The organism is Paenibacillus sp. FSL H8-0259, from assembly GCF_037963255.1.
Taxonomy (GTDB): domain Bacteria; phylum Bacillota; class Bacilli; order Paenibacillales; family Paenibacillaceae; genus Paenibacillus_AQ; species Paenibacillus_AQ phytohabitans.
Genome location: NZ_CP150147.1, coordinates 692,059 through 922,744, shown reverse-complemented (window position 1 = coordinate 922,744; position 230,686 = coordinate 692,059). Strand labels below are relative to the sequence as shown.

The following is a 230,686-nucleotide window of genomic DNA, read 5'->3' as shown; positions in this document are numbered from 1 at the left end:
ATCGCCCAGCAACTATGACACGAATATTGTCGCCCATCGGGACAAGCTGAGCGGAATGACGTGGATTCTCTATACACCCCATGCAGCGGGAGCCCCTCTGAAGCATCCTGTGATGGAAAAGGCAACGCGTGGACTCGTCCGGATTACAGTTCTGATCCTGCTCTTGGCGCTGCCGATCTCCATCTGGCATGGCTACCGCTACGGTCAGCCGCTGATTCTGTTTGCAGGCTGGTTCGAACGTATGGGCCGGGGACAGTACGACCAGGTACTGACCGCCAAGGACATGCGCAAGGTATTCCGCCGCAACGGCATGATGCGCATCCGCTACAGGCTCTATAAGGAAGTGATTGAATCCTTCTATCAGATGACTCATCAATTGGCTCAGATCGAGAAGGAACGCGAGAGGCTGGAAAAGGCGCAAGCGGAGTGGATGTCAGGGATTTCCCACGATCTGCGCACACCACTGGCCACAATTCAAGGTTATGGGTATATGCTGGAGAGCTTGCCTGAGCAATGGAGCCAAGAGGAGATGCGCATCATGGGCTCGACGATCCGGGAAAAGGGGGATTATATGCTGGAGCTGATCTCCGACTTCTCATTGATTCATCAGCTCAAGCAGGGCGATTCGATCATGAAGTTTCGGGAGATCGACTTGGTTGAGCTGGTGCGCTGCTCCGTACTGAAGTACGTCAACGGCGCCATGATGTCTGAGTATCAGTTTCACTATGTTGGGGAGGATTGTCCCTTGCTGATACAGGCCGATGAAACCTGGCTGATGCGGTTGATGGACAATTTGCTGTCCAACGCCGTGAAGCATAACCCGCCTGGCGTAGTTGTCAACGTCTATGTCGGCAGGATGAACGACAAGGTATGCATACGAGTAATCGATAATGGCAAAGGGATGGACGAGGAAACACTGCATCATTTGTTCAATCGCTACTACCGGGGAACGAATTCCGATGAATCGACGGAAGGATCCGGGCTCGGGATGAGCATCGCCAAAACCATCGTGGAAGCGCATGGCGGCGAAATCCAGGTAAAATCCAAAGTGTGGCAAGGCACGATAATTGAGATCTTATTGCCCAACTGAGCGTTTGGCTGGGAATGATTCTTCCCTGTATGTACTCCCAACATTGAACACGATTCCACATGTGTGGAGTAAGCAGAGTCAACACATACAACAACAAATTAACGGGAACGCCTAAAAAAAACCTCCCGATAAAGAGAGTGCATTCCCACGCCGAACAATCAGAACCGAATAAAATCAACCACGCCATGCGCAATCATCGCTGAAGTCACATCCCGCTTCCACTGCAAATAAGCAAAATGCAGCCCGAAGAGCAGCCCCCATGTAATACTGCCCGTCACCCCACCCTTTTCATTCCGTCTCAAACATTGAATCGGACTCTCCTGATATACTGCAAACGTACTTTCGAGTCTCATATTTGGAAGCTCCGTCCGTATCTCTGAAGAATTATCCATGAACAGCAATATAGCGTTCAATCCCCTGGAAGCCCCAGACAAAGTCCAGATGCCACATCGATTTGGAATATTCCCCATCCGTAAGAATGGACAGCCCATTCTTGCTCTCTTGCTCGACTACAGTCTGAATCGCCTCATCCTCACACTGCTCATAGCCCTGGAAATTATGGTAAAAAGGATAGCTAATATCATCCCGATGCTCAATTTGCTGTTTATATTCCAATCTGGTTATAGTGAAAGGTTATAGTGCGCCAGCCCGGATATCCAAGCTCTGCTCACTTCGTAAGACAATCGTAATACTTAGCTTAGAGAATCGTAAGCTCTCTTGCTTATGCTGTTCATGTAATCAAATAAAGCGATGGAGTGTGATAAACATGGTTAAAGGTAAACCAGGCAAAAGGTTAATGCTGACGGCGGTATTGGTGCTCTCTCTGGCGGTGTCCGGAATAGCCGGTGCGGCAGGAATGAAAACGATGAAAAAGAACGGCATGGAGCTAGTGAACTTAAGACAGGCGGCCGGGATGTACGGCTATAGCATCGAGTGGAACAGCAAAGACCGGTCCGTGTCCCTGGTTTACATGGACAAGATGATGGACGACGACAAGATGATGGACGATGGCAAGATGATGGATGACAGCAAGATGATGGACGATGGTATGAAGCCGATGGGCAAAATGATCAAGGTATGGATTGGATCGAAAAAAATTATGGTCGACGGTATGGCTGTCAGCCTGAATATGGCCCCTGCTCTCTACGATGGCAGCACTTATGTGGTGGACATGGTAGTTGCAGACTACATGAAGCCTGCCAAGGCTATGAAATAAGACGGACTGAGCTACCATCACCATATGCTATGATGGAGTCAAATGTATTTTTCCGGATATGGGGTGGGTTAGGGTGAATGAACGAATACTGGTCGCTGATGATGATTCAAATATTACCGATGTGTGCCGCAGATATCTTGAACGGGAAGGTTACCTGGTGATCACCGCCAAAGACGGATTAGAGGCGCTGGAGCTGTGGCGCAGTCAGACTCCCAGCCTGATTGTGCTCGATCTGATGATGCCGCATAAGAATGGCTGGGAAGTGTGCAACGAGGTTCGGCAGACTGAAGATGTCCCGATCATTATGCTGACGGCCCGCGGGGAGGAACAGGACCGTCTGATGGGGCTGACGATGGGGGCTGACGATTATTTGACCAAACCCTTCAGTCCAAGAGAACTCGTGCTGCGTGTGCAGGCGATCCTGCGCAGAATGCGGGTGGTTCAGGCATCGCCCGTTACCGCCGCTGAACACACCATTAAGTATGAAGGACTTACCGTGGACGTAGCGAAGCGTACGGTGGAGATCAGCGGGCAAGTGATTGACTTGACGGTCACAGAGTTCGAGATGCTGTACTTGCTGGCAAGTCATCCTGGCCAGGCGTTCTCGCGGACCCAGATTCTGAGCAAAATATGGGATTTCAGCTACGAAGGAGATACCACAACAGTTACCGTGCATATCCGGAGATTAAGAGAGAAGATCGAACAGACTCCCTCTGATCCGAAATATATCAAGACGGTCTGGGGAATAGGCTATAAGTTTGCGGGGGATGGCATCTAATGAAACTGCGTACGTATTTATTGTTGTCCAGCCTCACGGGGATTGGCGTATTACTCATCTGTTTATTCGTCAGCTACTCCAAAATGCTCCTCACCATCGATCAATTCTATTGGTTGTCTGGTATAACGGCCGGGGTAGGCTTGCTCTCCTTCATCCTGCAGCATTTGCTGACACGGCCGTTAGAGAAATCCATTGCACGGATTACACAGCAGACTGTGCGAATTGCCGAAGGGGATTTCCATACCGAAGTCCCCTTAATCGGCCCGCAGGAGTTCAAGCTATTGGCACAGCAATTCAATGTAATGAGCTTCAAGCTGAAGGAAAGCTTCGACAATCTGCACCATTCTGAATCCGCGCGCCGGGAGCTGATTGCGAATGTCTCCCACGATCTGCGGACCCCCCTCGCCTCTATTCAATCGTTTGTTGAAGCGCTGGAGGACGATGTCATTCAGGATGAGGTTACCTTTCAACGTTATCTGAATACCATCCGGCTGGAAACAAAGCGGCTCGGGGGGCTGATTCATGATCTATTTGAATTATCCAGTCTGGAAGCCAAAGGTGAAATCTTCGACCCGCTGCCTTGTCATGCCGATGAGCTGCTGATCAGTACGCTGGAGAGCTTCTCGTTTCACCTCGCGGAGAAGAAGCTGAACGTGGAGATTGATCTGCCGGATAAACTGCCTGCCGCTCTGATGATGCCTGCGCAGATTAAGCGGGTCTTGTCCAATTTATTGCAGAATGCCATTCAGCATTCACCTGTGGAAGGAAAGGTCATTCTGGCTGCCGCTGAAGAGGGTAAATACCTGCGAATCTCAGTGACCGATGAAGGCCAGGGAATTGAAGCGGAGGAGACCGCACGTATATTCGAACGGTTCTACCGGATTGATAAATCACGCAGCAAGAACAACGGGGGTGCCGGTCTGGGCCTCGCCATCGCACAATCAATTGTTGAGCTTCATGGCGGCGCAATTGGGGTGCACAGTGTGCAGGGAGCAGGCAGCTGCTTCTGGTTCACCGTTCCCATCTATAACGGGTCAGGGTAAGCAGCATTTATTAAGGTGGTGACTGATTTGGCCGGTGATTCAATATTTCTGTTCGGCGTATTCGGCGCAGGGCTGTTATCGTTTTTTGCGCCATGTATTCTGCCGTTGCTTCCGGTATATGTGTCTTATCTGTCAGGAAGCCTAGCAGACGGCACGAATCAGGGAGTGGCTGACACCAGTTCCTTCCGGTTTCGTTCCAGTTTTATGATGCGGACGTTATTGTTTGTGCTTGGACTATCTGTAGTCTTCATCTTACTTGGTTTCGGTTCCGGCATCCTTGGCAATATCATATCCAGCCCGAGATTCATTGCCATCTGCGGAGCTATCGTTATCTTATTCGGGATCTATCAGACAGGCCTCATCAAGTTATCTTGGCTGGAACGGGAAAAAAAACTATCCAGCAATCGTGTTACAAAAGGCGGATATATAGGTGCTTTCCTGCTCGGTCTGACGTTCAGCTTCGGATGGACTCCCTGCATCGGCCCGGTACTCGCAGGCATTCTCAGCATCGCTGCCGGTGAAAGCTCTCCAGCTTATGGAGGCTTCCTCATGTTTCTGTATACGCTCGGTTTAGCCCTCCCCTTCCTGGTCATATCCGTATTCTCGGAAGTTCTGGTGAAGCGGATTCGCCGCTTGTACAGATTCATGGGAGGAATCAAAATCGCGTCCGGCTGTATGCTGATTGTAATGGGACTGCTGCTTATGACAGACCGGCTGAATACGATTGTCGGCTGGATTCAATAAATCGCTAGGAGGGTTAGCTATGAGGAGTGCGTGGAAATGGATGGGATATGTCCTGGTGATTGGCGGAATGCTGTCGCTCCTGATGGCCTGTGGTACGAAGCCGAACGCACCCGCCGGCAATACCGGCTCCCCCGCTGCAATGGACAAAGGAAAGCCTGCACCTGACTTTGCATTACAGGATCTGAAGGGTAACTCTCTTCAACTGTCGGATCTACAGGGTAAGAAAGTGTATGTGAAGTACTGGGCTTCCTGGTGTTCCATCTGTCTGGCCGGACTTGAGGACCTGAATACCTTGGCCGGGCAAGAGAATGATTTCCAGGTGATCACGATTGTTACACCGGATTCCAAGGGAGAGAAGTCCTCCAAGGAATTTACAGAGTGGTTCAACAGACAGTCTTATGACAACTTAACCGTACTTTTGGATGAGGATGGGGTATGGGCCAAGAAATTTGAAGTCAGGGCATTCCCTACCTCCTTTTATATTGATGCAGACGGAAATCTAGTGAAATCACTCCCGGGTCATGCTTCCAATGAGCAAATTACCCAGACCTTCGGGGAAATGACGTCCACGGTCCGCACTGTCAAGACCACTCCCATTGCTGATAAGGATCTGCACAATCTGTACCTGGCGGGCGGCTGCTTCTGGGGTGTGGAGGCTTATATGTCCCGCATTCAGGGGGTTCAGGATGTAACCTCAGGTTATGCCAACGGGGAAGGCGAGAATCCGGCCTATGAAGATGTCATTCGCGGGGACCGGGGGTTCGCGGAGACCGTTCATGTGAAATATGATCCGAAGCAAGTGACGCTGCAGCAATTGCTGGAGTCTTATTTCAAAGTGGTTGATCCTACCAGCCGGAATAAGCAAGGCAATGATAGAGGCGTTCAATATCGGACAGGAATCTACTATTCGTCCCCAGAGGATGCAGCCATCATTCAGCAGGCCGTAGATCAGGAGCAGGCAAACTATGATAAGCCGATCGTAACGGAGGTTCTGCCTCTGAAAAACTATTATCTGGCCGAGGAGTACCATCAGGATTATCTGGAGAAGAACCCGAACGGGTACTGCCACATTGACTTAAGTATTCTGGATGAGCAAGCGGTTGTGATTGATCCTGCCCAATACCCCCGCCCCTCCGATGAACAATTGAAGGAACAATTAACCGCTGAACAGTATGCGGTCGCTGTCAACAATGATACCGAACATGCCTTCAGCAACGAATACTGGGACAATTACGAACCTGGCCTGTATGTCGATATCACGACTGGAGAGCCCTTATTCACCAGCCGGGACAAATACGATTCCGGTTGCGGATGGCCCAGCTTCACGAAGCCGGTTACCCCGGAGGTGGTAACTTACACCACAGACACCAGCTTCGGCATGGAGCGCACCGAGGTCCGCAGCCAATCCGGCGATATCCACCTGGGTCATGTGTTCGATGACGGCCCCGAAGACCGCGGCGGCAAACGCTACTGCATCAACAGCGCCTCCATCCGCTTCATCCCCCTGGACCAGATGGAAGCGGAGCATTACGGGTATTTATTGGGGCTGGTGGAGTAGATCAAGTGGAGATTTATACAGATTCTTAAAAAGATCGCCCTCCCTACGCTCAAGAGAGCCGTGTGGAGGGCGATTGTTATTTGTTACTTAACCCCAATATTGCAGGGCAATTTCTTGTCCTTGTCTAATCTTCGCCCACTGCTCATCTTCCGTTAATTCATTACCGCCATCGCAGGACGCGAACCCGCATTGATGGGACAGTAACAATCTGTCCTTATCAATAATTTTTGATGCTTCATCAAGCATTTGAACTACACGGGCCTCATCGTCAAGCGTATTCGTTTTGGAAGACAGTAAGCCTAATACAATTTCCGTCTCCGGTTTATCTTTGAATACCGCCAGCGCCTCCAGGGAGCCTGCACGGTCATCATCCCATTCCAGGAAGAAGCGGTCGTACTTCAGCTGCTTCAGGAACAGATTCGCAATCTTGGCATACGAGCCGCCGCCCATATTACGGGAATCGTAGTTGCCGCGGCAGTTATGCGTCCACATTTTGAGGCCTAAGCTATGACCATAATCAATAATGGTGTTGTTGATGTCAATAAATTCTGCAGCCAGACCCTGTACTTCCTCATGATTGATTTTCTCGCCGGTAAATGGAGAGTTCGGGTTATCATCGGCAAATAACTCCCATAAGCAATCGTCGAATTGCAGAATTTGTCCTCCTGCAGCAGCGAATTCCCCTACAAAATCCTTATAAGCCTTAACCAGACCGTCTTTCAGCTCATCTTTGTCCTTATACACTCCTGTACTGCCAATGTTATCCGACCAGGACAGCTCACCAAAAATATGGGATGGTGAAGGTACGCACAGCTTGGTCTCACGGTCGCCGGCAAGAGCCTGAAGCTTCTTATAGGCATGAATGAAATGATGGTTCTTTCCGCCCAATTCACCTGTAATGCGCAGACCGATATCTTTTCTGGTCTCATATTTGGAAGCTCCATCTATATCTCTGAAGAAATATCCATGATCCGCGATATAGCGGTCAATCCCCTGGAAGCCCCAGACGAAGTCCAGATGCCACATCGATTTGGAGTATTCCCCATCCGTAAGAATGGACAACCCGTTGTCTCTTTCTTTATCCACTACAGCCTGAATGGCCTCCGATTCACACTGCTCATACCCCTGAAAGTCCTGGTAAAAGGGATACTGGATATCATCACGGTGTTCAATCTGCTGTTTATATTCTAATAGCTCCGCCGGACGCAGCAGGCTGCCTACGATTTGAAATCTATTGCACATATATAGTCCTCCTCTATTCTCATACATCTCTTTCTCTTGTGTCTAAATTCTAGCATGGAGGACTTAGAGGTACGTAACACTTAAAAATGATATCTGGTTATAGTCAAAAGGTATAGTAAGGATCTTTTATGTAGTGTCCGTACCATTTTTCCTCCGTGCCGACACAAATAGACTTTTCCCGGTGTGAATTCTAATTGAAAGCCCATCTGTAATTTGCTAATATTAATGGCTGATTAGATTTTCTAGGACTAATGACTCATGATGATCAAGGAGCGGCTGGGCCGGCTGGAGAATGGTGCGGTCGGGTTTGCCATTAAGGATAACGGCAGGGGATGCGTCCCGGGCTGCCGGAAGATTGGCAGAGGGCAGATCTGGCTAAAAAAGAATAAGGAGGTGAACATATGCTTCGGGCGATAATTGTCGATGATGAACGGCTTTCACTTAATCAGCTCAGCTGGGTTCTGTCCGAGAGCGGAGAGGTCGTGATCTGCCAGACCTTCCAGAATCCGGTGAAGGCCTATGAATATGCCAGGGACAACCCTATCGATATTGCTTTTCTGGATATTTCCATGCCGGAGGTAAGCGGGATGAAGTTGTCCCGGCAGCTTCATGAGCTATATGAGGCCATGGACGTGGTATTCGTTACCGGCTATGAGGAATATGCACTTCAGGCGTTCGACGCCAGCGCGACTGACTATCTGCTGAAGCCGGTTTCTGCGGAACGGGTAAGACAGACTCTGGATAAAATAAGGAGGCGGCCGAGGCGGCCGGAGGTGGAGCCTGTGCTGGAGGTATGCATGTTCGGCGGCTTTAAGCTGCTGCACCCCGGACCGGACAGGAAGCCTCTCAAGCTGAGGAGCCCCAAGACGGAGGAGCTGTTCGCTTATCTCCTGTACAAACGCTCAGTCAGCCGTGACGAGATCATGGACACCCTGTGGAGCGGGTTTGAATCCGGGAAGGCAAGCAACAACCTGAATAGCAATCTGTATTATATCCGCAAAGCTATCAGTGAAAGCGGGCTTAAGGTATGCCTGCTGCCTGACCGGAATGAGGTACAGATTGTGGAGAATTCCCTGTCCTGTGACCTGTATGCATTCGAGCGTTTGCTGAGAGAAATCAGAATGAACCGGGACGGGCATACGGAATTACTGAAACAGGCAGCAGCTTTGTATACCGGACCTTTTCTTAAGGGTAAAACCTACGAATGGGCCAGCACCAAGGCGCGCCGCCTGGAGCAGGATTATATAGAGCTGCAAGAGTTGGCCGCACGTATCTATCTCGAGCAGCATCAGACGGAGCAGGCACTGCAGGCATATGATGAAATCCTCCGGATCGACGCCCTGCGCGAGGATATCGCCGGACAGGCCATCCGGCTGTTGATCGGAATCGGAAGAACAAGCGAGGCCATCCGGCGGTACCGCAAGCTGGAGGAGGTTCTGCTGCAGGAGCTGGGAACACAGCCGGGCACCCCCATCCGTGAGATGATGCATAGATTGAACAGGTAAGCAGAAAGTTTAATAAGCAGACAAAAGCCGATTGCCCTGAAACAGGCAACCGGCTTTTTAGATTAGGATGATACTAACGGATAATCTCGATCCGTTTGTCTTGCGGGAACCACATGACATAAGCTCCTAAGGCTTCCGAAACGTAACGCAGCGGCACCATGATTCTGCCGTCAATCGCCTGCGCAGGTACGTCCATGCCTTCAATCAATTCTCCCAAAGTCATTGTCAGCACTTTACCGTCAAGCGTAATGGTAGCTGTTTTGGTTGCGTGGTCCCACTTGACTTCAGCGCCCAAAGCTTCCGCTACAGCCCGGATCGGCACCAGGGTTCTTTGCTCCTGGATAACAGGCGGCACATCGTTTTGCTTAGCAAGTGTTCCAATTGAATACTCCTTGCTGTCAACCTTGAACGTAATCTTGGTGAGCGAATCGGCCTTAACGATGCTGTACAAGCTGAAGCTGTCCGTATAGAACTCAAAGCTATTCGTTGCCGGGATATAGACCCCGCCAAGCTTGATCGTCTTATACGTGCCGTCTGCCTGAGGTACGAATCGAACCGCTGTCAGGTTGGCCGTATCACCGGTCAATCCTAGCTCCTTCAAGTTAATCGTGACTTTGACCGGTTCAGCGAAGCTCTTGATTCTCGTACTGGTGCCGTTCGAATAATTCAGCTGGGCAATCAGGTCCAGAACCTTCCCGCCTAGCGGCTGCAAGCCCGCCTGATCCAGCTTGGCTCCTGCCAACACCTCATCGGTTTTGGACTTCTCTGTCATAAGTATTCCTAACTCCAGGGAAGCACCTAATCCTAGTTTGAGCTCCGGTACGTTCAAGCCATTCTTACCAAAATCAATTACACCAAGCGTAGATTCAAGAATAACCGGCTTCGCAGCCTTCATGATCTCTTGAACCTCAGACGCAGCTGTTTTTACTGTGCCTTGTCCCGTTTCAACTGTGTTCAGCCCATCTGTAATTTTGGTAGACGGCTGTGTCACAGGCTGTGTAGCTGCCGGTGGGGTATAGTTGCTAACCGGCGGTGTATACGAATCTACCGGTGCAGTCTTGATTACAGCTGCCCGGAAGGCATTATAAGCCGCTGTTAATTGCTCATTAGCCTTGTCAATCTCTGCTTGTGTTGCCGCCGTGCGGATGGCATTTTCCGCCGCCGTAATTGCGGCTTGCAGGATTGCTTTGGAACCCGCCGGATACTGTCCTACGCCGTTGCCCTCTGTGCTTTCATTTAAAAGAGTGGTCGCTTCAATAATTTGGGCTTGAATCTCTCCAGCATTTCCAGCTTGAATGACTGCCGCTTCAAAGGCTGCCACCGCTGCTTCCAACGTCGCTTTCGCTGCGTCGATTTGTGCTTGTGTTGCTGGGTTTTCAAGCACTTCTTTGGCTGCTGCGATCGCAGCTTCCAACACTTTTACAGCTTCAGCCGGATATTGGCCTACGCCTTCGCCTACGATGCTGTCTTTCAGCAGCGTTTGTGCACCCGTTACGGCTGCGTCAGCTTCTTCGCTGCTGCCTTTTGTATTAACCGCAGCTTTAAATGTCTTGATTGCTGCTTCCAGCGTCGCTTTGGCTTCGTCAATCTGCGCTTGCGTCGCCGGGTTACTGAACACTTCCTTCGCTGCTGCGATCGCGGCTTTCAACACTTCTACGGCTTCAGCCGGGTATTGGCCTACGCCTTCGCCTACTGGTACATCGACCAGCAATGCTTCTGCTTCGGTCACAGCTGTGTCAGCTTCTTCGCTGCTCCCTTCTTTATTCACTGCAGCTTCAAATGTCTTGATTGCGGCTTCCAACGTAGCTTTGGCTTCATCAATCTGCGCTTGCGTTGCCGGGTGATCAAACACTTCTTTGGCTGCCTTGATGGCTGCTTTCAATACGTCGACCGCTTCGGCCGGATACTGGCCTACGCCTTCGCCTACTGGTACATCAACCAGCAATGTTTCTGCTTCGGTCACAGTTGTGTCAGCTTCTTCGCTGCTGCCTTCTTTATTCACTGCATTTTTGAAAGTTGTGATTGCCTCTTCCAATGTTGCTTTGGCTTCATCAATCTGAGCTTGTGTTGCCGGGTGATCAAATACTTCCTTAGCTGCCTTGATTGCTGCTTTCAACACGTCGACTGCTTCTGACGGGTATTGGCCTACGCCTTCGCCTACTGGCACATCGACCAGCAATGCTCCTGCTTCGGTCACAGCTGCGTCAGCTGCTTCACTGCTACCTTCTTTATTTACCGCAGCTTCAAATGTTGTGATTGCTGCTTCTAATGTAGCTTTGGCCTCATCGATCTGCGCCTGAGTTGCTGGATGTTCAAACACTTCTTTGGCTGCCTTGATGGCTGCCTTCAACACGTCGACCGCTTCAGACGGATATTGGCCTACACCTTCCCCTACTGGCACATCGACCAGCAATGCTTCTGCTTCGGTCACAGCTGCGTCAGCTTCTTCGCTGCTGCCTTCTTTATTCACCCTAGCTTCAAATGTCTTGATTGCCGCTTCCAACGTTGCTTTCGCTTCGTCAATTTGTGCTTGTGTTGCCGGGTGATCAAACACTTCCTTAGCTGCCTGGATGGCTGCTTTCAATACGTCGACCGCTTCGGCCGGATACTGGCCTACGCCTTCGCCTACTGGTACATCAACCAGCAATGTTTCTGCTTCGGTCACAGCTGCGTCAGCCTCTTCGCTGCTGCCTTTTGTATTAACCGCAGCTTCAAATGTTATAATGGCTGCTTCCAATGTAGCTTTGGCTTCATCAATCTGCGCTTGCGTGGCTGGGTGTTCAAACACTTCCTTGGCTGCCTGGATGGCTGCTTTTAACACGTCGACTGCTTCTGACGGATATTGGCCAACGCCTTCGCCTACTGGTACATCGACCAGCAGTGCTTCTGCTTCGGTCACAGCTGCGTCAGCTTCTTCGCTGCTGCCTTCTTTATTTACCGCAGCTTCAAATGTCGTGATTGCTGCTTCCAACGTTGCTTTCGCTTCGTCAATCTGCGCCTGCGTTGCCGGGTTTTCGAACACTTCTTTCGCTGCCTTGATTGCTGCTTTCAATACGTCGACTGCTTCTGACGGATATTGGCCTACGCCCTCGCCTACTGGTACATCAACCAGCAATGCTTCTGCTTCGGTCACAGCTGCATCAGCTTCTTCGCTGCTGCCTTCTTTATTCACTGCAGCTTCAAATGTTGTGATTGCTGCTTCTAATGTAGCTTTGGCCTCATCGATCTGCGCCTGAGTTGCTGGATGTTCAAACACTTCTTTGGCTGCCTTGATGGCTGCCTTCAACACGTCGACCGCTTCAGACGGATATTGGCCTACACCTTCCCCTACTGGCACATCGACCAGCAATGTTTCTGCTTCGGTCACAGCTGCGTCAGCTTCTTCGCTGCTGCCTTCTTTATTCACCGTAGCTTCAAATGTCTTGATTGCTGCTTCCAGCGTCGCTTTGGCCTCATCGATCTGAGCTTGCGTTGCCGGGTTTTCGAACACTTCCTTGGCTGCTGCAATCGCTGCTTCCAGTGTTGTTTTGGCTGCCAGCGGGTACTCACCTAAGCCTTCACCTACAACGCTGTCTTTCAGTAGCGTTCCTGCGCCGATCACTACCGCATCAGCTTCTTCACTGCTACCTGCTCCATTTACCTTAGCTACAAATGCGGTAATTGCCGCTTCCAACGCCGCCTTAGCTGTATCAATCTGCGCTTGTGTTGCCGGTTGTTCAAACACTTCCTTGGCTGCTGCAATCGCAGCCTCCAGTGTTGTTTTGGCAGACAGTGGATATTGGCCTACGCCTTCGCCTACAATGCTGTCTCTCAGCAGCGTTTCTGCGCCGGTCACAGCTGCATCAGCTTCTTCGCTGCTGCCTTCTTTATTCACTGTATTCTTGAAAGTTGTGATCGCTGCTTCCAACGCCGCTTTAGCTGTATCAATCTGCGCTTGTGTCGCTGGTTGTTCCAGCACTTCCTTAGCTGCTGCAATAGCAGCTTCCAGTGTTGTTTTGGCTGCCTGCGGATATTCGCCTACGCCTTCACCTACAACACTATCTTTCAGCAACGCTTCTGCTTCTATCACAGCTGTTCCTGCTTCTTCGCTGCTGCCTTCTTTATTCACCGCAGCTTCAAATGTCTTGATTGCTGCTTCTAATGTAGCTTTGGCTGTATCAATCTGCGCTTGTGTTGCCGGTTGTTCAAACACTTCCTTGGCTGCTGCAATCGCAGCTTCCAGTGTTGTTTTGGCTGTCAGCGGGTACTCACCTACGCCTTTGCCTACAATGCTGTCTCTCAGCAGCGTTTCTGCGCCGGTCATAGCTGCATCAGCTTCTTCGCTGCTGCCTTCTTTATTCACTGTATTTTTGAAAGTTGCGATCGCTGCTTCCAGCGCCGCTTTAGCTGTGTCAATCTGCGCTTGTGTCGCTGGTTGTTCCAACACTTCCTTAGCTGCTGCAATCGCTGCTTCCAGTCCTGTTTTGGCTGTCAGCGGATATTCGCCTACGCATTCACCTACAACGCTGTCTTTCAGTAGCGTTTCTGCGCCGATCACTACCGCGTCAGCTTCTTCGCTGCTACCTGCTCCATTTACCTTAGCTACAAATGCGGTAATTGCCGCTTCCAACGCCGCTTTAGCTGTATCAATCTGCGCTTGTGTCGCTGGTTGTTCAAACACTTCCTTAGCTGCTGCAATCGCTGCTTCCAGTGTTGTTTTGGCTGCCAGCGGGTACTCACCTAAGCCTTCGCCTACAATGCTGTCTCTCAGCAGCGTTTCTGCGCCGGTAACTACCACATCAGCTTCTTCAGTGTCTCCAGCCAGTATCTGCGCCTTCTTAAACACATCGACCGCGTCTACAAGGGCTTGGTAAGTAGCATCAAGCTTCACTTGCGAAGAGGGTTTATCGACCACAATAATCGCTGCATCAAATACTGCCTCCAATGCTGCTATTGCCTCAGCCGGATATTGTCCAACTCCGGTTCCTGCTTTGCTGGCCTCCAAAAGCCTGCCTACCTCATAAATTTTTTCGAGAGCTTTCGAGATATTGCCCGCTGGAATTATTTTAGCGATGAAAATACCTGCGGCATCTATCAGTTCCTCATAAGCCTGATCAATCTCCTGCTGGGTAGCCGGTTCGCTGATCACATTCGATGCTGCCGTAACCGCTGATTGCAAAATCGCTTTTGATCCTGCCGGATATTCTCCTGCGTCATCCCCCTCTTTGCTGTTGCTCAAAAGAGTGGTCAAATCCGTAATGGCCAATTGAAGATTTGTGCTGTCCCCGGCACGAACTACAGATTTCTGAAAATCTTCAACCGCATCCGCAAGTGTTTGAAGTGCTTCCTCTATTTCTTCTTGAGTTGACGGCCCGCCTACTACTATGTTTGCCGCCTCAATGGCTGTCATGAACAACGCTTTGACTTCCGGCCAATATTGCCCTGCACCGTAGCCCTCCGGGCTAGTATCATAGAGTGTCATTGCCTCCGACAACGCCATTAGAAGCGGGGCATACTCGCCCTCCTGAATCTTAGCATTTTCGAAAGCTTCGATTGCTTGTACCAAATCATGATGGGCATCATCAATCTGTTGCTGTGTCCCGGGGGAATCCATCAGAGACTCGGCAGCTTCAACAGCCTTATCCAAAGCATCGAAGGCTTCTGACGGATACTCTCCAGGGCGATCACCCTCTGCGCTAAAACTCAAAAGATTTCTTGCTGCTTCAATTTTGAGTTGGAGCTCTGTGCTGTTCCCTTCCTTGATCACCGCAGCTTCAAAAGCTACAACTGCGTTGTTCAGAGTTAGGATAGCCTCATCCATTGCTACTTGAGTCGCTTCTTCATTTGCCAAGTTTTCTGCATTTGTAATCGCGGATGCCAGTAAGTCCATGGCTTCTAGCGGATATTCTCCTACAGCATTTCCTTCAGTACTTCCCTCCAGGAGGATTTTCGCCTCAGTAATTGCGGCTTGTAGTGCTGTATTGTCTCCCGCCTTAATTACAGACGCCTTAAAATTCGCCAATGAATTATTCATACTCGCTAACGCTTGATCAACTTCCAATTGAGTAGACATCAGGTTGATTAACGTCTCCCACGCAGCATCTATGGAACCTTGGAGAATGTCCTTCGAATCTGCCGGATATTGTCCAACTTTGGTACCTACTTCACTGGCATCCAAAAATGCCCGGGCAGTCTCGATGCCAGCCTGGAGCGCTACTTTATTAGTATCGGGATTCTTTGAATCCTTAAAAACCTGTAGTGCATTCACCAAATTTTCATAGGCTTCATTAATTTGTGCTTCGGTCCCTGAATTCCTAATCAGAACATTTGCTGCATCGATGACACTGTACAAATCTGTGTAAGCTGATGAAGGATACTGTCCTGGTCCATCTCCTTCCGAAGCAAACCTCAGGAAATCCCATATCTCACCAATTGTCTCCTGGAGTACCGAGGGATCTCCCCTCTTAATTTCGGAGTCTAAGAATTTTGTAATTGCGGCATCCAAAGCTTGATAGGCAGCCTCTAGCTCAGCTTCGGTAGAGGTGGGATTATTCCATTCTTTAGCCGAAGTAATAGCAGCTCCTAACGTATCTCTTGCCTCAGCCGGATATTGACCGTAGTCTGTCCCCACAGTGGTATAATCGAATATCCTTTGCGCATAGCTAATCTTGGCCTGAAATGGTGTCACTGCTGCCGCGCGAAATATCTCTATGGCATCAGATAACATTTGATGTGCATTTTTAATCTCTGCTTGATTATCTGAATAGTGGTACACATCTACTGCTTGCATAATGGCATCGTTTAAAGCGTCTTTTGCTTGTCTTGAGTATTGTCCTTCGCCATCTCCCTCAATACTATATAGATAAAGGTCGGATGCCTCGATAACTTTTAAATACAAGTCATCCCTAGTGATCTCGGGACTTTCTGGTTCTTCCGGCTCTTCCGGTTCCTCCGAACCGTATAGTTCACGCGGGATAGAGGTGCTATATAAGCCAGTAAGAGCATAAGGATTCATGCCCTGCGGATAATAGTACCATTGGTAGCCCCGATTGGTGGATATAAAGTACTCTATCGTATAGGCTTCCATTTGTTTAAATTCGGGATCAGCCAAATTAACGGTGTACGTATCGCCGTCCACATGGGTTAGTTGGCCCATACCCTTCACTATACTTAATCCATCGGAAGTTAATTCTGACCTGTAATAGACATTGATTGTTGGAACTTCGCCTTCCTGCAACTGCGTAATCTTGAATGTAGCGGGTATATTGTCGAAACTGGTAACAACAGGCGGAGTGTGCTCGACTATAGCTGCTGTGGAAAAGTCCGGCGGATCAGCCAACTTAACCGTCAAAGCTCCTTCCAACGAGTTCATGTCAATAACCTCGGGATATTGCAGGAATCTCCCATCTTCATCTAACATAGTGAAAAAATAAGTCATTTCATACGCATTGAATTCTCTTATCTTACTCTTGACTTGATAGGTAATGTCAGCAGAAAATACTGAACTATTGTCGTCTTCCCGTGTCAGGCTAATAATGTCACCCGGCACCATACCATAGGCATGCTTAAAAAATGTTCTCATCTGTACATTATGAACACTGTCATCCAGTGCCGTTGCACTTACGATGAGATGATTAAGATCACTTGTATCCAGTGGCGTAGGGGCTATTCTTGGCTGCGCCGGTTGCGGAGTACCCCCACCTGAATTCACAGTAATAGTATGAGTAGTATAAAAATTATCCGGCAATACAGCTTTGATGGTAATTGTTCCAGCTGGTGCTCCTTTATCAACGAACAGTGTATTGCCCACAATCCGCTTGCCTACCGGATTTTCTTCCACAATGGATAATTGAACATAATCTGGAGGATAAGATGCCTCCCCGTACTCAAAGGTAACAATTATCTCTGCCTCATACGATTCATCCGTAACATCAATAGTATCCTCCAGGTCTCTCAATCCAGCAGAAGTATACTTCATAATATTTAAATCATCTTTCAATACCAGATCAGCCGCATGTATCAAGCCCGTCGGTATGATCATCGCAAACACCAGCAACAAGGCGATTATCCGTTTAAATCTCAATGCCTTTTCCTCCATTATTTTCATTTTTTCTACATCAATTTATTCTACACGACAGCGCTAAACGTAGAATAAACAAGAAAACCGCCACGAAGGGTGGCGGCATGAAGTAATGGATTGTCTACGGGGTTCAGTCCTGATCCTTATTCTTTTTCCTATATTCCTCTTGGATTCTTTTAGCCTCAGTCCACTCCTCCGGCGGAGTGAAGTACGCATCGTACTCCTTCAGCGCCTCCGGCGACTGCTGCTCTCTCCATTCCCATAAGTGCATCAAGTAATCTTCACCATACCCCATTCTCCAGCCAATGCTGAACGGCTCAATTTCAGGATACACTATCCACTGCGGCAGCAAGAATTCCGGCACATATTCATCTAATCCGTTCCTAATCTCCATCAGCAGCTTGCCCAGCATATTGCCGCCTTGGCCGTTACCCCCGTCTCCCCAGTAGGCATCATTGGCCGTATGTTCAACTAAGGTACAATCGCCTGTAGACAAAAGGATGGACTTTATATCAGGATGCTGCTCAACCTTAGCCATCAGCGCTTCTCTCATGACCTCTACCTTGCATTCTTCCCAATCGAAACGAAGCGGCTTACTCCGGTCCCGCCCCAAGCGTGCTGTCTCCATCGGCGTTCCGGCGAGCCGGACCTCTTCCTCATGCTCAGTACCTGCGAACTTCTGCGCCTGAAAATAATGCTCCGTGGTTGCCCACGCCTTGCCTTTTAACACTATGGGGTACTTGGCAAAATTAGAGAAACAACCGTAAGGCTTATCCGTTTCATAGAAGCGTATAAAGCGTTCTTCGGGATTGAGAGCCAGCAGCTTTCTTCTGTTGTCTTCAAGTATCCTCTGGATGTGTTCCGGGGTGTTCATAATGAGCGTGCCTCCTTGTCCGAATTTCATCTAAGCGTCATTCAAGTTCATAGTGAATCTACAAAAACACACCAAAATACAACTCTACCGCCTCCCGAGAATAGCCGTCTTCTCCCTGCCACTCCGCCATAGAGTTAAAATCATGACTCCCACCTTTGCGTTTCCGGGGTGTGTCCCGCGGTACCAGCAATCCGGCATAGCCCCAGATCTCCATTAACACATCCCGTTCATTCTTACTGGAGGGAATCACGTCCTTCCACCGCTTCTCCAGCATCCGCGCACTCTCATGGTCCGCACAATCCCGTATCGCTTCGAGCATCCCGGAGAGTATGGCAGTATCCTCGGTGGTAACCTCGAACTCTTCTTCTTTACTTAATAATTCAAGGTCCATCCAGCAGTATAAAAGCCAGTTCAGACGAATACCGCCCCATTTGACCCGTTCGAAATTCAGCACATTCAGATCATTATTTATATATTCCCGGTCTGACATTAATCTGTAAAAGTTACAATCCCCGCAGCTGCTATAATTGGGCCGTACAACACTCCGCTGCTCATAATTATGTACAGGTAGCGCGGAAGTCAGAGCCCAGCTTGACAGGGCGCTCCGCAAATGGACCTTCTTCGTCGACAGACTGTGCAGGAACGCATCGGCTACCCGCTCCTTGGTAATCGTCTGATGCAGCTCATGCAGCCGCAAGACAATCTTGTCATGAGTAATGGTCACAGGATCGAACATCAGGCCTTTGCTTTTGGCATAGTCGAAATCCTCACCGGCAAAGGCAGCAGGACTACTCTTCCAGCCGGCTGAGGTCCAGAAGGTGTTCATGAGGATTTTCTTTGCTTTGTTGTCCATGGGTTCACTTCCTCGGGTTTGGCTTAATCGGCTCTATAGCTTAGTTCTATAGCTTCTATGTAATTACCTGTTTTCCGGAACTTTGACTAAGCTTACTTCTCTCTATCTGCATAAAATAATAGACCGCCAGGAGGCGATCTACCTATTACTGCCGATAAGCGAGCTTAACCGCTCCAGGAGGTCTCCACCGCCGGTTACAGAGATAGAGCCGATTTTGTCGCATATTTTCTCGAGGAATTCCAGCTCCTTCAGTCGGAAAAGGGTCTGATTCTCATCCATCAGCTTCGCTGTATTCAACAGGCTGCGCGTGGAAGCCGTCTCTTCCCGGCGGGTAAGCAGGTTCGCCTGCGCCTTCTTTTCTGCGAGCAGCACGGTGTTTAGGATGTCCTTCATTTCCCCCGGCAGAATTACATCCTTCACCCCCGCCCCGAGGAAACGCACCCCGAACGCCTCTTCCTTCTCCTGGATACGGGACAGAATGAATGTGGCAACATCCTCTTTTCGTTTCAGGAGATCGTCCAATTTCAGCGTCCCGACATACTCCCGGAGCAGGAGCTGAAGCTGGATGTGTATCTGCTCGTCAAAAGCCTTCATCTCCAGAACGCGGTGCGGACTTACGATTGTGTACTGGCATACGAAATTCAGACGCAGAGTAACCTTATCTTCCGTCATCATTTCCTGGCCAACCAGATCCATCTGCTGCTGTCTCAGATCGACCGTCTTCGTCAGCACCGAGACCGGTCCCTTCCAGAAATAATACTTACCCGGTGTAAGCTCCCGCTGGAGCGTATGATCATAGAACAGGAATCCCTGCTCGTAGCTCGCGATTTCGCAGCACTGCACATACGGAGTAAGCTTCGGGATAATCGAGCGGTCGATCCCGGCAGGCAGCTCCGGCTGTCTGATATCCATATGTACGAAGGTGTGCTTTCTCAGGAGGTTCCAATAAGCATACACACCCGGCTTCAGCACTTGCATGAATTGACCATCCTCATAGTGCAGAACAATCTCATGATCCTGTACGCGTACGACATCGAGCTCCCGGAGGAGTTCATCATCCTGTAGGAACAGCTGCAGGTCTTTACCCTCGACACCAAACGGTTTGGCAATATTCAGTACTGCCACTGTATGCTGCGACCATGAGAAGTAACGGTAGGTTCCCGGCAGCAGCCGCTTCACATAACTTCCCTTATGAAAGAGCAGACCGCGCTGGTCCGCTTGAATCGTTATTTGCTTCAACATATGTATGCCCCCTTCATGTTTGACCAATGGCTGACAGAATCCCGCTGCAGCTCAGGCGGAATCACGTTTGAGACAGGCGGCCCTGCCGGGGGGTCCGGGAGGACACTTAAGCCCGAGGCTAACCCATACTTCAGCCGGCTTTCGTTCCCTTCTGTCCTTACCGTAGCCTCCCCTGCTGTCCTACTATCGGTATCCACGGATTGCAAAGCCCTTCCGCAGTAGCGCTAGACTAGCCGCCAGAGATCCTGTCCATTGGTTTGCTTACTCACAATTTGCTTCAATAGTCGCTCGATGGAAATCGAGTACTGTACCAACGTCGCTTAGAAGGCGATTAGGGAATCGAACCCCCAAAGTGACTCTTACCGAAACGGACCGTAAAGGATACCGTAACATACATGCCGGCACTGCGGGATCACCTGAGATCCCCGCCTCGTTACGCCCGCCCGGATAAGAACCGGATGTATGATGAACGCGCTCCGCGTTATCATCTTACAGGTTCTATCATCGCTGAAATCATGCTGAACGAACATGGCGAAAGTATTACGACGGGAGAAAAAATTTCCAGAGGGGAGTCTTGAACTGCATAGAAAAAAGCTCAAAGGCAGGGATGGGAAGCCTGCGCTTGAGCTTTTTTGGGGGATTCAGTTTTGGGTTTTGCTGATTCTATCTTTCCACAAATAGAAATAGGCCGCCCGGTCAAAGGTAGCGGTCCTATTTCAACGGATAACCTTTAAAAGCCTACGCCATTAAAAGCGGCTATTGCGCAGAGAGTCGTGTGTCCAGCACGGCTCTCTTTGTATTATACTTTTTTTCTGGAGTTACTGTACCACAAATCAATTCATAAAGTAAGAAAATCTCAGTTGCATTAATCTAAAACGAAATGATTACCCTCATGCTGATCTAGTCCCGCCCAAATCGCGCTGTATCTATAGAATTCTGCGGAGCCGGACCCCTTCCTCATATGCAGTATGTAAACATTAATGAAATTATACTAAAATAGTATTATCAATGCAGAATCTATAACTTTCTCATTAAGCTGCATAACCGGAGGGAACTAATGAAAAAACATATTCATGTAGTTGGTGCTGTAATCATTGAAAATGAAAAGATACTTTGTGCGCAGCGAGGAGCTAGCAAAGCATTGGCTTACATGTGGGAATTCCCAGGCGGGAAAATTGAGGATGGCGAAACACCACAGTCTGCACTAAAACGAGAGATCGATGAAGAAATGAACTGCACAATCGAAATTGGTGAAGCGATCGAGACCACTGTGTATGAATATGACTTTGGTTTTGTTCATCTCACTACTTTTTATTGCAATCTATTAAAAGGTACACCAACCTTAACTGAACATATTGCCATACAATGGCTACCTGCTAATGAATTGATGTCTTTAGAATGGGCACCTGCTGATATTCCTGCTGTTCAAAAAATTCAAGAAACACTGGGGAATTGAAATGGACAATCCCCTTCTACATTTGAACAGTTCTTTAAATTGGGCATTTATTGACCATCAACAGGATTCACCGGATAAATATAAGCCAAAACTATTAGTCAATAATAAGGACACCAATGATTACGTGCTTACACCTTTGCTAGAGGAGCTTGATCACTGTTCCTCTTTCATAATTTCTGTTGCATTTATTACGGAGAGTGGCTTAGCCACTCTTAAATCTCATTTAGCTGATCTGAAATCACGAGGAATTACTGGTAAAATTCTAACTTCCAATTATCTAAACTTTAACAAGCCAAAAATATATAGTGAGTTGCTAAAAATAACGAATGTTGAAGTTCGTTTGACAGATCTAAGTGGTTTTCATGCTAAAGGTTACGTTTTTCAACATGAAGATCATTCAACAATCATTATGGGAAGCTCTAATCTGACTGCAGCAGCATTAAAGGCCAACTACGAATGGAACGTGAAATTAACCTCATTTAAACATGGGGGCCTTCTTGGGCAGTTCCATAGTGAGTTTGAAAAGGTATGGCTAAATGCTGTTCCACTAACGAATAAATGGATCGAATTATATCAAATTCTTTATGAAGAGTTTCAGAGGGTAACCCTTAATGATCGACTAGCAATGCCCTTCACTCCTGAAAAGTTCCCTCAAGCCGTATCTGGTTTAGTCTCACCTAATAAAATGCAGGAGAGAGCACTACAAAATCTAAAAGAGTTGCGCACAACAGGGGCAGTTAAAGGACTTGTTATTTCAGCGACAGGAACAGGAAAAACCTATCTCTCTGCTTTTGACGTGAAAAGCTTTGCTCCAAGCAGAATGTTATTCGTAGTACACCGAGAACAAATTTTGCAAAAAGCTTTGGCTGATTATCAGCGAATTCTAGGCGGTGCGGACAGTGATTTTGGTATTTTATCTGGAAACAGTAAAGAAACAGAGGCCAAGTACCTCTTTGCTACAATTCAAACCATCTCTCAGGACTCGTCATTAAGCAATTTTAATCCTGAGGCGTTTGATTATATTTTGATTGACGAGGTTCACAAAGCCGGAGCACGTTCCTACCTTAAAGTCATCGAACATTTCAAACCTAAGTTCCTACTGGGCATGACAGCAACTCCAGAACGTACTGATGAATTTAATATATATGAACTCTTCGACTACAACATTGCTTATGAAATTCGCCTTCAGGAAGCTTTGGAGGAAGATATGTTGTGTCCATTTCACTACTTTGGCGTTACTGACTTTGAATACAACGGCCAAATCATTGACGATACGACTCTACTCTCCCAGTTAGTCACTGATGAAAGAGTATCTTATGTAATTGAAAAGATTGAATATTACGGTTACTCAGGGGAAGCCATAAAGGGATTGATCTTTTGTAGTCGCAGAGAAGAAGCTATCGAGCTATCTAACATTCTAAATATGAAAGGTTATCGTACAGTAGCTTTGACTGGAAGCGATAGTCAAGAAACACGGGAGCGCTGTGTAACTGATCTTGAATCAGGTAACCTAGACTATATCTTAACTGTAGATATTTTCAATGAAGGAATCGATATCCCTTGTATTAACCAAGTTGTGATGCTTCGTCAAACTCAGTCCAGTATAGTGTTTGTTCAGCAGCTAGGGCGTGGCTTACGTAAGCATCCTAATAAAGAGTTCGTCACGATCATCGACTTTATTGGTAACTATAAAAATAATTATTTGATTCCTGTAGCCCTTTCTGGAGACCAGACTCAGAACAAAGATAATATCCGTCGTCATATGAAAGACACCAGTTATATTAAGGGCATCTCAACCATTAACTTCGAAGAAATTGCCATTCAACAAATTTATCGCTCGATTAGTAATAGCAATCTTACAGCACTTAAGATTCTTAAAGAATCTTACTCTCAACTTAAAAATCGCCTTAATCGAATACCCAAACTAATGGATTTCATTGAAGCAAATTCAATTGATCCGCTTATATTCACTGATGAGCATTCAAGCTATTATCACTTTCTACAAAAGATTAAAGAAAACATTCCCATCTTATCAGAGCACGAGAAGAATTATATAGCGATGTTATCAGCAGAGATTCTTAATGGAAAACGTAAGCATGAAATTGTATTAATAAACTTACTTTTCTCTAAAGATAATGTTACTTCGACGGAGTATATGAATGCCCTTATGGAGAATGGATGCCCAACAGATTCCAGAACTATTGATTCTGTCACACGTGTACTCAACCTATCATTTTTCACAGAACCAACAAGGAAAAAATATGGAGAAACAGCTGTAGTGCAATTCGATCCATCTCAAAATTATGTTTTCCACCCAATGTTGGCTAATTCGCTAAAGAATAATATGTATTTTCGAGAAATGATCTTTGATATTATTCAGACTGCATTTCATAAAAATGAACAGTATGATTGTGGCGAACCCTTAACTTTATACAAGAAGTATTCCAGAAAAGATTCTTGTAAACTTTTGAATTGGAGTAATGATGAGGGCTCAACTATCTATGGTTATAAAACAAAACATCAGACTTGCCCAATCTTTGTAACCTATCACAAACAGGAAGAAATAGAAGCAAGTACGAAATATCAAGAAAACTTCATCAACGCAGAGGTTCTAACGTGGTCAACAAGGAGTAGACGAACACTTGAATCTGAGGAGGTTAAAACGATTCTTGAGGCAGACCGCTTAAAGATCGACCTTCATGTTTTCGTTAAAAAAGATGATGCCGACGGAACTGAATTCTACTATCTAGGTAAAGCACATCCCGATCAAGCAAGCGCTATACAGGCGTCTATGCTGGATAAGAATAATGAACCAATATCTGTAGTGCATATGAATCTGCTATTAGAGAATGCTGTGGAGAGTAAGTTGTACGGGTATTTGACTAAATCTTGAATAGTTAAAAGCTATGATGAAAATTTCCATTTCCCTATTAGGGGTCCTTCCTTCATCACTTTATTTGCTAAGGACGTAGATACAACACGTCCTTAGCTCTCAAAAATGTCCGCTTCTCTGAATCAAATTAACTCTTGTATTGTATTATTAATTCAGCGAGAAAATTCAAGTCTGTTTACGGGAATACTCCATCTTAATCCGACAGAACAGAAGGAGAAGCAAATGTATTAGCAAGTTGCATTCCATCCTTAAGCCCTTGTAGATATAGACGCTTATAAAGAACGGAGTTCTTTATAGAAAGCTTATCCTCCCAATACTCAAACTCTGGCTTACGCGCAATATCGATGGAGGCAAATAACGCTTGAAAAGCTTTGTGCTCTTCTTCAAAAGCTTGTCTAGGCTCCGATTGACGTTCAATCCTTGCGCACACCTCATCCAATCGACCTTGAATCATTTCTATAAACCATGCTGGATAACCCACACCACATCTCCCCCAATACATAAGTTCAAAAGAATTTCATATGAAAATAAGTTCTTTTTTGATGCATTTGTATATTACGTATTTTAAGACTACGTTCCTCTATATTTCTGTGTAATCACTCCACCTCGCACTGTTAATAAGCCCTTAAGATAATCAAATTGTATAAGGAAGAATTAATATATTAATGCGAATATTGAACTAAATTAAAACAAAATAATGAACAAATTAAATTCCCCACAAAATCCCATAAAGATGTCCAATATTTATTTCAACACAAACCCCAAATTTGCGAAGAAAGGGATAGAACTCTTGTAGTCTGATTATTCCTCTTCACTACTAAGCAAATCTATTTGTGCTAAACATTACATTCTTTTTTGTAGAAACATGTATAATGATGTAAAATAAATGAAGTTCTTTACGTTAACTTTAGTAAAGTTACACTATTGGAGGGGTTAATATGGAAAAAAAACACATTTCAACACTTCTAAATTATTCTCAACCTGGACATTCTAACTTGGAATTCGTAGATATTAATGTCTTAGATGACCAAGCATTATTTATTGACCCTTGCTTGATCGAAATTCAACAAGGAGCTTGGTATAAGAATGCAACTAATTTATTGGATAATTTTTTTAATGAATTCTAAAGAGCCTATCGTAATAATGACACACATAGAAAAATCGAGTTACTATCCTATGCCGGAGAAATTAATTATACCAAGTTAGGTTATGGAAACGGTGACAATGGACATGGCAATACAGCAGAAGGTCTATTAGAGACTTTTAAGAATCTTGAACAGCTGACTGTGAATATTCCGACTATAACCAAGCCTATGGACATACCAGTTACTATATCAGGCTTTAGTGAAGATGGCCTTTCTGATATGATGACCAATATTTTACACCTTCAATTAAATGAGTTTACTTTAGCGCAATTAGCTATTGCTAAAGTAGAACCTAACTCTGAAGACACTTTTAACACTTGGGATGCTGCTACTTCTGCTTGGAAAGAAGTAACTCTCCCTTGTTATCGTCATGAAAATAATAAGATTCTTTTAACCCCCAAAAATATTGTTAGAAAAAAATTTTTCTTCGGTGCAAACCAATTTTTAATGCGAGTAATTCTAGAACGTGCTAAAAAAGAAACTGCATATACCACTCCTAAGGGTAAAACTCGTTATAGGATTACTAAGAAAGACCTCAAAAATGCAATTCCAAAAGATGAGCGAAATTGGAGATATAATTATATTAATGAGAAAACTGAAAGTGACCAATCCTTCTTAAAAGATTATCATGATATCATTCCAAACCTTTACTATAATAAAGCAATGAATAATGAAGAATTAGACAATTTTATTTACTGAGTATATTGCCCTTAATTCTAACTCTACAAATGCTTTGTTAATATTTTATAAATTTTTTTCAGATAATGAGCAATAGCCCTCAATCGCTTATAAAGAGCGACGGAGGGCTATTTATATTCAAAATCTTTCTATAATTCAACATCAACTTCACTAACCTACCCCAAACCCACCACCGCCCCCTGCAAAGCCAACCGCCTCTGCAAGTACGCCTTCAGATGAGGATCAACACAGTAGATATAACACCCCTTCGTTCCCCGGGTCATTAGGGTCCGGTAGGTGTTACGAATAATTTGATCGGCCATTCGGAGCGCCTCGTCCTTATCTTTCTTATACAAGGTCTTGAAGCCTGAAAGGGACTTATCCGTCTTCGCACGCTTGAACGGGTCGGTGATGATCCGGTTGTTCTCATAGCGCATATCTTCGCCAATGATTACTCCGACATAGTCAAACTCAAGCCCCTGTGAGGTGTGAATGCAGCCTACTTGTTCGATGGATTCTGGGTCGATTGCCCAGGTCGTTGTATTGTTCAGGTTCCAGCTCATGAAGAATTGATACTGATCTAGCTGAATGTCATGAACGCCAGGATTGTTCTTGCCATCTGTCTTCCAATCCCAGCAGTATCCGGCAAGCATTCTTGCCTTATTATTGATCTGATTCTTGCTGAAGATTTCATCCCGTAATTCATTTGGGTCATCATAGAGTCGGATATCATAGTCGAAATCGAACCCATCTGCATTTGCCGTTTCACGGATATCGAGTACATCATCGAGCCATGCCAGATATCCGTCGGAGCCATTACACCTGAATTGAGAAGCCAATGTCAGTTCAGTAATATCCGCATCCATTTGTTCGGCATAATGTCTAATCTGCTCTTTGCTGCCCACATCGTGCATAGCGATCTTCTGATATTCATCAATGAAAAATACAGAAAACCGTGCAGCGCGGATAATCTCCATGGTTTGATTGATTCCTTTGTTTTTGAACAAGCCCGACTTCTCATTTAAGCGATGCGCCTCGTCCACAATCAAACAACCGAATTCATCGGGCAATGCTTCATAGTACACACCTGATCCCTTAAACAAGTTATCTATTAACGACTTTTTCACGTTTTGCTGTAGCTTTTTCATGTATACGGCACGAGGCGCACTATTCTTGGTTACATATTGGCAGACTAATTCTCGTGCCGTAAGCTCTACCAAAAGATTAATTCCGAGAACTGACTTCCCTGTCCCTGGTCCTCCTTCGACAATCAGGACCTGTTTCTTGCCCGACTGGGCCTGCTGCGCCAAATTTAACGCTTCCTCATATACTACCTTCTGATCGTCTATCATAATGAATTCTTGATTTCCCTGTAGCATACTGAGGAGTGAATCCTGCAGCGATTTAGAGGGTTTAATTTTGCCATGTTCAATGAGGTAAAGTGATTTGCTTCTATCGGTTTTTTTAATGTAGGTTGAAATAAACCCTCGTAACTTTAAAGCATCTCCCTTTGAGAAGATAGGAGCTTCCTCAATGTATTGATTGTAGACAGGGTGCAGCAGAGGATCATTATCGGCCCGTACATAGTTATGTAAATAAGCACAAGGATAGAGCTGGACCGCTTCGTTCTGCACAGTCTCGTTATATTCGCTAATTAGCCTGGCATAAGACCATGCCTGAAAAGAGGGATGCGCCGTTTTAGTCTTTGTTCCTTTAAAGCGGGTTCTAACAAGACCATCTGCATCCTCAACCGTTTCAACTTCATCCCACTGCTTAAGCTCAATGATAACGACAGAATATTGATCCTGTTCGTTCAAGCCTGTAATCATGAAGTCGACTCTTCGCGAGGTGGCTGGAATTTTATATTCAATCGCGATGCCTACGTCATCTGGAATAGTAGATGTGTTTAATACTTTATATAGATAGTTCATGGAATTGTTCCATGCGTTAATTTCACCCATGGCAACCTTGCCAACTTTTTGGACGTACTGGGTGTGAATCTTTACCGCAATCGTATCTTCGGTTACATCATTCATGAATTGCTGCTTGGTCGATTCATAGATAATCATGATGCTCTCCCCTATTCATTCACTTCCGTGTACTTTTTTGTGAGCTTCCCTTGGAGCTGGATATGGGGTATTTCTTCGCATTCTTGTCTATCTTCTGAAGGATAGCATCCTTTACATCGATTTGCAGATCATGAGCGAGCGTTAGCGTATAGATGAAAATATCAGCGATCTCGTCCTGCATGTCGGAATACTGCTGCTCTATGGCTTGCTTGCTGTTCTTCCATTGGAAGAGCTCTAGCAGTTCACTAGACTCCAGCGAGATAGAGAGAGCCAGATCTTTGGGATCGTGGAATTGCTTCCAGTCCCTTTCGTCGCGGAATTGGATGATTTTCTCGATTAGTTCGTCCATTTGTAGCACCTCATCCTGTTGTTCTATTTCAATCTTTAATACTTGCTCTGCACAAAATAATGATAGCCCAATCCTCAATGTAAATCCATGAAATTCCTAAAATTACACAGAAAAGGACTCCTGTTAATCAGAAGTCCTTATTAATCCTCAATCCCCACGCATCTCTACCTCAATCCTTATACGGATCGAACTCATTTGCCCCAGCCATACATACCCCAATCGGTTTCAGTACATACATAACCTCGATGGTCCCGGCATGCGCATCCAGCACCTCCTGAAGCTTCCGGTACACAAAAGGACTCTCATCCGCGCCTGCACCGCGCAGCTCAACACCGAAATCCCGGACCGCCTCCAGCATCTGCGCTGTCGTGATTTGGCCGCCGCTGCGGGTGCGGGTTTTCCAGTTCATTTTACCGGCCGCCTGGGTCCGGCTCATGATTCGTCCCGCTCCATGAACGGTGCTGTAGTAAGAATCTTTGCTCTCTATAGTATCCTTTCCTTTAACGATTACCGATATATCGCCCATACTGCCGCCGATAAAACCAACCTGGCCCGGTGCAGACGGGGTCGCCCCTTTGCGGACAACGACGACTTCTTTACCGTTATGTGTTTCTTTCCAGGCATAGTTATGATGGTTATGAACTTCGAGGTCCGCCTCCGTTCCCAGGATGGCTAATACTTGCCGGATCACATAATCCCTGCCCGCATAGGCGTAGCGCCCGGCCAGCTTCATGGCTCTATAATACATATCGCCAAGCTCGCTGCTCGTATCAAGCAGTACGGGCGGTTGGTCCAACTTTTCACCTGGGGCGTTAGCCAGAAAGTCTCTGCCCGCTGCCAGGTTAATGAATCCGCTCGCCGTCTTATGCCCGAACCCTCTGCTCCCGAAATGATTGGCGATCCACACCCGGCCTGTTCCCGCTTCTTCAAACAAATCTACGAAGTGGTTGCCGCTGCCGACTGTGCCTAGCTGACTCTGTGCCAAAGCTTTCAGTTTGTCGTGTTTCTGTCTGCCTATCGCCATGAAAACAGCCCAATCCGGGTCGTCGAAAAGTTCATGATCGACTCTTTCATTATTAACACGGCCTATTCCGAAGGAGATTCTCCGGGCGATCTCGTCCATAATATTCGATAATCTGGGCCGGATGTCTTCAACAGACAAGCTTGTTCGCACCGATTTATTCCCGCACGCAATATCATAACCAACGCCCGACGGGGAGATTTGCCCATCGTACACAACCACCCCGCCGATCGGCTGACTGTAGCCTTTATGATGATCTGCCATGAGCAGGGTTTGCACGACATTGCCTGTTTCCGCACACGTCTTTGCTTGAGCAAGCGCTCCACTGTCGGGATTGCCCCAGACCCGCACGCTGTCTATATTTTGATAAGCCATATCATTATTCAACTCCTTCATGATGAGTGTTGCTCAACCTTACAATCCCTTTGCCTCACGAAGCCCGGCCAGCCGTTCTTGTACCGAAGCTTCAGGCTCAGCTACTGACAAATGATTGACCGCGTGAACCAGCTGCTCCCCCCAGGATGATACGTCCCAGCCCTCTAGTGCCTTAATCGCCATGTTCCGGTTGGAGGTCACTGGACTGTTCAAGCCAGTGAGGATCAACTCTGCCCCTATCCCCTCGAACCGGTCCAAGCACTGCAGGATCACGCCCAGCTTCCTATGCGCTGCATATTCTTCGCCGAATCCCATTTCAGTTCCGGGGCCCGTGGCGATCTGCTGCAGGGGAATGTGTTCACTGGCGAATTGAACAAATCTGTGAATCCGGTCCCGGTCATCCGATCTTATTAGCTGATAGTAATAGAAATCCTCCAGCGGGTTAGCTGCAAGCTGATCATAGAGAGTATCCCAAATATCCAAGCCAAGCTTCTCTGCACACGCTATACCATAGTAAACGTCTGACATATCACTGCTGCTAACGGCATCCATAACCATACTGTTCCATTTGGTGTCGGCCATAATCAACTGGCAAGCCTCCCGCATATCGCTTCTTAGCTGCTCACTCCAACCTGAGGACATCCGAGCGGTCCACTTCTCCTCATCCTCCGCCAGGAAGTCGTGAATGCTGAATAGTACTGACAGATGCTTTGCCGTTGTCTCTGCCTCCTGGACAAGCCTCACATAATCCCATAACACCTGCGGGGCATACTCATAATCGTCAATATTCTCTGCCGGCCCGCCATTCAATAACGCTTCAATGATATCGGTTGCCCCATTAAATAATGCGCCATCTACCCGATCAGCCGAAAGTGCCTCCCGCAAATCACCATTTCTTGCACAAATACAGGCTAAATATTCGTTCATGACGTTGTTGTAGCACCCTTCCCGCAGCAGCCAATCTTTGATCTCCTGACTGGCAGGCTCAAGTCTCTCGACGATATGTATTTTCCCCCAGCCATGAACCTGCCCAGCGAGTTCAAATAGAACTTGATTGCTATCCTCCATTCCATTATGAATCGCAACTACGGCATATAGCGTAAATTCCTCGTGTCTCCCAAGCGTTAGAAGCAGTTCCTTTACTTGCCCGTTCTGAAAAAGGCCCAGCATTGCAATGCCGAATTTGACGGCATTCCGGTGTGCTGCATGCTCTGCGAGCCATTTTGCCTCCATGAATACAGCATCCGGCTGAATGCCGGGCTGCTTGCGCACCTCATCTAGAACGGCGTCGATCATGCCGCCTACATCTATTTTCACAAGCTTAGCATATAGGGCCTTTCTGGTTGAACGCTTAGGCTTCCTGGATTGCTTCGCCAGCAGCTGAACGAGCTCCCGTGCTTCATCCGTCATCTTAGCAGATCCGCCATGATGACCAAAAGCTCCATCTAATCCGCCCGCTACCCATCTAATTTTGTCCCCGGACCAGAATTCTTCGTCATCCGGCAGCGATCCGTCCACGGACTCTCCTTGCTCCTTAATATAAGCGTAAATGGAGGTTCTACCCTCCCATAACGGCCGTTTCGCTCTTTCGAAGAATATAACCATCGTTCACCACACCTCTTCCTATACTTCCTGCGATACCAATAGCACAACTCAATGATTATAAGCGGCTGCATTATCATATCAACTTCTATATCTATATTGGTTTATTTTGGGAGCGGCGAACATGGCGAAAGTATTACAACTGGGCATATAATTTTTATAACCAAACAGAGGACAGGCTTGTTGGCTTCGGGCTCTCCCCTTCCCCATACATCCGATCCTCACTCTTTTAGCGTCAATTCTATTCACTACACGGATTTCTACAATCCTGGCAGTTTAATCGCCCAGCCCCTCCACCCCTGTATACTCATCCATAACCTTTTGCATTTGTACAATGTGGCGTTTAGCATGTTGACACAAAAAATAGATATATTGATAAACATCAATCTTGCCTAAGTTGTTTACGGTCATTGTAGTTTTATAAAGTATTCCCTCTCCGTTGTTCATCTCTTGCAAAAGCTCTTTGCATTCGTTAATTTGATTATCTAGTAATGCTCTTATTTGTCCTAATTCTTGTTCACCCTTAGGCTCCATATGTTCTGGTCTGATCCAATCAAAAGACTTATGTATAGCTATCGCTTCAAGTTCTTGTAAATTAATTTGGCTTGATTCTATTATTGTATTCAAGTCTTTCTTTGTTGATAGTTCAATTGCTTTCCGAGTCCCTTTTCTTATTAGGATCAATAAAAAGTGATTGGTTAGTGTTACATGCTCTAATATTTGTTCAATACTCCATCCGGTCTGAGGTTTAAAGGATAGTTCTTCGGGATTTAAAGTAAACCAGTGTTGGTAGTCACTTAATGTTTGAGATAATTCCTTATCTATAACGTTAATCGCTTGGTTTATATTCATGTTTACACCCGCTTTCGAGTTATCTATGAATTGCCTTACCTTCTAAAATTTCATACTACACAAACCCATCCTCAGGCTCCCCCACCTCAAACCCTAACACTTTAGTTGCTTCTGATTTAAACGCTCCAATCCAAGAATCCCAATCACTCTGATTCATCTGAGCATAAAATGACAATCCACTTGGCTCAACGGATGCCTGAATATAAACATCCTCATCTTCCTGCCCAAACCAGTGTGGAATCCCATCTATGTACCCTCTCCAACCAGGCATACGCTCATAAATATTAGCAACTGTATTCCATACTTCATCAGGCAGATGAGCCCAAATATTCAGATTACAATGATGAGAGGTTATTTCATTCATTTCCCTTCCCCCTTAGCCTTACAACATATACAAAATAAACCTTACGCACTTCAATCACATCGTACCATATGTTGGAATTCTCCTCCTATCATTCGGGGCTCAATCGAGTTAATTATCCCCTTGCAAATAGGATTATTTTTCTATATTTTTAAATATAAAGTAACCATTATAATAAAATAAAAAAGGATACTCACTAATGAAAAACAAAATGTTATTACTTCTTATATTGTTATCCGTGTTGTTTGTAAGCTGTGACATCAAAATTGTAAATGAGCCTCAGGCGGAGGAGCTTTATAACCCTCCATCAATCCAGTTAGAAATTGCAGTTGTTGGTGATATTCCTTTTGATAACATTAGAAATCTAAGCTACATACCCAAAAGCCTCAAAGATATTATTGAAGATCATAATATAAATTATGATGGCTTAATCATTGCAAAGGATTATCTGGCTGAAGCAGCCAAGCAGGAATATAAAGATTTTTTCAGTAACATAACGTATCCGGTATTTTTCATGGGGACTGAGAATCTACTGGTGAATGTATTTCATGACGACAGATTAACTCTTGAATCTGCAAGAATAAATGGTTTTGGAGCTCATGTATCCGGATTTGTTCTATTAGAGGGCAAGTTTCAGCAGTGGGGCTTGTACTTACCAAATAACCCTACTGAACAAGATATGAATAGAGATATGATTTTAAGAATCTCCAATATATTAGAAGATTTCAAAATCCTACGCAGTAACATGAAAACTGCAACTTAAATTCACCCTATAGTGGAACACAACAAATCCCCCAACAACTACTTATAGATGCCCAGAAGATGTCCTGCCATCCTTCCCAGGCAAACAGAAAAACCCTCTCCGTAAAGAGAGGGCGCTTCATTAACTACTCTTATCCCATCAACTCATAGAAATACTTAGCTTCCTGGGTCTTGTAGAGACTATACCAGGCCTTCAGTTTTTCTGGAGCCATTACATCCAGGGCTTTCAAGACATGTACAGTGAATTCTAGCGGCGCTATTCCAGAGGCAGTGATCAGCTTGCCATCCGTTACAGCAGACTGCATCTGGTAGAGCTCTTCGCCGGTGTACGCGGGACAGATCATTTTGAGGTACTCCAGATCATTGCTTGTATGCGGGCGTGAATTCAATAGTCCAGCCTGGGCAAGTCCCATTGTAGCCCCACAAATCGCTGCCACTAATATATCTTCCTGTATACATCTCTCAGCAAGTTGGAGAATGGGCTTGTGGATGGCTTCGGTCCATGTCTCTCCACCGGGTAGAATCAAGGCATCTGTGCTTGTAATGCTGCACTCACCCACCGTGATGTCAGGCATTATTGCCAGTCCGCCCATGGTAGTGATAAGCGTCTTCTCATTGGCTACGGTTACTATTTCAGTGGGGGCTTGCCCCTTCTTGTAATACCTTCCCGAGTTCAGTTCGGCAGTTAAGTACCCTATCTCCCAGTCTGCCATGGTGTCGAGCACATATAGATATACCTTATTCATTTATACTTCCTCCTTCAAGTCCTTTCCTGTATTATAAAATAGCTTCACTGACAGCTGCTGTCAGTGAAGCTATTTTAGCTGAACATATAACAAAGACGCTGCAGGAATCCCCGAGCGTCTTTTTGTCTTCTTTTATGAAGATAACCCTATTAATTCTTCCCCCCATACCCCTTATATGTAGCATAAACGGCATTGGCATATTGATCTGCCAGGATAGGACGGCCATAGGAGTCGGTAGCGCCCGGATACCAGTTGTCGCCTCCGTTATAGTGCAGCAATCCGTTATAGATATCTCCGAATCTGACAATCTTCTCATTCAGGATCAATGCGCCCAGGTATACCTGATCCTGTTCGCTGCTGTGATTATACGCGCGGCCGAATTTGGCGCTGAATTGTGAGGCATAGGCACCCCGGGTATTAGGTTCGACCTGCATCAATCCGTCGCCGGCGGATGGGCTGCCCGGCAGGCCTGCTCCGAAGCTGCTCTCCTTCTTAATCACCGCACTCAGCAGCAGTGCGAAATCTCCACCCTTGCCATAAGCATTGTCTGCATTCACGACATAGGTCCAGATTTGGCTGGGAACCTCGGCAGGTTTGGTTACCGAAGGAGGCTGCGAACCGGTATAGATCTTAACCGAAGTCATCTTGTCATTGACACTGTCGCCAACCCAGGAGGAATCTGCTGTATAAGTCCATTTGGTTCCGCCAAAGTTATCATTCTCATAGACTTCAACCGTCCAGCCGCCGGGAACCTTAAGCGAAGACATCCAGTCATTCGGAATGCCTGCAGCATTCAGCTGGGACAATACATAATTGCCTACTCCCAGGGTTACCGCCTTCCCGCCATAGTTGATATCTGCATAGAATGTGACTCCGTTTGTTGCTGGGGGTGTGGTTGGTGTAGGTGTAGGGGTCGGTGTTGTTGTTGTTCCGCTCTTCCATAGTGCAGGAACATTAGGCGGCTCCCAGCCTGTGAGGGAAGTATGGGCCTGAAGACAGGTATAGGTACTTCCGCTATAGGTTACTGTATCATTTACTGCATAAGCCGTATTAGGAGCCCATGCTCCTCTGGCGGCCGCGTTTGCCTGCGGTAAGGCTGTGAAGAACAGGGACAGGAATATGGCTGCAACTACCAAAAGGGATAAGGCTCTGGCTGGAACTTTTTTAATCAATCACTTAAACCTCCTTTATTTAATTTACCGGTTTCGCCCATTAGGCGAACCACAGGTATATTGTATTGTCGTTTGTGAAAATAATTCCATCAATTTTACTCCCCAACCCCTTGCTGTAATGACAAATTCCGCGTTTTCATCAACACAGCTTCCTGTAATGATGCTATCATGAAACAATCAACTCATTTATAGCGAATTTTGTAGATTGGGGTCGGCTTCATGATGAGGGGTATTCTAAGGTTCGTTTCTCGTAATATCTTCTTTCACATAGCGGTTGCCGTTGTTATCGGTCTGGCCATAAGCTATGCCATCGTGCCTGTAACGCCAGGCGCCCCCAAGCTTCGAAGCGAAGAAGGCGTTCTGGATCTAACGCAGGCTTCTATCCTTAAGACTCCGCTAAAGTTGCAGGGGGAATGGGAATTCTACTGGCAGGAGCTGCTCTCGCCAGAGGATATACGGAGCCGGATGGCAAGCGGGGAAATGGCTGACCGGTATATCAGCATCCCCAGCTCTTGGCTAGGATACAAGCTTGATGGTCAAGAGCTGGGAGGGCAAGGCTATGCAACCTTTCGGCTGGTCACCCGGCTTAGCGGGCAGGACAGGAATGAGCGGCTTGCGCTGCGGCTGCCTACCATTTTTCATGCATATAAATTATGGGTGAATGGAGAGCTGCTGGCAGAAGTTGGCGAGGTTGGTCAGGACAAGAGTAGCGTGACACCACGTCTGGCAACGAAGCTGGTGTTCTTCCAGCCCGGGAGCGATACCGTAGAGCTGGTTATACAAGTTGCAAACTTCCATCATAAGCGGGGCGGCATCACCACGTCTATAGAGCTGGGTGGCAGTAACGTATTAGCGGCCAAGACCACTCGGAAGGTTGCCGCAGAGATGTTCATAACCGCAAGCCTGCTGGTCATCGGCGTGTATCATCTGCTACTCTACATGCTGCGGCGCAAGGACAGGGCACCGCTTTATTTTGGACTGTTCACTGTGTTGTTCGGTATCCGGTCCTTGCTGGTCGGCGAGCTCATGTTCACACAATGGTTTCCCCGTTTTCCGTGGGAATTGCAGTTCAAGCTCGAGTATCTGATTCTATGTGTCAGTGGTTATATCATCACCATGTATTTTGAATGCATTTTCCCGAATTATGTATCTCGGTGGTTTCGTCTGGGCAGCCGGATCGTAACGAGCGCACTCTGTCTGGTTGTTATACTGACCCCTGCAATTATATATTCAAGAATGTTACTGCTGATCGGTGTAATCGTTGTTCTGCACATGGTGTATCTGATGGTGGGTCTGGCTGAAGCGGCTGTGCGGCGTATGGAGGGTGCGCTGATCTTCCTGCTCGTGTCGATGGTTGCTCTGGTAACGGTGATCAACGATTTCCTGTATTTCAATGAATGGTCACTCATCGGTAATACCTCTCCGTTTGGGCTGCTCATATTCACGATCGCCCAGATGATTCTGCTGTCTTCCAGATATACGCGGGCGGTAACGAACGAAGAGAGAATTGCACGTGAGCTGTACGAAGCCAATAACAAGCTGACTGAAATGAATTCCAATCTGGAGCAGCTCGTAATGGAGCGTACACATGCCCTATCCGCAGCCCACGAAGACCTCCGCATGTCGTATGAGCGGTTACTTCACTCCGAGCAAGGCAGGAAAAAGCTGCTTGCCTACATTACACATGATCTGCGTATGCCGCTGTCCAGCATGCTTGGTTATGTCGAGGCTGTGATCGACATGGTTAAGCCGGAACGCAATGAACAGTACCTGGAGTATATCCGGGATAACACGGTAAGGATTAACCGCATGATCGGGGAGTTGTCCTTCTTGTCCCATCTGGAGACGGGGCAGGTAGAATACCGTATGGAGCCGGTTCATGTGATTCATTTCCTGCGCGGTTTCTATGAACAATATGAGATGGTAGTGCGTGACGCGGGGCTTGATTTCAACCTGGATACCGGACATACGGAGGATCTGGGAGCCTTCTTGCCTGTTGCAGAGATCGATACGCAAAGATTAACGCAGGCGCTATTTAATCTGGTGTCGAATGCGATGAAGTTCACCTCTAGCGGCGGGATCGTGCGTCTTGCTCTAACCTGGGATGAGGTGAAGGATACCCGCACTGCAATCATTAGCGTACAAGACTCTGGTACGGGCATTCCCCCTGAGCAGCTCGAGCAAATCTTCGACCGCAATTACAGGGTTGACCGGCCGGGTATGGACATGGGAGTAGAGGGCAGCGGCCTTGGGCTGGCGATTTGCAGGGAAATCGTACAAGCGCATGGTGGAACGGTCCGGGCGGAGAGCGACGGCAAGACGGGGTCGGTATTCTATGTATCGCTGCCTTTGTATCCGGGAAGCAGGAAGGTGACAACATGATGGACACGTACAAAATTATGATCGTCGATGATGATCCCCATATCTGTGAGATTGTTCAGGCGTATTGCGAACGGGAAGGCTTCGTATCCTCGTCTAGCCATAGCGGGACAGAAGCCATGCTGCTGCTTGCATCGTTTAATCCGGATCTGATTGTACTGGATGTCCTGCTGGCTAATGAGAACGGCATTGACTGGTGCAGGAACGCACGCAGCTACACGAATGCGCCGATTGTGTTTCTGAGCAGTCAGGAGGAAGACGAGGTGAAGATCAGCGCATTATCTTATGGCGGCGATGATTATGTGACCAAGCCGTTCAGTCCGGGAGTCCTCATGGCCAAGATCAAGGCTCACCTTCGCAGAGTATCGACGGGCAGAAGGGAACAGCTGCTGGAATTACCGGGCTTGACGCTGGATTTCTACGCACAGTCTGTCAACCTGGGCAGTAAAACGATTTTTTTATCGAAGAAAGAGTTCAGTCTACTGTCCTATATGGCACAAAACGTTAATCAAGTCGTCACGGTCGATACGTTGTTTCATCTCATCTGGGGAATGAAGAGTCTGGAGGATACGAGAACGGTCGCCGTACACATCAGTAATTTACGCAAAAAAATCGAGGCTGATCCTGTCAATCCGGAGAGAATCCTTACGATTCGGGGGGCCGGATATATGCTGGTTGCCGGCAAGCGTTGAGCATAGCAATGTTCCCATAATAAAGGTTCAAGCATGAACTCTCGCTTGAACCTTTGGCATACTATTCAGAGCGCCCCCCGCCGCAGCTCATAGAAATACTGCACCACCGGATGCTTCAACCCCATCTTCTCCGTCATACTCAAAATCCGCTTTTTCCCGACTCTGCGATCCACCAGCGCAAGAATATTAAGTACCATGTCCCTGCTCTCCAGGCTCTCCTCAATAGGAGTAGTCAGGAACTTATTCGCGACCACGATGAAATTCGATTTAACGAGTGCAGCCTGCGCTGACATTAGCTCTTTGGCATGCTCTGTACTTAATCTGCTTCTGGCCATTACGATTAGGCGATCCTCCGGCACAGGCCCTTTGGCAGCTTGTCTGACCGCTTCAATGTCGTCCTTACTGACAGGAATGCGGATATCCGGATCATTCTTAATCTCCAGCTCTGTCTGATACCATCGGATCGTGTTCGTTTTATCGCCCATATTGAGCACATTCCTTCTGTCCACTGAGATGTAACAGATTCCCGATTTATCAGGCAGATAACGGTAACCCGGCGCGCGGTATTCTACCGTTCCCTCTAACGCAGGACTGAGAAAGCCCTCCAGCTGCTGCTTCAATTTGCTCCAGGACATGTAATCCCTCCATATGAAAAAAAAGGACTGGCCTGCTGGCTCCGGGTTCCCCCTCCCCATCATCCGGTCCTCAGTCTCATGTCTATTCTATTTCTACTAGGATCAGCGAATCAGTATGTCGAGTTTAGCAGTGACATCTGAAAGAATGCTCTGTGGTACTTTACAGATGAACGCTGCCTGGATTGCCAATCAAGACTCTTTACTTGATCCGCAAGGATAACCCCTTCAAAGGGCAGATCCTGCGGAATGACTACTTCAAACGGGTAGCCCTTTGGTTTAGAAGTTACCGGACAGAGCAAGGAAACTCCGACTTTACCATTATAAGAAGCAGGAGACACGACCAAGGCCGGGCGTTTGCCTGCCTGTTCAGTCCGCTTGCGGGTTGAACTGCAGCCATATCAAGTCACCCCGATCCGGTACATACCCGCCCGTTACCATACTTCCCGTCCTAGCTGCCCGCCTGTAGAGACCTCATTATGGAGATTTTCCGGTGTGACCCGGGACAGGATTTCGTCCAGTGTGGCCGACTTCGGCTTGATGATAAGATGTCCATCTTCCACATCAAGATCGACTTCGGAGCCTTCCTCAATACCGACCTTTAGAGCAAGGGATTTCGGAATGCGAATGCCCAAGCTGTTGCCCCATTTCTGAACCTGAAACATAGAACCGCCTCCTAGAACGTATAAACAAAGTGATTCAAGAAGTCAAATCATGTCGAGGATATATAAAACAGAGGAATGACCTGCTGGCTCCGGACTTGTCCCTTCCCCATCCTCCGATCCTCAGTCTTTTCACGTCTATTCTATTTTCTATCCGGAATTCTACAATCCTGGCCGCCTAATTTCCAAGCTCGTCCGCCCCGTCCTGCTCCCTGCTCCCAAACTCATCCAGCAGCGCACGCACTTCACGGGTAGACTTGGTGTTCATTAAGTTATTTCTAAGCTCACTGGCCCCGCGGAAGCCGCGGACATAGATTTTGAAGAACCGCTGGAGCGGACTAAATGAACGTGGCTTCTGTCCCGAATACTCATCATAGAGATCCAGATGCAGCCGCAGCAGATCAAGTAGCTCCTCACTGCTATGTTCCCTCGGCTCCTGCTCGAACGCAAACGGATTCTGAAAAATCCCGCGCCCGATCATAATCCCATCCACACCATACTCTTCAGCGAGCCTCAGGCCGGTCTGACGGTCGGGGATATCCCCGTTAATGGTCAGCAGTGTATGCGGTGCGATCTCATCACGAAGCTTCTTGATCTCCGGAATCAGCTCCCAGTGGGCATCCACCTTGCTCATTTCCTCCCGGGTGCGCAGATGAATCGACAGATTCACAATGTCCTGCTGCAGGATATGGGTTAACCAGCCTCGCCATTCGCCCAGGTCAGTGAACCCGAGCCTTGTCTTGACACTGACGGGCAGTCCCCCGGCTTTGGCCGCCTGGATAATCTCCGCTGCGAGCCCGGGACGGCAGATCAGACCGCTTCCCTTCCCGTTCTCGGCTACATTCGCTACAGGACAACCCATATTTATATCGATGCCCTTGAAGCCTTCCTCAGCCATGCCGATGCTCATCTGCCGGAAGTATTCCGGCTTATCACCCCAGATATGAGCGACAATCGGCTGTTCATCCTCAGTATAAGTCAGACGCCCGCGCACCGCATGATGCCCCTCCGGGTGACAATAGCTCTCTGAATTCGCAAACTCCGTGAAGAAGACGTCCGGTCTGCCCGCTTCACTTACGACATGGCGAAACACAACATCCGTTACATCCTCCATGGGTGCCAGTATGAAAAAAGGGCGTGGTAGTTCACGCCAGAAATTATTCATCATATTAAAAACCTCTCTATAAATAGCAAGATATTAAAGCAAATTATATCATAATCCCGGAGGAAACATACTTACCCAATTAATTCATGTAAGACGGAACGACTCGCATATGGTAAAATAAAGCAGAATTTACTTTCCAGGTGAATGTAACTTCAAGCGATCAAGAAGGAGAATGAATATGAGAATATGCAGTGACAACGCTCCGTGCAAAGTCTGAACCGGACGAAACTGCACGGAGCGGACTACAGCTCGTCCGTTCGGCTTTGCACTTTCATTGAATCGTTAAGAATTCATTGAAAGAGGAGCAGAGTCATGATAACAAAATTTAAAGTGAACCTCAGGGAGCTTCGTACTTTCCTGATTTTATGGATTACACAGTCATTCTCGGCACTGGGCAGTGCAATGACCGCTTTTGCCCTGGTGATCTGGTCTTATCAGCAGCATGGATCGGCTCTGACCAGTTCTCTGTTGGTTATCTGTTCCTACGCACCTTATGTCCTGCTCAGTATCTTCGCAGGTGCACTGAGCGACCGCTGGAACAAGAAGGCTACAATGCTGATCAGTGACAGCTTTGCGGCACTATGTACCGTTACGGTCCTTATACTGATGACAATGGGTAAACTCCAGATCTGGCATCTGTATCTGATCAATACCTTGACTGGCGTGATGAACACTGTGCAGCAGCCGGCGTCGGATGTAGCGATCAGCCTGCTGGCTCCGCAGCAACACTATCAGAAGGTTAGCGGAATGCGTTCCTTTTCCAACTCGCTGGTTACCATATTGACGCCTATACTCGCTACTTCAATACTTTCCTTCACCAGTATCCGGGTTGTGATCCTGTTTGATCTGATTACCTTTGCCACAGCGTTCACGGCATTGCTATGCTGTGTCCATATCCCGCAGGTTCCTAAGCGGAGCAGCACCGGTAGCGAGACGATATTGCAATCGGCTTCAAGCGGCCTGCGGTATCTCAGGGATAACCGTGGCATTCTGGATTTGATCCTTTTTTTGGCCTTGATCAATTTCACCGCCTCCATTTTCAATGCTGCCCTGCCCGCAATGATGCTCTCACGGACGGGTGGCGGAGAGCTGGCGCTGGGGATGGTCAACACCGTTACAGGGATAGCCCTGATGCTTGGGAGTATTTCAGTTGCTATCCTGCCGCCGCCCAGAAGCCGGGTCCGGGTCATTTGTAATTGCCTGCTTTTTTCCATGAGCACCGAGAATTTCTTCCTTGCCTTTGGCAGAAGCACGCCTATATGGTGTTTGGGTGCAATCCTCGGATGGATATTCATTCCTGTTATGAACGCTAATATGGATGTGCTGTTCCGCTCCACAATTCCAATTGAGATGCAGGGGCGTGTCTATTCGGCAAGGAATACCTTGCAGTTTTTCACCATTCCATTGGGATATCTGTGCGGCGGTATATTGGTAGACAGGGTGTTTGAACCCTTTATGGCAGGGCAGCCGCTAGGCAGCCTGTGGGTGACACTGGTCGGAACAGGCAAAGGCTCCGGAGCAGCTTTGCTATTCCTGGTAATCGGAATCACCGGTGCATTATCTTGTCTGCCGTTCCGGGCGGACAAACATATCTGGAGGTTGGAGGAATAGCTTCTTCTCCCCCAACTTACCCCAACTGCAATTAGCACAGGGTGGCTCTAAGGCTGCCCTGTGCTTATTCAATTTCCGAATATATCCCAAATGAGAATTAACATAAACGTTTCCAATTATTCATAATTCATCCTAATTCAGATGAATACGTTAACATTCGGATCGTATGCTATAAAGTCTGACCTCACTGAAATCACTAAGAGGAGGAAAATGGATGTCGTTCGGGTTCCGGAAGTTGGGTGTATGGTTTGCAGCTTTAATATTGCTGGCAGGTGCTTATGCGTATCCGGGTTATGAAGTGAAGGCTGAAGGGGCAGCAGGCTATTATCACACCTCAGGCAACAAAATCGTGGATTCCGCCGGGAATCCGGTCGTATTCAACGGACTGAACTGGTTTGGCTTCGAAACCGCGAACTACTCTCCGCATGGGCTGTGGTCCCGTTCCATGGATGATGTGCTCGACCAGATCAAGACGGAAGGCTATAACCTGATCCGGTTGCCCTACTGCAACCAGATGTTCGATGCAGGCTCTGCAGCCAATAGTATCGATTATGCCAAGAATCCTGATCTGGCCGGCCTTACGCCGGTGCAGATTATGGATAAACTGATTGAGAAAGCCGGGAACCGCGGCATCCGGATCTTCCTTGACCGGCACCGGCCGGACTCCGGCGGACAATCGGCACTGTGGTATACTGCGGCCTATCCCGAAACCCGCTGGATCAGTGACTGGGTGATGCTGGCCCAGCGCTATGCAGATAATCCTACCGTCATTGGAGCCGACCTGCATAACGAACCGCATGGTACGGCAAGCTGGGGAACAGGTAATCCTGCCACAGACTGGCGGCTGGCCAGTCAACGGGCAGGCAATGCGATTCTCGCCGCGAATCCGAACTGGCTCATTATTGTCGAAGGCATTGAGACCAACGTTCAGGGCAACTCCAGCAGCTATTGGTGGGGCGGTAATCTGACAGGCGTGCGTAATTACCCGGTCACGCTTACTGTGCCGGACCGGGTGGTCTATTCCCCGCATGATTATGGTCCCGGCGTTGCCTCACAGACCTGGTTCAGTGCTGCCGACTTCCCCAATAATCTGCCGAAGCTGTGGGATGATACCTGGGGATACATCAGCAAGGAGCAAATCGCCCCGGTTCTTGCCGGAGAATTCGGCGGGCGCAGCGTAGATACCCTATCGGCGGAAGGGAAATGGCAGCATGCGCTCGTAAGCTACATCGGCCAGAACAATCTCTACTGGACGTACTGGAGTCTGAATCCCAATAGCGGAGATACCGGAGGTCTGCTGCTGGATGACTGGACCTCCTGGAATGCGCCGAAGCAGGCTATGCTGGACCTTATTATGAAGCCGGTCACCTTTACCCCTATTGGTGATCCTGGCGGACCCGGTGAAGGCCCCGGATCTGGCGACCCTCATGCCACACTGCTCTACCATGCCGGTGAGACGGGGACGGCCGTGGGCTCAATCCGGGCGAGTCTACAGCTGAAGAACGAGTCCGGTAGCTCTATTCCGCTGAATGAGCTTACGATACGTTATTGGTACAACAGAGATGGGAATGCTGCACAGACCCTGGAATTTGATTACGCGGTCATCGGCAAAGAAAAATTGCTGACGCAAATCGTCCCCTTGGCTACACCGCGAACAGGTGCAGATACTTATGCGGAGATCGGGTTCACGGCAGGTGCTGGCTCACTCGCAGCTTCCGGCACAACCGGAGATATTCAGTTCCGCATTCACAACACGAATTGGGCGAATCTCAACCAGGCTAATGACTACTCATTCCAGCCCGCCATCATCAGCTACGCCGCGAATGACCGTATCACGATTTATCATCAAGGCCAGCTGATCTACGGAATTGAACCTTAAATGTCTGAATTGACCATAGCTGGTGAGCTGTCTAATGGTTACGCTTAATGTGCAGGAGCACGTTAAGGGAGGATGAAAGAGATGTATGCGCACCATAGACAGACGCTGGAGAAGCTGGTGGAGAAGCAGGCGAAGGACCCTTCCTGCCTGGCAGTAATCACCAGCGGTTCGGTAGCCCAGGGAACCGCCAAGGAGACCTCGGATGTGGATGTTCACCTGGTATTCACCGATGAAGCCTATGAAGAGTATGACCGGAAGAATAAGCTGTCCTACGTGGACCGGGAAGTCAGTACCTATGAAGGCGGATACGCCGATATCAAGGTGATCAACCTCCGGTTCCTGGAGCTTGCCGCGGGGCGGGGTAACGAGCCGACGAGGTATGCTTTTACCGGTTCAAGCGTTCTATTCTCCAGAATCCCGGAGCTGGGTGAACTGGTTGCCCGAATTCCGCTCTATCCTGAAGAGAACCGAGACCGTAATCTGCGGGACTTTTGCGCCCAGATCTTCCTGTATGCTTTTTATTTCGCCAAAGAAGCGGCCCGGAAGAACGACGCCTACCTGCTCGCTCACACGGCCAGCAACCTGGTCTTCTTCAGCGGGAGAATGATCCTGGCTTATAACCGGATGCTCTTTCCAAGCCACAAGGGGCTGCTGGATGCCGTTGAGGCTGCAGAAGCTAAGCCGAAGGACTTCCGTAAGCTCGCTGCAGAGCTGCTGCAGTCGCCCGGCGCCGATAAGAGTATGCGCTTCGCTGCGAAGATGCTGGCTTTCTATAATCACGGCCTTACCTTCGAGCAGGCGCTGGGCATTTATGTGCTGAGCAACGAGCGCTCCTGGATAGAGCAGCCTCCTTCCTTGCAGGACCGTTAACAACAAACAGCGACTCTCCAATGATGGAGAATCGCTGTTTTGACGTTTGGGCCAGGGGCAGATTGCTTCTTCATAGATAAACCCGGTGCTGCTGCGCCTCGGCCATGATCAGGGATTGCAGGTGTACCCGTTCCCATGTAGCTTCCAGCTGCTCCGCCCTTTGCCCGCTCATTATTTCTGCGAAAGCCTCCAGCTGATTGACATAATAGTTCATCGGCGCGAATTCACACAGGGTGCTGCGGTTGTCTGGCAGATCATGCCGTATTTTGATTTTGTAGAAGCCTTTGACCGGCCGGAAGAAATCCGGGACCGTCAGCACTGTCTGCGCGAAATGCAGGGTATGCGAAGCCCGGAAGGGCAGCTCGAAGGAAGTCAGACATTCAGCTTCCAGACCGTTCTCATATTGCAGCGCCGCCTGAAAGGTCCAGTCACAGCCCTCCGGCCCGTCAAACGCCGACTGCGCCCTGATTTCACTAGGCTGAAGACCGACAAGGGTCTGCAGGAACTGCAGCCAATAGCAGCCCAGATCGGCAAAAGCGCCTCCGCCCTTCGCCTTGACACTGCGGTAATTCCCGGCATATCTGTCCTTGGCAGGCATGGATATTCTTGTACTGATCTTATAGAGCGGGCCGAATTGCCCGGAGTCGACTATGGATTTCAAGGCTTGCTGCCAGGGGTGGAAGGCAATCATCAGACCTTCGGCGAGCTTCGGAGCGGCGGAGCTTTCTTTTAGCATCCGTAACTGTTCAACTTCTTCGGGATGCAGGCACATCGGCTTCTCTACCAATACATGCTTCCCCGCCTCCAATGCCCGGACTGCCCATTCTGCATGAAGGTCATTGCTGAGTGCAATATATACCCCCTCCAGATCGCCAAGCTCCAGCAGATCCTCCAGACTGCCCGCCACATAAGGAATATGGTAAGCCTCTGCCAGTTTCACTGCCTTTTCCAATGTCCGGTTGGCAATTGCGGTTATCCGCACCTTCTCCACAACCTGCGCTGGCTCCAGCATGGCAGGTACAGCAATATTCGAGGCACCCAGGATACCGAGCCTATAGGCAGGCTGATCACACCCGTTCTTCATACATGCGTCAGGGCAGCATAGGTATTCAGGTACAGCACATTACATTTGGAGCAGGCCGGCGACAAGCCTTCATCCAGAATCCGCCGCAGCCTGTCGTAGCGGGCTGAATTCCATATTTCCGTCAGCGGTTGCTCTTTCACATTGCCAATGGCCAGCTCGCCAAAAAATTTGCAGGCACTGACCATGCCATTCGGAGCAATATCCACCCGGGTACTGAGCGCCAGACATTTCGATGTACTGCGGGAGAGCATCGGCTTGCCCGCCACAAAATCCTCGATTTCATCAAAGTCGAGCCCCGGCTGGTAACGGATTCGGGTATTATGCCAGGTGTTGCTGTTGATCCGCTTCAGGTCTTCGGTCAGCCTTGTGACATTCTCCGGTTTGATATGGTATTTGAAGGCATGCCAGCTGCTCCGGTGATCCGGCGGAAGCTCCGCCAGCCACTGGAAGTGTTCATCGTAGAAGCGGTCCATTTCCAGGCTCGTGTCCGCAGAGATATACCACGGGAAGCAGAGCAGTACCAGATCGACGCCCTTGTGCTCAAAAAACTCCACCAGCTCATACAATCTGCCGATCATATTGTCATTAATCACATTGTGCACAGAGATCCGGCCGCGGAAGCGGCCTTGCCTGCGCAGCTCGAGCAGCCGTTCGACGCTCTCGATCACCTTCTGAAAGGAGCCTTTGCCGCGCAGCAAATCATGCTCCGCCTCGAACCCCTCGATCGGAATCAGCAGCTCCAGGTTGTCAGAGATTGCACACAGCTCCTCTTCATACTTAGGAATCAGATAGGCATTGGTACAGATCGTGGTGTCCCGGGGATGCTCTTGCAGGAGCTCCAGAATCTGCTTGGTATTCCGGTGAAACAGCGGCTCGCCGCCCCATAAATACAGGCGGGACTGCGCTTCATCTGTCTCCTCGAGCAGCCTCCGGATCATCTCCACATCCATATCGAGATTCTGCTCGGCGGTGTCCATATCATGATGATAGCCGGATTCATTCCACTGGTAGCAATGCTTGCAGCGGAGATTACAGCGGTTGGTCAGCTTCAGGGACATAATCTCCGGCATAACGGTTTTGAACCCTGGATCTAGCTTGCGTTCCCTGTGCGGGACCACCACATTCTTAATCGTACGTTTCAGGGCCTCAAAGGACTTGGCGTCCAGGCTCACTCTACTGGTAGGCTGCATTAGCTTCTCCCTTCTGCTGCGGATAGCTGCTCCGCATAGCTTGCCGCATAATCCGGGTACCGGCCCTTGGCTGACTGGAGGTTATCCGCCAGCTTCCGCAGTGCCTCACGGTCAAAGCCCATCTCGGCCCAATCCCCGTAACGGATGCCGTAACCCAGCTCCACCCACAGATCGCTGTTAATCTTCTCATGCGGGCCGAAAGGGTCCAGCAGCACCAGCGGTGTGCCCGAAGCCAGGGAATCAATCAAGGCCCCTCCACCCGGTTTGCTGATGACTGCGGATGCCTGCCGGATGACGCCATACATCCCGTCCTGGTAGTTACGGCAGGGCGGATAGTGGTCCGGCTGGCTGACGGTTACTTCTGCAAAAGGCGGGAAGGTATACTGCCCGCTGCTGTCACGCTTCCAGGTCCGCCACTCCGGATCGTTCATATAATAACGTCTTCCATGGACGGCATCTCCAATCTCCTGAGGACTGTACGCGGCAATATCCAGTTCATACCCTGCCGACTCCAGGCTATCAAACTTCTCGCGGAAGGTGCCAATTCCCCAGCCGCCGCCGTGAACAACCAATCTCCCGTTCCTGGCCCCAGCGGGCAATGCCTCCGCGGGTCCGGCATCTATGCTGCATAGAATCTCCCTTGCCGCAGGGTCATACATACTTACTTCGCGGTAGCCTTCCGCGTAACCGGGATTCAGCCTGCGGAGATTCTTCCATGACGGCGAGAGGTCGGCATCAATATAGAGCAGGTCAGCCTCCACAGGAAAGCCGGCCAGTTCACGGTACCTGTCCATGACATGCACCCAATGCCCGGATAATACAATGAAGCGCTGCCGTTCTTCCTGCTTCCATTGCTGTAATAAATGTTCCACGGCCGCAGCATCCAGGCTGCCCCGGATATCACCCGGTATTTTCTGCGAGGTCAAGGCTACGGCGAAGCTCTGCTGGTACGCTTTGCGGCTGTTGTCTGTCTGCTGTTTTTTGCTGTCGGACATGAGTGTTTCAAAAACCTCAATCTCCGCCTGGATGCCAAGTGCGGTAAATCTCCGTTCCATCAGCAGGCCGGGGACATAGAAGCCCAGACCAAAACCAGAGCATAGAATCGTCACGGTGTTATTCATTGGAGGGTCCCTTTCTTTATCGCAGTATAGTGTAGCCCGAGCGCAGAAGCGATTCGTCCAGCTTGCGGGTGAGTCTGTGCTTACTGTCTTCATCCCGGTAAGCGAGTGCTGCATACAGCTTGCCCTTAGTGGAACCGGCAGACCGGGACGGGTCAGGAGGCTGAAGTGTGCCCGAAGCCAAAGGAATCACGCCTTCCCCCGCTCCCAGCGAAAATAATATGCCTTCCCGCTCAAGCCGCCCCAGCAGATCTGCATAATGAACCTCGCCCATGGTTGCCAGCGGCACCTGTAACAGGCAGGTATGCATTCCTTCCTGCTTGAGCTGGCGGTCTACATTATGCTTGATCAGACTCATCGACTTCCGGGCATTGATCTCGACCAGAGGGGCGAGGCTTCCGTCACGCAGCAGCATGGAATCGACGCATACATCACCGAAGTAACCGTCTGCATACAGCTCCCGCCCAATGCTGTGCATGATCTCCCAATAGTCTTCCCGGTCCAGCCTTTCGAGCAGAGCCGGCTCCGGGGAGTGGGACTCTCCGAAGGCAAAACCATGGTTGACCAGCTGCTGAACGGACAATATCGAGATCCGGCCTTCCGGGTCAATGTGAAATTGGCAGGAGAAGTCGGTCTCCCGGTCCAGCAGCGGCTCGAGCACAAACTTTATTCGTTTGTCCTGGTTCCGGCTGGATTCCAGGTACCCGGCAATCCGGCGCAATATCCGCTCAGAGTCCACGAGCTGATTGCCTTTGCCGGATACACCATACTCATCCTTGATCAGAAAAGCCCCCTCCTCCAGCAGCGCTTGTCCTGATTGCAGCAGCTCTTCCGCGCTATGGACAACAACAGCGATATTCGGCAGCAGCAGCCTGTCCCGCATAGCAGCAGAGTAGGTTTTGGTATTCACTTTGCGCACAGTCTGTTCATCCGGGAGAGCGGGCTGAAGCTTATACCGCTTAACCGCCTCATGCGTTCCGGGAAGCACGGCAAAGGGCTCAAGCCATGATCCTTCCGGTATTAACCTGTCCGGCTCCTGCCCGGGGTTCAGCCTGCCCAGCAGCTCGAATACATTCATTGCATTCAGTGCGTTCTGTGCTGTGCCAGGTGCCTCCACGCCCAGGGTTAATGGATTCATATTGGTCTTGAATGAATAATTGAGAGATTGCAGATAGTCATATTGAGCCTTGTCCATCCCATGGCGGGTTAATAGAATATCTCCGCTCCCGCAGAAGACAAACAGCAGTTCATCCATGGCCTGCACGATAGCCAGAGCCTTCGCATCAGGAACGGATGGCAGAGCAGCCAGGTCTTCCTCCCGCCAGTACCGTTCCGACTCCAGGCTGCCGCAGTGTACAGCGTGCTTCATCGTACAGCAAGCTCGGCGACATACGCGGAGAAGCGGTCCACCGATTTCAAATGTTCAAGATCAAAGGTATCAAAGTCTACTTCGACATCGAATTCGTCTTCGATTCTCAGAATAAAGTTGATGATTTGCAGCGAATCCAGTGCGGCATCCAGCGTCAGATCGGAAGCTCCGCTCAGCGTCTGAAGCAGGCCCGGCTCCTCCTTGATTTCCGCGATAATCTCAATAACCTTTTGCTGCATGTGTATACCCCTTTCAGTAGGCATGATAGGAATGAATAGGATGAATATACCAAATAGTGTACTGTTAATATATGGTTGAATACGCCAAAATATTCAGATATACTAGGATGGATTCCAGATGTCTATCTTAAGGAAGCAGGAAACGGAGGTTTGTGTTATGGAAGTTTTTCCGGTCTTTACTGGGGAATATCTATTTGACTCCTGTTCGCCGGTACAAATGCTCCTGACTCAGGAAACGGTCACTTCCGTACGTCATCAGCACGATTTTGTAGAGCTCGCCTATGTGGTTCAGGGGGAAGGCATCCACCAAGCGGATGAGGATAAAATGCAGGTTATGCAAGGGGATTTGTTAGTTATACCGCCCGGGGTTTCCCATGTCTTCCAGCCGCAGGATCTGACCGGTGCAGAGCCGCTCCTCATCTACAATTGTATGCTCAGGCCTGAGCTGGGCAGGATGCTCAGGAGGCTGCCGGAACCCTTTTCTGAAGAAGAGATGTTCCCGCTCCTGGAGCTTCTGGAGGTCAAGCAATGGTTCGGGTATAGGGAGAGCAGCATGGAGCTGGCCTTATTGCTCCGCCGTATGCATGAGATGCAGAGCTGCGGCTCACTTAGGGACCAACAGCAGCTATACCCGTTGCTGTTCGAACTGGCAGACCTCATAATGCCCGCAGCCGCCCTTCCGTTCGCTCAGGAGCCCGAAATAGACTATGATCCGCTGCATGACGTCATTCTGTATATGATCAGTCATTTCAGAGAGAAAATCACACTGAAGGAGATGAGCCGCCAAATTGCGGTGAGCTCCCGCCAGTTTCAGAGATTATTCAAAATTAAGACCGGCAGGTCCTATATCCAGATGCTCCAGGAAATCCGCATGAAATATAGCTGCCTCCTGCTGATGTTCACAGAGCTTGGGATACAGTCCATTGCCCTGGAGGTCGGAATTTATGACATGAAATATTTCTACCGGCTATTTCGTGAATATAGCGGTATGACTCCTGCCTCTTATCGAAACCGGTTGCAGAGTCACTTTTTGTCGGCAAAGGAGATGATGAGCAGTGCTGAACATTGCTCCCATTAAGAGTACGCCCTATCCTACCCTGCGCAGCTGTATTGATGACTGTATCCAGTCTGTCGCAGAGTGGCAGGGCAAGGACAGCAAGTGCATGTACGGCAATGCCTGGCAGATGTCCTTCGCAGAACTGCAGTCCCCGGATCAGCCGTTAATTGAGCGGTTAGTGCTGCCGCGGATCAGTACAGACTCTCTCTCTGCATACCATGGCCTTATGTTCAATTACATAGAACGAAAGGGTCCGGCCATGGATAAGAACTTTCTACTGGACCTCCTGGAGAGCCGGCTGTCTTCGGGAATGCCGGTGCTGGTCGGCTTCGATTCCTATGACTGCCCCTGGTGTGTGGCCTTCCGCAGGCTGCATACCAGCCATGCCTGTCTCGCTGTTGGACTGGACCGGCCCGGCAATATCATCTATCTGACGGATGCCTACTATGGCAAAGAGCTTGAAGCAATAGATTTCGATATCCTCGAGCAAGCCTGCCATTTCTATGCCATCTTTGAGCTTTGTGATACTTCGCGTTCCTACACAGATTGGCAGACAACACTTCATGAAATGCTGACGAATCCAGCCAATCAGGTTCAGCCCGGCGAGGTTGCTGCTAACCTCAGATCCTATGCCGGGACCTACCTGCATACAGGGCTTCCCGCCGATCATTCTGCCGAAGCCGGTTCCCGCTTCAAGCTGTACGCCAACGCCCTGCCCATCAGCCGGATCCGGTTCAGCCAGTTCCTGCAGCTGCTTAACCGCGAGGCTTCTGTACCTGCACTCTCCCGGGCCGCCGAGGGCTACCGTCATGCAGGAGAGCAGTGGGATCTGATCAATCAATTCATGATCAAGGTGATGTGCTCCGGCAATAAGCCGGCCGGGCGGGAGAAGATTCACAGAAGAATGTGTGAAGTCATCAGCCTGGAGGAGCAGCTGCTGGAGGAATTGGTACAATTGACGATGCAGGCTGGACGGGCCCGGTAAGTTCGTCAGCAAGCATTATTGATTCTCTATGATGAAGCATAAGTACAAAAAAGAAGACCCCAGGACTTGCAGTTTCCTGGGGTCTTCTTTTCATTTTGGGGGAAATAGGTTGAAATTGGTGGATTTCCACATTAATATTATGTCAAATCTGTCTCCCGCCATCTGTATCACCTTTACCTGCCCTCACCAACCAAGCCACCTACAAATCACTTGCTTTTTGACAACAACTGGCTCTATCCTCTCTGGAAAGTGTAATAGAATAGAAGAAGTATAATAAACTCAGATGCCAGCTCAGTATGAGCTTATCATCATCACATCATGAAGGAGGAGGCATTCGTGGCATTTATTCCGTTAAACTGTCCCAATTGCAGCGGAAGAATTGATTACAAGGAAGGTACGATCCTCAAGTGTCCCTATTGCCATACAGAGCTTCTATTGAAGCAAAATCATGTCTACTATGTGGATCAGACCATTAACCATTATCACGGGACAGTTCCTGAGGCCACGGCCACGCCAAAGCCGTCCGTCTCTGTCTCCGTCCCCCTAAGGCTGGTACTTATCCTGTTGCTCGTCATATCAGGCGCCATCGGTACTTATTTCTATTACGGCTTAGACTCCCCTCAGCACACAACAGAAGCCAATCTGTCTGTGCGGAAGATGCCCGAAAGCGAGGTCCTGCTCTCCTTTTTGCGGGAGATCTTGGATAAAGGCTCTGCGATGCCGACAGAAGAGGAATTGGCCCGTCTGCGCTATTTAACCGTAGATCATTCGGAGAATGACCAGTGGCGTTTCACCTATAGCCTCTCCGATCCCTTCAGCAATGAGCGGGCCGAGAAGATCACTTATGTTACCCAGGACAAAAGACTGAATACCCAGGAGATCGATCAGCGGGATTTCGAAGCCTTTAAGGGGCTGACGGCACTGAACCTGACGAATACCTACGAAATCTCCCAGGCGGACCAAACAACGCTTGCCCATATGGCCGGATTAAAAAGCTATGGCGGCGCCTTTAATGAATCCTTCAGCACATTTTCCCGCTACTTTGGCGATAAGTCTAAAATTACGGAGCTAACCACCCAGCTTCGCAGCAATCAGGAATTGGCGATGTTGCTGGAATTCCCCAATCTAAGCTCTCTGTCCATTACCTATGTGGATGAGTCTGTGACGGATTTTCATTTACTGAATAAGCTGCCGCTGAAGTCCCTGTCGCTTACCTTTGTCGATGAACTGGGGTGGTTATCGTCCATGTCCGGGCTGTCATCCCTGGCCATCCATCACAGTGAAGCCACAGACCTGCAGCCGCTGTACGCCTTAACCCAGCTTCAGGAGCTTCACCTTTCTTATCTGACCAATGTAAAGTCCATCGACTTTGTGCAAAACATGCCTGCTCTGCAAACGCTTGACACGGAAAATTTGAATTTTTCTAATCTGAAGCCTCTGGCCGGAAAGACTTCCATTACCACACTCCGCCTGGCTTCCTTAAGCCAGCTTAGCTCGGTAGCGGCCGTGAACAGCCTGCCCTCTTTGCGGGAATTCACCTTGTCCGGGTACTACGAGAAGGCAGAAGCGCTGACATTGCCGGGCGTAAGACGGGTCGAAATACCCGGCGACTTTCTCCCCGGACTGAAAGCGCCTGCCGTAACCGCCCTGACAATCCGGGGCGGAAGTGAGGAGCTCGATATGGCCGCTCTGGGGAAATTCCCGGAGCTTGCGCAGCTTTCTCTCTGGGACATCGACGAAATGACCCAGCTTGACGCCCTGAACGACTTGACCCGCCTGAAGACACTAAGCATCTACGATTCGTCGCTGTATAAGGAGAGCGATGCCTTATTTCGTTTGAAGCAGGTGAACACACTGGTGTGCTCGGAATGCCGTCTGGATTTCGGCCAAAAGGCTGGCGCGGCGAACAGCGTGCTTGAGCATTTGACCTTAGACCGGCCCTCTTTTAGCATGAACAATAACTCCGTCAGTGAAGTTGACCAGGTGCTTCCTTATTTCGCCAACCTGTCCGCTCTGCGTTCCTTCACCCTGCAAGACAGCAATTTGGCTTCTCTGGACTTCATGAGCAACTGGCAGGCCATCGAAGAGCTTCATCTGGAGAACAATGCCATTTCCAATATAGAAACCTTAAGCCGCTTGCCTAATCTGCAAAAGGTATTTCTGGCCGGCAATTCCGTGTTAAACAAATCCATGCTTGGTGCGGGCGTGCTCGTGTATTAATTCCATTACTATCCAATATACGTAAATAGACCGCTAACCGCCAGAGGTTTGCGGTCTATTTTCTATTTATTGAAGAGCAGCACTTATAGGCAATGGATATAAACTAAATAGAAACTATATATTTCATTTATAAGCTGTGCATCGCTATACTGGATTTCAAAGGAGGGGAAGCACATGACTCACTCGACTTCCAATAACCAATGGCAGGCGGACACGTATGATCACAAACTGGACTTTGTCTCCAAAATGGGCGGTGACGTCCTCTCGCTGCTACAGCCTCAGCCCGGTGAACGCGTGCTGGATATCGGCTGCGGGACGGCAGACCTGACGGCTAAGATCGCGGCAGCCGGAGCGGTGACGGTAGGCATCGATCTGTCGCCTGAGATGATCGCACGCGGCCGCGACAAGTACCCGCACCTGAGTCTGAGCGCCCAGAATGCGTACACTTACCGGGCAGCCCAACCCTTCGATGCGGTGTTCTCTAACGCAGCATTGCACTGGATGAAGGACGCGCACGCGGTCGCGGTGACTGTAGCAAGCGCACTAAGGGACGGCGGGCGATTCGTCGCCGAGTTCGGCGGCTATCGCAACGTCGCCGCTCTCGTGAATGCGACCGAGAGCGCACTGACCGCGCATGGCTATGACCCGCAAGGACGTAATCCGTGGTACTTCCCTACCATCGGCCAATATGCGGCAGTACTGGAGGAGCATGGCTTCCTCGTTACGCTGGCCCAGCATTTTGAACGGCCTACACCCTTGCATGGTGAGAGCGGAGTCCATGATTGGCTGGACATGATGGCCGATGACTTCTTCTACGATGTCAGCGCGGAGCACAAGGTAGCGATCTATCAAGCAGTAGAAGAACAACTGCGGCCGGAGCATTACCAGCAGGGCCAGTGGATCGCAGACTACCGGCGGCTGCGCATCTGCGCGGTGAAGCAGGCCAACTGAAATCAGACGAAAATCACCCAATTTTAACTTAGGCGAATTCCCTCAGATTGCGGCTCCCCGCGCATCTTTCATCCATACTAGATCGCCGACTCCGAGTTCCGGCAATCGGCGATCCAGCACTATTCATTGTACTGTATTGCCATCTACATCGAACTTCTCCATGTATTTTTCAAGGAATACACGTGTAATGATTTCACGACAACCGTTCCACCGGATGCATAAAAGCTCATCCCGCTGCTAGTGGAATCCGGTAGGATGATGTCCGAAAAGACCACTGCCCCGTCGTTGCCAAATAGCTCCAAAGAAGACTCATCCACAAGGATATGCATACGGACGACACCGTTGACGGGTTGCGCGCCCGCCTCATGCAACGTCGTAAAATTGGAAGCAAAATCCGTTCTGCCGGAAGCGGATCGATCGATGAACATCTTGTTATCGGTACTCCGATAGCCGACGACCGTCTTCTGTCCTCCGCCTTCCCGCAATCGGAATCCGAATTCGGTAGCCGCTCCAGAATTGGGGAGCTGGAGTTCCACGACAATTTCGTATGCATTTCCATTGACCGTTCCAAGGATATTGCCGGATTGCGGTGTTACCGGAACATTGTTAACTGAAAAATCGGTTCCACGCAATGAACTCAGTTCGCTTATCGGATTCTGCGCAAGGATGACGTTCCCGTTCACGGTCTTTAACGACAGCTCGCGGGGAATTGTCAATTGCCCTTTCCAACCTTCGGTCGGGAAGCTAAATGGGTAATCCCAATTTGACATCCATCCCATCGTAATGCGCCGGTTATCTGGTGTGTTGTAGAACGACATCCCAGCGTAATTCTCTTTCCCGAAGTCGGTAAGCAACACTTTGCCCGGAAGGTTGTCATTTACGAATTTTCCATCCGCCGTTACCTGACCAATGAAATATTCCGCCGACGAACCTTGCGTATTCGGGTTGCCGCCGGTACTGATCATCAGCACCCATTTTTTATTGTTTGCATTCCCGTCCACCGCAAGTTGGAACAAATCCGGGCACTCCCACACCCCGCCGCGTATATATTGGCTATATCCGAAATTGTCGGTCCACGTCCAATGAAGCAGATCAGTCGATGTAAAAAATCGAATGTGATCCCCGCCGGATACCACCATAATCCATCGGTTATTGACGTCGTCACGCACGACTTTCGGATCGCGGAAATCCCAACTGCCGTTAATGCCGCCCGGGTTAGGCACTATGGCGTCATCCCCGTAATATACCCACGTGCGTCCCTTGTCTTTGCTATACGCAGCCCCGATCTTCTGATTGCCGTTCGGCTTATTCGGATTGAATGAAGTATAATAGGCAATCAAACCCTTACCGCCCGAGTCCCCGAACAACCCTGAAGCGTTGGTTAAATCAGCAACCGTGGACCCCGACCAAATATGCCCCAAGTGGTTCCATTTCAACGCAAGCGGCATCTGCTTCCAATGTAAAAGGTCGGTGCTGATGGCATGAGCCCATTGGCCTCCATCCTGGTGGAACAGATGATATTCACCTTCAAAATACACCAGTCCGTTCGGATCGCTGGCCCATCCTCGGGTGTCCGTAAAATGGTATTGCGGCCGGTACAGTTCAGTATAATAATTGCTGTATGGGGTAAGATACACATCTTGAAAATATGCGGCCCCATTCTTCACCGTCATTCCGGCGTATCCGCTCAAAAAGTCGGCATCTTGTGCTACGATCTTCTCCGCCGAATACCCATCGACATAAACCGTAAGGTTCGAACCTATCGCCGTTATTTCAATATGGTGTTTGTTCCCAGTCTTCAAAGGAATGCCGGATTTCGATTGGATTACCGTTTCGGTGTCCCCGTGTTTTTTGAGTAATGTGACGGTATGATCGCTCGGCCGTATTCGAAGAATATATCCGTTCGTACCATCCCTGTCAGAACGGAACATCAACCCTGCGACCGCTTGCGGCGTTAAGGAGTCCACCGTCACGTCACCCTCAAACACGAAATCGCTTGTCACACTGTCGGCGATACAAGTCGCTTCTGCGTTCGCAGATCCGACGCCCTTAACAATGTTCTGATTCAGCGTCCACTCGCCCCTTGACATACAACTTTTCAGATTACTAGTTCCCCAGCCGCTTAGGTTCGTGTACATGGGTGGAGTTGTTGCGGTTGGTGTTGGTGTTGGTGTTGGTGTTGGTGTTGGTGTTGGTGTTGGTGTTGGTGCAGTTGGAGTTGAAGTTGGCGTTGTCGAATCCGGTGTCATTATGATGTTCTGGAACAACATCGAGCTGTTCCAAACTTGAACACCTAAGTAACCTCCGGTGTAAGCGTTATCATTTATGCTGATCACAGGTGTAGTATTGCTCCCCCAGTATACCTGGAGCGCTGATCCAACAGCTCTCACTTTCAGATGATAGGTTGTGTTAGCCGCAAGCGAAACGCTGTACACGCCCAACTCACGATCTCCGTTCGCATCCTTCAAGCGAATCCGGCCGCCTACCGGATCGATCTGCAGCATATAAGAGCCCCAGCCGCTGTTATTGGAGCGGAATACCAATGCGCCACTCCCTTGGAATTGGCGAATGGTCACATCAGTTTCATAAGTAAAATCGTTGGCAGTCGTTGTCGATAGCGCAAAGAAATTACCGCCAGACGTGAGCAGCTTCCCGTCTGCACTGTTCGTTAATGTCCCCGCATCCCCCGAAGTCGCCCAGCCGCTTAAGTTCGTGTTCACCCCAGTACCATCGGCTGTTGCCCTTGTAGCGTTACCTGTCCATAAAATCGGTATGGCAAGCATCATCGCGAGTATGAGCTTTACCCCATAAAACATTCGATTCTTCAACAACAGTCATCCACTCCCATTCATCGGATTGTGAAAATGATAATAAATAAACTCAACTTTCACACCTAGAAAATCAGCTTAACCATATCGAAGAGGTGTTTTCTCTACGATAGAACAAAAGCAGTCATTCAATTAACTACCAAAAGAAATCAAACCGGTATTTATGGAACTCCATGTCCTCAATCACTAATGTGGTAACGCTTTCAATAATAAATTCTGGTTCACTTATACCTATTTATTTCGCATTCTCTTTACCCTGTTGTTTAACCAGAAGACCTGGTTCCGATTGTTGGAGAGCAGCAAACGTGAGTCCTTCCATGGTAAGGATACGGTATCTTCATATTCATCTTGACTCTTTCGAGGCTTTTGTGACGACGCGACAGGATTCACTTCATGTTACGGCCTGCCGGTTTGCTCGCCCTTCCTGTAGAAGGTACTTTTGCACAGGGCTTCAACCTTAGGATCTCTCCACCAGTTGCGTGCCAGCTACGAGGCGATTGCTCCTACCTCGGCCGGACTTTCACCGGCTAGTTGTGCCTAGCCTGGCTAGGTGCGCAATTGATCAAAACCCTTCCGCCAACAAGCATGCTGTAAACGAATTGATTTTCTCGATTCCCCCCCATTCTGGATTGCCCATTACGATATCATCCTATCAAATGAAAGAGCCGATTAAATTCAATATTCTCTGTTTATACTTTTAAATTTTATAATCCACTTGTACGTTACCTCACCTCAGAACTAACCAACCCTATTCTTGAATTGTTCTTTATGGCTTGTGCGATAATCAATTTCCAGGAAAGGATTTGAAGTGCCAGTGCATCTGAGGCATCGTAGAAAGGGATACCGGGAAAAGAAAAGCCGGGCGATAATCAGGGGAATGCCTGAAGATTGCCCGGCTTATAGGTAAACATTAAGTGATCAGAGGTCAGTTTATGTGGGGGTTACAGCAGAGGGATTCGTCCTCTACCCTGCATCTATTTATCGGCTTTATCACATCTTTATTCATTTTTTAGATTAGAGGGTTACAACATCCCTTACCAACCAAGCCACACTCTCCACATGCACCGTATGCGGGAACATATCCACCGGAGTGACCTCCGCGGTTCTGTACCCGCCATCTTCCAGGACCCGCAAATCGCGGGCCAGGGTGGACGGGTTGCACGATACATACACTACACGCTCCGGCTTCATCAGCAGGATTGTCTCTAATAACCTGGGGTCGCAGCCCTTGCGCGGCGGATCGACGACGATAACATCCGGGGTGATGCCCTGCTCTTTCCACGCAGGGATAACATCCTCAGATGCACCGACTTCAAACTTCACATTGTTCATGTTGTTAAGCTTCGCGTTCGCGCGGGCATCCTCGATGGCTTCAGGCACAATTTCCACGCCGTAGACCTGGTCGGCATGCTGGGCCAGGAACAGGGAAATGGTTCCGATGCCGCAGTAGGCGTCGATTACGGTCTCGCTGCCGGTTAACGCAGCGTAGTCCAGGGTTCTGCCGTACAGTACCTCGGTCTGTACCGGATTCACCTGATAGAAGGAGCGCGCTGAAATGGCGAATTGCACATCTCCGATATAATCGTAGATCACATCGCTGCCCCATAAGACGCGGGTATCGTTACCGAAGATAACGTTGGTCTTCTGGGTGTTAATGTTCTGGCAGATGCTCGCCACTTCAGGAAGCTGCTCACGGATACTGCCGAGCCAGGCATCCAGATGCGGGATATCCCGGCCATTGGTTACCAGCACCAGCATCATCTGCCCGGTGCGGAAGGCTTTCTTCACCACAACGTGGCGCAGCAGCCCGCGGCCGGTCTCTTCGTCATAGGCGGTAATGCCAAGCTCACGGCCTAGGCTCTTCACGGTGGCGACGACCTTGTCATTGTCCTCATGCTGAATCAGACAGGTCTCCATGTCGATGATCCGGTGGCTGCCGCGTGCGTAGAAGCCGCCGACCAGGCCGCCATCGGTTACACCGATCGGCACCTGGGCTTTGTTGCGGTAACGCCAAGGCTCGTCCATGCCAAGGGTAGGGAGGACGCGGATCCCTTCTCCTGTTGCGGCATTACCGTCAGCCGCATCCGCAACCTGCAGCTTCCCGATCCGCTGCAGGTTGTCCACCACCAGCTGCCGTTTCCACGCCAGCTGGGCGGTATAGTCCATATGCTGCAGCTGGCAGCCGCCGCATTGATCATAGATCGGGCAAGGCGGCCCTATACGGTCGGGGCTGGCCTGTACCAGCTCCATCAGCTTGGCGTAGCCATACTGCTTCTTGGTCTTCAGCACTCTGGCGCGGACCTTCTCACCGGGGAGAGCGCCCTGCACAAAAAGGGTAAAGCCCTCCACGCGGCCTACCCCTTCACCTTCATGGGTCATGCCGATAATATCGAGCAGGACCTCATCATTCTTATTCACTGGCAGTCCGGCGACAGAAGCCGGCCCTTGTTCCCGGCGGCTTGCGCTGCGCCCGCTGCGGTGTTTACTCATGTGTATAGGTTCACTTCTTTCATTATCTTCACTATTAATCTTGTTAATTATTCTGCGCGAAGATCCGCAGATGATGCGGCAGAATACTGAAATTGCCCGGCAGCGTGCCGCCGAGTTCGCCGTCCAGATTAAGCTGGACGTAGCCTGGGGAGGTAACCTCCATCGCATCCGTGCGGAAATGGATAACCTTCTTGTCATTCAGATGATCGCCGCGGATCGTAAGCCGGACCAGCCGGATGAATTCGGCCAGGTTGCATTTCTTGACGGCAATTACGTCGAGCAGACCGTCATCGATTCTGGCACCCGGAGCCAGCTTCTCGAAGCCGCCGACGGAGTTCGTATTGGCGATCAGGAAGAGCATGAACTCGTCATGGATCATCTCTTGGCCGTTCGCGCGGATGTACAGCTCCTGCGGAGCAAGGCTGGCCATCTTCTCAATACCCTTCAGGTAATAGGCAAGCTGGCCCATCATGGTCTTCAGCTTACTGGGAACCTCATAGGTAAGCTCCGTCAGCTGGCCGCCGCCGGCTATATTAATGAAATAACGGTCATTGGCTTTGCCGAGGTCAATCAGGCGCGACTCCTGGCGCAGAATCAGGTCGCAGGAATCCTCCCAATTCTTCGGAATGCCCATGGCCCTGGCAAAATCGTTGGTAGTCCCGAGCGGTAATAAGCCGAGCGGGGGAAGGTTAGGCTTCTCAGCCATCCCGTTGATTACTTCATTGAGCGTACCGTCGCCTCCGGCAGCTATGATCAGATCATACGTACCGCGCTCTACAGCCTCAGCTGCGGCTGCTGTGGCATCGCCCTCTCCGGTTGTTGCATGACAGGAGGCTTCAATGCCGCCAACATCCAGCCGGTCTAAAATATCGGCGAGTCGTCTTTTCATTTCTTCCCGACCAGAAGTGGGATTATAAATCAATCTCGCAGTTTTCATTACCGGAACGCCACCTGTTTATATAATGGATAACCTTACTGATTATACCCAATTCAGGACCCCACAAGCAATGTCAGGGAGCTTTAGAGGATTATATTTATACTCCCGCGCAGCGCTGAAGACTCCTTAGCCCGTCAGAAAGTATAGATATATGTATGCGGCGGCTGCCAAAATAAATACTGGACGCATTCTATTTTTTCTATATAAGCTGAAATTAAGATGCTAACTAAAGCTCAATCGTCACTACGGTGAATATCCTGTGACTGGGCACGCTGCTTCCGTAGCGAGCTTTCCTGCGGAAAGCTTTCAGGCGATCGCTAACGCTCCTACAGTTCCAAAATCCCCTTCGATCCTTCTCGCATATGTTATTTTCTAACCCCGGCACCGCAGACGCAGCAGCGCCGCCTCCACCTGCCGTTCAATCCAGCGCGGCAGCAGCGGATGCGGCAGCAGGGTCTGGCCGGAGTAGGCATATTCGAGCCCTTCCAGCCGCTGCGGAATAACAACCTTGGTGAAATACCCCTCACTTAAAAAGAGCGGAGCCACCAGTACATCATGGCCCTGCTCCTGCCAATACTCCACTCTGCTTCTTACGCTGTCCGGGTTCAGCAGCCCGTAATCGGCCGCAGCCAACCCGCTTATTTCCCGTACCCGCGCCGCGAGTGAGGAAATCCCCTGCTCCCAGCGCTGCCGGAAGCCCTCATGCCTGCTGCCGTGTCCGACAAGCAGCAGGGTCTCCCGCTCCGGATTCTTCGAGAGTTCCCGGAGCTTATCCCAGATCATCAGCGCAATGTCCGGATCGTCGTCAACGGGATAGCCGAAGTGAATCTGCGCTGTAACCCGGAACCGTTCCAGATCCGTCTCCCGTTCTGGAACCGGCTTAGCGCCCAGTGCATACTCTATCTCATCGATATGCGTACTGCCGGAGGACACAAACAAGGGGATCACAATAATATCTGTGACCCCTGCATGTTCCAGCTCGTCTATACCGTCCTGAATCAATCGTCCTTCTACCAGCTCCAGGAAAGATACCGCCACGGGAATCTCTTCCCCCAGCGATAAATGACTCACGGCTTCCTCTACGATCGACACCCAGGTCTTATCGCGGGAGCCGTGACTGATCATCAGCACACCCGGCTGCATCAATTAACGTCCCAGACGTTCCAGCGTGAGCTTGTAGCCGTCATTGCCGTAGTTCAGGCAGCGCTTCACACGGGAGATTGTTGCTGTGCTGGCACCTGTTTCTGCTTCAATTTGATTGTATGTAGACCCTTTGCCCAGCATCCGCGCGACTTCAAGGCGCTGCGAGAGCGATTGAATTTCGTTCACCGTGCACAAATCATCAAAGAACACATAGCATTCTTCCATATTTTTCAATGTTAAAATAGCCTCAAATAATTGATCGATACTTTTATCGTTTAGCTTCTTAAGCTGCATCGTTAATCATCCCCTAAAAGTTTGGTCAGCATTAGCATCACTGATTAAGCTTCGTACAAATTAGATACTCGGAAGCATAAACTTAATGTGACTATCTTGCCTCTACTATATTGCACTGGAGCACATTTTTCAAGCATTAACGGTTTCACGCTGTAAAGAACGAAAATGATGGACAAACGTCCACCCCGGGCGCACACCACTAATGGAGCTTACGGCCTTCTTCCTCTGATTCCTAGGTTCTACCGCCTTAACTATAGTACTACAAAACCTCACGAAATCAAGCATGGACACGGTTTCTTCACTTCCGGAGGGTCCTTGTAGGCATTCGCCCTTTTCCGCTAGTATCCCGGTTACCCGGGCATTCGTCTATACCGTATGTTCGCCCATGACATACAGTATAGCAAACCACTAACGAAGGAATGTGATATTATGCCTGAGCATTACTATAATCATTCCCGCAGGGAAGGGCGTTCACTGGCTGAGCCGTACAATCCGTCACCCTATCCGGGCCTCTCTTCCTACGCGCCTGCCCCGCTTCCCGGAGAACCCGGAATACTGCCTGCCTTCGGTGCTGAAGCTGCCGATACTGCACTTGTTGTGCCCGCTGCCGAAGCTGCTACTGCGAAGGCCGGGGGTCTGCTGGGCGGGCTGGGCAACCTCGGGAGTCTCGCGAATATGGAGCAGATCAAGGGAATTGTCGACCGGATGGGCGGGATTGACGGGATCGTCAACTCCATGGGCAAGGTACAGAAGGTTATGCAGGGCTTTTCGCAGATGGCTCCGATGGTGAAGCTGGTGATGGGCGGATTCGGCAAAGGCAAGGGAAGCGCAGCGGGAGCCCTTGCGGCGGAAGAAGATGCGGCACTGTATACCCCCAAACGGCGCAAAAAAAGACGCCCAACCACGCAGCGCCGTAAAAATACCTCCAAAAGCCGCAAAACCGGGGCCCCTTCCTCCGTTAAGCGCCGCCGTTCTTAAGCGGCGGCGTTTAACACGCCTTGTCTGTCTGCTGCCGGACCGCTGTATTCCATGAATACCCATGCGTCGTCAGCCATAACCATTCTTTTATCACCCGGTCCTTGTCCGGTTCTCTTCACGGTTTCACTTAAACCAGCCGCTCCGCCGGAACCACCTGAACATCCCGACTCCCAGCACCAGCATCAGCAGCAGCACCGCGAAATAACCATAATCCCAGTCCAGCTCCGGCATCACCCTGAAGTTCATCCCGTAGATTCCGGCGATCAGCGTCAGCGGCATAAATACGGTAGTAATTACCGTCAGTGTCTTCATAATGGAATTCATCCGGTTGGAGTTGAGCGAGATGTAGCTGTCACGCAGATCGGCGGTCATTTCCCGGTCAACTTCAATCATGTCGGTCAGCTTCAGCAGATGATCATAAATATCACCGAAGTAGATCCGTTCCTCCCCGTTGCTCTGCACATGCTGCGAGTTGACGATCCGGTACATCAGATCACGCATCGGCACGATCGTCCGGCGCAGCTTGAGCAGTCTTCCGCGCACGTTGAACACCTGACTCATCAGCTCTTCCACCGATTCACTGTCGCTCTTGCTCTCCAGATCTGCCAGTTCATCCTCCAGGGTGTACAGCGACGGGAAATACCTGTCGACCAGCTTGTCCATTACCGTATAAGCAGCAGCCATCGGCCCGCCCGACCAGCCTTTACGGCTATGAATTTCAGCTTGTACCATCTGCCACGCTTCCTCCATTTCCGATTTATTCTGGTGATGGTAGGAGACGAGGAATTTTTTGCTGAGAAAAAGGTCGACCTCTTCCGCCTCCAGCGTACGCTCATTAAGCGCATGCAGCACGAAGAACTGCACATCCTCGTAGTAATCCAGCTTCGGACGCTGCAGCACATGCATACAGTCTTCAATGGCCAGCGGGTGAAAATGAAAATAAGTATCCAGCAGCAATGTCTCTTCTTCCGTAGGCATGGCAAAATCCGCCCAAATCCAGGCATAGTTATCCAGCACTATACTCTGAAGCGGCAGGTCAGTCAGCACCTCGCCCTTATGTGTTACCGCAAGCGTTCGTATCATATATGAGTCCTCCACCTTATCCTGCTATCCGCACGGCAACATCCCGTTGCCTGTCGGCCTGCTACTATTGTAACGCATGAGGTCTACTATTATGAAACTTCTGTATCCGCCCGGGCTCCCGTTATCTCAAAAAAATAACCGCCAGTCCGCTGGGCAGCGGTTCCGGAGGTTTATTTTTCGCTTCATTTTCCGTATCAATTCCGTTCTAGCGGCCCATCCCCTCCAGCACTTCCAAATGAAGCACCTGCAGGAACTTCTTGATGTTCACCTTCACCTTGCCGGTGTCGCGCCCCTGTTCAATCTCTTTCATCTTCAGGCGCACTTCTTCAAAGTCGAAATACAGCGGCGCATAATGCTCGAACTTCGGATTGCCGTAATCCGTCAGACCGATGGAAGCCAGGTTCGCCAGTCCGGCCGCCAGCGCCCGGCGCAGACGCTGTTCAATCGCTTTGACTTCCTTGGCGGCATCGGCTGGCACCGGTTTATATGTAGCAGCTGCCATTTCATACAATTCCTTGAGCGGCGGAAGGCTCCCGCTGTTCCCCCCCGCCACCGCCAGCTCCATGATCGTGATAATATCCCGGCTGCCGTTCTCCGAGATCATTCCCATATTCATCAGAATCGGCTGGATAATCTCCTTGACGGAACGTTTGCCGGACGGCATCTGCGGCATTCCGAACTGCAGCCCCTCCAGCTTGCCGAGCGTCAGCTTGATCTCATCCAGATAACGGCCCATCGCATAACGTTCATTCACCTTGTACAGCACAGATTCGACTTCAATCTTGTTGATCGGCTTACGGATGAAGAATTCAATTCCGCTTTTGTATGCGCGGCTGACCATATCACCATTCTCAATCTGTGAGATCATCACGAACTTGGACCGGCAGCCCTGCGCCTGAAGGGAAATGATCGTCTCAATACCATCCTGGTCCGGCATCAGCAGATCCATCAGCACAATATCCGGCGTCTCACTCAGGATCAGGGCTACCCCCTCCTGCCCGCATTCCGCCATACCCACCACTTCGCCAAGTCCGCTATCCTCAATAATATGCTGCAGCATTCTTCTTGCCGACGCGTCGTCATCTACAATACAGAAAGAAAGCGGCATTCTCTATTCCTCCTTCCGCAGCTTTGCACTCGGCACAATAATCTGGAACATGGCCCCTCCGGCATGCGACATCGGCTGAACGGTAATCGTTCCCTCGAACATATTCACTATATCCCGTACATGAGAGAGTCCAATCCCCGTAGCGGCGATTCCCTCTTCATCAAATTTCGTAGTAAAACCCGGCTCGAACAGCAGCTCCAGGTCACGCTTATGAATCCCTGCCCCGCTATCGGTCACTGTAAAAATGGTCATGCCGTCTTTCTCATAAGCATCCAGGTTGATGCTGCCTTTACGTTTGATGACTTCCACCGCATTGGCAGTGAGGTTGTTAAGCAGAGTCAGCAGAGGAATATAACTGTCGGTTGTGTAATCGGAGGTAATATGAATATGAAAATTGATCTGCTTGCCCAGCATTTCGGCGTATTTGGCATTGCTCTTGACCGTGAACCGCAGAATTCCCGATAACGGCATATCAGCGGTGACCTCGCGCTCCACCAGCTTCACAAGCCCGGCCAGAATCCGCTGGGAATCCTTCTTCACCTCATGGATCTGCTGGGTGATATCCAGCACCTGCCGGCTATACGGCTCCGGTCCTTCCCCTGCCTTCAGATTGCGGTACAGCTCGAAGCTGTTTAGCGTCACATTCTCCAGTGTTCCGATGGATTTCTTCAGATAGAATACTTCGCCGTACAGGCCGGAGCCGAATCCGAGCATCTGCTCAATCCGCTCATTCTGTTCACGTGCCCTGATCCGCATCTGGCTGACCGAGATACTACTGTATACCCCGGTTGTGAAATACGTACGCAGGACAGCAATCGCCATCAGATAAGTCCACTCGTTCAGCCGGAAGGAGGCCGAATCCAGCACAATCAGCCGCGTCAGCAGCTCCATTTCATTCGACAAGAGATCGATTACTGCGGCAACAGCGCCCAGCACCAGCGGATGGAAGGTATCCAGCCGGCTTTTGATGGCATGCATCAGCAAGGCGAACACAATATAATAGACCATCGCGGAGAAATGACTGTTCAGGCTCTGCTCAAACGTCTGTCCGCTTCCTTCTACTGCATCCATTGCCGTGCGGAACAGCAGAACGACCACACCCGTAGCAATGCCTGTACTGATATACGGCAACTGCCTCATTAAAAGCAAAAACAGCAGAAAAGCGCTGCTGCCCATAGCAATCCGGAAGATGTCGCCATCAAACGGATTTATTTTGAATTCACCGGCTACAGCCGTAACGACTGCCACCAGCAGAATCTGTGCAACTCTCATTCTCAGAATAGATTGTCCCATCGCCACTGCTCCCGCCTAGAGATGTTGACAACTATAGTATCATACCCGCACTTTATTTTATACGGCTTTGCCCCGGTCCCGCTCGATTTATGCTGTTTTGTTCTCAAGTCTTCTGGAGAGCATCGACAGCAGGAAGTTTACGGTGAAATAGATCAGTGCGACGAGCGCCAGCGTCGGTATCGCGTAGCCATAGCTGTGCCCGATTACGATATTGGCATTGTGCATCAGCTCCGGCAATGAAATGACCACCGCGAGTGAGGTATCCTTCAGCAGCGAAATGAACTGGCTGACCAGTGGCGGAACCATCCGCCGCAGTCCCTGGGGGAGCACGATATGCCACAGGGTCTGGAAATTGCTGAGACCGGAGGAACGTGCAGCCTCAATCTGCCCTTTATCAATGGACGTCAACCCGCCCCGGACAATCTCAGCGATCATCGCCGCCTCGAATATCGTTAGTGCAGCAATCGCCGCCGTTATCAGTCCAAGCTTAATCCCTACCTCCGGCAAAGCGAAGCGGATGAAGAATATGATCAGCAGCAGCGGCAGATTACGGATCAGCTCGACCAGGTAGAACATCACCGGAGACAATACCGGCACTTCCGAGTAGCGGATGACTCCAATAATACAGCCAATAACAAAACTCAGGATGATCGATACAAAAGCAACGATCAGCGTAATATACAGTCCGTCCAGCAAAAACTTCAAATTATCGGCGGAGTATGCACCAATAAAATCCATGATATCCCTCCTTTATGCTTTGAGTGGCTTCTTAATATTTGCGCTGCAGTCTGCGTTCCCACACGCGTACGCCGTAGCTGAGCGGAAGGGTAAGCACCAGATAGAACAACGCCACGAAGATATAGGTGTCGAAGGTACGGTAAGTCTCTGTTGAGATACTGTCCGCGAAATACATCAGATCAAGGCCGGCTACCAGTGTCAGCACCGAGGAGTTCTTGATCAGGTTGATGAACTGGTTGCCGAGCGGCGGGATAACCAGCTTGATCGCCTGCGGCAGAATGATATGCAGCATCGTCTGTATGTAGCTTAGGCCGGATGAACGGGAGGCCTCCATTTGTCCCTTGGGAACGGCCATGATTCCGGCGCGGATCGCTTCGGCGATGAAGGCTGAGGTGTATACCGCAAGTCCGATTGTTCCCGCCTTGAAGCCGTCCAGCGTAAAGCCCAGAGCAGAAGGTCCATAATAGAAGATGTACACTACAAGCAGCAGCGGGATATTGCGGATGAACTCCACATACGCCGTTCCGAACCAGCGCAGCGCTCTCACAGTAGTAATGCGGAAGACCGCAATCACCGCTCCGATCAGGAAGCTGCCGATCAGGGCCAATACACTGGACAGCACGGTGCCGTAGAACCCTTCCATATACAGCCCGAAATAATTCGTTAATATTGAAAATTCCATAGATTTCACCTGCCTTTGCCCAAAGATGAGTTCATTCTTGCCCCACATAGGAATCCTTCCTATAAACAAGTAGAAACGGCAGTGCCATCCTCATGGGATGGCATCCGTTTCTGCGAGTAATATAAGGCAGGTTGTTAAGTAAGCTGAAGCTTAGCACATGCTTATTTCGCTGGAGCTTTACCAATCCATTTCGTATAAATGGCATCATACTCACCGTTTGCTTTCAGTTCAGCCAGTGTATCATTCACGGCTTTAACTACATCGGTGTTGCCCTTTTGTACTGCAATGCCGTAAGGCTCATCGGTGAACGGCTCGCCTACAACTTCATAGCCCGGGTCCTGCGAAGCCATACCGTACAGAATCGCATCATCCGTAGTCAGTGCATCGCCTTGGCCGGCCTTCAGGGCGCTGAATGCATCCTGATAGTTATCGAATTCAAGCACGGTTACACCCGGCACTTTTTCTTTGATATTCTTAATGGAGGTTGCGCCCTTGGAGCCCAGGATCTTCGTATCCTTCGTTACGTCATCCAGTCCGGTAATCGGGCTGCCCTTCTTCACCAGCAGGGATTGGCCTGCCTGGAAATAGACGTCGGAGAAATCAACTTCCTTCTTGCGTTCTTCAGTGATGGTCATTGTAGCTACAACCATATCGATTTCGCCGTTATTCAGCATCGGAATACGTGTCTTGGAGGTAACTTCCTTCAGCTCAATCGCGTTCTCGTCACCCAGAATTTTTTTGGCGATGGCTTTGGAGATATCAATGTCGAAGCCCTCTACGTTGCCGGATGCAGGGTCCTTCAGACCGAACAGGCGGGTGTCGTACTTCACGCCTACGAGCAGCTTGCCGCGTTCCTTGATCTTGGCAATCGCCTCAGAGTCAGTAGCCGTTCCTGCAGCAGCGTCATTCCCTCCGGCATTGTTCTTGGCATTGTTGTTGCCGCAGCCGGCAATCACGAGCATAGCCGCAATCATCAGTACACTTAACATTTTGAAGCTTTTTGACATTTTCATTTCTGTTCCTCCCCTGAATCCTATATATTTGTTTAATGACTTAATACACGGCTGAGAAACGTTCGTGTCCGGTCTTCACGCGGACTGGCGAAGAATTGCTCCGGCTCCGCTTCTTCCACGATCTGTCCCTGATCCATGAAGATTACCCGGTCGGCCACCTCGCGGGCGAATCCCATCTCATGGGTAACGACAACCATCGTCATGCCTTCGCGGGCCAGAGTCCGCATAACATCGAGTACTTCCCCGACCATTTCCGGGTCAAGCGCCGAGGTCGGCTCATCGAACAGCATAATCTTCGGCTTCATCGCCAGCCCCCGGGCAATCGCCACACGCTGCTGCTGTCCGCCGGACAGCTGTGAAGGATAGGACTGTGCTTTATCGGCAATCCCGACCTTTTCCAGATAATACATCGCCGTCTTCTCGGCTTCCGCTTTGCTTAGTCCAAGCACCTTAATCGGCGCGAGTGTGATATTATCGATTACTTTTTTATGCGGGTACAGATTGAAATGCTGGAAGACCATTCCGATCTCTTTGCGCAGCTTGTTGATATCTGTCTTGCGTTCATTTACAGTTATACCGTCAACGGTCAGTCCGCCGCTCGTAATAGTCTCCAGTCGGTTAATGCAGCGCAGCATAGTGCTCTTGCCGGAGCCGGAAGGACCGACTACGACAACCACTTCCCCTTCCTGAACATGCAGGTCAATGGCTTTCAGTACATGGAAATGTCCGTAATGTTTGTCTACCTGATGAAAGTCGATCAACGACAGGGCCTCCTTTGTATATCATTATGTGTTTGTCAGCTATGGTAACACTTAAAACACACCTTACTTTAAAGACTACCGAAAACTACAAAAAACTACGAAAACCTTTAATCACTCATGTCATTTTCTTTTCTAAATGTGACGTATTTCATTTTCTTTTTACGCCTATTAATGTTTTTTATCAGTTCGCTGTAACTTATTGTGACATTCCTCTCTTGAAAAACCAAAATACTCCCCGCAAAATCAAGAAAAGCCGGAAACACAAAAAAAGCTGGAAACACAAAAAAAGATGTCCGCAGCCATTCGTGGCTTCCGCGACATCTTGTACGGGCAATCTATTCAATTCAAGTCTAGAAAAAGAGTTTGAAGATTACTCCCGCCAGCACTGCGCTGATCGGAATGGTAATAAACCAGGTCACCACGATACGTCCGGCTACTCCCCATTTCACGGCGGAGAAGCGTTTGGCTGAGCCTACCCCGAGGATTGCAGAGGTAATGGCATGTGTCGTACTTACCGGCAGATGAAGCAGTGTAGCTGTGAAGATAACGGACGCGGCCGAAATATCTGCTGCGAAGCCGTTAATCGGTTCAATTTTGAAAATTTTGGTACCCATGGTCTTAATGATCTTCCAGCCGCCGATGGACGTTCCGAGCGCCATGGATGTTGCCGCTGCAATCTTAACCCAGAGTGGTACATGCATAGTGTCGAGCCGTCCCGATGTTACGAGGGCAAAGGTGATAATCCCCATCGCCTTCTGGGCGTCATTCGTACCATGTGTGAAGGATTGGAGCGCCGCCGTAATGATCTGCATGGAACGGAAACCCTTGTTCACGGTATGCGGACTGCGCTTTGCAAAGATCCACTTTAGAATCATCATCACAACATAACCGATGGCAAATGCGATCAGCGGGGAGAAGATCAGCCCCTCCACAATCTCAATGAAGCCATGCCATTTCACATTCTCCGAACCTGCACCTACATATACCGCTCCGGCCAAAGCTCCGATAAGCGCATGGGAGGACGATGATGGAATCCCGAGCCACCAGGTTACCAGATTCCAGATAATCGCCGCAATGAGCGTCGCAATAAGAATATCTATCCCGTTATCCAGGAGTGCCGGGTCAGCAATGCTGCCGCCGATCTTCTTCGCTACGCCTTCAAACATCAGCGCACCGATAAAGTTCATACTTGCTGCCATCATAATGGCTGTACGCGGCTTCAGCGCGCGTGTAGAGACTGAGGTAGCGATTGCGTTGGCTGTATCATGGAAACCATTGATAAAGTCAAACGCCAGCGCAAGAAATATAACAAAACCTAGTACATATATAGATGTATCCATATTTCAGAGCCCCTTATGAATTGCGCATGATGATCGATTCCAGCATGTTGGCTACGTCTTCACATTTATCCGTGGTCGTCTCCAACCGCTCGTACAATTCTTTGCGCTTAATCAGTTCAATCGGGTCTTTTACAGTTTCGAACAGGGCCTTCGTACAGATACGAAGCACTTCATCGCCTTGGTTCTCCAGATCATTCAGACGGATCGTGTATTCACGGATCGCCAGCAGCTTCTTCTGGGAGAGCAAATGAACCGCTTTTTGGATTTCATACGCACTTTGGCGCAGAATTTCCGCGAACTGGACGATATACTCATCCGCATCCAGCAGGTTATACATATAGAAACGCGAGGCAGAAGCCTCCAGACCATCAATAACATCATCCATGCTTGTGATCAGGTCCATGATGTCGTCACGTTCCAGCGGCGTAATAAAAGTTTTGTTCAGTTCCTTGATGACGGTGTGCGTGTAGGTATCGCACTGGGATTCGTATTTCTTCATCACCCCGGCGAAATTCTCAACATTGTCCTGGAGAGTTGAAATATTCTGAGCGAAGTAATCTGCCGCCTGAACAATGGTATCGGCCATGTTTTCCAGCGTCTCAAAGAATATATCCTTTTTTCTCAACTTCATTAGCTTTAAACCCCTTTACATAAAATTGCCGTGAAAACGTGAAGCCACCCAAATGTAAACAGCATGAAAATGAATGACAACCCTTGTTATCTTATCATATCAATAGAATGGATAGAAGTAAAAAACCGAACTTTTTTACACTATAATAACAATTCCCTGTAATTGCGAAAATAATCATATGAACGGTTAATTATCCGGTGCTTATCAGGTGGGACTAGGTGCCAGCGCATAATCGACATGGCTGCCGAAGGATGGACTGTTCGGTACAATCAGAATATGCGTTATGCCGGGGTACATCAGCGCTTCCCTGCCGTCTTCTTTCACGAACCGGATGATGTCTCCGGGCCTGCGCGACCATTTGCCGGGAATCGCTACTCCGCGCTGAAACAGCAGCGCTTCCCCGCCCAGCTCCACATCCACCTGCAGCCTGCCGACATCATCGAGCACCTTATGGTCAGAGCCCATTACGATTACGTTCGCCGCTGCCACCGGACTGTTATTATTCAGATCCAGATGCGGTTTGCCGTTCACCCAGCGGACATAGGTGCGCTGCTCAGCATTATATTTATACCCCACCGTATAGCTCTTCAGCAGGAAGCTTACATTGAATTCCAGCGCGGGCTTCCCCTCAGTAGGCGCATAATCCGGATCTGTGAAAAGCAACCCGGGAACCTCCACACTTTCGGCAAATCCCAGCTTCCCTGCACCTTCCCGCAGCTTGGCGGCATTGCTGTATAGATTATGCGGGGCTTTGCGCTCCTTGTCCCGCCAGAAGTAGGCACCTGCACGGCCGATCTCGTCCATGTCCTCCTTCTTCTGCTTCTGCAGAATGGCGTAAGCCGCCGGACTGCCTCCCGCATGCACAGTCACACCGCCGTAGCTCTCGCCAATGTCGAGCAGATAAGGGCGGATACTGCGGATCGGGCCGATCTTCACCACCCCGGTATGACTCTGGAAGATTCCGATCAGCCGGGTAATTCCGCCCTCCGCCAGTACTTCGTAGAGGATATCCGCTTCGCTGACTCCGGATTGCGGCCGGGCAGCCGGGGCATTATTGATCATGACTGCGAGCGGCCGGGGCAGCGTTCCGTCCGTAGCCGGAAGCCCCGTTAATCCGGATACTATTCCCGCTGCAGGCGCTATTGTCGGAGTGGGCTGCGCAGCTTCTGTCGGCTGGGGTTCAACAGTAGCTGCTACTGTAGTCGGCACTGGAACCGTTACTGCATTCTCTGTCCCGCAGGCGGAGAGCAGCGCGGCAGCAAGGACGAAGACTGATATAGGACGGGCTGAAGACCGGTTTATCGTCATAAACTTGTTGTTCCTCCTAAAGTTTTGTCAGTAAGCTTTCTTTCATTTAATCATAGCTGGCAGAGTTTGTCTTGAGCACACGGGAAAATCTGCATACAAAAAAGGATACAGCCATTAAAGCGGCTGTATCCTGCATTTATTTGTGTATTAGTCGACCATCCAGCAGTTTAAGCTTAGGGTACCGTATTGATAGGCCTGAATCATTAACTGCGCCCGTCTGCCCTCATCGGCTGTACCCATTACATAGAAGAGCGGTACGAAATGTTCCTTCCCGTAGGTGGGAACGGCCTCCCGCACATGCGGAGCCTGCTTCTCAAATGCAAAAAGTGAAGCCAGATCCCATGCTTCGAGCCGCTCAGCGATCCAGGCATCGAAGTCGAGCGCCCAGGGCTCGGGCTGATCATCCTGCTTCAGCAGCCTGAGATTGTGGACCAGTCCTCCGCTTCCGATCAGGAGGATTCCTTCATCGCGCAGCGGGGCCAGCATCCGTCCGATATTGTACTGCTCTTCGGGAGAACGCATCGAATCGACGGATAAGGCTACGACGGGAATGTCGGCCTGCGGGAACATTTTCTTCAGAATAACCCAGACCCCATGGTCAAGGCCCCGGCCGAGTATAGGCTGATGACAAAGATTGCTATCCTTGAAGAGTGCGGAAATCCTGCTGCTTAACGCGGGATCGCCCGGGGCCGGGTAGGCCAGCTTATACATCTCTTCCGGAAAACCATAGAAATCATGCTGCGTTTCATGCTGTGCGTCCACTGTAATCAGCTGCTGGGGACTGTCCCAGTGCGCCGAGAAAACTACAATGCCGCGGGGCTTCCCCAGATCAGAACCCAGCCGCTCCAGGAAACGTGTGTATTCGTTATCCTCAAGAGCCAGCAGCGGAGAGCCGTGCGCAATAAAGAATGCCGGTAATTTCATAGGGTGCCAACCTCCATAACCCAGTATATGGTCTGCCCTTTTATTTTACCGCTTATTCTTACGTATTGCACGCATGGGACCTCTCCTATATCATCCAGTTCTGCCATTCCTCCTGCAGATGCTCCTGCTGATTCATCCATTCCCTGGTGCGCTTAAGCACCTGCTCCTGTGCCGGACCTGACGAGAAGGTATGGTCGCCCTGGAAAATAATCTCCTTGTCGCAGCGGCCTTCAGGACGTGTCCAGAACAGCTTCTGGTAGAGGAAGGCATAGTCAACGGGAATAACATCATCGGAGGTCCCGTGGATGACCAGCACATCACCGCTGAATTTCCCGGCCTCCTGGAACGGCTGGAACGCTGCCAGTGAGTTGAAGTACACCGGGGTGAACGAATAGCCGGAATAATCGGCTGAGCCGCTCTTCACCGACCGGTCATAGGCTTCCCTTCCGACAATCTTTACGATATCATTGAACGGATAGCCGACCGCAGACCACAGCACCAGGTTCTTCACCCGCCGGTCACGGACACCGGTCAGCAGCGCTACTGCACCGCCCAGACTATGTCCGATCAGCGTCACACGCTGCGGGTCCACATCGGCCGAGCTGATGCCGTAATCCAGCACCGCCCGGGTCTGGCTGATCATCGACTCCATATCTTCGCTTCCGTAATTACCGCTGCTCTCCCCGCAGCCTACGTAGTCAAAGCGGATAACCATATAGCCATCCTGCGCCAGCTCACGGGCTGCCTTAACGAAGATCCGGTCTACACCAATCCGGCTGCCCACGAAGCCGTGGCAGATCACTGCAAGCGGCACCCGGTTCTTGCACCGTCCGGTGCCTGCCTTGTCTGCGGATGGATAGTGTATGCTCGCTGTCAGTTCCTCTCCATTATGCCGGATGATAATATTCCGTTCCATTGCTGCGCCCTCCCTGAAAGCTGATTTATTTCAAATTATAATTATTCCGATTAATTTAGTATGATTTATATCTTTATTATACGATTCTCCTTAATTTCTTGTCAATAACCATAGTCCTCCGGATTTCCTGAAAAGAGCCCCTTCCGCTCCCGCAGGAGCAAAAGAGGCCGTGGGTCAAGCTTGAGCTTCACTCAGTCATAGCTGTCGTGAAACATATCATGGGTCTCCTGCCGGCCTTCCCAGTCTTCAAGTCCGTTCTCCGGTGTCACGCCAGCAGCATCCCAAAGACTGAAGCCGTCAGAATTGCCCCAATCCCCCACTTCATTAGCAGGTGCAGGCGCGAAGCCGTCGCCCACAAATTTGCCGGGTTCCTGTTTGTTCTCCTGTTTCATAACGCTCCCTGCCTTCCTCTAGCTATATTTGGTGAAGCAACCACCTCTTCAGTGTTCACTCTTCCAAACGGATTATTCAGGGATTAACGAAAGAAAAGTTACGCAGAAGCGGAATCTTCTGATCCGCCTGCAAGGGTTGTCCTTGCACACCACTGCTGCACAAACGTATACTCTAGGTTAAAGGCTAACCTGATTAATCCACCTTGGAGGTATACGTCCATACTATGAAAGTTAAAGCTATGATTAAGCAAAACAACCTGCTGCGTGAGCAGATGACGCCATTTAACCGCTCTTTTTTTGAAGATATGATTCTGGCCATGCGGGCCAGCTCGGTAGACTCTGTCCGTGCAGAGGAGCTGCTGCTGGAGGCGGCTGAACTGCTGCTGAAGGGGCAGGCCAAAGGCAGGAATGCCAAGCAAATCTTCGGCGAGAACCCCGGAGATTATTTCAAAGATGTGATGAACAGCAGCCCCCCGCGCTCTCCGCGCAGCAAGCTGAAGAACTCCCTGATGATCTCTTTGTCCGCCCTGACCATTCTGTTCGGAGTGATGGGCGCTGCCGGACTGATCATGCAGTGGAGCGGAGGTCCGGATGAAATCTTCGGCCAGATCAGTATTTTCACCCTTATCATAGTAGGTATCGGCTCGATTGTTCTGATTGAGCTAATTATGAAATGGATGGCCTCGTTGTCTGAGGACGATAGCCCGAAGCCCAAGGCTTTTGATATCAAAGGGCTGGGACTCTATGTCGGAATTGCGATTGCTGCCGTATTTGCCGGAATGTTCCTCGATAATCTGTTCCCGGTCATCCGGATTGCACCTTGGGTCAGTCTGGTTCTTGCCGCAGCTGGTGGTCTCGGACTGAAATTAATATTTTTCAAATCATAGAGAATATATTCAACTTTTATTCCACACAGGAGGAGACTTGTATGAAGAAGCACATCGTTCTAACCGCCGCTATTGCTCTGCTCATGGGGCTGGAGGCAGCAAGCTCCGCTCCTGCCCGTGCTGAGAGCAGCGCGGGCCGCGGCACAGGCACGTCTGAGGCGGCTGCCAGCGCTAAGGCGGGTGTTACCGGTGCAGCCGTCCTCAGCCATGCTGAGGCTGTCTACAGGGCTGCGCTGCCACTGTTCTCCTCAGGCAACCTGCCGGGTGCTATTACTTATATGAATACCAATCTGTATGCTGTCACTCCTTATCAGGCGACTGTTCTGACACTGAAGCTGGAGAACCTGCACAAATCGCTCCTGCCTTCCTGGGAGAAGAAATTCAGCAGCAGTGAGGTACAGCGGAAGCTCATCTCCGTCTATAAGGCGGGAGTCAGCATGGTGAGGCTGGCCGAGAGTACGGAGAATGCTTCACTTCGTGCGCTGCTGAAAAGCGCGGGAGAGAGCGGCTATAAGCTGGAGACGGCCGAAGGAACCTTTTTCCCGGTGATTGATTATGCCGCTTACCGCAAATATAAACTGTACGTGACAGAGGATATCCGTGATTATATTTCAATAATGGCGACCGAGTCGGATCTGCCCCCTTCCAAGGATAACGGGCTTGTGATCGCCTGGGGGGATGTCGCTTCCCGTGCACTAACCCAGGAGCAGTTCATTCAGACCTATCCCAAATCCAACCGCCTATCAGCAGTCAAGACACTTTATAACATGTACGCAGTGAATACATTCTATGGCCAGAACAACACGCCGCTCTTCCATTACGATAATCTGGAAATGGATCTGGAGGCACAGAAAGCCTACAGCAGCATCCTGGCCAAAAACAGCAGCACCAGCCCGTTCCTGCAGAAGCTCGATGGCTTCATGAAGCTGATGAAGAGCAACGGCTATCTCTTGGATGATGACGCCGAGCAGTATCTGAAGACAGAAGTGCCCCAGTCCTGATAAGCGTATAACTCAGCAGCACCGGATGTGCGCAGCAAACTTATCGCTATGAAATAAGACCCGCCCGGGTTGAACCCGGGCGGGTCTTATTCATATCCATATAAACGGCTATTGCCGCTGACAACGATTATATTAGATCAGCATGCTGAATAAATTGACATCCTTGTTGATCTCTACGTAATCCACGCCCTTCTGCTTCATCCGCTCAATCAGCGGGGCGTAGGCATCTGTGGACATCAGCTCAATGCCCACCAGTGCCGGGCCGTTCTCCTTCTCGTTCTTCTTCGTGTATTCGAACCGGGTAATGTCATCGTCGGGTCCGACTACCTCAGTCAGGAATTCACGCAGGGCACCCGCGCGCTGCGGAAAATTAACCATGAAATAATGCTTCAGGCCTTCATAGATCAGTGAACGCTCCTTGATCTCCTGCATCCGGTCGATATCATTATTGCCGCCGCTGACGATGCAGACCACGCTTTTGCCGCGGATCTGATCCCGGTACATGTCCAGCGCAGCAATCGGAAGCGAGCCTGCCGGCTCCACAACAATCGCATTCTCGTTATACAGCTCCAGAATGGTTGTACAAGCCTTGCCTTCCGGCACTTTGACTACATCATCCAGGAGCTTCGAACAGATGTCGAAGGTCAAGCCGCCGACACGTTTCACCGCCGCACCGTCAACAAACTTATTAATTTCCTTCAGGGTGATCACCTCACCGCACTCCATCGCCTCGCTCATGGAAGCTGCTCCGGTAGGCTCCACACCGATCACCTTGGTCGCCGGGCTCACGGTCTTCACATAGGTGGCTACACCTGCCGCCAGGCCGCCTCCGCCAATCGTAACAAATACAAAGTCAGCCGGCTTGTCCAGGCTCTCCATAATCTCCATCGCAATCGTACCATTGCCGGCGATAATGCGCGGCTCATCAAACGGGTGAATCAGCGTCATGCTATAGTCTATACAAGCCTGCAGCGCTTCATCGTAAGCATCGTCGAAGGTATCCCCCTTCAGAATCACTTCCACGAATTCGCCGCCAAAACGCCGGACCTGCTTAATCTTCTGATTAGGTGTAGTGCTCGGCATAAAGATCTTGCCTTTGATTCCCAGTGCCTTACAGGAATACGCCACACCCTGGGCATGGTTACCCGCACTTGCACATACAATCCCCTTGGCTCTGTCCTCGTCGGACAGACTGCGGATCATATTGTAGGCCCCGCGGATCTTGAAGGAGCGTACAATCTGCAAATCTTCGCGTTTCAAATACACATTACAGCCGTATTTAGCTGACAGTACCGCATCCAGCTGCAGCGGCGTACGGACGATAACCTCCCGCAGCACATGATGTGCGCGTACAATATCTTCCATTCCTACGATCCGGTTTTCGCCTTCTCTCATCTTTTCCTCGCCTCACTGTCTCTTTCTTATCGTTTCGCTTCTTGTAACATACTCTTCCAAGGACATTTTTTCAACCCTTGTCCTCCTCACACAATACAGAATCCACTGCCGGTGGAATCCTGCTACTCCACCCCTCATTCTTAAGTTCATCTTATATAGTTGTATAATGTGCAATTAAAAACAGCGAAAAGGGAGGCCCGCCTCTTATAACTGTATTCTGTACAACTAAATCTGCCCGAATGGGCAAGAACCGTCTACATAGTGCTTTTTAGTTGCACGAAATACAACTAAACGGATAATCGGTGGAAAATCAGACGTTTTAGTTGTACAAAGTGCAATTAAGCATACCGTACACTCCTAGGCATATACCGTAATCCCTTCACGGCGTCCTACCCTCATACTTTAATCTCCTCATTTCCTCATTTAGCACTCCAAATGCCCCTCCTATGCGCCTATGCTTACTTTCCATACGCAACAAGCAAACGGCCCTGCCGTAAACCGGCAGGACCGTCCATCCTTCACTATAACTAGACCTTAAACCGCGATACCGTCTGCAGCAGCTGAGCCGAGCTCATCTTGATCTCCTCCATCTCGGCAACGATGCTGCCGGACTTGCCGATGATCTGCTCCGCCTGGACGGCGATGACCCCGGCCCCTTCTGCGCCTTCATTCGTTGCACTGCCCGTCTCGCTGATCGCAGTCAGCATGCTCTGAATGGAAGCCAGCAGCTCTTCGGAGGTGGCACTGAAGTCCGTTACCAGCTCATCAATATACTTGGCATCTTCGCTGTACCGCTCACCTGTCTCCTGCATCGCATCGTAATCCTTCAGCACCTGCCGGTCCATGAAGCGCAGCATGCTCTCCGCACCCTCGACCAGATTGGATACCGCCTGGACTACCGCTTCAGTAACTCCCTGGATTTCGGTCACCGTCTCCCGCGAGTTATCAGCCAGCTTACGGATTTCCTCCGCCACAACGGCGAAGCCTTTGCCTGCATCTCCTGCTCTCGCAGCCTCAATGGAAGCGTTCAGCGACAGCAGATTGGTCTGGGCGGCAATTTCCAGAATCGCTCCTGTGAGCGCGCCTATCTGCGAGATCGACTTCGACTGTTCAAGCGCCATGCGCAGCTTTTCTTCACTCTGTCCGTAGATATGATCCGCCTGCCTGCGTGACTCAAATGCTCCCTCTTTCAGCTTATCCGCCCGCACATTAATTTCCCGGGCCGCATCTGCCCCCTCTTGGGCTTTGCGGGCGATACCGTTAATGGCATGCTCGAATTCGATCGTGCTGGCATTCATTTCCTCCATCGAAGCCGCCGTCTGCTGCATGCCCGCTGACAGCTCTTCGGTAATCCCCGAAATATCGGTAATGCTGCCGTCAAGCACGAACACATTCTTCTCCGTATTCTCCACTGCGCCAGAGATGCTCTGCGAACTGCGCATGATTTCCTGAATCAGCGACTGCTGTGAGGAGATCATATCGTTGAAGCCCTCTGCCAGTACGCCGATTTCCCCTTTGGCGGTAACCTTCGCTCTTACCGACAGGTCGCCGGACATCGCTTTTCGGAAGGCAGCTGTAAGGATAGGAATCTGCTGCAATATACTATTGGAGACAAAGTACAGCAGCACGGACATCACTACAATCGAAGCAATAATTGAGAGAATAAAGATCAGCTCGAATTTCTTCAATTCCTGCTCCGCTTTTTTCTCCGGTACGATCAGCGCCACAGACCACTGGTTCTCTACAGCCGGCGAATACGACACATAACTGGCCTCGCCGTCAATATCCGTCTTTATCACATTCGAGCCCCACTGTACCATCTTATCCCCGACAGCTTTCCAGTCTTCACCGAGATCGGACATTTTCTTCAGCAGAATATTGTCTGTATCCGGATGGTAGATGAAGGTTCCTGTCTTATCAATCAGTACGGCATACCCGCTGCCATTGTAATTAAAAGCGCTCAGCGCCTGGGTAATCTGCTCCGTGGAGATATCGGCACCCGCCACACCGATCAGCTTGCCGGCATCGTCGAGAATCGGTGCGCTGACGCTGACGACCATTTTGCCGGAGCCGGCATCAATATAGGGATCCGTAACCGTAACACGCTTATTCTTGGCTGTGCTGGCATACCAGCCCCGCTCCTTCAGCACGAAGTCCGCCGGCGGCTCGAACTCATCCTGCGTAATCACCTTGTTCGCAGCATCCAGACCTATATACACATTCAGCAGGTTCTTATTGTTGTTCTTGACCAGATTCAGGGTGCGGATCAGTTCACTGTACCCGCTGGTGGTCTTCGCTGTTTCCGGATCACTTACACTGGCGATATAGTCACGGATATAGGCGTTGGCATTCAGAAGCTCTACACTGTCCGAAGCGGGCTGCAGCAGCTCGTTGACCTTAACGCTTATCTCTCCTTTCTGATAGGTCAGCGAATTGTTCAGGCCATTGACTATAATCTGCTTGGCATTGCTGTAAATCACTACGGATACAATCACAAGAATAACAATCACAGAGAGGATCACGGACATAAACAGCTTGCCGCGGATTCCCATATTGCTGAAAGAGGCTATAAGCTTCCTCTCCCTGCCCCTTCTGTTCTTCCCCAGTGTCATAGGTCCTTCCACCTTCCATGTATAAAGACTCAGGTCAGCTATGCTGCTCCGAATCTTCTCTATCTTTCGACTTATTTCTGCAAAAATCCCCTTTATCCCTTTACCGTTTCCCCGTAAGCTGTGAAAAAACTGTGACCATGTCAGATATTTTCTCACAAATGTCATGTCCATCATCTGAATATCCCGTATTTCTGCTTATTCATGTCAGGTTATTTGCACAAAAAAACCCTTGTATCTGCGCTATTCAGCAAATAAAAGGGAGTATGAGTTCATACACCAATATTCAGTTCCTATTATCCGGGAGTACGCCGCCCTACTGCTCGAGCAGCTCCTGAAACCATTTCAGGTTCAATTCATGGTGCGCTCTGACATTATTCATCATCGACTTTGCCGTGTAGTAGATCCTATCTTGCTTGGCATCCAGCGCAGAATCAATTTCAGCAATTTTGCGCCGTGTTTGCTCCATCTGCACCGCTACGGCCGACTTGAACCGCTCAGAATCATATTGGTGGGCGAATAGCGTGGTCATATAAAAGGCTAACGTGATATCGTCCGTCTGCAGCGAATATTTAGCCATCAGCGCTTTGAAATGCTCGTCGCCCTGCGTCGTAATCTCGTAGATGTATTGTTCAGGATAGTTGTTAACGCTAACGACTTCAACCAGCCGGACCAAGCCCTCACCCGCTAACCTCTGCAGGTTGTAATACAGTGATCCCTTCGTCATATGAGCGAGATACCTGTAGTCCCGTTCCTTAAAGACATTCATCAATTCATAAGCGCTGGATGGTCCGCAATCCTTCAGCAAACCCAGTATTAATAAGGGTATAATAATAATTCCTCTTTCTATAGATTATTGAAAATCAAGGATATGCTCAGATATCCATTCTCTGAACGTATAAGGCTCCCGTCCCAGAATAGCCAGTACCGTGTCCGTCACGGCGAGCTTATGCTTCAGGGTATACTCCCAGTCCTGGACTCTAAGAGTAATATACTCTTCAGCAATGTACTTGCCCATATAGGATCGGAAGTCATCGATTGTCTGCTCTTCCAGTTCAAGCGATTGTCCTAAATGTTTGGAAATTTCTGTCAATATGTTCCGCTGGCTGAGAATACTCGCCCCTGTAAGCGTTAAGACCTGCCCAGAGAATCTGTCAAAATCGGTAACAACCACGCTGATAACTTCAGCAATATCTGCTTCGTGCACACTGGCCAGCTTAGCCTCCAGGGCCGGTAACCGGATCGTCCCCCTATTGTATCTAAAAAGGTCCCCCCAGTAAATGGTATTATGCATGAAGGCCTCAGCACGGATAAACACATACTGAAAGCCATACGCCTGAATCTGATCCTCGACTTTTTTATGTTTAATCGCATTCTCGTTGTAACCGGCATCCGAGCGGTTGATGGAGGCTGAGGATAAGAACACGATGTTCCGGACACCCTTGGCCCGGGCAGCCTGCAGAATCTCTTCAGCATCATCCAGAAGGATCAGGAATAAGGTCTCCACGCCGCGCAGGCTGTCTGACCAGGCGCTGCAATTCTTGATATCGCCGGTGACGATCATCATATGCTCTGTCCGGTCTGTTAACAGCTTCTCAGGTGTTCGGGTGAGGGCTTTAAATTCGATATCCTTAAGCTTGAGGTAATGTATAACCCGATTTCCAACGGTTCCAGTTGCTCCAGTAATAAATAACATTACAAGGACCTCTTTTCCGAAAATTTAGTCTAATTAGACCACATCACATAATATAGTCTAATTAGACTAAAGTGGCAAGGATTATTATACAAAAAAACACAGCCCCGGAGGACTGTGTCAGATATTTCATGTTCAGATTATATATAGATCATCTATATTCTATTGTTTCAGCATCCATTTGAGCAGATCCGGCATGCTTGCCCACAAACGCGAATGCATAATGACATATTCAATGGCTTCATTGGAATCGCCCATTCCGACAAAATCCGGGAGATTATGCGGCAGCCGCTTCACACCCAGCAGATAATCAGGCACATGCTTGTTCACCCCGCGCGCAACACGGTACAGCATTTTGAGCTGTGAGGTAATTCCGTTCTTCTTGAACTCCAGTACAATCCGGTCATAGGCAAAAGCCGCTGCGGCATCGTCTTCCCCGTAGTTCTTGATCACCCGCTCCGCTTCCTTCAACTGGTTGCTGTACAAGTAGACAGCGGTCAAAAGATAGCGTGCACCGGTATTGTCATCCGGGTTAAGCTCGAGAATATGCTCCAGAATCTCCGCTGCTTCCTCGGCCTTCCCGCCAAACCAGCAGGATTCCGCATAGCTTTGGCAGATACGGATATAAGGGCGGGTCTCCGTAAGCCCCCAGAAATACCCTTTGTTCTTGGTAAAATAAAGCTCGCCCAGTTCACGTCTGCCTGCAGCAATTCCCGCTTTGAGGAATTTACGCGCCTCATGCTCATTCTCCGATTCCTCGGCCAGGATAAGATAGGCATCCGGACTGTCCGGATAAATCTCCAGTGCCGTCTCCGCCAGCTGAACACGGCGTTTCGCAGAAGTGGCCTCCACCGCTTTGTACAGAAGGGCTTGCGCCTTCTCCTGGGGAGTACCCGGACCATTCAGCGTGATCAGCTCATCAGCTTCTCCGCCCATTCCGTATTCTTCGACATAATTATATAATTCTTTGACTTTACGGGAGATGGTGGCCGCCGTAACTTCGTATTTATCGGCAAGCTCCGTCTGCGACAGCATGAAGCCGTATTCCTCTGACAGCAGATATTCGATGGCCGCGCAGAACGAGCCGGCTTTCTTCACCGCAGGTTTGGTCTGCCGGGAGAAGCCATTCCACAGCACCAGGGCTTCCAGAATCAGTTCCCGGTCGTATTGATTTCTCATGCTCTCAATGAGCTGCAACGCCAGCTGTTCATGGGCCGGATGCTCCCATTTCAGTTCGCGTGCGACCATCTTTTTCAGCTTGGGCAGTGTAAGCTTACTCTCGGTACGTACCGCGGCCTCCGCTGCTGACTGTTCCTGTACGGATTCGCTGAATACAGCCTCTTGTGCTGCCGCATCCTCCGTCGTTACCAGCCGCAGTATGGATTCGACCGCTGACGTTTCTTTATCCAAGCAGCACTTCTTATATTTTTTCCCGCTTCCGCATGGGCATAAGTCATTTCTTCCGACCTTACTCAAAAACAATTCCCCCTTAAATCTGTAACTAAGCATCCGTAAAAAACGGCATCGCTGTTATTGTACTTATTATTTAAGTATCATTTCCCGGCATGGGGCTTTCTATATCCCCTGAACATTCAGCAAGTGGAAACGGCTTGCCCATCCTGTTAAGGACAGTTCAAAAATATAAATCCCTAAATTTTAAAAAAGGCCTTTCCATGAAAGGAAAGACCCTTTATCTGTATATATCCGCACATTTTCCCCCGTACGAGTTGTATTATAGCACTTCTCCTACTACTTGTCAGTCCTTTTTTTGGGACTAATAGCATAAACTAACCCCGCAAAGTGGGGCTTTAGCTTCGATGAGTATACGGGTAATTTGCATTGGCCCCAAAGCATAGGCACTCTTATCTGGCTGAAATACAGTGCTTTATCCTCAGATCAGAGCCTTCATAGCGATGTCACTACGGCACTGTTTGCCCGGGAAGGTGATCTTTCCGGCACTGGCATATGCTGCTGCACGCGCTTCAGCAATCGTAGGACCCATGCCTACAACTCCAAGCACCCGGCCGCCGCTGGTTACCCAGCTGCCATCCTCACCGCGTGCAGTTCCCGCATGGAAGACCAGACTTGTACCGTTCTCCTCCAGTCCGCTGATCGGCACACCCTTCGGATACGGACCGGGATAACCTTCCGAAGCCAGGACCACGCAGACTGCGGCCTCATCGCTCCATTCAATCTGAATATCCGCCAGCCTGCCTTCTGTAACAGCCAGAAAGATCTCCAGCAAGTCGCTTTGTAGCCGGGGAAGAACAACCTGCGTCTCGGGATCACCGAAGCGGGCATTGAATTCTATCGTCTTCGGTCTGCCGTCCGGCGAGATCATGAGCCCTGCGAACAGTACGCCGCTGAAGGGGCGCCCCTCAGCCACCATGGCTTTGGCTGTCGGCTCGATGATGGTCTCCACTGCTTCGCGGATAATAGCCTCATCGATATGCGGAAGCGGGGAGTATGTCCCCATGCCTCCCGTATTAGGTCCTTTATCGCCGTCGAATACCGGCTTATGGTCCTGTGCAGCCGCCATCGGCCGCACTGTTTCGCCATCCACAAAGGCCAGAATCGACATTTCCTGCCCGGCCAGAAACTCCTCAATCACGACCTGTGCGCCGGCTTCACCGAACACCTTAGCCACCATGATATCCTGCAGAGCCGCCTCCGCTTCCTCAAGGGAATACGCCACGGTCACACCTTTGCCTGCGGCCAATCCGTCCGCCTTGATTACAATCGGCAGCTCCTGAGTACGCAGATAGGCAAGTGCAGTCCCATAATCACTGAACTTCTCATACGCCGCTGTCGGAATGCTGTACTTATGCAGCAGATCCTTCATGAAGGTCTTGCTGCCCTCGATTTCCGCCGCATTCTTCCGTGGGCCGAATACAGGAATATCCTTCGCTTCAAATGCATCGACGATCCCCGCTGCCAGCGGATCATCCGGTCCGATGACGACCAGCCCGATCTCCCGTTCCTTGGCAAACGCGGTCAGCTTATCGAACTCGAATACGCCGATCGGCACACATTCGGCAAGCTGCGCAATCCCGGCGTTGCCGGGTGCACAGTAGATTTTACCGGCCTTGGGACTGCGGGTTAAGCTCCAGATGATCGCATGCTCCCGGCCGCCGCCGCCGACCACTAAAATATCCATAAGTATGTTACCCTCCCAGCGTTCTAGTGTTTGAAGTGGCGAACGCCGGTGAAGACCATGGCAATGCCGTATTCATTAGCAACCTTAATGGATTCCTCGTCCTTAATTGATCCGCCCGGCTGGATAACCGCCGTAATACCAGCCTTGGCAGCCATCTCCAGGGTGTCGCCCATCGGGAAGAAGGCATCTGACGCCAGTACGGAGCCTTTGGATTTCTCTCCGGCCTGCTCAATCGCAATCTTGGCCGCGCCGACACGGTTCATCTGTCCGGCACCTACGCCTACGGTCATATTATCAGCCGCCAGCACGATCGCGTTCGACTTCACATGCTTAACCACCTTCCAGCTGAACAGCAGCTGCTTCAGTTCTTCTTCCGTTGGCTTGCGGTCGGTTACGACCTGCAGCTCCTCCGGATTCACGGAATGAACGTCACTTTCCTGCACAACCATTCCGCCTTCAATGGAGGTTACGACAAAGCTGGTTTTGCGGGAAGCTGCCGTGCTGAGGTTACCAAGCTTGAGCAGGCGGATATTCTTTTTCTTCGTCAGGATCTCCAGCGCTTCATCCGTGAAGCCCGGAGCCAGAACGATCTCTAGGAAAATATCCTTCAGCATATTAGCCGTATCCTCATCGATAATCCGGTTCGCCGCAACAATTCCGCCGAAGATGGAGGTTGGATCGGCATTGTAAGCTTTTTGATAAGCCTCATATACACTCGCCCCCACGCCTACGCCGCAAGGATTCATATGCTTAACAGCCACTACAGCCGGTTCTTCAAACTCTTTTACAATCTGCAGAGCCGCATTAGCATCGTTAATATTGTTGTAGGACAGCTCCTTGCCGTGCAGCTGCTCGGCAGCGGTGAGTGTATCCTGCGCAGCCAGCGGCTTGCGGTAGAAAGCAGCCTTCTGATGCGGGTTCTCCCCGTAACGCAGATCCTGGATTTTCTCGTAAGTGACCGTATAGCGCTCCGGCAGCGGTTCACCGGTTACATTCGCCAGATAATCGGCAATCAGGGCATCGTAAGCCGCCGTATGGCGGAAGACTTTGGCCGCAAGACGTTTGCGGGTTGCAAGGGTGGTATCTCCACCCGCACGCACTTCCTCAAGCACTGTAGCATAATCCGCCGCGTCCACTACCACACTGACAAAGGCGTGGTTCTTCGACGCCGAACGCAGCATCGTTGGTCCGCCGATATCGATGTTCTCGATAGCTTCCTCATACGACACATCCGGCTTGGCAATAGTTTCCGCGAACGGATACAGATTCACCACTACGAGGTCGATGTAGTCGAGTCCAAGCTCGGTCATCTGCCGTGTATGCTCTTCGTTATCACGAACCGCAAGGAGGCCGCTGTGTACAGCAGGATGCAGCGTTTTGACGCGTCCATCCATAATTTCGGGAAAGCCTGTCACATCGGATATACCGATGACCGGAACGCCTTCTTTAGCCAGAAGTGTGCTGGTGCCGCCTGTGGAGATAATTTCTACGCCTAGTGCAGACAACTCGCGGCAAAAATCCACGATGCCCTGTTTGTCCGATACGCTGACCAGCGCTCTTTTGATACTCACTTTGAATAGTCCTCCTCTGGATTCACACTAGATTAGGTTGTGGCCTATGATCGCAGGATCATTGTCGCCGGTTAGCCCGTGCTTATACTTGAGTTTATAATGTTTATAAAATAAGTGGATTTAAGTCATTTAATTTCGGCTTGTTATCAGCCAGATAGAAAAGTAGTTGGAAATTGTCCATCTAAATGATGCCATATGCGCCTTAGAGCCTACAAACGCCAGAATTAGTTGTACTTTATCCAATTACGTTCCGCGATCACTGGTATTCAGACAAATTAAGTGGAGTGAATTCAATTGCTGTATCGACAGCAACCGGCATGTCAGCAAACCCGTAATTCCGGCAATTTCAAACTGCCCAGTCAGCCAATCTGACATCTTGCAGACTTTGTGCAATATTTCCCGAGAAATATCAGAATCAGCCGCACCTGCCTGAAATACATTTTTTTGTGTCAGATCCGGCTAATATGGCTTCTGCTATTATTCGCCAATTGTCGTTATTCTTCCGTTCAGATCCACTCTGCCTGCTGCCAAAGCAGCCACCACTTCGGGATACAGCCCGTACTCTACCTGATGGATCCGTTCTGCCAATGATTCAGCGGTATCTCCCGGGTTCACCTCAACGCTGCGCTGGGCAATAACCGGTCCGGTATCCATGCCTCCGTCGACAAAATGCACCGTAACTCCCGTCAGCTTCACGCCATAATCCAGCGCCTGGCCAATCGCATCCTTACCTGCAAAGGCCGGCAAAAGCGAAGGATGGATGTTGATGATCCGTTCCGCATAAGGCTCAAGCAGCACCGGTGAGATCAGCCGCATATACCCGGCCAACACGATCAGCCCGATGTCCCGGCGCTGAAGCTCGGCAACAATCGCTGCCTCGTACAGCTCCCGGCCCGCGAAGTCCTTCGGCCGCAGCAGGAGGGCGGGAATTCCCGCTTCCTCCGCCCGCTGTGCCACAGGCGCTTCCGGCTTGTCCGAGACCAGCAGCTCTATGCTGCCTCCGCCGAGCTTCCCCTCCTGCTGCGCCTGGACCAGTGCGGCGAAATTGCTGCCCTGACCCGAAGCAAATACAGCGATCCGGCTCCACTCCATCAGACTTCAGCTCCTGTAAAGGTTACCTTGCGTTCGCCTTCCGTTACAGTCCCGATAAGATAAGCTTCTTCCCCGCTGGCCTTCAGCAGCTCCAGCGCGCGCGCTCCGTCCGCTTCAGCTACTACCAGTACAAGGCCGATCCCCATATTAAAAGTGGTGAACATATCACGGTTGCTTACATTGCCTTTGCTCTGCATCAAGCCGAAGACCGGCTGAATCGGCCAGGAGCCGTAGTTAATCTCTACGTTTACATTCTCAGGCAGCACGCGCGGGATATTCTCGATGAACCCGCCTCCGGTAATGTGAGCCATGCCTTTAACCGGAAGCTGTTCCAGCAGCGACAACAGCGGCTTCACATAGATTTTGGTTGGAGCCAGCAGCACATCCACGAGCGGAGCGTCTAGTTCAGGCACTACGTCATTCAGTCCGTAGCCGTCTTCCTCCAGCAAAAGCTTGCGTACCAGCGAGAATCCGTTGCTGTGAATGCCGCTGGAAGCCAGACCAATCACCGTGTCTCCCGGTGCAATGTCCGCGCCGGTTACCAGCTTCGCTTTGTCGGCAACCCCTACCGTAAATCCGGCGATGTCGTACTCACCGGCCGAATACATGCCGGGCATCTCGGCCGTTTCGCCGCCAATTAATGCGCAGCCTGCCTGATGGCAACCTTCTGCGATTCCGGCAACGATCGCTTCGATCTTCTTCGGCACTACCTTGTCGCAGGCCAGATAGTCGAGGAAGAACAGCGGCTCTGCGCCCTGCACTACGATGTCATTCACACACATGGCAACGGCATCGATGCCAATCGTGTCGTGGCGGTCCGCTGCGAACGCGATTTTGAGCTTCGTGCCCACGCCGTCCGTTCCCGATACGAGAACAGGCTCTTCATATTTGTCCTTATTCAGGCCAAACAGTGCGCCGAATCCGCCCAGCTCCGTCATCACTTCAGGACGGTAGGTGCGCTTCACATGCTTCTTCATGCGTTCTACCGCTTCATTGCCAGCCGCAATATCCACTCCGGCGTTTTTATAAGCTTCCGACACTTTTGGACACCTCATTTAAATTAGTTTAGAGCGCGGGTTCGGGGCGGCAGGGATTTGAATCTTTTGGTGGTTATAGTCGTCATTACGAAGAATATTTGGACTTCCGGTCGCTGTTATATTTGGATTTCCTGATTTGAACCGCAATTTGCGGTAGAAATCCAAATATAAAGGCGAACGCTGACGCTCCTACAGTTCCAAAATTCCTCTTCATGACTCCAACCACCGGGGTTAAAACCCGTGCCGCAAGCCGAAGTTCGCGCCTTGCACAGCAGCACTGTTTCGGCGCTGTGGGCGAAGCCCAGCGCCTCCAAGCGCACGGGGCAAAGCCGTGCGTGCCCTTAGGCGACAGAACTTCCGGATTTGCGGCAGCAAACAGGACAGGTTCTGGAGCCAAGCCCGGCGGACAGCATGCCGCCAGGGCGCGCAGCGCCGTAAAGCGTGTCCCGGCCGTGCGCAGCACACAGGGACAAAGCGGGCACCCGCACCCACGCCCTCTTAGCAAGTTTAGAGCAAACTCCTTCCACCAAACTTTCGGGTGGCCGGAGGGCAGCGCCCTCCGGGGTCCCCCTTTGCAAGGGGGATTTAGGGGGATGTTAACAACTGCATCCGTCCTTCTCTTCCCCGCCGAAATCAACCTGTGTCGGGTAATCATTATCGAAGCAGGACAGGCATAGTCCGCCTTTGTAATCGTCACTATTATAGCCGCCGATGGACTGGATGAGTCCCTCTGGTGAAAGGAACGCAAGCGAGTCCGCATTGATCTCCTCGCACATCTCAGCGATTGTCTTATAAGAGGCGATCAGCTCGCGGCGGTCCGGGGTATCGATGCCATAGAAGCAGGGATTCTTGAATGGCGGCGAGGTAATCCGCACGTGAACCTCGAGCGCTCCGGCTTCGCGCAGCAGGTTGACGATCCGGCGCGAGGTCGTGCCGCGCACGATGGAATCGTCGATCATGACTACACGCTGGCCTTCCACGACACGTCGCACCGCGCTGAGCTTCATCTTCACGCCTTGCTCACGCAGCTCCTGGCTCGGCTGGATGAAGGTCCGGCCGGTATACTTGTTCTTGATCAGTCCAAGCTCGTACGGGATGCCAGTCTGCTCAGCGTAGCCGATGGCTGCGGAGATACTGGAATCCGGCACGCCGGTTACGATATCGGCATCCACGAAGGCTTCGAGCGCCATCCGGCTGCCCATCCGCTTGCGGGCGGAGTGCAGGTTGGAGCCGTTCAGATCGCTGTCCGGCCGTGCGAAGTAGATGTATTCCATCGCGCACAGCGCTTTGCGTTTAGGCTCCGCGAAGCGCTCCTCCCGGAAACCATCCTTATCCAGCACGAGCAGCTCACCCGGCTCAATATCGCGTACCAGCTTAGCGCCGATGACTTCGAGTGCACAGGATTCGGAAGCGAAGACATAAGCTTCGCCCAGCCGGCCCATCACTAAGGGACGCAAGCCATGCGGGTCAGAAGCAACAATCAGCTTGTCGTTTGTCATCAGCAGGAAGGCGAAACCACCAACCAGCTGGGCCAGGGCATCCTTCGTGGCTTCGACAAAATCCTTCTGTGAACGCGCGATCAGATGCGCCAGCACCTCAGTGTCGCTGGTGGTCTGGAAGATCGAGCCGCCCTGCTCCAGCTGCTTACGGATCAGAGGTTCATTCACGATATTGCCGTTCGTGGCAATCGCGAGATCACCGTCACGGTATTTGAAGACCAGCGGCTGCGCATTGGTCAGCCGGCTGTCTCCGCTGGTCGAATAACGCACATGTCCAATAGACATATCCCCGATCAGCGAAGCGATCTTGTCTTTGTCGAACACTTCTTTCACCAGGCCCATGCCGCGGTGGTAGTTGAAGTCCCGTCCATCCGCTACGCAGATGCCCGCGCTCTCTTCCCCGCGGTGCTGCAGGGCATGCAGGCCGTAATAGGACATGGAAGCGGCTTCCGGGTGTCCGAAGACCCCGAAGACGCCGCATTCTTCTTTTAACGTATCAAAAATATCTCCCGAGCCCGTTCCTTCGTTGTAAAAGTCGCCGGTCCACAGGATAGGGGCTTCCTGCTCTTTCCCGGTCTTTATTTCATAAGACATGGAATAGCATCCTCCCAAATGGTCTTGAGTTCAGTAACTGCTTCATCCAGTGCAGCCGCGCCGTCCAGAGCAACACGCAGGCGGTCTCCGCCGACGGTTCCAATAATCTCTACAGGTACGCCGTATGCGGCAACCGCCGCTTTCAGTTCTTCCGCACGGTCAGGCGCAGAAGTCAGGATAATCCGGGATTGGCTCTCGCTGAACAGCGCCACATCTGGACGCAATCCGCCAGCGGACAGCTCAATATTTGCTCCGGTTTTGCCGCTGATACAGCTTTCTGCAAGCGCTCCGGCCAGGCCGCCTTCGGATAGGTCATGCGCCGAGCGGACCAGCCCGCTGCGGATCGCAGCAAGTACGGCATCCAGCAGCTTGCGTTCCGTTGCCAGATCGAGTTCTGGCGGACGTCCTTCAGTCACGCCGTGAACAGCATACTGGAATTCACTGCCGCCTAGCTCTGCCTTCGTAACACCGAGCAGCAGAATCGAATCGCCTTCCTGCTTGAAGGCCTGAGTTGTAATATGATCGGTATCTTCTACAAGACCCACCATGCCGACAACCGGTGTCGGATAGATAGCTCCTGAAGCATTTTCATTGTAGAGACTGACGTTACCGCCAATTACAGGGGTATCAAGCACACGGCAGGCTTCAGCCATACCGTCTACCGCACGTTCCATCTGCCAGAAGATTTCCGGCTTCTCCGGACTGCCGAAATTCAGGTTATCCGTAATCGCCAGCGGCTGGGCACCGGAGCAGACAATGTTACGTGCTGCTTCGCTGACGGCAATCCGCCCGCCCACTTCAGGATCGAGATAGACATAACGTCCGTTACAGTCCGTAGTCATCGCCAGAGCTTTGCGTGTGCCGTGGATCGTTACTACTGCTGCATCGGAACCCGGACGAACGGCCGTGCTGGTCCGCACCATATAATCATATTGGTTATATACCCATGCTTTGCTGGCTACTGTAGGTGATCCCAGTACGGTTCGCAAGGCGCCGCCCAGATCGGTTACTTCATCATAGCGAAGCGTATCCACCGAGGCATTCTCCTCATAGTAAGCAGGAACTGCCGATGGTTTGTTATAAATCGGACATTCATCAACCAGAGCTGTTACCGGCATGTCGCCGACCACTTCACCGTGATGGAACAGCTTCAGGCGGCCGTCATCCGTTACCTTACCCACTTTGCGGCAAATCACGCCCCAGCGGTCGAAGATTTCCTGTGCCTGTGCTTCATCCTTAGGCTCAACCACGAACAGCATCCGCTCCTGGGATTCGGAGAGCATCATTTCATAAGGCGTCATGCCGTCTTCGCGCTGCGGCACCTGATCCAGATACAGCTCCAGGCCGTTGCCCGCTTTGCTCGCCATTTCAGCACTGGAGCACGTGAGTCCGGCTGCACCCATATCCTGAATACCAAGGACGATACCGCTGTCGATCAGCTCCAGGCATGATTCCATAACCAGCTTCTCCATGAACGGATCGCCAACCTGAACCGCCGTCCGCTTCGCTTCTGACTCTTCACTAAGCTCAACCGAGGCGAAGGTCGCACCATGAATGCCGTCACGGCCTGTTGGAGGACCCACGTAGAATACGGGATTACCTACCCCTTTGGCGACACCGCGCTGGATTTTATCGTGATCTATCAGGCCCACGCACATCGCATTAACCAGCGGATTACCATCATAGCTGTCATCGAACATGATCTCCCCGCCGACGGTCGGGATGCCGATACAGTTGCCATAGCCTGCGATCCCGGACACAACATGCTCGAACAGATATTTTACCCGGTCGCTCTCAAGCTTCCCGAAACGCAGGGAATTCAGCAGCGCCACCGGTCTTGCACCCATGGAGAAAATATCGCGGATAATCCCGCCCACCCCGGTCGCCGCGCCCTGATAAGGCTCAACTGCCGATGGATGGTTGTGACTCTCGATTTTGAAAACAACCGCCTGGTTGTCTCCGATATCAACAATCCCTGCGCCTTCGCCCGGTCCCATCAGCACCTTCGGTCCGCTTGTCGGGAAACGGCTGAGCAGCGGCTTCGAGTTCTTATAGGCACAGTGCTCAGACCACATCACGCTGAACACACCGATTTCTGTATAGTTAGGCTTACGTCCCATGAAGGAAGTAATGAGCTCATATTCGCTGTCCGATACACCGAACTGACTGTAGATTTTCTGCTCCGCGATCTGCTCTGCGGTCGGCTCCTTAGCGGATACTTGCTGCGTCATAACGATCCCTCCACGATGTAAGAATGGATGTGAACATCCGTTTGCCGTCTTCCGAACCAAGCAGGCTGTTCGCTGCCCGTTCCGGGTGAGGCATCATACCAACCACATTGCCCGCTACATTGCTGACTCCGGCGATATCGGCGACTGAACCGTTCGGGTTGTCGCTGTAAGTGAATACGATTTGATTATTAGCTTTAAGCTCAGCCAGCGTCTCTTCATCACAATAGTAATTGCCTTCGCCATGCGCAATCGGAATAACGATTTCTTCATCCTGCGCATAGTCGATCGTAAACGGAGTTGTGTTATTCACTACCTTAAGCACCGTGTCATGACAGCGGAACTTCATCGACATGTTGCGGCGCAGAGCGCCTGGCAAGAGGCCGGCTTCGGTCAGGATTTGGAACCCGTTGCAGATGCCGAGCACGAATTTGCCCTGTTCCGCCGCTTTGGCCACTTCAGCCATCACCGGAGCGAACCGGGAAATCGCGCCGCAGCGCAGATAGTCACCATAAGAGAAGCCGCCCGGCACGAGAATGCAGTCATAAGCCGACAGATCTGTCGCCGTATGCCACACATAATCTACAGGTTCGCCGAGGCTGTCTTCTACTGCTTTGTAGCAGTCAATGTCACAATTGGAGCCTGGAAAGACAAGTACAGCAAATTTCATGACTTTTAGTCCTCCAATTCGTAGCGGTAATCCTCGATCACCGTGTTGGCCAGCAGCTTCTCGCACATATCCTTGAGGCGTCCTTCCGCTTCAGCGCGGTTGTCGGTATCGAGGGTCAGCTCCATATATTTGCCGATACGCAGACTTTCAACTTCCTGAAAACCTACGGAATGCAGCGCCCCTTGCACGGCTACACCTTGGGGATCGAGCACGCTTTTCTTGATGGTGACGTAGACTGTCGCTTTTAACATACGCTTGTAGTTCCTCCTAAAATTTAATGAGCTGGACTGGGTACCTGGAATGAAAACTTACCGTAACTCAACATTACAACGATGTGCTAACCTCTAACGGTGAGCTGCAACAACTCACTTCACTGCGGGCAGCTAACTTAACTGCATAATGTACAGCTATAATCTCAATATCTTCTGTGATAACAACTATAGTTGCATTTCGTACAGCTATTTCTCTGAAAAATCTGCTTTTCAGGCCATTTCACACATTTTAGTTGTATCAGATACAGTTAAAGAGCAAATGGCATCTTTTTCGGGCAAAATAACTGCAGAGAATACAATTAAAAGTTGGCTGCTGCTGGTCGGAACAGGCGTATCAGATAATCTATAAGGACTTACCGGTAAGGCGGTGATAAATGTCCAGGTACCGGCGTGAGGTCTCTTCCACCACTTCAACCGGCAGCGGATCCGGCGTGCTATTCTTATCCCAGGAGGATGCCGAAAGGTAAGTCCGTACAGGTTCCTTATCCATGCTGTCGATCTCGATATCCAGCGCGTATTTGTCCTTGGCCCAGAAGCGGGAAGCATCCGGTGTGAAAATCTCGTCAATCAGGATGACCTTGCCGTCCAGCAACCCGAACTCGAATTTGCAATCAGCGAGGATGATGCCGCGGTCTTTACAATATTCTCTGGCAAAAGCGAACAGCTTCAGGCTCTTCTCCTTCAGCTCCAGTGCAAGCTCCGCGCCAATCAGCTCCTGCATCTGCTCAAAAGGAATGTCCTCATCATGGCCGACATCATTCTTCGCTGCCGGTGTGAAAATCGGCTCGGTCAGCACCGCATTCTTGCGCAGCCCTTTGGGAAGCTCGATGCCGTTCACTTTGCCGGTCTCCTGATACTGCCGCCAGCCGCCGCCGGTAATGCAGCCGCGCACGACACATTCGATATCAATCCGCTCTGCTTTGCGGACAACCATGATGCGGTTCTTCAGCGCTTCGCGGTCCCGCACAATATCCCCGAGCCGGTCCACGTCGATATGAACCACATGGTTCTCAATGAGCTCCTTGGTCTGGCCGAACCAGAAGGCGCTAAGCCGGTTAAGCACATTGCCTTTGTCCGGCACCGCCGGGTCCAGCACGTAGTCAAATGCGGAAATGCGGTCCGTAACGACAATCAGTACCTCATCCCCCAAATCATACAGCTCACGAACCTTACCTTTGTAGAGCAGCGGCGCATTTACGAGTTCCACGGCAGTGGATACAGCCGTTGATGTCATGACCTTTCCTCCCTTGAACAAATGATCTTGCGTATATTTGGGCTAAAAGCGCCTGGGACGCTGTCATTCTCCGCTTTGCCTTTGAGATATGAACTGAACGGCTAGCTAATCGGTAACACTACAAAAAATTTTGGACTTCCGATCGCTGTTATCCTCAGATTTCCTGATTTAAACCGCTGACCGCGGTAGAAATCCGAGGATAAAGGCGAACGCTGACGCTTCTTCCAGTCCCAAAATTCCTCTCCGTTCCTTATTAACTGGCCTATTCCATTCAATTCTGCAGCTACTCGCTCCAGAACAACAACTCCCCTTCGCTCCGCCCATATCTTCTCCAGCTCATCAGTTCACCACTGACTCACCTTTTTTAATTAGATAAGCTCCAGCTTGCGGAAGATGGTGTCCACATGCTTGAGGTGCCAGGAAGGGTTGAAAGCATCCTCGATCTCCTCCGGACTAAGCACGGCAGTGATTTCCGGTGTAGCTTCAACGATGTCACGGAACTGGGTTTGTTCCTCCCAGGCCTGCATCGCACGCGGCTGCACGGTGTCGTAAGCCTGCTCGCGGCTGAAGCCTTTGTCGATCAGCTTCGTCAGGATGCGGCCGGAGAACGGAACACCGAAGGTGCGGTTCATGTTGCGCTTCATATTGTCCGGGAACACGGTCAGGTTCTTCACGATATTGCCGAAGCGGTTCAGCATATAGTTCAGCAGCATGGTCGCATCCGGCAGGATGATCCGCTCTACCGAGGAATGCGAGATATCGCGTTCATGCCATAGCGGCACGTTCTCGTAAGCTGTAACCATATGGCCGCGGATTACGCGGGACAGGCCGGAGATGTTCTCGCAGCCGATCGGGTTGCGTTTATGCGGCATAGCGGATGAACCCTTTTGACCTTTGGCAAAAGCTTCCTCCACCTCGCGGATCTCACTCTTCTGCAAAGCGCGGATTTCAGTAGCGAACTTGTCCAGCGAAGTGGCGACCAGTGCCAGCGCAGCCATGTATTCCGCATGACGGTCACGCTGCAGTGTCTGCGTGGAGATCGGTGCCGGGCTGGTACCCAGCTTGCGGCAGACAAATTCTTCAACGAACGGGTCGATGTTGGCATAGGTGCCGACAGCCCCGGAGATTTTACCGAATTGGACGCCGCTTGCCGCATGACGGAAACGCTCCAGATTACGCTTCATTTCCTCATACCAGAGCGCCATCTTGAGTCCAAAAGTCGTCGGCTCAGCGTGTACGCCGTGTGTACGGCCCATCATCGGGGTATCCTTGTAAGCTACTGCTTTATCTTTAAGAATCTCAATGAACCGGATAATATCCTGCTCCAGAATTTCGTTGGCCTGACGCAGCAGGTAGCCGAGCGCCGTATCGACAACGTCCGTGGAGGTCAGTCCGTAATGCACCCATTTGCGTTCTGCACCCAGGCTCTCCGATACTGCACGGGTAAAAGCAATCACATCATGACGCGTTTCCTGTTCAATTTCGTCGATCCGCGCGATGTCGAATTTGGCGTCCTTGCGCAGCTTCGCGGCATCCTCATGCGGGATCACTCCCAGCTCGGCCCAAGCCTCACAGGCGCAAATTTCAACTTCCAGCCACGCGTTAAATTTATTTTCTTCGGTCCAAATGGCCCGCATCTCAGGTCTGCTGTAACGTTCGATCATAGCTTGTCAGTTCCTCCAAAGGTTAGTTTGCTCTACCCAGGACAGGCCGTCTCCGGTGTCCTTGCAGAGCAGGTTGATATGGCCCATTTTGCGGCCGGTCTTGCTCTCAGTCTTGCCATATATATGAAGCTTAGGGGATACCCCAAGCCGGTTTGATTCTTCATCCGCACTGCAGGCCGCCTGAATGGCGCCCTCCAGATGCTGGCCGAGCACATTCACCATGACTACAGGCGTAAGCAGCGTAGTGTCGCCCAGCGGCAGATTGCAGATCGCCCGCACATGCTGCTCGAACTGCGAGGTTACGCAGGCATCCATTGTATAATGCCCGGAGTTATGCGGGCGCGGAGCCAGCTCGTTAACGAACAGCTCTCCGTCCTCCGTCACGAACATCTCCACAGCCAGCAGTCCAACGGCATCCATGCCGGACACAATCTGCTCAGCCAGCTCGCAGGCCCGCCGCTGAATCTCCTCCGGCACCCTGGCGGGTACAATCGAGAGATGCAGGATATTGTCTACGTGTATGTTCTCGGCGGGCGGGAAGCTCTTGACTTCACCTGACGCGCTGCGGGCGGCTATGACCGAAATTTCGCATTGGAAGGCGATAAATTTCTCCAGCACCAGCTCGGGTGCATGTGGCCTGGCCTCGGCAGCGTCTTTCGCTTCAGCCGCTCCCGGCGAGTCGGGCGAAGCCGCTACCCCGCTTGCTTGCGGTGCTGGAGCCGCCGCTCCCGGTGCTACCTGCCGGAACGCTGCTGCCAGCTCTTCCGGCCGGCGGATGACGGCTTGTCCCTTGCCGTCGTACCCCCCTGTGGCTGTCTTCAGCACACAGGGCAGGCCCAGCTCGGCAGCCGCGGCCTCAAGCTCCGCCAGGCTGCCGACCTTGCGGTACGGGGCAACGGGCACGCCCGCCGCCTCGATGGCCGCCTTCTCGCGCAGCCGGTGCTGCGTCGTATACAGCAGCGCGCTGCCCTGCGGCACGTACGATTCCTCCGTCAGCAGCGCGGCTACGCCCGCGTCGACGTTCTCGAACTCGTACGTGATCACATCCGCGCGCTGCGCCAGCTCACGCGCCGCGTCCCGGTCGTTGTACGCCGCAATAATCTGCGGCGTAACCTGCCCGCAGGGCGCATCCGGCGCAGGGTCCAGCGCCACGAAGCGGTACCCCATGGCGCTGCCGGACAGCGCCATCATGCGCCCGAGCTGCCCGCCGCCGAGCACGCCGATCGTCGCGCCGGGCAGCAGCGTCCGGGGCGTTCCCGCCCCTGGTGCTTCAACAGCACCAGCGGCTGCCTCCTCCCGGCGCTCCATTCTCTCAGCTCCAGCTTGATCCCGCTCTGCTCGTTGCTGCTCCAAGTTCTCCAAGCCTCCGGTCTTCGACTCCATCGGTCTCATAGCGTCTCGCTGCTTTCCAGCACTTCGCGCTGGATCGCCTCGCGCCGCAGCTGCACCTTTCTCGCCACCTCCGGCTCGAAAGCACCGATGATCTGCGCAGCCAGCAGCCCTGCATTCGTAGCTCCGGCACGGCCAATGGCTACCGTGGCTACCGGGATGCCAGCCGGCATCTGCACAATCGACAGCAGCGAGTCCAGGCCGTTCAACGCCTTAGACTGCACAGGCACCCCGATGACCGGCAACGTAGTTTTGGCTGCCACCATACCCGGCAGATGCGCCGCACCGCCCGCTCCGGCGATAATCACCTTCAAGCCGCGCTCCACCGCTTCCTCGGCATAACGGAACATCAGATCCGGCGTGCGATGTGCCGAGATGACCTTTTTCTCATAAGGCACACCCAGCTCCTCAAGCACAGCACAAGCATGCTCCATAGTTTCATAGTCCGATTTGCTGCCCATAATGACACCTACTTGCACAGACATTGTTCACCCAGCCTTCCGTTTCCCTTTATTGATATTCCTTGGATTTAAGTGTGTCCCATTTCCCTCTAGTTTCCCATAAATCCGAAAAAAATAGCCCGGATTCCAGACGCATTTTGCTGCGGGTGGACCCGGACTACTAAGGAATTAGGAGAGTACTGCTCCGGCATCTACAGATACCCGGCCTTTAAGAGAGCCGGCGCAGAGCACACCCCCGGTATATGCGGCGGCGGCTGGCCGTTTCAGTCATCCTATTTCCTCGTAGTCCGGCAATTTACGGTTACCGGGTAGAAACTTCCGGGCCCTATCCCCGGTTTTATACGAGCTCTTCATAGGTTCAGTTTAACAATGCCCTACACTTCGTGTCAACTTAAACACGAACATTGTCATATCATGTCTCTCAAATGTTCGCTTTTGGGCACATTTAATTTTCTTATTCCGCCTATTCCGGCCATCTCCGCAGAAAAAAAGGGGAACGCCTAAGCGCTCCTCTGCAAGTATCTCTATTATTTAACAACCAGCACCGGAATGCGCGCGCTTTGCACTACATTGTGGCTGACGCTGCCCAGAACGAACTCCCGGATTCCGCCAAGCCCGCGGCTGCCGATAACGATGACATCCACCGTGTGCTCTTTGGCATAAGCCAGAATCACTTCGGCAGGCGATCCCTGCAGCAATTCTACAGTAGCGTTCAGGCCTTCGGCTTCCAGCCGGCTTTTCACTTCATCCGTAGTCTGGACCGCGAGGTCATAATAATCCTTGTTCACTGATGCCGGCAGAGGCGCGAGAGCTTCCCCGATGAAGAACCGCGGGAATTCAAATGCGTGTACGACGTACAGGGAGGACCCTGGAGTTACCTTGGCCAGTTGAATCGCACGTTCCAATGCCTGATTGGAAGCCTTCGAACCGTCATAGGCTAGCAAAATTTTAGAGAATAACATATACGCCACCTCTTTCTATTGTGTACAGCCTTAGCCAAACTACAAGAAACTTAACTCAAAAAATATCCATACAGCAGGATATTCAGCAGCAGCAGCAGCGGAATTCCAATCCTGAAGGAAGTATGCCTCGTCTTGTGGCGCTTGCGGTACATGGCAATCAGCACACCCAGCGCGCCGCCCATGAACGCGAGCAGAAACAGTGTTTTCTCCGGCACCCGATCCCGTCTTTTGCGGGCCTTGTTCTTGTCTTCCGACATCACTACATACCCGATAATATTGATCAGTGCGAACCACAGCAATACAACCTTGACCATCCTTCCGGCCCCTCCTCCTTGCATCCTATCTACTCTCTATTATATTACCCTTTTCGGCAAAAAACCAATAAGTTCCCCCACAAAGTGAGGTTTTGGCGCAGGTGATCACTCAGGTACTTTGCGGGGACCCCTTCTATTACAATAAACCTAACCCTGCCTGCCAAGTATCCGCCGCTCTTGTCTGCTCCCTGTGCCCGGTTCCCCGGCCTCTCTGATCCATAGCCAGGACAACACTGCAGCAAGCAGCGCCGCAATTCCGCCAAGCCAGAAACCGCCGGTCAGTCCATACGCCGCACTCATCCATCCTGCAACAAATGGTCCCCCTGACATCCCTATGGCATACACCGCCTGATAGAAGCCCATAGCCGTTGCCCGTTTGAACGGAGCGACTCCCGACACCGATTTACCCAGCAGCAGCGGGAAAATAAGACCCTGCATGAAGCCGTTCCCAATCTGCGTTGCACAGAGAGCGGCTAGAGTAGGCATAGAGGGAATCAGCAGCGTGAATACCGCACTCCCGGCAAAACCCAGCATTAACGTTCCCCGGTCCCCAAGCCATTTGCCGAATAGACGTGAGCCGTACAGTGTGGCAATCGCATGCGGCAGCATGAAAGCCAGCGTCAGCCAGCCGAGACTCTCTTTGCTCGCACCGATATCCAGCGCCTGATTCGGCGTATAGCCGAACATCGTAATGAACAGTACACAATGTGCCAGCACGGACAAAAGCGAGACCTTGACCAGCAGCGGTTCCCGGACTACTCCGGCAAGATCTTTTATCTGAATCGCATTCCGCTTCTCCTGCTTCTGTTCAGGCAGACGTAGTGCAAGCAGCAGCGCAGCCGCCGCCACAATCCCACCGATAATAAACGGAGTGTTCCAGCCCCAGTGATCGACCATATAGCCGCTGATCATCATACTGGTCAATTGGGCAATAACCGTCGTGAACTGCAGCATGCCCATCGCTTTACCAGCCTCTTCTTTCGGAAAATACCCCGCGAACATCACCGAGTACACGACCCACGCAGAGGCCGCAATCCCTGAGACGGCACGTGCAGCCAGCGCCCAGCCCGGATGTGCACCAGCCAGGAACAGCAGACAGCTTGCTCCGCTGGCGATCAGCCCCAGATAAATAAACGGCCGCCGCCGATTAAGATAATCCGAACCGATCCCGATCGGCAACCGGAACAGAATCTGCATCAGGCCGTATACGCCCAGCACCGCTCCTACCATGACATATGAAGCTCCCAGATGCTCGACATACGGAGACAACACAGGCACATAGATATAAGAAGAGAACCAGAACATAAAGACAATCACCAAAAAGAAAAACCGGCTGCCCCCCCTCTTGCCTGAGCCTTGTACCGATTGAATTTGATCCTCTTGTTGCTTAGCCGCCGCCACTTCATCACCCGCTCCACTATATTTGCCGGAACCCTAATAGCCCTTCCAGCTTCAATCTCCTAAGTAAAACATATCTGCCGCCCCTTGGACAGCCTTCGTAAAGTAACATTACACTTAATCTGCAGTTTCACACCAGCCGTATCCTCTTTTTCCATAAACACAACAAAACCACCGGATGCTCCGGCAGTCTTGTTGTTCTCGAAGCATTCCCTCTCTGGAAGGGAAACTAACTTCTATATAACAGAGCTTAGAATAAACATGCTGCTCTTACGTTAACTAGTCTTACGCTTGTATCTTCGTTTGTATCTTTGTTTTTATCTTTGTTTGAATCATCGTTGTATCTTCGTTTGTATCTTTGCTTTTATCTTCGTTGTATCTTCGTTTGTATCTTGGCTTGCATCTTCGTTGTATTTTGTTTTTATCTTCGTTTGTATCTTTGTTTTTATCTTTGTTCTTATCTTTGTTCTTATCTTTGTTCTTATCTTTGTTTTTATCTTCGTTGTATCTTCCTCTTTTTTTTGCCACTCACTTCATATAATGCACTGTTGCCCTTACACTTTAGGTTATTTTATTTCCCCTTCTGCTTGGCTTCCATCGCTGCCTTCAGCAATTCACCAAGGTTAGAGCCGCCGGCGCTTTCCGGCTTGCTGTACTGCTGGACCAGCTTCTGCTGCTCGCGTTTGTTGATATGCTTATGATCCTTATCCATTGTCTCCGTAATCCCGCAGCCGAGGCATTGCACATACATCCCTGCCTTGCCTTCCTTAAGCTCCATCTTCTTATGGCACTGCGGACAGCGGCGGTTCGACAGCTGCTTCTCCCCTGCCCGGGTATAGCCGCAGTCCTCTTTGGGACAGACCAGCAGCTTGCCGCGTTTGGTCTTCTTCTCCAGCATTCTTGTCCCGCATTCCGGACAATGGCTGTTAGAGACATTATGCGGCTTGTATTCCGCTCCGCTATTCTTTACCCCGGACACCAGCTCCTGGGCCATATTACGGATTCCCTGCAGAAAAGGCTCCGGACGCCCTTGCCCGCGCGCGATCTTCTCCAGCTCCGCTTCCCAGCGTGCCGTAAGCTCCGGAGTGCGCAGCTGTCCTGAGACCAGTCCGATCAGCTGCTTGCCTTTGCCGGTCGGATGCAGCAGATTACCCTGCCGCTCAATCGTATCCGAGCTGACCAGCTTCTCGATGATATCCGCACGGGTTGCCGGTGTTCCCAGCCCGTACTTCTCCATCTGCGTCAGCAGCGAAGCTTCATTATAACGCTTCGGCGGCTGCGTCCGGCCGGGCTTGATGATGCAGCGCTCAATTTTCACGCTGTCGCCCTCCCGCAGTTCCGGCAGCTTCACACTGCCCGCTGCAGGCTCGTCGCCCGCGTTCTCATCCTCCTCATCCGAGCTCATATCCCCGCCATAGACTTCGCGCCAGCCCGCGTCCTTAACCGTAGTGCCTTTAACCTGGAACGTTTCTCCCTCCACGCTCACCGTCACAGCCACTGCATCATAACGTGCCGGTGGATAGAACAGGCTGATGAACCGCCGTACAATCAGATCATACAGCTTCCGTTCTTCTGCACTTAACAGATTAAGCAATACCGTCTGCTCTGTTGGAATAATTGCGTGATGGTCACTGACCTTACTGTCGTCAACAATCCGTTTCGTAACCAGCAGCGTTTTGCGCAGTAGCGGTCTAGCGAGGGCCGCATACGGTCCGACTGCTACGCTGTCCAATCTTTCTTTTAGCGTACCGGTCATATCGGCAGTCAGGTAGCGGCTGTCCGTACGCGGATAAGTAACCAGCTTATGCTGTTCATACAGTTTTTGCAGCAGGCTTGAGGTTTGTTTGGCCGAAAAGCCAAATTTACGGTTTGCATCCCGCTGCAGCTCCGTCAGGTCATAGGCCAGCGGATGGGGTTCGCTTTTCTCGCTTTTGTGCACCTTGGTAATCCGTCCACTGCGGCCGGTCAGCTTCTCCTTCAGGATACCCGTCTTGTCTCTGTCAAAAATCCGGCCGTCCCCGCCCTGCGCACGCCATCCTGCCTGGAAATTGCCGAAATCAGCAGTCAGCAGATCGTATTCCTGGGAATGGAAGCCTGTAATTTCATTCTCCCGGTCCATAATCATGCCAAGCGTAGGTGTCTGTACACGTCCTGCCGAGAGCGGCGCACCGAACTTACAGGTTAAGGCGCGCGTAATGTTCAGCCCGATCATCCAATCCGCCTCTGCACGGCAGCGGGCAGACTCATACAACCGGTCGAAGTCCTTGCCCGGACGAAGCGCGGCGAAGCCTTCCTTAATCGCCTTATCCGTCTGCGAGGAGATCCACAGCCGCTTGAACGGCTTCTTCCAGCCAGCCATATTCATGATCCAGCGTGCCAGCAGCTCCCCCTCACGCGCAGCATCCGTCGCAACGATCAGCTCCTCAATATCCTGCCGTTTCATCAGCTGCTGTACCGCTTTGTATTGCTGGCTGGTCTCCCGCAGCACCTTCAGCTTGGCCTTCTCCGGAAGAATCGGCAAATCCTCCAATGCCCAGGTAGCATATTTATTGTTATAGTCCTCAGGCTCAGCCAGGCCAACCAGATGACCCAGAGCCCAGGTAACCACATATTTCGGACCTTCCATATAGCTCTTTTGCTTATTTCCGCAGCCCAGCACCCGGGCAATCTCCCGGGCAACCGATGGCTTCTCCGCCAGTACCAGTACCTTCATAATTCTCTCCCCTCCATATCAACAACCTATTATACCACGGGATAAAAGACCGCAAATATCATCAGGCTGATTTCGCTTCATTTCAGATAAACTAGAATTATTCCCCAGCCGAAAGGAGTCACAGCCAATGCTCACAACAGAACCGTATAATGTTATATCAGTAGGTGTAGTATCCGTATCCGGATCACAGCACAACCTGCGTCTCGAGATTAAACTGCAATACAGACCTGCCTTGAAGGGGCTGGCTGATTTCAGCCACTGCCAGATTCTCTGGTGGATTCATGAATTTGCAGACGATGCCTTCCGGCGTACTACGCAGATTGAGCCTCCATATGAGGCTCCGGTAACGGGTGTATTTGCCACACGTTCTCCCGTACGCCCTAATCCTATTGGCCTTTCTGTGGCCGAAATTGTGTCCGTTGATGTTGAACAGGGAATTGTTGAGGTTACCGGACTGGATGCCTATCCGGGGACGCCTGTGCTCGATATCAAAGCCTATTTTCCTGCTACCGACCGTGTCCGTCATGTCAGAGTCCCTTTATGGGCGTCCTCTTGGGGAGAGTGGGCTCTAGAGTAAACTAGTACGAGGAGAGAGCTCATGACTAACTGCAAGCTTATTCTGCAAGCGATTGAGTACATTGAATCCAATCTGAAGCAACCATTGTCTGTCCTGACCCTCTCCAGAGTGAACGGTTACTCGCTTTATCATTTTATCCGGCTGTTCCAGGGGGTTACCGGGCTGACACCCGGCGACTATATCGCAAGACGTCGAATTTCCGAGGCTGCACGTGAGATTCTGAGAACGCCTGACCGCAGCTTCCAGGATATTTCGCTGGATTATTCCTTTAACGATTATGAGACCTTCACCCGTGCCTTCAAAAGATTGCTCCATACCACTCCCACCTGTATCCGCCAAAAATCAAATCCGGACATCCCTCTGCTGCTGCATCCTATACGGGGAATGGATCTGCCGCACTGGACTGTCCACAACACCGGATCTCCGGAAATCATTGAGCTTGGGGAAATCAGACTTCAGGGACCGTTTATTACGGTTAACAACGATCCTTCTATTATAGGTGCAGCTTGGGAACAGCTATTCAGCGGTATCGCCTCTATTCCCTGCCGTAAGCTTCCGGAGAGGTATTATCAGCTTGGTTATTGGCCGGATAACTATGAGGATAGCGGCATCTCTTTTCTCTGTGCCTGTGAGTTGAACGCATCATCGCCTTTACCATCCGGCACTACATTTCGGGCAAACAGAGGACAAGCAGATAGCAATCTTCCCGTCCACATCCTGCCACCAGCGCGTTATCTTAAATTTCTGCATAAAGGTCCCTCAGCAGAAGTCTCCGCTACATACAAATATATATATGGCGTATTTCTGCCCGGAACTGATTATCGCCTAAACCTCACTTATGAATTTGAATATTACGGTGCAGGTTATCTTGGCCCGGATAATCCGGACTCGGTAAGTGAGATCTACATTCCTTTAACTTTGCTTTGAATACAAACAAGTCCGCCTCTGCAGAGCAGACGCGGACAAGAATACAGTTCATTTTACACATAACTAATTTTCTGATTTAAGGAATTACTATAGTGGTCTCAAGTTCTTTATAATAAGTTTTTAACCTTTCACCATTACCATCCAGCAAGAGATTGAATTCACTATCAAAAGTACAAGTATACGGTCTAACCGTAACCGTCTTTGGTTTTTGCGGGAAGACGTCGTATATATTATCCAGAATAGGATGCCGAAGTGCTTTGCCCATCCCATATCCCATTTGCCCGGGATTGATAACATTTCCAACATCATCTACAAGCTCATAGAATACCTCAGTTGGAGCGTATTCTCCTGTCTGCTCCGGTGAGGCAGGCACTTCTCCTTCACTGGTTATGATCAACCTCATGGTAACAGGTGTGATGTCGAGGTTCTTGACTCTATAATGGAAGGAGCCCCTGCTTGCACCTTGATCCGGAGTAAGGTTGATTATCCCCTCCGTTAGCTTCTTCACCGTTACCTGGAACTCGAAAGGCTCTGCGATCTGAGCAACAGGCACCTGGATATCCACCTTGAATTCGTCTCCTAAGGCTGCTGTGTTCCGCAGATTATTCAGCTCTAATAGAAGAGTATGAGGTTGTCCATGTACGTCACCTGTTGAAGCGGAGCCGAAGCTCACAGTCTCCCCTGATGGCAGGGTAACGACCGGCCAGCCCACCATCCCTTTGGTCGATTGATCAAAATCATGGGTTTTATGATCAGTAATTTGCGCCTGAACCCGTTCATCCATAACTCCCTCTCTTTTAAATCCAAAAGCCAAACGGGTACCGTCATAAAATACTTCTGTAACACTTAATGTAACTCCATCCTTTGTAACGCTCATGTTAGGTGAAGTAGTCAGGCCCTTTTCCGCCGCCAATTTCAAACCAGGGTCCTCCATGTGCTTGAATATACTGCTGAATACGGGGAATTGACTCAATGTATCGGCCCACACAGGGGAGATGAATCCTGCTGTTACTGTACCTAACCCGATCATTACGGCCACACATGCGGATGCTAACGTCTTTTTAAACAATTTACCGCCTCTTTTTATCTCCATATGCTCAATACGGTTCATAATTTGCTCATTATAGCTGTCCACAGGGAATTGAACCTTTCCGATGCTGCTGCGAATCTGCTCCAACATTTGCTTCTCAGTTTGATTCTGCCACTTCTCCACGAGTGCATCCTCCTTCGTTCGCTTTTTGCTGGATCAGTTTTCTCCGGAGCCGTTCATACTTCTTGCGGAGCGCCGCTGAACTCCTCCCGGTAATTTGCGCAATTTCTTCGAAGCTGTATTGTTCAATGACACGCAGGATCAACAAACTGCGCTCCTCCGAAGTTAGGTCTCCGAATATTCTGTCCACAGGCGAATCGTCTGGAGACTCAGGAGCTTCCCGTACCAGCTGCAATTTATAAAGTGACATTAATCGGTTGCGGCGCTTATTCCTGCGAAGCTGGTCCAGGCAATGATGATAAGCTACCTTATATAACCACGCTGAAAAAGAGACACGCTTCTCATAACGCCCAAGCTCCTGATACACCTTCACAAATATATCCTGCACAGCATCCTCTGCTTCTTCACGGCTCCTCAAAATATAATAGCAATATGTATATATTTGCCGTTCATATGCAGTTATCACTGAAGTAAAAGCATGCTTTTCACCTGCACGCACCTTATGAATTGCTTCTTCGATCATATTTGGATTCACTTGGCCCCCGGGGTTGCCTTGCTCCAAAAGAATCACCTCCATTTTCCTTTTACACCTGTATAACGAATGCCAACTGCTTATTTGTGACATCCCGGGAATTAGCTTTATATACGAAAAAAAGGCAGTTCTCTGAAAAACAGAGTGGCTGCCATGAGAAGAAACTACATTTAAGACTGTTGTTGTTAAGGGTTTATCTCTCAAACCTTAGACTAGCTTCAAAAAACACCTTGTCCCCGCCTTGGCCGCGTACATATACTCCTTCTTCAGTCCGGGAGGACCGTAAAATACTGATTTCCTCGCCATACTGGGCTTCCTGCGCATAGGTTATGTGAAGACCGGTAAGCTCCAGCTCTTCCCATTCCTCCAAAGTCAGCGCATCGCAGCATAAATCTACATACCTTGCATTGTTAAGGTGCCCGTTATTATCGAGCCCGCTATACCTTACTTGATAGCGAAAGGCTTCCTGCAGAGAAAGATCAGCGGGAATCACTACTTTGTCCGGGAGGCTTCCGACCGAATCTTCCAAATAAGGCTCTACAGCAATGGGAAGGGCTGACGGACGAAGGATCTTCCGCTTATCCATGTCCACAAGCGCCCAGATTGAGCGTGCCTCCGCCAGTTCTACAGCATTACTATCAAAAATCCGATAATCCCGCTGCCAGAGCGCTCCTTTGTTTCCTTTACTCCAGGTACGCACATTAAGAAGCTCGTTAGGCGACGGTAAACGTCGAAGATCCAGATCGAGTGTGATAACCATCCAGCCCATTCTTGCATTAAGCATTGTATCAATACTTAGACCCAGGCTGCTTACAGCCGAATCCGCAGCACGCTGCATAATATCAAGAAGAAAAGATAGCTTGCCTCTTGACCGAAAATCAGTGTCACTTGCATGAACCATAAAATCCTCTGTCCACAAAAGGTTGCCGTGCTTGTCCATAACTTTACGCTCCTTTACGCATCCATCCACAATTCCCTCTGTTGTATCCACATTATCTAATACGATATCCACATGAATTGGGGAGTACTTGTTAAAAAATATAATCTATCCACATGTGTATAAGTTTTCATTTCTTTCTATTTACCACCGAATTATACACAAGCTATGCACAAAATTCACAACAAGTACCAAAAACAAGGCCCTAAGTAATTGTAATACTATTCTCTAAAGGACACAAAAAAGCCATTGTCGATTGCTCAACAATGGCTTCATGTGCTTGGCGGCGTCCTACTCTCCCAGGACCCTTCGGTCCAAGTACCATCGGCGCTGGAGGGCTTAACGGTCGTGTTCGGGATGGGTACGCGTGGAACCCCTCCGCTATCGCCACCAAACATGATTTTTCGAAGCTTCCGCTTCTCGAAATCGCTGCAGAAAATATCAAACCATAGGTTTAACATCCTGCCAGGCTTGATCGCCTGAAAACTGAATCCGAAACGAATCTGCGTTCTTCGAAATTTGGATAAGCCCTCGACCGATTAGTATTGGTCAGCTCCATGCATTGCTGCACTTCCACCTCCAACCTATCTACCTCGTCGTCTTCAAGGGGTCTTACTAATTGGGAAATCTCATCTTGAGGGGGGCTTCACGCTTAGATGCTTTCAGCGCTTATCCCGTCCGTACGTAGCTACTCAGCCATGCTCCTGGCGGAACAACTGATGCACCAGCGGTACGTCCATCCCGGTCCTCTCGTACTAAGGACAGCTCCTCTCAAATTTCCTGCGCCCACGACAGATAGGGACCGAACTGTCTCACGACGTTCTGAACCCAGCTCGCGTACCGCTTTAATGGGCGAACAGCCCAACCCTTGGGACCTACTTCAGCCCCAGGATGCGATGAGCCGACATCGAGGTGCCAAACCTCCCCGTCGATGTGGACTCTTGGGGGAGATAAGCCTGTTATCCCCAGGGTAGCTTTTATCCGTTGAGCGATGGCCCTTCCATGCGGTACCACCGGATCACTAAGTCCGACTTTCGTCCCTGCTCGACTTGTTGGTCTCGCAGTCAAGCTCCCTTATGCCTTTGCACTCTTCGAATGATTTCCAACCATTCTGAGGGAACCTTTGAACGCCTCCGTTACTCTTTAGGAGGCGACCGCCCCAGTCAAACTGCCCGCCTGACACGGTCCCCGTACCCGGTAAGGGCACTAGGTTAGAACCTAGATACGATCAGGGTGGTATCCCAACGGCGCCTCCGCAGAAGCTTGCGCTCCTGCCTCACCGGCTCCCACCTATCCTGTACAGATCGTACCCAAATTCAATATCAAGCTGCAGTAAAGCTCCATGGGGTCTTTCCGTCTTGTCGCGGGTAACCTGCATCTTCACAGGTATTAAAATTTCACCGGATCTCTCGTTGAGACAGCGCCCAAGTCGTTACGCCATTCGTGCGGGTCAGAATTTACCTGACAAGGAATTTCGCTACCTTAGGACCGTTATAGTTACGGCCGCCGTTTACTGGGGCTTCGGTTCACAGCTTCGGGTTTAACCCCTAACCACTCCCCTTAACCTTCCAGCACCGGGCAGGCGTCAGCCCGTATACTTCGCCTTGCGGCTTCGCACAGACCTGTGTTTTTGCTAAACAGTCGCTTGGGCCTTTTCACTGCGGCCCCCTCGGGCTATTCACCCTACCGAGGCACCTCTTCTCCCGAAGTTACGAGGTCATTTTGCCGAGTTCCTTAACGAGAGTTCTTCCGCGCGCCTTAGAATTCTCTTCTCGCCTACCTGTGTCGGTTTGCGGTACGGGCACCTTCTCCTGGCTAGAGGCTTTTCTTGGCAGTGTGAGATCATGACCTTCGCTACTACAATTTTCGCTCCCCATCACAGCCCAGCCTTAGTGATGTGCGGATTTGCCTACACATCAGCCTCACTGCTTAGACGGACATATCCATCAGTCCGCGTCACTACCCTCCTGCGTCACCCCATCGCTCATAGCGGATTACGGTGGTACAGTAATTTCAAACTGTTGTCCTTCGACTACGCCTTTCGGCCTCGCCTTAGGTCCCGACTTACCCTGAGCGGACGAGCCTTCCTCAGGAAACCTTGGGCTTTCGGCGGATCAGATTCTCACTGATCTTTTCGTTACTCATACCGGCATTCTCACTTGTATGCTGTCCAGCGCTCCTTACGGTACACCTTCAACCTGCATACAACGCTCCCCTACCCCAGATGCAAAGCATCTAGCCATAGCTTCGGTGGTGTGTTTAGCCCCGTTACATTTTCGGCGCAGAGTCACTCGACCAGTGAGCTATTACGCACTCTTTCAATGGTGGCTGCTTCTAAGCCAACATCCTGGTTGTCTGTGCAACTCCACATCCTTTCCCACTTAACACACACTTGGGGACCTTAGCTGATGGTCTGGGCTGTTTCCCTTTTGACAATGGATCTTAGCACTCACTGTCTGACTCCCGGCAAGAAGTTAATGGCATTCGGAGTTTGACTGAGCTTGGTAACCCTTGCGGGCCCCGCACCCAATCAGTGCTCTACCTCCACCACTCCATTCACCGAGGCTAGCCCTAAAGCTATTTCGGGGAGAACCAGCTATCTCCGAGTTCGATTGGAATTTCTCCGCTACCCCCACCTCATCCCCGCATTTTTCAACATGCGTGGGTTCGGGCCTCCAGTGCGTGTTACCGCACCTTCACCCTGGACAGGGGTAGATCACACGGTTTCGGGTCTACGTCCACATACTTAGTCGCCCTATTCAGACTCGCTTTCGCTGCGGCTCCGGCTTCTCACCTTAACCTTGCATGTTAAACGTAACTCGCCGGTTCATTCTACAAAAGGCACGCCATCACCCATAGATCGGGCTCTGACTTTTTGTAAGCACACGGTTTCAGGTTCTATTTCACTCCCCTTCCGGGGTGCTTTTCACCTTTCCCTCACGGTACTGTTTCACTATCGGTCGCCAGGTAGTATTTAGCCTTAGCAGATGGTCCTGCTGGATTCATACGGGGTTTCACGTGCCCCGCACTACTCGGGATCCGTCTCGGAGAGAACACAGTTTAGGCTACAGGGCTTTTACCTCTATCGCGGGCCTTTCCAGACCTCTTCGCCTACCATATTCCTTTGTAACTCCATGTGAGACGTCCCACAACCCCAAGAGGCAAGCCCCTTGGTTTAGGCTGTTCCGCGTTCGCTCGCCGCTACTGACGGAATCACTATTGTTTTCTCTTCCTCAGGGTACTTAGATGTTTCAGTTCCCCTGGTCTGCCTCTGCGTATCCTATGTATTCAGATACGAGTAACTGCGAATTACCACAGCTGGGTTTCCCCATTCGGACACCCCCGGATCAAAGCTTGCTTACAGCTCCCCGAGGCAGTTTCGTTGTTCGCCACGTCCTTCGTCGGCTCCTGGCGCCTAGGCATCCTCCGTGTGCTCTTATTAGCTTAACCAATGCGTTTTCCGTTAGGAAAATCGCTGTAGCAACTAATAACTATTCCAACTTGCTTACACAAGTTTCAGCTAAAAGATGTTCTAAAACGCAAATTCGTTTCGGTATCCAGTTTTCAAGGATCAAGGTGCTGAAGTTTCGGGACAATCACGACTGTGATGTTCGAAAATTCAGACAATTTAAAGATGAGAGCTTAAACTCTCAAAACTGACCAACGAGTGAGTGTTTGAACCCTAAGGTTCGTTGTGGAAGCTTACGCTTCCGATTTGAATGTCACCGTTGCAGGTGACGATTCTCCATAGAAAGGAGGTGATCCAGCCGCACCTTCCGATACGGCTACCTTGTTACGACTTCACCCCAATCATCTACCCCACCTTCGGCGGCTGGCTCCCTTGCGGGTTACCCCACCGACTTCGGGTGTTGTAAACTCTCGTGGTGTGACGGGCGGTGTGTACAAGACCCGGGAACGTATTCACCGCGGCATGCTGATCCGCGATTACTAGCAATTCCGACTTCATGCAGGCGAGTTGCAGCCTGCAATCCGAACTGAGACCGGCTTTGCTGGGATTGGCTCCACCTCGCGGTTTCGCTTCCCGTTGTACCGGCCATTGTAGTACGTGTGTAGCCCAGGTCATAAGGGGCATGATGATTTGACGTCATCCCCACCTTCCTCCGGTTTGTCACCGGCAGTCACTCTAGAGTGCCCAGCACTACCTGCTGGCAACTAAAGTCAAGGGTTGCGCTCGTTGCGGGACTTAACCCAACATCTCACGACACGAGCTGACGACAACCATGCACCACCTGTCTCCGATGCTCCGAAGAGGGGCACTATCTCTAATGCTTTCATCGGGATGTCAAGACCTGGTAAGGTTCTTCGCGTTGCTTCGAATTAAACCACATACTCCACTGCTTGTGCGGGTCCCCGTCAATTCCTTTGAGTTTCAGTCTTGCGACCGTACTCCCCAGGCGGAGTGCTTACTGTGTTAACTTCGGCACCAAGGGTATCGAAACCCCTAACACCTAGCACTCATCGTTTACGGCGTGGACTACCAGGGTATCTAATCCTGTTTGCTCCCCACGCTTTCGCGCCTCAGCGTCAGTTACAGCCCAGAAAGTCGCCTTCGCCACTGGTGTTCCTCCACATATCTACGCATTTCACCGCTACACGTGGAATTCCACTTTCCTCTTCTGTACTCAAGTCACCCAGTTTCCAGTGCGCCCCCAGGTTGAGCCCAAGGTTTAAACACCAGACTTAAATGACCGCCTGCGCGCGCTTTACGCCCAATAATTCCGGACAACGCTTGCCCCCTACGTATTACCGCGGCTGCTGGCACGTAGTTAGCCGGGGCTTTCTTCTCAGGTACCGTCACTCCGGTAGCAGTTACTCTACCGGACGTTCTTCCCTGGCAACAGAGCTTTACGATCCGAAAACCTTCATCACTCACGCGGCATTGCTCCGTCAGGCTTTCGCCCATTGCGGAAGATTCCCTACTGCTGCCTCCCGTAGGAGTCTGGGCCGTGTCTCAGTCCCAGTGTGGCCGTTCACCCTCTCAGGTCGGCTACGCATCGTCGCCTTGGTGAGCCGTTACCCCACCAACTAGCTAATGCGCCGCAGGCCCATCCCCAAGTGGCAGATTGCTCCGCCTTTCATTCTCTCTTCAGGAGAGGAAAGAAATTATCCGGTATTAGCTACCGTTTCCGGTAGTTATCCCAGTCTTGAGGGCAGGTTGCCTACGTGTTACTCACCCGTCCGCCGCTAAGCATGAATGGAAGCAAGCTTCCATTCAAACTCCGCTCGACTTGCATGTATTAGGCATGCCGCCAGCGTTCGTCCTGAGCCAGGATCAAACTCTCCAAATTGTATTTAGAAAGAGCGATTGCTCATTTTGAAACATCTGACGAGAATTTTCATTCTCTATTTTGGAAGTCACTTTCGTGATTTCCGATACTCACTCGTTGTTCAGTTTTCAAAGATCAAGCTCGTTGTCAGCGCCGCTTACCGCGTCACCAGCAACTCTTATAATATATCACATTCATTCGAGTAATGCAAGCTTTATTTTGAAATCACTTATTTAAGCCATTTCTTATTAAGTTTGCCGCTCCAACAACGCTTATTTATAATACCCTATCTCTCTACCAAAAAGCAACCTTTTCCAAAATAAAAATAACCCGCTTAATTACTAAGCGGGTTATCCTCAATGAAACTATGAATGCATCTGTGCTCTTAGTAGAACTTAGCTGCAGTATATTTACTTGCTACTTTAACCAGATCTGCTGTTTTGCTGTTCTTGGCAAGTCCAGCATCAACTGTAGTATCAATAGTTACCCATTTGCCATTAAGGAACACTTCATTCCAAGCGTGGTAAGAAGTCACATAACTTGTGTTACCCATAACCAGTTTGGTAGGAATGCCTTCACTGCGAAGCATAGTAGCGAACAAGGAAGCGTAATCGTAGCAGATCCCCTTCTTGGTAGCCAAGGTGCTGTCGTTGTTAGGGATGTAATCTGTAGTAACACTGGAAGCCAGGGAATAATCATATTTCACATTGGCTACGATATAATTATAGATAGCCTTCACTTTGTCTTCATCTGATGTCAAACCTTGTGTAAGCTGTGTTGCTTTCAGAACTGCTTTATCGGAAGAACTCCATTTAACATTCTGTACAGAGCTCAGATATACGGCGTTGGCGTTGCTCAGGCTAAGATCTACCGTCTCGGAAGAGATTACTTTGTATTTGTTGCCGGTAGTGTTCTCAAGTACGGAAACCTTGTATGAACCGTTACCTTGTTGAAGCGGGAATGTTTCAGTTGGTTTGGAAGTGTATAAGTTGTAGGTGTAGCTGTTATTATCTTTGGTGATCATCAGCTTAATCTTCTTATCCTTAGGAACATTATAAAAAACTCCGATAACACCCTGATCAAGTTGACCTATGTTCAACCAGCTTGCATCTGCATTAGCAGCTTGAGCTGTACCTGTCTGCACCGACGTAACCACTACGAATAGTGTAACCAACATTAAATAGAACTTCTTCATTGGATAAAACCCCTTTCGGTAGCTGGCTGCCATCCTTACGGGAAGGCCCTTTAGCTTTGCGTCCCTACCTTTCGATAGGTTTGCCGTTATCGTATAAGCTTTATCTGTCCTTGCTTCTACCATAAAATGCTAGATTCACAATAAGAACAAACAAAAAAAGCCTCTTCATTCGGTAGCTGGCTGCCATCCTTACGGGAAGGCCCTCTAGCTTTGCGTCCCTATCTTTCGATAGGTTTGCCGTTTATCGTGTATTAGCTTTGTATAGTTATATCTTACCATATCTATTTCTATTATCAAGACCTAAATCACTAGATTTCCGCGAAAACAAATAAAAATTTTAAGTATTTTAAGTTTTTCCGTCATTATTCTACAAACATCACGATAACTTTGCGTGAATGATAAGTCTATGCGTTGGATTCACCAGCGGATCACAAGTAATGAGTGTTAGAATCTTGTCATCCTTATTCCCTTTCAATACGGATACATCGGTTGGTTCCACAATAGTTACATCATAAACTACATAATTGTATACCTGCTTGCCGGTTGTAACGGAAATAGTGTCCCCGACTCCAACTTCATTCAATCTGTTGAATAGCCTTCCCGTAGTTCTTGATCTATGCGCTGCAATTGCAGCATTTCCAGCAGAGCCAAGCGGAGCCGTCTCCTTCATATGCGCAGCAGCATGCTTCATATTCGCCTTGGTGGCGCCTTCCAGCACAGGCAGCTTCAGATCTATTTTGTCGATTTCGATGATTGCCATCACCTTGCCTCCGACTTCAATCTCAGGCGCAGCAGAGGGTTCTGGCTCTTCCGCAGCCGACTCATCCGCCAGCAGCTGGGTTACTTCCGCGTAAGGCTTACTTAGATCAGCACTGGCCGGAGCTGACGCAGACGGAACGATTTCACTGTAGGCCTGTTCAGCCTCTTCCAGCAGCTTTTGCTGCTGACGGTCATTGTACCATTCGCTTCCTTTGGGATAGAGCATAATAAGCACCCCGGCAAGTATAATCAAATAGGATAATTTCCGCATGACAATCGCCTCCGTAATATAGAATAGATGTTACCCTTCCGGAATAATTAAGAAGCAATGCTTCTTAATTATCAGAATACCCATTTCCGGCTTCCGAAGAAATTAATGATCACCGTAACAAATGTGACCAGCACTTTGGCGACCAGCACTTGAATACCGAGAGAATCGGTCAATATATGAATCAGCAGCACCGATATACCCAGCACCAACAGATTCAGCACGATAAACCTGATCAGCTGCATCCGGTCGAAGCCCTCTTTATTGCCTCTGTCCCGATCACGGAAGGTTACCTTTTTGTTCCAGAAGAAGCTGTTGGCCGTACCGGCGCTGTAGGAAATAATCTGCGCAGGGGTGTTGATCATCCCAAGGGAATGCAGCAGTGTGAATACAGCAAAATCAATCAGTGTATTCAGCAGGCCTACCGCATTGAATTTCAGGAACTGGATGAACCCCGCACTCCATTTCTTATCTGGCATAATCGCTTTCCTTCCGCGTGTCTTCTATTTCCGCATCCGGATAGCCTTTGGTCTCACGTACAATATAGAGCGGTCTGTCCTTCGACTCATCATAGATCCGTCCGATATACTCACCAATTACCCCCAGCAGCATCAGCACAATCCCGTTGAAGAGCAGGTTCACGCCGACTATAGATGCCCATCCGGGTACGGTCCAGGAGGTAAAGATTTTTTGGAACAATACCAGGAACAGATAGATGAAGCTGGAAAAGGACAGAAAGAATCCGATATAGGATGCGATTTTGAGCGGTTTGTGGGAAAAGGAGGTGATGCCGTCGAGCGCAAACCGGATCATTTTCTTGAGCGGATATTTCGTTTCCCCGGCAAAGCGCTCCTCCCGCACATATTCTACCATGGTCTGCCGGAAGCCTACCCAGCTTACCAGACCCCGGACATACCGGTTCTTCTCCTTCAGACCGCGCAGCACATCACAGACTTTACGGTCGATCAGCCGGAAGTCCCCGGTATCGGTAGGGATTTCAACACTGGTCATACTGCTGAGCAGGCGGTAAAAGATCTTAGCGGTGACTTTCTTGAAGAAAGTCTCCCCGTGACGCTTCAACCGCTTGGCATACACGACTTCGTAGCCCTCTTTCCACTTGGCAATCATCTGCAGAATAACCTCAGGAGGATCCTGGAGGTCTGCGTCAATCACCACGACTGCCTGGCCTTCGGCATAATCCATACCAGCCGTAATCGCCACCTGGTGGCCGAAATTACGGGAGAAGTCGATCAGCTTGACATGCTCATCCCGGCTGCTGATCTCGCGCATGATCTCCGCCGTGCGGTCCCGGCTACCGTCATTGACGAAAACCAGTTCATAGGAATCACCGCAACCATCCATTACTTTTTTGAGCCGCTCATAGGTTACCTGAATGACTTCCTCCTCATTGAACATGGGGACAATTACACTGTATCTGGCTTTCACCTTAGTTCCTCCTATAAGTTTCTACGAGATACCCCGCAATAAAACTGTCTTCTGAAACATATGCCTTCTTAAATAGCGCCCCCTAGAATACCCAGGAAGGGAACCAGCGCAGTACAGTATTTATATAACTGCTGTTAACCTGCATTCCGGACAACACCGGATAGAACATTACAAACAGGATGGCTGCAGCAGCCACATAGGCATACCGCAGATATTTGGCGTCGCCGAATCTGCTGTCAAGCAGCTTCAGGATATAGACAACCGACAGAATCATAAATGGCACCATCGCAAAATAATGGTACAGGAACGTCTCACGCGGCACAAGCATCCACGGGACATACTGTGAGAAGAACCCGATCCAGATCATGTACAGATTCTTGTCCCTGCGTTTCACGGTAAGCCACACGGCTGCCAGCATAGCGAAGATTCCTGTCCACCAGATGAGGGGATTCCCCATGGTCACGATACTGCTGGCCTTACCTTCCGGCAAGCCTTCACCGCCGCTGAAGAACCAGACCGGACGTTTCATGAACGGCCACTCCCACCAGGAAGAGGCGAACGGATGCGTAGCTACAAGCTGGCTGTGATAGTTGTACATATTTTTCTGGGCATCAATCAGTCCCTTAATGGTGAAGCCTTCCGCCGAAGCAGAGAGCGCCGGGACAAAGGACAGGCTATAGATGATAACCGGGATAGCAATGAAAAATACGATGCAGCTGGCCAAAGTGATGATGGTGTTCTTCCAGAAGGGTTGGTCCGCTGTCCGGCAGGCAGCTTTGAGCTCCTGACCGGTCAGCTTGCCCTCAGCCAGCAGACGGCCTGCAGCCTTATACTCCCTATACCGCTCAAACAGCGCCAGTGCCAGCATCACCGCAAGTCCTGCCCCTCCGTAGAGAACAATCCACTTGGAAGCAACTCCGATTCCGAAGAACAGTCCGGACCAGAACAGCGGAACCAGCGTTGTGCGCAGCGGCATACGGTAGAAGTTCATCGTATAATACCGCTGCATGAAATAGAACATCAGCATAATGAAGAATACGCCGTATACATCAATCGTTGAAATGCGTGTCTGGGTGAAATGCATGAAGTCCAGCGCGAACAGTCCGGCTGCTAATGCAGCATAGGTAGTCTTCCGGAACAGCCGCATCGCCATGATATAGATCAGCGGCAGCATTGCAATGCCGAACAGGGTGCCGATGATACGCCAGCCAAACGGATTGACGCCAAACAGCTCCATGCCTGCACCGATCAGCAGCTTGCCAAGCGGCGGGTGCGTATTCTCATAAGGGACAATATCATGATAATGTTCATAAGCGGTCCGTGCATGATAGATTTCATCGAAATACGTACTGTTCATGAAATTCGAGTTCTCCGGGATCATGGACTGCTCATCGAACAGATTGGCTGGCGTCCCTCTTTTGGGAGCCGCAGCGGCATCCGGTGTAACACCGGCAATTTGCAGAGGCGTCTTCGGTGCCTCCTGGCCATAGAAAGCCACTTCATTCAGGGTGAAGCCCGGAGAGGTGACTGTCAGCTTGACGTATCTTGCCGATACGTTCAGCGGCTGGCTTTTCCATATGAAGACATTGCCGACATCCTCGCTCACATCAAGCGGGCTGCTCCAATTGTCCGGAGTCTGGCTGAACTCCAGCTGAAACTTGCCCGTGCCGACACCGCCGAAGATATTTACCCGCTCCAGCTGGTGGGCCTGCCCCAGATCCACATAGAAGCTCTCGCCGCTGGCGGCAGGCTCCCACAGGGTTTCAGGCGACTTGTTGTCCCCCAGATGATAAAGCGCAAGCGCTCCATAGAGTACCGTGATCGCGATCATCCAGATCCAGTCTCTGCGCTGCAGCTTCAGCGGGGAACGCCGTTCTTGCTTGGCAAGGGGCTGAATCCCCTCTGCAAGCCGCACATCTGCTTCAAATGCAGCCTGCGTTGTAACAGGCTCTGGCAGGAGCTTTGTTGCTTTGCGGATATATACATCGTACCCAACATACAGCAGATATAATGCCAGAACTACGGTAGTAATCGCTGTAACCAGGACAATTCCGTCTGTCGGCGGATTGCTGCCGGTATTGAGATAGGCCAGCGTATAGCCTACATTAATATATTGAGTCAGCGAGAATCCGAGAAACAGTGTCAGGAAACGCCGGTCCTTGCTCTCAATGAAGGTGAATAGAGACAGGAGCAGAACAGGATACAGGTAGCGTTCATGCATTTTGGTGCCAAATACAAAGACAACCGTGATCAGCACCATGCCGAGGAAATACGATTTAGAAAGATCCTTGCGGTCCTTGGTATTGAAGGAATAATAAGCTGCAAGAGCTACCGCTACAAGTATGAAAATAAAGCCCCATATGCGGTAAGGTATGCCGAGCCAGGTGACATCAAGCGCTGACCACATCGGATCCGTCAAAGCATAAAGATTGAATGCATTAACTGTAGAATACGGATAAGAAGATAAAGTGCTCTTATATAAATCAATCACTCCGGCAAAACCGCCGTTATTCCAGAAGAACGGGGCTGCGAGCAGAGCAAATATTCCCAGTCCGTAGACAGCGCCCAGAGCAAGCTGCTTCCAGGCACGGTGATGATAGAAGGCAAAGATCAGGACCGGTGTGAAAATCAGCGCCTGCGGTTTGATCAGTGTGGCAATGGCGAAAAAGATCGCTGCACGTACAAAGGTTCTATCCACTACTCCCATTATGCTGAGCAGCAGGAAGATGAGGAAGAAGGAGTCTGCTTGTCCCCACGCTGCAGAGTCCATCAGCACTGCCGGGTTAAACAGGAACAGCATCATCAGCCCGATCGCAAGTCCGGGTCCGATCTTGGCGCGCGCGCCTTTGTAGATGATCCAGCCGAGCACGAGGTCGGAGATGATGGCCGGCAGCTTATATAGCACAGTCTCTGCGCCTGACCCGCCCGCAAAATCAAACAATCCGCGGAGCAGACTCAGCAGGTACAGCACATACAAGTACCCTGGAGGGTAATCCGCAAAATAGCCTTCTTCATAGAACTTGCCCGGACCAAGGTCTGTCAGACGATGGCTCCAAGCCATGAATGTATTCATATCATTCTGATAGCCCTGCGCAGTCAGGCCAATCCAGATCCGCAGAATGAATGCTACACCAAACAGGACATACAGCCAGCGTGTATAGATCACATCCTGCTGGTTCAGCAGGCGTTTACTGCTGAAGGCTCTGTGATATAAAAGAGCAAAGAACACACTGAACACTGCCGATATCAGCAGCAGCTTGGCAGGTGACACCTTATGCGGTGTTTCTGCCGGCTGGCTCCCGCCGCCCGCATCCGCCCCGGCCGCCGGTGCCCCGCTGTCCAGCGATACAATGTTCGCGCCTTCCGGAGCAGCATCCAGCTGTTCTACGGACAGATCATCGAAATAAGCCTTGCCCTGAATCAGGTTGGCATATCCGCCCAGGGCAGCACCTATCCCGATCTCGGTCTGCTCTTTGCCGGTCTGGCCGATGAACTCGAGATACTGCCACTCGCCAGCTGTATCCTGGGTGGCGGGATAACCGCCGCCAATTCCGACCGGGAATATATTAGCACCCATTCCCCCGCCTGCTGTACTGACTATTTTGACATAACCCGAGATCTTATAGTAGCTGTCCGGCGAGACAGCAACCGTCTGTACCCACTTCAGGTGATTGGGTTCAAGGTTCTCAATGACTGCCGCCTTGCTGCCGGAGTGAACATCCTCGGACTGAACGGACAGCAGACCGGAGGCATCGCCCGAGATCCACATATCTTTGCTCCAGCTGGCAGGCGCACCGTCCTCCCCATCCTCAAAACCCGGATTCTGCAGTAAATTCCCCTCAGCATAAACGTTTGTTACAGGAAGAATAAATAATAAGAGCATCAGTATAACGGTTGCCGCCGCACGTGTATTCTTGGTCATCGTTCCACCCTCACCTCGTCAATGTTAATCCAGCCGTTACCGCCGGTTATGTAAACTTCTGCCTGCATCCCCTGCTCCAGCGTGACCGCAGGAAGTGTAACCTGATGATAATCTTCCCCCGCCTGCAGTTCGGCTTCTGCCAGCACAGTGCCGGCTGCACGGATTCCGATCTTCCCGCCGCCGCTGCCGCCTGCACTAACCATTGCGGATAGCTTGTAGTCACCGGCTGCCGCGGCAAAAACCTGTGACACGCTTCTGTCAGCTCCCGCATCAAGATAAGCCAGCCTAGTTCCGGCGTAAGGCTTATTGTCAGCCACTCCCGCTCCCGCAGAGAATGTCCAGCCCGAAGTCCCTTCTTCAAACCCCCCGTTCCTAAATTCAGCAGCGGGAACCTCCGGAGCTGCCGGAAGCCCGTCCGCTTTGTCTTTAGTAAGCATTACGCTGTAGTTGGCGAAACGCTTAACTGTATATTCTGTACTTGCCGCAGGAAGCGGAGAGCTATTCCCAAAGATATATGCGGCATTGGCAGGCACCATGTTCAAATCGTCAAATCTGTATCTCCCAAAGGAGGATACACGCTGGAAAGCTTCTCCCGGATTAGCATAAACGGCGGAATCCTGGAAGTCATGCGGATTGATCCGCTCATAGAACAGCACATAAATGTAGGGCATATTCACATTATTGGTAATATAGATTTCTCCCGGGCTGTGTTCGGAGGCATACTGCACCGCCTCACCGAAAGAATCATAAAAAGCCGGTCCGATCCGGCCGGGGAACTCACGGAAATAATCACTTGAGAACAGGACAAAAAATATTGTAAACACTGCAGCGGCCAATACGGCAGCTCCCTTGACTCTCCCCGCAAGCCACACAAATCCGGCGCTTACCAGCATGATGAACGGATAAAAAATAATATTGATCCGGTTGATGTTTACACTTGTAATAAACGCCATCAGCACGGCAATCAGGAACCAGAGCAGCAACACTCCATACCCTGCGTTCTCCCGCCGCCTGGTCCACCACGAATGTATGAGGACAACCAGCCCCAGCAGCGCAAAGGGAAGCGCGATCGGGTACGCATAGCCATAAGGAGAAATTGAATTCCATGGCAAGCCGTCAGTCCCGCTAAGCATAAGCTTGCTGAATGCACTGAAGTTATCCGCAGCTGCCCTCCCAAGCTGTCCGCTGAACACGGATGAAATCTCCTCCACACGCGGCATCGTAAGCTTGGGAATAGTGAACAATGGAGTGGCTATGTCCTGCATGGAGTAACGGTTAATAACAATAAATAATAGTATAGGCAGGGCCATTGCTGCAAACAGCAGGCTGTTCCACACAAGAGTCCTGAGCTTAAGTATCTTGCTATACAATAGAAGAATTGCCGTACCAAGCGCAAATAACGGGACAAAAAAGTAAGCTGTTCCATAGGCATACAGCGAGAGGGCCAGCATGCCGGTAAACGCATAAAACCATCGCGGATTGTCGAAGGATCTTAGCAGAAGGTACACAGCTATCAAAATCATCGTAGGAAACAGATTCGATTCCAGCGCCCACCTGGACATCATAATATGCCAGGGATTGATCGCAATAAAGAACATGGCAGCGATTCCTGCTCCGGATGAGGCGGACAGCCGTTTCATAATCAGGTAGAAGACAATCATGGCCAGTAAGCCCATGACCAGACTGAGTGCCCGCACAGACAGCGGCGTCAGGCCAAACAGCAGAATAAACGGCATGGACAAGTAGGCATACAGCGCATTCTGTCCGCTGCCCCAGGCGATAAGATGAACGGGCAGATGTACACCATTGCGGTCCATTCCGTAGTGAAGAATGGCGTAAGCATCATAGCCGATAGATGCTTCATCCTGGTTCAGTCCCGGAGGAATAGAATTTATGTATATGATACGAACGATTGCCCCCAGCAGAAACAATAGGTACGGCCAGGGATTGTTAATGCAGGACTTGTAAGCTCTCGTAAGTAAGCCGGACAACGTTTATCACCTCTTCAACAATATAATCTAAATACTGGATGAAGAAAAGGGTAAAGCAGAGGTTAACCCCAGCTGCAGCCTCCTTATGAGGGATTCTCCAGTGAAACCGAACATTTCTATAACATGTAGAAACGGCTTTGCCGTCCTTCTATAAGGACGGTACCGTTTCAGCGAGAAATAGAAGGATAATTGATAGCGTGAAGCAAATAAATTCTTATATTTTTATAAAAAAAACGGCCCCTTCATATTAATGAAGGAACCGTGTACTTAAAGACGGATGTCGTTCTCTCTTAGCCTTGGCTGCCGATCAGAACATAACGCAGAATAATCAGAACAGCCAGTACCCACATCATCCAGTGGATATCATATTTCTTCTTGCCGGCCAGATTTGCTACGCAAGCCAGAATAACATAAGTGACAATCCCGAACGAAATACCGTTAGCGATGTTGTAAGTGAAAGGCATAATAACAAAGGTAAGGAAGGCCGGGATCGCCAGGACCATGTCCTGGAAATCAATGTCGCGGATGGATTGGGCCATCAGGACACCGACAATAATCAGTGCAGCGGCTGTTGCAGGGCCGGGAATAAGCGCTACAACCGGAGCCAGGAACAATGCGAGCAGGAAGCACACACCTGTAGTTACTGCAGTCAGACCCGTACGTCCGCCTTCAGCTACACCGGCAGCACTCTCAACATAAGCAGTGGTTGTGGAAGTACCCAGCATCGCACCACCGGCAACGGCTACTGCATCTACAAACATGGCGTTACCAACACGTCTTTTGCCTTCTTCAGCATCCTTCATGATTCCTGCACGTTCGGCAGTACCTACAAGTGTACCGAAGGTATCAAACAACTCTACAAAGGTAAAGGTAGCAATTGCGGAAACGATACCGGTGTGCATAATGCCTTCCCAGTCAAATTCCCAGAAGTTGAGTTGCGTGAAGTCCGGAATCCAATGGGCTTGTGAATCATTAATGGAACTGAAATCTACAGCGCCCATCAGGATCGCAGCCAGCGTAGTACCCAGAATACCGAACAGGATTGCGCCGCGTACGCGCAGCACCATCAGGATGGAGATCAGCAGCAGGCCGATAATTACGAGTTGAACATCGGTGTTCTCCAGGCTGCCCATATGAATTACAGTTTCGAAGGAAAGAACATCCGTGAATTTATTAGCGGCAATGTCATTACCGGCTTCAACGCCGATCGTCATCAATCCGCTGTTCTTCAGGCCGATAATGGTGATGAACATCCCGATACCGACCGTGATGGCATGCTTCAGGCTGTCAGGAATTGCGGTAAGCAATATTTGCCGGACCCGGGTAACGGTCAGCAGGATGAAGATGATACCGGAGATAAATACCGCAGTAAGACCCATTTGCCAGGTAAACTCATGTTCGGTGGTTGCCGAAGACAACACTACGGAAGCAAAATATGCATTAAGGCCCATACCAGGTGCCAGAGCTACCGGGAAGTTAATGAATAATCCCATGGCAATTGTGAAAATACCTGCTGCAAGTGCTGTAGCCAGGAATACGGAATACCAGCCCATATCAATGCGGCCAAAGGCAGTCAGGGTATTGGGATTAACCGATAGGATATAAGCCATTGCCATAAACGTGGTCAAACCGGCCATGATCTCTGTGCGTACTGTGGTGCCGTTCTCTTTCAACTTGAAAAAGCGATTCAAATTGTTCTCCCCCTAAGGTGTATGTTATGCCATCACAGCAACAGAAAAGCCGGCATCTGGGAAGACACCGGCCCGAAAAAAGAGATTCTTGCCCGGCATATCCGGTGTTAACCGGAATTCCAGGTAAGCTGCTCTTCTTAATCGTAGCCAGGTCATTACGGTGACCTCGTAGAGACTTCCAGGCCAATCCCCGGAATTATACGAATATGTATTTGCTGTAGCGCTTTATCATTTTAGGTGTATATGACATGAGTTGTCAATGGTAAATACGAACATTAAGCGTAAGGTTTATACAATTGTTCGTAAATCGAACATTTTCATGACAAATTTCGCTTGGTACAGGGATGATCCGCCAAACATCGCGGTATAAACGCGGACGGTACTGTACTTAAGCCAGGTTATACACGTATGATGGAGCGCTAAGCGGGATAGCCGGGTGGCATCATTTTTTGTGTATAGCATTTGACTGTCCTTCCGTTTGTATGCAGGACAGAAAAGAGAAGATTCTCAAATAGAAACGGCTTGCCCTTATATCAGCAAAAAAAGCCGGAAACGCCAATGAAGGCGTTCCGGCTCCGGAATTTGATAGTCAGCTGTTACTGAGGCCTATTCCCACTCAATCGTTGCAGGCGGCTTCGAAGTAATGTCGTACACGATACGGTTGACGTTATCGACTTCGTTGACGATGCGCACGGAGATTTTCTCCAGAATATCCCACGGAATACGCGCCCAGTCTGCGGTCATTCCATCTACGGAAGTTACAGCGCGGATACCTACGGTATAGGAATACGTACGCTCGTCGCCCATAACGCCAACACTCTTCATGTTAGGCAATGCAGTGAAATACTGCCAGATTTCACGGTCGAGACCGGCTTTGGCAATCTCTTCACGCAGGATAAAGTCCGAATCACGAACAATAGTCAGCTTCTCTTCGGTTACTTCACCCAGAACACGGATGGCCAGACCCGGACCCGGGAAAGGCTGACGCCAGACGATGGCATGCGGCATTCCGAGCTCCTCACCCAGCTTGCGGACCTCATCCTTGAACAGGGTGTTCAGCGGCTCGATCAGACTGAATTTCATATCTTCAGGCAGCCCGCCTACATTATGGTGGGACTTAATGGTCTGAGCCGTTGCTGTACCGCTCTCCACGATATCTGTATACAGTGTGCCTTGTGCCAGGAACGCGAAATCACCCAGCTTGGCCGATTCTTCGTCGAAGCAATAAATGAATTCATTGCCGATGATCTTACGTTTCTGTTCGGGATCGGAAACACCGGCCAGCTTGCCGAGGAAGCGGTCACGGGCGTCGATTTTGACCACATGGATATCGAATTTGCCGACAAAAGTCTCCATAACGCTCTCCGCTTCACCTTTGCGCAGAAGGCCGTGGTCAATGAACATACAAGTCAGCTGGTCGCCGATGGCACGGTGAATCAGCATAGCCACAACAGAGGAATCTACACCGCCGCTGAGTGCGCAGAGCACTTTTTTGTCGCCGACTTTGTCGCGGATATCCTTAATGGCATCGTCAATAAACGACTCCATCGTCCATTTGCCCTCGCAGCCGCAGACCTCATACAGGAAGTTCGAAATCATCTCATTCCCGTTCACAGAGTGGCGCACCTCAGGGTGGAACTGTACGGCGAAGAATTTGCGTGCATCATTGCTCATAGCTGCGATTGGAGCACTCTCTGTCCCGGCGTCCAGCTTAAAGCCTTCCGGAAGCTCCACAACATGGTCACCGTGGCTCATCCATACGGTCTGATTGCTCTCAAGACCTGCTGCAAGCACAGACCCTGGCGAGAATTCCACATCCGCTTTGCCGTATTCCCGCTTGGATGCGCGTTCTACCTTGCCGCCCTGCTGCTGGGCCATCAGTTGCATCCCGTAACAGATTCCGAAGATCGGTAGTCCGAGTTCATAAATCGCCGGATCTACATGTGGTGCATCCTCAGCGTACACACTGCTTGGCCCGCCTGAGAAAACAATCCCTTTTGGCGACAGTGCCTTTATCTTCTCCATTGGTGTATTGTACGGCAGAAGCTCGCTGTATACCCCCAGGTCCCGAATTCTGCGCGCGATAAGCTGGTTATACTGTCCCCCGAAATCCAGAACAACGATAATTTCATTTGGCTTGTTCATTACTTGCCTCCCTTGATTATTGGATTCATTATACTCATGGTTAATTCTCAGCGTCAAGGAAAGGAGACGTCTTGTCTTCGGGGATTTCTCCCATATGTGACGGGGTCTGGGGCGATTTAGGGGGGCCTGTAAAGACGGTATCCAGATCTTGGAATTCGTATCCGCTTCCACGTTTGCATGCTGGGGAAAAGTGTGACGCTACCGCTGCTAACAAGTGATTTCCTCTTTCAGGAATGCCGTCATATGCTGGACAGAACAGAGGGCTAGCCGGCGGGCGACACCGGGGAAGTTACTATGAACTAACTAATACTCCGGAAAACCAACTAATACGCCAGAGCTATACTTTTGCAGCCCTCCAAGGGTCACGCTGTACTCTCCGGGGCGCCGCACAGCAGCAAAGCGGGCTCACTTAAGTTCACCTGTAAAGAAAGGCCTAAATGTTGTAAGTATTACAACATGGATTCATGAATACTGGGGGATTCGTAACAATTGTTGTATGAAATGCAGGAATTGATGCGCTTAGCTGCCTGATTATGGGGAAATGCTGCTTTTTATACAACAATTTCTGATTTGGCTCGTTATTATGAGGAGATTGTTGTATTTCGTGCAGGATTTCAGTTGGCATCCAAGTTCAGCTTAAATATTGATGTAAATGAAAAGGCGCTCGCTGCATTAGCAGTGAACGCCTTTTCATCTTATCGGGTCAGACGGAATGTAATCGTCAAACATCTGGCAATAAACGCGGCAGCGTCATTGGCTTCCGCATCCTTGGCAGGAGCACCGGAGCGCAAGGGTGGGAGCGGTACGGCTGCGCCAGGGCACGGCGATTGCGGGTCCGTGACGCCTGCGCCGGGGCACGGCGATTGCGGGTCCGCGACGACTGCGCCCCGGTGCGATGGCTGCGCGCGGGCGGCAAGCCCGCCCGCGCATCCGCTGTACGCCAGGGTTTCCCACTGGCGTACGAAGTCCCGGACGGCGGCGCGCAGCCGCCCGTCCTCAATGGCCAGGGAGTCTGCGTACTCCCTGGCGGTAACCCCGGGCAGCGGCGGCCCATACCGCGCCGCCAGCCCGTGCCAGGCCAGAGCGGCGGCGCGAAGCTGCCGCTCACGGCTTAATCTGCCGGCGCGGCGCACCGCCGGCAGCAGGGCCAGGCAACGCCGCCAGCGGATGGCGGCGGCCAGCCCCAGCGCCGCTGCGGCAAGCGGCGCCGGAGCTGTGCCGCCCGCCTGCGGCAGGGCGGCGGACAGAGCGTCCGCGAGCTGCGCAGCGGACATGCGGGCTCCTGGCGGCGCGGAGGCAGCCGCCGGATTCGTCTCCGCCGCGCCTGCGGCAGCGGCGGAGGCAGCAGGCGTGGGGTCGAAGGGGACCCAGCCGGCGCCGGGGAAATAGACCTCGACCCAGGCGTGGGCATCGCCTCCAGTCACATTGTAGCGCTGCGGCATGGAGCCGGCCACAAGCGTCCCCGGGCTGTAGCCCTGGACGTAACGGGCCGGAATGCCGCTGCTGCGCAGCAGGACCGTCATCGCCGTGGCGAAATGCACGCAGTAGCCCTGCCGGGTCCCGAAGAGGAAATCATCGGCGAAGTCCGCACCGGGCGGCGGCACTCGGGTCTGCAGGGTGTAGGTGTAGCCCGTTTGCAAATAACCTGCAACTGCAGCAGCGGCATCATAACGGTTAGCCGCAGCAGCGGTAAGCTGCTCTGCCAGAAGCCTCACCCGCTCCGGCACGGCTGCGGGGAGCTGCAAATACAGATTGCTCACCCGCTCAGGATCAATCCCCTGCAGCTTGCGCAGCACAGCCGGATCACTTTCCGGAAGCACGGACTTCACCGTATATTCCGTTAACTTGGCGGACCCGGAGACCTCCGGCAGCCGGAAGCTGCTCTTCTCGCCGTTCGCAAGGACATAACCAAGCTGGCTCCCATCAGCCAGCCGGATATTCTGTACATCGACTGCCGTGCCGGCGCTGAAGAGAGGAAGCCCGCCGGATGAGGGCTTGGCGAACTGAATCCGCTGAATGAGCGGCGCTGGCCCGGCCGCTTCCGGCTCCGCAACCGGGAGGCTCGTTAAATTAAGCGGTTCATAGGACACACCGCTTCTGATCCAGCGGCGGCCGTCATAATAAGCTATGCTTTCTCCCCGCCAGTAGGACGGACGGGCAGCCGTTACGCTAAAGACGGCCTCTCTGCTGGGCGACAAGGGCATTCCCAGCTCCCCGTCTCCCGCACTGTAACCGGTGCTGGCCGCCTGAGGTCCGGCAGATTCTCCGGGCCTTTGCGTTTCCGCCCAATTCTCCAGCTTGTTTAGAACCGACTGCAGTGTAATGGGAACCACTGGCCGGGCACCGAGTCCCTGCCCGCCTATCCAGGCTGCCACCGTCACGGCCACCGCTGTAGAGAACGCCCATATTCCCCAGCGGGCGTAAGGAAGAGCGTGGCTTCCTGTCCGCTCCTGCAGACGGAGCAGTCCGCTTAATGACCGCATCCAGAGAATCAGCCCCGCTGAGACCAGTACATCACCGGACGTATCGACAGCATAGACCATATCGAACGCCAGCAGATATACCAGGGTTACACCTGTAAATAAGGTGATACTCCCCCTGTAAAGAGCCAGCTGCTGGACAGATGACACTAACAGGCCCCAGCCAAGCACCAGAATCAGCAGCCGGCTGTCCTCACTTAAGGCTGAAATCCGGCCTGACAGGAGCAGAAGGGCATCCTCACGCATATCTGCTGCATAGAGCCGCAGCCAGGCAGTTCCTTCCTGTGCCGCGCACAGGTAGAACCAGGTCAGGAAGATCAGGAGGAACTGCCCGCAGGCCTGCAGAAGGCGGGGAAGCTGAATACATCCCCATAACAGCAGTCCGGCAGCCGAGAGCATCAGGAGCTTCAGAAGCTCGGCGGTATCCGCCGATGCGGCCAGCCGCTTGAGCGGCAGCAGCCACAGGGTGAACATCCCCATAATAGCCAAAGAGAACAGCCCGCGATAATACAGGGGACTGCTCTCCCTTTTATCGGCGAAGCTGTTCTCCGTACTTTCCGCTTCCGGCTGCCGGCTGCCCCCTGGAGAATTCACAGGGCCCCCTAAGTCTGCTGGAGTAACCCTAATGCGATGTCGGTTGGCCCGGATATCCATAATACTCCGCCCCCTTGTACCCTTGTGCAGGAGAGACATCGTTCAGACAATGGATCCGCGCACCCAGCCGCATCAGACTTCCGGCTATAGTGCCCAATGTACGCTGCTTGCCGCCGGAACCAGGGCTATACTTAACAGCCGGATAACTCTCTACAGGCTCAGGGAATCCTTCCCTGGCCTCCTTGGTTCCGGTTGAACTCCGTACCGGATCTTCCGCCGGTCCTCCCCCCGGAGAGGGCTGATCCCAGACATAGTACAGCTCGACCTTAATTCCCTGGACCAAAAAGCGGGCAAGCGTCCGGGCAGACTCTTCTTCAAGCCGGCCGGTAATGACAGACACCGTCATGCCGGGAATCCAGCCCCGCGAAGCATCCTCCAGCAGCCGGCTGAGACTCTGTGAGCCGGATGGGGATATTTCCGTCAGCAGGTCTTGTACCCTGCCGGGGATTTGACCCAGGCCTTCATATCTGGCCATCCCTTCAGGCCAGCCGCCGCTGAAGAGCTGCAGGTAACTGCTGGAACGTTCGGCAGAGAGCATCAGTCCCATTGCCGCCGACACCGCCCGTTCAAAAGCAGGCATAACCGTTCCGCGCTGCCCGCGAGGTACCAGGGCACCGTAAGGAACCTCATAATCCTCCGGAGAATTGGCAAGCACGATACAGGTCATTTGCCCGGCTTCCCGTTCAGGTACTCTGCTCTGCAGGGTTCCCTTGCGGGCGCTGTTCTTCCAGTGAATCCGGCTGAGCGGATCACCGGGGGCATAGTCACGGATATCCGCTGCTTCTGCACTGCCCTGCTTCCCCCGTCCGGGAAGCATCCGGTCTCCCGGCATTACACGGTTATCCGGCAAGCTGCCGGCCAGATACAGCGCCTTCGGGAGCACCTTGAAGCTCTCTTTGCCGCCCGGCTGACAGCCGCCAGTGAACAAACCAGGCAGATCCCCCCAGGTGACACCGCAGCCGTAAAGCTGGTGGACCCCTCTGGGAACAGACTTCAGTTCATACGAATAAGTGAAGGAGCGCCGGAATCCGGGAAATAGCAGCTCCTGATGGCTGCCTTCACTCCAGTAATCGGCAACAACTATCCATGGAAGCGGGATCTTGGAGACAAAGCTGATCTGTACCTTAACGGTAACGGTATCCCCGGCCGACGGGCGTGCGGGAGTTATTGTGCGGAGAACGGCTACCCTCCGTGGACCGCAAAGATGCATAAGCAGCCCGCCGGACATTACAATTACGCCAGCCGTCAGAAGCAGCAACAGTGATTCTCCGCCCCGCCACAGATATAACCCTAAGACTGCTGCGGTTAAAAGCAGCATCCGCGCCCACTCCTGTACAGTGCTGCGGACACGCCGGCGGGACAGGAACGCAGCCGCAGATTTCCCGGAACTATCCCGCTTCCCATGCTCATATTTGATCTGATCTATCAATGATGAAGAGGACAAGGATGACACCCTTCCTTCGGTCATAGACTAGCTCCCAGCCTGCCCGCAATTTCACTGGCTATTCGGCTTCCGGGAGCCTATTACTATCTATTCTTTCCATCAAAAAGGGTGCCCAGACATTCAGCGAATTCTTTTTAGCCCCGACTCTCCCGGCTATTTATATCAACGGCTGACACATCGGTTCAAAGTGCCTTCACTCTGCGCTCTTCTACATTTACACTGGCCGCAAGCGGCGGATGTCCTGTAGCTTCGAGCAAATCCCGCAGGGATACCCATAAGGAAGAACCAATGAGCTGTATCTCTGCTGTCTTAAGCTCCACCGCTCCGTCCGGCTGGACGACCTCTATCTGCTGTTTCTTTGAATTTACAGTCACTGTCCGCCCATTCCAGCTTACCTGTCCGCTGCGGGTAGCCGTATCCCAGCCGACTTGCCCGCCAAGCCGCTCCACGGCGGTACGGAGAGGCACGAAATATTGCCCGTTTCTAAGGTTGTACTCTCCAGGCTTCAGGATGGTTTCCAGCCTGCCTACCTCCAGAGCAAGCGGTTTGCCGGGTGCAAACAGTTCAGCATTCGGAACAATATTCGCCGAGATCCAGGCTTTGGACGGCTTCACCCGCTGCAGTGCCGCTGCCTGAGCCGACACTCTGAACTGTACCGGCTCACTCTGCGCATTAAGTAAGCCGAATTCATAACCGGCGGCTTTGTAGCGTTCAATAATGGCCGGCAAGGCCTTGGCACTCTGCTCATGACCCGACCCGTCATGCAGCAGCAGGATAACACTCCCGGAGTCTAGATCAGCAACCGAATGCTGAAGGATCTCTGCGGCAGGCACTCCCCGCCGGCTGGAGTCTCCGCTGTCTACGGTCCAGTCCATCACCTCATAGCCCGCCTGCTTCAGCAGATAAAAATAAGTATTGTCAAAATGGCCAAAGGTGCCTCCCGGTGCACGGACCAGCTGCGGACGAACCCCTGTAATGCCTCTGACCGTTTCCTCTGTCTGTTTGATCTGACGCCAGAACTCCGTGAATCCGCTATAGAGATCATGATAATTATGGTTATAGGTATGATTGCCGATGGCATGCCCCTGCTCCCAGATGGCATTGACCAGCTCGGGGCGGCTGGCAGCTTGCTCCCCCAGCACGAAGAAGGTAGCCTTCACTCCCTGCTCCTGCAATATCTGGAGCACCCGGGGAGTAACCGCACTTGGCCCGTCATCGAATGTAAGGTAGACGACCCGTCTTGCCTTGCTGTGCTTAGCTTCCTGATTAGATGTGCCCGCAGCGGCGGATACTTTCTGTAGGGTAGAAGCCTGCGGATCGGTAGCAAGTGCATAAGCTGAACCCCCTGAACCGTGGGGCTGCAGCGGCTCTGCTTCAGCATTCTTGACTGCAGCCGGCGGCAAATCTTGCACCGGGACTTCCGGAGGATTATTCTTAGAGAGTAAAGATGCTGCACTGCCTGCTTCAGCCTGCAGGGAGAATGTCCTCCATGAAGCCGGGGATTGCCCCTTGCCCCCAAGGGCTGACATACTTAGAAGCACTGCCATAACAAGCAACCCGCGGATCATAACCCGGCGGATAGGATTTTCCCGGCTATCCTTCATCTTCTCTACCTCCAGCATTCTATTGGCGATTTCACGCCATTTGGTAGATTGTATGAAGACAAGCTTCAGAATAGAATCAGGCGCGCCGCCTTCGGAGAGTGATGAATGTATGGAAATGCTGAAATGGATACAGGAATTGTTCGCCAGCTATGGATATAGCGTATTGTTCTTTGGGCTTTTGCTGGAATTCATTGCTCTTCCCTTTCCCGGAGAGACTACCATGGCCTTCGCCGGGTTTCTGTCCTATACCGGGAGGCTGGATTTCTTCACGCTGGTTATCGTAGCTTTTGCAGGGACCACAGTTGGCATGACCATTACTTATTTCATTGGACTTAGGGCCGGGCTGCCCTTCATCCAGCGTTACGGCAAATGGTTCATGTTCTCTCCGGCCAAGCTGGAAAAGACCCAGCGCTGGTTCGAGCGGTACGGCAGCGTGCTGATCTCAATCGGCTACTTTGTTCCGGGCGTCCGCCATTTCACCGGCTACTTCGCCGGTATTATCGCACTGCCTTTCCGCAAATTCGCAATGTACGCCTATGGCGGCGCCTTGTTCTGGGTACTGTTATTCCTGGGTATCGGCAAAATCTTCGGACCGCAGTGGATGGGCATTTTCCACTTAATCGAAACCTACGCCCTCTGGATTGCCCTCTTCGCAGCAGCCATTGCTGCGCTGATTGTGATGTACCGTTACCGGAATGCCATCCTTCTCCGGCTGTCCCGGCACAAATCCGCTGCTCCGCTGGAGACGAAGGCCAAAGTAAAGGTCAAGGTCAAAGAAACCTCCAAGAGCCGCTGATTCTTTCAGATCATTAAGGCCGGGACTCCCTGTACCGCTTATTCCATTTGCTGCGCAGCAGGTAATAACCTCCCAGCAGCAGCGCAATCCCAGCAAAACCCGCCCCGCCCGCGAATCCCAGCATTCTGGGCTCCACATCATCAAGCAGCCAGCCTGCCCCTAGCATGGACAGACCCAGCAAGGTTCCGCTTACTGCCGCCAGCAGGCCGAATACGGCCGGCTGCAGCGCAGGCGGCGTTTCTCTCATCACCAGCGTATCCAGACAGGCATTGCCGATCCCTCCGGCCAACGATAGCAGAATGTACAGCAGAAATGCTGCAGCGAAATGACCGCTGCTGCTAATCATCATGAGCAGAATGCCCTCGAGCAGCAGACCGCCCAGTGCTACCGCTAAGAGCCTCTTGCGGAATAAACGCCCGGCAAAGAAACTCAGGCTGAGCCCGATGCCAAGCGCTGCGTAGAACGCCCCCACCCCGCTGTCTCCCGCATGAAATACCTGCACAGCATATACGCTGATCAGCACATTGTCCCAGCCATTGATTACCGGCACCAGTAATTCATAGCAGAGCACAATCTGCAGTGCCAGACTGCCTCCAAGGACTGTGCACAGCGCCCGCCGCCGTGTCCCTTTGGCAGACAAGCCTAAGGTATGGTTTCTGCCTTCAGCATGCGGTGTTGACTCCCGGCCTGCATCTCCGGCAAGTGCCTGCTTGGGATAATGAATCCCCCTTATCAGCAGTCCGGCCGCCAGGAACGACACAGCATTCATAACAAAGGCCATGTCCGGACCGAGATACAGCGAGACAATCCCTCCTGTAAAGGCGCCAAGAATCAGCACGCAGCCGTTCAAAAGCTGTTCCAGGCTGTTGATCCGCAGCAAATCCTCCGGCGCTGCCAGCAGCGGGATGGAAGATTTGCGCACCGGACTATAGATGGCTTCACCCGCTGCCATCACAAAGCTGCCGGTATACACCAGCCACAGCATATGCTCCCCGTCTACCCAGAGCAAGGACAAGGCTACGGGGACACGCAGGAAATCCACAGCCATCATGATTGTTGTGCGCGGCAGTCTGCCAGCCAGTAACCCTCCAAGCGGTGCCATGAACAGATAAGGCAGCACCCGCACGCCAAGCGATATCCCTACGGCCATTCCCGACCCGGTCAAATGAAGAACCAGGGCCAGCATGGCAATACTGCTGAAGCGGTCGCCGATACCATTGATTAACCCGGCTGCAAACAGCCTTTGATAGCCTTTATTGCGTCCCGCAAGTGATCCTGTATTTGTGCTCATAACATTAGCCCCTCATTAAATTATATAAATATCTAATTAGATGATAATATAACATGAAATTTGGAGCAATGCTTTATTTCAGACAATTTGCTAAGCTTAGACCATTAACCTGAAAGAAAGCGGGTGCATTTCTGTGAAAATAGACCGTCTCCTCTCCATTGTCATTCTGCTGCTGAACCGGCCGCTGATTCAGGCCAAGGAGCTGGCCGATATGTTCGAAGTCTCCGTACGCACTATCTACCGCGATATAGACAGCATTAATACCGCAGGTATTCCTGTCGTCACGTATCAGGGGGCCGGGGGCGGTATCGGCCTCATGCAAGGCTACCGGCTGGACCGTAATGTTCTATCCGAGCGTGAGCTGGCCGATATCTTCGGCGCACTGCAAAGCGTCTCCTCTTATGGCGGTGAAGGGCACCAGCTGTTAATGGAGAAAATCAGCAGTGTGATCCCCCCTTCCCAGACAGCTGCCTTCCGCAGCAAAACCACCCAGATGATCGTTGATCTCTCCCCTTGGGGACTGATGGGCCCTTTGGAGGAGCGGATCAGCCTTCTTAAAGAGGCGCTGGAGGAAAATACAGTCATCTCCTTCGAATACATCTCGGCCGAAGGCCGGGCAAGTACGCGTACCGTTGAACCCTACACCCTTGTACTCAAAGGACAAAGCTGGTACTTATACGGTTTCTGCACAGAACGCCGGGATTTCCGGCTCTTCAAGCTGCTGCGGATGAAAGCGCTGGTGAAGGAGAAGCGGCACTATACCCGCCAGGATATTCCGCTGAAGGAGCTGCCCTGGACGGACGGCTGGAAAGAACCGCAGAATATCCAGCCGATCCGGCTGCAATTCGCACCGGAAGGCAGGCATCTTGCGGAAGAGTATTTCGACTCCGAGGAGCTGCAGCAGGATGACCGCGGCGGGTACACCCTCACCGTCCATTATCCTGAGAATGATTGGCTGTTCGGTTTCCTGCTAAGCTTCGGAACCGTACTGGAGGTGCTTGGGCCGGAACATATCCGCCGGAGAATAGGCGAGCTGGCCGGAGGCGTTGCTGCCAAATACGCCTCCAGCCTCCCGCAGCCAGCACTCCCTGCTGAACAAAGAAGGGGATAGTATCTTTTTTCCATAACCCGCACATGAACCTGAATCTATGCTGTCAGGTTTGCCGGCTTATACTGGACAGGAAGAGGCGGCAAACACCGCCTGAACCAGAACCCTGAGGAGTGTGCAATATGGAAACGGCGTCAACGAAACAAACGGAGGGCTTGTTCTGCCAAAGCTGCGGAATGCCGGTTAACGAAACTGAGCTGCAGGGCAGCGGCAAGGAAGGCAACAAAACGGAGGAGTATTGCATCTACTGTTATGAGCATGGTGAATTCAAGCAGCCGGATATCACTCTGCAGGAGATGACCGATCTCTGTGCCGGTTACTTGGTGGAGGAAGGGATGGATGAAGCTGCCGCCCGCCAGATGCTGGGGTATTCCCTTCCGCAGCTGAAGCGCTGGAGCAAGGGAGCCGGGATTAGCTGAGGCTGTAAACGGACAACAAAAGGACTACCCGGCAAAACCGTACGGCTTTGCGGATAGTCCCTTTGTTGAAATTATAGCCTGTTCATACAACTAAGCTCTTTGCGATTTCACCTTGTTAGGCTGCGGCTGTACTGCATCCTCTTCTTCCGTCTTCAGGAAATCCGGCTGCGGGGAAGTCTTTCTGATGAACAACGCCAGCACCAGGGCAAGAACTGTCACCCAGGTAGCTACAGTGAACGCATGGGTAATCCCGTTAATTGTTGCTTCCTGCGTAAGCTTAAGCATCGCCGCCTTATCAGTCTGCGATACCGCACCGCTTGTCAGTGCATCGGTAATGTTGCTCTTCGTACGGTTGGTCATCAGGCTGACGAACAGTGCCATACCCAGTGCACCGCCTACGGTCCGCAGGGTGTTGGACATTGCCGTACCGTGCGAAGCCAAACGCTGCGGCAGCTGATTCAGACCGGCAGTTACAATGGGCATCATCAGCATGGACATCCCGAACATCCGCGCAGTATAAGTCAGGATCAGATGTGTATAGGTTGTACTGTCACTGATCTGGCTGAATTCCCAGGTCGTAATGGCTGTGATGGCAAGGCCGATAACCGCCAGCCATCTTGCGCCGATTTTATCAAATATAATTCCGGTAATCGGAGACATAATACCCATCAGGATCGCACCCGGCAGCAGCATCAGTCCGGATTCCATAGGTGTAAATCCGCGGATCGTCTGCAGATAAATCGGCAGCAGGATCATACCTGCGTACATAGCCATAGTCACAATAATGTTAATTACCGTAGTGAGTGAATACATGTTGTAGCGGAAAATGCGGAATTCAAGCAGCGGCTTATCCGCTGTAAGCTCACGCCATACGAACAGCCCCAGGGAGACAATACCCAGGATCAGACAGAGGATAACTGTGGTGCTGCCCCAGCCGTCCGTTCCGGCGTCACTGAAGCCATACAGCAAGCCGCCAAAGCCCAGGGTCGAAAGAACCACACCCGGCTTATCCAGCTTCGGAGAAGTCAGTTTGCCTACATTCTGCATCGTCTTCATGCCAAGCAGCATCGAGAAGATCGCCAGGGGAAGCACGATGTAGAACAGCACGCGCCAGGAGTAGTTCTGAACCACCCAACCGGACAAGGTTGGTCCGACTGCCGGAGCAAAAATCATCGCAACCGCCATAAGTCCCATGGCCTTGCCGCGTTCTTCAATCGGGAAGATGCGCAGGAACACAATGTTCATCAGCGGCATCAGAATCCCGGCACCTACCGCCTGGATAACTCTGCCGACCATAATCATTTCAAAGCCTGATCCTATTGCACAAACCAGTGTACCTATGGAAAATAGCATCATCGCCGTCGTAAAGAGCTGGCGGGTCGTAAATTTCTCTACCAGATAAGCACTGATCGGCACCAGTACACCATTAACCAGCATGAACCCTGTAGTCAGCCATTGTGCCGTATTGGCGGCGATCTTCAGGTCCTCCATCATTTTGGGCAGCGCCACATTCATCAGTGTCTGATTCAGCAGCGCCACGAAGGCGCCGATCAGGAGCGCTGCGATAATCGGACCTCTGCGGATCGCTTTAGACGATGCAGTGTCTGCAGTAATTGTACTCATAGCTTCTTTTTGTCTCTCCCTTGTTCTAGAATTTTGATGATTTCACCATGCAACCGCAGCAATTCTCCGGCATCCTCAGCAGGTATATTAGCCAGTGGCTGCAGATACCTGCGCAGAGACTGTTTGCTTAACTCCCGGATCTCCTTGCCCTTATCGGTCATCGCCAGCTTAAATATACGTCTGTCGCTCTGCGAGCGTTCTCTGGTAATCAGTCCAGCCTTCACCATCCGGTCTACCACTCCGCTTGCCGCGCTGTTGCCAAGATGCAGCAGATCTGCAAGCTCAGTGATACCGATATCGGGATGTGCCGATAACTTACGCAATACCATTAGCTGGGTGGATGTAATCTTCAGCTCTTCTGCGTCCTTCCACAAAAGCTGCTGGAAATTATGGTTGATGCAGCGGAAAGAGGACAGAATATCGTCCAATTGCTTTTCCTTTTCCTCCAACCTCAATCCCTCCAATCGCCCAATATGAAATAATACTTCGCATACGAACTATTTTACTATTTACCTATTTATTCGTCAATAACTTGCAGAAATTTTCTGAAAAAGTAATTATTCTTTCACTCCTACCGGGATGCCACCGGCAAAAGTTTGCGTTTATTGTGGACTTCCCGGGTCCAAAATATGAATTACACGGAAAGCGGGAAAAACAAATGAGTCTGGAGCAACAACGTAAGAGCTGGAGCGGGGACCATAAGCTTTTGTCGGGGATCATCGTAAAGCCTGAAGCGCATGCTGAAGCTGCCGCTTTATTCCTGAGGCTGCATTCAGCCCTGTATGCTGTAGACATAAGCAGCGGGGAACAGCCTAGTTTCGAGGATTCCTTATGGAACAATCTGTTAGAGTCTACTTTGCGCAGCTATCCTGTTCATACGCCCGGCAGCCGTAATTCTATAGTCTGGCATATATGGCACAGCGCGCGGATCGAGGACATCACCATGAACATCCTTGGTGCAGACCGTGCGCAGGTACTTCATTCAGAGCACTATGCAGAGAGCCTGCAGACCCCTTTCATCCACTCCGGTAATGGAATGAGTGATCAGGAAGTGGCTGCATTCAGTGCAGAGGTGAATATCGGGGCATTAGCGGCATACCGGCGTGCTGTAGCAATCAGAACACGCTCCATCATTTCCGCTGTGCAGCCGGGGCAATTCGGGCGCAAAGCCACTCCGGCGCAGTTCAGCAGGGTGCTGGAGGAAAAAGCCGTCCTGGAAACCGAGCAGTGGCTACTCGATTACTGGGGCGGCAAGACCCTTGCCGGACTGGTGCTGATGCCTGCCACACGGCATAATTTCGTCCATCTTAACAAAGCGATGTGCGTGAAGCAGAAGCTGCAGAAGTGAGCTATATTAACCGCACTTAAGGCAACAACCATTCAAATTCCGGTCAGTCGCTGCGGACTGGCGGAATACGTCAATGCTCAATGCCTTACACTTGATTCTTTAGCGGCAGAATGGAGACCTCTTAGGAAGCTCTGTAGACATAAATGTTGTACGTTTTGCAACTTTGATTCATGGATTACGGGGTGATCGGGAGGATTGTTGTATGAAATGCAAGAATATTCCTGCTGAGCTGCTTGAAAAAGGTGAAATGCTGCCTTTTATACAACAATTCTGGTTTTGAGCCGATAGGAGGAGGGAATTGTTGTATTATGGGCAGGAATTTATGAAGAGTTACGGGAGTTCCACCACAGAAAGCGGATGAATCTAAAAAGAGCGGGCCGGAGATTAATCCGGTCCGCTCTTTGGCATATGCAGGGCTTTACAGCATCACTGGGCTTATATCCCGCAGCCCACAGTGCCAGTTAAAGTAGGCTGCAGCCGTGCGATTTCCTCTGCTGACGGTTGTTTGCCGCTCTCCAATCCGCTGGCAATTGACATCATCAGCTTGATCCGGTTAGCCTGATTCACGACGCTGACCCCGGCATCATAGTCGATGGCAACGATATTCGCGCCCGGATACAGCTCCTTCAGTCCTTTAATCATGCCCCGGCCGGTAATATGATTCGGCAGGCAGGCAAATGGCTGAATACAGGCGATATTGTTCACGCCATTATCGAGCAGATCCATCATCTCCGCTGTCAGGAACCAGCCTTCGCCCATCTGGTTGCCTACAGAGACCAGACGGCTTGCTTTCTCGGCCAGCCCATAAATATTCTCCCGGCCTTTGGCCAGTCCCGCTTGCTCCAGCGCCACTTTGACCGGCTTGCGGTAAATCTCCAGATACGAGATCAGCATGGGATTAATATATCCCAGCCGTTTGCTTTTGCCGAATTGCTCGGCTTTGTAGATCGGATTATAGACACAATAGAAAATGAAGTCCAGGAAATCCGGCATTACAGCCTCTCCGCCTTCTGCCTCAATCATATCGATAATGCGGTTATTGGCGTCCGGATGGAATTTGATCAGTATTTCACCGACAATGCCCACCTTCGGCTTCACTGCCGGGTTAACCGCGAGCCGGGAGAACTCAGCGACGATCTCACGGCATAGCCGCTTGTACTCACGGAACGAGAAGTTCGACAGGCTTTTTTTGCAGCGCTCCATACCGCTGCGGAATAAGGCTCCGGCGCTTCCCGGAACAGTCTCATACGGTCTGAAGCGGTGCAGAAGACGCATCATCAGATCACCGTAGCAGGCCGCAGCAATCAGGCGGTTCGCCAGCTTCAGGCTGATCCGGAAGCCTGGCTGATTCTCCATGCCGGATGCATTCAGTGAAATAACCGGAATCTGCCCCAGATTCGAATCCTTCAGTGCCTTGCGCAGCAGGGAGATGTAATTGGTCGCCCGGCAGCCGCCGCCGGTCTGTGACATGATTACGGCAGTCCGGTCCGGATCGTATTCCCCGCTCTTCAGCGCGGACAGCATCTGCCCGATGGTTACAATCGCCGGATAACAGGCATCATTGTTCACGTACCTTAGACCTTCCTCGGTCTCCTGCGGTCCGGTTGATTCCAGGATCTTCAGACGATAGCCTGCATCCTGGAACACCCGTTCAAACAGCTCGAAATGGATCGGTGACATCTGCGGAGCCAGAATGGTATAGGTTTCCTTCATTTCCTTCGTGAACGGCACATTTGCCTGCGTCTTGTACAGCAGCTGAGGCTGCACATCCCCCTGCTCCCGCTCACGCATAGCTGCCAGCAGGGAACGCAGACGGATACGTGCGGCCCCCAGATTACTGATCTCATCAATCTTAATCAGCGTATAGACCTTATTGTGGCGTTCCATAATCTCCTGAACGGCATCGCAGGTGATCGCATCAATACCACAGCCAAAGGAAGTCAGCTGGACAAGCTCCAGATCGTTTCTTCCCGCAGCCAGCCGGGCCGCACGGTACATCCGCGCATGGTAGGTCCATTGGTTGACTACGCCTACGTCTCCTTCACTGTGGTCCAGATGGCAGACCGAATCCTCGGTCAGCACCGCAAGACCCATGCCGGTGATCATATCGGCAATACCGTGGTTGATCTCCGGATCAGCGTGGTACGGATGTCCGCAGAGCAGAATCCCCTTCGTCCCTGTCTCCGTAAGGAAGACCAGCGTTTCTTCACCCTTCGTACGCACATCATTCTTCGCCTGATCGGCTTCCGCAAGTCCCGCCTGTACAGCTGCAGCGATCTCCTCCTTGGGAACATCGGCAAAGGTCTTCACCAGCACCCGCGTCAGCGCCGGAATATCATCGAAGGTCAGGAACGGACTGACTAGAGGAACCCCCTGCTCCTTCAACCCATCCATATTGTTGCGGATTACCTCTGGATAAGAGGCAACCACCGGGCAATTGAAATGATTCTGGGCGGCTTCATCCTCCTTCTTCTCAAAGACAACCGCAGGATAGAAGATGAAGTCGACGCCTTTGCCGATCAGACTCTGCACATGCCCGTGAGCCATTTTGGCTGGATAACAGATGGATTCCGACGGAATGGTATCCATTCCGCTCTCATACAGCTTCTTGGTGGACTTCGGCGACAGTACAGTCCGGTAGCGCAGAGAGGTGAAGAAGGTATGCCAGAACGGATAATTCTCGAACATATTCATCGTCCGTGGAATTCCGACCGTGCCCCGTACCGCCGCTTCTTCAGGCAATCCCTCATAATCGAAGAAACGTTCATATTTATACTGCATCAGATTCGGCAGCGTATTCTTCTCTTTCTTGCCGCCTGCCCCGCGCTCGCAGCGGTTCCCGGTCACGTGGAAGCTCTTGTCCGGGAAGCGGCTGATGGTCAGCGCGCAGTTATTGGCACAGCGGCTGCAGCGGCCGGGAGAGACTGAGTATTGGAATGTCTGCAGCTCTTCAGGTCCCAGAATAGTGCTAATCCCTTCCGGGCCAGCCTGTTCTTTGGCAATCAGCGCACAGCCGTAGGCGCCCATAACGCCGGCAATATCAGGTCTGACCACGGTTCTCCCGGTCAGCTGCTCGAAGGCCCGCAGTACGGCTTCATTGTAGAAAGTGCCGCCCTGAACAATAATGTTGCGGCCCAAATCCTCAGGATTGCGGATTTTGATTACCTTTTGCAGGGCATTCTTGATAACTGAATAGGCAAGTCCGGCCGAGAGATCGGCCAGAGACGCGCCTTCCTTCTGTACCTGCTTCACCTTGGAATTCATGAACACGGTGCAGCGTGATCCCAGATTCACCGGCTTGCTGGATTCGAGCGCCGATTGCGCGAACTCCTCAATGCCAAGCTCCAGCGCGGAAGCGAAGCTCTCCAGGAAGGAGCCGCAGCCTGCCGAGCAGGCTTCATTAAGCATCAGGCTGTCGATAGCGCCGCCGCGGATCTTGATACACTTCATATCCTGGCCGCCGATATCGAGGATAAAGTCTACTTCCGGCATGAATTTGGAGGCCGCTTTATAATGCGCTACCGTCTCCACTTCGCCGCCATCTGTCCGCAGTGCGGCCTTGACCAATCCCTCGCCGTAACCGGTAGCATAAGCTCCGGCGATGTAGCAGCCCTCCGGCAGAATCCGGTAGATTTCCTTCAGCGCATCCGTAACAGACTGCAGCGGATTGCCTTTATTGCTTCCATAGGAAGTGTATAGAATCTCATCCGCCGACCCGGTAATCACCAGCTTTGTCGTTGTAGAGCCGGCATCAATGCCGAGATAAATAGGTCCGCGATAGGCGGATAGCTCGGAACGCGGTGCTGTCGCTTGGCCGTGGCGGAGTCTGAACTGCGCCAGATCATCCGCAGTCTCAAACAGCGGTGCCAGTTCGGCATCCTCCGCACGGTCCAGCGAGAAGTCCACGGAAGCAATCCGCGAGATCCAGCTAGACAGCGGCAGGAACAGGGGATCCGACTGCGCAAGCGCCGAACCGATCGCTACAAAATATTGTGAATGCTCAGGGAACAGTATGTCGCCTTCCTTAAGTCCCAGCGTATCCGCAAAACGGTCGCGGAGTGCAGACAAGAACGTCAGCGGTCCGCCCAGAAAAGCCACACGGCCGCGGATCGGCCGTCCGCAGGCAAGTCCGCTGATCGTCTGGTTCACAATGCTCTGGAAGATGGAGGCCGCCACATCCTCGCGGCGTGCTCCTTCATTAAGCAGCGGCTGCACATCACTCTTGGCAAATACCCCGCAGCGTGAAGCGATTGGATAGATCCGTTCATGCTTCACTGCAAGCTCATTGAGCCCGCCGGGATCGGTCTGCAGCAGCGAGGCCATCTGATCGATGAACGCTCCGGTACCGCCAGCACAGGCGGTATTCATCCGCTGCTCAATGCCGCCGCTGAGATAGATAATCTTGGCATCTTCCCCGCCAAGCTCAATCGCTGTATCGCACTGCGGAATCCGTTCGCTGATCGCCTTGGTGCAGGCAATGACCTCCTGGACAAACGGAATCTCCCCCAGTTTGGATAGTGATAAACCGGAGGAGCCGCTTACAGTGAGTGCTGCTTCGCTATCCGGGAACCGGTCCTGTACATCGGACAAGAGAGATAGCGCCGCTTTTTTTATATCGCTGAAATGACGCACATAATCTTGATAAATAATTGTATCCCGCTGCATAACAACCAATTTGGCCGTAGTTGATCCGACGTCAAGCCCAATACGCAGTATTTTCATGCCATCCCCCATGCCTTGCTCCAAATTTGAAGTAATATGAGGCAACTATATCATGAGAGAGGCTGACCAAAGCTGTTAAAAAAGTAACAGACAAATACAATTAACTCCTAGCATACTTAATTATTTCACGATTTGTTCTAATGCGGCCTCCACATGGCCCTTGACCCGGACTTTTCTCCATTCCGCGATCAGAATTCCTTCTTCGTCAATCAGGAAGGTGGAGCGCACAATGCCCATAAATTCTTTGCCGTAGAGCTTCTTCAGCTGCCACACTCCGAATAATTCGCTTACCTTATGCTCCTCATCGGACAGCAGGGGGAATGGCAAACCGTTCTTCGCGATAAATTTGCCGTGTGAGGCGAGATTATCGGGGCTGATTCCCAGCAGAACCGCTCCATGGGCTGTAACCCTGTCATGGGCATCACGGAAATCGCAGGCTTCCTGCGTGCAGGCGGGTGTCATATTCTTGGGATAGAAGTAGAGCAGGACTTTCCTGCCGCGATACTGGCTTAAGCTGATTTCCTGCCCTGTGGAAGCGGGGAGCGTGAAGTCCGGAACCGCTTGTCCAAGCTTGATATTCATTTAATGTTCACTCCTTATGGATATGGCTGATGATTCGGAAATTGCGTGTATTCCCAAAAGAAATTATAATGTAGAGAATGTGAACCGGAAAGGAAGAACGAAATGCCGCCAAGAAAGAACCGGCACGCAAAAGCCGGCAAATCAAAAAAGAAGACGTTGCTCTGGACTCTGGCAATCATACTCCTTCTAATTATCGGAGGTCTGGTTTATTATTTCACCGCAATCTACAACCAGCTCGACAACCTGCACAAGACAGGTGAAGATTCTCCGTTTGCCAATGTGCCAACAGCCTCGGCGGAAACTGTTCAGCCCCCCGAATGGGAAGGTACAGAGCCTGTGAACATCCTGCTTATGGGTGTCGATGCGCGCGGAGTGAAGAAAGGCGAGGTCCCACGTTCGGATACCATGCTGGTTGCCTCATTAGACCCGGTCAAGAAAAAATTCTATGTCTTCTCCATTCTTCGCGATACTTATATCCCTATCCCTGACCACGGGACACAGCGGATCAATGCTGCAATTACCTATGGACCCAATACGGCGATGCAGACGGTAAGCGACCTGCTCGGCATCCCGATTCAATATTATGTGTATACCGATTTCCAGGGCTTCATGAAGCTTGTAGATGCCGTTGGCGGTGTCGACTATGAGGTTGAGAAAGACATGCACTATACTTCCAAGGCGGACGGGCCTGAGTTCGATATTGATCTCAAAAAAGGCTTCCAGCACCTGGATGGCAATATGGCGCTGCAGTACGTGCGCTTCCGCCATGACGCCACTTCCGATTTCACCCGGACGGAACGCCAGCGCGGATTCCTCAAGGCCGTGGCGGACAAGGTGATCAGTACCACTTCTATTATTAAGCTGCCCACGATTCTGTCAGAGGTTACGCCTTATATTGATACCAATCTTACCTTAAGTGATATGTGGAAGCTGGGGAGCGTCGGCTATGACAGCTCCATGGGCGGCAGTGCGCAAATCCCGCCGATGGAGCTGATCAGAGAGAAAACCACCAAGGATGGCTCCCAGGTCATCGGCTTCACCAGTGATGAAGATCTGAAGCAGTTCGTGCAGGATACAGTCACTGCGCCGGATCCTACTCCGACTCCTGAAGCAGAGGCTTCCCCGGGCAGCAGCCCTTCCGCTACACCGGGATCTAACTAGAATACAATATAACCATGCTTGGCACACAGGGGCGGGCGGACAGCGGGATACACCGCCAGTTCGCCCTTTCCCTTGCGCCTCCGGCATACGAAAGGATGTTATTCCATGAACCGCAGCACATCAGAACATTTATACCAGGAAGCTCTGCAGCATATCGTCGGAGGCGTCAACAGCCCCTCCCGTTCCTTCAAGGCCGTAGGCGGCGGCGCTCCCGTATTCATGAAACGCGCCGGAGGCTCCCGCTTCTGGGACGAGGACGGCAATGAATATATTGATTATCTGGCCGCCTATGGCCCGATCATTACCGGACATGCCCACCCGCATATCACCGCTGCCATTACAGAGGCTGCACAGAATGGACTGCTCTATGGCACGCCAACCCAGCTTGAAATCAGGCTGGCCAAAATGCTGAAGGAAGCTATCCCCTCCATGGACAAGGTACGTTTCGTCAACTCTGGTACAGAAGCCGTTATGACGACCATCCGCGTGGCCCGTGCCTACACGAAGCGCAGCAAGATCATCAAGTTCGCCGGCTGTTACCATGGCCACTCCGACCTGGTGCTTGTAGCTGCAGGCTCTGGACCGTCTACGCTGGGCATCCCGGACAGTGCAGGCGTTCCGGCCAGCATCGCCCAGGAAGTCATCACTGTACCCTTCAATGATCTGGACGGGCTACGCGCGGCGCTTAAGCAGTGGGGCGAAGATGTGGCTGCCGTTATGGTCGAGCCGATTGTCGGCAACTTCGGCATGGTCATGCCGCATCCCGGTTTCCTCGAAGGCCTGTGCAAGCTGACGCATGAGAACGGCTCGCTTGTCATTTATGATGAGGTCATCACCGCTTTCCGTTTCCATTACGGCTCCACCCAGACCTATGCAGGTCTTGCGGGCCATGAGGATATCATTCCCGATCTGACTGCACTGGGCAAAATCATCGGCGGCGGGCTGCCTATCGGCGCTTACGGCGGACGTAAGCATGTCATGGAGCAGGTCGCTCCGCTGGGTCCGGCATATCAGGCCGGAACGATGGCTGGTAACCCAGCCTCGATCTCGGCAGGGATTGCCTGCCTTGAGGTGCTGAGTGCCGAGGGTGTGTATGACGAGATGGAACGGCTCGCTATCCGCCTGACTGAAGGGCTGCAGGAATCTGCCGGACGGCACGGCATTCCACTGACCATCAACCGGATACGCGGTGCATTCTCTACGCATTTCTGCAATCATCCGATTACCAATTACGATGAAGCGCAGGATACCGACGGTGAAATGTTCGCCAGCTTCTTCCGCCATATGCTGAACCGCGGCATTAATCTGGCGCCTTCCAAATATGAAGCGTGGTTCCTGACCACTGCCCATACGGACGCCGACATCGATATTACGCTGGAGGCAGCAGAGGCCTCGTTCGCGGCTATGGCAGCGGAGCAGCAACAGCATTAATATACTCTAGATAAAGAGGCTGGCCCCAAAGGGGCCAGCCTCTTTTCACACCCAATATACCGTGCAGGTTCCTTAGAAATCAATCTGCTTGTCCAGAGTGACTTCCTTATGGCGCGGACGTCTAAGTCCTCTGCCGTCAGGGACCAGTGAGAATTCAATGGAATCCAGCGCTTCCGGCAGCGGGGGCCAAATTAGAAACCGCATCTCTACCTGGGCACCGCCGCCCCGGCCACCATGCATCTGCACCTCATATTCAGCCTCTCCCAAAATTGCGAGTGTAAGAGGGGCTTCGATGCTGACGCTTTCTACGGCCGCTGTCAGGCACTTGATCTCGACCGAGAGAATACTCAGGTTCTCATACTGCATGGAATGAGTAAGAGCATATTCGAAATCCCCATCCCGTGTTGTCTTCATGATCGGAAGCACTCCGCGCAATTCACCCGGCTCTTCCCAAAAGTGGCGTCTGGGCACCGATTCATTCAAGCTGCCCAGTACAAGCGATATTTCCGAAAGCTCCAGCCCCAGTTCAGCAGACCATTGCTGTATCATCTCCGGATCCGGAAACAGCTGTTTCCCTTCCGCGACCGACTTCCTCTGCTGTACTAATCTTAGAATCTGCTCATCAATCTGCTTCGCTTCATCGTTGTATACATTCTGCAAGCCTCTTATGGCTATTCTGTTCCACTCCAAACCGCTTCACTCCCGATTTCAGATTGAAATGATCAGCTCCCGCCGCTCTTGCGCTGTCCATACATGAACAGCGCAGCAACCGCGAGCGGGGTCACCAGCCTTACTGCGAGCGGCATACTGCCTCCCGCAATAGCGACAACCACATAACTTACAACGATGGCCGCTTCCGCCATGATGTGCTTGTGGAATATACCTTTTCTAATCCTGTAGACAAAAACCAGCGCAATGACAAGTGCCAATCCTATATATAGAAGGGTTAGCGGCAATCCTTGAATATCCATCATTACCCCTTGCTCTTCTGTTCATACAGGCTGCGGATTTCCACATCCTGCGGAAGCTTGAACGGATTCTGCTGATTGATCCGGTCATAGAACATGATCCCGTCCAGATGATCCATCTCATGCTGAATCACGATCGCCTGATAACCCTTGAATTTCTGGGTAATTACCTGACCGTTCAGATCAAATCCCCGAACCTTCACCGTCTCATACCGCGGCACAAAGCCGTGTACAGGCCGGTCCACGGACAGGCAGCCTTCGCTCTCCGGTAAATACACCATCGCCAGAGAATGGCTGATGATCTTGGGGTTCACCCAGGTATACTCTACATTCTTGCCGTTATCGTCCTTCAGGCACATCACGAACATCCGCTTCTTCAGCCCCACCTGATTGGCGGATAAGCCTACCCCTGAACGGAGCTTATGTTTGGCAGACATTTCGGCATCCTGGCTGTTCTTCAGGAACTGCATCATACACTTCAGCGCCTCGCGGTCTTCCTCCTGCAACGGCAGCTGCACGGGTTCTGCTACCGCACGGAGTACGGGATCCCCTTCACGCACGATATCATCCATCGTGATTATATATCCGGCATTATATTTTGTACTAGACAACTGCGTTCATCCACCTTTGCCTTACGGGCCTGATTTTATTATGCAATATTGATATATTATGCTGGATTATGGATTAATGAAAGCTGTCCGCAGCTTGCTGCTGTAATTCACATCGAAGCCAAGCCCGGCAGCGAGCGCGGCGAGCGGCAGGTACGTTTTATCCTCTTTGCCGACCTTTTGCAGGAATGCCGGGGTATCAATCGCTACATCCGTTCCGTTCACCTTAATCGTCTTCGAGCCAATCGTAATTACCACGGTTCTTCCGCCGTAAATAATCGTCGCGCTGGATGTTTTGTTATCCCATTTACCAGTTGCGCCTACCGCATTCAGAATGTCCTTCAGCGCCAGGAAATTCTGTCCATTCTTCAGAATGGGCTTATTGGGAGTGTTAAGCGTGGTCCCATTCACTACAATTGACATCGGTGCGGAGGCAGAAGTCATCACTGCAGCTGCCGGAGTAAGGTATTCCCCCCACTGCAGCTCTGCGAACACCGTGGCGATCCGTTCATAGCCCAGCTGCGTCGGATGGAAGTCTGCCGCTCCAGCCCCGATAATATGGGTGAGCGATCCCTCTACACCGGCAAACTTGGCGGCTACATGGGCTACCTTTACAGGTGCTCCCGCCTGGTTCAGGGTAGCTGCAATATTCTCGGCGGCTACTGTAAACTGTGCAGCGGCACTCATCAGCTTGTCATACGAAGCACCCAGGGCAATTCTGGGAGCAGGCTGATATTGATCGGCCAGCAGAATCGTTGCCAGGGGATTCACGGCCCGGATATTGTCCAGTGCCGATTTCACATTGCTGCTGTACGCCGCGAGGCGTTCCGCAAGCTGGGCTGTGAAGTCAGCCTCCGTTAGTGTCTTAACATTCAGAAACAGACTGCTGACATCATTGCCGCCTATAGTGAGCGTAATCAAATCCGCTGCAGCAAGCTCCGTTCTAATCTGCGGCGTCATAGCGGCAAACTGGGCGATGCGCGGATCAGGCAGCCCCGGCTGGATTGCCTCTGCCGTAGTTGCGATGCCGTCTTTGATGGATGCGGTATACTGAAGCAATCCGGATGTCTTCAGACCTAATATACCGTAATTGCTTAACGTGCTTCTGCCATGATACCAGCCCTGCTCCAGTAATCTCTCGGCATATCCGTACGGCTTCACACTGGAATCAGTCATCCCCGGCTCATATCCGGCAGTAATGGAATCTCCAAGTGCCACGATGCGAAAGACATCCTGCTCCGGGGCCGTCGTAACGGCTGCTGCAGCGGCACCGGCAGGGCCTGCATGCACATTAATTAATACAGCGAACAGCAGCAGCCCGCTAGTTCCGGCTGATATGAATCTTCTCCATGTCTTCAGCATCGTATTCCCCCTAAATTAGTATAATTCCATTCTAACACCCAGCCACGCTGCGCAAAAGAGCGGTTTCCCGATTGTTCGGAAAACCGCTCCTGAGGCTTGCTGCGGCTTACTGCTCTCCGCTGCCGGATTCTGTAGAATTCTTATGGCCGCCCGCGCTAGACGGGCCGCTGATTTGTTCAGAACGCTGCACATATTTATCATACCGGCTGTCCAATTCGTAAGCGATTTTGCGGTATCGGCGCGTTTCTTCAACTATAGGATCAAGCGTAGTCTGTATCCGGATCTCATACTTGGGCGAAATCTGGCGGATTTCCTTGGCCTGCCGGTCATCCGGCTCCATCTCGCCATCTTCCAAAAGCTCACTCAGTCTGCGCTCCAGATCATCATTGTCACTCATGGCAATGCCGCCTCCTTACTGCTTCTTGAATCCCGTGGCATCAGCTGCCTGCAGGGAGTTCACCAGATAATCATGTATCCGTCCATTACTCGCCACCACATGGCGTGTACTGATATCGTAGGGATTGCCCTGGGTATCAGTGACTTTCCCGCCGGATTCCAGCACCAGCAGCACGCCTGCCGCACAGTCCCACGGACTCAGGCCCACTTCCCAGTAGCCGTCCACCCGGCCTGCCGCAACATATGCCAGGTGCAGCGCTGCCGAGCCACCGGCGCGAACGCCGCGCACCTGCGGCAGAATCTGCTGCAGTCCGGCCATATTGGCAGGCTGGGCGAATACCCGGTCCGGCGGAAAGCCCATGGCAATCAGACTGCTTCCAGGCTCCGTCTCCGCTGACACGGCGGTAGGAATCCCGTGCATATACGCACCCTTGCCCTTCTCGGCAACGAACATTTCGTCACGGATCGGATCATAAATAACACCGACTGTCAGCTCCCCCTTAACGACGAGGGCTATTGAGACACAGTAGAAAGGAAAGCCGTGTACGAAATTGGTAGTCCCGTCAATGGGATCAACGATCCACAAATACTCATGCTCCCGCGCTTCATCCAGGGCGGCAGTCAGCGCGTCCGCTCCCGGCTGAATGCCTTCCTCCCCAAGGATGGCATGGTCGGGATAATGGGTCAGGATCAGCCGGCGGATCATTTGCTCCACACCTTTATCGACCTCTGTAACCAGATCCTGGGCGGATGTCTTGCTGCCCAGCTCCTTCACCTGGCCTTGTCTGCTCTTGATCCATTCCCCCGCTTTGGCTGCAGCATTAATTGCCGCCGCCGTATGTCCCTTGCTTGTAACTACATAGGGTTCCCGTTCATTTCGGTTATCAGGACTTACAGGACTCATCTCTTCACTCCGCTTTCTTTGAGCATGATCGTTCTCCCATGGAACGCTGTTACGCGCAGGACGTCAAATTGCTGCTCAACTTTCATTCAACGTACCCTATTTCCGCCCACTTATCAAGTTAATACTGGCACCGTAATAAGGCCTAATCCCCTTGTTTGTTGCCTGTTATGCTTGTATATTCACGCTGGCTCCGTTTAGTACCGTAATTCCGTTCCCGCCCTGTGCAAGCTCCTTCATGGCCTCCATCAGGCCAAACAAGGCTCCGTCCTTGAGCTTCGCTTCGATCATGACATCCACTGCCGGGGTATCTGCGGCGATCCGCTTCAGAAAAGCAAACAGCGGAGCCGGCTCCACACCGTCGGCATGGCTCCGCGGATCGGACGGGCTGCGCGGGCTGGAGACATGAATCTTCGGTGGCAGTACTTCCCCGGGCAGGACATCCTTCCGGGCCAGACTGCTTGTCCATGTCTTCTGGATCTCCGGCCACAGCTCCCAGGGAAGCTCGCCTTCGTTGTTGACCCATTGATGATGGATATCCAGCACCATCGGCAGTCCGAGGCTCCGGCTAACCTCCAGTGTCTCCACCGCATTGAACGTCTTGTCGTCATTCTCCAGCGTCATCCGTTCCCGGAGTGCAAGCGGAAGCGCGGAGCATTGCTCACAGAAACGCGCCGCAGACAGAGGCTTGTCCCCATAAGCACCGCCAATGTGGATATTGCTCTTGGCGGTTGCCGGCAGCCCCATGGCCTCAAGCATATCGGCATGATGCTGCAGGTCGCGGATCGAGCTTGCGAGCACCTCGGGACGCGGAGTGCTCAGAACCGTGAAATGGTCCGGATGAAAGCTGACCCGCATGCCGTGCTTCTTCACATAAGTGCCCACCTCAGCGAACTCCTCCGCCAGTGCGGACAGCGGATGCCAATCCGCCAGATCAGGATGGGTCGCCAGCGGAATCAGCTTGGAGGTCAGGCGGTAGACCATAATATCCGAGCCTGCATTATGCTTCAGCAGGCGGAGTGTATTATGCAGATTGATCCGTGCGATTGATTCCAGCTTACGCAATCCGGCTTCCCGGTCGCCCAGCTTGTTAAAGCTTGCCATAGTCATTGTCTTAGAGGGTGAGCAGTCCGGGATGACAGTAGACATGGCGACATAGCCGAAGCGGACAATCATCCTTCTTCTCCGAAGAACATTTCGTAGGCAAGGGCCGTCTGTACCCGCGACTCTTCCTCATTCAGCTTGCGTACCAGATCCATCTCCACAGCTGTAACCTCATTGCCCTGGAAGTTGATTTCAGCAATGGAAGCAGAAATTTTGACGATCGCTACAGCAACATTCTCCGGATTGTAGGCGATGACCTTCTGGCCGGTCGGGTATACACGGAAGCCCTGCTTCACCATTTTGGTTCGTCCGTACTCCAGCAGCTCATATAGCTCCTGTTCATTCTTGAATTTGCACACTGAATTGAATTCTGATTGAAACCCCATGCTTCTCTCTCCTTCCCGGCCGGAATGCTCCCGCCGATCACCATATGTTATTCGTTATCGTACTTAAGCCCTTGTCTGAACTGGTACCGCTCCAGCGCCAGCCCGATCATCCGGTCCAGCAGCACCTGGTAGGATACGCCGGTCTCGCGCCACAGCAGAGGATACATGCTGAACGGGGTGAAGCCGGGCATTGTATTCACTTCATTAATGAGAATTTTGCCGTCAGACTTCCGCAGGAAGAAATCAGCCCGGGTAATGCCGCTGCCCTCAATGGCCTTGAAAGCCAGCAGTGCCGATTCGCGCAGGCGGTCTGCCACCTCGGGATCGACAGGTGCCGGGATCAGCATCTGCGATTTGCCGTCCGTGTATTTGGCCGCATAATCATAATATTCGCCGGAAGAGACGATTTCACCCGGAACTGAGGCTTCTGGCTCTTCATTGCCAAGTACGGCAACTTCTACCTCACGGGCATCGATGAATTCCTCGATGATGACCTTGGTATCATAACGGAAGGCGTAATCAACAGCCTTGATCAGACTTTCTTTGTCGGCTGCTTTGGAGATGCCTACGCTGGAGCCAAGGTTGGCCGGTTTCACGAATACCGGATACCCCAGCTTATCCTCTACACCAACGATCAGCTCATGGCTTTTGCTTTTCCAGTTAGCAGCATTGAAATAACAATATTCACATTGCTCGAGCCCTGCCTCGCCGAACAGCTTCTTCATGACAACCTTATCCATACCTGCCGATGAAGCCAGCACACCTGCGCCAATGTACGGAATATTCGCCATTTCGAACAGCCCCTGGATGGTACCGTCTTCCCCGTTCGTACCATGCAGCAGCGGGAACATCACATCCACAATGGAATCTCCGCCGCTGAGACCGCTGAATAACGCATTCAGGGCCATCCCCATATCACCGGAAGCTCCGGACAGCTTAAGCTCTTCAATTCCGCTGAATGGAGCCTCCAGGGCTGCCCCTACCTTCCACACTCCCTGTTTGGAAATGTAGAATGGAATAATTTCATATTTATCGTAGTCAAAAGCGTTCATAACCGCATAAGCCGTCTGGAGCGATACCTCATGCTCTCCGGATTTGCCGCCGTACACTAGTCCTACGGTCAATTTAGCGTTCCCCATGCCCTAACCTCTTTCTGAATTATAAGTAGTCATTAATATGAAAAAAACGGTAGGCCGTGCGGTCCGTCCAGGCGTAGGAATCCTTGTAATCCCAGAAGCGGTGGCGGCTGCTCACCGTCCGGGCGTTCACCAGCGGCATGCCTCCCGCATCAAAGGCGGTAACAATCGTGCTGTGCTGGTAATGTCCGTTGCCGTCCCAGTCGTATTGGATCACATCGCCTAACATCAGCTGCTCCGGCCGCTCGACAACTTCAGCGCGCAGACCGCTGCTGCGGCTGCCGCTCAAATAACGCTGCAGGCTGTCTGAAACCGCCCAGCTGAAGCTCCACCATTCCTGTGCCCCGTTGTAGCCCTTGTACCACCAGCCCGTTTCTCTTTTACCAGTATAGTTGATAGGTGCTCCCCCTGCAAAGAGACATTGGGAGACATAATTGGTGCAGTCCACCTCGAAAATCTCGAACTCCGGATTGCCGTCCTTCCACCAGCGGTCGGCATACGCCGCCGCCTCTTCGCGGCGGTAGCGGACCTCTCTTGCGCCGCTCACTCCGCGCAGGACCCTGCGGTTCAGCAGCGGCTGGGATGGCCGCGGTGAAGGCAGCACCTCCCCCCACTGCGACAGCCGCAAGGCAGGCTCAGTCTCCACCACTTTGCGCACAGCATTCCGCTCGGGAACACTGCGCTCCACGTTGATTATCTCCCAGTCTCCACCTTTCCGCACAAAGGTCAGCCGCTCGGACTCAATCACATCCTCGCGGTGAGTCATTCCGCCCTTCTCATAATAGAATGCGCTGTGCAGCGCCACATCGGCGACCACCTCGGCGGGATTCTGCCGCACGGTACGCAGTGTCCTGACGCCTGTTTCCCCGCGCAGCGGAGTGATCCCCCGCTGGCTGTACCACTGCGCAATACGGCGGAAGCGTGTACGCTGTTCGTCCAGGAACCGCGGATCCTTGATTGTGGTTTGGCGCGGTTCAATTCCAGGTGCAACCCGCCCCTTGTTCAGCTGATCCACATAGACATAGAGACTTTTCTTCCACTGCTGCTCCATTCATTCTCCGCCCTTTCGTTCAAATATAAGAATTTATAGGCTCTGGCACTATAAATAATCCTTCTATTTCCCGCTGAAACTGTGCCGTCCTTTTGAAGGGCGGCATAGCCGTTCCCCTTCCCGTTTTGGCTGCTGTCCTATGTAGTCCTATGTATATGAAGGATTGCCTGCCGCTATACAGGACAGGAACGATTTAACTACATTTGAATCCGGGAAACCATCCGCTCCAGGCATGGCTGGAAATAGGCGGAAACGGCTTTGCAGCATGAAGCATATAAATTTCTGGATAAACGGCATTTTCGCTCCATTTAGCGCAGTTTCAACCTCTTACAAACCTTCCATGAAGAAGGAAAAAAAACTTTACTCCCCTCTTTGCAACCGTTATACTTAAAGTATAGGAAATATGAAATGTAGTTTCACCAGATGAAACGAGGAGGCGCATATATGCCAAGCAAGGACCATTTCTCACTGGCTAAGAACCTGGAATCAGGCGGCAAAACTTATCGCTACTATCATTTGAACTCGCTGGAAGAACAAGGCGCGGGCGACATTTCATCCCTGCCATTCTCCATTAAGGTATTACTTGAAGCTGCTGTCCGCCAGTATGACGGACGGGCAATTACAGAAGAGCATGTGAAGCAGCTGGCCGGCTGGTCCGGCGGCATTGACCGTAATAAAGAAATCCCTTTCATTCCGGCCCGGATTGTATTGCAGGACTTCACCGGCGTACCGGTAGTCGTTGATCTTGCCGCAATGCGCGACACCGTCAAGAAAGCCGGCGGCGACCCTAAGAAGATTAATCCGCTTGTGCCGGTTGACCTGGTTATTGACCACTCGGTTATGGTCGATGCCTTCGGAACTGCCGACGCACTGGAATATAATATGAACGTTGAATTCGAGCGCAACGAGGAACGTTACCGCTTCCTGCGCTGGGCGCAGACTGCCTTTAACAACTTCCGCGCAGTTCCCCCGGCAACAGGGATTGTGCATCAGGTTAACCTGGAGTATCTGGCTTCTGTAGCCACTACCAAGACTATTGACGGCGAAACGGTCGTATACCCAGATTCCCTGGTCGGAACCGACTCCCACACCACAATGATTAACGGCCTTGGCGTGGTCGGCTGGGGTGTAGGCGGGATTGAAGCGGAAGCAGGCATGCTCGGACAGCCGCTTTATTTTGTGACACCGGATGTCGTGGGCTTCAAGCTGACCGGCAGTCTGATGGAAGGCGCCACTGCTACCGACCTGGCCCTGACCGTTACCCAAATGCTGCGCAAGAAAGGCGTAGTCGGCAAATTTGTCGAATTCTACGGTCCTGGTCTGGCTAATATCAGTCTGGCGGACCGCGCGACCGTAGCCAATATGGCACCTGAATATGGGGCTACGATCGGCTTCTTCCCGGTAGACGACGAGACGCTGGCCTATCTGCGCAGCACCGGACGCCCGGATGAGCTGGTTGAGCTGGTAGGCGATTACTATAAAGCGCAGGGGATGTTCCGCACCGCAAGTACGCCGGACCCTCAGTTCAGCGATATCATCGAGCTGGATCTTGCCTCTGTAGTGCCCAGCCTGGCCGGACCGAAACGTCCGCAGGACCGGGTCGAGCTGACCCATATGAAGGAGAACTTTGAAGGCATCATCCGTACACCAATCGATAAGGGCGGCTATGGCCTCAGTGATGAGAAGATTGCCGAAGTCGTGGAAGTGCAGCACAAGAACGGCAGCACCAGCAAGCTCAGCACAGGAGCTGTTGTAATTGCGGCCATTACCAGCTGTACGAATACCTCCAACCCAAGCGTTATGCTGGGAGCGGGACTGCTCGCCAAGAAGGCTGTGGAACGCGGACTGACCAAACCCGGTTATGTCAAAAGCAGCCTGACGCCCGGATCGCTGGTCGTTACGGAATATCTGCAAAAGGCCGATCTCCTGAAGCCGCTGGAAGCGCTGGGCTTCTATCTGGCCGGATACGGCTGCGCCACCTGTATCGGTAACTCCGGCCCGCTGCCGGATGAAGTCAGCCAGGCCATTACAGAACATGATATGACCGTTGCCGCTGTTATATCCGGCAACCGTAATTTCGAGGGCCGCGTACATGCCCAAGTCAAAGCCAACTATCTGGCTTCACCGCCGCTTGTGGTAGCCTATGCGCTCGCTGGTACCGTTAATATTGACCTGAAGACCGAGCCGCTGGGTTACGATCCGCAGGGCGAGCCTGTCTTCCTGGCCGATATCTGGCCTACTACTGCCGAGATTCGCGAAGCTATAGGACTCTCGCTAAGTCCGGAAATGTTCCGCAGCAAATATGAGAATGTCTTCACGGCTAATGAGCGCTGGAATTCCATTCCGGTACCGGAAGGCGAATTGTATGAATGGGATGATAATTCCACTTACATTCAGAATCCGCCATTCTTCGAGCATCTGGCAGACGGTGTAGGCGACATCAAGGATATCCGCAGCTCGCGTGTTCTGGCGCTGCTGGCCGATTCCGTCACCACGGACCATATCTCACCAGCCGGTAATATCTCCACCTCCGGTCCGGCCGGAGAATATCTGCGTAATCATGGCGTAGAACGTGCCGACTTCAACTCCTACGGCTCGCGCCGCGGGAACCATGAAGTGATGATGCGCGGTACCTTCGCCAACATCCGGATCCGCAACGCCGTTGCTCCGGGAACAGAAGGCGGGGTAACCACCTTCCTGCCGAGCGACGAGGTGATGTCGATCTATGACGCATCCATGCTGTATCAGTCGGCCGGTCAGAACCTGATCGTCATTGCCGGCAAGGAATACGGAACCGGCAGCTCGCGTGACTGGGCCGCCAAGGGCACGCTGCTGCTGGGAGTCAAAGCCGTCATCGCCGAGAGCTTCGAGCGGATTCACCGCAGCAATCTCGTCGGCATGGGCGTACTGCCGCTGCAGTTCCAGGAAGGCCATGGCTGGAGCAGTATGGGCCTGACCGGACGTGAGACCTTCGACATTACCGGTCTCGACAACTATGTACTACCCGGTCAGGAGCTGACCGTCACCGCCACACGCGAAGACGGAACCCAGTTCGACTTCCCGGTCATTGCCCGGCTCGACAGCACCGTTGACATCGACTACTACCGTAACGGCGGTATCCTGCAGACGGTGCTCCGCCAGATGCTGGCTGATGCCACAGCTTCGGAAACGGCTCTGCCGGTAGAATAATTGTATACACAGGCTTAAATATCACAAAAGCTGCGCTGGTATCAGATATTGATCTGACACCGGCGCAGCTTTTTATATGCAGATTTGCAGATAGCTTCATTATTTCAATAATGGATTATTTCACGGACAGCAGGCTTGTTGTGATGAAATCCAGCTGTGCCTCCAGGGACACCGGATCATTATACGTGTCTGCATCCGGGTTAAGCTGGAATACGTTGCCTGCTTTGACCGCAGGCAGGCCTGACCAAAGCGGATTGTCATATACAATCTTAGGATCTGTAGTATCCCCTGACCATGGACAAGTGAAGATAATATCACCGGCAAAGTCCGGGAGCTTCTCCAGAGAGATGGAGGCCCAGCCCGTACCGCTGTCAATTGCCTCTTTCTGGGCCTCTGCCGGAGCCTTCAAGCCGAATTCCCCATACAGAATTTCGCCGCCGCGTCCATAGTTATGACCAAATACAAACAATCCCTTGGCGTATGGATTCAGGATCGATACAGTTCTGTCACCCACGGCAGCCTGTACCTGCGGCTTCAGTTCAGCAATCTTCGCTTCCCACTGATCTACCCAGGCTTTGGCTTCATCATTCTTGTTCGTTAGCTTACCGAAGTCCATCATCTGGTCCTTATAGTTCTTGGAGCCGTATTGAATCTGCACCACCGGAGCGATCTCCTTCAGCTTGTCGATGCCTTCCGTGCCGGTGTATACAATAATCAGATCAGGATCTAAGGCAAGGATGTTCTCCGGTGTTACATCATTGCTGAGCGACTCCACGCCATCGAGCATTCCGGCAAGATATGGATTGCCCATTGCCCCCTCCATGGCGCCTACCGGCTTAACGCCTAATGCCAGGAAATAACCCGTGTAGAACGCAGTGGTATCAACGATTCGCTGCGGATTCTTGGGTACTTGAACTTCTCCTACACTGTCTTGGAAAGTGACCATTTCTACATCAGTGGTTGAATCCGTACTGCCAGCTGTTGCAGCAGGAGCCGCCGTAGAAGAGGCCGCAGAAGAAGCTGCGGAGCCATCAGCTGCTGCAGCGGAATTGTTTGCAGAATTATTAGCGGACTGGCCGCAAGCTGCCAGCAGCAGAGCCAGAGCCAAGGTGAAAACGATAAGCACCAGACTTTTATTAGAATGTCGCAAAATAATCCCCCTATGTATGTGATATTGATAATCATTATCAATTAAAATATAACACAGCTCTTTCTCTCTGACAACTTCATTTTGTTAAATTTTAAAATTGTGCACCTGCCCTCCTGCTGCATATAACCGCAAAAAATCCCCTTTCAGCCGAAAGGGGATGGATATCCATATGGAGCAAAGCAGTTAAACCCGGCGTAATCAGATCTCGATGCGCTCAGAGTCGAGTATTCTTTTATAGACCAGAGCAATGATCTGTGAACGGTCCGTTACATTCATTTTGGTGAAAATACGGCTTAGATGATTCTTAACGGTATGCTCGCTGATAAATAAGGCACTGGCAATTTCCTTATTCGTCTTGCCCAGAATGATCAATTCAAGCACTTCCTCTTCACGCGGCGAGATTCCCCATTCTTCCTTAGGTGTCTTCAGTGCAGCGCTGTTCAGCAGCTTGACCGCCGAAACCGTTCTCCTCATTGGCTGCGCATCCGAGCGGCTGCGCAGAAACGATTGAAGGGCTGATTGCGGCTCACTGTCAATCCCCCCGGTAATATAATCATCCGTACTGTAGCGGGAGGGGTCCAGCCATTCCAGCTCCGGTTCCGCAAGCTGATCCCTATCCGCATGTTTGCCGGTATGATGAAGCACAAGTGCCAGCAGCTGTGCGGGCAGGGAAACCGACGGCTTATCCATCTCGAAATAGAAGGAAGCCAATTGATCCACCTGCTTCAGCAGAGCTATCTCTTCCTGATAGAAGCCGTATCCCTGCAGAAAATCAAGTTTGAACGGAGCCAGCAGACAGGCGTTTCTCATCCGTTCCGCTTCCCGCTCCGGCAGACCGGTGTAGCGGGCAAGCTCATGCGCCATTGAAGAGGCTTCCAGCGACAAGCGCTGCAGCTCAGGATTAGTGCTCCTCAGATAATCCCGGGTATGCTGGAGGAATACCCCCGCCTGCTTCACAAGCCTGCTATCCTTCTCGATGAGCCGGATTGCCGTGCTGGCCAGACTGGCCAGGCAGCTGGCGAATGTCAGCCATTCCTCTGCTTCACTGCGGCGTCTGAAGCCTACCGCCAGAATTCCTTTGAATACCTTCTCGGCAATCAGCGGACATTCCAGCAGCACCTGCCCCTCGGCATCCTCGTTGATAATAGCAGAGGAGAGAAAGGCTTGCGGCGAATACCGTTCCTCAATCTCCTGGACATACTGGGCAGCCGCCTCCGGGCTCCAGCCCTTCGCATGATGGCTGCCTCCCGCTGCCTCCTCAAAGTAGACGAGTACAGATGAAGGATAGAACGGCATCCCCATAATGATATCGAGCAGTTGAATGCCCAGCTCCTGCGATGATGTAGTCTGCGGCAGCAGGCACGCGGCCTCTTTAAGCCTCAGTGTAGCATCATTACGCAGGGTTTCGCGCTGCCGCAGCTTCTCCCCCCGTGAGGATAGCCCAAGCAGAGAAGCAACCATCTGGTCCTGCTGGGCATGGTCCTGTAACTGGCGGATTTCACCAAAGCCCACAGCCAACAGCAGCGCTTTTTTGCCGCTGTGAATCTGAACCGGATAACATGACAAATACTCCGGCTGCGTAATTCCGCGCTGGGTGAAGAATAACGACCTCGGATCTTTGGCAACGCCCTGCCAGTGCCGGGGCTCCCTGCCGAGAACAGCTTGTCCCAGAAATCCGTCCCCCTGCTGGAACTCGGCATTCATCAACAGATTCGCTTCTTTGCCGGCGGAATATTTCACCTTATACCTGCCTGCCTCTTCCTCTTTGGCAAAAGCATATAAATCGGCATCCGAGAACCTTCCTGCCATTTGCTGCAAAACATCCTCAATCTTCAGAAAGTCTGTTTCCAGATTGGAGAGCAGCTGTGAAACCACCATGCCGCTTCTCTGCGCCAGGGGTTTGAGTACACCGCCCGCCAGTAATTTAGACAGTATGTTTCCAAGAACGGCCAGTTTGCCCCTGATTATGCCGATACGCTCCCGGCTAAGCTCAGGCATGGCAAGCAGTTCAGTCCGTAACTCATCATAGTGGGGGTGAATCCTCATTTTGGCCTCAAACGCCTGCAGTACAAGCTCCCGGGTCCCTTCTTCCATGTATAGGCCCGACCACAAATAATAAGTCTGTCCATACTCGGGAACCAGCGGACTGACCACATACTTTAGCCCTGGAACCCATTCTTCCAATACAGCAGGATGCGATAAGGGGCCCAGTCTGAGCAAAGCCGGCTCGAAAGGGCGCTGCGTCTCCTGCAAAGAACTGAACATTTTCTGATAGAATATTCCGTAAAGCGTTGGACGGGTTATTACATTCCCTGCCTGATCCGTAAGCACAATAGCCTGACTCGTGACAGAACCGAACGTATCCTGGAGCTCTTGAATTTCTCCCATCAGTGAATCGGGTATTACAGCTTTCATCCCATCACCTCATGCTCTGGATTACATTTCATATCTTTTAATAATTGTAACTAATATTTTTTAATAATAGTTCATTTTAACTAGATATACAATGGAACTGACAGGCCTGGTTAGCCTCTATTTACTAAAATTACCCCTTAATCACGGCATATAACGGGCGCCGCCGTTTCAGCCCATCATCAGCCCCATTTCAGCCGCAGCTTCACCCAGAATCACTGCATAGTCCTCCAGCGTCTCCCGCGAAAGCCGGCTGACCGGACCTGAAAGAGAGAGCGCTGCAACCACTCCCCCGGCACGCCCGGTGATAGGCACCGCCACTGCAGCCGCACCCGGTTCGCGTTCCTCGAAGCTGGTAGCATACCCGCAGCGGGTGATTTCCTTGAGCTGCTCCAGATACTGGCTCCGGTCTACAGCTTCCGGCCATGCCGGATCGGCCAGCAGCCGGACCTGCACTTCCGGCGGCGCGTAAGCGGCCAGCACCTTGCTCGATGCGCCTACAGAGAGAGGCAGCCTTGCACCGATCTGTGCCACCCGGCGGATTGCCTGCCGGCTCTGCACGGCCTGGATGCGCACGCGCTCCAGATTGTCGCGCAAATAGAGGCTGACCGTCTCTCCCAGACGGTCACGCAGCCGTTCCATCGCCGGCAGCAGCAGTACCGCCGGTTCATTCAGGGTCGGCAAATGCGTAGACAGCTCCCAGATGCGAATCCCGAGCCGGTATTTCTCCGTGCCCTCATCGCGCTGCAGGAAGCCCTTCTCCTCAAGCGTAGTCAGCAGGCGGTGCACCGTACTTTTATGCAGGCCAATCTTGGCGGAAATCTCCGTCAGACTGAGGTCATAATCATTATCCTGAGTGAAGCAGAGCAATATATCCAGCGCACGTTCCACGGCGCGTACAGTCAGTTTCCGGTCTTCCACCCTGTTCTCCCCCTCATGTGTTTCACCTCTTGAAACCCGGTTACATTATTCTTCAGATACATTCTATCTTAGTGCAAAGGTCCGAAAAAAGTCCAGCATATTCACTGTACGGTAAAGACTGGGCCGCAGTTTACAGTTACATTACAAAACCGCTGAATTCATTGACTTTGTAAGGGCATAACCATACGATTAAATATATGAAGTATTTCTGCTAATCAAACTTAAGTTCATGCTTCCGAAGCAGTTTTGCTGCGAAGTAGTCTCACAGGAAGCGGATGTTCCACAAAACTTTTAGGAGGGGACCTTATGGATCTGGCAACAAGTCACCCCGGCTCGCCGGTCTCCCGTATGCCTAACGAGGATAAGCCTAATTCCATACCTATTATTTCACTGCGGATGATACGCGTTAAGCATATTGTAGTAGCTCTGCTGTTATCTGTGTTCTTCTTCTTTTTATTCTGCTTCATCGCCCTGCACGGCTATATAGCCTGGGTGCTCTCGAATCCTACTGTAGCGCCCCTCTACTCTAACCCTTATCTTGCCAAAGGGCTGGCGTATGAGGAGATCACCTTTCCGGCAAAGGACGGCAGCCGTATTATGCAGGGTTGGTATATTCCTTCAGAGGGAGCCAAGAAGACCATTGTCTTCAGCCATGGCTACGGTGCTAACCGAGAGGAAAGCTGGGTTCCTATGTACGACCTGGCCCATTATGCGCACAGCCTGAAATTTAATGTGGTCATGTTTGATTACGGCTTCGCCTCCAAGGTCAATAAAGATATCGCTACCGGCGGCAAAAAAGAATCCCAGCAGCTTCTTGGGGCGATCGAATATGCCAAGGACAAGGGTGCAAACGAAATCGTAGTCTGGGGCTTCTCCATGGGTGCTGGTACCGCGCTGCAGGCGGGTCTCGTAACCAAAGACGTGGATGCGATGATACTGGACAGCACCTTCCTGCTGGAGCCGGATACACTCTATCACAATATCAAGCAGAATATAAATCTTCCCCGCCAGCCTTCACTGGAGATTATGGAGCTGTTGTTCCCGGTACTGAACGGTACAGGGCTGAATCAGATTCCCTATTCCAAGGTGAAATCCGAGGACTATCCGTTCCCGGTACTCTTCATGCACGGTACTATGGACGAGAAGGCACCTTATCCGATTGCCGAAGAACTGGCCGCGAACCAGACCAACCCGTACTCCGACTCATGGATTGTGGAGGACAGTCATCATGAGCTGCTGTTCCGCGAGCATCCGCGTGAGTATCTGCGCCGTGTCTCAGCATTTCTCGGCAATGTCCAGCTGGCCCGCATCAGCGGGGACAACGGAAGTCAGGCCAGCAAGTAACCACAAGCAGATACAGCAGCGTTCCTATACCTATATTGGATTAACTAAGCATGCGCAGATGTATTTCCTTATACATTCTGCGCATGCTTTTTTGGGGTTTGCTAACCATAGTGCCTTAGGCCACAACGAATACCGTTACATAAGCGGACTCTCCCGGTCATATAATGAAGCGTTGAAAATTCAGGACGGGAGGACTGCATGCTATGCAATATGTATCCGGTGCGCCGCTGCCAGTGCACATTCTAGGGGAAATTGCCTTCTGGAAAAAACAGGAGAAGGAACACGCTGGGGTTCTTATCCAGCTTACTCCAAACCTCGAGGAGCCTTATGTCAAGCTGCTCCAGGAATGGACGGTTGTCTTCCTGGCTACGGAGCAGGCGGCGTGTCAACTGCTCGGAAGCCAACAGGCTCCGGCCTTCGGCGGTCCGGGAAGCCTTGCCGCCGAAACAGAGCTGCTGCTTCATACAGCCTGCAGCCAATCCAGTGAATTCATCCGCCAGCTGAAGGCTATGGGGGAGGCTAGCCAGGCCATGAGCGCCTCCCCTCTGGCCGGGGTCGTAGTGAAGCATTTTATCTGCGAATCGGAGTATTTCCTTGCCGTGCTTACGGCTCTCAGCGCCCCGGAATATGGAGCCGGTGCCGGCATGATGCGGCAGAACCCAATAGAGCAGGATGAACCGGCTGCTGTGCCTGCGGTGTCCCTAAGTGAAGACTCTCCCCAGGAAACGGCGGCTTGGACGGCTCCTCTGTGGGAAGCCCGTGAATTGGGGCCGGTCCCGATCGGCGGGCACACACTGCCCCCGCTCCCTTATGCTTATAATGCGCTGGAGCCCTACATTGACGAGAAGACGATGATTATTCATCACGACAAGCACCACCAGAGCTATGTAGACGGACTCAATAAAGCAGAGATTAAATTGGCGGAAGCCCGGAAGAGCAACGATTATGATCTCGTTAAACACTGGGAACGGGAGCTTGCCTTTAACGGGGCGGGCCATTATCTGCACACGATCTTCTGGAACGTCATGTCCCCGCAGGGCGGCGGCCGGCCATCCGGAGCACTGCTGGATGCCATTATACGGAGCTTCGGAAGCTACGATGCCTTCAAGGCCCAGTTCACTGAAGCGGCCAATAAAGTGGAGGGCGGCGGATGGGCCATCCTGGTCTGGAGCCCGCGCAGCCGCAGGCTGGAGATTCTGACTGCTGAGAAGCATCAGAATCTGTCCCAGTGGGATGTTGTCCCGCTGCTGGCGCTGGATGTATGGGAGCATGCCTATTATCTCAAGCATCAGAATAACCGCGCAGATTATATCCAGGACTGGTGGAAAGTCGTGAATTGGCCTTACGTAGCCGAGCGGTACAGTGCCGCCCGCAAGCTGGTCTGGCAGCCTTTTTGAGGTCTTTCCCCAAAAAAGCCCGGCGGCCACTCGAAAGTGGCCGCCGGGCTTTGCCTTGCACAAGTCAGGGAATATTAGTCCCGCGTACTATTCTTTGATCAGAGCAAGAAACTCGGCCCGGGCAGCAGCATCCTCACGGAAAGTGCCCCGGGTTGCCATGGTTACTGTCTTGCTGCCGGGCTTCTTCACACCCCGGGCACACATGCACAGATGCTCTCCTTCGACAACCACCATGACACCGTGCGGATTCAGCACCTCGGTCATGATGTCGGCGATCTGGGCAGTAATGCGCTCCTGCACCTGCAGGCGGCGGCTGACCGCTTCCACGAGCCGGGCCAGCTTGCTCAGTCCGGCAATCCGCCCGCTGGGGACATAGCCAATATGCACTTTGCCGAAGAAAGGAGCCATGTGATGCTCGCACTGGCTGTAGTAGACAATATCCTTCACAATGACAAGCTCTTCATGAGACTCGTCGAAAGTTACGCCCAGCGCCTCGCGCGGATCAATCGAATAACCGCCAAATATCTCTTCATACATCCGCGTGACTCTAGCCGGTGTTTCCAGCAGGCCTTCGCGGCTGGTATCTTCACCAATCAGCTCTAATATTTTCTCAACATGATATTCGATTTGCTCACGGTTTACAGAAACCTTCCCGTTCATGTACTCCTTGATGCTCCCCATGAAATCTCCCCCTTCCGCACCCGCAGCTGATTCTTATCTATTTCCTTATCCTGATTATTTCTTCTTGCGGGCCTGTCCTTTGGCTGCCGCAGGAGCACGCCCCGGCTGATTGCCGTTCTTCATCATCTGCTGGGCACGCTGCATCTGCTTTCCGTTCAGGTTATATCCCATTTGCTTAGCAACCTTCTGCAGCATTTCAGGATCATTCTGCATCGTTGTCATTTGTCTGCGCAGATAATACACACCGATAAAGAATCCGCCGATCAGACCTACAACAAGCGTAATAATAGGCAATGCAATATTCATCTGTAATCCACCTTTGTACTCTATTGTCTGGCAATGCCCCTATTTAAGGCACGCGAATCTATCATAGCATTTCAACAACTGGACAGCAATTGGCAAATCCCGTGATTCAGAAGAGATAGTTGCCGCTTAAGCCGGGCCCTGCCTGCTCCGCTTCCAGCTGCAGAAGGCGGCTTTTGATTCCCAGACCTCCGGCATAACCGACAAGTGCGCCTCCGGCACCTATAATCCGGTGGCAGGGTACAATGACCGGAACCGGGTTGCGGTTATTGGCCCCGCCAACAGCACGTACAGCCTGCGGATTGCCGATCATGACCGCAATATCCTTATAAGAGGCGGACTCCCCGTAAGGCACGCTGAGCAGAGCCTCCCATACCTGGCGCTGAAAATCCGTTCCGCGCATATCCAGCGGCACACTGAAGCTCTCCAGCTCCCCTGAGAAATACGCTGTAAGCTGCTGCTCCGTCTCGGACAAGCTCCCGGCATCCGCATAAATCTGTGCAGCGGGACCCAGCTGCGTCTTCACCCAGCCTGCAATAGTGTCCGAGTTCGCATCATAGGTGCCGAACTTGATCATGCATAGTCCGGAAGCTGTCGCGCATAGCGTCAACGGGCCAATGATTGAATCGATCTCCTTATAATAGAGCGAAGCTTCCGCCCCTTCGCTGCTCTCTGGACGGTGATTCATTCTCCTTCCGCCTCCTTCTGCCCAAGCAGCTTGTCCTGTGCCCGGCTTAGCATTCCGCGCACCGTAACGTCCTCTTCCTTCTGCAGTGCCTGCTCCACGGCTGTGAGGGCTTCACTGCCGCCGATGCGGCTTAGGGCCCAGGCGGCAGTCCCGCGCATCTCCGGCCGCGGCTCCTGCAGCAGAATCTCGGTCAGCTTCGGTACGGCAGAAGCTTCCTTGAAATTGCCAAGCGCGATCACCGCATTACGCTGGATAGGCTTTTTGCCCCGCCATGCAGCCGAGCTGCTGCCGAATTTCTCCTTGAACTCACGGTTGCTGAGATCCAGGATCGGCATCAGCAGCGGCTTCACGATCTCCGGATCAGGAAGCAGCTGCGGGCGGTGATTCCAGTTCTTGCCGCGGTTATGGGGACAGACAATCTGGCAGGTATCGCAGCCGTACAGCCGGTTCCCTATCTTGGTCATATAGTCCTCACTGAGGAACCCCTTGGTCTGTGTCAGGTAGGAAATGCAAGCCTGGGCGTTGAGTTGTCCCGGACCGACCAGTGCGCCGGTAGGGCAGGCATCGATGCATTTCGTACAGTCCCCGCAGCCTTCCTGCACCGGCTGATCCGGAGGCAGCGGTATATTCGTCACCATTTCCCCAAGATAGATCCAAGATCCCCATTTGGGGGAGATAATCGCGCAGTTTTTGCCGCTGAACCCGATGCCCGCCCGCTCTGCAACCGCCCGGTCAACAAGAGCGCCCGTATCCACCATACTCTCCAGTACGGCATCCGGAACACGCTCGCGGATGAAGTTCTCCAGCTTCGCCAGCGCTTCACGGAGTACATGATGATAGTCCTGCCCCCACGATGCCCTGGCCAGTATGCCTCTGCGTGCTCCGGGCTCGGACTTGGGCGGGTCCTCCATTTTGGAGGGATAGGCTACAGCGATTGCAATAATAGAGAGCGGCTGCTCTCCCGACTGCAGCGCCGGAACCGTCCGCTTGTCCAGATCCGGCTCCTCGAAGCCCGAGTCGTACCCGTTGTCCCTATGTTCCTGAAGAATATTTTTTAAATATAAAAACGGCTCTGCGGTGGTGAACCCGATATCGTCAATACCGAGCGCCGGCGCAGCAGCCTTGATTGCAGCCTTGAGATCCTCCCACTTGGAAGGCGGCGGAGCATAAGGTGACTGGAAGTTAGAATTCATTTCCGCCTCTCCTTTATTATTATGTCTATACTAATCCCTTACAGGACTCTCATCTTAGCTACAGGCCACCAGATCAGGGATGCCTTCCCCACGATGCTCTCCTGTGCAACGGCGCCGAAATAACGGCTGTCCTTGCTGGCCCCGGCATGGCGGTTATCCCCCATTACAAAGTAGGTGCCGTCCTCCACAGTCAGCTGACTGAAATCCGGATCTTGAATGGCCGTATCAATATAAGGCTCATCCACTACTTTACCATTAACATATAGCTGCTGGTCCTGAACTTCCACGATATCACCGGGGATACCAATAATCCGCTTAACCAGGTACTCCTTACGGTCCGGCCCTGTACTGGGGTCATGCAGAACTACAATATCGCCCCGGCCCGGATTCCCGAAGCTCAGTGCAATCTTATTAATAATCAGCTTCTCCCCTTCATAGAGGGTCGGCTGCATGGATTGGCCAATCACAGTAGACACATTGAACACAAAAATATTAAGCAGTGACATTATCGCGAATACAATCCCCGCAGTGATGATCCACTCCCGCATATCCTTAAGCCAAATTCTTCTCGATTCGCGCTTGGATTTGTTATGGGTAACGGATCTGTATCGTTGTTTGCGGCTCCGCATGAATTCTTCTTCAAGCTCCTGGTTCATAGGCCACCTACTTGCTTCGATTGGGTTTATAAGTCCATAACAATAGAAAAGCATATCTTCCGCCCATTTGCAATGCAATGGACACTGGGAAGATATGCTTTAGTATAATGAAACAGACTATGCAGGTGTGACCTTATTCTAAAAGTACAGGCTGCACTAGTTCTCTACTCTACCAATTGTTTCCGCTTACAGCACCGTTTCAAAAAATAATTACCCGACAATGCTCAGCTTGCGTACAGATTTGAAGATCTGGTCCTCACCATAACCCATGGCCTCATACAGCGGCAGTGCGAAGGAATTGTGCTCATCAACGGCTACATAAATACCGCTGACCTTGCGTGCCTGGAATCTGTGTTCCATCGCCGATACGAGACTCTTGCCGACTCCTCTGCGGCGGTATTCAGGATGGACGGCAATGCGGAAATAACAGCCGTGGTTCTTCTCAATCGTACCAATCAGTGCGCCGATGATTTCTCCTTCATCCTCTGCAACTACAATGAGATCTGAATCCCATGAAAGCTGCCTGGAGAAGGGCTCGATCGTGCTCTCGAAACATTCTTCCGATAATGCGGTCTGCAGCAATTCAGTCACTGGAGTAACGTCGCTTAATTGAAAGGAACGAACGTGCATACTTAAAAGTCTCCCTTTTCTATGGCTTAGAATTTTACAAAAAGAAGGAGTTTCCATAACAGTGTAAAGAGGAAAAAAGCATCAAAAACCGAGGAATACCTGCTTTTAAATCTATTAAAGCACACTTTTCTCGCGATATCATCAATTTTCTTTTGAAAGCGCTTGATATGAAGCGTTTTCATTGAATATAGTTTCATTTTTTCTTGATTAAGGAAATTATCGCAGTGCAAATACTCTCTCTTAAGGAGTTTTATAACTTTAACACACCCTTAACATTTGTAGTGAGCTATGGATGAAAAAATACTTTATAAACACTATTGTTTGTTTAATGTTGCATTATTGTTCCAGATACGGTTTAATAATAAGTATCTCAACGGATATATAACCTATAAGCCACATCGGAAATAAGGGGTTTTGACGTCAAGACCGCCAAAATTCTTTATCTATACAAATTCTAATATACTCAGGAGGGATTTTTCCATGGCATTTCAATTACCGGCACTTCCTTATCCAAACAACGCTCTTGAACCACACATCGACGCTTTGACGATGGAGATTCATCACGACAGGCACCATAACACTTATGTGACGAACCTGAACGCCGCACTGGAAAAAGCACCTGAACTGCAAGACAAGAGCATCGATGAGCTGCTGACTGACCTGAACGCTGTACCTGAAGCTATCCGCACTGCTGTTCGCAACAACGGCGGCGGACATGCCAACCACACCTTGTTCTGGGAAGTTATCGGACCGAACGGCGGAGGCGCACCAACTGGCGCTCTGGCTGCTGCAATTGACAGCGAACTGGGCGGATTCGACAAATTCAAGGAAGACTTCGCTACTGCAGCTACTACACGCTTCGGCAGCGGCTGGGCCTGGCTCGTCGTGAAAGACGGCAAGCTTGCTGTGACCAGCACTCCTAACCAGGACAACCCGGTCAGCGAAGGCGCAACTCCAATCCTCGGCCTCGATGTATGGGAGCATGCTTACTACCTGAACTACCAGAACAAACGTCCTGACTACATCAAGGCGTTCTGGAACGTAGTGAACTGGGAAGAAGTAGGCAAACGTTACGAAAGCGCAAAATAAAGAACTGCGGCGTGTAAGCCGCAGCATCACGGTATAAGAAAAACCGGGAGCACCCTTGTGGGTGGCTCCCGGTTTTTTGTGCTGGGAATACGGAGGAACAGGCACCCGCGGCACACATTCCTGCGAATGCAGGTATATGTCTTAGTGCGATGCGCTATCCCTTCGGGTACATGCCTGATAAGTGGAAATTCCCTTTAATTTCCACATACCGCCCACTTTTGGTGGAATTAGAGGGATTTTTCCCTTTAATTTCACCATATCGCCCACTTTCAGCGGAATTAGAGGGATTTTTCCCTTTAATTTCCTCATACCGCCCACTTTCAGCGGAATTAGAGGGATTTTTCCCTTTAATTTCCTCATACCACCCACTTTCGGCGGAATTAGAGGGATTTTTCCCTTTAATTTCCTCATACCGCCCACTTTTGGTGGAATTAGAGAAATTGCACATTTAATTATACGATGTCGTCCGCGCAGAACAGGAAAGGTGGATAAACGGCAGCTAATTTATCTGATTTCACCTTCGAGGACGAATTCCGAATAATTAGAGAAAATCAAATGCTCTTTGTTCACTTGTTCTCCGGGATGACGCACAAGGAATGGAGCTTCCTCCGGGTTATACCCGTCCGCAATAACTGGCCTGGCCAAACTGTCTTCCTTAACCTCAGAAGCGGAGTTGCCAGACCAAACGGTTTGCCGGTACTCCCGGTTATAGCTAGCAAGACTGCATAGCCGAGCCGGATTACACGGCGCCCCCCTCCTGCTCATCAAAATAAGCGTTGAGCAGCTTGAGGAACACATTGGGAAAGGCGTAATTCGCCATGTCGCTGCGGTTGATCCAGCGTACTGCGCCTGCATCCTCCGCTGTTCCGCTTCCGTCCGCGAAGCGCTCGACGGGCCCGCTGCCATCGGCGAATAAATCGGCGGGAACGGACGCGGTGAGCCCGGCGTTGTACATGCCTTGGCTGGTGGCGGAGCGATCACCGGCACCAGCCGCACTGGCGGCGGCATAGTCTGCGGCGGCATAGTCTGCAGCGGCAACCGGTTCACCCGGGCCGGGAGCTGAGGTGCTGCCCGGATCAGCCGGGCCGGTGGCAGCCCCGGCAGCCCCGGCAGCCCCGGGTGCTGCGCCGGTGGCTGCAGCATCAGCACTGGCAGCGCCGTTCCTGGCCGCTGCGCCGTACAAGGAACGCCCTTCCGCAGCCAGCGGCAGGGCCGGGGCCTCCTCTTCCCTGCAGCGGTACACCTGCAGGGTCCAGACAATATGGCTGAATGTATGCTCCGCAGCCATCCAGTGCCCTTCAGGCCGGGCGAAAATCCCGGCCTGAAGCAGGGACCGGCGCAGCCGGTCCTGCGCTGCCGTCTCCGGCAGCAGCGCAGCGGAAGCGCCGCCCTCCGCAGGCGGCGCCGGCCAGTGCGGCAGCTCCCACATGCGGGCCAGGAGCCCGCTGGATGGCCGCTGCCGGATGAGTACCCGGCCCGCGTGCCCGCCGCGGCCCTCTATCAGGGCTGCCAGCCGCTCTTCCGGGCGAGGCGGCTTGGCCTTGGTCTTGACGGGCAGCGAGGTCTCGCAGCCCGCTAGGCGCGCTGAGCAGTGTTCCATCACCGGGCACGGCAGACAGCGCGGTGATTTCGGCGTGCAGATCAGCGCGCCAAGCTCCATCAGCGCCTGATTGAAGTGCGAGGCTTCCCCTTCGGGAATCAGCTCTGCCGCCAGGCGCTCCATTTTGACGCGGGTGGGGCCTTTGGCGATATCATCCTCAATCAGGAAATATCGGGACAGCACCCGCATGACATTGCCGTCCACAGCGGGCTCCGGCCGGTTGAAGGCAATGCTGAGAATAGCTCCGGCCGTATAAGGCCCTACTCCCTTAAGCCCGAATACGGCATCGCGGTCATTGGGAACCTGCCCGCCATACTCTTCCTTCACCTGCTTCGCGGCATGCTGCAGATTCCGGGCGCGTGAATAGTAGCCAAGCCCCTCCCAGCACTTCAGAACATCCTCCTCCGGGGCATCGGCCAGTGACTCCACCGTAGGGAACCGCTCGATGAACCGGTTGAAATAAGGAATGACCGTATCGACTCTTGTCTGCTGAAGCATAATCTCCGAAATCCAGATGTAATAAGGATTGCGGTGACGCCGCCACGGCAGATCCCGCTTCTGCCCATGGTACCACTCCAGCAAATTACGGCTGAAATATGACTTGGCTTCCTGCTGCTCGTCCTGCTGCTCATTTGTAGTCATCATTAATCTCCTTGCTTCTATATTGAATGTATCTATATTCCGCGATAAGCAGCTCGTCCCCTTATTGCGTAAAGTTTACCCGTATAAATACCGCTCTGCGAAGCCGCAGGCAGGATCCGGCACTCCGCAGCAGCTTAGTTTACCTGCTCCACTACGGCAAAGGCTGAAGCCAGATCCCCGCTGTGTGTAATGGCCAGATGGATGATATGGCGGCCGCCCGGCAGAAGCAGCCGGTCCCAGGCCGCCTCCGACAGTGAAACGACCGGTTTGCCCTGGCTGTCCGGCAGAATTTCAATATCCTGAAATCCCACCTTCGCGCCGATTCCGCAGCCCAGTGCCTTCACTACTGCCTCCTTGGCGGCAAAACGCCCCGCAGCGAATTCCGCTGCCTTCCCCTTCCGCCCTGCGGCCAGCTCAAGCTCACGCTCTGTAAGAATGCGCTGCAGAAATCCGGTTGCTTGTCCGCTTGCCAGCAGAGCCGTAATCCGGCGGATTTCCAGCACATCATTTCCGATTCCATAAATCACTATATCCACTCCTTAGCTGGACAGGCAATATGCAATTACTGTAAAAAACCGCCCTATCCTTACCTGCTTTAATAATGGTATGATCTTCATAAACATTATTCATAAACATTATCAATAATACAACCTTCAAATCCGTTTCAGATTATATAGAGAGGGGATTTACCCGATGACCCGTAATTTCCAATTGCCCGCAGGAGAAGATGCTGTACTCCGCTGCTCGCATTTCCCCGCCCGGGATAAGGCTAAGAGCCTGATTGTTATCGCCCACGGTTACAAGGGGTTCAAGGATTGGGGGATGTTTCCTTATGCTGCGGCAGCCCTCAGCCAGGAGCATGAGGTCATAACCTTCAACTTCTCACATGCCGGAATCGGCGAAGATCTGCAGAATTTCACGGAGCTTGAGAAGTTCGCCCGCAATACCTATACCCGTGAGATCAAGGATATGGAGATCCTGCTCTCTTATCTCAGCCAGCACCACAAATTCGGCAGCCTGCCGTTATTCCTGCTGGGCCACAGCCGTGGCGGCGGAGGCAGCCTGCTGTACGCGCTGGACCATCCGGGAGAGATCACCGGAGTGATCTCCTGGAACGGCATTACCGACCTCGACCTGTTCACGGAGGAACAGAAGATTGAGATGAGGCGCAGCGGCCGGACCCATGTGCTTAATGGCCGGACCGGCCAGCAAATGCCGCTGGATGCCGTGTTGCTGGAGGACCTGGAACAGCATGCCGGACGCTACAACCTGCTGGAACGGATGACAACAGCCAGCTTCCCGGCGGTTCTTATTCAGGGAAGCCAGGACAGTGAACGGCTGCGCCGGGGATCAGAGCAATTAACGGAGCTCCGCCCGGATATCCGCTGGGTGCAGATTCCCGGCGGCAACCACACCTTCGGTACCGTGCACCCGTTCGAAGGAGCTACCCCGCAGCTGGAGGAGGCAATATCCGCCTCCCTGGAGTTTATTAACCAGATCCTGGCCGGCTAAGCTTACAAGTTGGTCAGCAGCTCTCCAGCTAATACTTATGAAAGCCAGAACCGCCGGGAATTCTGCGAAATGACTGCAGCTTCTCCGGCGGTTCTTTTATACTTCTGACTGCTTATATTCCAGGGATTGCATCCCGTTTATGCCCCGTTCTGCGGTAGTAGGCTTCAAGCTTCCCGGCGACCTCGGGAGACACCGCTTTGCCCTCCAGATAGTCACTGTTGTCATCATAGGTGATCCCCAGCTCGGTTTCATCCGTCTGGCCCGGCCAGAGGCCGGCTGTCGGTGCTTTGGTTACGATATCGGCAGGTACTCCAATCGCCGCAGCCAATTGCCGCACCTGCCGTTTATTCAGTGAAGACAGCGGTGTAATATCAACTGCACCATCGCCCCATTTGGTATAGAACCCGGTGATGGCTTCAGAGGCATGGTCTGTTCCTACCACCAGCAGATTGTTCTCGAAGGCTAGTGCATACTGCATAACCATCCGCGTTCTCGCCTTCACATTCCCTTTGCCCTGATGGGTGATGTGGCGGTGCTGTCCCAGCGCCTTCAGGCTATGCTCTACCTCCAGCGCGATCTCGTTTACAGCTTCTTCAATATTCGTCTCCACCGTATGCGTCAGCTCAAACGCCTTGGCTACCGCGTAACTGTGCTCAATATCCTCCTGCTCGCCGTAAGGCTGGAATACACCGAGTGTAATATACTCTTTGCCTTCCTCTGCCGTCAGCTCGTCCGTAGCCTGTTTGCATAGACCCGCAGCCACTGCACTATCAACGCCTCCGCTGATAGCAATCAGCAGCCCCCTGGCACCCGCCTGCAGCGCATATGCTTTCAGGAAATCCACACGTTTGCGCACTTCCGCTCCGGTATCAATCACCGGCTTGACTCCCAGGGCTTTAATAATCTCTTCCTGCATTCCCAATTCACACACCCCTTATCTTATAACTTGATCTGTCCGATGGGACTCAGGTGCCTATATGTTCAGAAAAAATCCCGCATGAGCCTAGCCTCCGGCTGATGCGGGAATATCCCTTACAGAAAATGAGCTTATTGGCACAGACGATTGAAAACTTCCTTCAGCTCAGCAGCAATTTCAGCAGCCGAACGGTCTTCAACGCCGTGACGTTCGATGAAATGAACAAGCTCGCCGTCCTTCATCAAGGCAATGGATGGTGAAGATGGCGGGTACGGAGCAAAATACTCACGCGCCTTGGCTGTAGCTTCCTTCTCCTGGCCGGCAAATACCGTGAACAGGTGATCGGGGAGAATTTCGTTCTGCAGCGCCTGGGCTACACCTGGACGGCATTGGCCGGCGGCACAACCGCAAACGGAGTTAACGACCACAAGCGAAGTTCCCTTAACGGCTGGAAGAGTTGCTTCAACTTCATCCGGAGTCAGCAGCTCCTGAAATCCGATACTCGTCAGATCATCGCGCATAGGCTGAATGGAATCCTTCATATATTGATTAAAAGACATGGACATTTCTCTGCACTCTCCTTTACCCTTAGAATAGTTGTCAGAACCCGGATAACGTCGCCGCGTTACTGCACTACTTGCTAACTTTATTATACATACATACTCTGTGAAAGCAAGAGAAGCAGCCTGCCTACAAGCCGTTATACAGCAGCGCTATAGCGCATAGTTAGAGCCTTGAATCCCTAAGAATAGACTTCCACCTCAGCGGGTTCCTCCTTGGGCTCAAAGGGGATCGTAACGATGACCGAGGTGCCTTTGCCCACTTCGGATTCCACATGAATGGTTCCGTTGTGACGCTCGGCGATACTCAGGCAAAGCGACAGTCCAAGTCCTGTACCCTGGCTTTTGGTTGTGAAGAACGGGGCAAACAATTGCTTCAGCTGGCTCTGCGGGATGCCGCTTCCCGTATCTGTGATGATCAGCTGAGCAGTATCTTCATGCTCACAGGTTTCCAGCGTCAACACCCCTTTGGCCTCCATTGCCTCCATTCCGTTGCGGGCCAGATTGAGTATCAGCTGCTTGATCTCCCTGACGTTCAGCCGCAGCAGCGGCAGAGACGGGCTAAGCTTCAATTCAACGCTCTGTCCGCGAAGATTGGCATCCGCCCAGATCAGGGGGGTAAGCTCCTCCATAATGAGATGCAGCTGCACCATTTCCTTGTCCGATACACGGCTCTGGGCCAGCGACAGGAAGTCATTGATGATACTGTTGGCCCGGTCCAGCTCCTCCATTACAATATGGTAATAGGAATGCAGGTCCTCCGGACTCTTTTCCCGCATCAGCTGCAGGAATCCGCGCACTACCGCCATCGGGTTGCGGATCTCATGGGTAATTCCGGCCGCCATCTGCCCGACCAGCGTCAGGCGTTCAACATTATCAAGCTCGCTGCGGATTTTCTCCTCTTCCGTAAGATCCTGTATAATCATGACAAGGCCGCCCGGAATACCGGACTCATGCTGTAACGGCGCCGTGAAGATATGATAGGTCATGGAATCATACTTGATCTTGGTATTGGCACGCTGCCTGTTCAGCAGGATTCCCCGTAAGTGTTCATAGGTTTCCTGATCCATGCTGTGGCCGAAGACCCGGTCAGCCGGCAGGGATAATATAATCTCTCTGGTCAGATGGGGGCAATGACGCTGAATCAGGCTGAGCATGTATTCATTCAGCTCCGTCACATATCCGTTGTCATCAAACGACATAATATTCAGCGGCACCACATTAGTAATCTGCTGGAGCTTCTCCGATTCCCACTGGAATCTCTCGGAGATACCTTTCATCCGTTCCTTGACCTGCAGCTTGTCCCAGGCCGTTTCAATATATACAATAAACAGTCCGCCCAAAATAACAGCCGTTAATAAATACACCCCTACCAGAATCGCATCCGTGGGGGGTGTGTTGAAGATGCTTTGTCCCTGCATCTTAGGTACAATTACAATAAACAGCATACTGGGAAACAGAGTACCCCATAGCATGCCGACTTTTTGGATTAAAGAGGCACTCTTGAAGGGCTTGGCCATACCAAACAACAGCGGATACAGCAGTACCCCCGAATTTAATATGAGATGATCAAATCCTGAAGGAACCGAGAATAGTACAGTGCAAAAGATGAAATACATTGCCAGGTAAGCCCCTGAACGAAAAGTCCCGTACAAGATCCCTATATACGCCGGAAGGATAGCCAGATTCAGATACACTACTCCGAACATTGTAGTCGACAAGGCCATACACAATGTAACCCCGAGTGCACAGCATATTATCAGAAAAGTCTGGTCATCCGGAAATCTGCGGTTTCTGCGTGTGAAATGGCCCTGGTCCAACCGCCACTGAAACAGAAACAGGAAGGTGCACGCAGCCGATATTTGCAATAAAATATCCTTAACCGCATGAATAATTGCAATCACTCCCCAATTTGGACAAAATACCCTTTCCCCTTAGATTAAAGCACAACCGCGCACTCCTGACAACGATAATCACATCAAGCCTCTCCGGGTCTGGCTACACTCCGGCCGGAATGGTATGATGCCGTTAGCAGAGTGCTGCAACATGTAAAGGAGCAGAGTTATGAGTAACTATGATGTAATTGTCATTGGAGGCGGCCCGTCCGGATTAATGGCCTGCGTAGCGGCAGCCGGACACGGGGCGGCTGTATTATTAATTGATAAAGGTGCCAAGCTTGGCCGGAAGCTGGGCATCTCAGGCGGCGGACGCTGCAATGTTACCAATATCAAGGAAACTGCGGAGCTGATCGCCCATATCCCGGGCAACGGCCGTTTTTTATACAGCTCATTCGATCATTTCAACAACCGGGATATTATTGAGTTCTTCGAAGCCCTCGGTATCGCCCTGAAGGAAGAGGACAACGGTCGGATGTTCCCTGTATCGGACAAGGCTGCAAGTGTTGTCTCCGCGCTGGTTGGCAAAGTGCGCAGTCTTGGCGTACAGATTATGACAGACAGTCCGGTGCGCGAGGTTATCTATGAGAACGGTGCGGCCACGGGCGTACGTCTGGAATCGGGAAAAGCCTTCAGTGCCGGGGCCGTTATTATCGCTACTGGCGGCAAATCGGTGCCGCAGACCGGCTCTACCGGTGACGGCTATCCGTGGGCCGCTGCTGCCGGACATACGATCACGGAGCTGTTCCCGACGGAGGTGCCGATCCTTTCAAGGGAGGAATGGATTAAATCTGGTGAGCTGCAGGGCTTATCCCTGCGTGACGTGAGTCTTACGGTCTGGAATCCCAAGGGCAAGAAGGTGATCTCCCACCGCGGAGATATGATCTTCACTCATTTCGGGCTGTCCGGCCCGATCGCCCTGCGCTGCAGCCAGTTCCTGCGCCAGGTTCAGAAGAAATCAGGTACAGATACCGTAGAGTTGTCTATCGACCTCTTCCCCGACCTGACTCTGCAAGAGGCAGAGAACCTGCTGCAGAATAAGCTGGAGCTGGAGCCCAAGAAGGCCATCCGCAATTCGCTGAAGGGCCTGCTGCCTGAGCGCCTGATTCCGCTGCTGCTGGCCAAAAGCGGACTGGACGGTGAGCTTACAGGTCATCACCTGCCGCGGACCGGTCTTCAGGCACTGGCTACCCTGCTGAAGCGTATGCCGGTACTGGTCTACGGAACGCGTTCCCTGGCAGAAGCTTTTGTGACTGGCGGAGGGGTGAATCTGAAGGAGATTGATCCGAGAACAATGGAATCGAAACTTACGCAGGGGCTGTATTTCTGCGGCGAGATTCTGGATATTCACGGATATACCGGAGGTTATAATATTACGGCTGCCTTCTCGACCGGATACACAGCCGGCAAACATGCGGCCGGGCAAGTGCACGGATAAGCAGCCGCTGAGGCTCCCGGGCTCATTCCTGTAATTAAATAAGCCTTCCTCCAGGTGCGGAGGAAGGCTTATTGTATGTTATCTGGCAAACCGCATGACACTGAATATACGGCCAATCCAGATGGCTGCCGCAGCGCCTACCGGTATAAAGAGCAGGAGCCCCCACCAGCCATACACGGGGATGCAGACAACGGCTGCACTGAGGACCGCAAACGGCATTAATAGAATCGGCATGGCCTTGGAACCGGCATCCGCCTTCTGCGCTTTGGTGAACGGCAGAATACCGATATAGTCATCGCCGGAGAACAGCAGCCAGAAGGAAGACAGCCAATACGCCATCAGTGTTGTCAGGATGGCAAACAGCAGCCACTTCAGAACGGCCGGCACAATAAAGATGGCCACAAGCGCCACGCCGGTAAACGACAAATACAGCTTGAAGTGGGCCGGATTGCGCAGCATCGCCTTGACCGCTGCGGCCGAGAAGCGGCTCTCCGGTTCCTTCGAGGCCAGCAGCGGCTGCGATTTGCGGAAGATCCACGGTTTATACCGTGTAGGCCGCGGCTTATCCAGTACTCCGCGCAGCAGAATGGCCGCAATCTTCATCCGCTGCTTGTAGTCTTCGCGCACATCGTTCATGAAGGTGCCGCGCAGCCGCAGGCGGGTCCTGAACACTATGGCTGCCATCACAGTGAATCCGCCAGCAGCAATGAACAGCAGGACGGGGCTGTCCTTCCAGAGGATTGCCAGACGCAGATAGACACCGCAGGGCACGGTGACAGCCGGAATCAGCCACAGCCAGCGGCGGAAGCCCTGCCGCTGCACCTTAACGAAATGGCCCAGCAGCTTAACGGACCAGCTGCAGGTTATCGTCAGCGCGAGCAGCCCGTAGGCCCCTGCCGCACTGACTCCGAAGCCCTTGATAAGAAACGGCAGCAGAATGGCAAAGGCCGCCGCCATCTTCAGCGTGGTTACCGCAAGGCTGTAGACCATTCCCCGCAGGATAATGGTGCTGATCCAGTTCTGCCGCTGTCTAAGAAACAGCGAGTCACCTTCCTGCAGCAGCAATACGATTCCTCCGGTAGCCAGCAGAATGGCCAGCAGCGCAGGTACGACCATATAGGGGACAGTGCTGATCCACGCCGGCTGCTCCCCGTTCCAGTACCCATAGTAGAAGCGTCCGCCAAGCAAGCCTCCCGGGATAATAATATACAGCAGGACGGTCCAGTCCACAGCTGTACGGATAATAGTAGACTGCTCACGGAAGTGGGAAGCCAGCCGGCGCCGGAAAAGAGCAGCAGCTGTAGGAAACGCAAATGAATTCCTGCTCATGTTAATTCGTCGAAGCAATCAAACAACGACCCCTCCGGCAGCCCTGCATCCCCGCGTATACCTTCCAGCGTGCCCTCGGCAGCAATTCTGCCGCCGGAGATTAATATGAAGCTGTCACAGATCTTCTCCGCTGTATCCAGAACATGCGTAGACATCAGCACCCCGGCTCCACGCTCGCGCTCCGCCTCAAGCAGGCGCAGGAAATCCTTGGTTGCCCGGGGGTCAAGCCCGATGAACGGCTCGTCCACGATATAGACATCGGGCTGGACCAGAAAGCCCAGCATCAGCATCATCTTCTGCTTCATGCCCTTGGAGAAGCCGGCAGGCAGATCATTGCGCACACTTTCCATACCAAACTGGGTCAAGAGCTTCTCCGCTGTGGACTCGAAGGTTTCATAGCTTAGCCCGTAGGCTGCGGCCGCGAGATCGAGATGCTCCCACAGCGTCAGATCTTCGTAGAATACCGGCTGCTCCGGCACATAGGCATAGGACTTGTTCTCGCCGCCCAGCTTCACCTTAGCCTTGGCATGCTTCAGCAGGCCGAGCAGGGTCTTGATCGTAGTGCTTTTGCCGGCCCCGTTCGGTCCGATTAATCCAAGCAGCTCGCCCTTACGCACCTGAAAGGAAATCCCTGATATCCGTATATCTCCGGCTTCATAACCGGCTTCCTCAATAACAACATCAAGCACGATATCCTCATCGTCTTCACGCTCTTCGTAATAATTCGTAATCTGGTCCATACAACTCTCCATCTCCTAGGCAATCGTTCATAGTAATGCGATCATAACACCATAGACGGGTCTATGCTGCAAAAAATTTCACCACCGCTATCCGTCAGCGGCCTGGTCTCTGTATCCCATTATACGAATTACCGGGGGCAGACCTCAAACCCGCGCCGGATCCCACTATTTCCACCCCTGCGTTACAGCTTAGGTACAGATCATTATGTGAAAATCGTGTGAAATCCGCAGCAGCTATGCACCATCAAAAAATTGTTTGATTTTTAATAATTAAAAGTGTGCTTATTGTGACAAATGACATGTTCTTCATTCTTTGTTTGAAGTAATGTAAAGCTAGATCAAGAAAAGCAGTATTCCAAACCGTGCGGGGAAGCCTGTACGATTAACAATAGAGGTGGAGAAGCATGATACAATCATATGAACGCGATACTCAATTGACACTGCATTTGTACCGGGTTTTTGCCAAGTCTTTCAAGAGCATTAACGAACACGCCGTTACCGGCAGCAAGATTGAAGGATTCAATCCTACAGCCTTCGCCGTTATGGAGGTCCTCTATTATAAGGGGGCACAGCCTATCCAGCAGATCGGTGCCAAGCTGCTGCTGCAGAGCGGCAACGTTACTTACGTAATCGACAAACTGGAAGAACGCGGCTACCTGCAGCGCAAGCCCTGCCCGAGCGACCGGCGTGTGATTTTTGCCGAGTTGACTGTAGAAGGCGAGCGCCTGATGAACGAAATGTACCCGAAGTATTCGGAACGCCTGCATCTGGCTTTCAGCGGACTGAGCGATGAAGAAAAGGAACAAATGATTATTCTTCTGAAGAAGATGGGCCTGCAGGCTGAGAAGCTCTCCCCGCTTCCACGCAAATAAGCGCAGTTGAGGCAGATGCAGTTGTGAATCTATTCACTAACCTGCTTAATAGTAATGATAACAAAGCGGCAGCGCAATCCTGATGGATGCGCTGCCGCTTTGTTATGAATAAGCAGGCTTGAAGATTATGGCTTGGACGCGGTACTTCCCTCTTGAATGGTTGGCAGCCCTTTATTAAGCCCCGCAGAAATAACCAGGGAGGCCACAGCAAAGACGGCCATCACAATGAAGAGCGAGTGCAGGCCGCTCTCCAGCGCGCCGTGCAGACTGCCCCAGGCCTCAGCGGACAGGGTACTCCCGCTATGCGGGTTAAGCAGCTGGTTGATATCAGCCCCTGTAGCAGAAGCCCCAGGCTGTTCCGCCAGCTTCCTGTCGATATTGTAGTTCAGCCAAGACCCGAAGATCGCTACCCCCACCGTCTGCCCGAGTGAACGGGTGAAGGTATTCAGGGCCGTTGACGCACCGCGCTGCTCATGCTGTACAGAGGATTGCGCGATAATCGTGAAAACTGTAGAAGCATAACCAAAACCTACGCCGCAGAACAGCATCAGAATCAATAGCAGCAGCTGGGACGAATCCCCGTTCATCAGAGTCAGCCCTACCGCTGCTACAACAATCAGCGACAGCCCCAGCATCCCTGTACGGCGGGTACCCGCGCGCAGAATCATTCTTCCGCCAGCGATGGAGCCGAGCATCCAGCCCACCGACATCGGGGCGAGCAGCAGGCCCGAGAGGGCTGCGCTTTTACCGAAGACGCCCTGCACCCACAGCGGCACGTATGTAGACAGCCCGATAATTAAGGTGCTGACCAGCAGGTTAGCTCCTGTAGAGACAGCGATATTGCGGATAGAGAACAGCTCCAGCGGCAGCATTGGCTCGGGAGCACGGCGCTCCACGAACAGGAACACGGCCAGCAGCACCGCAGCCCCCGCTAAGATAGCCAGCAGCAGCGGAGAGTTCCATGCCAGACTCTGCCCTCCCGCCGTAAGACCAAAGAGCAGCGCTCCCATTCCTGCCGCGAACAGCAGCACTCCGGCCACATCGATTCTGGTCTTGCGCCGGACCTTCTCTTCCTTCAGATACCGCGAGATGAATATAATAGATAGCAGCCCAAAAGGCAGATTAAAGACAAACACCCAGCGCCAGCTCAAATAATCAACCACATAACCGCCAAGCAGCGGTCCTACGAGAGAGGAAATCCCCCATACCGAGCTGAGCAGCCCCTGAGTCTTCGCCCGTTCCTTAATGCTGTAGATATCCCCGATAATCGTAAAAGTCATAGGAATGAGCGCACCCGCACCGATCCCCTGTATCCCCCGGAAAATAATCAGCTGCTGCATGCTCTGCGAAACCCCGCATAACAGCGAGCCTGCCAGAAAGACCACGGCCCCGCCAATGAACACAGGCTTGCGGCCAATCAGATCACTTAACTTGCCAAAAATAGGCGTCGTAACCGCCATAGCCAGCAGATAAGCGGTAAATATCCAGCTGAGCCACTGCATGCCCTGAAAATCGCCGACAATGGCCGGTCCCGCCGGTCCTGTGACCGTACCTTCGATTGCTGCCAGAAAAGTGGCCAGCAGTACTCCAATTAAAATTAACTTGCGTTCAGTTTCACCAGGTGACTTCAATCAATCCAAATCCTCTCTCTATGTTCTCAGCCCCGCACTTTCTCTCCTTGCAGCAAGGAATACATCCGTACATCCTGATAGCCGGAATCCGTATGCCGGTACTGACGCAGCAGCCCTTCCTGCCGGAAGCCGAGCCTTGTAATCAGCTGCTCCGCCCGGATATTGTCAGGATGGCATAAGGCTTCAATCCGGTTCAGCCCCATGCTGCCGAAGCCGAATTCCAGCATAAGCTCCAGCGCTTCCCGCATATACCCCTGACCCATGGCGGCAGGTGACAGCTCGAAACCGATCTCCCCCCGGTAAGCCCCCTCAAGCTGCCAGTGATTATAGCCGCAGCTTCCGATAACCTCTGCTTCCGGCCCCAGAATACTCCAGCGTATGCTTTCTTCTTCCCGGGCCATCTGTGCCAGCAGAGCAATCAGTGCTCCCGCTTCTTCTGCAGAGGACAAGAAGGGGGCATCCAGCCAGGGCGCAACCTGAGGATGGCACCAGATCTCAAACAGCGCTCCTGCATCTCCGGCAGCCATAGCCCGGAGCCGCACTCTCCGGCCGGTTAATTCCGGAATTACTCCGCCGCATATATACATCTTCCCGTCCCCTTCCATCCTAATAAGTATACATCAGATGTAAGCATTACCTTAAGCGAAATCTGACATGAATCCGAACTCCACACTCCACACAAATAGCGCCTGCTCCGCGCGGCTTGCTTCCGCGCGATCAGACGCCGTACGTTTTCTGAACATGAATGGTTACTTGATGTAGAATTAACCCGATGTACCCGCAGCCTTAACCGGCTTAAGCACTTCGGTGCATAGCACTCCCAGCTTGGCCTGAATCGCTTTGAATTCCTCTATTCCCGTTCCGGTAATGCTGTATGCCTCACCATGGGCCGTGAGGAAGTTCTCCTGGGTCAGCCGCTCCAGCTCCTGTTTCACTTCGCGTTCCGCTACCCGGTATCCCAAATCCTCCAGCTCCGGCTGCATCTCCGTCAGTGTCAGATTCCTCTCATGTGCGAAATAAAGCATATGGATTCCTATAAACAAGTTCTGTACGTCGGCGCGCATATTCCACTCCTTCCGGCTATAAGCCTTCGGTATATTTATAAAAGCATTACCCTGCCCGGGGTTGCCGGAAACATCCGCCCGGAGACAATTCATACATCTTCCTGATCTTCCACTAACCGGATAATTCCGTTATTGCTTGACGTATTGCGCTCCGCTGTACTATCTTGTTAGTTAACAGTTATGGATTCATACTGACTCAAGGTACAGGAAGGTGATGCTTCATGTTTCAAGCCATGCCTTATGATGGCACCCGCAGTGAACGGTTCGAAGCCGTTCTAAGCCAGCTCGGGGCACTTATGGAGGGCGAGCCCAATGCTATCGCCAACTTATCCAATGCTTCAGCTCTGTTAAAGCTTTCTCTACCGGACACCAATTGGACCGGTTTCTATTTATTTGACGGCAAAGAGCTGGTTCTGGGCCCGTTCCAGGGACTTCCGGCATGCATCCGTATTCCGCTTGGCCGCGGCGTATGCGGAACAGCGGCTGCGGAACGCCGCACCCTTGTCGTAGGCGATGTCCATGCCTTTCCGGGGCATATTGCCTGTGATGCTGCCTCGAACAGCGAAATCGTAGTTCCGCTGGTTAAGGGGGATACCCTGTACGGCGTACTGGATATCGACAGCCCGCTCAAACACCGCTTCGACGATGAGGAACGCCGTTTCCTTGAACGGTTCGCAGCCATGGTATCCGAGGTGCTGTAATTCTCCTCCTCTCCATATGCCTTAGCATGAAGAAGCCGCTCCACTGCAGGAATGTCCTGCTGATGGAGCGGCTTCTTCATGTGCATGTGCAGAAATAGCACAGGCTGAGGCTCCTGTTGCGGAGATTCAGCCTGTAGCTGACGCGTTATACCTTAACCGGATGGATATGCCAGATCTCGGAGGCATAGCGTGCGATCGTATTATCACTGGAGAATTTGCCGGAATGGCCGATATTGATAATTGACTTCTTAAGCCATTCCTTCTGGTTGCGGTAGGCCAGGTCAATCTTGACATGGGTCTCCACATAGCTGGCGAAATCCTTGAGGACGAAGAACTCATCATTATTATCAAGCAGCGACTGGTAGAGCGTATCGAATTCCTGGGCATGAGCGCAGAACGGTCCAGGTACAATCAGCTGATCCAACACTTCCTTCACCCGGCCGTCGCCATTATAGATATCGCGGGCGTGGTAACCGCCGTACTGGTAGTAGTCCATGACCTGCTCTGCCCGGAGACCGAAGAGGAACATATTATTGTCTCCTACCATTTCGTGCATTTCCACGTTAGCTCCATCCATCGTCCCGACAGTCAGCGCACCGTTCATCATAAATTTCATGTTCCCGGTACCGGAGGCTTCTTTGCTCGCTGTAGAGATCTGCTCACTTACATCCGCTGCCGGAATAATCTTCTCCGCCAGCGATACCGAATAATTCTCCAGGAAGAAGATGCGGATCTTCCCGTTAATGTCCGGGTCCTTATTCACTACATCAGCCACCGTATTTATCAGTTTGATGATCCGCTTAGCCAGATGATAACTCGGGGCCGCCTTCGCACCGAAGATGAACGTACGCGGTACGATGTTCAGCGAAGGGTTGTCTTTGATCTGATTGTACAAATGCATAATGTGCAATACATTCAACAGCTGGCGCTTATAGGCATGCAGCCGCTTCACCTGCACATCGAAGATGGAGTCGGGGTCCACCCGGACACCGTGCTTCCCGTAGATGTAGTCGGCCAGATGCAGCTTGTTGCGGCGTTTGATCGCAGCCACCTGCTCCTGGAAGGAGGAATCCTCACTGTATTTGATGAGTCCGATCATCTCCTGCGGCTGATGAATCCAGCGGGTGCCGATCGATTCGCTGATCAGTCCGGCAAGCTCCGGATTGGCATGCTGCAGCCACCGGCGGTGTGTGATGCCGTTGGTCTTATTATTGAAGCGGTGCGGATACATCTCATTGAACAGGCGCATCTCACGCTTTTGCAGAATTTCCGTATGCAGTGCCGCTACGCCGTTTACGCTGTGGCTGGCCACGATGGCGAGATGCGCCATCCGTACCTGATCATCATGGATGATGGCCATCTGATTGATCCGGTTCTGGTCTCCCGGATACTTGCTCATCAGCTCTCCGCAGAAGCGGGCATTGATCTCCTCAATAATCAGGAAGATGCGCGGAAGCAGCTCCTTGACCATGCCAAGCGGCCATTTCTCCAGCGCCTCACTCAGAATGGTATGATTCGTATAAGAGACCATACGTGTCGTCATGCCCCAGGCCTGATCCCAGCCAATCCCGTGCACATCCATCAGTATACGCATCAGCTCAGGGATAACCAGTGTAGGATGCGTGTCGTTAATATGCAGGGCCACCTTGTCAGGCAGGCTGTCAATTGGAGCCCCTGTCTTGGCGAAGGTACGCAGAATACTCTGCAGTCCGGCACTACACAGGAAATATTGCTGTTTCAGCCGGAGAAGCTTGCCTTCGTATTGTGAATCATCCGGATACAGGAACTCCGAGATGGATTCTACGGAGCGTTTATACTCCAGGAACTTGTGATAATCTGTCCCCCCCAGTGCACCGAAGACTCTCGAAGGCTGTGTGATCGACTCTGCACTCCAGTTGCGCAGTGTATTCACATGCCTGCGGTCTGCCCCGATCACCGGAATGTCATACGGAACGGCCCTCACGGCTTCATAGTCCTTGTGCTCAAAGAACAGCTCATCATTCTCCCAGCGGGTATCCACATGTCCCCAGAAGTGCACTTCCACCTGCTTGTCTTCACGGCGGACTTCCCACACATTATCATTCTGCAGCCAGTAGTCCGGCAGCTCTACCTGATATCCGTCTACAATCTTCTGCTCGAACAGGCCGTATTTATAGCGTATGCCGCAGCCATGCCCTGCATATTGCAGTGAGGCGAGTGAATCCAGGAAACAGGCAGCCAGGCGGCCCAGACCGCCATTACCAAGCCCTGCATCCGCTTCAACCTCCTCGATATCCTGCAGGCAGAAGCCCAGCTCCGAGAGTCCTTCACGGACAACCTCCAGCACACCCATATTCAGCAGGTTATTGCCCAGAAGCCTGCCGATCAGAAACTCCATGGAGAAATAATAGACCTGCTTATCCTGATCGATCTTGAACTTCTGATTGGTGTCCGCCCAGTTCTTGCCGGCATTCTCGCGGATCATATTCCCGAGGATATTGTAAATATCGGCGTTCGAAGCTTCCTCCAGCGGTTTGCCTAATTTCCCGATTAGTTTCTCGCGGAACACTTGTTTGAAAGTCTCTTTATCGTTGAACAACAGCAGGTTCCTCCTAACAGATGCTTGTATTTGTGGAAAAATATTGCCTATTACAACACTGGATCAGAAGAACTGCCGCACTGCACAGTTCCCCTGATCCAGATATTATATCTTGCTGCTCTTGGCAATGACAAACGGACGCCTGCTGTCTCCGACGAGTATCCGTTCCTTGCTCAGATGCACGTCTTTGTCCATAATGACATTCTCAATTACGGCATTCTCTTCAATTACACATTTCTGCATGATTACAGAATTGATGATTTTGGCTCCCTTGCGAACCTGCACACCACGGAAGATTACACTGTTCTCCACGGTTCCGGCAATAATACAGCCGTTGGCTACCAGCGAATTGCTGACCGAGGCGCTGTCCAGATAACGGGTAGGGGCTTCATATTTAATCTTGGTCTGCACCGGACTCTCTTTGAACAGGCCGAAATAATTCTCCTGCTTCAGCAGCTCCAAGCTGTTCTTGTAGTAGCTCTCCAGCGAATTGATAACGGAATGATAACCTTTGTATTCATAGGCGGCAATCTTGAACTTGTGGCGGTTCTTCTGAATGGCATCGCGGAAGAAATAACTTTCGCCATGGGCGATGCAATGCTCCACCTGCTCCAGGAACAGCTTCTTCTCCATAATAAAGATATCCAAATATACATTGGGATGATGCTTCTCATGGTGAATATTCGTTACTGTGTTGTCTTCATCGACCTCTACCCGCAGGCAGGGATCATGCTCCGGCTGCAGCTGATCGATCTGCTTGTAGACCATGGTCACATCTGCGCCCTGCTCCAGGTGGTATTGGTATACATCCTGCAGATCAACCGTATTAATGTGCTGGCTGCCGGAGAATACAATATATTTGGCAGACGCCCGTTTGAAGAAATCCAGATTGTTATGATAATGCTGCAGATCGCCAAGGGACGTGTCCGTAGGGTCATTCCAGTCCGGCGGCAGAATGAACAAGCCGCCATGCTTGCGGTTCATGTCCCAGGATTTCCCGTCGCCGAGATGGTCCATCAGCGAGCGGTACTTGCGGCGGACGAACAGTCCCACGCTCTCCAGCTCCGCACGCATCATGTTGGACAAGACGAAATCGATCAGCCGGTAGCGGCTGGCGAACGGGACCGCTGCCCCGCAGCGGAAATAGGTCAATTCATTTAAATTATCCAGTTCATGGTCAAGATTGATTACGCCCATAAGCTCTTTCATCGGTATCCCCCGTCCTCTGTGGTTATATGGTTTTGGCTGCTACGGATTTGTTTTTTTTGCTGCGTTTGTCAATCAGCAGAATTTCGTCCTCATTCTCCCGATCGACGCCGATTTCCATATAATCCTCAATGACTGTGTTCTCACTGATGATGGCTTTGTGAATTCTTACATTCTTGCCGATCTTCACCTTAGGCATAATTACAGAATCCGTAATCACGCTGCCTTCGCCCACTTCTACCCCATAGAACAGTACCGAATGCTTAACCTCGCCGTATACAATGCAGCCTTCGTTAATAATGCAGCTGGATACCTTGGCTCCAGGTGCAACATATTGCGCTGGCTGATTCGGATTGCGGGTGAAGATTCTCCAGCTGGTATCATTCAGGTTCAGCGGAGGATTGTCACTCAAGAGATCCATGTTCGCTTCCCACAGGCTGTCTACAGTACCGACATCTCTCCAGTAGCCTTCGAATGGATAAGCATACAGGGACTCTCCGTCATTCAGCATCAGCGGAATGATGTCCTTCCCGAAGTCATGGGACGAGCCGGCGTTCTCCCCGTCCTCAAGCAGATGCTTGCGGAGAACATCCCATTTAAAAATATATACACCCATAGAAGCAAGTGTGCTCTTAGGTTTGGCAGGCTTCTCATCAAACTCGTAAATTTTGAGGTCGTCTTCCGTATTCAGTATGCCGAAGCGGCTCGCTTCCTGGAGTGGCACGTCAATGACCGAAATGGTGCAGTCGGCGTTCTTGGATTTGTGATACTGCAGCATAGCATGATAATCCATCTTGTAAATATGGTCACCGGACAGAATCAGTACATGCTCCGGATCAAATTGATCAACGAACTTCAGATTGCGGTAAATCGCATCAGCCGTGCCCCGGTACCAGCTGCTTCCATTCTCCCGCTCATGCGGCGGCAATACAAACACCCCGCCGTCCTTGCGGTTCAAATCCCAGTCACTGCCGACTCCAATATACGAATGCAGCACCAGCGGTTCATACTGTGTCAGTACACCCACTGTGTCGATACCCGAATTCGAGCAGTTGCTTAAAGGGAAGTCGATGATGCGGTAGGTTCCTCCGAAATAAACAGCCGGTTTGGCAATCGATTTGGTTAATCCCTTCAATCTTTTTCCTTGGCCTCCCGCCAATAGCATGGCTACCATCTCTTTTTTCTTCATGGAAGAGCCTCCTTGACTTATGGGTAGTGAAACATGTAATAAATAGGTTGAATGATTGGTGCGGTGTAGTGTAGATCCCACATTGAAACCCAAAAAGAAATGAAGCGGAAAGAAGCAAACCATAAGAAATGCTTGTGACAGGAATGAATAAGATTTAAAACGGGGGAGGAAACAGAGAATTGGGACATGCTGCCGGTTTTGTCAGGAAAAACGCTCAAAACCGGGATTGTATCCTTATTGTAAAGTGTTCTCTACCCGCCGTCAAAACCCTTTATTGTCCGCTTCAAAAACTTTTAATTTCTAACTATATTCCTTATTAATAACATTAATATTTCCGTATAATTAGATTAACCATTATGATTAACCATGAACGACAATTCTGAATCCAATCTTTGGCTCCAAAGACCTATTTTCAGCAAACGTTCAACGTATAGCGTCATACTATGGACACTATAACCACTGAATATGGAGGAACGCTAATGAAAGCAGCGCAAGGCGTCCGATTGCTTCTGGTGGATGATGAGCCTCATATCCTCCAGTTTCTCGAACTGGGATTAATGAACGAAGGATTTGAAGTGCAGACTGCGCCGGATGGTGCAGGTGCAATCGCTGCGGCCGCAGAGTTCAAGCCGCATGTCGTGATTCTCGACGTCATGATGCCCGGCATGGACGGCTTCGAGGTCGTCCGCTATCTCCGTTCAGAGGAGGCAGAGGTGGCCGTGATCATGCTTACCGCCAAGGATGAAGTGGATGACCGGGTTAAAGGCCTGTCTATCGGTGCGGATGATTATATGGTCAAGCCCTTCAGCTTCGATGAGCTGCTAGCCAGGATTCAGGCCCGCCTGCGCAACCAGTTCCCGGGACTGCTCGGCGAGGTGCGCTGCGGCCCCTTCCGGATTGACGGCCGGCGCAAAGAAATCAGCCACAAGGAGGAGGTGCTGGAGCTCTCGCCCACAGAATATGAGCTGCTGCAATATCTGGTTATTAACCACGGGCTGGTGCTGAGTAAACCCATGATTCTGGACAAGGTGTGGGGATATGATTTCGGCGGCGAGGAGAACATCGTTGAGGTCTACATCCGTTCCCTCCGCGAGAAGCTCGGGGACAAGGATCACCGGATTATCCGCACCCTGCGCGGCGCGGGATACCGGGTGGACCTTGTATGATTGCCCGGACCCGGGGCTTCCTCAGCAAACTGCAGGCACCGCGATCCCTGCGCAAACAGCTGCTGGCCACCTCGCTGTTAATCCTGTCCGTATTGCTGATTCTGATCGGCGTACTCCAGTATGCTCTGATGCGGAATTTCATCTACAGCAACCGCGCGGAGGCGATGGAAACCCAGATGCGCTCCGTGCCGCGCGAATTCTATTACATTAACCTTAATAATCCTGCGGGAAATGCAGCAGATCTAAACAATAGTGCGGGGGGCAATATTCCTGGCGGAGCTGTAAGCGGGACTATAAGCCCTGGCAACACGCTCCAAGGCGGAACTCCTGGCGGGGCTGACAGCGCCGGGAATAACGCCAACATGAGCCCTGGCAACAAGCGGTTCTACGGAGACCGCCGCCCGCTGCTGCTTGATGCCCATACTACGATAGCCATATACAGCTCAGACGGCACCTTCAAGGATCTGCAGGAAGAAACCCTGTCTGGGTCAGTAGCACCAAGAATGAGCAACGGCGAATATAACACCCTGCTGAAGCAGGCATCGGATAAGGCTACCGGGAAATACAGGCTGATTACTGCAGCAGACGGCAACGAGCATCTGGCTGTCTTCATGAACCTTGGCAGACCGGGTGCTACTAAATTGTTGCTGCAAATGAGCGTAGAAACCGGCCCTCTGAGAGATGTGATTATGCAGCAGCTGCTTATTTTTGGCGCGTTATCGGTGGTCGCTCTGCTGGCCGGACTGTTCCTGTACTTACCCGCGCTGCGCAAAACGCTGATTCCCTTGTCCAAAATGGGAGAATCCGCGCAAAGCATCGACGCCGGCAATCTGGATGTGCGCTTCCCTGTAGATCAGGGCCAGCTTGAGGTCGACAAGCTCTCCCAGTCCTTCAACGGAATGCTGGAGCGTCTGGAGATTTCTTTTCACAATGAACGTGAGGCCAAAGAACAGATGCGCCGGTTCGCGGCAGATGCATCCCATGAGCTAAGAACCCCGCTGACCTCAATATACGGATTCCTGGAGGTACTGCTCCGGGGAGCAGCCGATAACCGGGACCAGCTCTATAGCGCGCTCAACAGCATGCATGGAGAGGCCAAACGCATTAACAAACTGGTGGAGGATCTGCTGCTGCTCGCCCGTATGGATGGTGCTCCGCAGCTGCGGGTCAAGAATCTGCTGCTCGGTGAGATGATTGACGAGATGCAGCCGCAGCTGCTGGTGCTGGCCGGCAAACGGAAGGTAAACTTCGATATTTCTTATGGTGTACGCGGCCCTGTTGACCCTGACAAAATAAAGCAGGTTATTCTTAATCTATTCCATAACGCCGTGCAGCATACGGATGCGGAATCCGGAGCGGTACAAGTCTCGCTGCATGCCAGAGGAACAGTGGCTGTTCTGACTGTGAAGGACAACGGCTCCGGTATTGCTGTCGGACATCTCCCGCATGTCTTCGACCGGTTCTACCGCAGTGATTCATCCCGCACCAGAAAGTACGGCGGCTCGGGGCTCGGGTTATCCATTACCAAGTCTATCGTGGAGGCGCATCAAGGAGAGATTACTGTAACCAGCACTCCTGGTGAATTCACAATCTTCCAAGTCTTTCTCCCCTGCCTGCCGGATTAGCTAATGACCTGTAATTAACGATATAATAGTAAGCAGAAGAAATAGCTGTCCTCATTGAGCATGGCTAACAAAACTTAAGCCCATGCTTCCGATGCGAGTTTTGTACGAAGTGAATTCACGGAAGCTGGGCTACAACAAAACTTAAGCCCACGCTTCCGATGCGAGTTTTGTACGAAGTGAATTCACGGAAGCTGGGCTACAACAAAACTTTTAGGAGGTTACATCATGTACGAAATCGCTATTATCGGCGCCGGTCCTGCCGGGGCAAGTGCCGCATTGTTCGCCGCCAAGGCGGGCAAAAAAACACTGCTGATTGACAATGACAAAGGCATGACCCGCAGAGGCTGGTATGAGAACTTTTACGGAATCAGCGAAATCGGCGGACCCGACCTCGTGGAGACCGGACATAAGCAGGCCGTGAAATTCGGAGCCGAGCTGGTCGCTGAGCAGGCTACCGGACTGAGCGCAAGCGGTGAAGGGTTCGTAATCGAGACGGAGAGCGGAGCTGCTTACGAGGCCAAGCATGTTATTCTGGCTACAGGGGTTCTCACCGATCTGGCCGCCAAGGCCGGAGTGGAAACCAAGGATGGCACGGAGCCGAGAATCAAGACAGTTATTGCAGCTACTGCAGAAGGCAAAACCAACATTGACGGCATCTGGGCAGCAGGAACAGTTGCCGGTGTGAGTGTGCACGCTATTATTACTGCCGGAGACGGTGCCAAGGTTGCGGTTAATGTTATCAGTGAGCTGAACGGTGCGCGGTATGTTGATCACGACTTGCTGAAGGCATAATTCACACAGACTAATAAGATTCCCAATAAAAAATGCATAAACGACCTGCCTTCATCATGGATGAAGGGCGGGTCGTTTTTTTGTTATAAGGGAGAAGAATCAGCTAGCCTAGCCGGGCTATTGTTGGCAGAAATCCGCTACTGAGTGTGCAAGCCTTGAACAAACACCTTTATCCGAGAACCGCTAAACGCAACAGAGTCTGCTGCAGCCTATCCAAACTGCGGATTGTTGTACTAAATGCAGGATTTCCAGCTCAGGACCCCCACAAAGTAAATATTGCTGCAGAAAATACAACATTTCAGCGCCATCGAGGCCCCAGCGCGCTAAATTGTTGCATTTCGTGCAAGATTTCCGATTTTTCCGGGTAAATGTCTTTGGATTGTTGTATTTTATGCAGGATTTCATGAGCCGGGTGCTGTAACGGGGCGTTGAACCTAAGAGGCTTTGGGGTTCGGGGGTTCGGGGGTCTGGGCGTTAACGATAATGCTCCAGAGTTCAGCCGCAGCAAAAAACTGCTCCGGACGATTACGGTTCGCTTGCCGTAATCGTAATCGTCCGCGCAGCCTTCCGTTATTTGTTGAGATGGGCTACTCTGTGCTTCTGTGCACTCTGCTGCTTCTTGCCGCCATAGAACTCCTGAACAATGTAGAGCGGACGTCCCTTGGACTCGTCATAGATCCGGCCGACATACTCGCCCAGCACACCCAGCATGATCAGCACAAACCCGTTGAAGGTTAGCGTAATCCCGATCATCGACGCCCAGCCCTTAACAGCCTCGTCCGTAAAGAGCGCCAGGTAGAGCACGTACATAAGGTACAGAAAGCCGGATGCGGACAGCAGTGCTCCCAGATAGCCCGCCAGCTTCAGCGGTTTGTAGGAGAAGGAGGTGATACCGTCCAGCGACAGCTTAATCATGCGTTTCAGCGGATATTTGGTTTCGCCCGCCAGGCGTTCATCACGCTCATATTCAAGCGCCTTCTGGCGGAAGCCCACCCAGCTTACCAGTCCGCGGACAAAACGGTTTTTCTCCGGCAGGCGTTTCAGCTCATCGCAGACTTTGCGGTCAATCAGCCGGAAATCGCCGGTATCTACCGGGATAGAGATATCTGTCGAATAACGGAGTATCCGGTAAAAGAGGGCTGCCGTCCATTTTTTGAACAGGGACTCCCCGTTTCGTTTGATACGCTTGGCGTAGACAACCTCGTAGCCTTTTTTCCACTCGGCAATCATATCCAGAATCAGTTCCGGGGGGTCCTGCAGATCCGCATCGATAATGACCACGGCATCTCCAAGCGCATAATCCATCCCTGCTGTAATAGCAATCTGATGGCCGAAATTACGGGACAGGTCAATCAGCTTCACACTTTCATCCCAGTAGCTGTACTCCTCGATCATCTGCGCACAGTTGTCCATACTGCCGTCATTGACGAAGAGCAGCTCATAGGACTCCCCTGTTGCTCCCATTACTTTCTTGATCCGCCGGTACGTCTCCTGAATCACTTCCTCTTCATTGAACATCGGTATAATTATGGAATAGCGCACTTGGGTGCTCATGGGCAGCTCCTCCTCAAATGATGTAGTTACTTAGTTAAGCGTGACCTCGTATAATGTTCCGCCAGCGCCCCCTGATGTTCCCTGCCAGTCTGCGGAAGGAATCTCCGTCCCGTTCTCAGTGATCCAGGATGTAATTTCCGAGCTGCCGCCTCCGCGCCCGCCGCCCATACCGCCGCTGTTGACCAGGAAGTATTTCACCTGGCCGCTCTCTACGAGCGCCTTCAAAGTATCTGTGGTGTAGGGAACGTCTGACGCGTTAAATCCGTTAAGGATGACCACCGATTCGCCTTCGTCGATAATATAGGCACCTGCCGTTCCATAATCCATAGCTGCGAACAGGTATTTCTCACCGGTGTTGTTTTCTTTAAGATAGGCCAGCAGATTCTCATTAACTCCTGCAGCACTATTTCTACCGCCCATGCCGCCAGCACCGCTGCTGTCCGGGCCCGCCGCCGGCGTCATGCTGTTATTGCCGTACGTGATCGGTGTAAAAGCCCAGTAGAGCGGACCGATCAGCAGAACGAGAAGTCCTGTTATAGCAGCGGCATGCAATAAGGATTGCTTATTTGCGCTGGCTTTCAGCAGCCGCAGGATGAGCAGCACTACGGAAGCTGCAACACCCGCTGCCAGGACAACAATGGACCAGCCGCTGCCGATGGTATCGTCATACGGATGGATGATATATACCTCGAGCACCGTTGTTGCGAGTACCGCTGCCGGAAGCAGCCAGGACAGCCACGATGTACGTTCCTTGTAATAGCTCCAGAGCTGTGACCACCCTGCACCTGCCAGCGTCGCAACCGGCGGAGCCATCATGATCAGATAATACTGGTGAAAGAAGCCGGCGATGCTGAAAAAGCCCATGACCGGTACCAGCCAGGCGAGCCAGAACAAGGCCTCCTTATGCTTCCGGGTGAAGTTCTTCCGGCGCAGGCTGGCAAAAATCCCGATGCAGCCGAATAACACGAACGGCAGCAGCCAGCTGGCTTGGCCGGATAACTCTGAATGGAACAGCCGCAACGGGCCGGCGGTACCGGTATTAAACATCCCGCCAGCGCCAGCGCTGCCGTTCATTCCACCCCGTCCGCCTTGGCCGCCGTCCCCGCCGCCCCAATCAACAGACTGACGTCCGCCTCCGCCCGTTCTGCCTCCTCCATCCTGCCCCTGCGTTCCGTCAGCCTGGCCAGGAGCCGTTCCCCGGCCTCCGCCGTCTGCAGCACCGGCTGTTGTGCCACCGCTGCCGCCGCCCTGATCGTCACCGGTTATCCCCGGAGGCAAGCCTTGTCCCTGCTGATTTCCGCTGAACGATCCTCCATCTCCATTCACCGCCGGCATGTCACCGCCAAACTCCGGCATCTGCCCGTTCATTGCGGGCATTCCCCCGCCGCCAAAACCGCCGCCGCTTCCAGTGCCGCCCGTACTGCGGTCACCCGTTAGACGGGAAACCCCGTTATACCCAAAAGCCAGATTAAGTACAGAGTTGGTGCCGCTGCTTCCGATATAAGGACGTTTGTCCGCCGGTATGGAATCAACAATTACCGCCCATGAGAGTGAAACCGCCAGCAGCACTGCGGTGCAGGCGGCCAGAGTCCCGGTCTTCTTCTTCCAGTTGACCCTGGCAGCCAGAATATAGAAGAGATAGAATGCCGGAACAACCATATAGGCCTGCAGCATCTTCTCATTGAAGGCTACACCAATCAGCCCGAATGCAGCCAGTAAGCTGCCCATCCGGCCGGTCCTGATGCCCCTGAACAGAAACCATGCCGCCAGCAGCAAAGTAAACACCAGCAGCGCATCAATATTGTTCGTGCGGCTCACTGCAGCTGCTACCGGTGTAGCCGCCATAGCCAGGGAAGCGAGCCTTGCAGCGGCTTTTCCAAAAGTAGGCTTCACCAGCAGATAGACGATCAAGACCGAACCTACACCGCCCAGTGCCTGAGGCAGAATGACACTCCAGCCATGCAGGCCAAAGGTCAGCGCACTTAGAGTCTGCAGCCAGAACGTTACCGGCGGCTTATCGACAGTTACGGATCCGGCAGAGTCAAGTGAGGCGAAGAAGAAGTTATGGAAACTCTGCAGCATGCTCCCTACTGCCGTAGTGTAGTACGTATTGACATATTGATCATTCCAGATTCCATAGCCGTACAGAACTGCCGCCAGCAGCAGAATACCCAGCAAGACGGCGTCGGAACCCAGCCTTTTTAACCATTTCATAGATTCACCCGCTCCAATCCGTTCTTCTTGACATCCGGTAAGACGCCTTGTTGACCGGCCTTGTCTTTGTATAGGTGTATTATTGCATCCTTACCTTAACTCATAATGAATACTGGCTGAATGTTTGCTGAAACGGTACTGTATAAAAGGGAACGGCAAACACCCCCGCTTAGCCGTCCATGCTGCCTGAGCAGCACTCTAGAGAACGGATGCGGGGGTATACATAAAGCACACAGGGCAATATTCTTAAGCTAATCTTACCTACGGCTTGCGGGCCAGCGCCGTCACCTTACCGAGGGTATTCCAGTTGCGTGCGGTGAGATTCGTGCCCAGCAGCTTATCGAACTGCACTTTGAACAGCGGCGATTCGCTTACACTCACCTCATAGTAAGTGTACATTTCTTTGCCGATCACCCGTACCTGATCCGCTCCATCCTCATAGGGACGAACCTTCTCCAGCGCTTCAGCCGAAGGCTCGTCAGCCAGAAATGATACATACAGGCGTTTGAATTCCTCCGGCTCTGTCAGCGGGAACGGATTGCCGGCAATGACCGCTTCCAGCTCCTCCACGGAACGGATGATCACAGGGACCTCGAAGCCGAAGGTCTCCCGGATACGCTGGCTGATCACTTCGGCAAGCCCTTCGCCGGAAGCCGCTTCACTCTCAAATACCACGTTGCCGCTCTGGATATACGTCCGTACATTCGCATACTGAAGCTCCCCGAACATCGCCTTAAGCTCCTGCATTCTGATCAACTTGTTGCCGCCGACATTAATTCCGCGCAGCAGTGCGATGTATGTATTCATAAGCTCACCTGCTTTCTCTATGAAATGGTTATCGGGCGGAAGGCAATGATCTCAAGCGCTTGCGGATTTCGCGGACCAGCTGTTCCTTCTCTGATACCGGAAGCCACTCCACCAGCCGTGCAGCCGCTACCGGCAGTATCCAGGCTTCAATGTCCGCCCGGGACACCCCTGATAGTCTCATATATTCACGGGTGTATTGGCTCGTCATCCGCTTTCTGGCGAAGCCTAAGAATACTTTGGTGAACAAAGAAGCATGTTTGGGCATGGCTCCTATACTGAACATGACTATGGACCGTGCAGCATCTGCTGCAGGATCTCCTGAAACGGCAGTCATCCAGTCGATAACCCACAGCTGCCCGTCCATCAGCACATTGTCCGGATGGAAATCACCATGACATAGCTTATTCCCGCCTGGAAGCAGCTCCAGCTGAGATAGAATAGGTGCCTTCTCTTCCATATTAAGCATGGGGGCAGCAATAACATTCTGCTTCAGCCGTTTTTTCTGTTCTCCGGCTTCACCCGGGCCTGCAAGCTGATGGAGGCTGTATTGCAGAGCCGCCATCTGCTTGGCGTAGCTGGCAATTAGCCACGGTTTCGCACCCATCAGCTTCAGCAGCGGGGAGCCATGAATCTGCTGAAACACAATGCCCTTTCTGCCCTCTTCCGCGGCAAGCTCAACCGGCCGCGGGGTACGCACTCCCTGTTCATAGGCATAGGTACTGATGTGGTATTCCCAGTCCACATGATGCTCCGGCACCTCATTCAGATAGAGCTTAAGAATCGTTCCTTCGCCATACTCCATAACTTCCGCAGTCCGGCCTTTACCGATTACTTTCCCCAACATACTGCGCTTCCTTTCCTCTAATCCAGAATGATACGGGTATAATGCTCAACTACAGGGAATGGGCTGTAATAATGATGCAGCAGCGCTTTCCACTTCTGATACTGGGCGGATTCTCTGAACCCCACCGTATGGTCCTCCAGGCTGCGCCATCTGACAATCAGCAGATATTTATGGTCGTCCTCCATACAGTGCTGCAGCTCATGCCCCAAATAACCGTCAATCGAGGCAATCAGCGGGGATGCCTCCCTGAAGCTCTGCTCAAACTGCCGGGTCAATCCCGGCTTTACCTGCAGCATTGCCGCTTCTGTAATCATGCTCTCATCTCCCTCTTAAAGTGAATCGCGGAAAAACTCATGATAGAAATTAATAATGACCAGCAGCACGGCCAGTGACTCGTTGACACTGCCTACCTCCAAAGAATGGTTGGCATCATCAATCCTGTACACCCGCACCTGCTTCAGGCCGCTGAGCTCGGCAGAATGCTGCTCCGTGAACAGCGGATCACTCCCGCCGTAAATAATGCTTCCCCGGCTCTGCTTAATGTACGGGATACTTTCAGCAACAGGGGTGAGGAACAGATGGGAAACCTTCTCTCCTATTCCTGTCTCTGAAGCTACCTTGCCGGCGATCACTGTCCCCATGCTTTTGCTGATGAACAGCAGCTGCTCATACTCCGGAAGCGAAGCAAGCGCCACCTTGCATTCCTCTGCGACAATGTCAATTTCTTCACGTTTGAAGGGCGCCCGTGCACTTTGGTATCCATATTCCAGCAGCAGCAGATCACAGCCGTATTCCCGGGCCAGCTTGCCCGCATACTCCAGCAACGGACGCTCTGCGGAATAATTCTGCCCCGGGAACACCACGGCCAGCGACTTGGAGCCTTGTGCCACATACTTATGTCTGACTTCCCTGCCCCAATGTGAGGACATTACGATGCTGGATACACTCATCTATTCTCACGCCTTTCGTTATCCTCTTCTACAACATGATTCTCTGCCTATCATTATAGCCAACTTCCGCGCAGGTTGAAAATAAATAGCCCCGCAACGCGGGGCTGTGGAGGGATGGCATAGCTCATATGGATTTGCTGCTCTTTCTGCGGGAGAGAATCTCTGCTGCAATCCACAGCATAACTGGAATAACCACCTGGAACGGGAGGGCATACACTTTGTAGATGTGATAAGCAAAATACTGCATTTCCATAATATCCTTATAGATGAAATCGGATAGATACACCATGATGAGCCCCATCTGGAGTACAACCGACCGGTAGCTCTTCAGCTTGAATAATTTGCTGACTCCATTACAGGTTACATACAGGCAGAGGCTGACTTTTATGAATAGCGCCGTGACAAATACGATGGCCGCCGAACCTTCAATGCGGGTCAGGAAATCACCAATGTTAATCCTGCTGACTGCCACATAAGACGGAAAATACAGGCTTGAAAGGATATCAGGCCCCAGCACCAGCAAATTGCGCAGCGTAACAAAGATAATGATGATCCCGGCAATCAGCGAACCGCTTACCAGCACCCGTGTGGCAGAGCCTTTGGCCGGAAGCACATTGAAGGCGCCCAGGAAGATCACAATTTCGGCAAAGGGAAACGTGAAGGAGCCTGCTGTATCTGCAAATACAGGACCCCATCCACTATCCAGCAGCGGCTTCATATGATGGTATTCGAACTTGGGAACAGAGAGCAGTTGTATGAGGACAATGACAATGAACGAGAATAGCAGCAGAAATTTGGCGCTTCTGCCGAGCACCTCCATCCCCGCATTCACAACCCAGATGCAGAGCAGTCCGATCATGAGCATCGGGGCAATCATTGGCGTGGAGGTTAAGGCCACCGTCTTGCTGAACTCCCCGAAATTACGCAGCACCAGCGCTCCCAGGTGAAGAGCATACCATATATACAGGCAGGAAAGCACCCGCCCGAAGACTGCTCCGAAGACAGCGATCAGCATATCGTACAGATCCTTGCCCGGAAAAAGCACATGGAGTCTCGCATAGATCAGCATGAGCGGTACAGCCAGCGATATCGCAAAAATGATAGCAATCCAGCTGCTGTTGCCGGACTGCCCTGATGTGCCCATGAACAGTGAACTGCCGCTGATAAATAACACAGCTATGCTGATGGACTGACCCGCCGGTATAATCTCTTTGCTCATGGAATTCCCACCTTCAGGAGTGTGCTCTAGTATAGCCTCTTAATTAAGTCTACAATCAGCGGGGACGGGCTGGGAATCTCCCAGTGCATCGACAGCGCGAAAGCCAGGGAGAAGGAGATCAGGTACAGCGTAGAACAGACAAAGAAATCCCGCTTCATGCCCCGCTTCAGCAGTCCGTAGGGATCAAAGATGGCTACAAACACATAGATCATCACAATGTAAATGACCATGACTAATCCCCCAGCCTAATCGCACGCGTTGTTTTGGCACTGCTCTGAATTTCGACTTTGGAGCTGACCGTCACATCCAGATCAGCGAATGCTTCGGGCCAGTGATCCTTGACCTTAGCCCAAATCTTGGGCTGATTCTCATGAACATTCTCGCCAAAGGCAAAAATATCGGCATCGTACTCCTGCTGGACTTTATGGATTAAGGCAAGAATATCTGCCTCCATACGCTCACTAGCCCTTTTCTCAATATCCTGAATAGTTTCTCCTTTCATGAAGCCCTCAACAGTCATGACTTCATCCAGTCCGGTTTGGGTCAGAGTTTCGATCTGCATCTGCAGCCTGCCTTCGGCCATCCGGGGCTTCAGTTTCGTTTGATTCGAAATAATCTCCAAGGAGTAGGACGGCGTTCCATGTTTATCCTCAATATCCAGCACACCGCCTGTTACTAAGTTTTTGACAAATAACATACTCTTCGTCTCATCTCCGTCCAGCTTACCCACCATTCTGTCCCTTACAAATACAGCAGTACCTTCCACACGTTCATTCTTCTGGTTATTTTTCACATGGATATTAACCATCGGCGCTACCGAATTATTCCCAAGGGTCTCCAGCTTGTCGATGAAATCCCAGATTTCCACAGTGGGTGCACTGCTGATATACTTCTCATCCCGCATCATCTGGGCTAATTCAAACGACATAATCGCTTGCGTCGTACTGTTCAGATTAAGAACCTCGCGGGCCGTCTTCTCTCCGGAGACGAAAATAAATACATCTGATCTTGTCTCCGTATCTCTGCTGTACCAGTCAATCGCTTTGATGAGCCCTTCTCTGGCAACCTCTTCGCTGACAATAATGGCTTTGGCATGGCTCCAGAACAGCTTTTTGCCGGTTATGGAGATGATATTGCGGACGATCTCAAACATCGTATCCCCGCTGAGACTAATCATCTTGAACCCTGCCTGCGTTTTATCCAGACCTCCGTTGGTATCAACCAGCTCCACAGTGAGGAGCAGCTTGCCGTCCGCCTTGTTCTTGTCGATCGCTACTCCTGCTACGATGGACATATCATCCACCTCGGTATAATTCCAGCACCCGGAAATGCTGAACAGCAGCAGCACAGAGACTAGCACGAACAGGACTCTGCGCAAGGTGCTCATGGCCGCTTCACCCGCTTATTAGAGGGCTTCCGCTTCATATTCCGCGCTCCGATCACTGCAGGCCGCAGATACATATCCCACCAGGGCGCACGGATTGCCGTGTCCTTAATATCCTGCGGCCTGATCGAGCCTACTCCGAGCATATAGGAGACTCCGAAGGAGCGCAGGCTCATCAGATGAATCACCAGACCCAGCAGCCCGAAGAAATATCCGTATATCCCCAGAAAAAAAGCGATAAACAGCAGGGCAAGCCTGACTATAATCAAAGGGCCTGTCAGCCTTGGATTCAGCAGTGTCGTTATTCCCGTCAGTCCTACCATGATAACCATTGGTGCACTGACAATCCGCGCATCTACTGCAGCCTGACCCAGCACCAGCGCCCCTACGATACTGACAGCCTGCCCTATTGAGGTCGGAATCCGCGCCCCCGCTTCACGCAGCACCTCGAAGATGGTCAGCATGAGCAGCGCCTCAACGATCGTAGGAAAGGGGACGGATTGCCTTGCGGTCGCAATGCTTAACAGCAGCAGCGTAGGAACCATTTCCTGCGCGTAGGTTACAAGTGCAACGTACCCGGCTGGAATACTAATTGACATGAAAGCTCCCAGCACTCTGAGCAGACGGTTGAAGGAAGCAAAATAATAATTGATATAGTAATCTTCACTGGCCTGGAAGTTCTCCACGAAAACATACGGCAGCGTCAAGGCAAACGGGGTACCTTCAATGAGCACAGCGATTCTGCCCTCCATGATTTTGCTCACCAGAGCATCCGGCCGTTCGGTATTGCCGATCGTCTCGAATGGGGAATAGGGCTCATCGCGGATAAGCTCAGCCAAATACCCCGTATCCAGGATGGAATCAATCTCCACCCGCTCCAGCCGGCTGTAGAGCTCTTTAAGAATATCGGGTGAAGCCAGGCTCTCCATGTAGCAGATGCAGGTCTGTGTCTTCGTACGCGTCCCGATGTCAGTGAACACAAATTTCAGATCGGAGTTCTGTACCCTGCGCCGGATAAGGGTGAGATTGACGAGCAGGGATTCGGTGAACCCCTCTCTGGGGCCCCGGACGGCTTTTTCCGTGGTAGGCTCTTCTATGGCCCTGGTCTCCCAGCCTTGGGCATTGATATTTAGGGCTCCTGCGTAGCCATCGAGCAGGAATACTGTTTTGCCGCTGACTACAGCACCAACCAGCTCCTCCAGTTTCGTGGACACCATAATGTCACTGATATTGATAACTTCCATGCGGATTTTTTCCATCAGCTCTGCGGGATTGCTGCTCTCTTCATCTGTGAATTGATAGGCCATGAACGGCTTGGTAATCCCATTCTGTATAAGATCACGGTCAATCATTCCATCCACGTAGATCAATCCGCAGCGGATGGGCATGCTATGCTTATTCTCAATCACACGAATTCTCAGGGTTCCATCGTTACTGAAAATCTTCCGGAACAGAGCCAGCGTATCATCCAGCGAAGGACTTAACGGCTGGGAAGATGATATTTTGCCGTCAGCTTCATTGTCTATTGCAGCATCCTCGCTCTTCACAGCAGTCACTCCTGTCACATTTCTATTGCTCTGATTATCCCCCGTCTCTCTAACTCCTATTCGCCATAATTATGCTGTAGAGGAAGAACTCAGGCTTAGGCAGCGCACAGCAAATATCCCCTGTCTGTACAGACAGGGGCTTGGCCGGGCGGGACCGGGAGGATACTATCAGGCTATCGCGGTTGCTCCTTCCCGGCAGATGCTCTATACGGCGCTTTATGTTATGGTTGTTCTAAGTACATACAGCGGATGATTCTGTTATAGACAAGGAGCCTGTACATGACGCCATTCACCAAAAGAGTGATCACCATTATTCAGTCCATTCCGGAAGGGTCCGTCATGACCTATGGCGGAATTGCCCGCGCGGCCGGAAGCCCCCGGGGAGCCAGGCAGGTGGTGCGTATTCTGCACTCTATGAGCAGGAAGTACAAGCTGCCATGGCACAGGGTCATCAATTCCAAAGGAATGATCTCGCTCACCGAAGACGAATCCGGCTCACTGCAGCAGCTGTACCTGCTGGGTGAAGGGATTATTTTTGATGAGCGGGGTGTGATTGATCTTGAACGTTACCAGTATCACCCAGGACCCGGGCTGGAGCTGGAATTAAAGCTGGAGCCGGAGCAGGATTTCAACCCTGACCCTGAAGATCATCTTCTGCCGCCCTTCGAATAAGCTTTGCCGCTCCCGCTGGCAAGTCCGTTCAGCAGACAATAGAGCGTGGCATAAATCACCAGCAGCACAAAGGCTACGAATAAGCTGAAGAATACGGACTGCTGGTTCAGGCTGTCCTTAACCAGCTGGTACAGCTGGTGGCGGTCTGTCAGCACATCCCAGCTGTTCAGGCGGTAGACTCTGCCCAGCAGAACGCCATAACCGCCCATTACGCAGGCAAAGAGCACGAAGATCCAGGACAGCACCCCATTGGTTTTGCGGTAGATCACATGCTGGAACTGGTACAGGGAGAAGAATCCGGTCAGCCAGCCGCTCCAGGTGAACAAGAGCAGGGTGGTCAGATCGTACCAGTACCGGTTCTGGATTGTCCCGCCTACGATGTATTTGCTTTTGCGGATGGTTAAATGCACGAGGTCAGTCATAATATAGGGCGCATTCGGGAAAAAGAGCAGCCAGGCTATGCCAAGCGGCAGAATCAGCAGCCCCCCAATCTTCCGCTTATCCAGCTCATGCGCTGCCATGGAGAAGAAGAACGGCACCCAGGCCAGAAACAGATTCCAGAGCAGAAAAGCATAGAACGTATCGGTCTGCAGCGAAACTACGCGATATACGGCAAGTGTTGCCGCCGTCATTCCAGCCAGAAGTATAAATACCTTCGAATAATTCAGTTCCTTCATGAGGGAATACTCTCCTTACCCTGTTATAGTCCAGTTATGTACACTCCGGCAAAATCCGGTTCGTTCTCTCTAATTGTACAAATATGGAACCGCTTAGTCCAACATTGTATGCAGCAGCTATAAAAACAGCCCGGACGCGTGGATGTCCGGGCTGGAGCTGTTGCTATTGTTCCTATTAATGAAAATCTGGATTAACAGGACCGGATTCCGGTCTCTATACCCCGCCGCTCAGCTTCCTGGCGACAGCCGGAGTACGCCCTTTGAAGGCTGCGCTGCGCGGGTATGCCTCATCAAGCCCTGAGAATGCGCTGCATTCTCTGAAGGCAGCATGCTTGCAGCCCAGGCAACGGCTGTAATCAATGCTTCCCAGCGCTTCATTGATCGCTTCCCCTGTATGATCATAGAACTGGGCAGCCCCGATTCTGTCATACAGACCTGTCTTCTTCAGCAGATCCAGCGGCTGGCTCTGGATACCGGAGATCATCAGTCTTCCGCCATCCGCGTGCAGCTGCTTCACCAGGCCAGCCAGATTGGCTTCACCGGTGGTGTCCATTAGCGGCACCTTCCCCATGCGGAGCAGAATGACCTTCGGCTGATCCGGCCCCAGTCCCGGCATGGTACTGTCGAAGCGGTAGGCTGCCCCGAAGAACAGCGGTCCTTCGACATTATAGATTCCGATCTGCGGACAATCGTGGCTGTCCGTCACCATATGTGCCTCAACCTTCACGGAGGAAGGGTCAGGCAGTACTTTGGAGACCATGTGTACTTCTCCCATCCGCTTCACGAAGAGTATCACCGCGAGCACCAGCCCCACCTCTACCGCCAGCGTCAGATCCGCAAACACAGTCAGCAGGAAAGTAATGAACAGCACCAGTGAATCGCCCGTCTTCAGCTTAAGCAGGTGAAGGAATTCCTTGCGTTCACTCATGTTCCAGGCCACGACCATCAGGATCGGGGCCATCGCGGCCAGCGGAATGCTGGAGGCATAGGGTGCGAATAACAGCAGGATCAGAAACACAACAACGCCGTGAATGATACCGGAGAGCGGCGAAGCCGCACCGCTGCGGATATTGGTTGCCGTTCTGGCGATCGCCCCGGTCGCTGGTATTCCGCCGAACAACGGCGCAGCAATGTTGGCGATCCCCTGGCCGACCAGCTCGCGGTTGCTGTCATGGCGGCTGCCTGACATGCCATCGGCGACTACTGCGGACAGCAGCGACTCAATGGCGCCCAGCATCGCAATGATGAAGGCCGGGCGGATAAGCAGCCTGATCTTCTCCCAGGTAATGACCGGGAAATGAAAGCTCGGCAATGTATTCGGGATATCCCCGTAAGCTGAACCGATGGTAGTCACCTTGCCGCTGAAGAATAAGGCAGCAATGACCGTAGCGCAGAGCAGCCCGATCAGAGAACCGGGCACCTTCGGCGCGAAGCGCATCCCCAGCACTACGACAGCCAGACAAATCGCCGCAGTCAGAATACTGTACAGATTGATTGTCGAGATATGGGCGCCGATCTCTTTCATATTGTCCAGAAAGCTCTCATGCCGCTCCATATCCCTTAGTCCGAGAAAGTTGGCGATCTGCCCGCTGAAGATAATAACGGCAATTCCTGCCGTGAACCCGATTGTCACCGGCTTCGGAATGAACTTGATCAGCACCCCGAGCCGCAGAACGCCCATCACCACGAGAATGACCCCGGCCATCATTCCGGCAATCAGCAGATTCTCGTACCCGTACTGCATGGCAATCGCGAATAAAATAGGAATAAACGCACCCGTAGGCCCGCCAATCTGAAACTTTGTACCGCCGAATAAGGAAATGAGAATACCGGCTACTATGGTCGTGTAAATTCCGTACTCCGGTTTCACACCGGAGGCAATAGCAAATGCCATCCCCAAGGGGATGGCAATCACGCCGACGATCGTCCCTGAAATGATATCCTTGCGCAGAGAAGCAATATTGTAGCCTTTAAAACGGCCCCACCCTGTCATCATTTAACCTTCTTTTCTTTAAATATCTGATTATTTGAATATAAGAACCACATTACTCCTGCCTGCCGTTCTTGTCAACGGGGTAATCCGCCCCCCGGGAAGCCGGGGTCATTCGCTGCGGATGCCTTCAAGCAGGGAGATGGTGTTCACAAGGTGATTGTCGAATATTTGTTTGGCTACAGCCAGAAGGTCTTTGATCAGAGGATCACGGAGGGCATAAATTACGGTGGTTCCTTCTTTGACACTGGCCACTACGTTCTTGGCACGGAGTACGGCCAACTGCTGGGATACGGCAGAACCTTCCGAGCCGAGGATCGCCTGCAGCTCATTCACATTCTTCTCGCCTTCGCTGAGCAGCTCCAGAATGCGGATCCGCATCGGATGAGCCAGCGCCTTGAAGAATTCCGTCTTAAATTGTTGAATATCGCTGTTCATGGGACTTCTGCTCCTCTTGCTATACTTTTTAATGTATATTATCTTAGCTCATTTAGCCGAAGGTGGCTACGCCGGAGCAGGAAATAGTTAGTCCGGCATACGCCCCGCAGGCTCAAGGAGTGACAGGGTACAGCTTGATCTCCCCGGTCCTGATCTCCACGAATCCGCCCAGCGCCATTGGTTCACCCAGACACTCGAACATGATTACATCGCGGCCAAGCCGCAGATAACCGGTTCCGTCTTCCTCTATATTCTCCAGAATACCCGTCAATATGACAACATTCCCGTCCATACGTATCTCACAACGGCCTCCATGCGCCGGCACAATATCCACCCAGCGCATGAACAGCGGGGGCAGCTCAAATTCAGCCCCGCAGATCTCCCCGGCAGCCACAGCGGCGCCGCACCAGGTTCCTCTGCCCTCACCGAATTCGCATGCGAAGAGTACCTCATTCTTCTTCAGGCTTGTCCCAAGTATATTTATATTCATCCTCATTAGCTCCATCTTCATATGTTATACCGCTCATTATACATGACATGGGGCCAGCAGACATATCAGGTGTAATTCTGCGTCGCCTTGTTCAGATACGTGCTGGGATGCAGCCAGGGATGTTTGAAGAATTCGTGCTTGTCGCTGATTTTACGGGACACCCCAAGATCATAATCAATCATCCGTTTCACCTTGTCTGCGAACGGCTCACTCTTAACCAGCATTCCCATTTCGAAATCATGGCAGGCGCTTCGTTCGTTGATATTATACGAGCCGTGGAATACAGCCCGCGCTCTGTGGTCATAAGTGATTTTCCAGTGGGAGAAGCGTTCTGTAAAGCTGTAGTCATAGAAGGACACCCCATTGCAAAAAGGAATGTACATATTGCTGCGCACCGCCGCCTTGTTCGTAGGATGATCATTGACCTCAAGCGGATTGCATATCGAGATATGGCGGGAACACTCCGGTCCAACTTCACCGAGCCGGTCCCAGAAAGCCTGGTCGATCAGATAAGGATTCACAATAATAGTCTCTTCGGCGGCATACGTAAGCAAATCCAGATAATACTGCTGAATCAGATTCACCGGATTTCCGGGAAAACTTAGAAAGAGCGTGCATTCTTCCCCGCCGAATTCATAGTTTGCCGCTGGGTGGTAGAACGGGTCTTCCACCTCAAAGTGATCTCCTCCAAGCAGAAGCCATCTGGCGTGAAAAGCCTCATTCAGCGGCCGGGCAGCCTCCCCTTGAATCCGGAAGCAGCCGTCATGCCACTCCTCTTCCCTGGAGGGAATCCCAAGCGGGCGTCCGTCAATCTGTTCAGTTGCCGACTCCCGGATAGGCGTTGCAAAAGTATACTGGTCACCGATATTGAGACTTCCTATAATGGACGTTGTTCCGTCAATGACCATAAATTTACGGTGATCGATCACATTCAGCCCGGTAATTTTGACATCCTCCTGCACCTTGTCCTGCAGAAAGAGGATACTCTCAGGGACGCCCTGAGACTTCAGTTCCTCACGCTTCACTGCCCATTCCGCAGCAGCGTAGCAGGAATGAAATGTATCCTTCAGCCGGGCTCCAGCCTGCTCAAGGACTGCTGCAATCTCGGAGAATCTTCCTACTTCAAGATTGCTTCCGTATCCCAAGGCGGTGACGGTGTAATTCACCAGCATCCGGACCTCTACTCCCCGCTGAAGCGCATGAAGCAGCTCCGAGGCGATTAGCTTTCCCGAATGGTCATTGAAGAACAGCATCACGGACAGATGGATATAACGCTGTGCATTGCGGATCTCTTCCAGCAGCATCTCCAGGCATTGCGGCCCGTTCACATATGGATCCACCTTGTTATGCCTTGTAGTCTGCGGCGCCAGCGCTCTAAGCTTGCCGGAATCCAGGCCGGACACGGCTGATGCGAGCTGCTCAAGCAGCTCCGGGCTGAATCCGGGAAGCTCCTCCAGCTGCCGGACATCGGTGATCACCCCCCCATGCTGTGCCTGCCGGTAAGCACGGACAGCAGCGCTGTCCAGAATAGGCTCAATAATAGAATCGGCGGCGTCCGTGTTCTTAGCGATAGTTCTTAAATAGCCGCCGGATATCCGGTAATTCACGTAATCCGCGAGATCCTGCCGAAGCCGTTCATCCCACTGCGCTGCAGGTAATTGCGGCAGTTGCTTGTTCCTATGTATGTTTCCCATTCGATCCCCTCATCCCTTTCATTCCCCACTCTCTTCAGGTCCCGCCTGCGCGTTACAGCTCGTGTAAGGGTAAGCTTAGATACCCGGCACGCCTGTTTTATAAACGTTCCGCTTCTTAGCATTATTTTCTTCCGCCTCCCGCTGCGGGATGCCAAAGGGGAAACCCCGGCAGCCGTTAAGACTGCCGGGGTTTCCCCGTAGTGAGTGTGTATATTAGCTAGTTTAATAGGAGAGCTACATAATTATAGCCCGGAGGGCTGAAAAAGCTTCAGCGCGGCAATCCGCTCTACCGCTTCCGCAAGCCGGGCCTCCTCACTGACCAGCCCCACCCGCACATATCCTTCGCCATAGGCTCCGAAGCCGATGCCTGGCGCTACCACCACATGTGCTTCATCAAGCAGCAGGTCAGCGAAGCTCTGCGAGGTATAGCCTGCAGGAACCGGGAGCCAGGCGAAGAAGGAGCCGCGGGGGGCTTCCACTTCCCAGCCGATGCTGCGCAGACCCTGAATCAGGACATTACGCCGCGCTTCATAGCGGGCCACATTCGCCTGTACCGGGGCCTGCGGGCCAAGCAATGCCGTTCTGGCTGCCTCCTGCACCGCGCCGAACAGGCTGACATACATATGATCCTGCAGCAGGTTAAGGCTCTCGATCACGCTGGCATTCCCTACGGCGAACGCGACGCGCCAGCCGGCCATATTGTAGGTTTTGGACAACGTATAGATTTCGATGCCATTCTCCTTCGCACCCGGGGTCTGGAGATAGCTCCGCGGCTTCTGCCCTTCATAACCAATGGCGGCGTAGGCAAAATCATGCACCACGCAAATGTTGTGATCCGATGCGAACTGCACCGTTTCCCTGAAGAAATCCGCGGTCGCCACAGCTCCCGTAGGATTATTCGGATAGTTCAGGAACATCAGCTTCGCCTTCGCGGCGGCTTCCGGGCTGATGCTGCCATAATCGGGCAAAAACCCGCGTTCTGCCGTCAGCGGCATCATCTCCATAACAGCCCGTGCCAGCTCAATCCCCGACCAATAGTCCGGATAACCGGGATCAGGCACCAGCGCCGTATCCCCCGGATTGAGCAGACACTGCACCACCTCAACCAGACCGGTCTTGCCGCCGAACAGAATGGCGACTTCACGTCCCGGTTCAAGCTCTACTCCATATTCCCGCAGGTAGAACTCGGCCACGGCTTCCTTGAGGTAGGTATGGCCGCGAAACGGCGGATATTTATGATTCAGAGGGTTCACTGCGGCCAGCTGGAGGGACTCCACGATATGGGCCGGTGTAGGCATGTCCGGATTGCCTTGCCCCAGATTGATTACGTCATGCCCTTCGGCAGCAACGGCTCCGGCTCTGGCGACAAGCGCGGCGAAGAATTGCCTGGGCAGAGATTTCAGCATTTGTGAAGGTTCAAAACGATTCACGGGCATGCTCCCCTCTTCAAACCGGAATTATTTGCTCAATTCCTCAGCGTTATACAGCTTAACATCCAGCGGTGCAGTCAGGAATTCTCCTGCTTTGGCGGCGAAGCCGGTGAAATGCGGACTTGTATTATGGGCAGCTACAGCCGCCTGGTCACGCCAGATTTCGACCATGATGTAGGTATTTCCGTCCGCTGTATGCTTATACAATTCATATGAGATGTTGCCTTCTTCTTCGTGGGTTGCAGCAACCAGAGTCTTCGCGACTTCAAGGAACTCCTGCTCACGTGCGGGATTTACCTGAAGCAATGCGTGAATAATAATCATTTAGTATTCCTCCTAAGTTTCTTGAATATTAACTCAATGGTCCAGTATTATCCAATATTTATTTCCACTGGGCAACAGTGTCAACCGGCAGACGGACGGATGCATAGCCTTCTTCAACCGCTTTGCCGATCGATATCAGCATGACCGGAATATAACGCTCTTTGTCCATATCAAACAATTCCGCAATCTGATCCTTCTCGAATCCGCCGATCGCGTTCGTGTCATAGCCATGGGCACGGGCTGCCAGCATCAATTGCATCGAGACCAGACCGGCATCAATCAATACCGTTTCTCTGTTTACGTCCGCAGGTAGCTTCGCGAAGTGGGCACCCAGAGAGGCCAGCTGTCTTTCTTTTACCTCAGCAGGCATCAGTCCGCGTTCTACAGCCGTTCCGTAGATTTCCTCAGCATAGTCGAAGTTGTTCAGATCACCAAATACGGCAATCATTGCTGCGGAGGTTTCTACCTGAAGCTGATTAAATTTGGCAATGGTGGCCAGCTTGGCCTTGGCTTCCTGGCTTTCGATGATAAGGAAACGCCAAGGCTGCATATTAACGGAGGAAGGGGCCAGAGTCGCTTCAGTAAGGATCTCAGTCATTTCCTCTTTGCTGATTTTAACAGATGTATCGTATTTGCGGATTGAGCGGCGTCCTGTAATAATGCTTGTGAAATCGTTGTTTCTGGTTGTGATCATGAATAATAAGCTCCTTTATGGTTTGATTATAGGTGACGGCTACAGTAAATTAATATTATATTGCAGCCGGGTAAGCATCTCTGCGAGTACGGTGCGTTCCTGTTCATTGAACCCGGTAAGCAGTTCGCTGATGAAGCGGGTCTTCTCTTCCCGGTAGGAATTAATATGTTCCCGGCCGTGATCGGTCAGGGAGACGAGGGTGACCCTGTTATCGGCAGGATTATTCCGGCGGGCAATCATTCCGCTGTCTTCAAGTCCTCTCAAGTGGCGGGTGACTGCTGCGGCATCGATATCGAGTGTCTTTTGCAGCGAAATCTGGCTGATCTCGGAGACTCGAAACAATTCCTGGAGAAGGCGGAACCGGGTGGGTGTAATGCCCGCACAGCGCTCGAACTTCGGGCTGATTCCCTTATGCAGCGCCTGCAGCAGCTCAAAGATTGTATCTTCATCGGGCAGATGTTCTGTCAAAATTAACCCCCTTACGCAAATATATTGTGCAAAATCTTTTTGACAAACCTTACTTTACACCGTAATCGTTGACCCGTCAACTAATAAAATTAAAGAGGAGTTTGCCCGTATGAAAATAGCCCTGATTCAGCTCGATATAGCATTTGGCAATCCGGAGGTGAATTATGCTGCGGCAGAACGCAAAATTCGCGAAGCCGCCGCCGGTAACCCGGACTGCATAATCCTTCCCGAATTATGGACGACCGGCTACGATCTGACCCGGCTGGACGAGATCGCAGATCACGGGGGCCGCACTGCGGGGACCCTGATATCCGGTCTGGCCCGGAAATACGGGATTAATATCGTCGCCGGCTCTGTCGCCGTGAGGCAGGATACCGGGATTACCAATAGCATGTTCGTCTTCGACCGTACCGGAGCACCCGCCGGGCAGTACAGCAAGCTGCATCTGTTCAAGCTGATGGATGAGCATCTCTACCTCCAGCCCGGGTCAGCCAAAGGACTGTTCAAGCTGGACGGCACCTTATGCGCCGGATTAATCTGCTATGATATCCGCTTCCCCGAATGGGTCCGTGTTCATATGGCGGAGGGCGCTGAAGTGCTGTTCATCAGCGCAGAATGGCCGCTGCCCCGCTTATCCCACTGGCGGGCGCTGCTAATCAGCCGGGCGATTGAGAACCAGTGCTACGTGGTGGCCTGCAACCGCTCCGGTTCTGATCCGGCCAACATCTTCGGCGGCCATTCCATGATTATTGACCCTTGGGGAGAGATTGTGAGCGAGGCTTCCGGCAGCGAAGAGATTCTCAGCGGCGAGATCGACCTCGCCAGGGTGCGGGAAGTACGCGGGCAGATCCCGGTCTTCTCCGACCGGCGGCCAGAGCTGTATCTGTAGGGCAGATAAGACGCCCTCTCCAGGGATTCAGGGGCACTTCTGCCCCTCATTTCCACCAAATGTCCGCTTCCCTCCAATTCAGGGGCACTTCTGCCCCTCATTTCCGCCAAATGCCCTCCCACCAACCAATTTAAAGGGATTTTTCCCTCTATCTCTCCAAACAGCAAAAAGCACAGGCGAATTTAGCTCGCCTGCACTCGTCTGCATTTACCTGCACCCTTCTCGTGTGCACCTGCCTGCACCCTTCTCGTATGCACCTGCCTGCACTCTTCAATGACCGCCCGCTCTCCACGCTTCCCAGGACTCCCGTTACATTGCGCGCTTGCTTCAGCGCGCATACCTCTCCCGCAGCACACGCGCCGCCTCCAGCACACTCGGATCGCCGTACTGCAGGCTGTAGCCGGTCTCCTGCTGCAGGCGTTCCGCCGGCTTCAGCAGTGTGCCCCGGCGGGCAACCGCCTGCCGGATGCCTGCGGTGAAGACTGCGGCCGAATCCGGGCCGCCAAGCTCCCCGAGCGCGGCGATCGTCTCCGGACGCACGCGGGGATAGTCCAGCGATTCGTCCCCGTCCGCTGCCTCTGCATAGAAGCTGCGGATGAGTTCTCCGCGCGCAAGCCCGGAGCCGGACACGACAACAAACGCGTGGACGAAGTACGCGTTGCTCTGTCTCCGCTGGGCGATGCCGCAGAACTTGCGGCCGCCGATGGACAGATCGAAGTCACCGGGGCAATACGACCCGGTGACTTCTTCGGCACGGATCAGCGCCGCCGCCTGCGGATGGCTCACAGCTACGGCTTCGGCAATCAGCGAAGCCAGCAGCCGGAAATCATCGTGAAAGTCCAGCTTGCCCGGACTTTTGGGCAGCAGCAGGGACACATTGATGATCCCGGCATCCAGCGGCACTGCTGCGCCGCCTGAATGCCGGACCGCCGTGCGGATTCCCTGCTCCTCAAGCGCCTGCATCGCCGCCCCCGCACGGGGCAGCTTGCTGTCCCGCAGCCCCAGCGCCACACCGCCCTGGTGGCTCCAAAGATGCAGTACCGGCGGAACCTGTCCGGCTCCGACATCCCGGCACAGCATTTCCTCGAAGGCAAACGGAACCAGCATATCCTGCCCGGATTCCGTTTCCTCCGCTTCCCCGCTCAAATGCGTGAAGAGCAGCATATCTTCAGGCAGCCTGCCCGCCACTCCATTTTCCAGCACATTATAAGGTTCACTTCTCATTCAGATTGCCTGCGAGTCCCACTGACTACCTTCTTTCCCGGATACGGCAGGCCGGGCACCACGCTGATCCCGCAAGTCACGCTGCGTATTCCGATGTATTGTAATTACACTTTCTTAATTAGTCCTATTGTAACCGATCTCCGCCCTGGCCGCGAAGCCCCTGGTATATGAACTCTGTATTTGAAATGGCGGCTGGAACCCGTTATCCTTAGAGGATAAGAAGATAATCCCAGCCATAAGAATCGCGTTGAAGCTCATGCTATACACAACCCTTAGGAGTGATGCCGCATGACAACCGAACAACTGACAAAGGACAGGCAACTAAGCAAGGCCAGACAATGGGAGCAGGCAATGAACAAGCTGTATATCAACTTCCGGGACTACAGCCAAGATGTGCTGAAGGGCTTCGGAGATGAAGATATTCATCAGGCCAGAGTCAACAGCCGCAAGCTGCTGACGCTCCTGTCCATTCTTGATCCGGGCCATTCGGCTACGGAAGAGTTGTACAGCACATTCAAGCAGGCACAGAAGAAGCTCGGCAAGGTAAGGGACGCAGATGTACTGATCGCATCGTTCAAGGAACGGCGCAAGGCCGCCAAAGAGGCGGGTGATGTCAAAACCGCCGAACTGCTCACAGCAGTAATCAAACACCAGAAGGCCAAGCGGAAGACATTCCGCAAGAAGCTGGAGGATGCGCTTCCCAAGCTGACCGGCAAGGCCCTAGACGCGCAGTGGACCCCTTTTATCGATACACAGCTGGAGCCGCTCGCCGCCAAGAAAGATGCCAATGTGGTCATGCGCGAGCTTGAAGTCGCTTTTGAACAGAAGAAAAAAGCCTGCAAGACCCTGTTCAAGGGGCCTGAGGCTGAATCGAAGGAAGCCTTCGAAGCGCTCCATGAGCTGCGGATTGCCGCCAAGCATCTGCGCTATACCGCTAATGCGGCCGCTTTTGCGCTGAATCAGAAATTCCATGCCCACGAGGCCATCTACAAGGATATTCAAGAGCAGCTCGGGGTGATTAATGATAAGCGCGTGTGGCTCGAAACACTGAATTCCATTGGACGTGAAGAGCTGGATGTCGGTAAAAAAACATGGGCGGCGTTCACCGAAAGTCTGCGCGCAGAGGTACTGGAAGCATTGCACCAGAATGAGGTTGTCCCTGTAGTTCCTGGAGCAGAGAGCACGAAATAGCGGCATTATATATATTCCCGAAAATACAAAGGCAGGACGCTGCATGATCCTCATGCGGCATCCTGCCTTAATTCTTGGGCTGCGAGTGCCAGGAAACGCTGCCTGGGAAGAATCGCGGGCCTGTGCTCCACGATATCCGCGGCAAAGCGGCGCTCCCGCCCCTCCCCGTTACAATACGTTAAAGAGTACCGCGCACCGCTCCGGCAACTTTGTTCAATACACCCTGATATAAGGATTTCGGCCGCAGGCCGACCAGCTTCTCCACAGGTTGGCCTCCGCTGTATACGATCACTGTCGGCATGCTCATCACACCGGCTTCCGATGCAAGCTCCGGCAGTTCATCGCAGTCCACCTTAATCATGCTCACGTCATCCCCGTATTCGGAATTCAGTTCTTCCAGAATCGGCAGCAGGGTTCTGCAAGGCGGACACCAGGACGCACCGTAATCCACCAGCACGGTTCCGCCAGCCTTCAGCTGTTCACGCACAGCTCCGGCGTTATCGGCAATTATCATAGCCATCTCAAGCCCTCCTTCAACTCTCAAATGATTAACCTCAATTATATAAGCTGAACTTAAGATACTAACTTAAAGCTTAGTCGTCACTACGGTGAATATTTGGACTTCCGGACGCTATCGCTCCTACAGTTCCAGAATCCCCCTTCGATCCTTCTAGCTTCTTGTTATTTTCTTCTATTCATCTTATCGATCCGCCTTATTCCTCTTCATTCTGCTGCTCATGCAGAATTGAAGCCATCCGGTCCTGCAGGTTCAGCTTGATCTGATTCAGCTCAATCAGCTGGCGTTCAATCTCCTCCAGCTTGCTGCGGTACAGCGGCATTACTTCTGCACAGAACGCCTCTTTATTCTTAAGGACACAGTTCAGGAATCCGGCAATCTCTTCTGTCGACAAGCCAAGATTCAAATACAGCTTAATCGTCTCCACCGTATCCACGGCAAGCGGAGAGTATTCACGATACCCGTTGTCCTGGCGCAGCGGTTTGATCAGTCCCTGACGCTCATAATATCGCAATGAACGGACGCTTACGCCCGTAAGTGTGGCTAATTCACCTATTTTCATGGTATCCTCCCCGGGGTTCATGAGAAATGGTCTACACTCAGTATAAACCCTGACACTAGTGTCAGGGTCAAGGTGTTTTTTCAGAATAAACAAAAAAACCAGCCTAAGCATAACTTAAGCTGGCCTCCACATTATCTTACAGCAGTCCCGCTGCCCATAACCCGCCTCTGCGGATCATCTGCCGGAACGGCTCTACCGAGAAGGAAGGCAGATGATGGCCAGGCATCAGGTAGACTACCCGCCCTTGTCCGAATTCATGGCACCAGGCCGCCTGCCGCATAGCCCCTCCATGGGGATATTCTGCGAGAATGGTTGATTCGAAATATGGCAGCTGCTCAAAATAGTACGGCTCATCCTCAATTACAAAGTCATTGATGCCCTGCATAATCGGATGCTCCCGGCTGGAAATCGTCATATGAAGCGCGGTATAGTCCGGATGGTGGGTGAAATGGGCGCCCAGCATTACGCCGAGCTCCTGATTGCGCTGCAGGGAGATCCCGTTATGCACTACGAGCAGACCGCCGCCCCCAGCCACATAAGACAGCAGTGCACCGCTCTGCGCAGCGGATAATTTCTCATCAGAGAATTCAGTATAGGAGACCACCAGCTTGCAGTCCGACAATTGTTCCTTGTTCATCAGCCCGTAATCCTCAGTCGATACGACCTGAAGCTCCGGCTCCAGCAGCTGCTCGATCTCACGGTCTACTCCCGTGAACGGATGATATTTAACCTCGGTATAGCTGCCAAACGCAAGTGCTTTGAAGGAAGTCATTGCATTCACACCTCTCTTGTGCAAAGTTGATCATCTATTATTGCTTAATCCATTATCCCACAAAAGTCCGCTGCTGTTACCAGGGCCAGAGATTGCCGTCCAGATCGATGTACACCGGTTCCTCGCCCAGATATTTCTTATGATCCTGTACGATATTCATGATCTTATACGCTGATTCCTCCGGGGGAATCGGTGCTTCCATATTCTTCTCTCCGCTCATATAAGACTGCAGCCAGCCGGGATGAAAGACCATCACCTGTCCGCCCAGCTTACGCAGATGATTGTGCATCAGCGAGGACTGCATATTCAGCGCCGCCTTCGACATGCAGTAGCCGTACATATTAATTCTTTTGTTCCGGCTGATACTGCCTGCCTCTGAGGAGATGTTAATAATTAGCCGCTGCTTGCCCTGCAGAAGCAATCCCATCAACGCGTTGCTCACCCGGAGTGCGCCGAGCGTATTCACATTATAGAGCTGCGCCATAGCCTCATCATCCATATCCACGAGCATTGTAGCATTGTCCGCCTGGTGGATAATACCGGCATTGTTGATAATAATATCGATGTGTCCTGTACTGCCGGCAATACTCCGCGCTGCCTCTTTCACGCTCTCTGCGCTGCCGATATCAAGAGGGACCAGCATCAGCGTGTCCTGGTATTGCGCTTTCAGAACCTCCAGTGCCTCCACTTCCGGTAAATACCGGCCGGCAAACACTGTGTATTTATTCTCAAGAAGAAAGCGTACCAGATAAAACCCGAGCCCGCGGTCGGCACCGGTTACAAAAGCGACCCTTTTCATGAATTGCACACCCCCTCATACCTGCTTATTTATGCGCAGAGCGTTGCTGCATCACTCTCACATTAGCATGGCAATAGGGCTTAATCAACATCCCGTAAGGGAGGGGGATAAGCCTGCTGAACATTCTTTTGCTTTAATTTTGAACTATGTTACAATCAAGAATAATAGTTGTTAACAACACAATTGTTGACAAGATGCTTTCTAAATTCTATTCCAGGAAGGTGATCCTCTGATGTCTATTCAACAAATCCATACACTGGATGAACTGCAACAATACGTAGGGCAACCCGGCAAAAAATTGCTCTTCAAGCACAGCACCACCTGCCCGATCAGTGCCAAAGCAAATGAGGAGTTCCAGGCCTATACACAGAATTCTGACACGCCTGCCGCCATTGTACATGTCATCGAAGACCGTCCGGTCTCCAATCAGATTGCCGAGGATTTCGGGATTAAGCATGAATCGCCGCAGATTTTCCTGCTGGAGGATGGTGAGGTCCGCTGGAACACTTCCCACTGGAAAATCACCCGTGGCGCCATCAAGGAAGCTGTGGAGCAATGAGCCAGAACGTAATCATCTATTCCACATCCGGCTGCAGCGACTGCAATCAGGTGAAGCAGCTGCTTGAGAGCAAGGGCATTCCCTTCGAAGTCAGAGATGTGATGACCAGTACCGTCTATCAGGAAGAAGTCGAGAAGCTGGGCTTCATGGGTGTTCCAGTCACCGTATCCGGAGACCGGGCTGTCAAGGGCTTCAATCTTCCTGAGCTTCAGGAGCTTATTGAGGCAGCGGTACAGTAAGGATTCAGTCAGTTATGCAAAATGGTGCCGCCCTCTTTACAGGGCCGGCACCATTTTTGTCGTTCAGATCTGTCAGGTCGGGAATGTAACCCCCGTCATAGCTTCACTCAGCTCCCACAGCGTCAGAGCGTTGCCCGGATCAATCGCCCAGTCCTGCACCCCAGGCTGGTGCGAATCCCCGGACTCCGCTACAGGAGCGATGTCAGCATCCTCGCAATACACGCCGCCCTTGCCGTCGAGCAGCGGACTCACCGCGCACCAGACACTGGTCGCGGCTCCCTGCTGGACCGTCTTCATATGACTTGTACGCCCGGCCGGAATGCGGTTGCCCGCTTCATCCAGCGCCCCCATGCCGCGCAGCTCGTCATCCGACAGATGCCGGGCCAGATCGGTCAGGATGCTGCCGGGATGCACGGAGAATGCCCGGACACCATGTGCTTGCCCGCGTTTGTCCAGTTCAAGGGCGAACAGCACATTGGCGGACTTCGACTGGCCGTAGGCTGTCCATTTCTCATAGGCTCTACGCTCAAAATTCACGTCTGCGAAATCAACACCGGCAATGCGATGGCCGCGTGAAGATACGGAGACTACCCGCGCGCCTCCGCCCTGCACCAGCGCCGGCCAGAGCCGGGCCGCCAGCTGGAAATGCCCCAGATGGTTGGTCGCGAACTGCGCTTCGTACCCGCGGCTGTCGCGGGCCAGCGGCGAGGCCATGATGCCTGCGCTGTGAATCAGCATATGCAGCGGCCGGCCGGAGTCCAGGAACCGCTGCGCGAAGGCATCCACAGATGCCGGGTCCAGCAAATCCAGCGCCTCCAGCTCGACACCGGGAATCCCGGCAAGGGCAAGCCGGGCCTTCTCCGGTGTCCGAACGGGAACTATCACAGTGGCCCCCGCGGCAGCCAGGACACGTGTGGTCTCCAGGCCCAGGCCGGAGTAGCCGCCGGTCACGACCGCTATTTTACCGCTCAGATTATGGCCTTGGATTACTTGCTCTGCCGTAGTGTCCGGCCCAAACCCCGAAGGAATCGGGTGCTGCTTAACTTTCGCGTGATTCAACTCTTTGTTCGTGTCCTGATTCAACCCAGTATTCATTCCTCGTTCCTCCTCTGTTCCATTTCCGCGATGAACCTGCCGTCCTTAAGCTCCCGGAAGTTCTTCAGCTTGTATTTCATAAGCTCCAGTGCCGCCGTAAGTTCCGTGAGCTGCTCTTCAATCAACGTTTTATGCCTGTCCAGCACACTGTAGCATTCCTCGTAGTCCTCTTCCGCTGAAGCCCTGATATATTCTTGAATGGTGCGCAGTGGCATATGGGTTCTTTTGAGAATAGCGACGAAATGCACCCGGTCCAGCTCACGCCTGCTGTATGCCCGCTGGCCGTTCTCCTTGCGGCTTGCCGGGGGCAGGAGCTTGATTTTCTCATAATAGCGGATGGTATCCTGGCTGAGTCCTGTCCGCTCTGCTACCTCGGTGATCGTAAAAACAGGCTCCATTGGCTGCTGGCCTCCTTCCTAATCTAGCTTCTTAATCCAGCTTCTTAGTTTGGCTTTCAGTCTTGGTAATTTACTGACCGTCTGCCCTTACAGATTCAAATAATAATCCCTGGAGTAGGGTCCAAGTCAAGCATTCGGGAAGCGGGAATTAGGCCCTCCCGGATGTATGGTTTGTGCGGCTAGAAAGGTACACTTTTCGTAGAATCAGGCTCTAACTCAGGTACAAATTGTAAACCGCCATAATTACTCTAATAACACATTCACGAATCTATTTGCCAGACGGGTAACGCTTACTTCATCTTCAATCTCTCATTATCTCCCGATTACTCACTAATACGCCATTTCACAAAAAATCAATATCGACGGCGTTTCCGGTCTAACGCATTAATATTTCCGGAGTTCCCTCACCGCTGCCTCCCAAAAATAAAAAACGGCGATTGAGCGAGATAAACGGATGATAATCGGCCACATATATGGTTTTAGTCTCCAATATTCCTCGCGAAGCAGCAATTTATTGCAAATCCGGCGCAGAAGCACTCTTTTCCATTTTTACAAAGACAATCCTGAAAGGGTATGATTCGTGTTGAAAGTTACCAGCGATAATGTGAATGCACGCTGAATTTCCGCCAAGCGGAAAACGGGGGAACCATCAGGCCGCAGGCCTACTTGGGGTGAATCCGAAGGAGACTTCAATTACGCAGTCTCAAAAGGTAGGGCGACTCTCACCGTCCGAATCCGACAGCTAACCCCGTAAGCGTAAAGAGAGAGATCTTGATCCGCCACGATTTTGCCCCAGGCTTCTTACGCCTGTAACAAAACCGCAGCAGAGGTCCTCCTCTGTCTGCGGTTTTTTGCGCACTTATTCCGGCGGATCAGCATTTCGGCAAACCTATCAACTACATATCCAAACTATAAATCGCCCACATTCAGGAAGGAACGTGTCCACATGCCAGACCCATTATCGTCCAATGCAGTTCCCGCTGCCGGATTCACCAGCTATATTGAGCAATATAGCGGAACCATCTATGCGCTAAGCTGTCTCCTGCTGGAGAAGGGCGCCCGCGCCGATCAAGCCGCAATTGCTACATTCGCGGCACTCTATGAGCCTTGGCTCAAGGGCAGCATCCAAGCAGATGCTTACTCCCTTGCCGCCTACAGGGAATGCATCCGGCAATGCTCGCTGGTTGCTCAAGACCGCGGCCGCTGCTCTTCTGCCCTGCTCACCTGGGAGGATCAGATCGCCAGCGCCTTATGGTACGGCATCCAGCTGCCGCTGCCCGAGATCTGCCTCATCCTGCAGCGAAGCGTTCCTGAGCTGAAAGCGCAGCTCAGAGGGATTCGCGAACAGATGGCTGCTGCGCGGCCAGCTGTCCCGCGTCCGTCGGCGGGATAATAGGGAAGATGGCTAGGCCTGCAACAATAGACTCAATCATGCCACTGCGATCCATGCGGACTGTAGATCCGTTATTTCGCCCAATCAGTCGAATCAGCGATCCATGCGGACTCAGAGGACCTTAACTAACCAGTTTCGCCTCATTTTGAGCTCCTTCGAACAATATAAGCGCGCCTGAGTCCGCAACGGGCAAAAAAGCAGGCTTTTTCACAAAATAAGGTCCTCTCAGTCCGCGTAGCAAGCGCTGCATAGAGTAAATCCGCTGACGTCGTACATATTAATAAAAGCCGCAGCATCCGCCACGGCTCTCCATTTGCTAATGCTATGCTATCTGTTCCAGTGCCAGAAATCAGCGCTTGCCCTTGCCGCCCTTGGCGAACCGCCAAAAAGCCATGCAGCATCCGAGCAGCCCGACGCCCAGCAAGATGGTCTGCAGTGCTCCCAGCCAGGTTGATTTGTCCGACGGGATCAGGCTGCTGATAATGATCAGCAGGATGGAGACCACGACCAGCACGGGGGTTTGTCTACTTTTTTTCACAAAAAATCACCACTCCTAATTACTAATATTACTAAGGTACACTATCTGCGGGGGTTTAACCAGTTTAGGGTGGTTTGTGATCACTCTATAGAACAGCATTATTTATAAGCCCGTTTCATCACTACAGGTCATCCACCTTCCATATCCCATCATTTTAATCATTGAATAGACAGCGGTATCATCACTCCCGTTATCCCAGGACCTGTCCACTACCACTTCGTATTCATCAGCGTTTATTTTATTCATTTCATTAATTTCGTAATCTGTTATATTTGCCGTCTCCTTGCTGATTTCAGCATACAGAGCCTTCCTTTCATCTATCGTCTTACTTTCTGAGGTATCTCCGGAACACCACATGTGCACTTTCGCGATGAAATCATCCAGATAGCTCACTACCACACTGTTCAACTCCGGATCATCACTTAGCTAAAATACGAAGATTAACAATAACATTGCAAATTGGTTATATCGTAGATATAATATGTCCGTAATAACTATTTAGTGTAATTAAAGGAGATCGGGCTATGACAGAGTTCTGGGAAGCAAGCTTCATAGAAAAACAAACGATGTGGGGATTTGAACCTTCTGACTCGGCCATCTTAACCAAGGATTTTTTCCTTGAAAAGAATGTTAAAGACATCCTGATTCCCGGCATTGGATATGGCAGAAATGCAAAGGTTTTTATGGACAATGGTATAGATGTTACTGGTATTGAAATTTCGCAAACAGCGATTGATCTGGCGAGGCAGCGCGGGCTGGATATGAATGTTTACCACGGCTCGGTAACCGATATGCCATTTGACAACAAACTCTATGACGGTATTTTCTGCTATGCACTGATTCACTTATTGGATCAGCGTGAGCGGGAGAAGTTCATTCAGGATTGTTATAATCAGCTGAAGCCGGGAGGATATATGGCCTTTACAACGGTATCCAAAAAAGCACCAATGTACGGTAAGGGCGTCCAACTGGATACAGACTATTTCGAAATCATGGACCGAGTGAAAATGTTTTTTTATGATGCTGACTCCATTCAACAAGACTTTGCCAACTATGGCCTGGTCGAGATATCAGAAATAGATGAGCCCGGTAAAAATATGAAAAACAAACCTTCCATAAACTTCTTAATTGTAAAATGTAAAAAGGAAGGATAGCGCTCCAAGCGCACTGTCTGCATAAGTAAAAAAAGCCCACCCGCCTCCCCCGGCGAATGGGCTTTGATCTATGTTTACTGGCTGCGCTTCTGATATCTGCCAAAGGCTATGATGGTCACCACCATACTCACAATGCCTATACCCGTTAGCATCCCTTGCGTGAAATCTATCAGGTTGCTTCCGTTAGAAACTAACATTCGGCCCGCCTTTAGTGAAAGAAAAGAAGGGAATTGTAATAATGTGTGTTCCAACCTGGTAAGTTGATGATTAAATGATCCTGATTTCAGAAACACATTGTGTTAATTACCTTTTCATCTATGCTTTTGCCACTTTATCAGCAGCAGCTTGTGTTTGTGTTTGAATTGCAGCAGTAGCTTTGTCTAATGTTTTCTTCCCGTTTACTACCTGTGTCAGTTCTTCAGATAGTATTGACCAAAAATCCAATTCCAAATCTGGTGACTTGTTCATGAGCGCATAACTTGTAATAGATGAATTGAAGTTAGGTTTTAATTTATAGAATGCATCCAGCTTGTAACCAGAATACTCTTTAACCATGCGGGACAGAGGTGCACCTATACTATTATTAGAGTTGTTAGGTTTGTAGTATTCGTTAGCGTGGTCATCCCCATTGAAATATTTAATGAACTCCCAAGCGGCATCCAGATTCGATGCACCTGCTGGAATAGCCAGAATCTCAGAACCAAACACATATCCTGTTGACTTCCGGTCCTTAGAATCCGCAGGGCCGGCAGCCATACCAAGCGTAAACGGTTTATAATTCTTTACATTGCTATTTGCTGCTTGCAAGGACTGCAGCTGACTGATAGAGGCTACTATCATAGCGGATCGTCCCATAATGAACGGGCTGCTTTCCAGGTAACTTTTGCCCGACAGAGTGATTCTTTCGTCAAGTACCCCCGACTTCGTAGCCTCGACAGACAGGCGATAGGCATTTTTCCACGACGCTGTATTCGCAGTAGCCTTAAGAGTATTTGGATCAATATACGTTAATCCTTCTGTTCTGGCAATATCCATTACCAAATTGCTGGACCCAAAGGAGCTTAGACCCCAAATTCGGGTGTTCTTATCTCCTGTAGTAGGGAATTCACCAGCAAGTTTCAATATTTCTTCCCACGTCATTCCGTCACTTGGTGCTTTAACATGGTGCTTTTTAAATAAATCCGCATTATACAGAAGAGCATACGACTCCACCTTTAGGCTTAACCCATAAAGTTTGCCGCCGCCTTGTTCCTTCAATTCAGCAAGCAAGCCAGGGTACACTGTTGTCATGTCATACTGATCCCGTTCAATTAACGGTTCTAAATCTGCCAGCTTTTTATCTTTAGACATTTGCTGGTAATCATAGGGGGGCAGCATTACAAGATCCGGTGAATACTTTTGGATCGCCGAATTGTAATCTGTAACCGAACCTGAACCTGTAGGTGCAAAGACTTCGATGTCTGTATCCGGGTAGTTCTTACTGAACTGGTTCCCGTACGTCCTATTGAAATCATCAGCGTTCCAATACAATACTTTTAAAGTATCTTTCGTATCTGCCTGGCTATTCGAATTTGCGGAAACCAGTTGACCTGTGGCAAGACCTGCTGAGGTACCGATCAACATCACACTGAAACTAGTAAGCATGATCTTCTGTATCATATTTTTCTTCAAAAATAAAGCCTCCACTCATTTGTTATTTCAAACGGTTATTCACTTGGATGGACTCAAGTATAGAATAGAAAGCTTATAAGCCAGCTACTGAAATCCTTATCATTTCCTTAAATAAGGCTGAGAAGTGCGGACAAAAAGGAACCCATTCTCAGATAGAAGCTATCTAAGAATGGGGCCTGGGTTATTTCTTCGCTTTTTGCTTTTTCACAGCCTCATCAAGGCTCTTTTGAACCTGTGTTTGAATGGAAGCCAGCGCTTTGTCTAGTGTCTTTTTGTTGCTTATTACCTGTTTAACTTCACTCTGCAGGATAAGTGAATACTGTGCATTGTTAAATGGAACTCCTATTGGATTAACATATGGTGGTGTTTCCAGGTTTGGTTTTAATTTATAGAAGGCCTCCATACTAAATCCTTTGTATTCTTTACTATAATCCATCCGTGACAGGGAATAATCTGAAAGCATCTCGGACTTAAATTTAGCAAAATCCGCTCCGTTATAGAATTTGACGAAATCCCAAGCAAGATCTTTATTAGATGAACTAGCCGGAATCGCAAAGATTGAATCAAGATGAATGTTTCGTGTCATGTTCCGGTTCTTAGGATCGGCAGGACCCGCAGCAATTTTAACGGTAAACGGTTTGTACTTTGCTATAGCAGATTTATTTGCAGTTACCCCCTTTAAAGTATTCATACTAGTCGTACTTACTGTCATAGCCGCTCTTCCCATAAGGAAAGGGTCCACATCATATCCACTTTTATTTGAGCCTTCTATGGTATTGGATTTTATCGCAGTGATAGCCATACTGAATACCCTTTTCCAAGCGGCTGTATTCATAGTTACTTTAAGTGTATCAGGATTATAACGGGTTAACCCTTCAGAAGTTGCTATATCATTGATCAAATAGGTGTAATTATCAAGCGGATAGTGAAGTCCCCAGATACGGGTGTCCTTATTTCCTTTAGTTGGGAATTTCGCGGATAGTTTCAGTATTTCTTCCCAAGTCATTCCGTCCTTCGGTAAGGGGACATTATATTTTTTGAATAAGTCTACATTGTAAAAAAGGGATTCTGTGTTGAAGCGCGGACTTAGCCCGTAGAGCTTTCCATTCACTTTGAGTGCGTCCAACAATCCAGGATATAGGGTTGCAGTGTTATAGTTGTCACTCTTGATTAACTGTCCCAGTTCTGCTAACTGGTTCTCCTTGGACATCTGCTTATATTCAAGGGTGT

General features: G+C 51.6%; 196 protein-coding genes, 3 rRNA genes, 3 pseudogenes and 5 riboswitches (2 of these 207 running past the window's edge). Of the genes and pseudogenes, 52 read left to right on the top strand and 150 right to left on the bottom strand.

Going from position 1 to position 230,686, the window contains the following annotated elements:
* A protein-coding gene (locus NSU01_RS03970) for a HAMP domain-containing sensor histidine kinase (RefSeq protein ID WP_256704077.1) crosses the window boundary here: on the top strand, positions 1 to 1,090 show its 3' portion. Its footprint begins 542 nt before the window's first position; the window shows 1,090 of its 1,632 coding nt (coding positions 543-1,632); its start codon lies off the left edge, out of view; it ends in the stop codon at positions 1,088 to 1,090.
* Between the two features lie 158 nt (positions 1,091 to 1,248).
* Here the strand turns inward: NSU01_RS03970 and NSU01_RS03965 are convergent, their stop codons facing one another.
* Complete coding sequence (locus NSU01_RS03965; protein ID WP_042133529.1) at positions 1,249 to 1,443, bottom strand: hypothetical protein; 195 nt, start codon at positions 1,441 to 1,443, stop codon at positions 1,249 to 1,251.
* A gap of 34 nt (positions 1,444 to 1,477) precedes the next feature.
* Positions 1,478 to 1,714 (bottom strand): annotated as a pseudogene (locus NSU01_RS03960) (5-methyltetrahydropteroyltriglutamate--homocysteine methyltransferase); the annotation flags it as partial.
* 142 nt (positions 1,715 to 1,856) lie between these two features.
* Between NSU01_RS03960 and NSU01_RS03955 the strand changes: the two are divergent.
* The 5 genes from NSU01_RS03955 (at position 1,857) to msrAB (ending at position 6,429) form a co-directional block, all read left to right on the top strand.
* The gene (locus NSU01_RS03955; protein WP_076248926.1) at positions 1,857 to 2,306 is read left to right on the top strand and encodes a stalk domain-containing protein; all 450 of its coding nucleotides are present in this window, start codon (positions 1,857 to 1,859) and stop codon (positions 2,304 to 2,306) included.
* 73 nt (positions 2,307 to 2,379) lie between these two features.
* Positions 2,380 to 3,084 (top strand): response regulator transcription factor, encoded by a 705-nt coding sequence (locus NSU01_RS03950; protein WP_042133522.1) that lies wholly within the window; start codon positions 2,380 to 2,382, stop codon positions 3,082 to 3,084.
* Positions 3,084 to 4,127, top strand: coding sequence for an ATP-binding protein (locus tag NSU01_RS03945; RefSeq protein WP_076248928.1), 1,044 nt, complete (start codon positions 3,084 to 3,086; stop codon positions 4,125 to 4,127). The genes NSU01_RS03950 and NSU01_RS03945 overlap by 1 nt, the downstream gene beginning before the upstream one ends.
* 27 nt (positions 4,128 to 4,154) lie before the next feature.
* The gene (locus NSU01_RS03940) at positions 4,155 to 4,871 is read left to right on the top strand and encodes a cytochrome c biogenesis protein CcdA (RefSeq protein ID WP_076248930.1); all 717 of its coding nucleotides are present in this window, start codon (positions 4,155 to 4,157) and stop codon (positions 4,869 to 4,871) included.
* Between the two features lie 19 nt (positions 4,872 to 4,890).
* Positions 4,891 to 6,429, top strand: a complete 1,539-nt coding sequence (gene msrAB, locus NSU01_RS03935) for a bifunctional peptide-methionine (S)-S-oxide reductase MsrA/peptide-methionine (R)-S-oxide reductase MsrB (RefSeq protein WP_197074328.1) — start codon at positions 4,891 to 4,893, stop codon at positions 6,427 to 6,429.
* A gap of 87 nt (positions 6,430 to 6,516) precedes the next feature.
* Here the strand turns inward: msrAB and NSU01_RS03930 are convergent, their stop codons facing one another.
* Positions 6,517 to 7,671, bottom strand: coding sequence for a cobalamin-independent methionine synthase II family protein (locus tag NSU01_RS03930; RefSeq protein ID WP_076248932.1), 1,155 nt, complete (start codon positions 7,669 to 7,671; stop codon positions 6,517 to 6,519).
* Positions 7,672 to 7,929: 258 nt separating this feature from the next.
* Between NSU01_RS03930 and NSU01_RS03925 the strand changes: the two genes are divergently transcribed.
* The gene (locus NSU01_RS03925; protein ID WP_179093664.1) at positions 7,930 to 8,088 is read left to right on the top strand and encodes a hypothetical protein; all 159 of its coding nucleotides are present in this window, start codon (positions 7,930 to 7,932) and stop codon (positions 8,086 to 8,088) included.
* Complete coding sequence (locus tag NSU01_RS03920; protein ID WP_076248934.1) at positions 8,073 to 9,176, top strand: response regulator; 1,104 nt, start codon at positions 8,073 to 8,075, stop codon at positions 9,174 to 9,176. Before NSU01_RS03925 ends, NSU01_RS03920 begins: the two co-directional genes overlap by 16 nt.
* A 73-nt stretch (positions 9,177 to 9,249) precedes the next feature.
* Here the strand turns inward: NSU01_RS03920 and NSU01_RS03915 are convergent, their stop codons facing one another.
* From NSU01_RS03915 to NSU01_RS03900, 4 genes are all read right to left on the bottom strand, one after another.
* Positions 9,250 to 17,238 carry a stalk domain-containing protein gene (locus tag NSU01_RS03915; protein WP_339302570.1) on the bottom strand — a complete coding sequence of 2,663 codons (7,989 nt, stop codon included), beginning with the start codon at positions 17,236 to 17,238 and terminating at the stop codon, positions 9,250 to 9,252.
* A gap of 127 nt (positions 17,239 to 17,365) precedes the next feature.
* On the bottom strand, positions 17,366 to 18,109 hold the full coding sequence (locus tag NSU01_RS03910; RefSeq protein WP_076248136.1) for an NADAR family protein: 744 nt from the start codon (positions 18,107 to 18,109) through the stop codon (positions 17,366 to 17,368).
* Between the two features lie 58 nt (positions 18,110 to 18,167).
* Positions 18,168 to 18,962, bottom strand: a complete 795-nt coding sequence (locus NSU01_RS03905) for a hypothetical protein (RefSeq protein ID WP_076248134.1) — start codon at positions 18,960 to 18,962, stop codon at positions 18,168 to 18,170.
* 138 nt (positions 18,963 to 19,100) lie between these two features.
* Positions 19,101 to 20,204, bottom strand: a complete 1,104-nt coding sequence (locus tag NSU01_RS03900) for a slipin family protein (RefSeq protein ID WP_076248132.1) — start codon at positions 20,202 to 20,204, stop codon at positions 19,101 to 19,103.
* Between the two features lie 395 nt (positions 20,205 to 20,599).
* Here NSU01_RS03900 and NSU01_RS03895 point away from each other — a divergent pair, with 395 nt between their 5' ends.
* The 3 genes from NSU01_RS03895 (at position 20,600) to NSU01_RS03885 (ending at position 24,553) form a co-directional block, all read left to right on the top strand.
* Positions 20,600 to 20,782 carry a hypothetical protein gene (locus tag NSU01_RS03895; RefSeq protein WP_076248131.1) on the top strand — a complete coding sequence of 61 codons (183 nt, stop codon included), beginning with the start codon at positions 20,600 to 20,602 and terminating at the stop codon, positions 20,780 to 20,782.
* Between the two features lie 479 nt (positions 20,783 to 21,261).
* Complete coding sequence (locus NSU01_RS03890; RefSeq protein ID WP_042133504.1) at positions 21,262 to 21,660, top strand: (deoxy)nucleoside triphosphate pyrophosphohydrolase; 399 nt, start codon at positions 21,262 to 21,264, stop codon at positions 21,658 to 21,660.
* Position 21,661: 1 nt separating this feature from the next.
* Positions 21,662 to 24,553: a DEAD/DEAH box helicase gene (locus NSU01_RS03885; RefSeq protein ID WP_076248129.1), complete on the top strand. Its 2,892-nt coding sequence runs from the start codon at positions 21,662 to 21,664 to the stop codon at positions 24,551 to 24,553.
* 193 nt (positions 24,554 to 24,746) lie between these two features.
* Here NSU01_RS03885 and NSU01_RS03880 read toward each other — a convergent pair whose 3' ends face one another.
* On the bottom strand, positions 24,747 to 25,034 hold the full coding sequence (locus NSU01_RS03880; protein WP_083705738.1) for a hypothetical protein: 288 nt from the start codon (positions 25,032 to 25,034) through the stop codon (positions 24,747 to 24,749).
* A gap of 457 nt (positions 25,035 to 25,491) precedes the next feature.
* On the opposite strand from NSU01_RS03880, the gene NSU01_RS03875 reads away from it, so the two are divergent.
* Both NSU01_RS03875 and NSU01_RS03870 read left to right on the top strand, forming a co-directional pair.
* Entirely contained in the window at positions 25,492 to 25,680 is a 189-nt protein-coding gene (locus tag NSU01_RS03875; protein WP_083705737.1) for a hypothetical protein, read from the top strand.
* 237 nt (positions 25,681 to 25,917) lie between these two features.
* Positions 25,918 to 26,397, top strand: coding sequence for a hypothetical protein (locus tag NSU01_RS03870; protein WP_083705736.1), 480 nt, complete (start codon positions 25,918 to 25,920; stop codon positions 26,395 to 26,397).
* A gap of 155 nt (positions 26,398 to 26,552) precedes the next feature.
* Here the strand turns inward: NSU01_RS03870 and NSU01_RS03865 are convergent, their stop codons facing one another.
* The 6 genes from NSU01_RS03865 to NSU01_RS03840 all read right to left on the bottom strand — a co-directional run bounded on the left by NSU01_RS03865 (position 26,553) and on the right by NSU01_RS03840 (position 33,008).
* Positions 26,553 to 28,445, bottom strand: coding sequence for a DUF2075 domain-containing protein (locus tag NSU01_RS03865; protein ID WP_076248125.1), 1,893 nt, complete (start codon positions 28,443 to 28,445; stop codon positions 26,553 to 26,555).
* A gap of 19 nt (positions 28,446 to 28,464) precedes the next feature.
* A complete protein-coding gene (locus NSU01_RS03860; protein WP_076248123.1) occupies positions 28,465 to 28,794 on the bottom strand; it encodes a MazG-like family protein in 330 nt (109 codons plus the stop codon).
* A gap of 169 nt (positions 28,795 to 28,963) precedes the next feature.
* A complete protein-coding gene (locus NSU01_RS03855) occupies positions 28,964 to 30,190 on the bottom strand; it encodes an RtcB family protein (protein WP_076248122.1) in 1,227 nt (408 codons plus the stop codon).
* 39 nt (positions 30,191 to 30,229) lie between these two features.
* Positions 30,230 to 31,795 (bottom strand): limonene hydroxylase, encoded by a 1,566-nt coding sequence (locus tag NSU01_RS03850; RefSeq protein ID WP_076248120.1) that lies wholly within the window; start codon positions 31,793 to 31,795, stop codon positions 30,230 to 30,232.
* 273 nt (positions 31,796 to 32,068) lie between these two features.
* Entirely contained in the window at positions 32,069 to 32,644 is a 576-nt protein-coding gene (locus NSU01_RS03845) for a DinB family protein (protein WP_076248117.1), read from the bottom strand.
* Positions 32,645 to 32,699: 55 nt separating this feature from the next.
* A complete protein-coding gene (locus NSU01_RS03840) occupies positions 32,700 to 33,008 on the bottom strand; it encodes a hypothetical protein (RefSeq protein WP_076248115.1) in 309 nt (102 codons plus the stop codon).
* Between the two features lie 196 nt (positions 33,009 to 33,204).
* Between NSU01_RS03840 and NSU01_RS03835 the strand changes: the two genes are divergently transcribed.
* Entirely contained in the window at positions 33,205 to 33,768 is a 564-nt protein-coding gene (locus tag NSU01_RS03835; RefSeq protein WP_076248112.1) for a hypothetical protein, read from the top strand.
* Between the two features lie 130 nt (positions 33,769 to 33,898).
* Here NSU01_RS03835 and NSU01_RS03830 read toward each other — a convergent pair whose 3' ends face one another.
* Positions 33,899 to 34,513 carry a type 1 glutamine amidotransferase family protein gene (locus NSU01_RS03830; RefSeq protein WP_076248110.1) on the bottom strand — a complete coding sequence of 205 codons (615 nt, stop codon included), beginning with the start codon at positions 34,511 to 34,513 and terminating at the stop codon, positions 33,899 to 33,901.
* Positions 34,514 to 34,662: 149 nt separating this feature from the next.
* Positions 34,663 to 35,685 carry a carbohydrate-binding protein gene (locus NSU01_RS03825; protein WP_076248107.1) on the bottom strand — a complete coding sequence of 341 codons (1,023 nt, stop codon included), beginning with the start codon at positions 35,683 to 35,685 and terminating at the stop codon, positions 34,663 to 34,665.
* Positions 35,686 to 35,904: 219 nt separating this feature from the next.
* Here NSU01_RS03825 and NSU01_RS03820 point away from each other — a divergent pair, with 219 nt between their 5' ends.
* Both NSU01_RS03820 and NSU01_RS03815 read left to right on the top strand, forming a co-directional pair.
* Positions 35,905 to 38,067, top strand: a complete 2,163-nt coding sequence (locus NSU01_RS03820) for an ATP-binding protein (RefSeq protein ID WP_076248105.1) — start codon at positions 35,905 to 35,907, stop codon at positions 38,065 to 38,067.
* Positions 38,064 to 38,756: a response regulator transcription factor gene (locus tag NSU01_RS03815; RefSeq protein WP_256704031.1), complete on the top strand. Its 693-nt coding sequence runs from the start codon at positions 38,064 to 38,066 to the stop codon at positions 38,754 to 38,756. Before NSU01_RS03820 ends, NSU01_RS03815 begins: the two co-directional genes overlap by 4 nt.
* Positions 38,757 to 38,821: 65 nt before the next feature.
* Here the strand turns inward: NSU01_RS03815 and NSU01_RS03810 are convergent, their stop codons facing one another.
* The 4 genes from NSU01_RS03810 to NSU01_RS03795 all read right to left on the bottom strand — a co-directional run bounded on the left by NSU01_RS03810 (position 38,822) and on the right by NSU01_RS03795 (position 41,218).
* Entirely contained in the window at positions 38,822 to 39,391 is a 570-nt protein-coding gene (locus NSU01_RS03810) for a hypothetical protein (protein ID WP_076248103.1), read from the bottom strand.
* A 110-nt stretch (positions 39,392 to 39,501) separates the two neighbouring features.
* On the bottom strand, positions 39,502 to 39,729 hold the full coding sequence (locus NSU01_RS03805; protein WP_256704032.1) for a type II toxin-antitoxin system PemK/MazF family toxin: 228 nt from the start codon (positions 39,727 to 39,729) through the stop codon (positions 39,502 to 39,504).
* A 93-nt stretch (positions 39,730 to 39,822) separates the two neighbouring features.
* Positions 39,823 to 40,053 (bottom strand): AbrB/MazE/SpoVT family DNA-binding domain-containing protein, encoded by a 231-nt coding sequence (locus tag NSU01_RS03800; protein WP_076248101.1) that lies wholly within the window; start codon positions 40,051 to 40,053, stop codon positions 39,823 to 39,825.
* Positions 40,054 to 40,228: 175 nt separating this feature from the next.
* A complete protein-coding gene (locus tag NSU01_RS03795; RefSeq protein ID WP_076248098.1) occupies positions 40,229 to 41,218 on the bottom strand; it encodes a tRNA-dihydrouridine synthase in 990 nt (329 codons plus the stop codon).
* Positions 41,219 to 41,527: 309 nt separating this feature from the next.
* Here NSU01_RS03795 and NSU01_RS03790 point away from each other — a divergent pair, with 309 nt between their 5' ends.
* The 3 genes from NSU01_RS03790 (at position 41,528) to NSU01_RS03780 (ending at position 45,575) form a co-directional block, all read left to right on the top strand.
* On the top strand, positions 41,528 to 42,826 hold the full coding sequence (locus tag NSU01_RS03790; RefSeq protein WP_076248096.1) for an MFS transporter: 1,299 nt from the start codon (positions 41,528 to 41,530) through the stop codon (positions 42,824 to 42,826).
* Positions 42,827 to 43,040: 214 nt separating this feature from the next.
* Complete coding sequence (locus NSU01_RS03785) at positions 43,041 to 44,705, top strand: cellulase family glycosylhydrolase (protein WP_076248093.1); 1,665 nt, start codon at positions 43,041 to 43,043, stop codon at positions 44,703 to 44,705.
* Positions 44,706 to 44,786: 81 nt separating this feature from the next.
* The gene (locus tag NSU01_RS03780; RefSeq protein ID WP_076248090.1) at positions 44,787 to 45,575 is read left to right on the top strand and encodes a nucleotidyltransferase domain-containing protein; all 789 of its coding nucleotides are present in this window, start codon (positions 44,787 to 44,789) and stop codon (positions 45,573 to 45,575) included.
* Between the two features lie 70 nt (positions 45,576 to 45,645).
* On the opposite strand, the gene NSU01_RS03775 is transcribed toward NSU01_RS03780, so the two are convergent.
* Genes NSU01_RS03775 through NSU01_RS03755 form a run of 5 tightly spaced genes read right to left on the bottom strand, consistent with a single transcriptional unit; the run spans position 45,646 to position 50,575 of the window.
* Positions 45,646 to 46,659 carry a Gfo/Idh/MocA family oxidoreductase gene (locus tag NSU01_RS03775; RefSeq protein ID WP_076248087.1) on the bottom strand — a complete coding sequence of 338 codons (1,014 nt, stop codon included), beginning with the start codon at positions 46,657 to 46,659 and terminating at the stop codon, positions 45,646 to 45,648.
* The gene (locus NSU01_RS03770; RefSeq protein ID WP_042133462.1) at positions 46,656 to 47,849 is read right to left on the bottom strand and encodes a radical SAM protein; all 1,194 of its coding nucleotides are present in this window, start codon (positions 47,847 to 47,849) and stop codon (positions 46,656 to 46,658) included. Before NSU01_RS03770 ends, NSU01_RS03775 begins: the two co-directional genes overlap by 4 nt.
* Complete coding sequence (locus NSU01_RS03765; RefSeq protein ID WP_076248084.1) at positions 47,849 to 48,970, bottom strand: hypothetical protein; 1,122 nt, start codon at positions 48,968 to 48,970, stop codon at positions 47,849 to 47,851. Before NSU01_RS03765 ends, NSU01_RS03770 begins: the two co-directional genes overlap by 1 nt.
* Positions 48,971 to 48,986: 16 nt before the next feature.
* Entirely contained in the window at positions 48,987 to 50,336 is a 1,350-nt protein-coding gene (locus NSU01_RS03760; RefSeq protein ID WP_076248082.1) for a hypothetical protein, read from the bottom strand.
* Positions 50,333 to 50,575, bottom strand: a complete 243-nt coding sequence (locus tag NSU01_RS03755; RefSeq protein WP_042133457.1) for an acyl carrier protein — start codon at positions 50,573 to 50,575, stop codon at positions 50,333 to 50,335. Before NSU01_RS03755 ends, NSU01_RS03760 begins: the two co-directional genes overlap by 4 nt.
* A gap of 157 nt (positions 50,576 to 50,732) precedes the next feature.
* On the opposite strand from NSU01_RS03755, the gene NSU01_RS03750 reads away from it, so the two are divergent.
* The 4 genes from NSU01_RS03750 (at position 50,733) to NSU01_RS03735 (ending at position 55,788) form a co-directional block, all read left to right on the top strand.
* Positions 50,733 to 51,653, top strand: coding sequence for an AraC family transcriptional regulator (locus NSU01_RS03750; RefSeq protein ID WP_076248080.1), 921 nt, complete (start codon positions 50,733 to 50,735; stop codon positions 51,651 to 51,653).
* On the top strand, positions 51,631 to 52,617 hold the full coding sequence (locus tag NSU01_RS03745) for a hypothetical protein (protein WP_076248078.1): 987 nt from the start codon (positions 51,631 to 51,633) through the stop codon (positions 52,615 to 52,617). The genes NSU01_RS03750 and NSU01_RS03745 overlap by 23 nt, the downstream gene beginning before the upstream one ends.
* Positions 52,618 to 52,953: 336 nt before the next feature.
* Positions 52,954 to 54,837: a leucine-rich repeat domain-containing protein gene (locus NSU01_RS03740; protein ID WP_076248076.1), complete on the top strand. Its 1,884-nt coding sequence runs from the start codon at positions 52,954 to 52,956 to the stop codon at positions 54,835 to 54,837.
* Between the two features lie 174 nt (positions 54,838 to 55,011).
* Complete coding sequence (locus tag NSU01_RS03735; RefSeq protein ID WP_076248074.1) at positions 55,012 to 55,788, top strand: methyltransferase; 777 nt, start codon at positions 55,012 to 55,014, stop codon at positions 55,786 to 55,788.
* Positions 55,789 to 55,931: 143 nt separating this feature from the next.
* Here the strand turns inward: NSU01_RS03735 and NSU01_RS03730 are convergent, their stop codons facing one another.
* The 5 genes from NSU01_RS03730 to NSU01_RS03710 form a co-directional block, all read right to left on the bottom strand.
* A complete protein-coding gene (locus NSU01_RS03730; RefSeq protein ID WP_339302556.1) occupies positions 55,932 to 58,616 on the bottom strand; it encodes a GH32 C-terminal domain-containing protein in 2,685 nt (894 codons plus the stop codon).
* Positions 58,617 to 59,630: 1,014 nt separating this feature from the next.
* On the bottom strand, positions 59,631 to 61,106 hold the full coding sequence (rlmD, locus tag NSU01_RS03725) for a 23S rRNA (uracil(1939)-C(5))-methyltransferase RlmD (protein WP_076248069.1): 1,476 nt from the start codon (positions 61,104 to 61,106) through the stop codon (positions 59,631 to 59,633).
* Between the two features lie 43 nt (positions 61,107 to 61,149).
* Positions 61,150 to 62,043, bottom strand: coding sequence for a diacylglycerol kinase (locus NSU01_RS03720; RefSeq protein WP_042133438.1), 894 nt, complete (start codon positions 62,041 to 62,043; stop codon positions 61,150 to 61,152).
* A 372-nt stretch (positions 62,044 to 62,415) separates the two neighbouring features.
* Complete coding sequence (locus NSU01_RS03715) at positions 62,416 to 63,186, bottom strand: CbiX/SirB N-terminal domain-containing protein (RefSeq protein ID WP_179093634.1); 771 nt, start codon at positions 63,184 to 63,186, stop codon at positions 62,416 to 62,418.
* Between the two features lie 3 nt (positions 63,187 to 63,189).
* Positions 63,190 to 63,480 (bottom strand): YerC/YecD family TrpR-related protein, encoded by a 291-nt coding sequence (locus NSU01_RS03710; protein WP_019913624.1) that lies wholly within the window; start codon positions 63,478 to 63,480, stop codon positions 63,190 to 63,192.
* 429 nt (positions 63,481 to 63,909) lie between these two features.
* Between NSU01_RS03710 and NSU01_RS03705 the strand changes: the two genes are divergently transcribed.
* Positions 63,910 to 64,458, top strand: coding sequence for a hypothetical protein (locus tag NSU01_RS03705; RefSeq protein ID WP_042133435.1), 549 nt, complete (start codon positions 63,910 to 63,912; stop codon positions 64,456 to 64,458).
* A gap of 123 nt (positions 64,459 to 64,581) precedes the next feature.
* Here NSU01_RS03705 and corA read toward each other — a convergent pair whose 3' ends face one another.
* From corA to NSU01_RS03640, 13 genes are all read right to left on the bottom strand, one after another.
* Complete coding sequence (gene corA / locus NSU01_RS03700) at positions 64,582 to 65,541, bottom strand: magnesium/cobalt transporter CorA (RefSeq protein ID WP_042210486.1); 960 nt, start codon at positions 65,539 to 65,541, stop codon at positions 64,582 to 64,584.
* A gap of 205 nt (positions 65,542 to 65,746) precedes the next feature.
* Positions 65,747 to 66,649, bottom strand: coding sequence for a response regulator (locus NSU01_RS03695; protein ID WP_076248064.1), 903 nt, complete (start codon positions 66,647 to 66,649; stop codon positions 65,747 to 65,749).
* 3 nt (positions 66,650 to 66,652) lie between these two features.
* A complete protein-coding gene (locus NSU01_RS03690; RefSeq protein ID WP_076248062.1) occupies positions 66,653 to 67,942 on the bottom strand; it encodes an ATP-binding protein in 1,290 nt (429 codons plus the stop codon).
* Between the two features lie 87 nt (positions 67,943 to 68,029).
* Entirely contained in the window at positions 68,030 to 68,680 is a 651-nt protein-coding gene (locus NSU01_RS03685; protein WP_042133429.1) for an amino acid ABC transporter permease, read from the bottom strand.
* Between the two features lie 31 nt (positions 68,681 to 68,711).
* Positions 68,712 to 69,362, bottom strand: coding sequence for an amino acid ABC transporter permease (locus NSU01_RS03680; protein WP_039298474.1), 651 nt, complete (start codon positions 69,360 to 69,362; stop codon positions 68,712 to 68,714).
* Positions 69,363 to 69,523: 161 nt separating this feature from the next.
* Complete coding sequence (locus NSU01_RS03675; protein WP_039298300.1) at positions 69,524 to 70,375, bottom strand: glutamate ABC transporter substrate-binding protein; 852 nt, start codon at positions 70,373 to 70,375, stop codon at positions 69,524 to 69,526.
* Positions 70,376 to 70,407: 32 nt separating this feature from the next.
* Positions 70,408 to 71,136: an amino acid ABC transporter ATP-binding protein gene (locus tag NSU01_RS03670; RefSeq protein WP_076248059.1), complete on the bottom strand. Its 729-nt coding sequence runs from the start codon at positions 71,134 to 71,136 to the stop codon at positions 70,408 to 70,410.
* A 350-nt stretch (positions 71,137 to 71,486) separates the two neighbouring features.
* Positions 71,487 to 72,476, bottom strand: coding sequence for an inorganic phosphate transporter (locus NSU01_RS03665; protein WP_039298295.1), 990 nt, complete (start codon positions 72,474 to 72,476; stop codon positions 71,487 to 71,489).
* Between the two features lie 13 nt (positions 72,477 to 72,489).
* Positions 72,490 to 73,107 carry a DUF47 family protein gene (locus tag NSU01_RS03660; protein ID WP_039298293.1) on the bottom strand — a complete coding sequence of 206 codons (618 nt, stop codon included), beginning with the start codon at positions 73,105 to 73,107 and terminating at the stop codon, positions 72,490 to 72,492.
* A gap of 204 nt (positions 73,108 to 73,311) precedes the next feature.
* Positions 73,312 to 74,415 carry a DUF3048 domain-containing protein gene (locus tag NSU01_RS03655; protein ID WP_076248057.1) on the bottom strand — a complete coding sequence of 368 codons (1,104 nt, stop codon included), beginning with the start codon at positions 74,413 to 74,415 and terminating at the stop codon, positions 73,312 to 73,314.
* A 147-nt stretch (positions 74,416 to 74,562) separates the two neighbouring features.
* Positions 74,563 to 75,339 (bottom strand): class III extradiol ring-cleavage dioxygenase, encoded by a 777-nt coding sequence (locus tag NSU01_RS03650; RefSeq protein ID WP_042133424.1) that lies wholly within the window; start codon positions 75,337 to 75,339, stop codon positions 74,563 to 74,565.
* 85 nt (positions 75,340 to 75,424) lie between these two features.
* The gene (locus NSU01_RS03645; RefSeq protein WP_039298286.1) at positions 75,425 to 76,255 is read right to left on the bottom strand and encodes an alpha/beta fold hydrolase; all 831 of its coding nucleotides are present in this window, start codon (positions 76,253 to 76,255) and stop codon (positions 75,425 to 75,427) included.
* 191 nt (positions 76,256 to 76,446) lie between these two features.
* The gene (locus NSU01_RS03640; protein WP_042133422.1) at positions 76,447 to 76,647 is read right to left on the bottom strand and encodes a hypothetical protein; all 201 of its coding nucleotides are present in this window, start codon (positions 76,645 to 76,647) and stop codon (positions 76,447 to 76,449) included.
* A gap of 224 nt (positions 76,648 to 76,871) precedes the next feature.
* Between NSU01_RS03640 and NSU01_RS03635 the strand changes: the two genes are divergently transcribed.
* Both NSU01_RS03635 and NSU01_RS03630 read left to right on the top strand, forming a co-directional pair.
* Complete coding sequence (locus tag NSU01_RS03635) at positions 76,872 to 77,534, top strand: DUF1129 family protein (protein ID WP_042133420.1); 663 nt, start codon at positions 76,872 to 76,874, stop codon at positions 77,532 to 77,534.
* 41 nt (positions 77,535 to 77,575) lie between these two features.
* The gene (locus NSU01_RS03630) at positions 77,576 to 78,535 is read left to right on the top strand and encodes a hypothetical protein (RefSeq protein WP_052421658.1); all 960 of its coding nucleotides are present in this window, start codon (positions 77,576 to 77,578) and stop codon (positions 78,533 to 78,535) included.
* 132 nt (positions 78,536 to 78,667) lie between these two features.
* On the opposite strand, the gene ilvA is transcribed toward NSU01_RS03630, so the two are convergent.
* The 22 genes from ilvA to NSU01_RS03520 all read right to left on the bottom strand — a co-directional run bounded on the left by ilvA (position 78,668) and on the right by NSU01_RS03520 (position 106,487).
* Complete coding sequence (ilvA, locus tag NSU01_RS03625; protein WP_039298277.1) at positions 78,668 to 79,930, bottom strand: threonine ammonia-lyase IlvA; 1,263 nt, start codon at positions 79,928 to 79,930, stop codon at positions 78,668 to 78,670.
* A 527-nt stretch (positions 79,931 to 80,457) separates the two neighbouring features.
* Positions 80,458 to 82,542: a methyl-accepting chemotaxis protein gene (locus NSU01_RS03620; protein WP_076248054.1), complete on the bottom strand. Its 2,085-nt coding sequence runs from the start codon at positions 82,540 to 82,542 to the stop codon at positions 80,458 to 80,460.
* 313 nt (positions 82,543 to 82,855) lie between these two features.
* Entirely contained in the window at positions 82,856 to 83,347 is a 492-nt protein-coding gene (locus NSU01_RS03615; protein WP_052421656.1) for a PadR family transcriptional regulator, read from the bottom strand.
* 45 nt (positions 83,348 to 83,392) lie between these two features.
* Positions 83,393 to 84,235: an NmrA family NAD(P)-binding protein gene (locus tag NSU01_RS03610; RefSeq protein ID WP_042133417.1), complete on the bottom strand. Its 843-nt coding sequence runs from the start codon at positions 84,233 to 84,235 to the stop codon at positions 83,393 to 83,395.
* A gap of 159 nt (positions 84,236 to 84,394) precedes the next feature.
* Complete coding sequence (locus NSU01_RS03605; protein WP_144026201.1) at positions 84,395 to 85,741, bottom strand: SEC-C metal-binding domain-containing protein; 1,347 nt, start codon at positions 85,739 to 85,741, stop codon at positions 84,395 to 84,397.
* A gap of 382 nt (positions 85,742 to 86,123) precedes the next feature.
* Entirely contained in the window at positions 86,124 to 87,389 is a 1,266-nt protein-coding gene (purD, locus tag NSU01_RS03600) for a phosphoribosylamine--glycine ligase (protein WP_076248051.1), read from the bottom strand.
* 23 nt (positions 87,390 to 87,412) lie between these two features.
* Entirely contained in the window at positions 87,413 to 88,960 is a 1,548-nt protein-coding gene (gene purH, locus NSU01_RS03595; RefSeq protein ID WP_042133411.1) for a bifunctional phosphoribosylaminoimidazolecarboxamide formyltransferase/IMP cyclohydrolase, read from the bottom strand.
* A 477-nt stretch (positions 88,961 to 89,437) separates the two neighbouring features.
* A complete protein-coding gene (purN, locus tag NSU01_RS03590; protein ID WP_076248049.1) occupies positions 89,438 to 90,052 on the bottom strand; it encodes a phosphoribosylglycinamide formyltransferase in 615 nt (204 codons plus the stop codon).
* Positions 90,052 to 91,092, bottom strand: coding sequence for a phosphoribosylformylglycinamidine cyclo-ligase (gene purM, locus NSU01_RS03585; protein WP_076248046.1), 1,041 nt, complete (start codon positions 91,090 to 91,092; stop codon positions 90,052 to 90,054). Before purM ends, purN begins: the two co-directional genes overlap by 1 nt.
* A 593-nt stretch (positions 91,093 to 91,685) precedes the next feature.
* A complete protein-coding gene (gene purF, locus NSU01_RS03580; RefSeq protein ID WP_076248139.1) occupies positions 91,686 to 93,182 on the bottom strand; it encodes an amidophosphoribosyltransferase in 1,497 nt (498 codons plus the stop codon).
* Positions 93,167 to 95,413, bottom strand: a complete 2,247-nt coding sequence (purL, locus tag NSU01_RS03575; protein ID WP_076248044.1) for a phosphoribosylformylglycinamidine synthase subunit PurL — start codon at positions 95,411 to 95,413, stop codon at positions 93,167 to 93,169. Before purL ends, purF begins: the two co-directional genes overlap by 16 nt.
* On the bottom strand, positions 95,391 to 96,080 hold the full coding sequence (purQ, locus tag NSU01_RS03570) for a phosphoribosylformylglycinamidine synthase subunit PurQ (RefSeq protein WP_039298250.1): 690 nt from the start codon (positions 96,078 to 96,080) through the stop codon (positions 95,391 to 95,393). Before purQ ends, purL begins: the two co-directional genes overlap by 23 nt.
* A 5-nt stretch (positions 96,081 to 96,085) precedes the next feature.
* On the bottom strand, positions 96,086 to 96,331 hold the full coding sequence (gene purS / locus NSU01_RS03565; RefSeq protein ID WP_039298247.1) for a phosphoribosylformylglycinamidine synthase subunit PurS: 246 nt from the start codon (positions 96,329 to 96,331) through the stop codon (positions 96,086 to 96,088).
* Between the two features lie 364 nt (positions 96,332 to 96,695).
* Positions 96,696 to 97,586: a phosphoribosylaminoimidazolesuccinocarboxamide synthase gene (locus tag NSU01_RS03560; RefSeq protein ID WP_042133399.1), complete on the bottom strand. Its 891-nt coding sequence runs from the start codon at positions 97,584 to 97,586 to the stop codon at positions 96,696 to 96,698.
* A 368-nt stretch (positions 97,587 to 97,954) separates the two neighbouring features.
* On the bottom strand, positions 97,955 to 99,250 hold the full coding sequence (gene purB / locus NSU01_RS03555; protein ID WP_042133396.1) for an adenylosuccinate lyase: 1,296 nt from the start codon (positions 99,248 to 99,250) through the stop codon (positions 97,955 to 97,957).
* Between the two features lie 6 nt (positions 99,251 to 99,256).
* Positions 99,257 to 100,558 carry a 5-(carboxyamino)imidazole ribonucleotide synthase gene (locus NSU01_RS03550; protein ID WP_076248137.1) on the bottom strand — a complete coding sequence of 434 codons (1,302 nt, stop codon included), beginning with the start codon at positions 100,556 to 100,558 and terminating at the stop codon, positions 99,257 to 99,259.
* Positions 100,559 to 100,638: 80 nt separating this feature from the next.
* A complete protein-coding gene (gene purE, locus NSU01_RS03545) occupies positions 100,639 to 101,124 on the bottom strand; it encodes a 5-(carboxyamino)imidazole ribonucleotide mutase (RefSeq protein ID WP_042133394.1) in 486 nt (161 codons plus the stop codon).
* A gap of 239 nt (positions 101,125 to 101,363) precedes the next feature.
* Positions 101,364 to 101,465, bottom strand: a riboswitch (purine riboswitch).
* A gap of 162 nt (positions 101,466 to 101,627) precedes the next feature.
* Positions 101,628 to 102,062: a universal stress protein gene (locus NSU01_RS03540; RefSeq protein WP_076248041.1), complete on the bottom strand. Its 435-nt coding sequence runs from the start codon at positions 102,060 to 102,062 to the stop codon at positions 101,628 to 101,630.
* A gap of 50 nt (positions 102,063 to 102,112) precedes the next feature.
* A complete protein-coding gene (locus NSU01_RS03535; protein WP_039310312.1) occupies positions 102,113 to 102,376 on the bottom strand; it encodes a DUF1294 domain-containing protein in 264 nt (87 codons plus the stop codon).
* A 147-nt stretch (positions 102,377 to 102,523) separates the two neighbouring features.
* A complete protein-coding gene (locus tag NSU01_RS03530; protein ID WP_052421655.1) occupies positions 102,524 to 103,777 on the bottom strand; it encodes an MFS transporter in 1,254 nt (417 codons plus the stop codon).
* A 282-nt stretch (positions 103,778 to 104,059) separates the two neighbouring features.
* Positions 104,060 to 104,302 (bottom strand): hypothetical protein, encoded by a 243-nt coding sequence (locus NSU01_RS03525; protein WP_076248038.1) that lies wholly within the window; start codon positions 104,300 to 104,302, stop codon positions 104,060 to 104,062.
* Positions 104,303 to 104,345: 43 nt separating this feature from the next.
* Positions 104,346 to 106,487: a DNA topoisomerase III gene (locus NSU01_RS03520; protein WP_076248035.1), complete on the bottom strand. Its 2,142-nt coding sequence runs from the start codon at positions 106,485 to 106,487 to the stop codon at positions 104,346 to 104,348.
* Between the two features lie 127 nt (positions 106,488 to 106,614).
* Between NSU01_RS03520 and tsaA the strand changes: the two genes are divergently transcribed.
* Both tsaA and NSU01_RS03510 read left to right on the top strand, forming a co-directional pair.
* Positions 106,615 to 107,064, top strand: a complete 450-nt coding sequence (gene tsaA / locus NSU01_RS03515; RefSeq protein ID WP_076248032.1) for a tRNA (N6-threonylcarbamoyladenosine(37)-N6)-methyltransferase TrmO — start codon at positions 106,615 to 106,617, stop codon at positions 107,062 to 107,064.
* Positions 107,065 to 107,085: 21 nt separating this feature from the next.
* Positions 107,086 to 107,991 (top strand): AraC family transcriptional regulator, encoded by a 906-nt coding sequence (locus tag NSU01_RS03510; protein WP_076248029.1) that lies wholly within the window; start codon positions 107,086 to 107,088, stop codon positions 107,989 to 107,991.
* 76 nt (positions 107,992 to 108,067) lie between these two features.
* Here NSU01_RS03510 and NSU01_RS03505 read toward each other — a convergent pair whose 3' ends face one another.
* From NSU01_RS03505 to NSU01_RS03425, 17 genes are all read right to left on the bottom strand, one after another.
* On the bottom strand, positions 108,068 to 109,204 hold the full coding sequence (locus NSU01_RS03505) for a DUF4179 domain-containing protein (protein WP_076248026.1): 1,137 nt from the start codon (positions 109,202 to 109,204) through the stop codon (positions 108,068 to 108,070).
* The gene (locus tag NSU01_RS03500; protein ID WP_256704027.1) at positions 109,179 to 109,937 is read right to left on the bottom strand and encodes a sigma-70 family RNA polymerase sigma factor; all 759 of its coding nucleotides are present in this window, start codon (positions 109,935 to 109,937) and stop codon (positions 109,179 to 109,181) included. Before NSU01_RS03500 ends, NSU01_RS03505 begins: the two co-directional genes overlap by 26 nt.
* Positions 109,927 to 110,673, bottom strand: coding sequence for an acyl-ACP thioesterase domain-containing protein (locus NSU01_RS03495; protein ID WP_076248021.1), 747 nt, complete (start codon positions 110,671 to 110,673; stop codon positions 109,927 to 109,929). Before NSU01_RS03495 ends, NSU01_RS03500 begins: the two co-directional genes overlap by 11 nt.
* Positions 110,674 to 110,948: 275 nt before the next feature.
* Positions 110,949 to 111,065, bottom strand: a 5S ribosomal RNA gene (rrf, locus tag NSU01_RS03490).
* Positions 111,066 to 111,189: 124 nt separating this feature from the next.
* Positions 111,190 to 114,120: ribosomal RNA gene (locus NSU01_RS03485) — 23S ribosomal RNA — on the bottom strand.
* A gap of 301 nt (positions 114,121 to 114,421) precedes the next feature.
* A 16S ribosomal RNA gene (locus NSU01_RS03480) occupies positions 114,422 to 115,979 on the bottom strand.
* Together the 16S, 23S and 5S rRNA genes form the textbook arrangement of a ribosomal RNA operon.
* Positions 115,980 to 116,343: 364 nt before the next feature.
* Positions 116,344 to 117,153 (bottom strand): transglutaminase-like domain-containing protein, encoded by an 810-nt coding sequence (locus tag NSU01_RS03475; RefSeq protein WP_076246321.1) that lies wholly within the window; start codon positions 117,151 to 117,153, stop codon positions 116,344 to 116,346.
* Positions 117,154 to 117,167: 14 nt separating this feature from the next.
* Positions 117,168 to 117,248: riboswitch (cyclic di-GMP riboswitch) on the bottom strand.
* 73 nt (positions 117,249 to 117,321) lie between these two features.
* Positions 117,322 to 117,402: riboswitch (cyclic di-GMP riboswitch) on the bottom strand.
* A gap of 127 nt (positions 117,403 to 117,529) precedes the next feature.
* On the bottom strand, positions 117,530 to 118,183 hold the full coding sequence (locus NSU01_RS03470) for a class D sortase (RefSeq protein ID WP_076246318.1): 654 nt from the start codon (positions 118,181 to 118,183) through the stop codon (positions 117,530 to 117,532).
* A gap of 71 nt (positions 118,184 to 118,254) precedes the next feature.
* Positions 118,255 to 118,659, bottom strand: a complete 405-nt coding sequence (locus NSU01_RS03465) for a GtrA family protein (RefSeq protein WP_042133375.1) — start codon at positions 118,657 to 118,659, stop codon at positions 118,255 to 118,257.
* On the bottom strand, positions 118,649 to 119,626 hold the full coding sequence (locus tag NSU01_RS03460) for a glycosyltransferase family 2 protein (RefSeq protein WP_076246315.1): 978 nt from the start codon (positions 119,624 to 119,626) through the stop codon (positions 118,649 to 118,651). Before NSU01_RS03460 ends, NSU01_RS03465 begins: the two co-directional genes overlap by 11 nt.
* Positions 119,627 to 119,708: 82 nt before the next feature.
* Positions 119,709 to 123,548: a phospholipid carrier-dependent glycosyltransferase gene (locus NSU01_RS03455; protein WP_076246312.1), complete on the bottom strand. Its 3,840-nt coding sequence runs from the start codon at positions 123,546 to 123,548 to the stop codon at positions 119,709 to 119,711.
* Positions 123,545 to 125,539, bottom strand: coding sequence for a glycosyltransferase family 39 protein (locus tag NSU01_RS03450; RefSeq protein ID WP_076246309.1), 1,995 nt, complete (start codon positions 125,537 to 125,539; stop codon positions 123,545 to 123,547). The genes NSU01_RS03455 and NSU01_RS03450 overlap by 4 nt, the downstream gene beginning before the upstream one ends.
* A 290-nt stretch (positions 125,540 to 125,829) precedes the next feature.
* Positions 125,830 to 127,230, bottom strand: coding sequence for an NCS2 family permease (locus NSU01_RS03445; protein WP_076246306.1), 1,401 nt, complete (start codon positions 127,228 to 127,230; stop codon positions 125,830 to 125,832).
* Positions 127,231 to 127,354: 124 nt separating this feature from the next.
* Positions 127,355 to 127,454: riboswitch (purine riboswitch) on the bottom strand.
* 382 nt (positions 127,455 to 127,836) lie between these two features.
* Positions 127,837 to 129,375, bottom strand: a complete 1,539-nt coding sequence (gene guaA, locus NSU01_RS03440) for a glutamine-hydrolyzing GMP synthase (protein ID WP_039309743.1) — start codon at positions 129,373 to 129,375, stop codon at positions 127,837 to 127,839.
* 695 nt (positions 129,376 to 130,070) lie between these two features.
* Positions 130,071 to 132,449 carry a transglutaminase domain-containing protein gene (locus NSU01_RS03435; protein WP_076246304.1) on the bottom strand — a complete coding sequence of 793 codons (2,379 nt, stop codon included), beginning with the start codon at positions 132,447 to 132,449 and terminating at the stop codon, positions 130,071 to 130,073.
* Between the two features lie 28 nt (positions 132,450 to 132,477).
* Positions 132,478 to 133,977: a DUF58 domain-containing protein gene (locus tag NSU01_RS03430; protein ID WP_083705645.1), complete on the bottom strand. Its 1,500-nt coding sequence runs from the start codon at positions 133,975 to 133,977 to the stop codon at positions 132,478 to 132,480.
* Between the two features lie 158 nt (positions 133,978 to 134,135).
* Positions 134,136 to 135,557, bottom strand: coding sequence for a polysaccharide deacetylase (locus NSU01_RS03425; protein WP_042133366.1), 1,422 nt, complete (start codon positions 135,555 to 135,557; stop codon positions 134,136 to 134,138).
* A gap of 109 nt (positions 135,558 to 135,666) precedes the next feature.
* Between NSU01_RS03425 and NSU01_RS03420 the strand changes: the two genes are divergently transcribed.
* Positions 135,667 to 136,353 (top strand): DedA family protein, encoded by a 687-nt coding sequence (locus NSU01_RS03420; protein ID WP_076246299.1) that lies wholly within the window; start codon positions 135,667 to 135,669, stop codon positions 136,351 to 136,353.
* A 13-nt stretch (positions 136,354 to 136,366) separates the two neighbouring features.
* Here NSU01_RS03420 and NSU01_RS03415 read toward each other — a convergent pair whose 3' ends face one another.
* A complete protein-coding gene (locus NSU01_RS03415) occupies positions 136,367 to 137,644 on the bottom strand; it encodes an MFS transporter (RefSeq protein ID WP_076246296.1) in 1,278 nt (425 codons plus the stop codon).
* A 133-nt stretch (positions 137,645 to 137,777) separates the two neighbouring features.
* On the opposite strand from NSU01_RS03415, the gene NSU01_RS03410 reads away from it, so the two are divergent.
* Complete coding sequence (locus NSU01_RS03410; protein ID WP_076246294.1) at positions 137,778 to 138,755, top strand: YafY family protein; 978 nt, start codon at positions 137,778 to 137,780, stop codon at positions 138,753 to 138,755.
* Positions 138,756 to 138,874: 119 nt separating this feature from the next.
* Positions 138,875 to 139,171 carry a zinc ribbon domain-containing protein gene (locus NSU01_RS03405; RefSeq protein WP_076246291.1) on the top strand — a complete coding sequence of 99 codons (297 nt, stop codon included), beginning with the start codon at positions 138,875 to 138,877 and terminating at the stop codon, positions 139,169 to 139,171.
* Between the two features lie 90 nt (positions 139,172 to 139,261).
* Here the strand turns inward: NSU01_RS03405 and NSU01_RS03400 are convergent, their stop codons facing one another.
* A complete protein-coding gene (locus NSU01_RS03400) occupies positions 139,262 to 140,794 on the bottom strand; it encodes a DHA2 family efflux MFS transporter permease subunit (protein ID WP_076246289.1) in 1,533 nt (510 codons plus the stop codon).
* Positions 140,791 to 141,243 carry a MarR family transcriptional regulator gene (locus NSU01_RS03395; RefSeq protein ID WP_039310060.1) on the bottom strand — a complete coding sequence of 151 codons (453 nt, stop codon included), beginning with the start codon at positions 141,241 to 141,243 and terminating at the stop codon, positions 140,791 to 140,793. The genes NSU01_RS03400 and NSU01_RS03395 overlap by 4 nt, the downstream gene beginning before the upstream one ends.
* 209 nt (positions 141,244 to 141,452) lie before the next feature.
* On the opposite strand from NSU01_RS03395, the gene NSU01_RS03390 reads away from it, so the two are divergent.
* Complete coding sequence (locus NSU01_RS03390; RefSeq protein ID WP_076246287.1) at positions 141,453 to 142,142, top strand: hypothetical protein; 690 nt, start codon at positions 141,453 to 141,455, stop codon at positions 142,140 to 142,142.
* Positions 142,143 to 142,577: 435 nt separating this feature from the next.
* Here the strand turns inward: NSU01_RS03390 and NSU01_RS03385 are convergent, their stop codons facing one another.
* Entirely contained in the window at positions 142,578 to 146,864 is a 4,287-nt protein-coding gene (locus NSU01_RS03385; protein ID WP_076246345.1) for a 2-hydroxyacyl-CoA dehydratase, read from the bottom strand.
* A gap of 120 nt (positions 146,865 to 146,984) precedes the next feature.
* On the bottom strand, positions 146,985 to 147,446 hold the full coding sequence (gene bcp / locus NSU01_RS03380; RefSeq protein WP_076246284.1) for a thioredoxin-dependent thiol peroxidase: 462 nt from the start codon (positions 147,444 to 147,446) through the stop codon (positions 146,985 to 146,987).
* A 102-nt stretch (positions 147,447 to 147,548) separates the two neighbouring features.
* Between bcp and NSU01_RS03375 the strand changes: the two genes are divergently transcribed.
* Both NSU01_RS03375 and NSU01_RS03370 read left to right on the top strand, forming a co-directional pair.
* Positions 147,549 to 148,607 carry an LCP family protein gene (locus NSU01_RS03375; protein ID WP_042133356.1) on the top strand — a complete coding sequence of 353 codons (1,059 nt, stop codon included), beginning with the start codon at positions 147,549 to 147,551 and terminating at the stop codon, positions 148,605 to 148,607.
* A gap of 105 nt (positions 148,608 to 148,712) precedes the next feature.
* Complete coding sequence (locus NSU01_RS03370) at positions 148,713 to 150,038, top strand: glutamate-1-semialdehyde 2,1-aminomutase (protein ID WP_076246282.1); 1,326 nt, start codon at positions 148,713 to 148,715, stop codon at positions 150,036 to 150,038.
* A 72-nt stretch (positions 150,039 to 150,110) separates the two neighbouring features.
* On the opposite strand, the gene NSU01_RS03365 is transcribed toward NSU01_RS03370, so the two are convergent.
* From NSU01_RS03365 to NSU01_RS03320, 10 genes are all read right to left on the bottom strand, one after another.
* On the bottom strand, positions 150,111 to 150,728 hold the full coding sequence (locus tag NSU01_RS03365; protein WP_076246279.1) for a hypothetical protein: 618 nt from the start codon (positions 150,726 to 150,728) through the stop codon (positions 150,111 to 150,113).
* A 32-nt stretch (positions 150,729 to 150,760) separates the two neighbouring features.
* Entirely contained in the window at positions 150,761 to 151,012 is a 252-nt protein-coding gene (locus NSU01_RS03360) for a hypothetical protein (RefSeq protein WP_076246277.1), read from the bottom strand.
* The gene (def, locus tag NSU01_RS03355; RefSeq protein ID WP_042140716.1) at positions 151,012 to 151,578 is read right to left on the bottom strand and encodes a peptide deformylase; all 567 of its coding nucleotides are present in this window, start codon (positions 151,576 to 151,578) and stop codon (positions 151,012 to 151,014) included. Before def ends, NSU01_RS03360 begins: the two co-directional genes overlap by 1 nt.
* A 105-nt stretch (positions 151,579 to 151,683) precedes the next feature.
* On the bottom strand, positions 151,684 to 152,976 hold the full coding sequence (locus tag NSU01_RS03350; RefSeq protein WP_076246275.1) for a stalk domain-containing protein: 1,293 nt from the start codon (positions 152,974 to 152,976) through the stop codon (positions 151,684 to 151,686).
* Between the two features lie 106 nt (positions 152,977 to 153,082).
* On the bottom strand, positions 153,083 to 153,373 hold the full coding sequence (locus NSU01_RS03345) for a hypothetical protein (RefSeq protein ID WP_042133348.1): 291 nt from the start codon (positions 153,371 to 153,373) through the stop codon (positions 153,083 to 153,085).
* Between the two features lie 15 nt (positions 153,374 to 153,388).
* Positions 153,389 to 154,276 carry an inositol monophosphatase family protein gene (locus tag NSU01_RS03340; protein ID WP_076246272.1) on the bottom strand — a complete coding sequence of 296 codons (888 nt, stop codon included), beginning with the start codon at positions 154,274 to 154,276 and terminating at the stop codon, positions 153,389 to 153,391.
* Positions 154,277 to 154,441: 165 nt separating this feature from the next.
* Complete coding sequence (uvsE, locus tag NSU01_RS03335; RefSeq protein WP_076246268.1) at positions 154,442 to 155,449, bottom strand: UV DNA damage repair endonuclease UvsE; 1,008 nt, start codon at positions 155,447 to 155,449, stop codon at positions 154,442 to 154,444.
* Positions 155,446 to 155,763 carry a hypothetical protein gene (locus NSU01_RS03330; protein ID WP_039308646.1) on the bottom strand — a complete coding sequence of 106 codons (318 nt, stop codon included), beginning with the start codon at positions 155,761 to 155,763 and terminating at the stop codon, positions 155,446 to 155,448. The genes uvsE and NSU01_RS03330 overlap by 4 nt, the downstream gene beginning before the upstream one ends.
* 47 nt (positions 155,764 to 155,810) lie before the next feature.
* Complete coding sequence (locus NSU01_RS03325; protein WP_042133340.1) at positions 155,811 to 156,902, bottom strand: D-alanine--D-alanine ligase; 1,092 nt, start codon at positions 156,900 to 156,902, stop codon at positions 155,811 to 155,813.
* A gap of 19 nt (positions 156,903 to 156,921) precedes the next feature.
* Positions 156,922 to 157,950 carry an amidase domain-containing protein gene (locus NSU01_RS03320; RefSeq protein WP_039308652.1) on the bottom strand — a complete coding sequence of 343 codons (1,029 nt, stop codon included), beginning with the start codon at positions 157,948 to 157,950 and terminating at the stop codon, positions 156,922 to 156,924.
* Positions 157,951 to 158,394: 444 nt separating this feature from the next.
* Between NSU01_RS03320 and acnA the strand changes: the two genes are divergently transcribed.
* Positions 158,395 to 161,139, top strand: coding sequence for an aconitate hydratase AcnA (acnA, locus tag NSU01_RS03315; RefSeq protein ID WP_042133336.1), 2,745 nt, complete (start codon positions 158,395 to 158,397; stop codon positions 161,137 to 161,139).
* A gap of 115 nt (positions 161,140 to 161,254) precedes the next feature.
* Here acnA and NSU01_RS03310 read toward each other — a convergent pair whose 3' ends face one another.
* From NSU01_RS03310 to NSU01_RS03300, 3 genes are all read right to left on the bottom strand, one after another.
* Positions 161,255 to 162,289 carry an ABC transporter substrate-binding protein gene (locus NSU01_RS03310; RefSeq protein WP_076246265.1) on the bottom strand — a complete coding sequence of 345 codons (1,035 nt, stop codon included), beginning with the start codon at positions 162,287 to 162,289 and terminating at the stop codon, positions 161,255 to 161,257.
* A gap of 198 nt (positions 162,290 to 162,487) precedes the next feature.
* A complete protein-coding gene (locus NSU01_RS03305; protein WP_076246263.1) occupies positions 162,488 to 164,704 on the bottom strand; it encodes a LuxR family transcriptional regulator in 2,217 nt (738 codons plus the stop codon).
* A gap of 168 nt (positions 164,705 to 164,872) precedes the next feature.
* Entirely contained in the window at positions 164,873 to 165,622 is a 750-nt protein-coding gene (locus NSU01_RS03300) for an IclR family transcriptional regulator (RefSeq protein WP_042133334.1), read from the bottom strand.
* A gap of 348 nt (positions 165,623 to 165,970) precedes the next feature.
* Here NSU01_RS03300 and NSU01_RS03295 point away from each other — a divergent pair, with 348 nt between their 5' ends.
* Both NSU01_RS03295 and NSU01_RS03290 read left to right on the top strand, forming a co-directional pair.
* Entirely contained in the window at positions 165,971 to 166,966 is a 996-nt protein-coding gene (locus tag NSU01_RS03295) for an alpha/beta hydrolase (RefSeq protein WP_076246342.1), read from the top strand.
* Between the two features lie 203 nt (positions 166,967 to 167,169).
* Positions 167,170 to 168,363, top strand: coding sequence for a Fe-Mn family superoxide dismutase (locus NSU01_RS03290; RefSeq protein WP_076246261.1), 1,194 nt, complete (start codon positions 167,170 to 167,172; stop codon positions 168,361 to 168,363).
* An 87-nt stretch (positions 168,364 to 168,450) separates the two neighbouring features.
* Here NSU01_RS03290 and folE read toward each other — a convergent pair whose 3' ends face one another.
* From folE to NSU01_RS03265, 5 genes and pseudogenes are all read right to left on the bottom strand, one after another.
* Positions 168,451 to 169,044 carry a GTP cyclohydrolase I FolE gene (folE, locus tag NSU01_RS03285; protein ID WP_039308661.1) on the bottom strand — a complete coding sequence of 198 codons (594 nt, stop codon included), beginning with the start codon at positions 169,042 to 169,044 and terminating at the stop codon, positions 168,451 to 168,453.
* 54 nt (positions 169,045 to 169,098) lie between these two features.
* Positions 169,099 to 169,350, bottom strand: a complete 252-nt coding sequence (locus tag NSU01_RS03280; RefSeq protein WP_042133331.1) for a YneF family protein — start codon at positions 169,348 to 169,350, stop codon at positions 169,099 to 169,101.
* Positions 169,351 to 169,456: 106 nt separating this feature from the next.
* A pseudogene (gene queG / locus NSU01_RS03275) lies at positions 169,457 to 171,228 on the bottom strand (tRNA epoxyqueuosine(34) reductase QueG).
* Positions 171,229 to 171,266: 38 nt separating this feature from the next.
* Positions 171,267 to 171,884 (bottom strand): signal peptidase I, encoded by a 618-nt coding sequence (lepB, locus tag NSU01_RS03270; protein ID WP_083705644.1) that lies wholly within the window; start codon positions 171,882 to 171,884, stop codon positions 171,267 to 171,269.
* Between the two features lie 210 nt (positions 171,885 to 172,094).
* The gene (locus tag NSU01_RS03265; RefSeq protein ID WP_039308670.1) at positions 172,095 to 172,514 is read right to left on the bottom strand and encodes a GNAT family N-acetyltransferase; all 420 of its coding nucleotides are present in this window, start codon (positions 172,512 to 172,514) and stop codon (positions 172,095 to 172,097) included.
* A 480-nt stretch (positions 172,515 to 172,994) separates the two neighbouring features.
* Here NSU01_RS03265 and NSU01_RS03260 point away from each other — a divergent pair, with 480 nt between their 5' ends.
* Entirely contained in the window at positions 172,995 to 173,603 is a 609-nt protein-coding gene (locus NSU01_RS03260; RefSeq protein ID WP_039308673.1) for a superoxide dismutase, read from the top strand.
* 141 nt (positions 173,604 to 173,744) lie between these two features.
* On the opposite strand, the gene NSU01_RS03255 is transcribed toward NSU01_RS03260, so the two are convergent.
* The 3 genes and pseudogenes from NSU01_RS03255 to acpS all read right to left on the bottom strand — a co-directional run bounded on the left by NSU01_RS03255 (position 173,745) and on the right by acpS (position 176,372).
* On the bottom strand, positions 173,745 to 174,014 hold the full coding sequence (locus NSU01_RS03255; protein WP_076246253.1) for a hypothetical protein: 270 nt from the start codon (positions 174,012 to 174,014) through the stop codon (positions 173,745 to 173,747).
* Between the two features lie 742 nt (positions 174,015 to 174,756).
* A pseudogene (gene mutY, locus NSU01_RS03250) lies at positions 174,757 to 175,845 on the bottom strand (A/G-specific adenine glycosylase); the annotation flags it as partial.
* A 134-nt stretch (positions 175,846 to 175,979) separates the two neighbouring features.
* Complete coding sequence (gene acpS, locus NSU01_RS03245; RefSeq protein WP_042133315.1) at positions 175,980 to 176,372, bottom strand: holo-ACP synthase; 393 nt, start codon at positions 176,370 to 176,372, stop codon at positions 175,980 to 175,982.
* A 166-nt stretch (positions 176,373 to 176,538) separates the two neighbouring features.
* Here acpS and NSU01_RS03240 point away from each other — a divergent pair, with 166 nt between their 5' ends.
* The gene (locus NSU01_RS03240; RefSeq protein ID WP_042133314.1) at positions 176,539 to 177,357 is read left to right on the top strand and encodes an alpha/beta fold hydrolase; all 819 of its coding nucleotides are present in this window, start codon (positions 176,539 to 176,541) and stop codon (positions 177,355 to 177,357) included.
* Between the two features lie 112 nt (positions 177,358 to 177,469).
* Here NSU01_RS03240 and nadE read toward each other — a convergent pair whose 3' ends face one another.
* The 3 genes from nadE to NSU01_RS03225 all read right to left on the bottom strand — a co-directional run bounded on the left by nadE (position 177,470) and on the right by NSU01_RS03225 (position 180,560).
* Positions 177,470 to 178,279: an ammonia-dependent NAD(+) synthetase gene (gene nadE, locus NSU01_RS03235; protein ID WP_039309932.1), complete on the bottom strand. Its 810-nt coding sequence runs from the start codon at positions 178,277 to 178,279 to the stop codon at positions 177,470 to 177,472.
* Between the two features lie 125 nt (positions 178,280 to 178,404).
* Entirely contained in the window at positions 178,405 to 178,839 is a 435-nt protein-coding gene (locus tag NSU01_RS03230) for a BrxA/BrxB family bacilliredoxin (protein ID WP_039309930.1), read from the bottom strand.
* Between the two features lie 176 nt (positions 178,840 to 179,015).
* Positions 179,016 to 180,560, bottom strand: a complete 1,545-nt coding sequence (locus NSU01_RS03225; RefSeq protein WP_339302518.1) for an ATP-binding protein — start codon at positions 180,558 to 180,560, stop codon at positions 179,016 to 179,018.
* A gap of 337 nt (positions 180,561 to 180,897) precedes the next feature.
* On the opposite strand from NSU01_RS03225, the gene NSU01_RS03220 reads away from it, so the two are divergent.
* Positions 180,898 to 182,166 (top strand): NAD(P)/FAD-dependent oxidoreductase, encoded by a 1,269-nt coding sequence (locus tag NSU01_RS03220; RefSeq protein ID WP_042133311.1) that lies wholly within the window; start codon positions 180,898 to 180,900, stop codon positions 182,164 to 182,166.
* 78 nt (positions 182,167 to 182,244) lie between these two features.
* Here the strand turns inward: NSU01_RS03220 and NSU01_RS03215 are convergent, their stop codons facing one another.
* Positions 182,245 to 183,513 carry an ABC transporter permease gene (locus tag NSU01_RS03215; RefSeq protein WP_144026147.1) on the bottom strand — a complete coding sequence of 423 codons (1,269 nt, stop codon included), beginning with the start codon at positions 183,511 to 183,513 and terminating at the stop codon, positions 182,245 to 182,247.
* Entirely contained in the window at positions 183,492 to 184,235 is a 744-nt protein-coding gene (locus NSU01_RS03210) for an ABC transporter ATP-binding protein (protein WP_042133307.1), read from the bottom strand. Before NSU01_RS03210 ends, NSU01_RS03215 begins: the two co-directional genes overlap by 22 nt.
* Positions 184,236 to 184,639: 404 nt before the next feature.
* Between NSU01_RS03210 and NSU01_RS03205 the strand changes: the two genes are divergently transcribed.
* On the top strand, positions 184,640 to 185,107 hold the full coding sequence (locus NSU01_RS03205) for a MarR family transcriptional regulator (RefSeq protein ID WP_039309924.1): 468 nt from the start codon (positions 184,640 to 184,642) through the stop codon (positions 185,105 to 185,107).
* Between the two features lie 125 nt (positions 185,108 to 185,232).
* On the opposite strand, the gene NSU01_RS03200 is transcribed toward NSU01_RS03205, so the two are convergent.
* From NSU01_RS03200 to NSU01_RS03190, 3 genes are all read right to left on the bottom strand, one after another.
* Entirely contained in the window at positions 185,233 to 186,738 is a 1,506-nt protein-coding gene (locus NSU01_RS03200; protein ID WP_042133304.1) for an MDR family MFS transporter, read from the bottom strand.
* A gap of 26 nt (positions 186,739 to 186,764) precedes the next feature.
* Entirely contained in the window at positions 186,765 to 187,325 is a 561-nt protein-coding gene (locus tag NSU01_RS03195) for a GNAT family protein (protein WP_076246246.1), read from the bottom strand.
* 177 nt (positions 187,326 to 187,502) lie between these two features.
* On the bottom strand, positions 187,503 to 187,802 hold the full coding sequence (locus tag NSU01_RS03190) for a hypothetical protein (RefSeq protein WP_039309934.1): 300 nt from the start codon (positions 187,800 to 187,802) through the stop codon (positions 187,503 to 187,505).
* Between the two features lie 221 nt (positions 187,803 to 188,023).
* Here NSU01_RS03190 and NSU01_RS03185 point away from each other — a divergent pair, with 221 nt between their 5' ends.
* Positions 188,024 to 188,503, top strand: coding sequence for a GAF domain-containing protein (locus tag NSU01_RS03185; protein WP_039309920.1), 480 nt, complete (start codon positions 188,024 to 188,026; stop codon positions 188,501 to 188,503).
* A 145-nt stretch (positions 188,504 to 188,648) separates the two neighbouring features.
* Here the strand turns inward: NSU01_RS03185 and NSU01_RS03180 are convergent, their stop codons facing one another.
* The 3 genes from NSU01_RS03180 to NSU01_RS03170 form a co-directional block, all read right to left on the bottom strand.
* Positions 188,649 to 191,081 (bottom strand): glycogen/starch/alpha-glucan phosphorylase, encoded by a 2,433-nt coding sequence (locus tag NSU01_RS03180; RefSeq protein WP_042133302.1) that lies wholly within the window; start codon positions 191,079 to 191,081, stop codon positions 188,649 to 188,651.
* 105 nt (positions 191,082 to 191,186) lie between these two features.
* Positions 191,187 to 192,290, bottom strand: a complete 1,104-nt coding sequence (gene glgD, locus NSU01_RS03175; protein WP_042133301.1) for a glucose-1-phosphate adenylyltransferase subunit GlgD — start codon at positions 192,288 to 192,290, stop codon at positions 191,187 to 191,189.
* A 22-nt stretch (positions 192,291 to 192,312) separates the two neighbouring features.
* The gene (locus NSU01_RS03170) at positions 192,313 to 193,476 is read right to left on the bottom strand and encodes a glucose-1-phosphate adenylyltransferase (protein ID WP_039309915.1); all 1,164 of its coding nucleotides are present in this window, start codon (positions 193,474 to 193,476) and stop codon (positions 192,313 to 192,315) included.
* A 479-nt stretch (positions 193,477 to 193,955) separates the two neighbouring features.
* Here NSU01_RS03170 and NSU01_RS03165 point away from each other — a divergent pair, with 479 nt between their 5' ends.
* The 3 genes from NSU01_RS03165 (at position 193,956) to NSU01_RS03155 (ending at position 197,059) form a co-directional block, all read left to right on the top strand.
* Entirely contained in the window at positions 193,956 to 194,642 is a 687-nt protein-coding gene (locus NSU01_RS03165; RefSeq protein ID WP_042133300.1) for a response regulator transcription factor, read from the top strand.
* On the top strand, positions 194,639 to 196,267 hold the full coding sequence (locus NSU01_RS03160) for a HAMP domain-containing sensor histidine kinase (RefSeq protein ID WP_042133299.1): 1,629 nt from the start codon (positions 194,639 to 194,641) through the stop codon (positions 196,265 to 196,267). Before NSU01_RS03165 ends, NSU01_RS03160 begins: the two co-directional genes overlap by 4 nt.
* A gap of 225 nt (positions 196,268 to 196,492) precedes the next feature.
* Positions 196,493 to 197,059 (top strand): FAD-dependent oxidoreductase, encoded by a 567-nt coding sequence (locus NSU01_RS03155; RefSeq protein ID WP_042133298.1) that lies wholly within the window; start codon positions 196,493 to 196,495, stop codon positions 197,057 to 197,059.
* 570 nt (positions 197,060 to 197,629) lie between these two features.
* Here NSU01_RS03155 and NSU01_RS03150 read toward each other — a convergent pair.
* The 10 genes from NSU01_RS03150 to NSU01_RS03105 form a co-directional block, all read right to left on the bottom strand.
* Positions 197,630 to 198,613, bottom strand: coding sequence for a glycosyltransferase family 2 protein (locus tag NSU01_RS03150; RefSeq protein ID WP_076246243.1), 984 nt, complete (start codon positions 198,611 to 198,613; stop codon positions 197,630 to 197,632).
* Positions 198,614 to 198,643: 30 nt separating this feature from the next.
* On the bottom strand, positions 198,644 to 200,827 hold the full coding sequence (locus NSU01_RS03145; protein WP_076246240.1) for a glycosyltransferase family 39 protein: 2,184 nt from the start codon (positions 200,825 to 200,827) through the stop codon (positions 198,644 to 198,646).
* 261 nt (positions 200,828 to 201,088) lie between these two features.
* Positions 201,089 to 201,634, bottom strand: coding sequence for a DUF1697 domain-containing protein (locus NSU01_RS03140; RefSeq protein WP_042133295.1), 546 nt, complete (start codon positions 201,632 to 201,634; stop codon positions 201,089 to 201,091).
* 28 nt (positions 201,635 to 201,662) lie between these two features.
* A complete protein-coding gene (locus NSU01_RS03135; RefSeq protein ID WP_042133294.1) occupies positions 201,663 to 202,478 on the bottom strand; it encodes a phosphotransferase in 816 nt (271 codons plus the stop codon).
* Between the two features lie 17 nt (positions 202,479 to 202,495).
* Positions 202,496 to 202,792 carry an antibiotic biosynthesis monooxygenase gene (locus NSU01_RS03130; protein WP_039306615.1) on the bottom strand — a complete coding sequence of 99 codons (297 nt, stop codon included), beginning with the start codon at positions 202,790 to 202,792 and terminating at the stop codon, positions 202,496 to 202,498.
* Positions 202,793 to 202,807: 15 nt separating this feature from the next.
* Positions 202,808 to 203,428, bottom strand: coding sequence for a hypothetical protein (locus NSU01_RS03125; RefSeq protein ID WP_076246237.1), 621 nt, complete (start codon positions 203,426 to 203,428; stop codon positions 202,808 to 202,810).
* 124 nt (positions 203,429 to 203,552) lie between these two features.
* Positions 203,553 to 204,647 (bottom strand): endospore germination permease, encoded by a 1,095-nt coding sequence (locus NSU01_RS03120; protein WP_076246235.1) that lies wholly within the window; start codon positions 204,645 to 204,647, stop codon positions 203,553 to 203,555.
* Between the two features lie 26 nt (positions 204,648 to 204,673).
* Positions 204,674 to 204,877: a hypothetical protein gene (locus tag NSU01_RS03115; RefSeq protein ID WP_076246233.1), complete on the bottom strand. Its 204-nt coding sequence runs from the start codon at positions 204,875 to 204,877 to the stop codon at positions 204,674 to 204,676.
* A gap of 2 nt (positions 204,878 to 204,879) precedes the next feature.
* Positions 204,880 to 206,034 (bottom strand): Ger(x)C family spore germination protein, encoded by a 1,155-nt coding sequence (locus NSU01_RS03110; RefSeq protein ID WP_083705641.1) that lies wholly within the window; start codon positions 206,032 to 206,034, stop codon positions 204,880 to 204,882.
* The gene (locus tag NSU01_RS03105) at positions 206,031 to 207,578 is read right to left on the bottom strand and encodes a spore germination protein (RefSeq protein WP_076246230.1); all 1,548 of its coding nucleotides are present in this window, start codon (positions 207,576 to 207,578) and stop codon (positions 206,031 to 206,033) included. The genes NSU01_RS03110 and NSU01_RS03105 overlap by 4 nt, the downstream gene beginning before the upstream one ends.
* A 279-nt stretch (positions 207,579 to 207,857) precedes the next feature.
* On the opposite strand from NSU01_RS03105, the gene NSU01_RS03100 reads away from it, so the two are divergent.
* On the top strand, positions 207,858 to 208,250 hold the full coding sequence (locus tag NSU01_RS03100) for an MGMT family protein (protein ID WP_076246228.1): 393 nt from the start codon (positions 207,858 to 207,860) through the stop codon (positions 208,248 to 208,250).
* Here NSU01_RS03100 and NSU01_RS03095 read toward each other — a convergent pair.
* The 9 genes from NSU01_RS03095 to NSU01_RS03055 all read right to left on the bottom strand — a co-directional run bounded on the left by NSU01_RS03095 (position 208,226) and on the right by NSU01_RS03055 (position 216,455).
* A complete protein-coding gene (locus tag NSU01_RS03095; RefSeq protein ID WP_076246226.1) occupies positions 208,226 to 208,927 on the bottom strand; it encodes a DUF1361 domain-containing protein in 702 nt (233 codons plus the stop codon). The two genes, NSU01_RS03100 and NSU01_RS03095, sit on opposite strands and share 25 nt — an antisense overlap.
* Positions 208,928 to 209,141: 214 nt before the next feature.
* Positions 209,142 to 210,920, bottom strand: a complete 1,779-nt coding sequence (locus NSU01_RS03090; protein WP_076246224.1) for a SulP family inorganic anion transporter — start codon at positions 210,918 to 210,920, stop codon at positions 209,142 to 209,144.
* Between the two features lie 108 nt (positions 210,921 to 211,028).
* On the bottom strand, positions 211,029 to 211,355 hold the full coding sequence (locus tag NSU01_RS03085) for a metalloregulator ArsR/SmtB family transcription factor (RefSeq protein ID WP_039306638.1): 327 nt from the start codon (positions 211,353 to 211,355) through the stop codon (positions 211,029 to 211,031).
* Between the two features lie 112 nt (positions 211,356 to 211,467).
* Positions 211,468 to 211,845 (bottom strand): hypothetical protein, encoded by a 378-nt coding sequence (locus NSU01_RS03080; RefSeq protein WP_076246222.1) that lies wholly within the window; start codon positions 211,843 to 211,845, stop codon positions 211,468 to 211,470.
* A gap of 65 nt (positions 211,846 to 211,910) precedes the next feature.
* The gene (locus NSU01_RS03075; RefSeq protein ID WP_076246219.1) at positions 211,911 to 213,539 is read right to left on the bottom strand and encodes a phosphatidylserine/phosphatidylglycerophosphate/cardiolipin synthase family protein; all 1,629 of its coding nucleotides are present in this window, start codon (positions 213,537 to 213,539) and stop codon (positions 211,911 to 211,913) included.
* A gap of 242 nt (positions 213,540 to 213,781) precedes the next feature.
* Entirely contained in the window at positions 213,782 to 214,969 is a 1,188-nt protein-coding gene (locus NSU01_RS03070; protein WP_076246329.1) for a pyridoxal phosphate-dependent aminotransferase, read from the bottom strand.
* A gap of 27 nt (positions 214,970 to 214,996) precedes the next feature.
* The gene (locus NSU01_RS03065; protein WP_076246217.1) at positions 214,997 to 215,293 is read right to left on the bottom strand and encodes a putative quinol monooxygenase; all 297 of its coding nucleotides are present in this window, start codon (positions 215,291 to 215,293) and stop codon (positions 214,997 to 214,999) included.
* A 58-nt stretch (positions 215,294 to 215,351) separates the two neighbouring features.
* Positions 215,352 to 215,987, bottom strand: a complete 636-nt coding sequence (locus tag NSU01_RS03060; RefSeq protein WP_076246215.1) for a nitroreductase family protein — start codon at positions 215,985 to 215,987, stop codon at positions 215,352 to 215,354.
* A gap of 39 nt (positions 215,988 to 216,026) precedes the next feature.
* On the bottom strand, positions 216,027 to 216,455 hold the full coding sequence (locus NSU01_RS03055; protein WP_042133283.1) for a MarR family transcriptional regulator: 429 nt from the start codon (positions 216,453 to 216,455) through the stop codon (positions 216,027 to 216,029).
* Positions 216,456 to 216,564: 109 nt separating this feature from the next.
* Here NSU01_RS03055 and NSU01_RS03050 point away from each other — a divergent pair, with 109 nt between their 5' ends.
* Positions 216,565 to 217,344, top strand: coding sequence for a carbon-nitrogen family hydrolase (locus tag NSU01_RS03050; protein ID WP_076246213.1), 780 nt, complete (start codon positions 216,565 to 216,567; stop codon positions 217,342 to 217,344).
* Between the two features lie 327 nt (positions 217,345 to 217,671).
* Here the strand turns inward: NSU01_RS03050 and NSU01_RS03045 are convergent, their stop codons facing one another.
* Complete coding sequence (locus NSU01_RS03045; protein WP_076246210.1) at positions 217,672 to 218,568, bottom strand: hypothetical protein; 897 nt, start codon at positions 218,566 to 218,568, stop codon at positions 217,672 to 217,674.
* Positions 218,569 to 218,856: 288 nt separating this feature from the next.
* Between NSU01_RS03045 and NSU01_RS03040 the strand changes: the two genes are divergently transcribed.
* On the top strand, positions 218,857 to 219,759 hold the full coding sequence (locus tag NSU01_RS03040) for a CHAD domain-containing protein (RefSeq protein ID WP_042133279.1): 903 nt from the start codon (positions 218,857 to 218,859) through the stop codon (positions 219,757 to 219,759).
* A 178-nt stretch (positions 219,760 to 219,937) separates the two neighbouring features.
* Here the strand turns inward: NSU01_RS03040 and NSU01_RS03035 are convergent, their stop codons facing one another.
* The 4 genes from NSU01_RS03035 to NSU01_RS03020 form a co-directional block, all read right to left on the bottom strand.
* On the bottom strand, positions 219,938 to 220,279 hold the full coding sequence (locus NSU01_RS03035; RefSeq protein WP_076246207.1) for a thioredoxin domain-containing protein: 342 nt from the start codon (positions 220,277 to 220,279) through the stop codon (positions 219,938 to 219,940).
* A gap of 193 nt (positions 220,280 to 220,472) precedes the next feature.
* A complete protein-coding gene (locus NSU01_RS03030; protein ID WP_042133275.1) occupies positions 220,473 to 220,838 on the bottom strand; it encodes a MerR family transcriptional regulator in 366 nt (121 codons plus the stop codon).
* Between the two features lie 136 nt (positions 220,839 to 220,974).
* Positions 220,975 to 221,610: a ThuA domain-containing protein gene (locus tag NSU01_RS03025; protein ID WP_042133274.1), complete on the bottom strand. Its 636-nt coding sequence runs from the start codon at positions 221,608 to 221,610 to the stop codon at positions 220,975 to 220,977.
* Positions 221,611 to 221,686: 76 nt separating this feature from the next.
* The gene (locus tag NSU01_RS03020; protein ID WP_076246205.1) at positions 221,687 to 222,409 is read right to left on the bottom strand and encodes an SDR family NAD(P)-dependent oxidoreductase; all 723 of its coding nucleotides are present in this window, start codon (positions 222,407 to 222,409) and stop codon (positions 221,687 to 221,689) included.
* Positions 222,410 to 222,641: 232 nt separating this feature from the next.
* Here NSU01_RS03020 and ytxJ point away from each other — a divergent pair, with 232 nt between their 5' ends.
* Together ytxJ and NSU01_RS03010 are read left to right on the top strand one after the other, a co-directional pair.
* Positions 222,642 to 222,968: a bacillithiol system redox-active protein YtxJ gene (ytxJ, locus tag NSU01_RS03015; protein WP_039306673.1), complete on the top strand. Its 327-nt coding sequence runs from the start codon at positions 222,642 to 222,644 to the stop codon at positions 222,966 to 222,968.
* Positions 222,965 to 223,207, top strand: coding sequence for a glutaredoxin family protein (locus tag NSU01_RS03010; protein ID WP_042133269.1), 243 nt, complete (start codon positions 222,965 to 222,967; stop codon positions 223,205 to 223,207). Before ytxJ ends, NSU01_RS03010 begins: the two co-directional genes overlap by 4 nt.
* A 72-nt stretch (positions 223,208 to 223,279) precedes the next feature.
* On the opposite strand, the gene NSU01_RS03005 is transcribed toward NSU01_RS03010, so the two are convergent.
* On the bottom strand, positions 223,280 to 224,302 hold the full coding sequence (locus tag NSU01_RS03005; protein WP_076246202.1) for an oxidoreductase: 1,023 nt from the start codon (positions 224,300 to 224,302) through the stop codon (positions 223,280 to 223,282).
* On the bottom strand, positions 224,299 to 224,700 hold the full coding sequence (locus NSU01_RS03000; protein ID WP_076246200.1) for a MerR family transcriptional regulator: 402 nt from the start codon (positions 224,698 to 224,700) through the stop codon (positions 224,299 to 224,301). Before NSU01_RS03000 ends, NSU01_RS03005 begins: the two co-directional genes overlap by 4 nt.
* Before the next feature lie 603 nt (positions 224,701 to 225,303).
* Positions 225,304 to 225,473, top strand: a riboswitch (cyclic di-AMP (ydaO/yuaA leader).
* Positions 225,474 to 225,646: 173 nt separating this feature from the next.
* On the opposite strand from NSU01_RS03000, the gene NSU01_RS02995 reads away from it, so the two are divergent.
* Positions 225,647 to 226,093, top strand: coding sequence for a hypothetical protein (locus tag NSU01_RS02995; RefSeq protein ID WP_076246197.1), 447 nt, complete (start codon positions 225,647 to 225,649; stop codon positions 226,091 to 226,093).
* Positions 226,094 to 226,442: 349 nt separating this feature from the next.
* On the opposite strand, the gene NSU01_RS02990 is transcribed toward NSU01_RS02995, so the two are convergent.
* Together NSU01_RS02990 and NSU01_RS02985 are read right to left on the bottom strand one after the other, a co-directional pair.
* Positions 226,443 to 226,631 (bottom strand): hypothetical protein, encoded by a 189-nt coding sequence (locus tag NSU01_RS02990; protein ID WP_039306684.1) that lies wholly within the window; start codon positions 226,629 to 226,631, stop codon positions 226,443 to 226,445.
* Between the two features lie 102 nt (positions 226,632 to 226,733).
* Positions 226,734 to 227,030 (bottom strand): hypothetical protein, encoded by a 297-nt coding sequence (locus NSU01_RS02985; protein ID WP_042133264.1) that lies wholly within the window; start codon positions 227,028 to 227,030, stop codon positions 226,734 to 226,736.
* 125 nt (positions 227,031 to 227,155) lie between these two features.
* Here NSU01_RS02985 and NSU01_RS02980 point away from each other — a divergent pair, with 125 nt between their 5' ends.
* The gene (locus tag NSU01_RS02980; protein ID WP_076246194.1) at positions 227,156 to 227,785 is read left to right on the top strand and encodes a class I SAM-dependent methyltransferase; all 630 of its coding nucleotides are present in this window, start codon (positions 227,156 to 227,158) and stop codon (positions 227,783 to 227,785) included.
* Positions 227,786 to 227,859: 74 nt separating this feature from the next.
* Here the strand turns inward: NSU01_RS02980 and NSU01_RS02975 are convergent, their stop codons facing one another.
* The 3 genes from NSU01_RS02975 to NSU01_RS02965 form a co-directional block, all read right to left on the bottom strand.
* Positions 227,860 to 227,982 carry a hypothetical protein gene (locus NSU01_RS02975; protein WP_256703955.1) on the bottom strand — a complete coding sequence of 41 codons (123 nt, stop codon included), beginning with the start codon at positions 227,980 to 227,982 and terminating at the stop codon, positions 227,860 to 227,862.
* A gap of 118 nt (positions 227,983 to 228,100) precedes the next feature.
* Positions 228,101 to 229,456, bottom strand: coding sequence for an extracellular solute-binding protein (locus NSU01_RS02970; RefSeq protein WP_076246190.1), 1,356 nt, complete (start codon positions 229,454 to 229,456; stop codon positions 228,101 to 228,103).
* Positions 229,457 to 229,637: 181 nt separating this feature from the next.
* Positions 229,638 to 230,686, bottom strand: the 3' portion of a protein-coding gene (locus tag NSU01_RS02965; protein ID WP_052421646.1) for an extracellular solute-binding protein. It continues 283 nt past the right edge of the window; only the last 1,049 of its 1,332 coding nucleotides appear in the window; the start codon falls outside the window, past its right edge; its stop codon occupies positions 229,638 to 229,640.

What these genes read in the sequence shown, in the direction of transcription:
- NSU01_RS03965 (WP_042133529.1), bottom strand. Translation starts at nt 1,443, where the DNA reads ATGAGACTCGAAAGTACGTTTGCAGTATATCAGGAGAGTCCGATTCAA.
- NSU01_RS03955 (WP_076248926.1), top strand. Translation starts at nt 1,857, where the DNA reads ATGGTTAAAGGTAAACCAGGCAAAAGGTTAATGCTGACGGCGGTATTG.
- NSU01_RS03945 (WP_076248928.1), top strand. Translation starts at nt 3,084, where the DNA reads ATGAAACTGCGTACGTATTTATTGTTGTCCAGCCTCACGGGGATTGGC.
- msrAB (WP_197074328.1), top strand. Translation starts at nt 4,891, where the DNA reads ATGAGGAGTGCGTGGAAATGGATGGGATATGTCCTGGTGATTGGCGGA.
- NSU01_RS03930 (WP_076248932.1), bottom strand. Translation starts at nt 7,671, where the DNA reads ATGTGCAATAGATTTCAAATCGTAGGCAGCCTGCTGCGTCCGGCGGAG.
- NSU01_RS03925 (WP_179093664.1), top strand. Translation starts at nt 7,930, where the DNA reads ATGATGATCAAGGAGCGGCTGGGCCGGCTGGAGAATGGTGCGGTCGGG.
- NSU01_RS03920 (WP_076248934.1), top strand. Translation starts at nt 8,073, where the DNA reads ATGCTTCGGGCGATAATTGTCGATGATGAACGGCTTTCACTTAATCAG.
- NSU01_RS03910 (WP_076248136.1), bottom strand. Translation starts at nt 18,109, where the DNA reads ATGAACACCCCGGAACACATCCAGAGGATACTTGAAGACAACAGAAGA.
- NSU01_RS03905 (WP_076248134.1), bottom strand. Translation starts at nt 18,962, where the DNA reads ATGGACAACAAAGCAAAGAAAATCCTCATGAACACCTTCTGGACCTCA.
- NSU01_RS03900 (WP_076248132.1), bottom strand. Translation starts at nt 20,204, where the DNA reads ATGTTGAAGCAAATAACGATTCAAGCGGACCAGCGCGGTCTGCTCTTT.
- NSU01_RS03895 (WP_076248131.1), top strand. Translation starts at nt 20,600, where the DNA reads ATGCCGGCACTGCGGGATCACCTGAGATCCCCGCCTCGTTACGCCCGC.
- NSU01_RS03890 (WP_042133504.1), top strand. Translation starts at nt 21,262, where the DNA reads ATGAAAAAACATATTCATGTAGTTGGTGCTGTAATCATTGAAAATGAA.
- NSU01_RS03885 (WP_076248129.1), top strand. Translation starts at nt 21,662, where the DNA reads ATGGACAATCCCCTTCTACATTTGAACAGTTCTTTAAATTGGGCATTT.
- NSU01_RS03875 (WP_083705737.1), top strand. Translation starts at nt 25,492, where the DNA reads ATGGAAAAAAAACACATTTCAACACTTCTAAATTATTCTCAACCTGGA.
- NSU01_RS03870 (WP_083705736.1), top strand. Translation starts at nt 25,918, where the DNA reads ATGATGACCAATATTTTACACCTTCAATTAAATGAGTTTACTTTAGCG.
- NSU01_RS03865 (WP_076248125.1), bottom strand. Translation starts at nt 28,445, where the DNA reads ATGATTATCTATGAATCGACCAAGCAGCAATTCATGAATGATGTAACC.
- NSU01_RS03860 (WP_076248123.1), bottom strand. Translation starts at nt 28,794, where the DNA reads ATGGACGAACTAATCGAGAAAATCATCCAATTCCGCGACGAAAGGGAC.
- NSU01_RS03855 (WP_076248122.1), bottom strand. Translation starts at nt 30,190, where the DNA reads ATGGCTTATCAAAATATAGACAGCGTGCGGGTCTGGGGCAATCCCGAC.
- NSU01_RS03850 (WP_076248120.1), bottom strand. Translation starts at nt 31,795, where the DNA reads ATGGTTATATTCTTCGAAAGAGCGAAACGGCCGTTATGGGAGGGTAGA.
- NSU01_RS03845 (WP_076248117.1), bottom strand. Translation starts at nt 32,644, where the DNA reads ATGAATATAAACCAAGCGATTAACGTTATAGATAAGGAATTATCTCAA.
- NSU01_RS03840 (WP_076248115.1), bottom strand. Translation starts at nt 33,008, where the DNA reads ATGAATGAAATAACCTCTCATCATTGTAATCTGAATATTTGGGCTCAT.
- NSU01_RS03835 (WP_076248112.1), top strand. Translation starts at nt 33,205, where the DNA reads ATGAAAAACAAAATGTTATTACTTCTTATATTGTTATCCGTGTTGTTT.
- NSU01_RS03830 (WP_076248110.1), bottom strand. Translation starts at nt 34,513, where the DNA reads ATGAATAAGGTATATCTATATGTGCTCGACACCATGGCAGACTGGGAG.
- NSU01_RS03820 (WP_076248105.1), top strand. Translation starts at nt 35,905, where the DNA reads ATGATGAGGGGTATTCTAAGGTTCGTTTCTCGTAATATCTTCTTTCAC.
- NSU01_RS03815 (WP_256704031.1), top strand. Translation starts at nt 38,064, where the DNA reads ATGATGGACACGTACAAAATTATGATCGTCGATGATGATCCCCATATC.
- NSU01_RS03810 (WP_076248103.1), bottom strand. Translation starts at nt 39,391, where the DNA reads ATGTCCTGGAGCAAATTGAAGCAGCAGCTGGAGGGCTTTCTCAGTCCT.
- NSU01_RS03800 (WP_076248101.1), bottom strand. Translation starts at nt 40,053, where the DNA reads ATGTTTCAGGTTCAGAAATGGGGCAACAGCTTGGGCATTCGCATTCCG.
- NSU01_RS03795 (WP_076248098.1), bottom strand. Translation starts at nt 41,218, where the DNA reads ATGATGAATAATTTCTGGCGTGAACTACCACGCCCTTTTTTCATACTG.
- NSU01_RS03790 (WP_076248096.1), top strand. Translation starts at nt 41,528, where the DNA reads ATGATAACAAAATTTAAAGTGAACCTCAGGGAGCTTCGTACTTTCCTG.
- NSU01_RS03785 (WP_076248093.1), top strand. Translation starts at nt 43,041, where the DNA reads ATGTCGTTCGGGTTCCGGAAGTTGGGTGTATGGTTTGCAGCTTTAATA.
- NSU01_RS03780 (WP_076248090.1), top strand. Translation starts at nt 44,787, where the DNA reads ATGTATGCGCACCATAGACAGACGCTGGAGAAGCTGGTGGAGAAGCAG.
- NSU01_RS03775 (WP_076248087.1), bottom strand. Translation starts at nt 46,659, where the DNA reads ATGAAGAACGGGTGTGATCAGCCTGCCTATAGGCTCGGTATCCTGGGT.
- NSU01_RS03770 (WP_042133462.1), bottom strand. Translation starts at nt 47,849, where the DNA reads ATGCAGCCTACCAGTAGAGTGAGCCTGGACGCCAAGTCCTTTGAGGCC.
- NSU01_RS03765 (WP_076248084.1), bottom strand. Translation starts at nt 48,970, where the DNA reads ATGAATAACACCGTGACGATTCTATGCTCTGGTTTTGGTCTGGGCTTC.
- NSU01_RS03760 (WP_076248082.1), bottom strand. Translation starts at nt 50,336, where the DNA reads ATGAAGCACGCTGTACACTGCGGCAGCCTGGAGTCGGAACGGTACTGG.
- NSU01_RS03755 (WP_042133457.1), bottom strand. Translation starts at nt 50,575, where the DNA reads ATGCAGCAAAAGGTTATTGAGATTATCGCGGAAATCAAGGAGGAGCCG.
- NSU01_RS03750 (WP_076248080.1), top strand. Translation starts at nt 50,733, where the DNA reads ATGGAAGTTTTTCCGGTCTTTACTGGGGAATATCTATTTGACTCCTGT.
- NSU01_RS03735 (WP_076248074.1), top strand. Translation starts at nt 55,012, where the DNA reads ATGACTCACTCGACTTCCAATAACCAATGGCAGGCGGACACGTATGAT.
- rlmD (WP_076248069.1), bottom strand. Translation starts at nt 61,106, where the DNA reads ATGAGTAAACACCGCAGCGGGCGCAGCGCAAGCCGCCGGGAACAAGGG.
- NSU01_RS03720 (WP_042133438.1), bottom strand. Translation starts at nt 62,043, where the DNA reads ATGAAAACTGCGAGATTGATTTATAATCCCACTTCTGGTCGGGAAGAA.
- NSU01_RS03715 (WP_179093634.1), bottom strand. Translation starts at nt 63,186, where the DNA reads ATGCAGCCGGGTGTGCTGATGATCAGTCACGGCTCCCGCGATAAGACC.
- NSU01_RS03710 (WP_019913624.1), bottom strand. Translation starts at nt 63,480, where the DNA reads ATGCAGCTTAAGAAGCTAAACGATAAAAGTATCGATCAATTATTTGAG.
- NSU01_RS03705 (WP_042133435.1), top strand. Translation starts at nt 63,910, where the DNA reads ATGCCTGAGCATTACTATAATCATTCCCGCAGGGAAGGGCGTTCACTG.
- corA (WP_042210486.1), bottom strand. Translation starts at nt 65,541, where the DNA reads ATGATACGAACGCTTGCGGTAACACATAAGGGCGAGGTGCTGACTGAC.
- NSU01_RS03695 (WP_076248064.1), bottom strand. Translation starts at nt 66,649, where the DNA reads ATGCCGCTTTCTTTCTGTATTGTAGATGACGACGCGTCGGCAAGAAGA.
- NSU01_RS03690 (WP_076248062.1), bottom strand. Translation starts at nt 67,942, where the DNA reads ATGGGACAATCTATTCTGAGAATGAGAGTTGCACAGATTCTGCTGGTG.
- NSU01_RS03685 (WP_042133429.1), bottom strand. Translation starts at nt 68,680, where the DNA reads ATGGATTTTATTGGTGCATACTCCGCCGATAATTTGAAGTTTTTGCTG.
- NSU01_RS03680 (WP_039298474.1), bottom strand. Translation starts at nt 69,362, where the DNA reads ATGGAATTTTCAATATTAACGAATTATTTCGGGCTGTATATGGAAGGG.
- NSU01_RS03675 (WP_039298300.1), bottom strand. Translation starts at nt 70,375, where the DNA reads ATGAAAATGTCAAAAAGCTTCAAAATGTTAAGTGTACTGATGATTGCG.
- NSU01_RS03665 (WP_039298295.1), bottom strand. Translation starts at nt 72,476, where the DNA reads ATGGATACATCTATATATGTACTAGGTTTTGTTATATTTCTTGCGCTG.
- NSU01_RS03660 (WP_039298293.1), bottom strand. Translation starts at nt 73,107, where the DNA reads ATGAAGTTGAGAAAAAAGGATATATTCTTTGAGACGCTGGAAAACATG.
- NSU01_RS03655 (WP_076248057.1), bottom strand. Translation starts at nt 74,415, where the DNA reads ATGACGATAAACCGGTCTTCAGCCCGTCCTATATCAGTCTTCGTCCTT.
- NSU01_RS03650 (WP_042133424.1), bottom strand. Translation starts at nt 75,339, where the DNA reads ATGAAATTACCGGCATTCTTTATTGCGCACGGCTCTCCGCTGCTGGCT.
- NSU01_RS03645 (WP_039298286.1), bottom strand. Translation starts at nt 76,255, where the DNA reads ATGGAACGGAATATTATCATCCGGCATAATGGAGAGGAACTGACAGCG.
- NSU01_RS03640 (WP_042133422.1), bottom strand. Translation starts at nt 76,647, where the DNA reads ATGAAACAGGAGAACAAACAGGAACCCGGCAAATTTGTGGGCGACGGC.
- NSU01_RS03635 (WP_042133420.1), top strand. Translation starts at nt 76,872, where the DNA reads ATGAAAGTTAAAGCTATGATTAAGCAAAACAACCTGCTGCGTGAGCAG.
- NSU01_RS03630 (WP_052421658.1), top strand. Translation starts at nt 77,576, where the DNA reads ATGAAGAAGCACATCGTTCTAACCGCCGCTATTGCTCTGCTCATGGGG.
- ilvA (WP_039298277.1), bottom strand. Translation starts at nt 79,930, where the DNA reads ATGAGAGAAGGCGAAAACCGGATCGTAGGAATGGAAGATATTGTACGC.
- NSU01_RS03620 (WP_076248054.1), bottom strand. Translation starts at nt 82,542, where the DNA reads ATGACACTGGGGAAGAACAGAAGGGGCAGGGAGAGGAAGCTTATAGCC.
- NSU01_RS03610 (WP_042133417.1), bottom strand. Translation starts at nt 84,235, where the DNA reads ATGTTATTTATTACTGGAGCAACTGGAACCGTTGGAAATCGGGTTATA.
- NSU01_RS03605 (WP_144026201.1), bottom strand. Translation starts at nt 85,741, where the DNA reads ATGCTTAGTTACAGATTTAAGGGGGAATTGTTTTTGAGTAAGGTCGGA.
- purD (WP_076248051.1), bottom strand. Translation starts at nt 87,389, where the DNA reads ATGGATATTTTAGTGGTCGGCGGCGGCGGCCGGGAGCATGCGATCATC.
- purN (WP_076248049.1), bottom strand. Translation starts at nt 90,052, where the DNA reads ATGGAGTGGAGCCGGATCGCTGTATTTGCTTCGGGTCAGGGCAGCAAT.
- purF (WP_076248139.1), bottom strand. Translation starts at nt 93,182, where the DNA reads ATGTCTTATGAAATAAAGACCGGGAAAGAGCAGGAAGCCCCTATCCTG.
- purL (WP_076248044.1), bottom strand. Translation starts at nt 95,413, where the DNA reads ATGACGCAGCAAGTATCCGCTAAGGAGCCGACCGCAGAGCAGATCGCG.
- purQ (WP_039298250.1), bottom strand. Translation starts at nt 96,080, where the DNA reads ATGAAATTTGCTGTACTTGTCTTTCCAGGCTCCAATTGTGACATTGAC.
- purS (WP_039298247.1), bottom strand. Translation starts at nt 96,331, where the DNA reads ATGTTAAAAGCGACAGTCTACGTCACCATCAAGAAAAGCGTGCTCGAT.
- NSU01_RS03560 (WP_042133399.1), bottom strand. Translation starts at nt 97,586, where the DNA reads ATGACATCAACGGCTGTATCCACTGCCGTGGAACTCGTAAATGCGCCG.
- purB (WP_042133396.1), bottom strand. Translation starts at nt 99,250, where the DNA reads ATGATCGAACGTTACAGCAGACCTGAGATGCGGGCCATTTGGACCGAA.
- NSU01_RS03550 (WP_076248137.1), bottom strand. Translation starts at nt 100,558, where the DNA reads ATGGAGCGCCGGGAGGAGGCAGCCGCTGGTGCTGTTGAAGCACCAGGG.
- purE (WP_042133394.1), bottom strand. Translation starts at nt 101,124, where the DNA reads ATGTCTGTGCAAGTAGGTGTCATTATGGGCAGCAAATCGGACTATGAA.
- NSU01_RS03540 (WP_076248041.1), bottom strand. Translation starts at nt 102,062, where the DNA reads ATGTTATTCTCTAAAATTTTGCTAGCCTATGACGGTTCGAAGGCTTCC.
- NSU01_RS03535 (WP_039310312.1), bottom strand. Translation starts at nt 102,376, where the DNA reads ATGGTCAAGGTTGTATTGCTGTGGTTCGCACTGATCAATATTATCGGG.
- NSU01_RS03520 (WP_076248035.1), bottom strand. Translation starts at nt 106,487, where the DNA reads ATGAAGGTACTGGTACTGGCGGAGAAGCCATCGGTTGCCCGGGAGATT.
- tsaA (WP_076248032.1), top strand. Translation starts at nt 106,615, where the DNA reads ATGCTCACAACAGAACCGTATAATGTTATATCAGTAGGTGTAGTATCC.
- NSU01_RS03510 (WP_076248029.1), top strand. Translation starts at nt 107,086, where the DNA reads ATGACTAACTGCAAGCTTATTCTGCAAGCGATTGAGTACATTGAATCC.
- NSU01_RS03495 (WP_076248021.1), bottom strand. Translation starts at nt 110,673, where the DNA reads ATGGACAAGCACGGCAACCTTTTGTGGACAGAGGATTTTATGGTTCAT.
- NSU01_RS03475 (WP_076246321.1), bottom strand. Translation starts at nt 117,153, where the DNA reads ATGAAGAAGTTCTATTTAATGTTGGTTACACTATTCGTAGTGGTTACG.
- NSU01_RS03470 (WP_076246318.1), bottom strand. Translation starts at nt 118,183, where the DNA reads ATGCGGAAATTATCCTATTTGATTATACTTGCCGGGGTGCTTATTATG.
- NSU01_RS03465 (WP_042133375.1), bottom strand. Translation starts at nt 118,659, where the DNA reads ATGCCAGATAAGAAATGGAGTGCGGGGTTCATCCAGTTCCTGAAATTC.
- NSU01_RS03455 (WP_076246312.1), bottom strand. Translation starts at nt 123,548, where the DNA reads ATGACCAAGAATACACGTGCGGCGGCAACCGTTATACTGATGCTCTTA.
- guaA (WP_039309743.1), bottom strand. Translation starts at nt 129,375, where the DNA reads ATGAACAAGCCAAATGAAATTATCGTTGTTCTGGATTTCGGGGGACAG.
- NSU01_RS03430 (WP_083705645.1), bottom strand. Translation starts at nt 133,977, where the DNA reads ATGACCGAAGGAAGGGTGTCATCCTTGTCCTCTTCATCATTGATAGAT.
- NSU01_RS03425 (WP_042133366.1), bottom strand. Translation starts at nt 135,557, where the DNA reads ATGAAGGATAGCCGGGAAAATCCTATCCGCCGGGTTATGATCCGCGGG.
- NSU01_RS03420 (WP_076246299.1), top strand. Translation starts at nt 135,667, where the DNA reads ATGGAAATGCTGAAATGGATACAGGAATTGTTCGCCAGCTATGGATAT.
- NSU01_RS03415 (WP_076246296.1), bottom strand. Translation starts at nt 137,644, where the DNA reads ATGAGCACAAATACAGGATCACTTGCGGGACGCAATAAAGGCTATCAA.
- NSU01_RS03405 (WP_076246291.1), top strand. Translation starts at nt 138,875, where the DNA reads ATGGAAACGGCGTCAACGAAACAAACGGAGGGCTTGTTCTGCCAAAGC.
- NSU01_RS03400 (WP_076246289.1), bottom strand. Translation starts at nt 140,794, where the DNA reads ATGAGTACAATTACTGCAGACACTGCATCGTCTAAAGCGATCCGCAGA.
- NSU01_RS03390 (WP_076246287.1), top strand. Translation starts at nt 141,453, where the DNA reads ATGAGTCTGGAGCAACAACGTAAGAGCTGGAGCGGGGACCATAAGCTT.
- NSU01_RS03385 (WP_076246345.1), bottom strand. Translation starts at nt 146,864, where the DNA reads ATGAAAATACTGCGTATTGGGCTTGACGTCGGATCAACTACGGCCAAA.
- bcp (WP_076246284.1), bottom strand. Translation starts at nt 147,446, where the DNA reads ATGAATATCAAGCTTGGACAAGCGGTTCCGGACTTCACGCTCCCCGCT.
- NSU01_RS03375 (WP_042133356.1), top strand. Translation starts at nt 147,549, where the DNA reads ATGCCGCCAAGAAAGAACCGGCACGCAAAAGCCGGCAAATCAAAAAAG.
- NSU01_RS03370 (WP_076246282.1), top strand. Translation starts at nt 148,713, where the DNA reads ATGAACCGCAGCACATCAGAACATTTATACCAGGAAGCTCTGCAGCAT.
- NSU01_RS03360 (WP_076246277.1), bottom strand. Translation starts at nt 151,012, where the DNA reads ATGATGGATATTCAAGGATTGCCGCTAACCCTTCTATATATAGGATTG.
- def (WP_042140716.1), bottom strand. Translation starts at nt 151,578, where the DNA reads ATGGATGATATCGTGCGTGAAGGGGATCCCGTACTCCGTGCGGTAGCA.
- NSU01_RS03350 (WP_076246275.1), bottom strand. Translation starts at nt 152,976, where the DNA reads ATGCTGAAGACATGGAGAAGATTCATATCAGCCGGAACTAGCGGGCTG.
- NSU01_RS03345 (WP_042133348.1), bottom strand. Translation starts at nt 153,373, where the DNA reads ATGAGTGACAATGATGATCTGGAGCGCAGACTGAGTGAGCTTTTGGAA.
- NSU01_RS03340 (WP_076246272.1), bottom strand. Translation starts at nt 154,276, where the DNA reads ATGAGTCCTGTAAGTCCTGATAACCGAAATGAACGGGAACCCTATGTA.
- uvsE (WP_076246268.1), bottom strand. Translation starts at nt 155,449, where the DNA reads ATGATTGTCCGCTTCGGCTATGTCGCCATGTCTACTGTCATCCCGGAC.
- NSU01_RS03330 (WP_039308646.1), bottom strand. Translation starts at nt 155,763, where the DNA reads ATGGGGTTTCAATCAGAATTCAATTCAGTGTGCAAATTCAAGAATGAA.
- NSU01_RS03325 (WP_042133340.1), bottom strand. Translation starts at nt 156,902, where the DNA reads ATGGGGAACGCTAAATTGACCGTAGGACTAGTGTACGGCGGCAAATCC.
- NSU01_RS03320 (WP_039308652.1), bottom strand. Translation starts at nt 157,950, where the DNA reads ATGGAGCAGCAGTGGAAGAAAAGTCTCTATGTCTATGTGGATCAGCTG.
- acnA (WP_042133336.1), top strand. Translation starts at nt 158,395, where the DNA reads ATGCCAAGCAAGGACCATTTCTCACTGGCTAAGAACCTGGAATCAGGC.
- NSU01_RS03305 (WP_076246263.1), bottom strand. Translation starts at nt 164,704, where the DNA reads ATGAAAGCTGTAATACCCGATTCACTGATGGGAGAAATTCAAGAGCTC.
- NSU01_RS03295 (WP_076246342.1), top strand. Translation starts at nt 165,971, where the DNA reads ATGCCTAACGAGGATAAGCCTAATTCCATACCTATTATTTCACTGCGG.
- NSU01_RS03290 (WP_076246261.1), top strand. Translation starts at nt 167,170, where the DNA reads ATGCAATATGTATCCGGTGCGCCGCTGCCAGTGCACATTCTAGGGGAA.
- folE (WP_039308661.1), bottom strand. Translation starts at nt 169,044, where the DNA reads ATGGGGAGCATCAAGGAGTACATGAACGGGAAGGTTTCTGTAAACCGT.
- NSU01_RS03280 (WP_042133331.1), bottom strand. Translation starts at nt 169,350, where the DNA reads ATGAATATTGCATTGCCTATTATTACGCTTGTTGTAGGTCTGATCGGC.
- lepB (WP_083705644.1), bottom strand. Translation starts at nt 171,884, where the DNA reads ATGAACCAGGAGCTTGAAGAAGAATTCATGCGGAGCCGCAAACAACGA.
- NSU01_RS03265 (WP_039308670.1), bottom strand. Translation starts at nt 172,514, where the DNA reads ATGCACGTTCGTTCCTTTCAATTAAGCGACGTTACTCCAGTGACTGAA.
- NSU01_RS03260 (WP_039308673.1), top strand. Translation starts at nt 172,995, where the DNA reads ATGGCATTTCAATTACCGGCACTTCCTTATCCAAACAACGCTCTTGAA.
- NSU01_RS03255 (WP_076246253.1), bottom strand. Translation starts at nt 174,014, where the DNA reads ATGAGGAAATTAAAGGGAAAAATCCCTCTAATTCCGCCGAAAGTGGGT.
- NSU01_RS03240 (WP_042133314.1), top strand. Translation starts at nt 176,539, where the DNA reads ATGACCCGTAATTTCCAATTGCCCGCAGGAGAAGATGCTGTACTCCGC.
- NSU01_RS03230 (WP_039309930.1), bottom strand. Translation starts at nt 178,839, where the DNA reads ATGTCCATGTCTTTTAATCAATATATGAAGGATTCCATTCAGCCTATG.
- NSU01_RS03225 (WP_339302518.1), bottom strand. Translation starts at nt 180,560, where the DNA reads ATGGCCTTGTCGACTACAATGTTCGGAGTAGTGTATCTGAATCTGGCT.
- NSU01_RS03220 (WP_042133311.1), top strand. Translation starts at nt 180,898, where the DNA reads ATGAGTAACTATGATGTAATTGTCATTGGAGGCGGCCCGTCCGGATTA.
- NSU01_RS03210 (WP_042133307.1), bottom strand. Translation starts at nt 184,235, where the DNA reads ATGGACCAGATTACGAATTATTACGAAGAGCGTGAAGACGATGAGGAT.
- NSU01_RS03205 (WP_039309924.1), top strand. Translation starts at nt 184,640, where the DNA reads ATGATACAATCATATGAACGCGATACTCAATTGACACTGCATTTGTAC.
- NSU01_RS03195 (WP_076246246.1), bottom strand. Translation starts at nt 187,325, where the DNA reads ATGTATATATGCGGCGGAGTAATTCCGGAATTAACCGGCCGGAGAGTG.
- NSU01_RS03190 (WP_039309934.1), bottom strand. Translation starts at nt 187,802, where the DNA reads ATGCGCGCCGACGTACAGAACTTGTTTATAGGAATCCATATGCTTTAT.
- NSU01_RS03185 (WP_039309920.1), top strand. Translation starts at nt 188,024, where the DNA reads ATGTTTCAAGCCATGCCTTATGATGGCACCCGCAGTGAACGGTTCGAA.
- glgD (WP_042133301.1), bottom strand. Translation starts at nt 192,290, where the DNA reads ATGAAAGAGCTTATGGGCGTAATCAATCTTGACCATGAACTGGATAAT.
- NSU01_RS03170 (WP_039309915.1), bottom strand. Translation starts at nt 193,476, where the DNA reads ATGAAGAAAAAAGAGATGGTAGCCATGCTATTGGCGGGAGGCCAAGGA.
- NSU01_RS03165 (WP_042133300.1), top strand. Translation starts at nt 193,956, where the DNA reads ATGAAAGCAGCGCAAGGCGTCCGATTGCTTCTGGTGGATGATGAGCCT.
- NSU01_RS03160 (WP_042133299.1), top strand. Translation starts at nt 194,639, where the DNA reads ATGATTGCCCGGACCCGGGGCTTCCTCAGCAAACTGCAGGCACCGCGA.
- NSU01_RS03155 (WP_042133298.1), top strand. Translation starts at nt 196,493, where the DNA reads ATGTACGAAATCGCTATTATCGGCGCCGGTCCTGCCGGGGCAAGTGCC.
- NSU01_RS03150 (WP_076246243.1), bottom strand. Translation starts at nt 198,613, where the DNA reads ATGAGCACCCAAGTGCGCTATTCCATAATTATACCGATGTTCAATGAA.
- NSU01_RS03145 (WP_076246240.1), bottom strand. Translation starts at nt 200,827, where the DNA reads ATGAAATGGTTAAAAAGGCTGGGTTCCGACGCCGTCTTGCTGGGTATT.
- NSU01_RS03140 (WP_042133295.1), bottom strand. Translation starts at nt 201,634, where the DNA reads ATGAATACATACATCGCACTGCTGCGCGGAATTAATGTCGGCGGCAAC.
- NSU01_RS03135 (WP_042133294.1), bottom strand. Translation starts at nt 202,478, where the DNA reads ATGTTGGGGAAAGTAATCGGTAAAGGCCGGACTGCGGAAGTTATGGAG.
- NSU01_RS03130 (WP_039306615.1), bottom strand. Translation starts at nt 202,792, where the DNA reads ATGATTACAGAAGCGGCAATGCTGCAGGTAAAGCCGGGATTGACCCGG.
- NSU01_RS03125 (WP_076246237.1), bottom strand. Translation starts at nt 203,428, where the DNA reads ATGAGTGTATCCAGCATCGTAATGTCCTCACATTGGGGCAGGGAAGTC.
- NSU01_RS03120 (WP_076246235.1), bottom strand. Translation starts at nt 204,647, where the DNA reads ATGAGCAAAGAGATTATACCGGCGGGTCAGTCCATCAGCATAGCTGTG.
- NSU01_RS03115 (WP_076246233.1), bottom strand. Translation starts at nt 204,877, where the DNA reads ATGGTCATTTACATTGTGATGATCTATGTGTTTGTAGCCATCTTTGAT.
- NSU01_RS03110 (WP_083705641.1), bottom strand. Translation starts at nt 206,034, where the DNA reads ATGAGCACCTTGCGCAGAGTCCTGTTCGTGCTAGTCTCTGTGCTGCTG.
- NSU01_RS03100 (WP_076246228.1), top strand. Translation starts at nt 207,858, where the DNA reads ATGACGCCATTCACCAAAAGAGTGATCACCATTATTCAGTCCATTCCG.
- NSU01_RS03095 (WP_076246226.1), bottom strand. Translation starts at nt 208,927, where the DNA reads ATGAAGGAACTGAATTATTCGAAGGTATTTATACTTCTGGCTGGAATG.
- NSU01_RS03090 (WP_076246224.1), bottom strand. Translation starts at nt 210,920, where the DNA reads ATGACAGGGTGGGGCCGTTTTAAAGGCTACAATATTGCTTCTCTGCGC.
- NSU01_RS03085 (WP_039306638.1), bottom strand. Translation starts at nt 211,355, where the DNA reads ATGAACAGCGATATTCAACAATTTAAGACGGAATTCTTCAAGGCGCTG.
- NSU01_RS03080 (WP_076246222.1), bottom strand. Translation starts at nt 211,845, where the DNA reads ATGAATATAAATATACTTGGGACAAGCCTGAAGAAGAATGAGGTACTC.
- NSU01_RS03075 (WP_076246219.1), bottom strand. Translation starts at nt 213,539, where the DNA reads ATGGGAAACATACATAGGAACAAGCAACTGCCGCAATTACCTGCAGCG.
- NSU01_RS03065 (WP_076246217.1), bottom strand. Translation starts at nt 215,293, where the DNA reads ATGATTATTATTCACGCATTGCTTCAGGTAAATCCCGCACGTGAGCAG.
- NSU01_RS03060 (WP_076246215.1), bottom strand. Translation starts at nt 215,987, where the DNA reads ATGATCACAACCAGAAACAACGATTTCACAAGCATTATTACAGGACGC.
- NSU01_RS03050 (WP_076246213.1), top strand. Translation starts at nt 216,565, where the DNA reads ATGAAAATAGCCCTGATTCAGCTCGATATAGCATTTGGCAATCCGGAG.
- NSU01_RS03045 (WP_076246210.1), bottom strand. Translation starts at nt 218,568, where the DNA reads ATGAGAAGTGAACCTTATAATGTGCTGGAAAATGGAGTGGCGGGCAGG.
- NSU01_RS03040 (WP_042133279.1), top strand. Translation starts at nt 218,857, where the DNA reads ATGACAACCGAACAACTGACAAAGGACAGGCAACTAAGCAAGGCCAGA.
- NSU01_RS03035 (WP_076246207.1), bottom strand. Translation starts at nt 220,279, where the DNA reads ATGGCTATGATAATTGCCGATAACGCCGGAGCTGTGCGTGAACAGCTG.
- NSU01_RS03030 (WP_042133275.1), bottom strand. Translation starts at nt 220,838, where the DNA reads ATGAAAATAGGTGAATTAGCCACACTTACGGGCGTAAGCGTCCGTTCA.
- NSU01_RS03025 (WP_042133274.1), bottom strand. Translation starts at nt 221,610, where the DNA reads ATGACTTCCTTCAAAGCACTTGCGTTTGGCAGCTATACCGAGGTTAAA.
- NSU01_RS03020 (WP_076246205.1), bottom strand. Translation starts at nt 222,409, where the DNA reads ATGAAAAGGGTCGCTTTTGTAACCGGTGCCGACCGCGGGCTCGGGTTT.
- ytxJ (WP_039306673.1), top strand. Translation starts at nt 222,642, where the DNA reads ATGTCTATTCAACAAATCCATACACTGGATGAACTGCAACAATACGTA.
- NSU01_RS03010 (WP_042133269.1), top strand. Translation starts at nt 222,965, where the DNA reads ATGAGCCAGAACGTAATCATCTATTCCACATCCGGCTGCAGCGACTGC.
- NSU01_RS03005 (WP_076246202.1), bottom strand. Translation starts at nt 224,302, where the DNA reads ATGAATACTGGGTTGAATCAGGACACGAACAAAGAGTTGAATCACGCG.
- NSU01_RS03000 (WP_076246200.1), bottom strand. Translation starts at nt 224,700, where the DNA reads ATGGAGCCTGTTTTTACGATCACCGAGGTAGCAGAGCGGACAGGACTC.
- NSU01_RS02995 (WP_076246197.1), top strand. Translation starts at nt 225,647, where the DNA reads ATGCCAGACCCATTATCGTCCAATGCAGTTCCCGCTGCCGGATTCACC.
- NSU01_RS02980 (WP_076246194.1), top strand. Translation starts at nt 227,156, where the DNA reads ATGACAGAGTTCTGGGAAGCAAGCTTCATAGAAAAACAAACGATGTGG.
- NSU01_RS02975 (WP_256703955.1), bottom strand. Translation starts at nt 227,982, where the DNA reads ATGTTAGTTTCTAACGGAAGCAACCTGATAGATTTCACGCAAGGGATG.